Origin of the sequence: Streptococcus australis, from assembly GCF_003943615.1 — a bacterium.
GTDB lineage: Bacteria > Bacillota > Bacilli > Lactobacillales > Streptococcaceae > Streptococcus > Streptococcus australis_C.
Map to the genome: position 1 here is coordinate 1 of NZ_RJPZ01000005.1, position 171,148 is coordinate 171,148.

150 protein-coding genes, 9 pseudogenes, 1 riboswitch and 1 other annotated feature are annotated in these 171,148 nt (G+C 40.9%); of the genes and pseudogenes, 25 read left to right on the top strand and 134 right to left on the bottom strand.

From position 1 onward, the window contains the following. Positions 1–180 (bottom strand): annotated as a pseudogene (locus D8785_RS06325) (AAA family ATPase); the annotation flags it as partial. 197 nt (positions 181–377) lie between these two features. Here D8785_RS06325 and D8785_RS06330 point away from each other — a divergent pair. Continuing rightward, positions 378–1,331: pseudogene (locus D8785_RS06330) on the top strand (DDE-type integrase/transposase/recombinase). Positions 1,332–1,423: 92 nt separating this feature from the next. Here the strand turns inward: D8785_RS06330 and D8785_RS06335 are convergent. From D8785_RS06335 to D8785_RS06370, 8 genes are all read right to left on the bottom strand, one after another. Further along, positions 1,424–1,891 (bottom strand): 8-oxo-dGTP diphosphatase, encoded by a 468-nt coding sequence (locus tag D8785_RS06335; RefSeq protein WP_185759631.1) that lies wholly within the window; start codon positions 1,889–1,891, stop codon positions 1,424–1,426. A gap of 898 nt (positions 1,892–2,789) precedes the next feature. Further along, the gene (locus D8785_RS06340) at positions 2,790–3,143 is read right to left on the bottom strand and encodes a diacylglyceryl transferase (protein ID WP_125374849.1); all 354 of its coding nucleotides are present in this window, start codon (positions 3,141–3,143) and stop codon (positions 2,790–2,792) included. 101 nt (positions 3,144–3,244) lie between these two features. Then, complete coding sequence (locus D8785_RS06345; RefSeq protein ID WP_125374850.1) at positions 3,245–3,868, bottom strand: NAD(P)H-dependent oxidoreductase; 624 nt, start codon at positions 3,866–3,868, stop codon at positions 3,245–3,247. Between the two features lie 93 nt (positions 3,869–3,961). Further along, a complete protein-coding gene (locus D8785_RS06350) occupies positions 3,962–4,459 on the bottom strand; it encodes a GNAT family N-acetyltransferase (RefSeq protein ID WP_125374851.1) in 498 nt (165 codons plus the stop codon). Positions 4,460–4,473: 14 nt separating this feature from the next. Then, complete coding sequence (gene uvrB, locus D8785_RS06355) at positions 4,474–6,462, bottom strand: excinuclease ABC subunit UvrB (protein ID WP_125374852.1); 1,989 nt, start codon at positions 6,460–6,462, stop codon at positions 4,474–4,476. 290 nt (positions 6,463–6,752) lie between these two features. Then, on the bottom strand, positions 6,753–7,442 hold the full coding sequence (locus tag D8785_RS06360) for a hypothetical protein (protein ID WP_125374853.1): 690 nt from the start codon (positions 7,440–7,442) through the stop codon (positions 6,753–6,755). Further along, complete coding sequence (locus tag D8785_RS06365; protein ID WP_023026880.1) at positions 7,426–8,235, bottom strand: hypothetical protein; 810 nt, start codon at positions 8,233–8,235, stop codon at positions 7,426–7,428. The genes D8785_RS06360 and D8785_RS06365 overlap by 17 nt, the downstream gene beginning before the upstream one ends. Before the next feature lies 1 nt (position 8,236). Next, on the bottom strand, positions 8,237–8,947 hold the full coding sequence (locus D8785_RS06370) for an ABC transporter ATP-binding protein (RefSeq protein WP_125374854.1): 711 nt from the start codon (positions 8,945–8,947) through the stop codon (positions 8,237–8,239). 158 nt (positions 8,948–9,105) lie between these two features. Between D8785_RS06370 and D8785_RS06375 the strand changes: the two genes are divergently transcribed. Beyond that, positions 9,106–9,777 (top strand): response regulator transcription factor, encoded by a 672-nt coding sequence (locus D8785_RS06375; RefSeq protein ID WP_125374855.1) that lies wholly within the window; start codon positions 9,106–9,108, stop codon positions 9,775–9,777. Further along, positions 9,762–10,835: a sensor histidine kinase gene (locus D8785_RS06380; protein ID WP_125374856.1), complete on the top strand. Its 1,074-nt coding sequence runs from the start codon at positions 9,762–9,764 to the stop codon at positions 10,833–10,835. Before D8785_RS06375 ends, D8785_RS06380 begins: the two co-directional genes overlap by 16 nt. Before the next feature lie 109 nt (positions 10,836–10,944). Here D8785_RS06380 and D8785_RS06385 read toward each other — a convergent pair whose 3' ends face one another. Next, complete coding sequence (locus tag D8785_RS06385) at positions 10,945–11,892, bottom strand: CPBP family intramembrane glutamic endopeptidase (RefSeq protein ID WP_125374857.1); 948 nt, start codon at positions 11,890–11,892, stop codon at positions 10,945–10,947. A gap of 261 nt (positions 11,893–12,153) precedes the next feature. Between D8785_RS06385 and D8785_RS06390 the strand changes: the two genes are divergently transcribed. The 3 genes from D8785_RS06390 to D8785_RS06405 all read left to right on the top strand — a co-directional run bounded on the left by D8785_RS06390 (position 12,154) and on the right by D8785_RS06405 (position 16,559). Further along, on the top strand, positions 12,154–14,358 hold the full coding sequence (locus D8785_RS06390) for an ABC transporter substrate-binding protein/permease (RefSeq protein WP_125374858.1): 2,205 nt from the start codon (positions 12,154–12,156) through the stop codon (positions 14,356–14,358). Next, complete coding sequence (locus D8785_RS06395; RefSeq protein ID WP_006596259.1) at positions 14,358–15,098, top strand: amino acid ABC transporter ATP-binding protein; 741 nt, start codon at positions 14,358–14,360, stop codon at positions 15,096–15,098. The genes D8785_RS06390 and D8785_RS06395 overlap by 1 nt, the downstream gene beginning before the upstream one ends. Before the next feature lie 306 nt (positions 15,099–15,404). Beyond that, positions 15,405–16,559 carry an MFS transporter gene (locus D8785_RS06405; protein ID WP_125374859.1) on the top strand — a complete coding sequence of 385 codons (1,155 nt, stop codon included), beginning with the start codon at positions 15,405–15,407 and terminating at the stop codon, positions 16,557–16,559. Between the two features lie 191 nt (positions 16,560–16,750). On the opposite strand, the gene D8785_RS06420 is transcribed toward D8785_RS06405, so the two are convergent. From D8785_RS06420 to D8785_RS06440, 5 genes are all read right to left on the bottom strand, one after another. Further along, positions 16,751–18,487 carry an ABC transporter ATP-binding protein gene (locus D8785_RS06420; RefSeq protein ID WP_125374860.1) on the bottom strand — a complete coding sequence of 579 codons (1,737 nt, stop codon included), beginning with the start codon at positions 18,485–18,487 and terminating at the stop codon, positions 16,751–16,753. Beyond that, positions 18,484–20,220 carry an ABC transporter ATP-binding protein gene (locus tag D8785_RS06425; protein ID WP_125374861.1) on the bottom strand — a complete coding sequence of 579 codons (1,737 nt, stop codon included), beginning with the start codon at positions 20,218–20,220 and terminating at the stop codon, positions 18,484–18,486. The genes D8785_RS06420 and D8785_RS06425 overlap by 4 nt, the downstream gene beginning before the upstream one ends. A 415-nt stretch (positions 20,221–20,635) precedes the next feature. Continuing rightward, the gene (locus tag D8785_RS06430) at positions 20,636–21,835 is read right to left on the bottom strand and encodes an MFS transporter (RefSeq protein ID WP_125374862.1); all 1,200 of its coding nucleotides are present in this window, start codon (positions 21,833–21,835) and stop codon (positions 20,636–20,638) included. Positions 21,836–21,953: 118 nt separating this feature from the next. Continuing rightward, entirely contained in the window at positions 21,954–23,297 is a 1,344-nt protein-coding gene (gene asnS / locus D8785_RS06435; protein WP_037616614.1) for an asparagine--tRNA ligase, read from the bottom strand. A gap of 513 nt (positions 23,298–23,810) precedes the next feature. Further along, positions 23,811–24,989 carry a pyridoxal phosphate-dependent aminotransferase gene (locus D8785_RS06440; protein ID WP_125374863.1) on the bottom strand — a complete coding sequence of 393 codons (1,179 nt, stop codon included), beginning with the start codon at positions 24,987–24,989 and terminating at the stop codon, positions 23,811–23,813. Positions 24,990–25,288: 299 nt separating this feature from the next. Here D8785_RS06440 and D8785_RS06445 point away from each other — a divergent pair, with 299 nt between their 5' ends. After that, positions 25,289–25,735, top strand: a complete 447-nt coding sequence (locus tag D8785_RS06445) for a MarR family winged helix-turn-helix transcriptional regulator (protein ID WP_125374864.1) — start codon at positions 25,289–25,291, stop codon at positions 25,733–25,735. A gap of 557 nt (positions 25,736–26,292) precedes the next feature. Here the strand turns inward: D8785_RS06445 and yaaA are convergent. Further along, positions 26,293–27,021 (bottom strand): peroxide stress protein YaaA, encoded by a 729-nt coding sequence (yaaA, locus tag D8785_RS06450; protein WP_125374865.1) that lies wholly within the window; start codon positions 27,019–27,021, stop codon positions 26,293–26,295. A 98-nt stretch (positions 27,022–27,119) separates the two neighbouring features. Between yaaA and D8785_RS06455 the strand changes: the two genes are divergently transcribed. From D8785_RS06455 to D8785_RS06475, 4 genes are all read left to right on the top strand, one after another. Further along, positions 27,120–27,575, top strand: a complete 456-nt coding sequence (locus D8785_RS06455) for a DUF1836 domain-containing protein (protein WP_125374866.1) — start codon at positions 27,120–27,122, stop codon at positions 27,573–27,575. After that, positions 27,562–28,209, top strand: coding sequence for a PAQR family membrane homeostasis protein TrhA (trhA, locus tag D8785_RS06460; RefSeq protein WP_125374867.1), 648 nt, complete (start codon positions 27,562–27,564; stop codon positions 28,207–28,209). Before D8785_RS06455 ends, trhA begins: the two co-directional genes overlap by 14 nt. Positions 28,210–28,449: 240 nt before the next feature. Then, positions 28,450–29,718: an aminotransferase-like domain-containing protein gene (locus D8785_RS06470; RefSeq protein WP_125374868.1), complete on the top strand. Its 1,269-nt coding sequence runs from the start codon at positions 28,450–28,452 to the stop codon at positions 29,716–29,718. Between the two features lie 138 nt (positions 29,719–29,856). Next, the gene (locus tag D8785_RS06475; RefSeq protein ID WP_125374869.1) at positions 29,857–30,519 is read left to right on the top strand and encodes a hypothetical protein; all 663 of its coding nucleotides are present in this window, start codon (positions 29,857–29,859) and stop codon (positions 30,517–30,519) included. A gap of 243 nt (positions 30,520–30,762) precedes the next feature. Here D8785_RS06475 and D8785_RS06480 read toward each other — a convergent pair whose 3' ends face one another. From D8785_RS06480 to D8785_RS06695, 41 genes and pseudogenes are all read right to left on the bottom strand, one after another. Further along, positions 30,763–31,422, bottom strand: coding sequence for an MmcQ/YjbR family DNA-binding protein (locus D8785_RS06480; RefSeq protein WP_125374870.1), 660 nt, complete (start codon positions 31,420–31,422; stop codon positions 30,763–30,765). A gap of 75 nt (positions 31,423–31,497) precedes the next feature. Further along, positions 31,498–32,133, bottom strand: a complete 636-nt coding sequence (locus D8785_RS06485; RefSeq protein ID WP_125374871.1) for a copper homeostasis protein CutC — start codon at positions 32,131–32,133, stop codon at positions 31,498–31,500. A gap of 109 nt (positions 32,134–32,242) precedes the next feature. After that, entirely contained in the window at positions 32,243–32,845 is a 603-nt protein-coding gene (locus D8785_RS06490) for a hypothetical protein (RefSeq protein WP_125374872.1), read from the bottom strand. Between the two features lie 172 nt (positions 32,846–33,017). Next, positions 33,018–33,215 (bottom strand): annotated as a pseudogene (locus tag D8785_RS06495) (SDR family oxidoreductase); the annotation flags it as partial. A 324-nt stretch (positions 33,216–33,539) separates the two neighbouring features. Beyond that, complete coding sequence (locus D8785_RS06500; protein WP_048716194.1) at positions 33,540–34,241, bottom strand: MIP/aquaporin family protein; 702 nt, start codon at positions 34,239–34,241, stop codon at positions 33,540–33,542. Between the two features lie 69 nt (positions 34,242–34,310). Next, on the bottom strand, positions 34,311–36,137 hold the full coding sequence (gene glpO, locus D8785_RS06505) for a type 1 glycerol-3-phosphate oxidase (RefSeq protein ID WP_125374873.1): 1,827 nt from the start codon (positions 36,135–36,137) through the stop codon (positions 34,311–34,313). Positions 36,138–36,170: 33 nt separating this feature from the next. After that, entirely contained in the window at positions 36,171–37,679 is a 1,509-nt protein-coding gene (gene glpK / locus D8785_RS06510; protein ID WP_125374874.1) for a glycerol kinase GlpK, read from the bottom strand. 241 nt (positions 37,680–37,920) lie between these two features. Further along, on the bottom strand, positions 37,921–39,360 hold the full coding sequence (locus D8785_RS06515; protein ID WP_125374875.1) for a helix-turn-helix domain-containing protein: 1,440 nt from the start codon (positions 39,358–39,360) through the stop codon (positions 37,921–37,923). Between the two features lie 150 nt (positions 39,361–39,510). Beyond that, positions 39,511–40,258: pseudogene (locus D8785_RS06520) on the bottom strand (CPBP family intramembrane glutamic endopeptidase). 41 nt (positions 40,259–40,299) lie between these two features. Continuing rightward, positions 40,300–41,151: a CbrC family protein gene (locus tag D8785_RS06525; protein ID WP_125374876.1), complete on the bottom strand. Its 852-nt coding sequence runs from the start codon at positions 41,149–41,151 to the stop codon at positions 40,300–40,302. A 52-nt stretch (positions 41,152–41,203) separates the two neighbouring features. Continuing rightward, complete coding sequence (locus tag D8785_RS06530; protein ID WP_125374877.1) at positions 41,204–41,593, bottom strand: hypothetical protein; 390 nt, start codon at positions 41,591–41,593, stop codon at positions 41,204–41,206. Positions 41,594–41,891: 298 nt separating this feature from the next. Then, the gene (locus D8785_RS06540; RefSeq protein WP_125374878.1) at positions 41,892–42,779 is read right to left on the bottom strand and encodes a DUF4300 family protein; all 888 of its coding nucleotides are present in this window, start codon (positions 42,777–42,779) and stop codon (positions 41,892–41,894) included. A 190-nt stretch (positions 42,780–42,969) separates the two neighbouring features. Beyond that, a pseudogene (locus D8785_RS06545) lies at positions 42,970–43,221 on the bottom strand (hypothetical protein); the annotation flags it as partial. Between the two features lie 122 nt (positions 43,222–43,343). After that, positions 43,344–47,222 (bottom strand): Spy0128 family protein, encoded by a 3,879-nt coding sequence (locus D8785_RS09755; protein ID WP_185759632.1) that lies wholly within the window; start codon positions 47,220–47,222, stop codon positions 43,344–43,346. A gap of 394 nt (positions 47,223–47,616) precedes the next feature. Beyond that, positions 47,617–48,060 (bottom strand): annotated as a pseudogene (locus D8785_RS06565) (NUDIX domain-containing protein). Positions 48,061–48,117: 57 nt separating this feature from the next. Further along, positions 48,118–48,636, bottom strand: a complete 519-nt coding sequence (locus D8785_RS06570) for an RDD family protein (protein ID WP_125374879.1) — start codon at positions 48,634–48,636, stop codon at positions 48,118–48,120. A 104-nt stretch (positions 48,637–48,740) separates the two neighbouring features. After that, positions 48,741–50,492, bottom strand: a complete 1,752-nt coding sequence (locus tag D8785_RS06575; RefSeq protein WP_125374880.1) for a glycoside hydrolase family 13 protein — start codon at positions 50,490–50,492, stop codon at positions 48,741–48,743. A gap of 510 nt (positions 50,493–51,002) precedes the next feature. Continuing rightward, positions 51,003–53,576: an LPXTG cell wall anchor domain-containing protein gene (locus tag D8785_RS06580; RefSeq protein ID WP_125374881.1), complete on the bottom strand. Its 2,574-nt coding sequence runs from the start codon at positions 53,574–53,576 to the stop codon at positions 51,003–51,005. A 324-nt stretch (positions 53,577–53,900) separates the two neighbouring features. Further along, a complete protein-coding gene (locus tag D8785_RS06585; protein ID WP_125374968.1) occupies positions 53,901–54,419 on the bottom strand; it encodes a ClbS/DfsB family four-helix bundle protein in 519 nt (172 codons plus the stop codon). Between the two features lie 85 nt (positions 54,420–54,504). Further along, positions 54,505–55,359: an ADP-ribosylglycohydrolase family protein gene (locus tag D8785_RS06590; protein WP_125374882.1), complete on the bottom strand. Its 855-nt coding sequence runs from the start codon at positions 55,357–55,359 to the stop codon at positions 54,505–54,507. A gap of 14 nt (positions 55,360–55,373) precedes the next feature. Continuing rightward, positions 55,374–56,176: pseudogene (locus D8785_RS06595) on the bottom strand (alpha/beta fold hydrolase). A 194-nt stretch (positions 56,177–56,370) separates the two neighbouring features. Continuing rightward, positions 56,371–56,457: pseudogene (locus D8785_RS09875) on the bottom strand (CPBP family intramembrane glutamic endopeptidase); the annotation flags it as partial. Positions 56,458–56,502: 45 nt separating this feature from the next. After that, positions 56,503–56,994: a nucleotidyltransferase gene (locus D8785_RS06605; RefSeq protein WP_125374883.1), complete on the bottom strand. Its 492-nt coding sequence runs from the start codon at positions 56,992–56,994 to the stop codon at positions 56,503–56,505. 20 nt (positions 56,995–57,014) lie between these two features. Next, a complete protein-coding gene (locus tag D8785_RS09760) occupies positions 57,015–57,176 on the bottom strand; it encodes a hypothetical protein (RefSeq protein WP_185759633.1) in 162 nt (53 codons plus the stop codon). Between the two features lie 112 nt (positions 57,177–57,288). Beyond that, complete coding sequence (locus tag D8785_RS06610) at positions 57,289–57,699, bottom strand: DUF7668 domain-containing protein (RefSeq protein ID WP_125374884.1); 411 nt, start codon at positions 57,697–57,699, stop codon at positions 57,289–57,291. A gap of 22 nt (positions 57,700–57,721) precedes the next feature. Then, on the bottom strand, positions 57,722–58,465 hold the full coding sequence (locus tag D8785_RS06615; protein ID WP_125374885.1) for a CPBP family intramembrane glutamic endopeptidase: 744 nt from the start codon (positions 58,463–58,465) through the stop codon (positions 57,722–57,724). Positions 58,466–58,645: 180 nt separating this feature from the next. Next, a complete protein-coding gene (locus D8785_RS06620; protein WP_125374886.1) occupies positions 58,646–59,254 on the bottom strand; it encodes a Type 1 glutamine amidotransferase-like domain-containing protein in 609 nt (202 codons plus the stop codon). A 47-nt stretch (positions 59,255–59,301) separates the two neighbouring features. After that, positions 59,302–59,730: an aminoglycoside 6'-N-acetyltransferase gene (gene aac(6'), locus D8785_RS06625; RefSeq protein WP_125374887.1), complete on the bottom strand. Its 429-nt coding sequence runs from the start codon at positions 59,728–59,730 to the stop codon at positions 59,302–59,304. 295 nt (positions 59,731–60,025) lie between these two features. Continuing rightward, entirely contained in the window at positions 60,026–60,349 is a 324-nt protein-coding gene (locus D8785_RS06630) for a TfoX/Sxy family protein (RefSeq protein ID WP_125374888.1), read from the bottom strand. Positions 60,350–60,520: 171 nt separating this feature from the next. After that, positions 60,521–61,882: a 23S rRNA (uracil(1939)-C(5))-methyltransferase RlmD gene (gene rlmD / locus D8785_RS06635; protein ID WP_125374889.1), complete on the bottom strand. Its 1,362-nt coding sequence runs from the start codon at positions 61,880–61,882 to the stop codon at positions 60,521–60,523. A 64-nt stretch (positions 61,883–61,946) separates the two neighbouring features. After that, a complete protein-coding gene (locus D8785_RS06640) occupies positions 61,947–63,272 on the bottom strand; it encodes an LCP family protein (RefSeq protein WP_125374890.1) in 1,326 nt (441 codons plus the stop codon). Continuing rightward, positions 63,269–64,123, bottom strand: coding sequence for a prephenate dehydratase (gene pheA / locus D8785_RS06645; RefSeq protein WP_125374891.1), 855 nt, complete (start codon positions 64,121–64,123; stop codon positions 63,269–63,271). Before pheA ends, D8785_RS06640 begins: the two co-directional genes overlap by 4 nt. Next, positions 64,114–64,599: a shikimate kinase gene (locus D8785_RS06650; protein ID WP_125374892.1), complete on the bottom strand. Its 486-nt coding sequence runs from the start codon at positions 64,597–64,599 to the stop codon at positions 64,114–64,116. The genes pheA and D8785_RS06650 overlap by 10 nt, the downstream gene beginning before the upstream one ends. Continuing rightward, complete coding sequence (gene aroA / locus D8785_RS06655; RefSeq protein WP_125374893.1) at positions 64,592–65,875, bottom strand: 3-phosphoshikimate 1-carboxyvinyltransferase; 1,284 nt, start codon at positions 65,873–65,875, stop codon at positions 64,592–64,594. Before aroA ends, D8785_RS06650 begins: the two co-directional genes overlap by 8 nt. A gap of 273 nt (positions 65,876–66,148) precedes the next feature. Continuing rightward, positions 66,149–66,487: a YlbF/YmcA family competence regulator gene (locus tag D8785_RS06665; RefSeq protein ID WP_125374894.1), complete on the bottom strand. Its 339-nt coding sequence runs from the start codon at positions 66,485–66,487 to the stop codon at positions 66,149–66,151. A gap of 99 nt (positions 66,488–66,586) precedes the next feature. Beyond that, entirely contained in the window at positions 66,587–67,693 is a 1,107-nt protein-coding gene (locus tag D8785_RS06670; protein ID WP_125374895.1) for a prephenate dehydrogenase, read from the bottom strand. A gap of 12 nt (positions 67,694–67,705) precedes the next feature. Next, the gene (gene aroC / locus D8785_RS06675) at positions 67,706–68,872 is read right to left on the bottom strand and encodes a chorismate synthase (RefSeq protein ID WP_125374896.1); all 1,167 of its coding nucleotides are present in this window, start codon (positions 68,870–68,872) and stop codon (positions 67,706–67,708) included. Positions 68,873–68,892: 20 nt separating this feature from the next. Further along, positions 68,893–69,957 (bottom strand): 3-dehydroquinate synthase, encoded by a 1,065-nt coding sequence (gene aroB / locus D8785_RS06680; protein ID WP_125374897.1) that lies wholly within the window; start codon positions 69,955–69,957, stop codon positions 68,893–68,895. 101 nt (positions 69,958–70,058) lie between these two features. Continuing rightward, on the bottom strand, positions 70,059–70,934 hold the full coding sequence (gene aroE / locus D8785_RS06685) for a shikimate dehydrogenase (RefSeq protein ID WP_125374898.1): 876 nt from the start codon (positions 70,932–70,934) through the stop codon (positions 70,059–70,061). Then, complete coding sequence (gene aroD / locus D8785_RS06690; RefSeq protein ID WP_125374899.1) at positions 70,924–71,601, bottom strand: type I 3-dehydroquinate dehydratase; 678 nt, start codon at positions 71,599–71,601, stop codon at positions 70,924–70,926. Before aroD ends, aroE begins: the two co-directional genes overlap by 11 nt. Further along, positions 71,598–72,761, bottom strand: a complete 1,164-nt coding sequence (locus D8785_RS06695) for a class I SAM-dependent rRNA methyltransferase (protein ID WP_125374900.1) — start codon at positions 72,759–72,761, stop codon at positions 71,598–71,600. The genes aroD and D8785_RS06695 overlap by 4 nt, the downstream gene beginning before the upstream one ends. Positions 72,762–73,003: 242 nt before the next feature. Here D8785_RS06695 and D8785_RS06700 point away from each other — a divergent pair, with 242 nt between their 5' ends. Next, positions 73,004–75,193, top strand: a complete 2,190-nt coding sequence (locus tag D8785_RS06700) for an LTA synthase family protein (protein WP_125374901.1) — start codon at positions 73,004–73,006, stop codon at positions 75,191–75,193. A 462-nt stretch (positions 75,194–75,655) separates the two neighbouring features. Here D8785_RS06700 and pulA read toward each other — a convergent pair whose 3' ends face one another. The 4 genes from pulA to D8785_RS06730 all read right to left on the bottom strand — a co-directional run bounded on the left by pulA (position 75,656) and on the right by D8785_RS06730 (position 81,757). Beyond that, a complete protein-coding gene (gene pulA, locus D8785_RS06710; RefSeq protein ID WP_125374902.1) occupies positions 75,656–77,953 on the bottom strand; it encodes a type I pullulanase in 2,298 nt (765 codons plus the stop codon). A 68-nt stretch (positions 77,954–78,021) separates the two neighbouring features. After that, positions 78,022–78,990, bottom strand: a complete 969-nt coding sequence (locus D8785_RS06715) for a diacylglycerol kinase family lipid kinase (RefSeq protein WP_120701854.1) — start codon at positions 78,988–78,990, stop codon at positions 78,022–78,024. Positions 78,991–78,998: 8 nt separating this feature from the next. Then, on the bottom strand, positions 78,999–80,957 hold the full coding sequence (ligA, locus tag D8785_RS06720; RefSeq protein ID WP_125374903.1) for an NAD-dependent DNA ligase LigA: 1,959 nt from the start codon (positions 80,955–80,957) through the stop codon (positions 78,999–79,001). A 290-nt stretch (positions 80,958–81,247) separates the two neighbouring features. Then, on the bottom strand, positions 81,248–81,757 hold the full coding sequence (locus D8785_RS06730) for a QueT transporter family protein (RefSeq protein WP_125374904.1): 510 nt from the start codon (positions 81,755–81,757) through the stop codon (positions 81,248–81,250). Next, positions 81,755–81,891: riboswitch (PreQ1 riboswitch) on the bottom strand. Its footprint overlaps the gene before it by 3 nt. A gap of 28 nt (positions 81,892–81,919) precedes the next feature. On the opposite strand from D8785_RS06730, the gene D8785_RS06735 reads away from it, so the two are divergent. Continuing rightward, positions 81,920–82,357: a GtrA family protein gene (locus tag D8785_RS06735; RefSeq protein WP_125374905.1), complete on the top strand. Its 438-nt coding sequence runs from the start codon at positions 81,920–81,922 to the stop codon at positions 82,355–82,357. 54 nt (positions 82,358–82,411) lie between these two features. Here the strand turns inward: D8785_RS06735 and D8785_RS06740 are convergent, their stop codons facing one another. The 12 genes from D8785_RS06740 to D8785_RS06800 all read right to left on the bottom strand — a co-directional run bounded on the left by D8785_RS06740 (position 82,412) and on the right by D8785_RS06800 (position 94,282). Further along, on the bottom strand, positions 82,412–83,119 hold the full coding sequence (locus tag D8785_RS06740; protein ID WP_125374906.1) for a B3/B4 domain-containing protein: 708 nt from the start codon (positions 83,117–83,119) through the stop codon (positions 82,412–82,414). Next, on the bottom strand, positions 83,116–83,580 hold the full coding sequence (locus tag D8785_RS06745; RefSeq protein ID WP_125374907.1) for a MarR family winged helix-turn-helix transcriptional regulator: 465 nt from the start codon (positions 83,578–83,580) through the stop codon (positions 83,116–83,118). Before D8785_RS06745 ends, D8785_RS06740 begins: the two co-directional genes overlap by 4 nt. Before the next feature lie 119 nt (positions 83,581–83,699). Then, positions 83,700–84,668, bottom strand: a complete 969-nt coding sequence (locus D8785_RS06750; RefSeq protein ID WP_125374908.1) for a YihY/virulence factor BrkB family protein — start codon at positions 84,666–84,668, stop codon at positions 83,700–83,702. An 89-nt stretch (positions 84,669–84,757) separates the two neighbouring features. After that, complete coding sequence (locus tag D8785_RS06755) at positions 84,758–85,618, bottom strand: methionyl aminopeptidase (protein WP_117744377.1); 861 nt, start codon at positions 85,616–85,618, stop codon at positions 84,758–84,760. Between the two features lie 17 nt (positions 85,619–85,635). Next, complete coding sequence (gene spxR, locus D8785_RS06760; RefSeq protein WP_125374909.1) at positions 85,636–86,913, bottom strand: CBS-HotDog domain-containing transcription factor SpxR; 1,278 nt, start codon at positions 86,911–86,913, stop codon at positions 85,636–85,638. Next, positions 86,906–87,457 carry a GNAT family N-acetyltransferase gene (locus D8785_RS06765; protein WP_125374910.1) on the bottom strand — a complete coding sequence of 184 codons (552 nt, stop codon included), beginning with the start codon at positions 87,455–87,457 and terminating at the stop codon, positions 86,906–86,908. Before D8785_RS06765 ends, spxR begins: the two co-directional genes overlap by 8 nt. Positions 87,458–87,469: 12 nt before the next feature. Continuing rightward, positions 87,470–88,732 carry a UDP-N-acetylglucosamine 1-carboxyvinyltransferase gene (locus D8785_RS06770; protein WP_125374911.1) on the bottom strand — a complete coding sequence of 421 codons (1,263 nt, stop codon included), beginning with the start codon at positions 88,730–88,732 and terminating at the stop codon, positions 87,470–87,472. A gap of 432 nt (positions 88,733–89,164) precedes the next feature. Continuing rightward, positions 89,165–89,371, bottom strand: a complete 207-nt coding sequence (locus D8785_RS06780) for a heavy-metal-associated domain-containing protein (protein WP_125374912.1) — start codon at positions 89,369–89,371, stop codon at positions 89,165–89,167. A gap of 47 nt (positions 89,372–89,418) precedes the next feature. Then, positions 89,419–91,647 (bottom strand): heavy metal translocating P-type ATPase, encoded by a 2,229-nt coding sequence (locus tag D8785_RS06785; protein WP_125374913.1) that lies wholly within the window; start codon positions 91,645–91,647, stop codon positions 89,419–89,421. Beyond that, positions 91,644–92,078, bottom strand: a complete 435-nt coding sequence (locus D8785_RS06790; protein ID WP_125374914.1) for a CopY/TcrY family copper transport repressor — start codon at positions 92,076–92,078, stop codon at positions 91,644–91,646. Before D8785_RS06790 ends, D8785_RS06785 begins: the two co-directional genes overlap by 4 nt. 360 nt (positions 92,079–92,438) lie before the next feature. Beyond that, entirely contained in the window at positions 92,439–93,629 is a 1,191-nt protein-coding gene (gene metK, locus D8785_RS06795; protein ID WP_125374915.1) for a methionine adenosyltransferase, read from the bottom strand. A gap of 194 nt (positions 93,630–93,823) precedes the next feature. After that, entirely contained in the window at positions 93,824–94,282 is a 459-nt protein-coding gene (locus D8785_RS06800) for a hypothetical protein (protein ID WP_125374916.1), read from the bottom strand. A 237-nt stretch (positions 94,283–94,519) separates the two neighbouring features. Here D8785_RS06800 and D8785_RS06805 point away from each other — a divergent pair, with 237 nt between their 5' ends. Genes D8785_RS06805 through D8785_RS06820 form a run of 4 tightly spaced genes read left to right on the top strand, consistent with a single transcriptional unit; the run spans position 94,520 to position 97,460 of the window. After that, positions 94,520–95,200: an amino acid ABC transporter permease gene (locus D8785_RS06805; RefSeq protein WP_125374917.1), complete on the top strand. Its 681-nt coding sequence runs from the start codon at positions 94,520–94,522 to the stop codon at positions 95,198–95,200. Next, the gene (locus D8785_RS06810) at positions 95,160–95,837 is read left to right on the top strand and encodes an amino acid ABC transporter permease (protein WP_117744386.1); all 678 of its coding nucleotides are present in this window, start codon (positions 95,160–95,162) and stop codon (positions 95,835–95,837) included. The genes D8785_RS06805 and D8785_RS06810 overlap by 41 nt, the downstream gene beginning before the upstream one ends. 1 nt (position 95,838) lies before the next feature. Beyond that, the gene (locus D8785_RS06815) at positions 95,839–96,597 is read left to right on the top strand and encodes an amino acid ABC transporter ATP-binding protein (protein ID WP_125374918.1); all 759 of its coding nucleotides are present in this window, start codon (positions 95,839–95,841) and stop codon (positions 96,595–96,597) included. Positions 96,598–96,608: 11 nt separating this feature from the next. Beyond that, complete coding sequence (locus D8785_RS06820; RefSeq protein ID WP_125374919.1) at positions 96,609–97,460, top strand: cysteine ABC transporter substrate-binding protein; 852 nt, start codon at positions 96,609–96,611, stop codon at positions 97,458–97,460. A 439-nt stretch (positions 97,461–97,899) separates the two neighbouring features. Here D8785_RS06820 and D8785_RS06830 read toward each other — a convergent pair whose 3' ends face one another. The 6 genes from D8785_RS06830 to D8785_RS06855 form a co-directional block, all read right to left on the bottom strand. After that, positions 97,900–98,367 (bottom strand): deoxycytidylate deaminase, encoded by a 468-nt coding sequence (locus tag D8785_RS06830; RefSeq protein ID WP_023023644.1) that lies wholly within the window; start codon positions 98,365–98,367, stop codon positions 97,900–97,902. A gap of 130 nt (positions 98,368–98,497) precedes the next feature. Continuing rightward, complete coding sequence (gene rplT / locus D8785_RS06835) at positions 98,498–98,857, bottom strand: 50S ribosomal protein L20 (protein ID WP_000124834.1); 360 nt, start codon at positions 98,855–98,857, stop codon at positions 98,498–98,500. Between the two features lie 49 nt (positions 98,858–98,906). Beyond that, positions 98,907–99,107 carry a 50S ribosomal protein L35 gene (gene rpmI / locus D8785_RS06840; RefSeq protein WP_001125942.1) on the bottom strand — a complete coding sequence of 67 codons (201 nt, stop codon included), beginning with the start codon at positions 99,105–99,107 and terminating at the stop codon, positions 98,907–98,909. A gap of 33 nt (positions 99,108–99,140) precedes the next feature. Then, positions 99,141–99,671: a translation initiation factor IF-3 gene (gene infC / locus D8785_RS06845; RefSeq protein ID WP_006597373.1), complete on the bottom strand. Its 531-nt coding sequence runs from the start codon at positions 99,669–99,671 to the stop codon at positions 99,141–99,143. A gap of 15 nt (positions 99,672–99,686) precedes the next feature. Further along, positions 99,687–99,817 (bottom strand) — a sequence feature (ribosomal protein L20 leader region). Between the two features lie 20 nt (positions 99,818–99,837). Continuing rightward, entirely contained in the window at positions 99,838–100,521 is a 684-nt protein-coding gene (gene cmk, locus D8785_RS06850; protein ID WP_123160393.1) for a (d)CMP kinase, read from the bottom strand. A gap of 10 nt (positions 100,522–100,531) precedes the next feature. Beyond that, positions 100,532–100,975, bottom strand: a complete 444-nt coding sequence (locus tag D8785_RS06855) for an SAG1386/EF1546 family surface-associated protein (RefSeq protein WP_125374920.1) — start codon at positions 100,973–100,975, stop codon at positions 100,532–100,534. A 45-nt stretch (positions 100,976–101,020) separates the two neighbouring features. Between D8785_RS06855 and D8785_RS06860 the strand changes: the two genes are divergently transcribed. Further along, positions 101,021–101,218 carry a ferredoxin gene (locus D8785_RS06860; protein WP_162614525.1) on the top strand — a complete coding sequence of 66 codons (198 nt, stop codon included), beginning with the start codon at positions 101,021–101,023 and terminating at the stop codon, positions 101,216–101,218. Here D8785_RS06860 and D8785_RS06865 read toward each other — a convergent pair. The 25 genes from D8785_RS06865 to D8785_RS06985 all read right to left on the bottom strand — a co-directional run bounded on the left by D8785_RS06865 (position 101,215) and on the right by D8785_RS06985 (position 129,356). Further along, the gene (locus tag D8785_RS06865) at positions 101,215–101,703 is read right to left on the bottom strand and encodes an EbsA family protein (RefSeq protein ID WP_125374921.1); all 489 of its coding nucleotides are present in this window, start codon (positions 101,701–101,703) and stop codon (positions 101,215–101,217) included. The two genes, D8785_RS06860 and D8785_RS06865, sit on opposite strands and share 4 nt — an antisense overlap. A gap of 129 nt (positions 101,704–101,832) precedes the next feature. Then, positions 101,833–104,355, bottom strand: coding sequence for an LTA synthase family protein (locus D8785_RS06870; protein WP_125374922.1), 2,523 nt, complete (start codon positions 104,353–104,355; stop codon positions 101,833–101,835). Then, a complete protein-coding gene (locus tag D8785_RS06875; protein WP_125374923.1) occupies positions 104,355–106,103 on the bottom strand; it encodes a rhamnan synthesis F family protein in 1,749 nt (582 codons plus the stop codon). Before D8785_RS06875 ends, D8785_RS06870 begins: the two co-directional genes overlap by 1 nt. Position 106,104: 1 nt before the next feature. After that, positions 106,105–107,454 carry a glycosyltransferase family 2 protein gene (locus D8785_RS06880; RefSeq protein WP_125374924.1) on the bottom strand — a complete coding sequence of 450 codons (1,350 nt, stop codon included), beginning with the start codon at positions 107,452–107,454 and terminating at the stop codon, positions 106,105–106,107. Between the two features lie 12 nt (positions 107,455–107,466). Beyond that, on the bottom strand, positions 107,467–108,690 hold the full coding sequence (locus D8785_RS06885) for an ABC transporter ATP-binding protein (protein ID WP_125374925.1): 1,224 nt from the start codon (positions 108,688–108,690) through the stop codon (positions 107,467–107,469). Further along, complete coding sequence (locus tag D8785_RS06890) at positions 108,690–109,496, bottom strand: ABC transporter permease (RefSeq protein WP_120701832.1); 807 nt, start codon at positions 109,494–109,496, stop codon at positions 108,690–108,692. The genes D8785_RS06885 and D8785_RS06890 overlap by 1 nt, the downstream gene beginning before the upstream one ends. Continuing rightward, positions 109,496–110,437 (bottom strand): glycosyltransferase family 2 protein, encoded by a 942-nt coding sequence (locus D8785_RS06895; RefSeq protein ID WP_125374926.1) that lies wholly within the window; start codon positions 110,435–110,437, stop codon positions 109,496–109,498. Before D8785_RS06895 ends, D8785_RS06890 begins: the two co-directional genes overlap by 1 nt. Beyond that, complete coding sequence (cps2T, locus tag D8785_RS06900) at positions 110,434–111,582, bottom strand: beta 1-4 rhamnosyltransferase Cps2T (protein WP_125374927.1); 1,149 nt, start codon at positions 111,580–111,582, stop codon at positions 110,434–110,436. Before cps2T ends, D8785_RS06895 begins: the two co-directional genes overlap by 4 nt. Before the next feature lie 137 nt (positions 111,583–111,719). Beyond that, positions 111,720–112,772 (bottom strand): acyltransferase, encoded by a 1,053-nt coding sequence (locus tag D8785_RS06905; RefSeq protein WP_125374928.1) that lies wholly within the window; start codon positions 112,770–112,772, stop codon positions 111,720–111,722. 59 nt (positions 112,773–112,831) lie between these two features. Next, a complete protein-coding gene (gene rfbD, locus D8785_RS06910) occupies positions 112,832–113,683 on the bottom strand; it encodes a dTDP-4-dehydrorhamnose reductase (protein ID WP_125374929.1) in 852 nt (283 codons plus the stop codon). Positions 113,684–113,748: 65 nt separating this feature from the next. Beyond that, positions 113,749–114,675, bottom strand: a complete 927-nt coding sequence (locus D8785_RS06915; protein ID WP_125374930.1) for a glycosyltransferase family 2 protein — start codon at positions 114,673–114,675, stop codon at positions 113,749–113,751. Between the two features lie 90 nt (positions 114,676–114,765). Then, a complete protein-coding gene (locus D8785_RS06920) occupies positions 114,766–116,280 on the bottom strand; it encodes a DUF2142 domain-containing protein (RefSeq protein WP_125374931.1) in 1,515 nt (504 codons plus the stop codon). Then, positions 116,277–117,431, bottom strand: a complete 1,155-nt coding sequence (locus tag D8785_RS06925; RefSeq protein WP_125374932.1) for a glycosyltransferase — start codon at positions 117,429–117,431, stop codon at positions 116,277–116,279. Before D8785_RS06925 ends, D8785_RS06920 begins: the two co-directional genes overlap by 4 nt. Before the next feature lie 2 nt (positions 117,432–117,433). After that, positions 117,434–118,696, bottom strand: coding sequence for a lipopolysaccharide biosynthesis protein (locus tag D8785_RS06930; protein ID WP_312023836.1), 1,263 nt, complete (start codon positions 118,694–118,696; stop codon positions 117,434–117,436). Further along, positions 118,686–119,027 (bottom strand): DUF2304 domain-containing protein, encoded by a 342-nt coding sequence (locus tag D8785_RS06935; RefSeq protein ID WP_125374933.1) that lies wholly within the window; start codon positions 119,025–119,027, stop codon positions 118,686–118,688. Before D8785_RS06935 ends, D8785_RS06930 begins: the two co-directional genes overlap by 11 nt. Before the next feature lies 1 nt (position 119,028). Continuing rightward, a complete protein-coding gene (locus D8785_RS06940; protein WP_125374970.1) occupies positions 119,029–119,727 on the bottom strand; it encodes a glycosyltransferase family 2 protein in 699 nt (232 codons plus the stop codon). A gap of 160 nt (positions 119,728–119,887) precedes the next feature. Next, positions 119,888–120,904, bottom strand: coding sequence for a UDP-glucose 4-epimerase GalE (galE, locus tag D8785_RS06945; protein ID WP_125374934.1), 1,017 nt, complete (start codon positions 120,902–120,904; stop codon positions 119,888–119,890). Positions 120,905–121,082: 178 nt separating this feature from the next. Further along, the gene (locus tag D8785_RS06950; protein WP_125374935.1) at positions 121,083–122,153 is read right to left on the bottom strand and encodes an ABC transporter substrate-binding protein; all 1,071 of its coding nucleotides are present in this window, start codon (positions 122,151–122,153) and stop codon (positions 121,083–121,085) included. Continuing rightward, complete coding sequence (locus D8785_RS06955; protein ID WP_125374936.1) at positions 122,150–122,923, bottom strand: ABC transporter permease; 774 nt, start codon at positions 122,921–122,923, stop codon at positions 122,150–122,152. The genes D8785_RS06950 and D8785_RS06955 overlap by 4 nt, the downstream gene beginning before the upstream one ends. After that, the gene (locus D8785_RS06960) at positions 122,920–123,726 is read right to left on the bottom strand and encodes an ABC transporter permease (RefSeq protein ID WP_125374937.1); all 807 of its coding nucleotides are present in this window, start codon (positions 123,724–123,726) and stop codon (positions 122,920–122,922) included. Before D8785_RS06960 ends, D8785_RS06955 begins: the two co-directional genes overlap by 4 nt. Continuing rightward, positions 123,707–124,864, bottom strand: coding sequence for an ABC transporter ATP-binding protein (locus D8785_RS06965; protein ID WP_125374938.1), 1,158 nt, complete (start codon positions 124,862–124,864; stop codon positions 123,707–123,709). The genes D8785_RS06960 and D8785_RS06965 overlap by 20 nt, the downstream gene beginning before the upstream one ends. A gap of 205 nt (positions 124,865–125,069) precedes the next feature. Continuing rightward, complete coding sequence (gene murB / locus D8785_RS06970; protein WP_125374939.1) at positions 125,070–125,972, bottom strand: UDP-N-acetylmuramate dehydrogenase; 903 nt, start codon at positions 125,970–125,972, stop codon at positions 125,070–125,072. 134 nt (positions 125,973–126,106) lie between these two features. Continuing rightward, a complete protein-coding gene (locus D8785_RS06975; RefSeq protein WP_125374940.1) occupies positions 126,107–127,033 on the bottom strand; it encodes a hypothetical protein in 927 nt (308 codons plus the stop codon). Positions 127,034–127,201: 168 nt separating this feature from the next. Further along, positions 127,202–128,068, bottom strand: a complete 867-nt coding sequence (thrB, locus tag D8785_RS06980; RefSeq protein ID WP_125374941.1) for a homoserine kinase — start codon at positions 128,066–128,068, stop codon at positions 127,202–127,204. A gap of 1 nt (position 128,069) precedes the next feature. Continuing rightward, positions 128,070–129,356, bottom strand: coding sequence for a homoserine dehydrogenase (locus D8785_RS06985; protein ID WP_125374942.1), 1,287 nt, complete (start codon positions 129,354–129,356; stop codon positions 128,070–128,072). Between the two features lie 249 nt (positions 129,357–129,605). On the opposite strand from D8785_RS06985, the gene D8785_RS06990 reads away from it, so the two are divergent. Then, complete coding sequence (locus D8785_RS06990) at positions 129,606–130,487, top strand: polysaccharide deacetylase family protein (RefSeq protein ID WP_125374943.1); 882 nt, start codon at positions 129,606–129,608, stop codon at positions 130,485–130,487. A gap of 58 nt (positions 130,488–130,545) precedes the next feature. Here the strand turns inward: D8785_RS06990 and D8785_RS06995 are convergent, their stop codons facing one another. The 8 genes from D8785_RS06995 to D8785_RS07030 all read right to left on the bottom strand — a co-directional run bounded on the left by D8785_RS06995 (position 130,546) and on the right by D8785_RS07030 (position 138,285). Further along, a complete protein-coding gene (locus D8785_RS06995) occupies positions 130,546–131,502 on the bottom strand; it encodes an ABC transporter permease (RefSeq protein ID WP_125374944.1) in 957 nt (318 codons plus the stop codon). A gap of 2 nt (positions 131,503–131,504) precedes the next feature. Beyond that, entirely contained in the window at positions 131,505–132,560 is a 1,056-nt protein-coding gene (locus D8785_RS07000; RefSeq protein ID WP_023023702.1) for an ABC transporter permease, read from the bottom strand. After that, positions 132,553–134,085, bottom strand: a complete 1,533-nt coding sequence (locus D8785_RS07005) for an ABC transporter ATP-binding protein (protein ID WP_117744414.1) — start codon at positions 134,083–134,085, stop codon at positions 132,553–132,555. Before D8785_RS07005 ends, D8785_RS07000 begins: the two co-directional genes overlap by 8 nt. Before the next feature lie 137 nt (positions 134,086–134,222). Next, positions 134,223–135,278 (bottom strand): BMP family lipoprotein, encoded by a 1,056-nt coding sequence (locus D8785_RS07010; protein WP_125374945.1) that lies wholly within the window; start codon positions 135,276–135,278, stop codon positions 134,223–134,225. A 78-nt stretch (positions 135,279–135,356) separates the two neighbouring features. Further along, entirely contained in the window at positions 135,357–135,746 is a 390-nt protein-coding gene (locus D8785_RS07015; RefSeq protein ID WP_023027005.1) for a cytidine deaminase, read from the bottom strand. After that, entirely contained in the window at positions 135,733–136,395 is a 663-nt protein-coding gene (gene deoC, locus D8785_RS07020) for a deoxyribose-phosphate aldolase (protein ID WP_125374946.1), read from the bottom strand. The genes D8785_RS07015 and deoC overlap by 14 nt, the downstream gene beginning before the upstream one ends. A 22-nt stretch (positions 136,396–136,417) precedes the next feature. Further along, positions 136,418–137,695, bottom strand: a complete 1,278-nt coding sequence (locus D8785_RS07025) for a pyrimidine-nucleoside phosphorylase (RefSeq protein ID WP_125374947.1) — start codon at positions 137,693–137,695, stop codon at positions 136,418–136,420. Next, on the bottom strand, positions 137,692–138,285 hold the full coding sequence (locus D8785_RS07030; RefSeq protein ID WP_125374948.1) for a class I SAM-dependent methyltransferase: 594 nt from the start codon (positions 138,283–138,285) through the stop codon (positions 137,692–137,694). Before D8785_RS07030 ends, D8785_RS07025 begins: the two co-directional genes overlap by 4 nt. A 95-nt stretch (positions 138,286–138,380) precedes the next feature. Between D8785_RS07030 and coaA the strand changes: the two genes are divergently transcribed. The 3 genes from coaA (at position 138,381) to D8785_RS07045 (ending at position 140,252) form a co-directional block, all read left to right on the top strand. After that, the gene (gene coaA, locus D8785_RS07035; RefSeq protein WP_120701809.1) at positions 138,381–139,301 is read left to right on the top strand and encodes a type I pantothenate kinase; all 921 of its coding nucleotides are present in this window, start codon (positions 138,381–138,383) and stop codon (positions 139,299–139,301) included. Between the two features lie 106 nt (positions 139,302–139,407). Beyond that, complete coding sequence (gene rpsT / locus D8785_RS07040; RefSeq protein WP_023027010.1) at positions 139,408–139,656, top strand: 30S ribosomal protein S20; 249 nt, start codon at positions 139,408–139,410, stop codon at positions 139,654–139,656. A gap of 65 nt (positions 139,657–139,721) precedes the next feature. Continuing rightward, complete coding sequence (locus D8785_RS07045) at positions 139,722–140,252, top strand: DNA topology modulation protein (RefSeq protein WP_023027011.1); 531 nt, start codon at positions 139,722–139,724, stop codon at positions 140,250–140,252. Positions 140,253–140,276: 24 nt separating this feature from the next. On the opposite strand, the gene D8785_RS07050 is transcribed toward D8785_RS07045, so the two are convergent. Then, the gene (locus D8785_RS07050) at positions 140,277–140,855 is read right to left on the bottom strand and encodes a TetR/AcrR family transcriptional regulator (RefSeq protein ID WP_125374949.1); all 579 of its coding nucleotides are present in this window, start codon (positions 140,853–140,855) and stop codon (positions 140,277–140,279) included. Positions 140,856–140,982: 127 nt separating this feature from the next. Between D8785_RS07050 and D8785_RS07055 the strand changes: the two genes are divergently transcribed. Then, positions 140,983–141,825 (top strand): DegV family protein, encoded by an 843-nt coding sequence (locus D8785_RS07055; protein WP_125374950.1) that lies wholly within the window; start codon positions 140,983–140,985, stop codon positions 141,823–141,825. A gap of 197 nt (positions 141,826–142,022) precedes the next feature. Here the strand turns inward: D8785_RS07055 and D8785_RS07065 are convergent, their stop codons facing one another. The 3 genes from D8785_RS07065 to D8785_RS07075 form a co-directional block, all read right to left on the bottom strand. After that, positions 142,023–143,669 (bottom strand): hypothetical protein, encoded by a 1,647-nt coding sequence (locus D8785_RS07065; RefSeq protein WP_125374951.1) that lies wholly within the window; start codon positions 143,667–143,669, stop codon positions 142,023–142,025. Further along, complete coding sequence (locus D8785_RS07070) at positions 143,659–144,402, bottom strand: ABC transporter ATP-binding protein (RefSeq protein ID WP_125374952.1); 744 nt, start codon at positions 144,400–144,402, stop codon at positions 143,659–143,661. Before D8785_RS07070 ends, D8785_RS07065 begins: the two co-directional genes overlap by 11 nt. A 101-nt stretch (positions 144,403–144,503) precedes the next feature. Continuing rightward, the gene (locus D8785_RS07075) at positions 144,504–146,078 is read right to left on the bottom strand and encodes a M20/M25/M40 family metallo-hydrolase (protein ID WP_398575138.1); all 1,575 of its coding nucleotides are present in this window, start codon (positions 146,076–146,078) and stop codon (positions 144,504–144,506) included. Between the two features lie 442 nt (positions 146,079–146,520). On the opposite strand from D8785_RS07075, the gene D8785_RS07080 reads away from it, so the two are divergent. Next, complete coding sequence (locus tag D8785_RS07080; protein ID WP_125374954.1) at positions 146,521–147,972, top strand: alpha-amylase; 1,452 nt, start codon at positions 146,521–146,523, stop codon at positions 147,970–147,972. A gap of 363 nt (positions 147,973–148,335) precedes the next feature. On the opposite strand, the gene trxA is transcribed toward D8785_RS07080, so the two are convergent. The 12 genes from trxA to D8785_RS07145 all read right to left on the bottom strand — a co-directional run bounded on the left by trxA (position 148,336) and on the right by D8785_RS07145 (position 162,699). Then, complete coding sequence (gene trxA / locus D8785_RS07090; protein ID WP_006595996.1) at positions 148,336–148,650, bottom strand: thioredoxin; 315 nt, start codon at positions 148,648–148,650, stop codon at positions 148,336–148,338. A 93-nt stretch (positions 148,651–148,743) separates the two neighbouring features. Continuing rightward, complete coding sequence (locus tag D8785_RS07095; RefSeq protein WP_125374955.1) at positions 148,744–151,815, bottom strand: CocE/NonD family hydrolase; 3,072 nt, start codon at positions 151,813–151,815, stop codon at positions 148,744–148,746. A gap of 114 nt (positions 151,816–151,929) precedes the next feature. Then, entirely contained in the window at positions 151,930–153,930 is a 2,001-nt protein-coding gene (locus D8785_RS07100; RefSeq protein WP_125374956.1) for a peptide ABC transporter substrate-binding protein, read from the bottom strand. A gap of 109 nt (positions 153,931–154,039) precedes the next feature. Next, the gene (trpA, locus tag D8785_RS07105; RefSeq protein ID WP_125374957.1) at positions 154,040–154,825 is read right to left on the bottom strand and encodes a tryptophan synthase subunit alpha; all 786 of its coding nucleotides are present in this window, start codon (positions 154,823–154,825) and stop codon (positions 154,040–154,042) included. Between the two features lie 2 nt (positions 154,826–154,827). After that, positions 154,828–156,030 (bottom strand): tryptophan synthase subunit beta, encoded by a 1,203-nt coding sequence (trpB, locus tag D8785_RS07110; RefSeq protein ID WP_125374958.1) that lies wholly within the window; start codon positions 156,028–156,030, stop codon positions 154,828–154,830. Further along, a complete protein-coding gene (locus tag D8785_RS07115) occupies positions 156,027–156,608 on the bottom strand; it encodes a phosphoribosylanthranilate isomerase (RefSeq protein WP_125374959.1) in 582 nt (193 codons plus the stop codon). The genes trpB and D8785_RS07115 overlap by 4 nt, the downstream gene beginning before the upstream one ends. Beyond that, a complete protein-coding gene (gene trpC / locus D8785_RS07120) occupies positions 156,595–157,362 on the bottom strand; it encodes an indole-3-glycerol phosphate synthase TrpC (protein ID WP_125374960.1) in 768 nt (255 codons plus the stop codon). The genes D8785_RS07115 and trpC overlap by 14 nt, the downstream gene beginning before the upstream one ends. Next, positions 157,359–158,363: an anthranilate phosphoribosyltransferase gene (gene trpD, locus D8785_RS07125; RefSeq protein ID WP_123159068.1), complete on the bottom strand. Its 1,005-nt coding sequence runs from the start codon at positions 158,361–158,363 to the stop codon at positions 157,359–157,361. Before trpD ends, trpC begins: the two co-directional genes overlap by 4 nt. Before the next feature lie 97 nt (positions 158,364–158,460). Next, complete coding sequence (locus D8785_RS07130; protein ID WP_123159067.1) at positions 158,461–159,027, bottom strand: aminodeoxychorismate/anthranilate synthase component II; 567 nt, start codon at positions 159,025–159,027, stop codon at positions 158,461–158,463. Beyond that, entirely contained in the window at positions 159,024–160,379 is a 1,356-nt protein-coding gene (gene trpE, locus D8785_RS07135) for an anthranilate synthase component I (RefSeq protein ID WP_125374961.1), read from the bottom strand. Before trpE ends, D8785_RS07130 begins: the two co-directional genes overlap by 4 nt. A gap of 490 nt (positions 160,380–160,869) precedes the next feature. Further along, positions 160,870–161,907: a M42 family metallopeptidase gene (locus tag D8785_RS07140; RefSeq protein WP_125374962.1), complete on the bottom strand. Its 1,038-nt coding sequence runs from the start codon at positions 161,905–161,907 to the stop codon at positions 160,870–160,872. Between the two features lie 183 nt (positions 161,908–162,090). Further along, complete coding sequence (locus D8785_RS07145) at positions 162,091–162,699, bottom strand: hypothetical protein (protein ID WP_023023754.1); 609 nt, start codon at positions 162,697–162,699, stop codon at positions 162,091–162,093. 229 nt (positions 162,700–162,928) lie between these two features. Between D8785_RS07145 and D8785_RS07150 the strand changes: the two genes are divergently transcribed. Then, positions 162,929–163,624: a VIT1/CCC1 transporter family protein gene (locus D8785_RS07150; RefSeq protein WP_125374963.1), complete on the top strand. Its 696-nt coding sequence runs from the start codon at positions 162,929–162,931 to the stop codon at positions 163,622–163,624. Positions 163,625–164,101: 477 nt separating this feature from the next. On the opposite strand, the gene D8785_RS07160 is transcribed toward D8785_RS07150, so the two are convergent. The 6 genes and pseudogenes from D8785_RS07160 to D8785_RS07185 form a co-directional block, all read right to left on the bottom strand. Continuing rightward, entirely contained in the window at positions 164,102–164,641 is a 540-nt protein-coding gene (locus D8785_RS07160; protein WP_125374964.1) for an NADPH-dependent FMN reductase, read from the bottom strand. 148 nt (positions 164,642–164,789) lie between these two features. Further along, complete coding sequence (locus tag D8785_RS07165) at positions 164,790–165,641, bottom strand: VOC family protein (protein WP_125374965.1); 852 nt, start codon at positions 165,639–165,641, stop codon at positions 164,790–164,792. Positions 165,642–165,789: 148 nt separating this feature from the next. Further along, complete coding sequence (locus D8785_RS07170; protein ID WP_023023761.1) at positions 165,790–167,391, bottom strand: type I restriction-modification system subunit M; 1,602 nt, start codon at positions 167,389–167,391, stop codon at positions 165,790–165,792. Positions 167,392–167,427: 36 nt separating this feature from the next. Continuing rightward, positions 167,428–169,284 carry an AAA family ATPase gene (locus tag D8785_RS07175; RefSeq protein WP_023023762.1) on the bottom strand — a complete coding sequence of 619 codons (1,857 nt, stop codon included), beginning with the start codon at positions 169,282–169,284 and terminating at the stop codon, positions 167,428–167,430. A 9-nt stretch (positions 169,285–169,293) separates the two neighbouring features. Then, complete coding sequence (locus tag D8785_RS07180) at positions 169,294–170,502, bottom strand: restriction endonuclease subunit S (RefSeq protein WP_023023763.1); 1,209 nt, start codon at positions 170,500–170,502, stop codon at positions 169,294–169,296. Positions 170,503–170,515: 13 nt separating this feature from the next. Beyond that, positions 170,516–171,148, bottom strand: a pseudogene (locus tag D8785_RS07185) (exodeoxyribonuclease V subunit gamma); the annotation flags it as partial.

Below are 171,148 nucleotides of genomic sequence, written 5' to 3' on the forward strand. Positions count from 1 at the left end.
GTCCATAATAGCTAAACCTAGATTAGATTTTCCTGAGGCGTTATCTCCATATATTACTGCAGTTCTAAGAATATTATTTTTTACTACGCTGTTATTAAACGAATAATTTCCAGATTTTAAGTCAAATTCAATTTTTGTTTCAAAATTTTTAAAGCCTTTTACTGTAAATTTTTGTAACATTTCAGCACCTCCTTTTTACCGTAAAAAAATTACGGATAATTTGATTATACGATAAATTTTCATTAAGTGCAAGACATGAACCCAATATATTAAAATTGGAATTGTAGCGTTACAATAGATGTGAGACTTCTAGAAGTCAAAAAGAAGATTCCCTGATATGATAAGAGTACCACCACTCACCAAAAAGGAATCTTCTCATGACTAGTATATCACAAAATCTTCGCTATCTACCACATACTCTAGAGACACGGTACCACGCTGTTAAAACCTACCGAAATGGTGCCTCTGTCGCCTTCATCTGACAACGCTACAAGGTCTCAAAATCCTCTCTCATGCGCTGGAACAACCGATTCGACGGCACAAAGAATCTCTGAAAGACCGCTCTCATCGCCCTCTAACACCGCATCCAAAAGCTCATACCAAGCAAGAGATAACCTGGATTAAAAACTGCATCAAAAGAAATCCAACGGCAACTCTCATCGAAATCTTTTACAAGCTCAAAAAACAATAAGGGATACAATAGGCATCCTTGCTCACTCTTTAGAATCTTGAGAAAACTGGACTTCTTCCAATCCTCTAAAACAAAGCAGAAGCCTTATGTACCGAAACCATATGACACTCCGACTAAACTCGGTATCAAGTGGCAGATGGATGTCAAATACGTACCGACTCACTGCTACACAGGTAAACTACCTGACAAGTTCTACCAGTATACTGTCATTGATGAGGCCAGCCGAGAACGTTTTATCTTCCCTTTCAAAGAGCAATCGTCCCACTCAACGATTCAATTTCTCAAAATGGCTATCAAACACTTTGGCTATAAACCAAAAATCATTCAAACAGATAATTGCTTCGAGTTCACTCATTTCAAAGAGACTAAACAAGTTCACCCACTTGATCTACTTTGTCAAGAACTTGGCATTGAACGCAAGCTGATTCGTCCTCGAACACCAAGGCATAATGGCAAGGTTGAACGCAGTCATAGAAATGACAATCGACGTTTCTACCAACACCTTACTTTCTTCTCTTATGACGATCTCATCAAGCAGATGAAAACATATCTTTATCGCTCCAAACAACTCCCTATGCAAACTTTAGGATGGAAATCTCCTATCGATAACAGAAAATCTTTACTAGGAGCTAGCTCCTAGTAAAGCTCACCAAATAGTTACTTCAAAATAACATTTATGGTCTCACATCATTGACAAAGGTACAAAGAAAAGAGCTGGTGGAACCCAACTCCTTAATAGCGAAATTTATCCCAACCATCGTCTGTCCGTTTGCGATAGTAGTACTCGGATAGGTCTGGGTCTTCCATCACTTCCAGCAGAGGAAGCATGTCGTAGGATAAGTCCAACTTTTCTAATTGGTCCTTCTCAACCCAAGAAACTTCTCCTTCTTCAGACGATCTTAGCTGGCCGGTGAATTCTGTTGCTTTGTAGCAAAAGACAATATAGCGAGTTCCATCCTCCAACTGCCAGTTTTTCACAGCTGCTAGCTGGGGATTGGAGATCGTTAGGCCGGTTTCTTCTTTAATCTCTCGGATGACAGACTCAACCAGACTCTCACTTTCTTCAATGTGGCCTCCTGGAAAAGCATAGCCGGACCAGTGATTTTTTTCAGGTGACCGGTATTGGAGGACCACCTTATTCGATGTACAGTCTTCAATCAGACATAGATTTGTTAGAATGGTAGATGTTGCGCGTGACATAGAAACCTTTCTTCTCATTATATTTTTAATCTGTCTCTATCTTATCTTTTTTCATAATAAAGGGATTGAAACTCCTTTATACCTTTGCTTTGATTTTTCGGCATGCTACTGTCCCTTAAGGGAAAACAACAGCGAAAGTTTAAAAAATACTCTCTATTGGTTGCCATTAACTGTATTAACCGGAACTTGTACATGCAAATAAGATAGTTGAAAATAAGAAATGAGAATAAAATACCGTCTTCATTTCTACTTTTCCCAAATACTCTAGTACCAGATTCATAGCGAAAGGCATTACAACTCCATGATGAAAGGATTAACTAGCTTATGATACACAGATCTATAGACACTCCATAAGCCAATGCCATGTTCGTAAGAGCCGTGATCAATAATCACGTAGTTCCCTTCCATTCTTGCGTTGTGATAAATTGGTGGGATTATTGTATTAGGTGACATAGATATTGACATGTTTAACATGAACCCAAAAACAAAAGCAAAATAAAACTAAAAATCAATGAGAAAACATGACTCGATTCCGTTCCTCTCTTTTTATAAAAGTTGGTCCAAAAATGGCAAAATAATACGAAGACCAGAGAGTCAAACCATAAACTGCAGAGAATCGGAATAAAGGATAGACCAAAAACTACTAATAGTAATTCAATGACGAAAAAAACTAAAGAGAATAAATAAAACTTTTTAAAACCATTTAACTGCTTAAGCATAGAGAAGACTCCTTATAGAGAAATGCTATAACTAATCCTATTATAAAGCGAATCCATAACTAGGTCAATGTGCATTGAATGGATACCTTCATTTGAGATTTTTTACTTCCATTTCTGGTGGGTTGCAAATCTCAAGGGACAAAAAATCCACATTCAGGCTTGAAAGTGGAGTTCTTGCCTTAAATAATGATCAATAGAATATGAACACCCAATCGTATCCAATGATCAACGAGAGGCGCTTCTGGATCACTTTTTTTGCTATCTAAGTATAGGCTAAGAGATAACAAAAGCAAAGCAAGAGCAATAACCATTTTAAGCGATAGCATCATACCGCCAATAGCCAGATCCGCTAGAAAGCCGAAAAATGGCAAAGGGCTAAATAAAAATGCCAAAAATCTGAAATAGAACATAAACAAAGAGAGAATCAATAGGCCGTAAACAATCAAATAAGTAAAAATAGAAACCCTTTGACCTTCTCTTTTCATTTTTGAAATTGAAGAAATGACATAGATTATATAGATAAATAGCAACATATTGGATCATCCCTATTTTTTATATTATATTGATAGTTTAACTAAATCCTATTCAAAACACAACTAAAGACACTAACTTATAAGAAGAAACTGACTTTTCATCAGAGTTTCTTCACTTCTACTGCTACCTTTTGGAGATGCTGTTCACGGACGCTAGCTGTATTCACATCCCGGCCGACTTCTCCCAAAATACAGACACGCTTGGTTTTAATTCCACAATGGTTCAGGACTGCATTTTTCAAAACAGAAATGCCGTAACTATCAGGGATATTGAGAGGGCCTGAGAAAATCTTGTACCACCAGGTAGGGGCCATGGAAGTCGCATAAATACTGGCTGTTTTCCCTTTAAGCAACTTCTTGAATTGTTTGCCTCTGAGATAATTCCAGATAAAGCTACCCTGATCATTGGCTGAGTAGGCAATCCCCGGTGTAAAGACCCGATCAATCCAACCTTTCAGGAGGCTAGGCATACTACTCCACCAGATGGGATAGACAAAGATCAGGTGATCCGCCCACTGGATCAATTCTTGAGAACGAAGGATAAAGGGATCTTCCTCCATTCGTTTTCGATAACCATAACGTAAAACAGGATCAAAATCTTCTTCATTGAGACTAATAGTATTAATCTCATGATGACTTGTGTCCAAATTGCTTACAATTGTTTGAAAAATCGCTTGGCAGTAACTTTCCTTATCAGGGTGCCCATGGATGACTAAAATCTTCATTCGTATTCTCCCTCAAGTCTTTTTTTGTTCTATTTCTTTCACTCTCTATACTTGATTAATTGATAATGGCTCAAAGATTGATAGATACGTCCTTTAGGAATTTTTATTTGAAGAACATATCATCCGCAATTCCTTAACAGGTTTTCCAAGTTCAAGTATTTTTTCTTGGCCATCAAAAGTAAAACCCATTTTTTGATAGAAAGCAATGGCTCGCTTATTATCTTTCAATACCCATAAATAAATTTCAGAGAAATGATCAAGAGTCCTCAAAGCTTCCTTCATTAACTTCTGAGCAATACCTTTTCCATAATAGTCTTTTAAGACATATAAAGCAATAATTTCACCAGCTTGAACAGCCTCATCACGAAAGTTTCCATAACTGATAAAACCAACTACCTTCTTTCCATCCATCGCAATCAAGGTATTTTCTGGATAGTTTTGACTAAAGAAACGACATCTATCTAATGTCATTGTCTCCTGAAATTCTGCAGGCAAAAGGTCGTCATAAGCCTCTCTCCACGTTTGCCAATGAACGAGGGACTTGCCTTCTATCTCTTCCGGTGTTTCCATTGCTTTAATGATAATCTTCATTCGTTTTATCCCACCTAATCCAAAGCCTTGACTTCTAACATCATATCGCGGATTTGCGCTGCCAATTCGAAATCAAGCACTTCGACGGCTTCTTGCATTTGACCTTGCAGTTTCTTGACCAGTTCCTTGCGCTCTTGGCGGTTGAGGCTGGTGATATCCACTTCCTTGTCTTCTTCCTTGGCCACAGCCTTGGTAACAGAAATCAGGTCACGGATTTCCTTCTTGATGGTTTGTGGTACAATACCATGCTCTTCATTATAGGCCATCTGAATCTGACGACGACGAGCTGTTTCATCGATGGCTTTTTGCATAGACTGGGTCATGGTGTCCGCATACATGATGACGTGACCCTCACTATTACGAGCTGCACGACCAATGGTCTGGATCAGACCACGTTCATTACGGAGGAAACCTTCCTTGTCCGCGTCTAGAATGGCTACCAGACTGACTTCAGGTACGTCAATCCCTTCGCGAAGAAGGTTGATACCAACCAAGACATCAAAAACTCCCAAACGCAAATCACGGATAATTTCTGTCCGCTCCAAGGTCTTAATGTCCGAGTGCATGTATTTGACCTTGACACCCATTTCCTTGAAGTAGTCGGTCAAGTCTTCTGCCATCTTCTTGGTCAGGGTCGTGACAAAGGTCCGCTCTCCACGTTCCACACGCGCGTTGATCTCACCCAAGAGATCGTCCATTTGTCCCATGGTTGGGCGTACTTCCACCTCGGGATCCAGGAGGCCGGTCGGACGAATGATCTGCTCGATCACGGTATCGGTTTGTTCCATCTCGTAGTCACCTGGTGTCGCTGACACATAGACGATCTGATGGACATGGCTTTCAAACTCCTCACGACGCAGAGGCCGGTTATCCAAGGCAGACGGCAAACGGAAGCCATAATTGACCAGCATCTCCTTGCGCGATCGGTCTCCATTGTACATACCCTTGATCTGTCCCATGGTCATGTGGCTTTCGTCAATCATGATGAGGAAATCTTCTGGAAAGAAGTCCAGAAGGGTGTACGGCGGCTCTCCTTCACTCCGTCCATCCATGTGACGGGAGTAGTTCTCCACCCCATTGGTGTAGCCCATCTCTCGCAACATTTCAATATCGTACTCGGTCCGTTGCTTCAGGCGTTGGGCTTCCAAGAGCTTGCCTTCTTTTTCAAAGACCTTTAACTGCTCTTCTAATTCAGCCTGAATCTTGGCAATGGCCACTTCCATATGGTCGTCATTGGTCACAAAGTGAGTAGCTGGGAAAATCGCCAAGTGGTCCACTTCTCCGAGAACTTGACCTGTTAGAGCTTCAACCTCACGGATGCGGTCAATCTCATCCCCGAAAAATTCAACTCGAAAGGCATGCTCATCACGAGAGGCTGGGAAAATCTCCACCACATCCCCACGGACACGGAATTTCCCCCGTTGAAAGTCGATGTCATTGCGCTCAAACTGGATATCCACCAAGTCGTTCAGCAATTTATCACGAGAGATTTCCAGACCTGGACGCAGGCTCACTACGCTATCCGAGTATTCTTTGGGAGAACCCAACCCATAGATACATGAAACAGACGCAACTACAATGACGTCGTTGCGCTCTAAGAGTGCTGAGGTTGCTGAGTGACGAAGCTTGTCAATCTCATCATTGACCGAGCTATCTTTTTCGATGTAGGTATCGCTCGATGGCACATAAGCTTCAGGCTGGTAGTAATCGTAGTAAGAGACGAAATACTCGACAGCATTCTCTGGGAAAAATTCCTTGAACTCCCCATAGAGCTGACCAGCTAGCGTTTTATTGTGTGCGATGACTAGGGTCGGTTTATTGACCTGAGCAATGACCTGGCTCATGGTATAGGTCTTCCCCGTACCAGTTGCCCCCATCAAGATTTGGGCCTTCTCGCCTCCCTCGATGTTATCTACCAACTGCTCGATGGCCTGCGGTTGATCTCCAGACGGTTGGTATTTGGATACAAGTTTAAATTTGTTATCTGTAATTCGATTAATCATCTCTTTGTCCTCACATATATAGACCTTATTTTACCATAAATCACTAGAATTCTCTGAGATGAGGAATGAAGATGGAAGACAACATGTTACAAAATGATACGTTAAATCGGGATATGTCCGAATTACAACACCATTAATTGGACACACTTTAGCATGAAAACTAAACAAGACTCTCGCAATTACTTCGAAAGTCTTGTCTTTTATTCTAAAACCATGAAATACGTAATAAACATCAATGTTATTGATTTACAAAATTAGCAAGGTTTGCTCATCAGTATCATTTTTATTTATTACTTAACTTCTTGATTCCTTACCAAGAGGTAGAGAGTTGCTCCAAGTGAACACACAAATCCAATAACGTAAGTACAGAGTTGCAGATAGGAAGTTCTCCCTAATATTGTATCCGCAACAATATTATAAAATAGGTAACTAGTCAATGGTTCCATTACTCTTTCTATGAATGGTTGTACCAAAATAGGTAATAGCAACAAAATAGCTAAACTTCCCATTGGACTTTTGAAAAAATAACTTAAAAAGTAAGAAATCAAAAAGTATTGGATGGAGCCAATCAAAAAGAAACAGAAAATTTCTAAACTGACACCATTTTCGCTCCTAAAAAAATGAAACCATATAAGCAGTACAATGTAATTTAAGGTTGATTGTAGTAATACATCAAACAACTCTATGAATAGGATCCTAATTGAACTTAAGATCCTTTTTCCACTTACCAAGTAAACTAGTTTTGTTTCGTGTGATTGTAACTCAACAAATGCATTAACACATCCAATACCAACAGAAAGCATTGATGCAAAAACAAGAGCTTGCTTTAAAGATAATTCTACAATTGCACCATTAATTGCAACTGGTAACACACTCAATAGACACACAAAACCTATTAAAAGAGACTGTATGGCTATCTGGTACTTTACGGGTTTTAAACTATATTTTTTGACGATAAGACTTCTAAATAGACTTGCCATTCTTCCTCCCCATTCGAATCTTTTCTACAACAATTATTAATACCAAGAACAAGATCCCTTCAACCACTAAAAGAGTAAATCCATACAATTGACTCGTTTGAGTCCCTTCAATTCTGCCAAAAGCAAATGATTTTGCTCCAATCAAAGGCAATAGATTCTCTAATTTCGAGGAAATTCCTCTTAAAATACCTGACAAAGTGATGACTAATAATAAAACGATTGCAATTAATGAAGACATTGATTTTTTTGTTAGTCTTATTAAAAATATAGCTAATAAAGTGAGAACAATCGCAAATATCATAACTCTTATCGTGACATCTAAAAACATTGTAAATTCTAAATAGTTCTTTAAAGTTGAATCTAGAAAAATGAGTAAAAGAACAGCATTTACTATAGATAAGATTAAAGTGGAAAGTAACGATAGGACAATCGAACTAGCAATAAAACCAGTAAGACCAACTTTCCAGTTAGGAATCAATAACTGAGTAAAATTATCATCACCAAATTGGTAATGGGTTGAATAGACAAGGGAAACCAAGATTGGTAAAAAAATAACACTTGCTTGGTACGGTGAGGATAAGAGGGCATCCCTGACTGTATAGACTGGATTCGACGATAACATAGACGGATCAAGGTTAACTGCTTGGCCATTTCCTTCTACTAAGGCATTTATCACCTGGATATTTTGAATTGTAAAAAATATGCTGACTCCCAAAATAAGAAGAGAAGTGAATTTAAAAGTAGGTAAACTACTATATTTATAGAGATCACTAAAAAAGGAACGCTTTAACATATTATTCACCCTCTTTCCCTTCGAGCGCTTTAAAATATGCTTCCTCAAAAGATCCAAACTGTTTCAAAATATCTTTTGTAGGAGCATCAAGAACAATTTTTCCATTAGAAATACCAACCAAATGATCTACAGTTAATTCTAACTCACTCATATAATGACTTGTCATTAAGACAGTTTTACCTTCATTGACAAAAGATTTTAAAAAATTGCGTACCCAGCGTATACCCTCTGGATCTAGTCCATTGATTGGTTCATCTAAAATTAAGATATCAGGATTTGCTAATAAGGCTGTTGCTAAACCAAGACGTTGCTTCATTCCTAATGAATAGTCTTTTACTTTTTTATGTTTAGCTTCACTTAACCCCACCAACTCTAAGCATTCCTTGCACCTATTTCTATCAACGCCACATGCTAATCCAATCCACCGAAGATGCTGGAATCCTGTTCTTGTTGGGTAAGGTTGGCAACTGTCGAGGAATGATCCAACAATACCAAAAGGATTATCTCCCAATTGAGAGTATTTTTTGCCATCGATCAATGCCATCCCCATTTGACTATTTTCTAAACCAAGTAAAATTCTAATTAAAGTTGATTTTCCAGATCCATTCGGTCCAATCAATCCAGTAATCTCACCTTTCTTAGCTTTGAAAGACACGTTTTGAAGGACAATTTTGTTATTATATTCCTTATGTAGATTTTGAATTGTTATCATTCATTATATTTCCTTTCTGACTTTTAGTGAAATTTCACCTTCACTTGGAGCCAGTATAACAGGAGAAAATCAGGAAATTCTCAGAATAATTATTTTTTTCATTTTCAACAAATTGCATTCTATATTTGCTATAATATGCTCATATAATTGGAGGAACTATGAGATATAAAATTTTAGCCATTGACGATGATGAAAAAATCTTACGATTAATAGCAAATACATTAAAAGTGAACAACTTTGATGTCGAAACTCGTAAGAATATAGAGGAGATTAATATCTGTGACTTTACTGGATTCGATCTAATTTTACTTGACGTCATGATGCCTATTTCTGGTTTAGAAATTTGTCGTTCCATTCGTTCTCAAATTACTACTCCAATCCTATTTCTCACCGCTAAAGATTTTGAAGAAGATTTACTAAAAGGAATACAAGCCGGAGCCGATGATTACATCACAAAACCATTCAGCATTAAAGAATTGATTGCAAGAATTCAAATGCATCTTCGTAGAGAAGAAAGATCTCACGATTCCTCTAAAGAAGAAATGAATGCAGATATAACTTTTTATCGAGATCGTCAAGAAGTTTATTATCAATCAAAGAGAATATCGCTAACTAAGCGAGAGTTTGATTTACTTTATCTTTTAGCCAAAAATGAAAACAGAGTATTTAGCATAGAAGAACTTTACAATTATCTTTATCCTGTAAGCTCTGATGCTCAACTACGGTCAATCACCGAATACATCTATCAAATTAGACAAAAATTTAAAATTCATCAAATCGATCCAATCAAAACAGTATGGGGAGGAGGATACAAATGGCAAAAGAATTGACAATCAAGCAACTCATTAAGCGTACCTACCTTACAATCATTTGGCAATTTCTTCTATGTTTGATACTTTTTTACATAGTTCCAGCTCTTCTATCTTCTGTATCTGGAATTAATGAGAAAAATGCCAATCGCTTTGCTTTATTTTTTAGCGTCAGTTCTTGGATTTATCTTTGCATCATTTTAATTGTTATCATTGTAATCAATATTAGACAATTATTAACCAAGATTCAAAAAGAAATGAACATGGTTTATCATAGCAGTCTATATTTCAACAAAAATGACAATCCGCCTTTACAGATTAAAGAATTTATTGAAACAAATGATCTGATCGAAAAAATGCAATCTGATATAAAACATAGAATTCAAAATGAAAAAGATCAAAAAAAAGAACTCATGTTTCAAGTATCTAGCGCCGCACATGACCTTCGTAGCCCTCTAACTGTCATCAGAGGAAATGCTGAATTCTTACAATCCACCGAGCAAACACCTCAAGCAATGGAATGTCTAAAAGATCTTGAGCAAGCAAGTATTCAGTTAAACGATTATTTTAATCACTTTATCCAATACTCCAAAACCTTTTACGACCATGATATCCAACTTGAAAACATATCAATTAAACAAGTAACTCATCAATTAAAAGAACATATCACTCCTTTACTCCCCAGAAATACACATTTTGTTTTTTCAAATACAGTAACCCCATCGACACAAATTGCAATTCATTCCAATCTATTTTTCCGAGCCATCACAAATATTATTAATAATGCTGTACAACATCAAAAAGAAAATGATGCACAAATCCACCTAACAATTTCACAAGAAAATAGTCAATTATTTCTAACTATATGGAATAACCAATCAAGTTTTTCAAAAAATATATTAGAACATGCTGGAAATCTTTTCTATAAAGATGACCAAGCAAGAACACCCTCTCAAGAAAGTCACTATGGACTTGGTTTATCTTTCGTGAAACGCGTCATGAAACTTCATAATGGAACGATGCATTTAGAAAATATTAATAATGGTGCACAAGTCAAGCTAATTATTCCCATTATATAGAACAAGCCGAACTCAGCAATATGTGTTCGGCTTTTCTTTATTTATAATTGATAAAAAAACAGGCTCAAGAGCCTGTCTTTGTTTTTATCATCATGTCCTATCAGCCATTTCACATTTGTTCTTTAATAACTCTCTCCCTTCTTTCCCCTAAGCGATAAACGATCACTATAGACAATAGAAGAACAAAAGTGGTGATGATCGATCCTTCTGCACCAAATGCCCCTCCGGTCAGCCAGTCAGATCCTGATCCCATGGTAAAGCTAAGTATTGAGGCATCTGCCCCCGTCCCACTGACTTGAAAACCAAGAAGATTTCCTTGTACATAGTTCCAAGTCCCGTGTTGGGCGACCACCAGCCAGATGCTATCGGTGTAGATAAGGAGCAGACCAGCTAGTACCCCATCAAGAACAATATTCACTACGGATAAGAAGGTCACTCCTGAATTTCCCAGATGGAGAAAGCCAAAGAGACTACTAGAAATCGCGATCGCTAAGGGAAGATTCGCTCTTGCTGCAATCCGAGTGAGGAGCCAACCCCGTGTCGCTACTTCTTCCGTTCCTCCTTGAAGGAGCCAAAATGGAAATAACCCTAGAATAAAGAGGATGGGTTCTAAACTTAATTCATTTAGCTCAAAAGACCCGATTCCACTTACTTGGTAGACAAGGGCAATCACTCCCATTTGAAGAAGGGAAAGCAAAATCCCCCAGCCAAGATATTTGAGCCAGTTCTTTTTTACAAAACCTAGAGACGATAAAGGATTCTTCTCAATGAACTTCACCCAAAAAATAAAGAGTAACAGAATAAATACAAAACTGAAGAGCTGATAATAGAGGATATAATGGTAAAAGAACTCTTGAACACTTGCTCCTCCATTACCTGGTGAAAAGAGCTCTGTTAAAAACTCTATGACTAGAGAAAATGGTCCTACAAACTCACTCCCAAACCAAAGCCCACCTTCAACAAAGAGGAAGGTTAAAAAGACATAAAATAGCGTAGAAACAAATGCTGATATGGACGTGTTAGTTTTTATATCCTGAATAATCTTTCCTTTCTTCATCAGTAACCTCCATTATTTAATAGATCCATTGTAACAAAGAAAACCTGGGACTGCAACACCAATATATGTTAGAAAACCTAACATGAAGTGGTGAAGATTCTTGTTTTTAAGATTGATTTATGATATAATAGTTCTTGTAAAAAATAAATGATGAAATTCATACTCGTTTTCAGTATGAATTCTTTATTTTTTTGAGCCCTTTTGGGTATCCCTTCCATTGCTCTTCTCGAGACCAGTGGATTAGATATAAAGGAGAACGAAATGAAGAAAAAACTAGTAGCATGTTTGCTTTTCTTATTTCCACTATTCGCCTTTGCGAGTCCAGCACAGGCTGAAACTGTAAAAGTCGTTTTCGATACGGCATATGCGCCCTTCGAATTCAAAGACTCAGACCAAATTTATAAAGGAATTGACGTTGAAATCTTGGATAAGGTCGCTGAAATCAACGGCTGGACCTTAGAAAAGTCTTTCCCAGGCTTTGATGCGGCCGTCAACATGGTTCAATCTGGCCAAGCCGATGCTATTATGGCAGGGATGACCAAAACCAAGGAACGTGAACAAGTCTTTGCTATGTCCGATACCTACTATGATACAAAAGTCGTGATCGCAACTAAGAAAGCTAATAAAACCACTTCCTATGATCAACTTAAAGGCAAAACAGTCGGAGTCAAAAATGGAACAGCAGCCCAACGTTTCCTTCAAAAGAACAAGGACAAGTACGGATATACTATCAAGATCTTCGATACCAGTGATTTGATGAATAACAGTTTATCAACCGGTGCAGTGGATGCTATTATGGATGACCAACCTGTTATCGAATATGCTATTAAGCAAGGACAAGACCTTTCTATTAATATGGAAGGAGAAGCTGTCGGAAGCTTTGCCTTTGGGGTCAAAAAAGGTGGTTCTCACGAAAAACTCATCAAACAGTTCAATACTGCTCTTGCCCAAATGAAGAAAGATGGTACGCTAGATCAAATTATTGAAAAATGGACTGGTAGCAGCCAATCATCATCTACAGCAACAACTACCGCTAGCACTACTGCTGTTCCAGAGACAACTACAGAAGCAGGTCAAAAGGCCACTCCTAAGAAGAAAACTTACAAAATTTCAAGTGATTCCTCCTTTGCTCCCTTCGTCTTCCAAAACGATCAAAGCAAATACACTGGGATCGATATGGAATTGATTAAGGCAATCGCCAAAGACCAAGGCTTTACACTAGAAATTAGCAACCCTGGTTTTGATGCTGCCGTCAGTGATGTTCAGAATGGTAATGCCGATGGAATGATTGCTGGGATGACCGTTACAGATGCACGTAAGGCGACTTTCGACTTCTCAGATCCTTACTACACAACTAATTCGATCCTAGCTGTTCAAGACAGTAGTAAGATTTCTTCTTACGAAGACCTAAAAGGCAAAATAGTCGGTGTCAAAAATGGTACAGCTTCTCAAACCTTCCTCGAGGAAAACAAGAGCAAGTATGGCTATAAGATCAAAACCTTCTCAGATGGTGCTTCTATGTACGACAGCTTAAACTCTGGTTCTGTAGCTGCCATCATGGATGACGAACCGGTTATTAAATACGCCATCAAACAAGGACGTAAATTTAAAACGCCTATCGAAGGAACTCCAAGTGGGCAAATTGCCTTTGCTGTTCAAAAAGATTCCAACCCTGAATTGATTGAAATGTTTAACAACGGCTTGGCCAACTTAAAAGAAAGTGGCGAATACCAAAAGATCTTGGATAAGTACCTTTCAAGCGATAGCGAATCAACCACAGAATCTACTTCAGTAGATGAGACAACTATCTGGGGCTTGCTCCAAAACAACTACAAACAATTGTTAAGTGGATTAGGTGTCACTATTGCACTAGCCCTTCTATCCTTCGCGATCGCGATGGTGATTGGGATCATCTTTGGAATGTTTAGTGTTAGTCCCTATAAATGGCTTCGTTGGACTGCTGAGATCTTTGTCGATGTCATCCGCGGTATTCCACTAATGATCCTCGCTGCCTTTATCTTCTGGGGAATTCCTAATTTGATCGAGTCCATGACTGGCCACCAATCCCCAATCAATGACTTCCTTGCAGGTACCATCGCTCTCTCCCTCAATGCTGCTGCTTATATAGCTGAGATTGTTCGTGGAGGTATTCAAGCGGTTCCTGCTGGTCAGATGGAAGCCAGTCGAAGCCTCGGAATCACTTACGGCAAGACCATGCGCAAAATCATCTTACCTCAAGCCACTAAACTCATGCTTCCAAACTTTGTCAACCAATTTGTCATTGCACTAAAAGATACGACCATCGTGTCAGCTATCGGTTTGGTCGAGCTCTTCCAGACTGGTAAGATTATCATCGCTCGAAACTACCAAAGTTTCAAGATGTATGCTATCCTTGCAGTCTTCTACCTGGTCATCATTACCTTATTAACACGCTTTGCAAAACAATTAGAAAAGAGGGCTAACTAATGGCTAAATTAAAAATTGATGTCCATGACCTCCACAAATACTACGGTGAAAATGAGGTCCTAAAAGGCATCTCAACAAAATTCTACGAAGGAGATGTGGTTTGTATTATCGGACCATCTGGTTCTGGTAAGTCTACCTTCCTACGCAGTCTCAATCTTCTTGAAGAAGTAACCAAGGGACAAATTACCGTGAACGGCTATGACCTTACTGATCCTAAAACTAATATTGATATCGTTCGTGAAAATGTCGGGATGGTCTTCCAGCACTTCAACCTCTTCCCTCATATGAGTGTCATCGAAAACATCATGTTCGCTCCCGTAGAGCACAAACGGATGAGTCGTGAAGAAGCTAGAGAACTAGCAATGGAACTCTTAGAAAAGGTTGGACTTGCGGACAAAGCAGATGTTTCCCCTGATAGCCTCTCCGGTGGTCAAAAACAGCGGGTAGCCATTGCGCGTGGTTTGGCAATGAAGCCAGATGTCATGCTCTTTGACGAACCAACCTCTGCCCTTGACCCCGAGATGGTCGGGGATGTACTGAACGTTATGAAAGACTTGGCTAAGCAAGGGATGACCATGATTATCGTCACCCATGAGATGGGATTTGCCCGCCAAGTGGCCAATCGTGTCATCTTTACCGCCGATGGGGAATTCCTCGAAGACGGGAAACCAGACCAAATCTTTGATAACCCACAACACCCACGATTGAAAGAATTCTTGGATAAAGTCTTAAACGTTTAATAGAAATTAAGAGGCTGGGACAAAAGTCCTAGCCTCTTAATTGTCTTTGGTTTGTCGAACAAGACGCAGTGGTTGAGTGGCCTCTACTACGCTAATTTCATCAGCTTTTACAGCCCTACTCAACTGTGCNGAGGTGGGACGACGAAATCGAATTCTAACGAATTACCGATTTCTGTCCCACTCTCTTTTTCTTCTTCAAAATATAAAAAATATTAAGAAATTTCATTTAAATAACTTGCTAAATGAAGCAAAAAACTATACCATAGTAGAGTGTCTTTTGACCAAATATGTGACTGAAGGATGATTATGAAAAAATTATTAGAAAAGGTTAGTATCCTTTCTTTATCTCTTGTATTAACGACGTCTTTTTCGATTTCTAGCGCTCTTCCTTATATGTTCGAATACTATAAGGATCTCCCCAAAAGTCAAATCGAACTCTTGGTATCTCTTCCATCCGCAGGGATTATGGTCACCCTCTTCCTAAACACCATTATCGAACGCTACTTGGATGAGAGGAAGATGATTATTACAGGACTCTTGATTCTCTCATTATTTGGCATGGTTCCTTTCTTTAACCAAGCCTATCCTATTCTTTTCATTTCTCGTTTCATTTTTGGGATGGGGGTCGGTTTGATCAACGCAAAAGCTATCTCTATTATCAGCGAACGCTACCAGGGACGTGAACGGATCCAAACTCTCGGATTTCGTGGTTCTGCTGAAGTCGTAGGGACAGCCCTGGTCACTTTATTGGTTGGCTTCCTCCTCCAATTCGGCTGGACTTCTAGCTTTTTAGCCTACGGGGCTGGATTAATCGTTCTGTTTCTCTTCATGGCCTGTGTCCCTTACCACCAGCAAGAAGAAAGCCAGCATACACAAGCCAAACATGAAGAACCACTCCAAAAAGAAGAATGGAAATTAACCATTATCTTGGCTATTGTTGCTGCTATGATTGTCCTATGTAATGTTGGAGTAACTCTTCGCATCCCAAGTATTGTCGCTTACACTTTCAAGGATCAGCACAACTCAGCCAGCTTTATCCTAAGTGCTATGCAATTGATTGGAATTCTAGCTGGTCTCACCTTCTCTGGGCTTGTTCATTTGTTTAAGAGCAAATTGATAACTTATGCTGGCATTGCTTACGGATTCTCAATGATGGCTGTAGCCCTTTCTCCAAGCATTCCTCTCCTAGCTATTTCCGCCCTTTTCTCTGGCTATACTTATAGCACTGCTCTCACCATGGTCTTCCAAATCTTGTCAGCCAAGATTCCTGCCAAACGATTAAACCAGGTGACCTCTGTAGCAGTCTTGGGTTGTAGCTTTGGAGCGGCCATTACACCTTTCGCCCTCAATACCATCGGTCTCATCTCCGACAGCAACGCTTTTATCTTTACTGTATTAGGTATTGCTATGGCACTTCTCGCCTTCTCTCTTCTCTATCTATTAAAAGATCATCATGAATAAGCAAAAAGAGGCTGGGACAAAAGTCCTAGCCTCTCAATTGTCTTTGGATTGTCGAGCAAGACGCAGTGGTTGAGTGGGCTCTACTACGCTGATTTTATCAGCTTTTACAGCCCTACTCAACTGTGCGGAGGTGGGACGACGAAATCGAATTCTAACGAATTACCGATTTCTGTCCCACTCTCTTTTTTGTCTTACTGATTCGAAAGTTGAGCAGTTTGCATCTGGTAATAGACACCTTTTAGCGCCATCAACTCCCTATGATTTCCATGTTCGACGATATTTCCATCCACCATAACCAGGATGAGGTCTGCCTTTTCAATGGTGGACAGGCGATGGGCGATTACAAAGCTGGTCCGCCCTACCATTAACTTATTAAAGGCATCCTGAATGAGCAACTCTGTCCGCGTATCAATGGAAGACGTTGCCTCATCTAATATCAGAATCTTAGGCACTGCAAGAAAGACCCGAGCAATGGTCAGAAGCTGTCTTTGTCCTTGAGATAAGGAATCTCCCGCATCAGCTAGATAGGTATCATAGCCATCTGGAAGTTGTTGAATAAAGAAATCAGCATTGGCAGCCTTAGCTGCTTGAATCACGTCTTCCCGACTAGCATCTGGTCGACCAAATGCTATATTTTCATGAACCGTTCCCACTTTGAGCCAAGTCTCTTGTAGGACCATTCCAAACTGCTTGCGGTAGCTTGCTAGGCTATAGGTATCTACAGCTTCTTGATCTAAGAGCAAGCGACCCTGATCTACATCATAAAATCGCATGAGAAGATTAATCATGGTTGATTTCCCAGCACCTGTTGGCCCAACAATGGCTACCTTACTAGCCGGCGGGATGGAAATGGAGAGATCCTTTATGAGGGGCTGGTCAGATCGATACCCAAAGCTGACATGATCAAATTGGACAGCTCCTTCGACAGCCTCTTCTTGCAAGTCTCTTTTTCCACTTTCTTTCACTTCCTCTTGGACCAATACACTATAGAGACGTTCCGCACAAGCTAGGGCGCTTTGCAATTCAGCAAGGACAGAGGAGATGTCATTAAAGGGTTTGGTGTACTGATTGACATAGTTGAGGAAGGTCACCAACTGGCCAACAGTGAAGCCAGTACCCGATAGGATACGGAAGGCACCAAATCCCGTCACAAGGGCATAGATCAGGGCATTAACAAAGCGTGTCGCAGGATTAACGGTAGAGGAATAAAAAATCGCCTCTTGAGAATAACCAGCATAGTCGCCATTGATTTCAATAAACTTGTCTTTAAACTGGTTTTGGGCATTGAAGGCTTGAAGCAAGCTTTCTTGACTGAGAGATTCTTCAATCATCTGGGTCTGAGAACCACGCGCCTGGGTCTGCATCCGAAAGAGATGGTAGGACCGCTTGGCAATAAAACGAGCGATAAATAGAGATAAGGGGGTCAAAATCAAGACCATACCCATCATCATCAAATCCAATCGGGCCATACTAGCGATGGTCACTAGGATGGTTAAAAGACCAACAAAGAACTGATTAAAGACCATCAATAAACCATTATTAAGTTGTTCAACATCAGTGGTCAAACGACTGACCAAATCTCCAGTTCCTTGACGGTCCAGGTAAGATAGAGGAAGGACATGAACTTTCCGGATCACCTTCTCCCTCAAGGACTTACTATAGCGATAGATCAGCTGATTGTAAACCAAGGGATTCAACCATTGAATGAGACTTGCAAAGAGGATCACTAGACCCATTTGAAGGATAAGCGGCAACAAGAGATGACTAGCATCAGGGAGCACCACTATGTCCACTGCTCGACCAATCAGAATGGGGATATAGACGGTTAACAAGACTTGTAAAATGGTTCCTAGACTGGCCAAGATAAGCCAAATGGGCTGTCTGGCTATATCCGCAAGTAAGCGCCGTAAATAAGTCTTCTGTTTCATTCTGTCCCCTCCTCTTTCTTCTGTTGGGAGAAATGAATCTCTTGGTATAAAGGATTCGTTGACACCAGGTCTTCATGACTGCCTAAGCCGACCTGTTTACCTTTGTCTAAGACGAGAATTTGCTCAGCACTACGGAGACTATTGGTCCGCTGCGAGATGAGGATGAGACTTGTCTTCGACAACTCCTCTTTTAGAGCCTGTAAAAGTCGTGCTTCTGTCAAATAGTCCAAAGCTGAAGTGGAATCATCTAACACTAAAAATGGAGCTTGACGAAGGACAGCACGAGCAATGGTCAGACGTTGCCGTTGACCACCGGAAAAATTCCTTCCAAAAGCTTCTACGGGAGCCTCTAGTCCTCCTTCTTTCTCACAGACAAAATCAGCTGCTTGGGCAACTTCTAAGGCCCACCACAACTGCTCCTCACTTGGTTCTTTAGTTAATCCCAGTGTTAGGTTCGAACGAATGCTACCTTTAAAAAGCTCTGCATTTTGAGGAACCACTGCCACCCAGTTACGCCACTGACCAAGAGTCTTTGGGCTCTGTCCATCTTTAAAAATGGTTAGACTTCCTTGACTCGGGTCATAAAGATGTCCTAGCAATTGAACCAGGGTAGATTTCCCAGACCCTGTCCCCCCAATGATTCCCAAGGTTTGTCCCTTTTTTAATGATAAATGAATACCTTCTAAGGACGGTTTTGCCGCTAAAGGATAGGTAAAGATTAAATCTTGGATCTGGAGAGCCAGTTGAGGATTTGAAGCAGCTACCTCATCCAACTCTTGATCCAGATCTTCACTTTTCTCATCAAAGACTTGGACAATCCGCCCAGCAGCAATATAGCTTTGGTTGAGTGAGGTCACCAACATGGCTAACTTCAATAATTCTGTTAAGATTTGAAGCAAGTAATTGACCAAGGCGACCAACATTCCTTGGCTAAGCGTTCCCATTTGAATGGAGGCTTGTCCCTGCCAAAGAATACAAATCAAGGTTCCATTCACGACTAAGAAGGTTAGAGGACTAATCAAACTAGACCATTTGGATACTATTAATTGCCAGTTGGTATAGTCTTGGTTGACCTCATAAAACTCTGCTTCTTCATGAGCTACCTGTCCAAAAGCTCGGATAACCCTCATCCCTTGTAACTGCTGACGCGTGATTGTAACCATTCGGTCCGTTATCTTCTTGATGCGTGCATAAAGAGGATTAACCACACGCGACATAACGACAATGATCAGGGTCAATAGGGCAACCATTCCAATAAACCACAAGGTCAGTTGTGGACTAATGGTAAAAGCCATAAAAATAGAGCCAAAAACGACAATCGGCGCTCGGAGAAATAGACGTAAAAATAGATTAATCCCTGTTTGAATTTGATAGGTATCACTGGTTAGTCGCGTCACGAGGCTTGAGGTGGTTAGGCGATCCCTCTGCTCCTTAGACAAGCTGAGAATTTTCTCATACAAATCATTGGTCAATTCCTTAGTATAACCAACGGCTGCCTTTGATGAATAATATTGGGCCGTTATCGCTACAAGAACGCCAAAACCAGCAAAAACAAATAAGAGACCAACCACCCCAAGCATTCCAGCTTGGTCTTGACGAGGAATCAGCTGATCGACAAGATGAGCAATTAAAAGTGGAACCAGTAATTCAAAGATTGCTTCCAACAACTTGAAAAACGGTCCCAGTATGGTTTCTTTTTTATAATTCCTGAAGTATTTCAATAAGTCTTTCATACTACTCGTTTGTCTTTCTATAGGATTAACTTATTTTACCATAATTTTTAAAGATAAAAAAAATCTCCCTGCAAAGCAGAGAGAGTGTAAACGTAGACAAGTGCTCATTTATAAAAATCTATTAACTTCAATAAAGATAAATAACTTTATTGGTTAGGGTTATTCAGTCATCTACTGAAACTTTCCGCCGTGAGAAAAGTGCTAGAAACAATATTGTTTCTAGCACTCGGAATTATTGAGACCTCAGGCTCAATAATTAGTCATGGAACTTCATAGAAGTTCGCTGACGTCCGTTCTCGCCTAAGGAAAGTTTCTAAGATGACTTTGTCTTCAATCTTATTCTTCTAAACACATAGAAAATTCGTTTAGTTCTTGTCCCATTTAATCTTGTTTAGACAAATGAAGGTTAGGAATATTATTCCATCTTTGTCCCCTTATTTAAAATATTGCCCATTTTTCCTAGTCCCATCAGTAAGAGAGGGAAAGTGATAAGTGTTATAAGTCCTAGCCCAAGAAAAACAGCTACAAATCCACAAGTATCGATAAACCAACCAGTCAGTGGGAAGATAACGATCATGGATAGACTAAACATCATCGAATTGATACTAAGCATGGTTGCTCGAACACTAGATGGTAAATAGCCTTGTAAATCATTGTAGTAAATGGGTTGATAAACCGCGTATAGGGCATTGGTTAGAAGATAAACACTCAGATAGGCCAATGGAGTCTTCAAACCTACCAAAAACAAGGCCAGACCTGTCAGTGCAACTAAAATTGGAAAGACTTGATTGCTATTCCATTTTTTTCCGATTTGACTAGCCAGATAAACCGCTAGAAGATTTAAGAGACTACCAACAAGCATGATGAGCGATACTTGCCAACTGGCTAGGTCACTTATTTTCTGTTGGTAGTAAAAATAAAACATACACATGATGGTTCCTACCAGCTGAAAGGTGAACATCCAGTAAAACAAGACTGGTTTCTCCTGCCATTCTTGTTTCACTACCACCAATATCCGTTTTAAGGCTAAGTGATTTCTTTCACCACTCTTGCTCTCTGGCTCTTTCATTAGAAAAATCAAGAGAATGGATAGCGATGAAAGGCCAATAGCAATCAAGTAAGTCCAAGCCAATGCTCCGTGAATAAAGAAGCCTGCCACCACTGTCCCTAAAGTTCGGGTGACTTCAGCCACACCAGACAAGAAGCTAGAAATCTGAAGATAATGGTCCTTTTTACCCGCTTCTACAGCTGAATCATATAAGAAAGCCGTACTGGTCCCCGAATCAAAATTGTAGGACCAAGCATTGACCATCATCGCAATCGCATATATCCAAAAATTCCCTTGACCAAACAAAATCAAGATAGAAGACACAATACTAGCCAAGCGTGCCAAATAAAGATTGTTCTTGTAGCTAAACCGATCGGCCAACATACCAGATGGGATCTCACACAAGAGACTTGTCCCATGGAAGATACTTTCTAATAGACCGATTTGAAGTAAGGAAAGACCATTCTGAATGAAAAATAAAATCCAAAAACTAGTGATTCCAAAATAAGATGTGAATTCCAGTCCTGCTAGGAGTGGAATATTGCCTTTGTAAGTTCTTTTAAACATTGTTTTCTCTCTTTCAATATGTAGGATGATTGTTTCTAAAAGACTTACCTAGAGTTGCCTACATTTCCTCCACCTCTTTCATTTAAAGTAAAAACGCCAACTGGCGTTTTTATAGTTATTATGGTTTGATACGGTGCAACATACGTGGGAATGGAATAGCTTCACGGATGTGTTTAGTTCCAGCTGCGAAGGTGACCATCCGCTCAATACCAATACCAAATCCACCGTGTGGTACGGTACCGTATTTACGAAGGTCAAGGTAGAATTCGTATTCTGTACGATCCATACCAAGTGATTCCATCTTAGCGACAAGGGCATCGTAGTCTTCCTCACGCATTGAACCACCGATGATTTCTCCGTAACCTTCTGGTGCAAGCAAATCTGCACAAAGCACGCGATCTGGGTTCCCAGGAACTGGTTTCATGTAGAAGGCCTTGATGTCTGCTGGGTAGTTAATCACAAAGGTTGGTACACCAAAGTGGTTTGAAATCCAAGTTTCGTGTGGTGAACCGAAATCATCTCCATGCTCAAGATGTTCGTAGTCAGCATCTTCGTCATTCTCATGCTCTTGCAAGAGATCAATGGCTTCATCGTAAGTAATACGTTTGAACGGCTCAGCAATGTAGCGTTTCAAGAGCTCTGTATCACGCTCCAAGGTTTCCAAGGCTTGAGGAGCACGATCTAGAACACCTTGAAGCAACGCTTTAACATAAGCTTCTTGCAAGTCAAGTGACTCGTCGTGTGTCAAGTATGAATACTCCGCATCCATCATCCAGAACTCTGTCAAGTGACGGCGAGTCTTAGATTTCTCTGCACGGAATACTGGACCAAAGTCAAAGACGCGACCAAGGGCCATAGCTCCAGCTTCAAGGTAAAGCTGACCAGATTGGCTCAAGTATGCTGGTGTACCAAAGTAGTCTGTTTCGAAAAGTTCTGTAGAATCTTCAGCTGCATTTCCTGAAAGGATTGGGCTATCAAATTTCATGAAGCCGTTCTTGTCAAAGAACTCATAAGTTGCATAGATAATAGCGTTACGGATTTGCATAACAGCGACTTGTTTGCGTGAACGCAACCACAAGTGGCGGTTATCCATCAAGAAGTCTGTTCCGTGCTCTTTTGGAGTGATTGGGTAATCTTGAGATTCACCGATGACTTCAATGTCTGTAATATCGAGCTCATAACCAAATTTAGAACGCTCGTCTTCTTTGACAATCCCAGTCACAAAGACAGACGTTTCCTGGCTCAAGCGTTTGATGGTATCAAATTTTTCAAGCCCCACTTCTTCCCCAAATTTTTCGATAAAGTTTGGTTTGAAAGCTACACCTTGGAAGAAGGCAGTCCCGTCACGCAATTGCAAGAAGGCAATTTTCCCTTTTCCTGATTTATTCGCCACCCAAGCACCGATAGTCACTTCTTGACCGACATAGTCTTTTACTTCGATGATGGTAATCCGTTTTGTCATAATACATCTTCCTTTTCTCATTGTACTTGTCCGAAGACATGGTCACCTTTCATTTTACCACAAATAAGAGCCGATAGCTATCTCTCACAATCTAAAAATCCGGCTTTTTTAACGAAAACAGACTTTTTTTAAAAAAAGTAAATCAACTTTCTCAAATTCTTGAACCGATTTAAATATTTCATCCTATATTTTGATTATTCAAAGGAAAATCTTGCAAGTTTACCCCTTTATAGCAGACATTTTGGGAAGGAAACAATGGGGCTAAGACCCGTGTACCTGTGAAAAAAGGAAGCACATTTCTTTCTGTTGATTACTTATAAGTCAATAAAGAAGAGAGTGGGACAGAAATCGGTAATTCGTTAGAATTCGATTTCGTCGTCCCACCTCCGCACAGTTGAGTAGGGCTGTAAAAGCTGTGAAATCAGCGTAATAGAGCCCACTCAACCACTGCGTCTTGCTCGACAATCCAAAGACAATTGAGAGGCTAGGACTTTTGTCCCAGCCTCTTTTCTTTTAATTTTCCATAAATTGATGCAAGCGACGAACAGCTTCCTTTAGAGTCTCCAGGTCAGTAGCATAGCTAAGACGGACATTTTCTGGAGCTCCAAATCCAGCACCTGTAATAAGGGCAACCCCTACTTCTTCCAGAATAGCAGTTGCAAACTCTGTCACATCTGAATAGCCCTTCATCTCCATGGCTTTTGTGACATTAGGGAAGAGATAGAAGGCTCCCTGGGGCTTGATTACATCAAAGCCAGGAACTTCACAAAGGAGAGGATAAATAGTATTCAAGCGTTCCTCAAAGGCTTGACGCATCACTTCTACTGAGTCTTGCGGACCAGTTAGAGCTTCGATTGTTGCGTACTGTGAAACAGCTGTCAGGTTCGAAGTTGTCTGACCAGTCAATTTACTCATGGCTGCGATGATTTCTGGGTCACCAACCGCATAGCCAACCCGCCAACCAGTCATGGCATAGGCTTTAGAAACTCCATTAATCACAATCGTTTGTTTGCGGATAGCTTCGGATAAGCTTGAGATTGGAACGAACTCATTCCCGTTATAAACCAGGCGACCATAGATATCATCTGCAAGGATAAGAATATCATGCTCTACAGCCCAATTTCCAATTGCTAAGAGTTCTTCTTTGCTATAAATCATTCCAGTCGGATTAGATGGTGAGTTCAAAACCAAAACCTTAGTCTTTTCTGTTCTAGCCTCTTCTAATTGCTCCACTGTGACTTTAAAGTTATTGGCTTGAGTTCCTTTCACATAAACAGGAACACCTTCTGCCATCAGAACTTGGTCCCCGTAACTAACCCAGTAGGGGGTCGGAATGAGCACTTCATCGCCAGGATCGACCACAGCCATAAAGAAGGTATAAAGTGAGAACTTAGCACCTGTCGCGAAGGTAACTTGGTTTGGAGCTACTGAATATCCATAGTAGCGTTCGAAATAGGTATTGACTGCAGCCTTTAATGCAGGCAAACCGGAAGCAACCGTATAAAAGGAAGCATGCCCATCTCGAATGGCTTCGACTGCAGCATCTTGAATGTTCTCAGGAGTGTGAAAGTCAGGCTGGCCCAAGGTTAGGAAGAGGACATCTTTCCCTTCTGCCTTTAGTTTTTTCGCTTTGGCGTCACTTGCTAGAGTAACACTTTCCTCCATTTTTAAAACACGATCTGAAATTTTCATACCTTACCTACTTTCTACCTGGGACCCGTATCGGATCTATCCGACTTAGACTTAGATTCAACCAGAAACTGGCTACAATACCTATATTATACACCATACATCTGACTTGGAGCAAGATTTTACTAGGGCTTGCAAAGAAACTTTACTACTTCTTACTATTCGACGGGAAAATAATTTGAGATTAAAGTTAACAGACCGATTTCTTCTGTTCATAATTCCCTTACCTTGTCACCCACCTGTAATCTATTTGATATTAAGGCTTAATAGCGTCTAATACTATTTATTGCTAAAATGATAGTATGAAGAATTTAGAGAAACTATTTGAAGAAGCCCAAACAGAATTAAAAACCATGATTGTCTTTCACAAGGCGGAACGGACTTTTCGTGCAACAGAGTCCCATGTCTTTAAGGATCATCAGTTGACCCCTACTCAGTTTTCCGTTTTGGAAACCTTGTACAGTAAGGGGGATCTCCGTATCCAAAACCTGATTGACAGTATTTTAGCGACCTCTGGAAATATGACCGTCGTAATTCGAAATATGGTTCGTGATGGATGGATAAAGCGCGAAACCGATCCAGACGACCGTCGTGCCTGTATTGTTTCTTTGACAGAAAAGGGCCGTAAAAAAATTATCGAAGTTCTTCCTGATCATATCCGAAATGTTCAAAAAGTCATGAGTGTCTTTAGCGAAGAAGAGCACAAACAACTGCAAACTCTTCTGAAGAAGTTAAAGGGCTCCCACTAAATTCTATCCATTCCTTCAGCTGTGTTCATCGCCAACTTCCTTTAGTAGCGAGCTAGGAACACAGCTTTTTGATTCTCAAAAACAAAATGTACTAGTCACTGTTGACTAGTACATGAGATTAGAGGTAAGGTCCTCTTAAAAACTTTCCTTAGGTGAGTTCGGACACCAGCGAACTTCTTCAAAGTTCCATGACTAAAACAAGATACAAAGGGCGTCTGCGGGTAAAGTCAAAATAGGAAGTTTGACGCAGAATCTTTAGATTCTAGGAAGACTTATCTTTTTGACACAATCCGCAGCCCGTGTTCAATTTGTATTGAGCCTCTTCGCTCTTTAATTTCTTGGCTCAGGCTAAAACAGTTACCCAAACTGTTTTACTCTCAATAATTCCGGGTGCCTGAAACATAATTGTTTCAGGCACTTTTCTCACGGCGGAAAGTTTTAGCTATGACTAAACAACTTAAATAAGTTCGTTTATTTAAATCATATAGCTATATTATGTAAAAAATAGTTTGAACACATTTTTAGGTACTAGCCAACAATGACTAGTACCTTCTATTTTACTCATATTTCACAAAGACTAATTGTTTTTCAGTCGATAACTCAGACTGGTATGCAAAGCCATTAAAGGTTAGCTGCTTCATGTCTTCAACTGTCGTGACCTGCTTCTCTAGTAAAGCTGTCACAAAAGCCCCACGCGCTTTCTTAGATATGGTCGAATGAACCTTTAACTGACCGTTCTTTTCTTCAAGGAATTTAAAGGTCACCATCCGATCTTGAATCTCTTTAGAAAAGACTGTCTCAAACTCACTAGAAAGTAAAGAAATAATGAGGTCTTCATCCTGAAGGGCTTGATCATAGCTGGCCTTCCAAAAAGCCTTTAAGGATTTCCCCTGGACCTTGAGCTTCATTAGAAAGTCCAAACGATGGGGAGCAATCGTAGCAAGGGCTGGAATCACCCCATAAAGAGCTGAGGTGATCAAGAGGTGTTCTTTTACGTAAGCTTCTTCTGCTTCTGTCCAGTCTGTCCGGCGGATATTCCGATACATGAGGCCGTCGAAGAGCCTCAAAGCAGGGTAGGTCGAAGCCGATCCAGACAGGAGCGCCTGAATCCGTTGCTCCTCTTCGCTTGCTCGCTCTTCTGAAATCTTATAGAGAGAGGCTAACTCTTCTAGAGATAATGCAGCTAAGGCATGAATAACCTCTTGAGTTTCACTCGATACAGGATTCCCAGATCTTTGAGGAGTATCCAGATTCATTTCTTTTGCGGTTGGAATTAATAGTTTCATAGTGTTATTGTACCATATTTCATTTTCACTTGACATAAAATCGCCTTCATGCTATCATCTAGTTATCGAAACTAGATATTAAAGAGGTAATAACTATTTTGTTTAACTACAACTATCCGAAGTGGGAGGAGATTCCAGAGATTGACCTCTATCTGGACCAAGTCCTCCTCTATGTTAATAAAGTCTGTTCGCCTTTTATTACCGAAACAGACAAGGGCTTGACGGCCTCCATGGTTAATAACTATGTCAAACACGGCTACTTGCCAAAACCAGATAAGAAGAAATACAAAAAACAACAGGTCGCACGCCTCATTGCTATTACGACCTTAAAAACAGTCTTTTCCATCCAGGAGATTGCAGCAACTTTGAATCTCTTGCAGAAGCAAGCCGATTCCGCAGAGCTCTATAATAGTTTTGTAGACTTTCTACATGAGGAAAAGGAACCTTTGGCACCAATTATCGAATCTGCCTGTCGTACTGTTCTGCTCTATCAAGAAACCCTATCCTATATCCATGTTCGTTCAGAGGAGGAAAATGTAAGTGAATTATGCTAGTAAATTAAGTAAGCGCCTGTCTTTTGGTGAGGAAGTCGCAAATAGTGTCACCCATGCAGTCGGTGCCGTTTTGATGCTCTTTCTTCTACCAACTTCTGCCATCTATAGCTATGAAACACACGGAACCCTTGCAGCTATCGGGACTTCGATTTTTGTCATCAGTCTCTTTCTCATGTTTCTCTCATCGACCATCTACCATGCCATGGCCTATGACTCTCCTCAGAAGTACGTCCTTCGAATTATCGATCACTCCATGATCTATATTGCTATTGCAGGAAGCTATACGCCTGTCGTTCTTTCTCTCATGAATAACTGGTTTGGTTATGCCATTATTCTGATTCAATGGGGGACGACCATCTTTGGGATTCTCTACAAGATTTTTGCTAAGAAGGTGAATGAAAAATTCAGCCTAGCTCTCTATTTGATTATGGGTTGGTTGGTGATTTTTATCATCCCTCAGATCATCAGCCAGACAAGTCCAACTTTCTGGGGCTTAATGCTGATGGGTGGCCTATGCTACACGGTTGGAGCTGGATTTTACGCCAAAAAGAAACCTTATTTCCATATGATTTGGCATCTCTTCATCCTAGCTGCTTCTGCTCTGCAATATATTGCGATTGTGTATGTCATGTAAGACACGAGGCTGGGACAAAAGTCCTAGCCTCTCAATTTTCTTTGGATTGTCGAGCAAGACGCAGTGGTTGAGTGGGCTCTACTACGCTGATTTCATCGGCTTATACAGCCCTACTCAACTGTGCGGAGGTGGGACAACGAAATCGAATTCTAACGAATGACCGATTTCTGTCCCACTCTCTTTTACTTGCTTTTTTACCTCCAATTGACTACAATAAAGAAAAATTGTACGGGGACAGTTATGACGACCAAATACCAAAAGATTATTACAATGTTAAAAAACCAGATTGACCAAGGAATCCTAAAAACTGGAGACCGCCTGCCTTCTGTTCGCCAACTGGCCAGTCAGTATGTCTGTAGCAAGGACACTGTCCAGCGTGCCTTACTTGAGCTCAGCTATAAAAACTACATCTATGCCAAGCCCCAAAGTGGCTACTATGTCTTGGAGGAAGAGACAGTGAAGCATACCGACCTGCCTCTACGTCTCAAGGAGGACCGTTTCCAGGCCTTTGAAGACTTCCGGACTTGTATCAACGAAACCCTTGTCGGCCGTGATAATTACCTCTTCAACTACTATGAAAAACAGGAAGGCTTAGTCGACCTCCGTCAGTCTATTGCTTCTCTCCTTCGAGAAGATGCGATATACACTCAAGAGCAACAAATCATTATTACCTCAGGGACCCAGCAAGCTCTCTACCTCCTAAGCCAGGTAGCCTTTCCGAACCAAAAAGAAGAAATCTTAGTAGAGCAGCCAACCTACTATCGTATCAATAAGCTCATCAAAGATCAGGACTTGCCTTACCAAAGTATTAGTCGTTCACCCAAAGGAATTGACTTTGATCAATTGGAAACGATCTTTAAAACCGGCAAGATCAAATTTTTCTATACCATTCCACGCCACCATTACCCGCTGGGACATAGTTATAGCAAGCAAGAGAAGGAACAGATATTAGCCTTAGCAAAGCTTTATGATGTCTATATTGTCGAAGACGATTACTTGGGGGATTATGATCCACATTTTTCTCCTAGCTTTCATTACCTTGATGCATCCGACCGAGTCATCTACATCAAGTCTTTTTCGACCAGCCTCTTCTCTGCCCTTCGGATCACTTCTATGGTCCTGCCCCAAGGCCTCCTTGCCCCTGTCTTAAAATTGAAGGGAACGCTTGACTACGAAAGTAACTTGGTCATGCAGAAGGCCTTGAGTCTCTATATTGACAATGGCATGTTTGCCAAAAATAAAGGACTCCTTCACCAACAGCAAGCCATCCAAACAGAGCAGGCTACTTCTCTTCTCTATCAACATTCTCTCCCCATTCCCGCTTGGCCTGTCATTGGAGGAGTCTTGCTAGATTTGAGACAAGTTTCTTCGATTGCACGTCTAAAACACAGTGGACTTCCCCTTCGCTTCTTTGAACCAGCCTATATCCAAACTTGTCCCTATGCCTTTGCTCGTATTGATCAGGACAAATTGGAAGAAGTATTGGGAAAAATCCAGGCATATCTGTGAAGTATTCTCAGCCGGTCATCTTATGATTTATTTTTATATATAAAACTATGTTACAAAAATATTTCGTTTATTACAAAAAACTCGACATCTGTAACAATAAGAGTATAATCTAAGTCAGAAAGATATAGAGGTGATCTTATGAAACGATCTATTATTCGTTGGACTGCAGCCTCTCTTGCGGCTGCATCACTTGGACTTGCTTTGGGAGGATGTGGCACAAAAGCAAAAACTACTGCTTCATCCGAAAAAGCTTCTAGCGCAAAAGTTGAGAAAAAACCAAAAGCTAGTTTAAACAAGAAAACGACAGTTTCTTCTTCTCAGACAAAAGAAGGGAGCGATTCTTCAAGTCAGGTAAGCAATACACCCACTTCATCTGAAACAAGTAAGGCGGGAGATACCGCTTCAACTGATCAAACTATCGTTCCTGCAGATCTTGTCGGTACTTGGGTAGGATCTAGTCCTCAAGCAGATAGCATCAAAATGACTGTTGAAGCCAATGGTGATATTACAACTGTTGTTAGCTTTAAAAATGATAGTGAACCAACCCGCACAGCTACCTATACTGCAAGAGCTATTCAAGCATCTGGGAATGTTTATTACTGGGATTCAGAGGGACTAAATGGTGCAGATGCACTACTTCCCGGTATTACCGGTTTAGGAGTTGCAAATTTCCGTTTCAAACCAGGATTTATCCTAGAGGAAGGATATTATACTCCAATAGCCTTCACTACTGATATCAACACAGATTTCGACTATAATAATTACAAAGATTTCCATTTCTCATTGACCAAAGAACAATAGGATAGGAAATTCTTAACGATAAAAAGAGAGTGGGACAGAAATCGGTCATTCGTTAGAATTCGATTTCGTCGTCCCACCTCCGCTCGGTTGATTAGGGCTGTAAAAGCTCATGAAATCAGCGTAGTAGAACCCACTCAACCACTGCGTCTTGCTCGACAATCCAAAGACAATTGAGAGGCTAGGACTTTTGTCCCAGCCTCTTTTATTTTTCATTCACTTTTACTTATGAGTTGGGTTAACCCCTTACTTCTTGGTCAAGGTCCAACTCTTCCCTACAAGCTCAAAGAGTAGATCGTCCTCTACTCGTCCATCCAAGGGGATGCTGATCCAGTATTTCTTGTTCATATGATAGGCTGGATAGAAAGGTAGCTCTTCTAAGAGTTGGCTGACATGGTCCAGTTTAAGATTTAGAACCTCAATCTCCCCCTCTTGCCTGGCTTCTAGCTTGGACCAGTCAATCTTGATCAAGACACCAAACCATTTGAGATCTCTTTGATGACGAAAGACACCTGAGTCTGGTTTGCGGTCCCAGAGGTATTCGATAGGCCGGCCATATTGCTGGCTGATCCAATCCACCAAGCGCTTGGTCTGAGGGTATAGAAAGTCTTTGACAGCAAAACAGAAGCTTCTGATGTCTTCTAAGACCTGCTGACAAGCTTCTCTAACTTGACCCACATATTGACCTACCATCTGGTCCATATGCAATTGCACATAGTCGTCGCCTGTCTCTTGATCCACTAGCCAAAAATGAATTTCTTCCCCTTGAACAGTCACATAGAGCTTGAAATCTCCATCTAGGATTAGTTGTTGATAGTGAAACTTCTCTCCCTGCTTTGAAAACCCATAAGCAAGGGCTTTTTCTTCATCTATACTATATTTCTCAAAATAATCTGGTAAAAACACTGGTCTACTCCTTCTCTTCCAGTATACCAAAAACGAAGAAAAAAGAGCTGAGAATTTTCCTCAACTCATATGGATCTAAAAGACAACGCGGGTTCCATGGACCTGATCCACCCCTGAGACATCAAGAAAGAGCTGACGATTCTCCAAGGAGATACCACCACCTGCCAAGATTTCTAACTGGCCATCCGCTAACTGAGCATACTCTTCGTAGCGTTCCAAACGTTGGTCTAAATTGGTATCTGGGCTTCCAGCTCTCGTTAATAGTCGCGTCACGCCCTCTTTCTTCATCCACTCGATCGTCGACGCTTGATCTTCTAAAGGAATCTGGTCAAATGCCATATGCATGGTCAACTCGAATCCCTGGCTGGCTTCGATGAAAGCAAGCATAGCGGCTTTATCCAGCTGATTGTCTGAAGATAAGACTCCAACAGCCAAGCCATCAACACCCAAGTCACGAGCAACTCTCCAGTCTTCTAACATGATGTCTAGCTCTTGCTGAGAATAAACGAAGTCTCCTCCTCGCGGACGGATCATGACGATCACCTCGGCCTGATAGTCTTTAGCAATTCGAACAGCTTCTTTAATCACAGCATAGCTTGGAGTCGTACCTCCAACCGCTAAGTTATCACATAATTCTACACGACGTGCTCCTGCTTGAAAAGCCTTCTCTAACAGAGTTATGTTCTCTGCACAAAATTCATAAAGTGGCATCCTAAATCTCCCTGTATTTGAAATCGGTTTCTTGTTCTACCTTACTCTTTTTTCGAGGCTTTGTCAATTAGAAAAACCATCGGCCTCATCAGAAACCAATGGTTGATTCTTAATAGGAAATTGGAACGATAATCTGTAGAAGCATGTTCCCTTTTTCGACCTTGGCAGAATGGATATGGTAGCCACTTGTCGGCATGGTCAGTTGGATTTGATTCCCTGTCATAGTAGCTCCTGTTCCTTCTTGGTTAACTTTTTCGGAAATTTTCGAAGCAACCAAGGCACGTGGAATCGGGAGATGACCTAGTCGAGCCCGTTCTAAGTTCAAGGTCAATTTCTGATCCGTCACACTCGTTGTAAAGTCCATACTCACCATGGTTTCAACCAGTCCTAATTCAATTGGAACTTGAATGTTGATATAGTTTCCATTCATAGATACCGCTGTACTGAGGAGGGTTTCATCCGTCATTTCCCCTGCCATGGATTTAATTACTTGGCGCAATTGAGGAGAATTGAGCTGCAGTTCTGTTTGGAGCCCTGAAGCTGTCAGGTCTGCTGTAGAGAGGCCTTCTTGAGCCAGATCTACCAGCGAAGTGTTCACTGTCACATTTTTAAATTGTTCCTGAGTCGAAACTTTTGCTGGAATCAAGATAATTACTAAGACTATCATTAGGAGGAAGGTCAGTCCGATGAGTCGTTTCATCCATTTCCACATATGGTCACCTCATTTCAATTTTATAAAAAATAGAGATCTTTCTTTTGATATTGATTAATTCTTTTTCAAAATATGTTTTCTATTCTACCCTAATTTCTCAAAAAAAGCGACCAAGAGGAATAAGATACACATAAAAAAGAGGAGGAACTATGTCCCAACCTCTTGCTTCATCTTAATGGAATTGCATTCCACCATCCACGATGATGGTTTGGCCTGTGATGTAGTTTGAATCAGGACCAGCAAGGAAGCTAACCGCTGCAGCGACATCTTCTTGTTCAGATAGACGATTCAGAGTGATATCTTTAGCAAAAGTTTGCATACCCCATTCGTCGTCTTTACCTGCGTTCTTACCAACTTCATGAGCGACATTTAATGGAATAAGATAACTGATGAATAACCGGGAGTATTATTTTGACAAAAACACTTATTTTACCTATTGTTTTGAGGGTTGTTTCATGCTACACTAATCATAAGAGTATCAAACATTAAGGAGATCAAACAATGAAAGAATTCATGGATAAATTGAATAACTTACCAAAGCCAGTTCAATACATTATTGCAATCATTATTTTCTTCATCGCCTTTTACATTTCTTATAGCTTGTTCTAAGCTAGCGCTTTAAAAGCCCCCTCTAACCTTAATAAGGCTATTATGATTATTTAAGAGAACCTTCTAATGAAGGTTCTTTCTATTTTTAAAACATTTTAAAGACTGCTACTGCAAGTACTGCACCGATGATTGGACCAACTACTGGAATCCAAGCGTAACCCCAGTCACCATCTCCTTTATTAGGAATAGGCAGAAGGCTATGCATGATACGAGGTCCTAGGTCACGAGCTGGGTTGAGAGCGTAGCCTGTAGTTCCACCGAGAGACAAACCAATCCCTACAATCAAGGTACCAACGGCAAAAGTACCAAGTCCTGCTTGAAGGTCATAAAGACCAAGTGCAAAGATGGTTAATAGCAAAACAAAGGTTCCAAGGATTTCACTGATTAGATTGGAAGTAGTGTCTTTGATAGCTGGACCTGTACTGAAGGTTGCAAGGATATTTCCAGGATTTTCTTCTGCCAAGTAATGAGGTTTGAACTGTAGCCAGACAAGGACTTGCCCTACCATGGCTCCGGCAAATTGAGCAATGATATAAGGAATCACAGATGCCCAAGCTAGTCCACCATTAAGAGCAACACCAATTGTCACCGCGGGATTCAAATGAGCTGGACTTAACTTACCAGAGATAAAGGCTGCCACTGCAACCGCAATCCCCCAACCAAGAGTAATGACGATCCAACCTGAGTTGTGGCTTTTCGTTTTTGGAAGAACCACTCCTGCTACAACTCCATTTCCCAAAAGAATGAGGATCAAAGTCCCTAAAAATTCACCAAATAATTCTTTCATATGATTTATTTCTCCATTATAAAGAGGGGCCGGTTAGACATTCTTCTTTCCAACCCCTTTTTTGTTTTCTTAATTTTTTAATGATGCTAAGTCGTTGTTTTCCAAAGCAACTTGCAAGTCTTGACGGTAGCCTGCTTTTTCTTCTTCTGACCATTCATAGAAGCGACCCATTTCATCCAAAACAGGTTCGATAACCGCATCTAAGCTATCGCGCATGAAGAGCATGTGATTAGTCCGACGAAGGAGGAAATCAACTGGGCTGAGTGCTAATTCATTGCGCATTGCGTAGTGAAGTGACAAGGTATCTGCTAGGCTCAATCCAGGTGCTTGTTCCACGCTATGAGCAAGGGCGAAGACCTTAGGTGCATTAGAACCGTATAGGTTAGCTAGGTAGTGAGCTTCCTTGCTATCCAAGCCACGAGACACTCCAAGTTGAGCAAAGGCTTCGATTTCAGCATCCACATTCGTTGGGTTAATTTCTCCACCGGATACTGGGTAGGTCTTCGAATTGATGAGCTTAAACTGACGGTCGAACTCTTCCTTAAGAATGGTCAAGACACGCTCCATAGCTCCTTCGGCCATCTTGCGGTAGTCTGTAATCTTCCCACCAGCAAGAGTAAGGAGACCATTGTCATCGCGATCGAGGCTTGATCCACGAGAAACAGCAGATGGGTCCAAGTGTTTTTCAGATGTGCTGCCTTCCAAGTGGCTAATTGCAAATTCAACATCTTCACGCGATTTTTCTTTAGAAAGATAGCCTTCAACTGTTGCAATCAACGCATTAAAGCTCTCATCACTGATAGTGCCGTTGTTACCACCATTGTAATCAGAAGCACTGTTTCCTGAGATCAAGGGACGAAGACCAGCCCAGCTACTTTCGATATCATCGATGGTGATGTGAGCTTCTGGGAAGCGGTTATTCACGATTCCCAACAAGTATTCGACATCTTCTTGAGTTACTTTTGGATGCTCTAAGTCGCCAGTGTAGTCCGTGTCAGTCGTTCCGAAGTAAGTTTTGTTTTCACGTGGCAAGACGAAGACCATACGACCGTCTCCAAGACCAGTATCAAAGTAGACTGGTTGAGAAACTTTGATCTTGCTTGAATCTACGACCAAGTGAACACCCTTGGTTGGACGCATTTGTGAATGCTGCTCTCCATTATTTGAGAGATTACGCACTTTATCGCTCCAAGGTCCAGTTGTATTAATCACCAAACGTGCCTTGATTTCAAAGACTTGATCAGTCAAGAGATCACGCGCTACTACACCTGTAATCTTACCAGATTCATCAAAGAGGAATCCTTCTGCTTTTACGTGGTTGGCAATGAGGGCCCCATCTTGGTTGGCACGTTTGATATTTTCAATCACCAATCGAGCATCGTTGTTACGGAAGTCTAGGTAAACCCCGCCACCAACAAGACCTTCTTGTTTCAACTCAGGCTCCCGATCCAACACTTCTTCTTTGGTCAAGACCTTGTTGGCAGCTGGTGTATTGCTGACACCTGCCAAGAGGTCATAGAGGTCCATAGCTACCTTGAGACGGAAGAGGCTGAAAGTTGCCCCATCTTCATCATATACTGGTAAAAGCATTGGGTCTGGTTTTGGAATATGAGGAGCAATTTGTTGCACTACAGCACGTTCTGATACCGTATCTGATACCACTTCTACGTCAAATTGTTTGAGGTAGCGAAGTCCACCGTGGACCAATTTTGTTGAACGGCTAGAGGTTCCTTCCGCAAAGTCCTGCATTTCGATCAAACCAGTTTCAAGACCACTGGCTGCTGCCTGGAGGGCTACCCCAGCACCTGTGATCCCACCCCCGATAATCAAAAGATCCAGGGTGCGTTCTTGCATTTTCTTAATCGATAATTCACGTGTTTTCTTTGAAAATTCCATAATTCTTCACTTTCTATTCTTTCGGAGAATGGACTAGTCTTCAATTTCTGCAAAGAGTTGAGTGGCTTTAACGGCTTTCTTCCATCCTTTGTAGAGTTGTTCTTTACGCGATTCGTTCATAGAAGGCTCAAAGAGTTCACCAGTAGCATTGAGTTCTTTCAATTCATCTAGGTTTTTCCAATAGCCTACTGACAATCCTGCTAAGAAAGCTGCCCCCAAGGCTGTAGTTTCCAAGTTTTTCGCACGAGCAATATCAATACCGAGGATATCTGCTTGGAACTGCATCAAGAAGTTGTTCATGGCAGCACCACCGTCTACCTTAAGCACTTGGATGGCGGTCTTGGCATCGACCTGCATGGTATCAATGATATCCCGTACTTGGTAAGCGATAGATTGAAGAGTCGCCTTGATAAAATCTTCCTTAGTGGTTCCACGAGTCAAACCAAAGACAGAACCACGTGCATTTTGATTCCAGTATGGTGCTCCTAGACCTGTGAAGGCTGGTACCACATAGACTTCATCATTGTTGTGAGAATCACGAGCATATTTTTCAGATTCAGGTGAGTTTTCCACCATGCGAAGACCATCACGAAGCCATTGAATGGCACTACCCGCGATAAAGATGGAACCTTCCAAAGCGTAGTAAACTTTACCATTGATTCCGTAACCGATAGTAGTCAGCAAGTTATTTTCAGATAACTGCATCTCTTCACCTGTATTCATGATGATGAATGATCCAGTACCGTAAGTATTTTTGACCATACCAGCTTCAAAGGCTAACTGTCCAAAGAGAGCTGCTTGTTGGTCACCCGCCATACCTGAGATTGGCACTTGTCCACCGTAGAAATGGAAAGGAGCTGTCTTTCCATAGATTTCAGAGTTTGAGCGAACTTCAGGAAGCATAACCTTAGGAATATTGAGGATTTCCAAGATCTCATCGTCCCATTTTAGGTCTTTGATATTGTAGAGCATGGTACGAGCAGCGTTTGAATAGTCTGTTACGTGAGAAGCTCCGTCTGTCAACTTCCAAACCAACCAAGTATCGATGGTTCCGAAAAGCAATTCTCCTTTTTCAGCCCGTTCTTGTGCTCCTTCTACATGGTCCAAGATCCAGCGAATCTTAGTTGCTGAGAAGTAGGCATCGATCACCAAACCTGTTTTTTGGTGGAATTTTTCGACATGGCCTTGGCTCTTAAGCTGTTCAGCTAAAGGAGCTGTTTGGCGAGACTGCCAAACAATGGCATTGTAAATTGGAAGGCCAGTATTCTTATCCCAAACAACAGTTGTTTCCCGTTGGTTGGTAATTCCGATGGCTTCGATTTGTCCAGGTTTGATGCCACTTTCGATAAAGGCACCAGCGATAACAGACTGAACAGAGTTCCAGATTTCATTTGGATTGTGTTCAACCCATCCAGCTTGAGGGAAAATTTGCGTGAACTCTTTTTGGCTAGAGCTTACTTTTTCTCCTTTTTTATTGAAAATGATGGCTCTAGAACTTGTTGTACCTTGGTCAATGGCCATAATGTATTTTTCTTGTGACATGAACTGTCCTCCTGGGAAAAGAAATATTCTTTAGGAGACGTACTCCTTACAATCTCTAGTATACAAAATAAACCGCTTTCATGATCATCAATTTTTTTAAGAATTTTAAAAAATTTGAGTAGCAAGGCTTCAATCGCTTGAGCCAGAAGAGATTTCCACACCTCTGTTATATTAAATTTTCAGACAAATTTCAGTAATTTCCATCAAAAAAAGAAGACGCAAGTCTTCTTCTTATGCCATACTAGGTATTGCTTTCCCCATAGATCATCTGGCGAATGTGGGCCAGATCGATCAGATCTAGGTCATATTTCAAATAATAGACAGGAATCCGCTGGGTAAGACTAATCGGATTATTGGTCACGATCAAATCGTAAGTTGAAGATGGATCAAAGGCTTCAATGGTAATAAAACGATTGTACTCTAGGTAGCGCTTGAGGGTTTCAGTCATCCGTATATAGCCTAGATAGCCCACTGTTAAGTCTAGACCGATCTTAATTTGTCTCCCACTATTTTCTGCGATATACTCCATTAATTGGAGCCACTCCCACTTGATTTTTTTATCCAGAGCTGTCCCTTGGCAAAAGATGGGAAGTTTACTAAAGATAGTATCTGCTACTTCTCTATAATCATGACTACTAAAGACATAGGGATTGTGGGTTTCAAGTTGGTACTTATACTTGTCTTGAAGAAGGTAGCCTGTAAAAAGATAGACCTGTCCACAAATTTGGCTTAATTCATAGGTCACAGGCCCTTCGATATAATCCCCTAATAACTTCTGCGTTTTCATCTCTTGAATGAGTTGCGTTGTCAAATTACCAATCTCTCCCCCAAAGCCTAGGATGTACTCCATAGTATGAAGCGGGAGGATCCGATGGGTGATAAGGAAAGCAAAGAGGACTAACATCTCTCCATCTTCATGGCTTAGAGCGATGTGTTTCCCAGAAAAGAGATGGTTTACCCGACAAAACAAACGTTGGTAAAAAATGTTGTTCGTATAGCCCTTCATCTTCTGTTCAATTTCTTGAAACTGACATGCATTGACCTTGAGTCGTTGCTGGGTAATATGGGACCAGAGAACAAAATCCAAGCGTTGACCTTGAGACAACTGGGCACCACAGAGTTCTTCTAAGGTTGCAATTTCGCTTTGTCTTTCTTTCCTGTCCAGTTCTTGTTTCCAGTCTGCACTAGCCCAGACTTTTCGTAGCAAGCAAAAATAAAAATAACGAATTTTATGTTCAGGCCCCTTGAGGCGCCCATTCTGGATGGAAAATTGAAACTCAGCTAATAATTTGTTTAAGCCCGAAATATGACGCCCTAGTGTGGCTTCACTAATCAAGAGCTCCTGCGCTAATTGTTGAGCTTGAAATTGACCATGATAAAGCAAATAGATCAATAGTTGGTACTTGATGGCATTGTCCAAAAAAGCCCGACGAATGTCTCGCCCCTTGGTATCCGAACCTATAAGAAGTCGAAGATTTTCATCTTCTAGCTCAATAGAGAGGGCCAGCTGATTCTCTTGAGCCTTGTCATTGATCAGTGCAAGATATTTGTTCAAGGTTGCTTTGGAAAATTCCGTCTCAGCCATCACTTCTGACAGACTACTTGGAGAATGTTGCTGCAGATGAGACAAGATTAAAAACTGCCCACCCTCACTTTTTTCCATTAAATCAGCTAAATGCATTTTCAGAAAACCCTTCCATTTTTATTAGTTTTAGCATAACACAAAAATTACGAAAGTCGAAATTTAATGCTTATCAGTTCCATCTAAAAATTACCAATCTCTAAATTATAAAACCTCTCACCGAAATTGGATGAGAGATTGAAAGCTATTTTATGATTTTCGTATGGCCACTAGCCAAGAGGCTAATAGAATTTCAAAAATAACCAGAAGAATAATCTGAGTGAGTGAACTCTGAACCAGCATGAGAACAGCCAGACTATCGATCAGCATATGAGCGAGGATACAGGGAACAGCTCCTTTCGAGTACTCCTTGAGAGCTCCAAATAGGAAGGTATTCCCTAAAATCATCAGGTAAAGATGAGATAGTTAGACGAACCTGCTGTAATCCAAGGGAGTTGGTAGATAGGGATATGCCAGAGGAACCAGACAAGAGAAAGAACCATCATTTTAGTGATAAAGTTCTTACTAAAGTAAAGATGATCCTGTAAAAACCAACGCCAGCCAACTTCTTCCAGACCTCCATATAAAAAGGTCCAGGGGAAATATAGGAAGAAGGCCAAGAGGGAGTTCCCAGTAAAACTAACATTCATAAGTAGGATGGATACCCCGTAATAGATGGCTGGGACCAGCAAAGTTAGAGACCAAGTCTTGGTGCTCTCTTGCTGTAGAAAAGTTTGTTTAAAAAATTCTCCAAGGGATTTCGTTTCACCTAAAACGATAGAAAAGCAAATAGCCGTTATCATGGGAATCAAATTCATCAGGATGAAAAGCAAAGAGCCTCCCAAACTCCTTCCATCTGGGAAAAACCATAGGACAACTTGCCCTACTAGAAAAGTAGCAAGGATGCCGTCAGTGCATACCAGATAGCGACTGATTGTTTTGAAATAAATTTGCTCATTTTTTCTCCTTAACGGGATAATCAATCAGATAGATTGTACCCTAATCCGCATCGACCCACAAATGGTATTGTTCACAATGCAAGCATCGAAAGAGATAGCCACACATGTCACCATCCTTGACTAGGTAGTCAGCTACATCTTGAAACTCACCACGCGCCTCATATTCTTCCAAAACTTGCTCCGCAATCCCCATCTCTTCCAGTTCACGAGTGCCCACAGTTCCCAAATAAGCACAATAATCTTGGCAGCAGGAGAGCCAATTTTCGCCTTGCCAGCTACTATAGCCTGGAGTTTGACAGAAGAGGACCCGGTCTTTTTCCTTATCCATGACCCTTTGCCACTCTGCATCTTGGATAAACTCTGCTTCAAACTTTTGGGCAGCACGACCAGTAGAGATACAATTTGGACAGAGATTCCTTAGCTCTTCCACACAATAGGGTCTCAAAGCATAATAGATGGTGTGGTCTACCCCACACGAAGGACAGGTTTTGGACTCCCCTTCCTTAAAGGCGCCAGTCGCTAGTGGATCCGGGTGATAGCGAAAGGCCGGTAAGTCTCTGACCTTCTCCTTATGAGCCTCTTTTTCTTTTTCGGTCAAAGGTCGAGGGAGCGCAAAGCGATCTCCATGACTATGACTCATCTTTTCTAAGGTGAAAAGTTTCTTAACTTGCTTGCGATCTGACTTGTCGACAAGACCCAAAAAGAGAGTATAAGCACTGGCATACAATCCCAACTCTTGGTAGACATCGACCAAGACCTGCTTAGCTTCTAGAGTTTCCAGTAAGGCCAGCCGATCCGAAAATTCATAGAGAGCTAGTACGCTGGATGAATCCTTATCTTGCGCTTGGAACTGTTTTTTTAAGTGGATATATTCTTTCATAGAATCGTTCATAGAATTGCTCACTTTCGTTTTTTCAAAGAATTAAAAGCTAGTTTCATTTATTCTAGCGTTGAAAATGTACTTTAAACCCATACTTACCAGCATTTCGTTTAAGCCTATCAACCAGTGCTTCATTTCTTTTGCTTTTTCCAAAAAAGAAGGGAATGGTCTTTCCATTTCTGAGTTCGATATAGAAAGCATAGCGACTCCCACCCCCAGCGCGACCACGGAGCAACCAGTAGCTTATCTGCTTGATCTCTTTCAATGGGATCATTCGCCGACTGAAGCACAAAGCAACATGGATATAGAAGATGCCATTCGAAATGTGGTAAGGTGAAAAAAATGAACCTCCACTACGTCGACTAGAAATCCACCGACGAACGAATAAAGTAATGCTGAAGATCCCAATAAAAACAATACCTAATAATACTGGTCCAGATCCTAAAATAGACATTTCATTACTCCCTACACAAATTTTCAATAAAGCACACAATCACTGATCGGCCTTAATCAGTATGCTCCTTCAACTTTTCTAATAAGACGATAACTCCCACTAGGAGAAGAATTCCAATTATAAAAACAGCAAGCTCTAATTCTTTAAATCCTTCAATATAGGGTAGGATATACATACTTGATTCTACCAGTAAAAAACCAATAAGAAGAAGGGCAAGAGCGAAATAGACGAGTTTTTTATTAATCTGTAGGTCCTTTCCTTAGATGGAGTCTTCATCAAACTTAACTAGCTGGATATTTTATTTGGTTTCAACCCACTTTTCATTGTCCATGATAAAGGGCTTGGCTAGACCTTCACCTGTGTAATCCTGGTATTTGGTCTCCAAGTATTTGTAGACATCTTCCTTGGTCGCAAACTTGATGGCTTGGTAGGGTTCTTCAAAGGTTAGCTTTTCGACAAAGAGATAGCCGTCCTTGGCAGGAACCAAGACACCAACGTGGCCGACAAAAAGCGTGTTGCCATCTAAGTTATCATGAACGATGACAGAAAGCATGCGGGCATTTTCATTGAATTTGAAATGAGAAAAATATTCCTCCATCTTCTTGGCGTGAACCTTGACATCCGTTGTAGCCTCTGTTGGAACCCGTGAATACAGAATGTTAAAGGCTTCCTTGTCTGCATCATCGAAGACCTTCCCCTTGTCAATCGCATCATTGTCCACGAACAAGAGCTCACTATCAGCTTTCATCTTAGGAATCTCGATGCGGTTCTTCAGCAAGGTATAACTATTGATCCGACAGTTGGTCCCGACGAAATTGCCCTTCTGCTTGGTCCACAAGTCACTAATCTTCTCCACATCGTATTCCGTCTTTTTGAAGGTGCTAAAGTTGCCCGTCAAGCCAACAGAGCCGACGATGTTATCATAGTCCGTTACTAGCCCCAGAAACTTGTCGACACTTTCCTGATCCAAATAAGCAGACAAGAGAGTCCGTACTTCTTCGACACTTTCCCTGCTATTGAGGTTGCTGTAAGTTCCCTTGTAGTGCTCCTTGTCTGAGCTGGATTGCTGAACAGTGGTGCTTTCCTGCGTTTCCTTGGCTTGCTTTTCGTTGGTCCCACAAGCCGCTAAAGCAAAGATCGCCAAGACACACCTAGTAAGAAGCATGATTTTTTTAGATGGTTTCATAAACTGGTTCCTTTTCTATATACTAAGATGTTTTGTAACATGATTCATTTCTTTTTCCTATTGAATCTCCTTCTCCTATATTATAGTTTAAAACGGACTTAGCTCCAACTATTTTTCACTAAATGAGGAAACTTTATAGATAGCAAAAAAGAGCTGGCAGACTATCCAGCTCTTCAATGAATAATGAATCTTATTTAATCTTGTGTTTGTTCATCTTTGCTTCAAAGACTTCTGTCATGATGACCCGCAATTCTTCTCGTTCTTTTACAGGAAGGTCTCCTTGGCGCTTGGCCACGGCATAGAGTTCAGGATAGCGCATAGCCACACGTTCGATGGTCTTTGTTGTCGCATGTCCTCTGACAAAGAAAGGAATACGCTTGGTCCATTCTTGAGGTACAAGAGCAAGCAACTTCTTCGCTGCTTCCTTATCAGAAATCTCAGCCTTGACTCAAAGGAAAAATCAAGAGCACAACAGTATCATCCGCATAAAAAAGCCTCAAGAATTATATCCTTGAGACTTTCTTGTTAAATCAAATGTGCTAATACACTATAGTTAGTTATATATTAGTTATTTGAAATTTTACGTTTCAACAACACTGCTCCTGAAAGAACAATTGCTCCTGAAAGGATCAATCCGCTTGCTACGACTTCACCTGTACTTGGGAGAAGGACTTTACGTCCGCCACCGTTACCATCTCCATTTCCGCCAGGGTTTCCTGGTGCTGGAGTTGTTTTCTCTGGAGTTGTTGTGGTTCCACCATCACCATTACCTGAACCATGGTTACCTGGTTTTTCCGGAGTTGTTGTAGTTGTGGTTGTTGTTGTAGTTGTTGTAGTTGTATCTTCACTTACTGTAGTAGTTGTTGTGGTTGTAGGTTCCTCAGTTGTTGTAGTGGTTGTAGTTGTAGGTTCCTCGGTTGTTGTGGTAGTTGTTGTGGTTGTTTCACCACCACCTTCACCATGGTTATCTGGATTTTCCGGAGTTGGTGTGGTGGTTGTAGTTGTTGTAGGTTCCTCGGTTGTTGTAGTTGTAGTTGTTGTAGATTCCTCAGTTGTTGTAGTTGTAGTTGTTGTAGGTTCCTCAGTTGTTGTAGTTGTAGTTGTTGTAGATTCCTCAGTTGTTGTAGTTGTAGTTGTTGTAGGTTCCTCAGTTGTTGTAGTTGTAGTTGTTGTAGGTTCCTCAGTTGTTGTAGTTGTGGTTGTTGTAGGTTCCTCGGTTGTTGTAGTCGTTGTAGTTGTGGTTGTGGTTGTAGTTACATAAGTATTTGTGAACTTACGTGGAGAGTCTGCTTCTTGAACAGTTGCAACAAGCTTACCTTCACCATTATCTACTACTGAAACATGGACAGTGTAGCTTTCTTCAGAATAAGTAACACCTTCTTCAGAACCAGCTTTTTCTGTAATCACATATTCGTGCTCACCAGGTTCAGTGTATGAAAGTTTGAAGGCTACTTCATTTGTTGCTACTTCAACACCTTCAACTTCTTTACCGTTTGATGATGTTGCAATAACATTTCCGCCTTCGCTCAATTCGAATTCGAATTGTTCCTTAGTAAGTTCTTTACCTACTAATTCTTTAGTTGCTTTGATGACTGCTTCAGCTGGTGCTGCTTTATATTTGTTTGTAAACTTACGAGTTGAATCTTCTTCTTTAACAGTAGCAACTAATTTACCTTCTCCATTATCTACTACTGAGACATGGATTGTGTGGCTTGCTTTAGAGTATTCAACTCCTGCTACTGATCCAGCTTTTTCTGTCAATACATATTCGTGTTCACCTGGTTCAGTGTATGAAAGTTTGAAGGCAACTTCATTTGTTGCAACTTCAACACCTTCAACTTCTTTACCGTTTGATGATGTTGCGATGACGTTTCCGCCTTCGCTCAATTCAAATTCGAATTGTTCCTTAGTAAGTTCTTTACCTACTAATTCTTTAGTTGCTTTAATGACAGCTTCAGTTGGAGAAACTTTATAAGTATTTGTGAATTTACGAGTTGAATCTGCTTCTTTAACAGTCGCTACAAGTTTACCTTCACCATTATCTACTACTGAGACATGGATTGTGTGGCTTGCTTTAGAGTATTCAACTCCTGCTACTGATCCAGCTTTTTCTGTCAACACATATTCGTGCTCACCTGGTTCAGTGTATGAAAGTTTGAAGGCTACTTCATTTGTCGCTACGTCAACACCTTCAACTTCTTTACCGTTTGATGATGTTGCGATAACGTTTCCGCCTTCACTCAATTCGAATTCGAATTGTTCTTTAGTAAGTTCTTTACCTACTAATTCCTTAGTTGCTTTAATGACAGCTTCTGCTGGAGTAGCTTTATAGGTATTTGTAAACTCACGAGCTTCGTCAGCTTCTGTGACAGTCGCTACGAGTTTACCTTCACCGTTATCTACAACTTTGACATGAACTGTATAGCTTTCCTTAGAGTAAGTAATTCCTTCTGCTGTACCAGCTTTTTCTGTAATTGTATATTCGTGGTCTCCAGCTTCAGTATAGAGAACTGAGAAGACTACTTCATTTGTTGCTGCTTCAACACCATTGACTGTCTTACCATTTGAAGACGTTGCAATGACTTTACCACCTTCGCTCAATTCAAACTCAAATTGTTCGTTAGCAAGTTCTTTACCTACTAAATTTTTAGTTGCTTTGAATGTAGCACGAGCTGGTGATGGCTCATATGTGTTTGTTAAAGTTGGTGCTTGAGTTGTAACCTCAGCTTTAAGTGTTCCACCTTCAGCTTTAACAACAACTGTTACTTCGTATGAATTCTCATCAAATGTAATACCTGGAACTTTAGTTTCAGTATTTTCCTTGATGACATAGTTGTAGGTACCAGGACCTTTAGCTTTCAAACCTTCAAATGTGATGCTTCCATCTGCTTTGTTTGTTGTTGAAGCAATTGGAGTAGTCAAGTTATTTGCATTGTACAAATCAAACTTGAACTCACCATCTTTCAAAGCTACTGGACGATTTCCAGCAATTACTTTCTTAGCAGTGATTGAGAAATCTGCTGCGATTGGTTCATCTTGAAGGTTAATCTTAGAACCTTCAGCTCCAAGAGTTACCTTGTATTCTTTTTCATCAAGAGTATATCCAGCAGGAGCTGTTTTCTCTTTGATGATGAATGTCTTGCCGACATATTTTTGATCAAACTCATCAGAAATTGCCACACCTTTTTCATTTGTAGTCAATTCTGTAGAGATAGTTCCATCTTCTGACTTCACTGTATAAACAGCGCCTGCAACTGGAACCAATGTGAAAGCATTTGTCTTGTTGATCTTAATCTTGAAGGCTGTAGAAGCTTCGATTTGTCCTTTTACAAGAGATACACGTTCAGCTTTAAATTCTGATTGTGGACGATTACTACGATAAGTAAGTGGAGTTCCATCTGCTGTAGTCAACTGGATAACGTTTTGAACTTTTCTTCCATCACCTGGTGTTGTTGTATGGTATTCTACCCAATACGATTTAGATCCATCTGCAAAGATGATTTTGAACTGAGTATAGTTCTCATTCCAAGCTACAGTATAGTCAGTACCTTCTACCATTTTCTTAGCATCATCAGGAACTTGAGAAGTACCATCGTTCAACGTTGCAGAAGAATAAACTACCAATGACTCTGGGATATACTGGATAGGAGCAAACTCAGATGTATTTGGAAGGAAATCATTCAAAACTAAGTTCTTACCATAGTCTTGTCTTCCTGTATTGACACGAATTCTCCATGGAGAGTATACGTCACCTTTACCTACTGAACCGATAGCTGCTAACTTTGCTGAAGTCCATTCTTTACTTACAACATCGTTACCGACCTTAGCATAGTTTTCGAAACCTTCTTGTTTGCTGTCAACGGTCTTAGAAGTAAAGGTATGTGTGATGGTCTTACCAACACCTTTATTTTCAAAGGTAAGCGGTGTTGCTGTTTGGTCACTCTTAAATAGGAAAGTAATTGCATAATTACCTTTCACACCCTTGACGGTGTCTCCACCAGTTTTGGCTTGAAACTCATCTAGGTTTTTCAAAGTAACACGAGCCTTACCACCTTGGTTATCACCATTAGCAGTAACAACTACAGTACCGATATTAACTTTTGTTTCCTTATCATACAATTCAGTTGTTCCGTTATAGACGGTTACTGGAGTTGGAATATCCACATCAAAGTAATCGCCATTAGCCAATTTGCCATCATATTTTTTCAGGTCAAATTGAACGAAGAACTGATTTGAACGATTTGTAATAATCTGATAAGTACCATCACTATTCGGTTCCAATTTGGAATCCGACATATTGAGGACACTGATGTCAGTTACTACACCTGTCAATTCTTTCCCATCTGCAAAAGCAACATTATTTGATGCAAATAATGTGCCCAAGACGGTCAGAATCGAGACAAAAAATATTAAAAACGGCTTAATTTTAAACTTTTTCACCATTAAATATTTCCTTCTTCCTACACTTTTTTAATAATCATATTTAAAAAACCAACACCGTTTCTTAAATACGTTGAATTATTTAAAATAATTCAACGATATAGTACTACTTTTAACAATTAAAGTCAATATTTTAAACTAAATTATACCAAATATTTATGCTAATTTTATTTCCCTTAAAATTTTTGACTTAGCAAAAAAATCCCTCTTGTATAACTATACGTTTTAACTCGAATCAAGATAACTGTCCTAGAAATATTTACTGCTAAATTTGGTTTAATACGAACTTAAATTTAATTTTCTTTAGGATTAGTTTTATTGATAACAATTGTATGATTGAGTTTCTCTTAGATATTTATCATTCATCAATTCATTATTAAGTAATAACCCAATGTCTTCATTTTAAATCGTACTTCCAGACTTCTCCATCTTGGTAGTAGAAAAATTCAGACAGGTCTTCTTCAAGGAAAATACGAAGCATGTCTTCCATTTTTAATGAAAGATTTCTGTTTGGCAATTCTTTCAGGTCCTCCCACCAGACTTCCCCCTCTTCAGAGGATCTTAATTCTCCTTCAAAGATTTCTGTCTTATAAAAGAGAACTACATAACGAATGCCATCTTCTACCCAATATTTCATTCCACAGATCTGGGGAGAAACTATCCTTAAGCCAGTTTATTCCTTTACTTCACGGATCACTGCTTCAGTAAATGACTCCCCCACTTCGACATGACCTCCAGGAAAAGTAATGCCTGGCCAGTCCTCTTTTTTACGATGAATAACAAGAACTCTATCGCCATCTCTTACCATACAAAGATTCGTAAACTCAACTCTTTCATTCATATAAATTCTTCCTAACTCTGTGTTATTTCTTTGAGGACAGGCTAAACAATTTGTATCCTAGTCACCTTTTTGCTGGACCTGGGTATGGGCTAGTAGGTCTCCAAGATGCCTCTTATCTTTCCTAAACACCGTCATTGCCAGTAAGGAAACTGCGAGTAGAGTCGCCGAAATCGAGAGGATAATGGATAATCCATCAAACTCACTATAGAAACCATGAATCGTGCCCATATGACCGAGTTGCCAAGGTAAAAATTTTATGGTGTTTCTGATTAAGCTAGCTTGCACTGTTTTTTTCTGGTAGACCAGTTCAAGTCCCGCTTTTACCTTCCCCAAACTCCCATTTTTTGCATAATCCAAGTATGTGAACAGGAGTGTGATTGGCAAAATAGAGGTGAGAAAGACAAGCCACTGCGACTGAATTTCTGTAAACTCTGGGACGCAATTAAAAAAAATGATGTAAATAAGCATAGAAACTATAAACAGGAAAACTAAATAAGTTAGAATGAAAAGATAATCGAATAGAAATTCCATCATTCTTTTTTTAAACGAAATAGGATTGCTTGCTAACATCTTCATGACCGTCATCCCCCTTTCTCATCTCCTATTATAGTATAAGGGTACGAATAAAGAAACCATTTATAAAAAAGAAGACTCCAATCTCTCGATTACAGTCTTCTATTCTACTTACCTTCTCTATAAATAACAAATCCATTTGGTTGAATGATCAATCGATCATCGGAAATGCTTCCAAGACTGATCAGATCTGCCTGTCCGCTTTCTAAGACAACGTCTTTCTTCGAGTGGTTAAAGTAGGCTTTGAGAATGTGACCTTCATGCTGCCATGCTACTGCCACCACATCTGGCTCTACTTCTTCCAAGCTTATCTTGCCAAGCTGAATCATGCTCGCTACTTCTTTTCGTAGTCGGATCAAGTCCTTCATAAAGTTCAGCATATCATTATCCTTTGACACGCGCTCCCATGGCATGACACGGCGGCAATCTGGATCTGGGCCACCGATAAGGGCTAGCTCCGTTCCATAATAGATACATGGCGTTCCGCGTTGCAAATAGAGGAAAGCGAGAGCGGACTTGACGGACTGGAGATCACCTTTGGCCGTCGTCAGGATGCGCTCGGTATCATGCGAGTCCAAGAGGTTAAACATAACCTCAGAAATCTGCTGCCTGTAGTACATAGACTGGCTATTGATCTCTGAAATGAAGCGTTGGGTCTCCTTATGTCCTCGCAGGAAATAATCCTTGATACTTTCAGAGAGCGGGTAATTCATAACGGCATGGAACTCATCGCCATTGAGCCAAGGTTGGGACGAATGCCAGATTTCTCCGAGGATATAGAGGTCCGGTTTCTTGGCCAAGACTGCTTTACGGAAATCGCGCCAGAATTGATGGTCGATTTCATTCGCCACATCCAAACGCCAAGCATCGATATCAAACTCTTCAATCCAGTATGTCGCCACCTTCAAGAGATAGGCCTTCACCTCTGGATTAGCCGTATTGAGCTTGGGCATATAGCCCGCAAAGGCAAACGCATGGTAAGACAAGTCGCGACTATTCCACAAATTATCAGTCTCTACCGGGAATTCCTTGATGTGGAACCAGTCCTTGTATATCGAACTCTCCCCGTGTTTGAGCACATCCTGCCATTGAGGTGAATCATAGCCAATATGGTTAAAGACGGCATCCAGCATGATCTTCATCCCACGCGCGTGGGCCTCTTTCACTAGCTGGCGGAAGGTCTCCTTATCACCAAAATGTCGATCAATTTCAAAATAATCAATGGTATCGTACTTGTGATTGCTCGGAGATTCAAAAATTGGGCAAAGGTAGAGCCCTGTGATCCCTAGCTCTTGCAAGTAATCTAGATGGTCAATAATCCCTTGTAAATCTCCACCAAAGAAATCCAATATTTGAGGAGCAATGGAGGCATCCCAAGGGCGAACGCCTTCTGGAGAAAGGGCTGGATTCCCATTGGCAAAGCGTTCTGGGAAGATTTGGTACCAAACCGTCTGCGCCGCCCAATCTGGAACAGCACAACCATCAATCTCATGGATAAAAGGAAGCTTAAATCCGTTCATGACGAATTCAAAATTCTCCTTGTTGTAGGCTGTCACACCTCGATCTCCGTACAAGATCCTCTCCCCTTTTGTATCTTCTAATTCAAAGAGATACTGGATCCGGGCATAGCCAACAGATACCGACAACTGCCAATAATCAAACAAATCATCTGAGGTAACCTTGTCCATCTCCTCACTCGCCTCATAGAGATCCTCTGTGAAAATAAAGGGATCCCCATAATGCAAGACGATCCGTTTGATATCCTCTTTCTTTGTCCGGATACGAATGTGGAGTTTCCCAACCTTATAAAGATAGGCGTACTCTGATTCAGGCCGGTGATAAATAGCTGTTAATTCCATCTGTCTTATCTCCTACGTCACTCTCTTTTTAATCATTCATCAGTTTATGCAAACGATTACACAAAATCATTCACTAGTATACAACTTTGAAAAAATGTTTGCAAGTCAAATTCTGATAGAACAAATTAAAAGACAATCGCAAGTGACTTCAACAAAACCAGATACGATTGCCTCTATACATCGTCTCATTAGAAAAATGTAGTACCTCATAACGCATAACAAACTTTACAATTATACTTCTACCCAAAATCGGTAAAATTGTTTATGCCATATAATTGTAACACCTTATCAAAAATTACTAGGTAAGGTGTTGGTTTTGTGTACATTTTTATAATGAAGGTTAGCTCAAAAAAGGACAATTTCCTTCGTTTGACATATGGAACTCAAACTATTTTTTATCCAATGCCTTGATCTGATTACTAAATAATAGAAAAGGACTTAGTCCAGCACAATACAGGACTAAATCCTTTGGATAAATTATTTATCTAACTTTTTAGGGTAGTAACTAAACTAGTCTTCTTTTTTCTTTCTTGATAAAGCATAACCCGCAGTAGCTAAACCAATAAGGGCTGAGTAAGTCATAAATGATTGACTAGCTGAACCAGTATTTGGTAGTACTGATTCTGACTCTTTTTGCTTAGACTCTTGTTTTGGTTCTGGTTTTGGATTGGATTTTGGCTCTGGTTTAGGCTCTGGTTTTGGTTCTGGCTTAGGCTGTGGTTTTTCATCTTTCTTGATAACCACAACATTCTTATGCCATTCAACAACTGGTTTTTCTGTTTCTTTCTTAACTGGATCCTTAAGTAACTCAGGTGCTTCTGGTTTAACTGGTTCGCTTGGTAAGACAGGTACAGTTTTATATTCTGGTTCTGTTGGTGGAACTGGTTTTTCTTTAACAGTTGGCACTTCTGTCAATTCTGGTTTTTCAGGTTTAACTGGAGGTGTTGGTTCAGTTGGTTTAACTGGCTCTTCACCTGGATCTTGAGGAAAGGCAACATTTGAATTGATAGAGAACCAATAGAGAGTTGCTTCATCTGTTGCATTAGCACCTTTTGCTGTAAATTCAAGATGACCATCTTTCAAAATAACAGCACCACCACCGTAGTAAAGGTAAGGGCTCTTAGGATCATCCCAACCCTTAGTTTGACTTGAAGAGTCTGCATTAAATGTAGCACCTTGATCCATGTATTGATTTTGTTCTTTAGAGGATACTTCTTTGGTAGTAGAATCTTGATCAACACTTGAATTTGGAAGTTTGATAAACTCTTTGTCACCAATGTTTACTGACTCAACGTGAGGAGTATTTTGATGTTTCATTATTGGTGTGTATCTCAAAACACCTGATATTGCGTCTACAGTGTAAGTACCGATAACGTCTGATTTATCACCAAATGTGTAATCTTCAGTACCAACTGAGTGACCATTTCCGCCACCAGATGCATTCACTGTTGTAGCATCAACTACTGTTTCTTCAGTTACTTTAAAGGCATCATCAACCCATGTTGCTTTTTGAGCTACAATTTTCAAAGGATTGTCAGCATTGATATCAACTTCTGCACTACCGAAGTCAGCTTTTCCGCTTTTCACAACGACGTCCGCACCATCAAGTTTTGGCTCACTTCCATCTGAATACGGATCCCAAGTTCCACGAACTGTATTGCCTTCGCTATCTTTAGCTTCAACAACTAAAGTACGAGGTTTGTCGTTTTCAACATAAGATGCACCATTCCAATGGTTAAGTGAGTTCAGGGCAAGGATTGCATTGTATTGTGACAAATCAATCAATTGATCATTTTCATCATAAAATTCAATGTCAACACCGACAGTAATTGGATTTTCAGTATCAGTTGAGCTACCAATTGTCATTGTAACTGCTGGATCGTTATAAATTTGAACGATTCCTTTTCCATCTGATGATGGAAGGCTCTTCACTTCATATTTATAAACAACTTTTGCAATACGTTTTTCTTCGCTACCTTTTACAATTTTAGCTTGAGTAAGTCCTGTGTATGTCACATCAAATTTATCTCCGACTTTTACAAGACCCCACTCGATTTCATTGTTGGCATATGGGTTTGTAGTTGTCAAATCAGAATCTTGAAGATTCTTTGTTTCATACATTTTTGTAGCTTTCCCATCACCGTACATACGAGATTGACCTTCTTTGGTCAAGTAAGTTGTTAATCCAGTTGTTTGGTGTGTGATTTTAGTTGTTTCGCCATCAGCAAGTTCTTCAGAGAGGAATGTCAAATCTTGTTTGTATTTCTCAGGATTTCCACCACGCTCTGCGACCATCTTATTGAAGGCATCTTTAGCATCATTGTATTGTGTTTTTTTCTTGTTGTAAATTTCAAGTTCAATCAAGTAAGCAGCTTGTGCTTCATCATAAGCAGCTTTTTTAGTCTTGTATTCAGCTAATTTAGATTCATATTCTGCTTGAGCTAGTTTATTACCTTCAGTAGCTTCTTTATTTGCTTTTACAGATGCATCGTATACTGCTAAAGCAGTGTTATATTCTTCAAGCGCTTTTTCATAAGCAACACGTGCTTCTTCATTACTTTTTTCTACTGCTGTTTTTTCATCTGTTTTTTCTGTCAATTCGTTTTTATAAGCAGTAAGTTTTTCGTTGTAAGCTGTAAGCTCTTTATCGTAGTTTGCTTGTGCAGTAGCATTTTTAGCATCAACTTCAGCTTTTTCTTTTTCGTAAGCTTCTTGATTTGCTGCAACTTCAGCTTTGTAATCAGCTACAGTTTTATTAATATCAGTAACTTGTTTTTCGTAATCTTTAGCAGCAGCTTCCTCAGAATCTTGCTTTTTAGTCTCCGTTTCATTGACTTCAAGACCTTCATTTGTTGCTGCAGTTTTAGCTTCTTCCAACTTCTCTGGAACAGGAACTTCTTTTGTTTCTTCACCAGCTACCGCTTTAGTTGAAGTAACAGATGTAGCAACTGATGAATTTTCATCGGCAGATACAGTGGCAATACCCGAAACTGTAATCATTGTTGCGACCGCAACAGAACCAAAAGCAACTGAGGTTTTTCTCAAGGCATACTTAATCGTTTTATTATTCTTTAACGATGACATAACAAGCTCCTTTTAAAATTTTTTAATTATTCTTCTCAAGCAAAAAGAATTTTTGTTCTTCGAAGTCAGAATGATAGTATCAAAATAAAAATGTAATGTCAAGGATTTTCTGTATATTTTCATTATCCTTTCAATTTATTTTCATGTTTTACAAGATACTTTTTTTAACATTTTCTTATGAAGTATTTTATTGTTTCAATTAATTATTCAAAATAAAAACTGCAAATTACTCGTTGCAGTTACACACAGATTTACTTCTATTGCTTTTAGAAATTTATAAATTCATTTTACTCGTAAAAAGTGGTTAGCTCGATAAATTGAGATTTATAGTACTATCTTCTTCCATTTTCTGATTTTTGTTCTGAAAGTTTTAAAAGGAGCTACAGTATTCACATGAATAAACTTATAAACTTCCCACACTGCTGTTTTAGTCGCATCATCAGCCCATTTTCTCATATGTGGTTTAAATAATTCTTCATCACTTAATGAATCAATCATTACATATATAGAATTAATATTTTCATTTAATTTAGATTTCAACTCTTGCAATGATAAATAAGCATAAGTATCTATGAACCATTGATATAATTCACCAAGTTGATTCCATTTGAATTTATCCGATGGTGTCTTTACTTGAAGCCCAGTTCTTTCATCTTCTTCCCATTTAAGAACTAAAGTTGTCCATCCCACCTGATAGGCAAGATTTTCTGCCGGAGTTCTGTCAACTTCATCAATTCTTTTATCTTTTAAGCTTTCTGGAATATTATCAAATTCTACAATATACTTCTCAAATGTTTTATTTATTTCAGTTTTGAGTTCTTCTTTATTTTCGTATAGTCCCAAAAAATCACCCCCATCCTTCAAAGCTACAACGTTAACATCAATCAGCATGTCCCGTTAACGTATGGTCACATGCCTATATATACGATTATTTTATTACAACGAACTTTTCCCATCGTCTAACCACATCTTTTAAAGGCTCATCTAAATAGGTATAAACCTTTTCTGTGACCCACTCAGGAATTCCATAAGCTGCTTCGGCGATACTTCCTGTGATTGCAGCAAGAGTGTCACTGTCCCCACCAAGAGAAATCGCATTTCGAATAGCATCTTCAAAATCCCTACTCTCAAGAAATGCAATGATAGCCTGAGGTACTGTATCCTGACAGGTTTCATTGAAACGATAGCTAGGCCGAATTTCATCTAGAGATTGAGAAAGATTATACCCATACTCCTGCTCTATACGCTCCTTGATACGTCTCTTACATTCTACAGGGTTATCATTGATAGGTTGCTGGTAATCCCCATAGTATCCTCCAAAGTAATACCGACACATAAAGATCGCATCAGACGTCGCCATAGCTCCCTTAATCCCTTCGGGATGATTATGAGTCACCTCTGCAGAAAGACGGGCAAAAGCTCTGCTAGATGGCCAGCAACCTGTTCGTGCACAAAAGCCACAATCCATGATCCAAGCACAGGGAGAAACACGCATGGCAGAGCCATTTCCAAAGCTATTATAAGGGATGCGATCATTGCTATGAATCCATACATCAAACCTAGCACCATAACCAGCATCAGGATACATCCTACCATACTTCTTCATGGCATCAATAAAGTCATCCTTCTGACCACCATTCATAATGGCTTCAGCAACAGCGCAGGTCATAACCGTATCATCTGTGAAAAAGCAATCCTCACGAAATAATGGAAAGTCTTTCGTTTTAATGTTGTTCCATTCATAAACAGAACCTACAATATCTCCAACTATTGCTCCTAGCATAAGATTCCTCCTTATTAGATATCAGATTCAATACACATTTCCAATGAATCGCTCTTTAAAAATGGCTCAACCAAATCAATCCACTCTTGAGGAAGGTAAGCTGATAAATAGCCGTGATTATAACCTTTTGCTTCATACAAAATCGTATTTGGATGTAGTTGTTTAAATAATTTCGCCGATGCTTTAACACAGTTCAATTCTTTTTCACCATAAATATACAGAACCTGCGCCTTGCTAGCAGAAATCGTATCCTTCAGCTTGTAACGCCCATATAGGTTTTGTAAATAGTTACTAATGTTTTGATAGGCGTCCTTGGCAGATCCTCCAAATAATAAGCTTTTAATTCCTCTGGATAAGCGAGTTTAGGATAGATTTTGTCCATGATGCTTAACTGGAGTTTACAAGAAAATTTACTAAACATCATTTTGCCAAAAATAGAGACTAGAAAAATGCTGATTTTAGCTAACCCTGGTTGAGGAATACAGAGGCTTCCGTCTATGATGGCTTTCTCTGCTATATCGCTGTCTATTGACAAAAGCTCCATAGCAATTTGACCACCAAGTGAAACGCCACCAATCGCAAATAGCTTCCCACCACAGTTTGCTTTGATATAGTTTAGGATTTCCAAGGCAGAATCTTCAGTAGAAACATAATCGAGTTGATATTCCTCACCGTGACCATTCAAAGTAGGTAAAATAACACGATAATTTTCCGACAAGATTTGTGCTTGACGAAGATAGTTCCACCAAGAGCTACCGCCGCCATGTATCAGTAGGATAGGAGGTAAATTCTCATCCCCAAATTCATGGAATTTCATATTTCAACTCCTTCCTGTAGGACTTTCACTAGCTAATTTTCCTCGTTCAATGAGTTTGAACAAGCAGTAATACCGCCTCAATATGTGGTGGTATTTTTCTTTNTACTAATAGACGAAAGGTAATGACTATGATTTTGAAATGATACTGTGGAACGGAAAGTTGATCACTTCTTCCATAAGAAACATCATCCATTCTATATTTTAAAATCCTTTTCCTTACTAATTCTATTACTAGCCAATATAGTATAAATTAAATAACCAACAAAAATGATAATAAAAATAAAAAAGCAACCAGTCTTACAACTTACTACTTTTCATATGATAATTTACAAATGTCTTTCCAGCCACTCGATCTTTTTAAAATCCTTATTGTCATTGAGATCATTTCTATAGGAGTCTTGAGAAGAAGCTTTGTAAATACTTAGATACTGCTCCAGACTTGGAAGACGAAAAGTGATGCCTTCAATGTGGATAAGCTCTATATCCGATTCCGAAACTCCTGCAAAATCAGGTAGGGAATCGATACTTCCAAATTCAACACTCACTCTATCCTTTTGGAATTCATGCTCATGAATATCTATTAAGACGTAGCCTATGTCTTTCATCACTTTCATTATCTTGTCCCAGTCATAAATTCTGAGATAATCAGGTGCTTCCCAACCTCTAGGGTCACCAGGCACATGAATGTCAATGTCAGACGGCTCCCAATTTTCTTTCGTTCTAAACTCCAATCCCAAAGAACCCATCAGTGTCGGTGTAATTCCGACTCGATTTAAATGGAAACAAATGATTTTAAATTCTTCAAATAAGAGACTCATGTTTACTCTAAACCTTTCATCTAAATGTTTGTTATTTCTACTTTATTACCTTGAACAAAATCATCTTCGTTTTCTAGAGTATATCCAGTTATTTTGGATACAAATTCTTTTCCTTCTTTTAAGGACCCAAATGCAACTAGATCTTTATAAGAAGGATTTTGATACAATTCCAATAGATACATCTTTAATCCTCTTAATATTTGATAAACTGACCGAGATTTTAAGCAACTTACAATCTAATTATCGATCTTTCATATACACATGTATTAAATAACAAACGTAATTAAGTATAGATTAGCCAGGATCTACATCTATAGAAGTTACTTTGTAATCATCCTCATTGTATAAAAATTCTAATTGTAGGGCTAAATCTACCAATTCAGAATTGGAGGTCATCTGATATTCAACAGCAAAGCCAGTTTGATCATTAAATTCATAAACTTGTAGTTGAGAATACTCATAATTCGGATGGAAATTACATTCTACACCATATTCATCAATTTTATCAAAATCATTTAATTGTAAAGAATCGTCAATATATTCAAGTAACTCTCTTACATCATCAACTTCTGAACCATCAACACAATCCATAATATCTCTATAGTTATTTTGATGAATTGCTCTTAAAATCTTTTTAAGTACTTCAATTACTTTTTCTTCATTTTGGTAGTTTTCTTTGTACTTAAAATCATCAAATATTCCCATGATAATAGTTCCTTTTCAAAATTTAAAATGTTGTTTCCTTACTAATTCTATTACTCGCCAATATCGTATAAATCAAATAACCAATAAAAATGATAATAAAAATAACATTAATTTTTAACACAAAATAGAGATTTAACAAATTTGCGAACGCATGAAATAATATACAGTATCCCACAGATTTCGTTTGACGGTAAAGAAGCCCTAAAACAAAACTTAAAAATAATGTATATATAAAAAATAAAATGAAAGGAAATCCTTGATGACTTTCTCCAACTATAAACCATAAAGGCAGATGCCATATTCCCCAAATTGATCCTACAATCAAATTAGATTGCCAATATGTATATTTTTTATCAAGTAAGGGTTGTAATATTCCTCTCCATCCTAATTCTTCATGTCCACCACCAAAAAAAATTAGTTGTATAAAGAATAATGGCATCAGATAAATTGATACTCCATTTAATTCTAAGGAAGATACAGAAAATAGTATCAAAATTGCTAACAAATGAATAATGAAATAAATACTACTATTTCCTTTCTTACTAAATAGAAAATGTTGAAATTTTATATTATTCCTTTTCAAATAAAAGCCACTTGCAATAGCTGGACCAAGTGCACCTACTATATGTAACGTTCTCCCTATAAATGTTTCTAATCCCAAATTATGAGATTGAGTAAAGATGGCAAGAATCCCCCAAGCTATATAAGTAATTCCAAATGTACAATAAAGATAATTTTTAAAATTCTTCTTGTCAATTTCTGTCATTTTATCTTCCTAATCCTGATTATTCTATGAANAATATTTTTTTACTGCTTCTTAGTTGCTGTCGATTATAACTACCTATATTCTATCACAAAAACACAAAAAAAGCCTTACAATCAAGGCTTTTCATCATTCGTTTCGTCAATACTTTAGTTTCGTAGATTCAGATTCGCATGATTAAAACTAGTCAATTTTCTCTATGATATTTCCAAGTTTATCTAATACAAGACAGGAATGATCATTTAGTGGAATTATTGGAACATTAACGAGTTCTTCAGCTCTATCCTTATTTGCTTTATCATTCCATGAATCATAATGGACACTAATTAAAAACTGACTAAAGAGTCCTAATCCATTCTTTATCTTTATCTGATGATCTGAATTATCATTTGGTGAGACATAGACTTTTTCTCCTAATAATAGGGCTCCTGCAGAAAACCCTATAACTTTCGTCCCCTTATTAAGCATATGATCGATATAATTTTTGAACTCCTGATTGACATAAGTAGCTATATATTTTTCCGTATTTCCACCACCAATGATAATTAAATCAGCATCTAGATAGCTATCAAAATCAATCTGCTCAGTGTCCAAGAGCAAGTAATCAGTGTTTAGGCTAGGAAAATGGCTTTGAAAAACTTCCGTGTACTTTTTCATATAGGGTTGCCAATTATCACGAAAAACTGTAAAAATGATAATTCTTTCGATCTTCCTTGATGACACAATTTTATTAACAATCGTATGGTTCTTTATCGGCGGATTCCCACCCATCAAAAAAATTTGTTCTTTCAAGTTATCACACTTTCTAAAGATACATAAATGTTGGCCACGTTCTGAAATTATAATTTTTTCTTAAAATGAATAATTCTATTTGCCTCCTGAAATCCAATATTGAGATGAAATCTTATAGAATCGGTATTCGTTAAAGTACAGTTACTTGCAAATTCCTTACATCCTTTATTTTTCGCCCATTCCTCACATTTTGTACAGAGATTTTTAGCAATATCCTTTAAACGATATTCCTCGTCGACAATAATCCCTTCTAAGAATCCAACAGGACTATATTTACAACCTTCAACATAATCAAATCTGAGTGAACATAGTGCTAGACCTACAATTGTGTCACCTTCAACTTCAGTAAAGATTGCAGTATTTTTGCCATTCGTATATCTTTTTAATTCATCAATAGCTTCTTTATCGGTCAATTGGGGCCATAATTGTTTCATTAGTTTAGCCGTTTTTATAAAATCTTTTGTTATTCCATCCATATTGATGTTCCTCCGCAAATTACAAGCAAATGTTTCGAATCATGCTGTAACTTTGTTGCTCATTGATTGATACCAATACCATCCCCTTCTACTTTTCGCTGTCTAAGATTGGAAGAGCAGAGCCACGCACTCAGCGGTTCGGACTTACCGTATCATCTCGTTGGTGTCCCTCCTCATTCTACGAGTCCTATCCCATGGGCGGAACATCTACTTCTACTTCGCTGATGCCTCAGCTCTCACCAGCAGTGATACCGCCTCAACGTGGTGCGACTGTGGGACTCAAAATGGAATTCTGTCAATATTTCTTTTTCTTTGTTTTTGGTGCAGGTAACTCATCATACATTGAATTAAATAAGCCGGTTAAATATTCTTTGTTGTCAACATCATCTACCAATAGCATTTCCTTTGCTCCATCATATGGTAACTCATACTTTGCATTTGGCATGTATGCTATTGCGGATTTGACAGGCTTCACTAAAAATCTATCATCATAAATTCCACCAATGATTTTCCCACGATAATAAATTATATATTCACCCATCATCGCTCTATATGATATTTCTTCCAACTCGGATAATTGTTCTAAAATGAAATCTAAATATTCTTTACTTGAAGCCATACTCCACCTCCAAAATTTGCATTTGTCTACACCATTTTAATGCTAATATTATTTCAATATATCGAAGCTTCCGTTTGCAGTAGCACACAGCCAATAACACTTCACCTTGCTCGTTTTCTTGGGTGCGCATTGCATGGGCGGACTCAAAAGGTTTAGTGAACCTTTTGAGGATTAGCTGCGTTTCACTAACAAACTTACACACTCGACGTGATGCGTTTGAGGGAATAAATCCACCGGCTGGACTTTCTTCAATTCATAGCCCAGTTCTTGATAGAGTTTGATATCACGCGCCATGGTAGCGACGTTACAGGAGATATAGGCGATACGGTCAGCTCCTGTTTGGGCGCTTGCTTTGATAAAGCTATCGGTCAAGCCCTTGCGTGGTGGGTCAACTAGAATAGCGGTTGGTTGAATGCCTTCCTTGAGCCAATTCTTCATGGCATTTTCAGCTGTGTCACAGACGTAGTGGGCATTGGTAATGCCATTTAATCTAGCATTCTTCTGGCTATTCTCAACGGCTTCGGGGATGACTTCTACTCCATAAACTTCCTTGACATGCTTGGCAACTGATAAGCCAATGGTGCCGATTCCGGAGTAGGCGTCAATCACCACATCATCTTCACTTAAGTCCGCAAAGTCAATGGCTGTTTGATAGAGCTTCTCTGCCATTTCGGTATTGACCTGGTAAAAGGCTGGTCCCGAGATTTGGAAGCTATTGCCTAACATTTGGTCCGTAATGTAGTCTTGACCATAAAGAACCCGCCATTCTTTCCCGAAAATAGCATTGGTATTCTGGTCGTTGATATTTTGCATAACAGATTTAATAGCTGTGAATTGCTTGATCAGCTGCTCGATCAACTGGTCCACACGGAAAATCTTGGGACGAGTTGTCACCAAAATAACCATGATTTGACCTGAATGATGTCCTCGACGAACCACAAGATTCCGAATCAGGCCAGACTGTTCCTTTTCATCATAAGGCTTGAGGTCAAACCGACGAATCAAATCACGAAGCGCCAAGACTACTTGGTCAATGACTGGATCTTGGATGTAGAAATCTTCGATCGGCATCAAATCATGAGAATTCTTCCGAAAGAAGCCTGTCTCTACCTGACCATTGACGCGGCGACGGACAGGGACTTGGGCCTTGTTGCGATACTGGACAGGATGCTCCATCCCCAAGGTCAGGGGCACTTCCATATCAGTGATTCCAGCCATCTTGTAGAGGCTATCCTTGACCTGCTTGGCCTTGAATTTCAGTTGCTCCGGATAAGCTAAGTGCCCCAAGTCGGCGATTCCGCTTCGTAAGTAGGCAAGATCAAGCTCTTCATTACGATGAGGGGATTTTTCTAAGTACTCCTCTACTTTTCCGTAGCCGATCTTTTTGTTGACTTTAAGCACGCGCATGCGGATGACTTCTCCTGGCAGGGCATTCTCCACAAAAAAGACCAAGCCATCTACCTTAGCCACTCCTGCTCCTTCATGGGTCAAATCAACAATTTCTATGGTTACAATTTCATTTTTCTTAAACATAGTGTTCTATCTTTCTACAAATTAAAAGGGATGGAGTTTGGAACACTCCTATCCCTTAATTATATCATCTTAAGCCCATTTGGGACAATTTCTTTTTATAGGCATCAAAATCGACCAGCAGTCCTTGACCACCATACATATCGTAAGCATCGACCCAATCCCCATTTTCTGGAATGGTAATACGTTCAATCCCCTTGCCGGCACTTCCGACTAAGCCAATCCCGTTGGTTAACAAGAAGGAGAACGGTACATTTGTCGAGGTCATAGCGAAGACCTTTCCTAGTGCTTCAGAACCTGTGAAGAGCTTGGTTGGATCCTTGATTTGGTGCACAATGGCAGACATAACTTCTTGTTGGCGTCTCGTCCGTCCAAAGTCTCCCTCATCATCTTTACGGAAACGAGCATAGTTGAGGAGGGTCCGGCCATCCATCCGTTGTTTTCCAACCTTAATGGTCTGATTCGGAACGACCCCATCCTTCATATTCAAGTCATCCGGAACTTCAACCTCAGAAACGGTTTCACCATCAATGGTGGAGAACTGTGCATTCATCTCCACCCCATTCGGGAAGAGGGTATCGATGGCTGTCGCAAAGGTTTGGAAATCGACCATAGCATAGTATTGGATATCAATGTCAAAGTTATCCTTAAGCATCTGACGGACCAATTCCGCCCCTTGATTGTTATTCTGCTCTCCAATGGTAAAGGCCGTATTGAGCTTCTGGTCATAGTAATCTGGGTAGTCTGGATCCGTCTGCTGGCTGACGCCATCAATATGGACCAGAGTATCCCGCATGAAGCTGACCAATTTTACCTTGCCATCCTTGTTGTTAACATTGACAACCATGATGGAGTCTGTTCGAGTCTCAGACGAGCTTTCCCCTATTCGACCATCTGTTCCCAAGATAAGGATATTGACCCCATCACTGGTCTTCTGGCCATTAAAATACTCTTTAACAGCTGGTTGAGCATTGGTCCCACCAGGTTTGCTGTTCAAGCCTTTGATAAACATAAAGACCATTCCACCAAGAACCAATAATAAGAAAACAGCAATCCACTTTAAAATACGTTTGAAGCGGATTTTTCTTCCCTTCTTACGTTTGGGAAGACCTGCTACTTCCTCCCGATTCTTTTTATTGGATTTGGCTTTATCCTTTCGGCTACGTGATGGATAGACAGGTAATTCTTCAGACTCATTTTCTCCTCTAGTCGAAGAAGCCCCAGACTCTTCAGCACTTGCTGAAACGGGGTCATCTTGGAAACGTCCCTCTGATTTATTTTTTAGGTACTTGTATTCCGACTGCTCTTTCTCGTTCAGGTAATGGTAGTTGGAATAAAGGTAATCCAATCTCTTTTGTTCATGATAGGATAGGTTTTCTGATTCTCTACTCATACGTTCTCCGTTTCATTGTCTTTTAGCACATAGACCGAATAGTGGCCTAAGGTTTTGATGGATACTCCTAGGGACTCCAGTTCTTGATAGGCAGAAGCAAACAGTAATTCGTCAGCATCCACCACATCGATGATAAAAAAATATTCCCCTAGCGCCGTCTTTAAAGGACGACTCTCAATTTTTGTTAAATTTAATTCTCTTGAAGCAAATGTAGATAGGGCCTGACATAATGAACCTGCGATATTACTTGGCAACGTGATGGCCAGACTTTCCTTGCAGGCAACACTCTTTAAGGAACAACTGCTTTCAAAAGGTCGCTGACCAAGAATCCAAAAGCGGGTATAATTCTGATCCATCTCTTGAATATTACTGGCTACAACTTCCAGACCATATTCATCCTTGGCCTCCAAAGGCGCAATGGCTGCAATAGGTAGTTCTGGATGTTGAGAGACATATCGAGCCGCATAGGAAGTCGAAGTTGTCATCTCCAGTCTGGCTTGAGGGAAATGCTCTTGGACATAGGCTTTTCCCTGGGCTAATGCCTGTGGATGTGAATAGATCACTTCAATGGCTTGATCCTGCTTAACGGCCAAGAGTTGTTGCTTAATGGGATAAACCACTTCTGCGATAGCCTGGAAACTGGCCTGGTGAAAGAGATAGTCAATCGTCTCATGGACACTGCCTTCGATGGAATTCTCAACAGGGATGACCGCATAATCTACTTGATGGGATTCATAGGCTTTCAATACCTCAGTAATAGATCCATAAGGGCACAATGCAGCGTCTTGAAAACTTTCTAGAGCTACATGATGGGTAAAGGATCCCTTAGGACCTAGATAAGCTACAAGCATCGAATCATCTCCACAATTTCTTCAGGTGTCTTATCAGCAACATCAAGCACATGTGTGGCTACTTCTTCATATAGGGGCAGGCGTTGTTCAAACAAGGCCTGAAACTCTTCTTGAGACTTATCAAGAAAGAGAGGGCGCTTATTTACAGGATCAGTTGCCAGTCGTTGATAGAGGCGATCAAAATCAATCTGTAAGTAAATATTACAAGGATTCTTCTTGAGAAGCTGACGATTTTCAGGCCTGAGGACAATCCCCCCGCCAGTTGCAATGACTGAAGTTTCTTGTTCGAGCAAATCTTGCAACAAAAGCGACTCTTGCTGGCGAAAACCCTCCTCACCAAAGCGAGCAAAATAGTCCGAAATCGGCATTTCTAAACGTTGAACCAAGAGTGCATCCATATCTACAAAAGCTGGATCTAATAAGCGACCAATCGTCGTTTTCCCCGCTCCCATAAAGCCGACTAGTACTTTAGGCATGGGACACCTTTTCTAAATCTGCAAAAAAGGAAGGATAGCTGGTATTAATAGCCTCAGCACGCTCAAGCTCCACATCACCATCTCTGACAAGCAGGGCTGCGATAGCTCCCATCATGCCGATCCGGTGATCGCCAAAGGTTTGCAGGCTAGCAGCATGCAAGGGCGTTTTCCCTTCAATGATCATACCATCCTCTGTTGGAGTAATGGAAGCTCCCATGGCATTTAAACTATCTGCCACGACCTGGATGCGATCCGTTTCTTTAACTTTCAATTCTTCAGCATCTTTGATAATGGTTTTGCCAGAAGCTTGGGTCGCCAAAAGAGCAATGATTGGAAGCTCGTCAATCAAGCGAGGAATCAAATCACCTGAAATTTCCGTTCCATGGAGCTCAGAAGTCTCTACAACAAGGGTCGTAGCCTTAGCAACTGGATCAAGATCCAAGAGTTGAAGCTTGCCACCCATTTTTTCAATAACCTCTAGAATGCCTGTACGGGTCTCATTGATCCCAACATTCTCCAGACGAATCTTGCTATTTGGGACAATCAAACCAGCTACCAACCAAAAAGCTGCACTAGAAATATCACCTGGTACCGTCACCTCACAGGCTTGGAAGCTCTGGGACCCACGTAAGCGAATCTCTTTGCCCCTCACGCTAATCTGGCCACCAAACTGCTGGATCATATCTTCGGTATGATTCCGTGTCAGTTCCTTCTCTAGAATGACTGACTCTCCTTCTGCTTGCATAGCTGCAAAAAGAAGAGCTGACTTGACCTGAGCAGAAGCTACCGGTAATGAATAATGGATTGGTTGTAACTCTTTTGTTCCATGCAGATGAAGGGGCAACATGTCTCGATCTGTTTGGCCCTGGACCATGACTCCCATCTCTCGAAGGGGGATCGCCACTCGGTCCATTGGTCGTTTGGACAAGCTATCATCTCCAACCATGGTAACTGGGAAGGGACTTCCCGCTAAGACACCCGCTATTAATCGAGTAGAGGTGCCTGAGTTCCCCATATCCAGATCATTCTTAGGCTGTTGAAAGGCTTCAAAACCTTTCCCCTCGATGGTGATCACTTGACCATCATCTTGGATAGAGACGCCTAGGTCCCTAAATACTTGAATAGTGGATAAGACATCTTCACCACGTAGGATATCATAGACCTTTGTGGTTCCATGCGCAAGGCTTCCAAAGATAATCGAACGATGACTGATCGATTTATCCCCTGGAACACGAATGATTCCATTTAAACCCTTACAATTTGTTTGTAATTTCATGGTTTATCCCTTCAAGCTTTTCTAAAAATTTTACCATAAAAAACAGCCATTTTCAACGTTCACTTGGAAGGACCTCCAAGAGGGGAGAGAAAAAGAGAGTGGGACAGAAATCGGTCATTCGTTAGAATCCGATTTCGTTGTCCCACCTCCGCACAGTTGAGTAGGGCTGTAAAAGCTGATGAAATCAGCCTAGTAGAGCCCACTCAACCACTGCGTCTTGCGCGACAATCCAAAGACAATTGAGAGGCTAGGACTTTTGTCCCAGCCTCTCCCTTATTTAAATAAATCTTGAACTGGATCAAAAATAATCCGTTCAATATCTCCTAGATAAACAGATAGTTGCTGTTGTTTTGTGAAAAATTCATTCACAATTGGGTTTCCTTGTAATTTTCCTGCAAAGTCTTGCATCTTCTTTTGTTGGTCTTCAGTTGGCATTTGACCAGACTGGATAACCCCATGAATTTCTTGTTGGAAAGCAAGGTACTCTCCGAATAAAGCTTTTGCATCTGCATCTGCATCAATAGCTTCCTTACTAGCAAGGACGGCTTTGTATTCTGGTAAATCACGGATTCCTCGTGACAACTCATTGGCTAGATCATAAATATTTGACATGTGATTTCTCCTTAACGATTTGGTTTCATTCTATTATACAAAGATTATTTTACATATTGTATTAGAAACTACTATTTTAATAAAAATCCTACTTGGGACCTATTTGATGACCACACTATAATCTGTTTGTTCTGTAATCAGGGCTTCAGCCCGTGCTTGATCCGCAGCTGTCTTGAAGGAAATCTGGAGAATCCCGTAGACATCTTCCCGGTTTTCCTCATTGATATGAATATTGACCAAGGAAGTCCCACGAAGCAACTCCAAGATCCGAAGGATGACATCTTCTTCGTCTGGTACATCCACAAAAATGTCGAAGGTACTTTCCACCCCTCCTCGTTTGTGGATCTGCATGTGCTGGCGTTGCTCCCGACTACGATCAAAGAAGGACCAGATCGCATCTTCTTGCCCTTGGCGAATCATGTCGGCCACTTGGTCAAGGCGGTGCTGAAAATCGGCAATCCGATCGAGAACAGAATTTGTATTGGACAACAAGATAGAAGTCCACATGCTGGGCTCACTCTCCGCAATCCGCGTCATGTCTCGAAATCCTCCTGCAGCAAAGCGACCTGCTAAGCTGTGATCCTCTGTATAAGCCGCTGCTTGTCCCATAAGGGTTGCAGCCAATACGTGAGGAAAGTGACTGATTTGAGAAGTAACTCGATCGTGTTCAATAGGATCCACCTCGATGAAACGGGCCCCAAGCCCTGAGAGCAAATCCTTCATTTCCAAAATAGCACTGGGATCAGTTGCAAGGGTTGGAGTAAAAATGTAATAGGCATTTTCAAAGAGAGTGGAATCTGCAGAGGCAGCCCCTGTCTTGTGACTCCCTGCCATGGGATGCCCACCGACAAAACGGACTGGAAGATGCTTAAAAGCTTCTTGACCTGCTTTTACAATGGCCCCCTTGGTCGAACCCACATCCGTTACAATAACCCCTTCTTTTAGTGGCATTTTTGACAATTGCTGAAAGGTTTGCATCGTTTGCTTCACAGGTAAGGAAACAATGATGACATCTGCTTTAGAAGCAAACTCTTCAAGATTGGCCGTCACCTGATCAACAATCCTATTCTTCAAAGCAATATCCCGTGAGGCTTGACTGCGATTATAGCCTAATAGGGTAACTTCCGGATGGGCTTTTCGTATGCCCATAGCTAACGAAGCTCCGATCAGTCCTAGACCGACGATATAAACAACCTTTTCTTCCATATATATCTCCAGTTAGAAAGCTTTGGTATAGGCCCGATGTCGCTCGACAGCTTCCATCAATTCCTCCAGATTATCAGAAGAGAACTTATTCAAGACTTCTGTGGCTAAGACCGTTGCCACCACAGCCTCCATGACAACTCCCGCAGCTGGAAGTGCTGTTGGGTCACTCCGCTCCACCGTTGCCTTATATGGCTCATGCGTTTCAATATCGACACTCATGAGGGGCTTATAAAGGGTCGGGATTGGCTTCATAACCCCACGGACAATAATGGGCTCCCCATTGGTCATGCCTCCTTCAAATCCGCCTAAATGATTGGTTCGACGGGTATAACCATTTTGTTGGGACCAGAGGATTTCGTCCATGACCTGACTGCCTTTGCGACGACCAGCTTCAAAGCCCATTCCGAATTCTACTCCTTTAAAGGCGTTGATGGAGACAACCCCTTGAGCAATTTTGGCATCCAATTTCTTGTCCCATTGGACAAAAGATCCTAGACCAACAGGCACACCACCTACAATGGTTTCAACGATCCCTCCGATGGTCTCTCCTTCTTTCTTCACGCTATCGATATAGGCCTTGATTTCTTCCTCTCGCTCTCGATTGACAATAGAAACCTCGGATTGAGCGACCGCTTCTTTGATTTGCGAAACCGTAAGATTTTCTGGAACCTCTACTTCGATGCAACCGAAATTAACGATGTGGCTGGCTACTTGGATCCCAATCTCTTCTAATAACCGTTTGGCTACTGCACCAACTGCTACCCGCATCGTTGTTTCCCGTGCAGATGACCTCTCCAAGGAGTTGCGTAAGTCATCAAAACGGTACTTGATCCCACCCACCAAATCAGCGTGGCCTGGACGAGGCTTAGTAATTTTCCGAAGCCCCTTTTTCTTTTCCTCCACATCACTGACAGACATAATCTCCAGCCATTTTTGATGGTCTAAGTTGGTGACATGCAAGGTGATGGGCCCTCCCATGGTCAAGCCATGGCGAACTCCGGAGGTGATCTCGACCTGATCGCTTTCAATCTTCATCCGTGCTCCACGACCGTAGCCACCCTGACGACGTTTTAACTCAGCATTGATAAAATCAGCCGTCAAAGGCAGTCCTGCAGGCACTCCTTCAATAATGGCTGTTAGTCGTGGTCCGTGTGATTCTCCTGCTGTTAAATAACGCATGGTATCTCCTTTGTCGGTTTCTAGTTTAAGAAGTCTCTCATTTCTTCCAATAGGACTGGATGAATCTGACAAGTCCCAATTTCTGGTACCAAAACGAGTTTCAATTGATTGCCCCTAGCCTTCTTGTCCAAGGTCAAGGCCTGATAAAGCTTTTCCTTATCCCATCTATGGAATTCTACTGGTAAGCCAAATTTCTGACACATTTGGCGAATGGCCTGCGTTAATCCCGCTTGGACCAATCCCTTGGCTTCTGCCACCTTAGTGACTTGCACCATCCCTATCGCTACGGCTTCTCCGTGCATGACCTGGCCATAACCTGCAGTCGCTTCAATGGCGTGACCAAGGGTATGACCAAAATTCAAGTAAAGACGGATGCCCTGGTCTAGCTCATCTTCGACGACCATCTTGCGCTTGACTTGACAGGAATGAGCAATCAGGGATTCTGCATGCTCATAAATAGACTCGATGGAGCCATCCATTCCTTCCAATTCTTCCCATAATTCTGGATCCTCAATGAGTCCATACTTGATGACCTCTCCCATGCCCTCGATCAACTCACGCTGGCCAAGGGTCCGTAGTACCTCAGGGTCAATCAAGACTCCATCAGGTTGGGCAAAGGTTCCTACCATGTTTTTAGCATAGAGCGTATTCACTCCAGTCTTGCCTCCAATAGAGGAGTCAACCTGAGCCGTCAAACTAGTTGGTACTTGGACAAAATGAATCCCACGCATATAAGTGGAAGCCACAAAACCAGCTAGATCTCCGACAACGCCACCACCCAGAGCAAGAATTCCATCCGATCGTGTCATGCCATTTTTCGCTAAAAATTCATAGACTTTTTGAACGGTTGTCAGATTTTTACTAGATTCCCCTTCCAGAAACTCATAGCTAACGACTGTAAATCCTTCACTTTCAAGAGATTTCACTACCTGACTTGCATAAAGGGATCCTACATGGTTGTCTGTTATGACTGCTACTTTTTGAGGTTCCCATAAATGACTGAGCCAGGTTCCAACCTTTTGGATTGCTCCATTCTCAATGGCAATCTCATAACCATTCTTTGGTAGGTCAACATTCACCTTCATAAGGTTCTCCTTTCAAATCCATGTGAAAAATATTACAATTTCACTATTGTATAAAAATAGAAAACAGAGGTCACTTGATTAAGTTTTTCTGTTTTCTTGCATCATTTTTCTAATACATAATCAGGGTAATCCAATTTCACCGCTTGCCAGACTTCCTGCTCTGGAAATGGTTTATCCGTCATCAATTCAAATGCTAGACCAGCTTGATGAAAGAGCATTCCTAAGCCATTTACCGTTTGCACCTCTTGTTCTTCTGCTAATTGAAGAAAAGGTGTCTTTGCAGGAAAATAAGCTAAGTCAGCTACTAGACATCCTTTAGGAAAGATAAGGTCCTTAGGAACAGGAAGGGAAACCCCATCCATTCCAAGTCCAGTGGCATTGAGCAATAAATCCGCTTCCACCATCATTTCATTGACCTGGTCCCGACTGGATAAGTCATGGAGGACAATTGCAAACGAGAGAGCTTCGGATAGTGGAGAAAAGATAGCCTGATATTTCGCCAAACTTTCTGGGCGAACAAATAAATGTATCTCTCCAACTCCTTGCCGAATAGCTTCTAGGACAATGGCCCTTGCAGCCCCACCCGCCCCTAAAAGGACAAGTATCTTATTCTTTATTGAAAAAGTCTTGGGTAGACTCTTTAAAAAACCAAGTCCGTCGGTATTGTATCCCGTTAAGCGGCCATCCTTCTGAACAATTGTATTGACCGAACCAATGAGTTGGGCACTTTCATCTAGCTGATCTAAGTAGGGTAGGACCTTTTTCTTATAGGGCATGGAGATATTGGCACCCAACATATCCAGGACTCGTAATTGTTGAAGACTTTGTTCAACTTCTTCTTCTGCCACTTCCCAAGCAAGGTAGACCGCATTGGTAGCAGTTAGTTGGTAAGCATGATTGTGAATAAAGGGCGAGATACTATGACGAATGGGCTTAGCAATGACGGCCGCCATTCGCGTATAGCCATCAATCTTCATCTAAGATCTCCCGAATCTTATGCATGCTTGACAAACTGATTTGACCTGGTGCACTTTCTTCTCCAACACTAGCATAGGACCACACAGACCCCGTTAAATCGGCAGCAATGCGAGAAATTCGGCCAATTTTCCCCATAGAAATGGTAACGAACTCTTGTTCTGGATTTAGGGTTTTAAAGCCACGTGTATAGTTCATCAAGTCTAGAACATCCTGCTCGGTTTGAGCCATCACAGATACCTTGACCAATTTCGGTGTAAAGCTGGTTAACTCTGACATAATCTCCATCATGTTTTCAGGGGTTTCCTGGAAATTATGGTAGCTTAAGACAAGATTGGAATAATCCATCATCTGATTGAACTCGTCCTGGTGACCAAAGTACTCAAAATCGACATAATCCGGATGATAGATGTTGTTGATATCATGGATAATCGCTACGTATTCTTCACCAGAAAGTTCAATTTCTCCCCCCTGTTCCCGTGTTCGCAGGGTAAATATAATCTCACGACCGGCAAATTTTTCAAAGATGGCAGGCGCAACTTGCAAGATATCATTCTTATCCAAATAATCCGCACGCCATTCAATGACATCTGCTTCCTGATACCGACTGGCATCAATGGCCTGTGCTTCTTCAAAATTTCTTGGCATTACAGAAACAACTAATTTCATTGATCCACCTTAATTGTAAAAACTTTCAAGTAATTACTACTTTCTTCTTTTTCATTGTATCGAAAATCAGCTGGAAGTCCTACCTCACTGATATAGCGATGTTTATGGCCTTTGAAGCCCTTTTCAATTTCTTTTTTAAATTTGTCTCGACTGACATTCGCAGCGTTGGTACTAGCAATCAAAATACCTTTTGGATTTAAAATTTCTAGGGACTGCTCAATCAGTTTGTGATAATCCTTCGCAACTGAGAAGGTACGCTTCTTATTGCGAGCAAAACTTGGCGGATCTAAAACGATCACATCATAGGTCAAGCCATGTCGCTTGGCATACTTATAATAATCAAAAACGTCCATGACAATAAAGCGGTGCTGGTCCAATTCTAGACCATTTGCCACAAAATGAGCTTCAGATAGTTCCCGACTACGCTTGGCGAGATCAACAGAGGTCGTCTCAAGTGCTCCTCCCATAGCAGCTGCCACTGAAAAAGCTGCCGTATAGGAAAACATATTGAGCAAGGTCTTGCCTGTTGCTAAACCATCTACTAAACTAGCACGCACTTCATGTTGGTCCAAGAAAATTCCTGTCATCAAGCCATCATTCAGAAAGACTTGGTAACGAACTCCATTTTCCAAAATACAGAAGGTCTCTGGAGCTTCTTGACCAAATAGATGGGCCGACTCATAACCGGGATCCTTAAAACGGATTTTTTCATATCCTCCCAAGACTTCAGGAAAAACTTCTTGAAAAGCTGAAACAATCAAGTCTCTGATTTGATAGACAAAGGGATTGTAAATGGAAAAGACGGCATAATCGTCATAAAGATCAATGGTTAAGCCACCAAATCCGTCTCCTTCTTGATTAAAAATTCTAAAAGCAGTATCCAATTCCGACTGATAATAAGACTGTCGTTTTGACTTAGCCTCAGCAAATAGGTGACAAAAATAATCCTGATCTAAGGTAATTTTCTTAGTAGAAATGACCCAACCAAGCCCCTTGTTTTGCTCGGAAAGGTAGCCTGTCCCAACAAAGTGGCCCGAAGTTGTGACCAGCTCGACAACCTCATTGTCAAAGGGGAGTTGCCCAAAGTCAATCTTCTCTAAAATCTTATAACCTTTATGGATTTTCTTCTCAACTTGTCGGTTAATTGTCAGCTTTTTCATACTTTATATTGTATCAAAATTTTCTAAAATTCACAAAGTCTCTCACCTAAAAATGCGACTTATATTGAAGATTTGAAACTAAAATTTGACATTCCCCCACTCTTGTTGGCTAATTATTTCGTCATCTCAGACTTTAAAGTTTTATCCCTAATTAAACACTTGCTTTATTTTCAAATCGTTATAAATTATGGTATACTGATGTAAGAAAATTTTTAGGAAATAAGACAAGGAAGTATATTTTTGTGAAAAAAATTACCCAAAAGATACTCAATTTTATGAGTACCAGACTAGGATTTGTCTTGACCCTACTCTTGCTTTATTGGTTTAAAACTATGTGGGCATATACAGTAGACTTTAATCTAGATATTCAAGGCTTCTATCAGGTTTTTCTTGCAGTCATTAACCCGATACCGTTAAGCCTCTTATTCATCGGTCTTGCTTTTTATATTAAGAGAACCAAACTCTTTTATTTGCTATCTTTTAGCATCTATGTCATTTTATTTATCTGGTTGATATCCAACTCGATTTATTATCGTGAGTTTACAGATTTTGTAACTGTCAATACTATGCTAGCCTCTAGCAAGGTATCCGCTGGTCTTGGAGCTGCAGCCTTAGAATTGTTCCGACCTTGGGACATCATCTATATTCTAGACTTCCCAATTCTAGCTTTCCTCTTTTTAAAGAAATTGGTCAAACTAGATCCCCGTCCATTTAATAAACGGGCAAGTTTTGCAGTTACTTCTCTCTCTGCCATGCTCTTCTCAGCCAACCTTTTCTTGGCGGAGATTGACCGTCCAGAATTGTTAACGCGTGGCTTCTCAAATTATTATGTGGTCCGTGCTCTTGGCTTGCCAGCCTTCTTGGGTTACAGTGCCAACCAGACCTACATGGCCAATAAAGAACGCTCTAAAGCCTCTGAAGTAGACTTGAAGCCAGTTGAAGAGTATGTTGCTAGCCACTATGCTAAACCAAATCCTGAAACCTTTGGTCTAGCCAAGGGACGAAATGTCATTTATATCCACTTGGAAAGTTTCCAACAATTCTTGATCGACTATAAATTGAAGGTCGATGGAAAAGAATACGAAGTGACCCCTTTTATCAACTCACTCTACCATTCAAATGAAACCTTTGCATTTGCTAATATCTTCAACCAAGTAAAAGCTGGTAAAACATCGGATGCAGAGACCATGATTGAGACGGGTTTGTTCGGCTTGAACCAAGGTTCCTTTATGGTAAACTACGGTGGGACCAATACCCAGCAAGCAGCTCCTTTCATTCTTTCTAAGAATGGCTACCAATCCAGTGCTGTTTTCCACGGAAATGCTGGAAGCTTCTGGAACCGTAATACAGCTTACAAACAATGGGGCTACCATTACTTCTTTGATGCCTCCTACTTTACCAAGCAAGATGATACCAACTCCTTCCAATATGGACTCAATGACAAAATCATGTTGAAGGATTCCATCAAGTACTTGGAACACATGCAACAACCGTTTTACACCAAGTTCATTACGGTTTCCAACCACTATCCTTATACGACAAGTCTGATTGGTGACGAAGTCGGCTTCCCACTTGCAGAAACGCAAGATGAAACGATTAATGGCTATTTCGCTACAGCCAACTACTTAGATTCTTCTATCAAGGCCTTCTTCGATTATCTCAAAGCTTCAGGCTTATATGAGAACTCCATTATCGTCTTGTACGGAGATCACTATGGTATTTCAAATTCTCGAAATCCAGCCCTAGCCCCTTTGCTCGGTAAGAACTCGGAGACTTGGTCTAGCTATGACAATGCCATGTTGCAGCGCGTACCGTATATGGTTGTGATTCCAGGCATGAACAAAGGGAAAGTCATTGAGACCTACGGTGGAGAGATTGATATGCTTCCGACATTGGAACACTTGTTAGGAATTGATTCTAAGAACTTCCTTCAAGTTGGACAAGACTTATTGTCTCCAGATCATAGTCAAATCGTTGCTTTCCGTTCATCTAACTACTTTGTGACCCCTGAGTATACAAGTTACAGTGGCCGGACCTATTACACCAAGACTGGTGAAGAAATCACCAATCCAGACGAAACAACGAAAGAGCAACTCGATAAGATCCGTGAGGCAGCGAATCTTCAACTCAAGATTAGTGATAGTATTCAAACTGGTGATCTCTTACGGTTCTATACCGGTAATGATCTTGGAAAAGTCAACCCAGATGATTACTCTTACAATAACTCGATGAAAGCATTGAAGAAAATCGAAAAAGAAAAAGGAGATGCATCGACCAGTCTCTATAGCCAAAAAGGCAATCAGTCAACGGTTGATCTCTTCAAGGCACCTAGCTACAAGGAACTCCATCCTGAACAGTTCAGTTCTTCTTCATCATCGAGTGAAGATTCTAGCTCAAGTAGTTCAAGTTCATCTTCATCAGAGAAAAAATAAGATTAGGGTTTCCTAATCTTATTTTTAAATGTAGACAAACTATTTTTACTTAAGGTATCTGGATTGTTTTTCAAAAACAACTTCTATTAATTTGGATCATTAAAGCAAATCTAAAACTTTCCGCTGTGAGAAAAGTGCTTGAAACACGTGTTTCAAGCACTCGGGAGTTTTGAAACTTTAGGTTCAAAACTAAGTCTTGGAACTTCGGAGAAGGTCGCAGACGTCCGTACTCACCTAAGGAAAGTTTTTAAGATGGCTTTATCTTCAATTTGAAATGAGAGTGGGACAGAAATCGGTAATTCGTTAGAATTCGATTTCGTCGTCCCACCTCCGCACAGTTGAGTAGGGCTGTAAAAGCTGATGAAATCAGTGTAGTAGAGCCCACTCAACCACTGCGTCTTTCTCAACAATCCAAAGACAATTGAGAGGCTAGGACTTTTGTCCTAGCCTCATTTTTTTTATTTATTTCTTCCATTCGAAAACGGAAGCTGTTAAATTCTCAACATAGAATGGTCGTTTATTCCGACTATTTCCAACAAGAAGCTCAAGATGATCTGCGTTCTGGAGATAGAATGGAAGTCCACTGGTGTTAAAGATAACATAATAGTGTTTATCCCAATTTAATTCAAAGACAACGACACCACTACCCATATCCGCTGTATGCACAAAGACATGTTGGTAAATTTCCTCATAAGACTCAAGTGACAAGGCAGGTAAAGTCTTCTTCAAATGAATGATTTGGCGAATATATTCAATCGTATCCTTGTTGACAGACACCAGATTCCAATCGACTTGGTTAACGGCATCTGGGGCATTGTAAGAATTCATGGCCCGTTCCCTATCTTGAGCAGTTACTTCGCCATCCGGCCCAGTTGCAACCAACTTGGTTCGTAGAAACTCTTGGCCAACTTGCATAAAGGCCATCCCTTGGAAGAGGAGGTTCATAGCAGTAGCTACTTCTACCTGCTTCTTAATTTGTTCTTTGGAATCATTTGGATGGACATAAGAAAGTAAATCGTAAAGGTTGTAATTATCATGGGCCTCAACATAGTTGAGAACCTGACTTGGAGTTAGGAAGGATCCCAACTCTGCACTACCCAGAACGGACCGCGCAATGATGTCTTCTGTAGACTTCCGACTAACATAGCCACGTTTGACAGAGCCAAAGACCTCAGCCCCCTTAATGGCATCTCGAGAGGTATCATTAAAGAAACCGACTTGGGCCATTTGATAAGCATTGTCCTTCTTAGCCTTATCTTCTGGAGCTAAGCCTGTCCCCATATCCCAACCTTCTCCATAGAGGAGGATCCGTGGATCAATCGCATCCATGGCTTCACGGATTTCATTCATCGTATCCACATCGTGAATCCCCATCAAGTCAAAGCGGAAACCGTCAATCTTATATTCATTTACCCAATATGTCAAGGAATCAATCATGAACTTGCGATACATCTCATGCTCACTGGCTGTCTCATTCCCGACTCCTGTACCATTTTGGAAGGATCCATCTGGATTCATCCGGTAATAATAATCAGGAACAGTTTTTTGAAAGGCACCATCTTCTGTCGAATAGATATGATTATAAACGACATCCATAACCACCGAGATCCCTGCTTGATGGTAGGCGTGGATCATTTCTTTTAATTCGCGCATGGTGATCTTAGGATCGTGAGGTTTGGTCGAATACCAAGTCTCAGGTGCTGAATAATTCTGCACATCGTATCCCCAGTTGTAGAGGACATTGCCTTCTTCATCATAAGTCTTATAGCGGTCGGTGACTGGTTGCAGTTGCACCACATTAACCCCTAATTCCTTGATATAGTCAAAGGCTGTGGCATCACCCTGGGCGTTCTTAGTCCCAGTCTGGTGAGCCCCTCGGTAGGTTCCTCGATAGGCTTCGTCCACACCGGAAGTCGGAGAAATAGTCAAATCCCGGATATGCATTTCATAGACAACCGCCTGACAGGGATTATCCAATCGCCAGTCAGCCTTTTCATACGCTTCTGTTTGAAAGGCAGGGAAGATGCAATCATGATGAGAAAGAATGGCTGATTTTTTCCCATTTTCACTGGTAGCAATCGTATACGGATCACGCGCAATCTCCGTATGGTAATCAAAATAAACCTTGTATTGATAGGCTAGTCCACTGAGGTTCCCCATGACATCGGCATACCAGACACCACAGTTATTTCGAACATGGTCACTAGATTCACGCTGGCCACGAACCATTGGGACAATCTTCCAAACCTTGCTGTCATTAGCGACAGAATCATAGATAAGGAGGTCTACTTTATTGGCAGTAGGTGCCCAGAGTTTAAAGCGGTAATCATCATCCTGCTGGCGATAGCCCAACCATCCTTGATATCCCCATTTGGCATCAAATTCCTGGTAATGAGTCGCCATATCAAAAGCATGTGGCTTCCGACGGCTGTATTCATGACTCGTCATAGCAGCCTGCAAGGAATAATAAACGGTCTCATCTCCCTGAATCAACCAGACTTCTCTCACATGCCCTTCAGGCAAAAGCTCAATATGGTATTCGTCTGACTGACTGATCCAGTTTCCTTCTTTGATGATGACATGGCCAAACCGTTGAGGCGTCTCACAGTCATAAACTAAGAGTCCCTCAACTCCAAAATAATCGAGCTTGGAGAAGGACACTTCCTCTCCCCAAACTCCTTCATGCCACTTCCACATATCACGGGCAAAATAATCGCCTACGGGATGATGGTAGTGGATTTTAACTTGATACTGATGCATCTTATTGTATTTCCTATTTCCTAACTAAGAAGAAACGAACATTGCCCACTCTCAGCAACGATTTTCCATTATTCTTCTGATTTATATTCCGAATGGACCAAGGCATCGTCATTAATTTCATCGATGTTGGCAAAAAATTCTAAGTGATTGTGGAAGACTTCCAGTTCCACCGGTGTATCTCCCCCGTATTCACCATCTAAATTGATTTTGAACTCTTCTTTCTTATCCAAAACTTCAATCTTCAATTTAGAGGTTTTGAGGTATTCAATATTTGAATCCTTGACATGTTTTCCACCATTGACGGCTTGCATAATCAAAGACAACATATCAAATAATTTAGCAGTTTTCACTAAGATTAAAGTGAAATTTCCATCATCCAATTTAGCATCTGGTGCTACACTTTCAAAGCCACCGATCGAATTGGTCAAAGCCACGAACACAAGAGAAACTGGTCCAACATAGACCCCATTGTCATGTTCAATCCGTACCTTGCGGGTTTTATTTTTGGGGAATTTCTTCACCGCTTCGGCCACATAAGCAAAGTAGCCATAACGCGACTTCACTTCACTAGGCACACTAAAGGTCAATTCAGATAAGGTCCCTGCAGCAGCAATATTGATAAAATATTTACTTCCGTAAGCCCGTCCGATGTCCATTTGGATGGTTTGGTTCTTTTCAATGATTCTTGCAGCTGCTACAGGATCTCCCATTGGAATCTTCAGAGCACGCGCATAATCATTGGTTGTTCCCGTAGGGATAAAAGCCATTTTTGGACGGTGTTCGAGACTAGCAACCCCGTTCACTACCTCATTAATGGTCCCATCTCCCCCAGCAGCAATGATCAAATCAAATCCTGCTTTAGCAGCCCGTTCAGCTTCTAATTGGGCTGATAAGGGCTCTGGAGTGGTCTGATAGGCACTTGTTTCATAACCGACATCCTCTAACACATCCAAGACCTCTGCGATGTTCTTTTTTATGATTTCCTGACCAGAGGTCGGATTATATATCACTCGTGCTTTTTTAATCTTATTTTCCATACATGCCTCTATAAACTCTCAAGCCAGGCTTCATCCTGTATTTCAATCGATAATTCCTGCGCTTTGCTTAATTTACTTCCCGCATCGCTACCTGCAACCAAGAGGTCAGTTTTCTTGGACACGGAGCCTGTGACTTTAGCACCTAAAGCTTCTAATTTTGCCTTAGCTTCCGATCGTGTTAGACGTTCCAGTTTACCAGTTAAGACAACTGTTTTCCCGGATAATGGTGCGTCAACTGCAACCTTTTGTCCTAGATAATCTAAGTTTACCCCAGCATCCTTAAGCTCTTCTAAAAGAAGTTGAGAGCCTTCCTGAGCAAAATAACGCTGGAGACTTTCTGCAACGACCATTCCTAAACTATCTATCGCCGCAATCGTTTCAACTTCTGCTTCTGCTAAAACAGGAATGGAATGAAACTCTTGGAGCAAGAGCTGGCTGGCCTTACTTCCTACATGACGAATTCCCAGTCCAAACAATAGTTTTTCAGCAGAATTCCCCTTAGACGCCTGAATAGCATCAATTAACTTTTGGGCAGATTTTTCTTTAAAACCTTCTAATTGCAAAAGGTCTTCAACTGTCAGCCGGTAAATACCTGCCACATCCTGTACCAGTTCTTTGGCAAACAGTTTTTCAACCACTGCTGGCCCCAACCCTGTGATATTCATGGCATCCCGGCTGGCAAAATGGGCGAGCCCTTCCTTGATTTGAGCAGGACAACGGGGGTTGATACAACGCAAGGCCACTTCATCCTCAAAATGAAGGAGCTCACTCTGACAACTTGGACAGTGACTAGGAATCTCTAATGGCTCTTCTGATACGCGCTTATCCATGACAACCCGTAGGACAGCTGGAATAATATCCCCTGCTTTATAGACAATGACGGTATCGTCTTTGCGAATATCTTTCTCAGCAATGTAATCTACATTATGGAGGGTAGCCCGACTGACAGTCGTCCCTGCCAGCTGAACAGGAGTTAAGTTAGCAGTTGGTGTCACCACTCCAGTCCGACCAACCGTCCAATCTACGGACAAGAGTTTTGCTTCCTTCTCCTCAGCTGGGAATTTGTAAGCCACTGCCCATTTGGGAGCTTTGACAGTAAAGCCAAGTTCTTCTTGGACAGCCAGGTCATTCACTTTAATCACGACCCCATCGATATCATAAGGAAGTTGGTCGCGCATGGCTGCTACTTCTTGAATATAAGCCCAGACTTGCTCGATACTAGTCACAGTCTTGTGATGAGGATTGACGACAAAACCGAGGCGGTCTAATTTAGCTAAGACCTTTTCTTGACTGGTTTGATCAGTTGGACTAGCTTCTTGATAGAGGAAGGTCGCAAGTTTTCGCTCCGCAACAATCTTCGTATCCAACTGTCTAAGAGTACCGGCTGCCGCATTTCTAGGATTCGCAAACTCTGCTTCCCCATTTTCTTGGCGAGACAAGTTGACAGCATCAAAAGATGCACGGGGCATATAACATTCCCCGCGAACTGTTAATGTAAGAGGTTCTGGCAAGACTAGAGGAATATCGCGAACTCGCTTGAGGTTCTCTGTGATATTTTCTCCAATGTTCCCATCTCCACGTGTAGCACCCGTTTCAAGAACTCCATCAACATAAGAAAGTGAAATAGACAGGCCGTCAATTTTTAATTCGCATACATAAGTGACAGTAGGAAATTCCTTGCGAACCCGTTGATCAAAGGCCACTAATTCGTCATAAGAAAAGGCGTCCTGCAAGCTGTAAAGCGGGTAGGTATGCTGGTATTTTTCAAATCCTTTAAGAATCGTTCCTCCGACCCGATGGGTTGGGCTATTGGGCTGGACCAAGTCCGGATGTGCTTCCTCTAGGGCGACTAATTCCCGATAAAGTTGGTCGTACTCATAATCCGATACGGACGGAGCATCTTTTGTATAATATTCTTCTGCATAGTGATTCAGGAGTGTCACTAGCTCTTTTATTCTGGTTTCCATATCCCTATTTTACCATAAAAACGCTTTACTGTGGCCTTTCTGACTACTCCATTAGCGAAAAATATCTATTATTTGAATGAATCGGATTCGGCCATGGCATCAAAAAAGAGGCTGGGACTTTTGTCCCAGCCTCTCAACTGTCTTTGGATTGTCGAGCAAGACGCAGTGGTTGAGTGGGCTCTACTACGCTGATTTTATCAGCTTTTACAGCTCCTACTCAACTGTGCGGAGGTGGGACGACGAAATCGAATTCTAACGAATGACCGATTTCTGTCCCACTCTCCAGTGAATTATTGAGTCAAATCAATTCGCTGGGCAATCTTTTTAATCAAAATAGCTCCGACAATCAGGGAAGCAAATTCACCCAAACCAGTTGTCAACCAATTCAAGAAGAATGGTGTTTTGTTCAAGATATGCAATTCTAAGGCAATCGTAAACATAGAGAGGGCAAAGAAAATTGAGAATAAGAAATGATCCTTGCGAATCCATCCATTAAAGAGATCTGTCTTTTCGTAACGTTTAAAGAGATATACTCCAAGTGTGACGAAGACCAAAGTAGATCCACCACCAACGACCACATCGATAATTCCATAACTCAAGAAGTTAGAAATCATACAGCCAATTGTCACAGACCAAATGTATTTCCGATTGTAGAAAGCCATAAAGTTAAGCATTTCAGAGACACGGAATTGGATCTCATTGCTTCCGATAGCATTCAATGGGGGAGTAATGGTCAAGGCCACATAGAGAGCTGCAACTAGGGCAATCTGTGCCAAGTCACGAACAGTATAGTTTTTCATCGTTTTCTCCTTTAGCGGTTTTCCCGCGTCTAATATGCTTGGTGAAAGAAGCTAAGCACCAAGGGTTGATTTTTGCCAATGAACCCTTGGTGTTAGAGTTGCATTCGACAAATCAACTTTCTAAGTATAGCACAAATAAGGAAATTATGATAGACTAATTGTATGAAAAAACTACTCCATCGAATCTTTAATAATGAAATTTTAGCCTACCTGATCTTTGGTGTTGCTACTACGATCGTTTCTGTTGCTACCCGGCTGATTGTTTTCCAACTGACAGACCAGGAACAACTAGCTACCTTGATTGGAAATATTGCAGGGATTCTCTTTGCCTTTGCTACCAACGATACTATTGTCTTTAAACAAGAAAGAAAAGGCTGGTTTAAACGGTTAATTGTCTTCTCTTTCGCTAGAATGGGCACTCTCGTTCTGGATCTCCTGATGACTACCATCTTCGTGACCCAGTATCCGGAAATCATTGGTCAGTTTGTCAACATGAATCGTACGGCTATCAATACCATCGAAACATTTGCTGCCCAATTTATGATTGTCATTTTGAACTATGTCTTCAGTAAACTTTTTGTCTTCCGAAATAAAAAGTAACTTCCGTAAAAAACAAAAAAACCGTCAGAACCTTTATGGGCTCTGACGGTTTTTTTAAACTTCTAAACTAGATGTTTGAGCGTTTAAATAAGAAATCTTTCCTTCTACACCAAAATAGTCCTTGACTAAGCCTTTTAATTCGTCCATCGCTTCTTTGGCACGGTTCGCTTGCTCTTCAGTCACTGCTTCCATAACAAGAATAGCCTGGCGAGTTTCTTCTGTCAGCATAGTCCTTTTAGCTTCCCGCCAATTTAAACAGCGACAAACAGCTCCTTCTTGGTCATAATAGATGATTTCATCCGGCAAAGCTGGAGCATCCTCCTCAGCTCCTAATGGGAAGAATGGCTCTCCACCCTTGGCTTTTCCTAAAGATAAGCCTCCAGCTAACTTTTCCATATCCTCACCACCACAAGGGATAGCATAGGCAAGAGATACACTATTATACAAATCAACTAAAGGATTAATGGGATAAAACTCCCGTCCTTGAGAAACACGTTTCAATAAGGCTTCAATGGAAGAACGGGCTCCTTTTTTAGTCTTGAATTTGGTAAAAGCCTGACGCCATTCCTGAACCACTGGGCTGGCAGTGAATTGTTCATCATCGATGAAGACTTTTGATCGAGCGACTCCCTTGTCGAGTAGATCCTTAAAATAGGGATCCTTGCTCTCGTCGACATGATTGTCGATTCCTTCTATAGTCATCACAACTACTTGTGCTTGGGGAAACAAATCCCAAAATTCTTGGTCTATTGTAACTTTCATTTCTTTTCCTCACTATAATTTCTTTTTTGGCCTTTTTTTACTAGCTCCCAATCCGCTGCGACGTTTTCACTCATCTTTGCAAGCCATTTTTCTAATTGAAGAATTTCTGCTTGTGAAAAACCTTTTAAAGCAGTCTTCTCAGAATATTCATGCTCAGCAAGTATGAAAGGATAAAGCGCTTGTCCCTTTTCCGTTAGGATCCATTTTTTTATCTTTTGATTTGAATGATCGTTTAGTTCTTGGATAAATCCTTTATCCGCTAATTTTTTGACAGAGCGGGCCACTGTTGAGCGGTCCATTTTTAATAGATCAGATAATTCCTCTTGAATGATCCCTGGGTGCTCTCCAATCCGTACCAAATACAAATATTGGCCTCTCGCCAGCTCCAAATCTCGGAACTCAATATTAGCAATCGAATCTAAGGCTCGAGCAATGATGCCAATCTCTCTTAGAACCTTCATTTGCTCCTCCTTTCCTTAAAATTGAGTTTATCACATTTTTATTGCATTTGCATCAAAAAATTCAAAAATAACAAAAAGCCGGATGAAAACCGGCTTCTTCATATGTTGTTTCTTTAAAATTATTCTTGATTTTTTCTCAAATTTTTAAGATGAAAACGACGCTTGAGTGAAGCTTCTTTTTGGTGAAAAGCTACTTGAGCTGACTTGTACTTGGCCACCACATCCCCGTCTTTTGTTTCGAATCGTGCTTCAATCGCATATTGAATACTAGCATTTAAGATACAGCCAATAATCAACACCTTGGCTACTAAAATAAACCAGAACATAATGACTGCTAAAAGGACCGACCCGAAGAAACGAGCATCTAAGAAACTCGTGATATAGTGATCGACATATTTCCAGAAGATATTCAAGGTCAAATAAAGGACTGCTGTCACAAAGATGGCTCCTGGAAAGACATAGCGAAACTTAGGAATTTTGATATTGGGTAGGGTGTAATAGAGCAAGAGCAAGGTCAAAAAGAGAAGGAAGTAAACCGAAGGGCCGGAAATATTTAGAAGGCGAAGGTAGATACTTTCATCAAACTTGAAAATCTGGTAGACGGTACGAATAATCATACGGCCAAACATAGTCAAAACGAGAGATAGACCAAACAGACCTTGTAGTGCAAAACTAATCAAGATACTGAAAATTCTCGCCCAGATAATCCCCCTCTCCTTCTCCACTCCATAACTTTTATTGAAGGCTCTTTGCAGGTAAGCGATACACTGTGAAGAGACCCATAAAGCAGAAATGATAGAAAAACTCAGCAAACCAGTAGACGGCTTGGTAAGCACCGATGAAATCACTTGCAAAACAATGCGGTACATGGAAGCAGGTAAGACTTCACGCAAGGTCAGCAAAATCTGAGTCGGACGAATCTGAAAGTAAGGAAGGATATTGGCTGCAATCAACAATAAAGGGAGAATCGAAATCAATAAATAATAGGCTACTGCTATACTAGTAATATCCGATTCAGAGGCCATATAAAAGCGCAGGAATCCCTTAATAAAGGGTCGTTGGCCTAGCCATTTTAGAAACTTTTTCATATCTTGCCTTTCCCTAAACAAAGTCATAAAAAGAGAAAAGAGCGAAACCGTTTTATCTATTCAGCTCCATTCTTTCCTCTCTACTTTTTTTAATAGGTTCCTTCTTCACCTTGACTGGTCAAAATAACAGGACCATCTTTCGTAATCACAAACTGATGTTCGTACTGACAAGAAAGACCACCGTCAAGAGTTTTGTGGGCCCAACCTGTCTTCATATCGGTATCGATTTCCCAAGTTCCAGTATTAATCATTGGTTCAATGGTCAAAACCATCCCCTCACGTAAGCGCAACCCGCGTCCTGCACGTCCATAGTGGGGAACCATTGGTTCCTCATGCATTGTCGGACCGACTCCATGACCGACCAAGTCACGGACCACTCCGTATCCTTTGCTTTCAGCATATTCTTGAATAGCTGCTCCGATATCACCTAGGCGGTTTCCGACAACTGCTTGTTCAATCCCCTTGTAGAGACATTCCTTGGTGACATCCATGAGATCTTTTACTTCTTGGGATACATTCCCAACTGCATAAGCCCAACAAGAATCCGCCAAACCACCAGAATAGTTTTCAGTATACTTTTTCACCTGAGCTACATTATCAAAGTCTAGTTTTGAAACATCAACAACAGACTTATCTAATGGCTCTGACAAGACCATATCCACCTTTAAGAGGTCACCTTCTTTTAACAGATAGTGGCGAGGAAAGGCATGAGCTACTTCATCATTGATCCCACAACAAGTTGCATAGGGATAGTCCATCAGACTTCCTTCCACACCGATCTGGAGGGGCAAGACATTGGCTTCTTTACAGCGACGTCGAACATACTCTTCTACTTCCCAAAGATCAAGACCTGGTTTGATCAAATCCCGAAGGCCAATATGGATACTGGCAAGAAAGTCTCCTGCACGGTCCATGGCTTCGATTTCACGCTGTGATTTCAATGTAATCATCTATTCCTACTTCCATTCTAATTAATTTTCAAAGTAACGGTGGCTTTCGTGACCAGCTGCAGATTCAAATACAAATCAAAATCTATAATAGCCGATCGTCTTGTTTGGCGAACAATACGCGTTTCAATCCGCAAGGTATCGTCCACTTGAACAGCTTGAAGATAATAGACCAACAGCTGTTCGATAATTAAATTTTTTCCAGAATTCATCATGAGCTGGCGAGTGACCGTTGTTAAAACTTCAGTGAGAACGCCATTCGAGAGAACGCCACTTTTTTCTAACATACTTGGTTCAACCGTCAGTTCAAAATGATTGGCTTGCAGAACCACTTTTTGACTGATTTGTTCACTAAAGGTTGGTAATCCAGACAATTGTTCCTTACTCATCCGGTCCATGACTGCACGACGGGTAATGACACCTAACAGGGTCTGATTGCTCCGAATAACAGGGATCATCTCAAAGTCTTCTGCAATCATGCGTTGACTGACATTGGCGATACTAGAAGAAAGGTTTGTCGTAAAGACCGTACGTGACATGACCTTGTCCAGAGTTGTCTGTGGTGTCTTATCGCCGGCATCCCGCATAGTCACCACTCCAACAACCATTTGGTGTTGATTAACGACAGGAAAGCGACTAAAACGGCTCTTTCTTACCAAATCTAGATAGTCACGTACGGTATCTGTTTCCCGTAAAAAACCATATTCATGCATAGGTGAATAGACTTGTTCAACCGTTAATATGTCTGTTTTGATTTGCATGTTGGCGAGAGCGCGATTGATCATGGTCGCCACAGTATAAGTATCGTGCTTGGTACGTAAGATAGGAGTTTGACCACTGTTACCTAGTTCTAAAATAGACGGATCGACATCGAAACCACCAGTTACAAGAACAGCATTGTCGTGTTTGAGAGCCAGACGTTGGATATTGGTCCGGTCTCCAACAATGAGGAGCCCACCTTCAGAGACATAGTCTAAAATATGCTCTTCTGTCATGGCACCGATATAAAACTTATTGAACTCTCGTTCCAGTCCTTCTTTACCTGCCAAGACTTCCGAACCGGTTATTTCTACAATCTCTCGAAAAGTCAGATGTTCCAGGACAGCCTTTTTGGACTTAACACGAACAGTCCCACTACGAGGTCTCGTTTCAACAATTCCACGATTTTCGGCTTCTTTAATGGCCCGATAGGCGGTCCCATCACTCACCTGTAAATAGTTCGAGATACTTCTCACACTGACACGCTTGCCAATTGGTAGTTTCTCCAAATAATCTAAGATCGCTTGGTGTTTACTCATTGAGATCTCCTCTATCTATGTAGAACTCGTAATAATCCCGCATCTTTCGGGTATAGCGGTCGCTTCCCTTGAATTGTCGTTTTAACGTATAACCGGCATGTAAAGCTACCTGTTGGCTGGCTAAATTTTCAACATGGGTAATAATTCGGACTTGTTTGAGATGAAATTCCTGGAAGGCCAAGAAGGTAATTTCTTTTACAACCTCTGTCATGAGGCCTTTGCCCCAATAATCCTTGTGTAAGAAATAACCAAGTTCTGCTTCTTTCTTAATTTCATCCAATTTTTCAAATTTAATCGATCCAATCACATGACCGATTTCCTTATCACAAATCGCCCATATTCCCAGAGGATTCTTTAAAAAATAATTAGCTAAGACATACTGGCATTCCTCTAGGGAAGTTTGTGCCGGGAAAATGAAAGGCAAATTATCTGGATTGGAGGATATCTTGTAAAAGTCAGCTGCATCACTATATAGAAAGGGCCTCAAGAAGAGGCGCTCTGTTTCGAAACATGAATATGCTGCTAGTTGCGTCCAAATGTTCATAAAAATCGTTCGTTATGCTTCATCAATTAACTTGATGTCAGCGCCCAATTGTTGCAATTTTTCAATGATATGCGAATAGCCACGAAGGATAAACTCAATATTGGTAATCTCTGTTCTCCCCTGTGCCATCAAACCTGCAATCACCAAGGCAGCTCCTGCACGCAGGTCTGTCGCTTTAACTGGAGCACCCGTTAATTGATTGGGTCCTTGGTAGACAATGCGATCACCAACTGTTTCAATCCTAGCCCCCATCCGCATCAGTTCAGCCACATGGTTGACCCGCTTTTGATAAATAGTATCTACAATGCTTCCCTTTCCATTAGCTGTCAAGAGCAAGGGGGTCAAGGGTTGCTGTAAATCAGTTGCAAATCCAGGGTAAGGAGAGGTTTTAATGTGAACAGCTTTTAGATTTTCTTGCTTTTCAACAAAAACACTATCCTCAGAAATGGTCATTCGAACTCCCATTTCTTCTAGCTTGGCAATAAAGCTTTCCAGGTGTTCATAGAGAACATTCGTAATTTGAATTCCTTCTCCCACAGCTGCAGCAAGAGCGATATAAGTCCCTGCCTCGATGCGATCTGGGATTACTTGGTGGCGCGTCCCGCGGAGATAGTCTACTCCTTCAATCGTAATGATATCTGTACCAGCTCCCCGGATGTGAGCCCCCATATTATTGAGAAGGGTCACGACATCAATGATCTCAGGTTCACGAGCGGCATTCTCAATAACAGTACGACCTTCCGCTTTGACAGCAGCAAGGATGGTATTAATCGTTGCGCCAACACTAACCGTATCCATATAGATGACTGCCCCACGAAGACGCTTCCCATTAGTAGAAAGGTTCATACTAGAACCATCCATGGTCATTTTAGCCCCCATCGCTTCAAAGGCTTTCAAATGTAGATCAATTGGACGCGGACCTAAGTCACATCCCCCTGGTAGACCTACCGTTGCTTGGCCATAACGTCCCAAAAGACTTCCATAGAAATAGTAAGAAGCACGAAGACTATTGATCTTTCCAAATGGCATTGGCATATCTTGCACACCACGTGGATCAATGACAAGGGTCTCCCCATCTCGCTCCACTTTTGCTCCCATCAGAGTCATAATGTCAATCAAGCTAGCCACATCTGAAATATCTGGAACACCATCAAGTGTCACAATTTCGTCTGCTAAAATAGTAGCTGGAATAAGGGCCACCACGCTATTTTTTGCACCACTAATGGTCACCTCACCTTTTAATGGGCGACCACCATTAATTATAATTTTTTTCATGTTAATTTATATAAGCTCTTTCAATCATTCAGTAAAAAATTACCGCATCTATTATATCATAAAAACGCTTCATTTTCCACTCATTCTTATCTTTTGATCAGTCGATCCAATCCTTGAAAACTTAAGCTATATCTTTTACTATTTTTTTATATTTTCAGTATCTTTCCTAGTTTATTTATGTCTTTCGCTGATTTATCTATGCTGCTTACTCATTCACTGTAAGTATAGTCTCTTCTTTTCAATCAAAAGAGAGTGGGGCAGAAATCGGTAATTCGTTAGAATTCTATTTCGTCGTCCCACCTCCGCACAGTTGACTTGGGCTGTAAAAAATGATGAAATCAGCGTAGTAGAGCCCACTCAACCACTGCGTCTTGCTCGACAATCCAAAGAAAATTGAGAGGCTAGGACTTTTGTCCCAGCCTCTTTCTGTGTTTATTTCACTTCGTTCCCTAGTTCATATTTACTGTCTTTTAGAGCTCGGCTCAAGGACCATTTCCAAGGTTTCCCTTCAATGGTTACTTGATGCCTCTCTAAATCAACTCTTACTTCTTCTACACCTTTTACTGCGGATAATTTTTCAGTGACAGCATTGGCACAACCTTGGCATTTCATTCCAGTAATTTCATATGTTTTTGACATATTTTTGTCCTTTCTTTCGCACAAGGAGATCATTTTTCTCCTAGATTTTATAATTTTTTTCGCTTTAATCTTAAAGCATTGACGACGACGGATACCGAGCTAAAACTCATGGCTAGACCCGCTAACATAGGATTTAAAAGGGGACCTCCAAAGAGATGGAGAAGACCCATCGCTACCGGAATCGCTAAAACATTGTAGATAAAGGCCCAGAACAAATTTTCTTTGATAGTCTGAATCGTGTAGCGACTAATTTCCAAGGCCCGGACAACATCCATCAATTGAGGTTTCATGACTACGATATCTGCACTTTCCATGGCAATATCTGTCCCAGATCCCATGGCAATCCCGATATCTGCAGTTGCAAGAGCTGGTGCATCGTTGATTCCATCTCCCACCATGATAACAGACTGGCCTTCTGCTTGCAAATCTTGGATCACCTGAGATTTTTCTTGTGGAAGGACCTGACTGATGACCTGCCGGATTCCAGCCTTCTTGGCAATGACTTGAGCAGTTCGTTCATTATCCCCAGTTAGCATGATCACCTTCTTGCCCATTTTTTCAAGATTAGCAACCATTTCTAAACTATCTTCCTTGATGCGGTCTGCTACGCCAAATAGAGCCATTAATCGCCCATCTTCAGCTAAGAAAATCGGGGTTTGTCCATCCTGGGTCATGACTTCCAAGTCTGCCTTGGCGAGACGAACATCGATTCCTTCCTCTTCCATTAGCGTTTGATTCCCAGCTAGATAAACCTTCCCTGCATATCTAGCAGAGAGACCCCTCCCTGTTAAACTAGAGAAGTTTTCCATCTCTAATAAGTCTAGATGCGCTTCTTTTGCAGCATCCAGAATAGCCTGTCCCAGCGGGTGCTCGGATCTAGCTTCCAGAGATGCTAGGATTTGTAAGGCATCCTTCGTTTGACTATAGAGATAGGATGAGGACAACTGAGGTTTTCCTTGAGTGATGGTCCCTGTTTTATCGAAAACCAATACTTGAGCTTGATGGGCCAGCTCAAGGACATCCCCTCTCTTGTAGAGGATCCCATGCTCTGCGCCTAATCCTGTTCCCACCATGATGGCTGTTGGAGTCGCCAAGCCTAGCGCACACGGACAGGCAATCACCAAGACACTAATCGTAACCGTCATAGCAAAAGTGAAGGTTTCGCCCATGATGAAGTACCAAAAGAGGCCTGATAAGAGGGCAATCCCAATGACTACAGGGACAAAGAATCCTGCCACTTGATCAGCAATCTTGGCAATCGGTGCTTTGGTTTGTTGGGCATCTTCTACCAGCTGAATGATTTGTGCTAGTAGAGTATCCCGACCAACCTTTTCAGCTTCATAGACCAAGCTTCCTTGACCATTGATGGAGCCAGCGTAAACTGAACTGCCTTCAGTTTTTTGGATTGGGATCGATTCACCCGTTAGCATGCTTTCATCAATAGCTGATTGTCCGGAAACCACTTGACCATCAACGGCTATTTTTTCACCTGGTTTGACCAGAATGTGATCTCCAATGGCCAAGTCTTCTACAGGCAATTTCACTTCTTTTCCATCCCGTAAGACCGTCGCCTCCTTGGCAGCCAGATGCATGAGTTTTTTAATGGCTTGAGAAGTACGTCCTTTTGACAGAGTTTCAAAATATTTACCTAGCGTAATTAGGGTCAAAATCACGGCTACAGACTCATAGTAAAGCTGGTGAACATGATGATGGTGACCAAGCAAGATATGATAAGTTCCATAGAGACTATAAAGAAAAGCTGCACTGGTAGCCAAAGCTACCAAGGCATCCATATTGGGATGACCTTTTAGAAGAGTTCGGAAACCATTTTGATAAAAGGCTCGTCCGAAGACCATCACGGGGATGGTCAAGGCCAAAAGAACAAGGGTGTAAGTTACGGGTGCACGATCAGGTGAGACAAAAGCAGGTACAGGCAGGCCAATCATGGGACCCATTGCTAGATAAAAGAGTGGCAGGGTGAAGATGGAAGACCAAAGGAGCCGGTTTCGGATTAATTGTAGCTTGTCTCCTTCCCGTTCCTCTTGACTCTTAGCTGTATCTGGATTGTAAAGTACTGCCTCATAGCCAGCATCCGCTACCGCCTTTGAAATAGCCTCTGGACTCAAAGGCTCCCCTTGGTATTCTACCGTCATTTTTTCAGTGGTTAAATTTACCGTCGCTTTTTCAACACCGTCCAGATGATTGACAGCTTTCTCCACATTGATCACACAGGATGCACAAGTCATCCCATTGACGACAAAGGTTTCTTCTTTCATTGATCTTCCTCCACATGACTGACACAGTGACATTGCCCAGGTTGGCAATCACATTGAACCCGCTCCACGCTCTCTTTGGATGTGAGAATCTCTTGCAAGTCTTTGATCTGTTTTTTCATCATTGGTGTTTGCTGGATCAGTTGCCCCAATAATTGACTATGCTTGGTCAAGCAGATCTTACTTAAAACTTCATAGACAGCTGTTAAATTGGCCTCTTCTTCATTGAGGACAGCCTGATACAGATAGGTTCGACCTTCTCTTCGGCTCGTCAGATAGCCTTTATCAGCTAAGCGCCCCAAGAGGGTTTTTACCGTTGATGCGGACCAGTCCTGCTTGGTGGAAAGAATCTTAGTTATTTCTGTAGAAGTCGTTTCTCCCTTGGTCCAAAGGACTCTCATGACTTCCCATTCAGCACTTGAAATCTTAGCCATTCATTTTCCTTTCTATCTCCTATCATGGATGGATGGTTTACATTTGTAGTTTTATTATACACTTCCTATTTTTCTTGTCAATACTTTTGTTTACATTTGTAGATTTATTTTACAAAAAAGAGGCTGGGACAAAAGTCCTAGCCTCTCAATTATCTTTGGATTGTCGAGCAAGACGCAGTGGTTGAGTGGGCTCTTTGTTCGCTTTTTAAGCTCCAAATATGACCTAATGAGGGAAACAAAGTTTCCTTTATCTGCAACCTTCAACAGTCTCCCAGACTGTTGAAGCTGTGCGGAGGTGGGAAGACGAAATCGAATTCTAACGAATGACCGATTTCTGTCCCACTCTCTCTTTCTATCTACTTACTTAACTGCTTCTTTCAAGGCTTCAACCTTGTCCAAGCGTTCCCATGGAAGATCAATATCCGTCCGTCCCATATGTCCATAAGCCGCTGTTTGACGGTAGATCGGACGTTTGAGGTCAAGCATTTGGATAATTCCTGCAGGACGAAGGTCAAAGATTTGACGCGCAGCTTGCTCCAGCTTGCTTTCTGCTACTGTTCCTGTACCAAAGGTATCGATCCGCACAGATACAGGATGAGCCACCCCAATAGCATAAGCCAATTGTACTTCTGCTTTCTTAGCAAGACCTGCAGCCACAATGTTTTTAGCAATGTAGCGAGCTGCATAAGAAGCGGAACGGTCCACCTTAGTTGCATCCTTACCAGAGAAGGCGCCACCACCGTGACGTGAATAACCACCATAGGTATCTACGATGATCTTACGACCCGTCAAACCTGAGTCTCCTTGAGGTCCTCCGATTACGAAACGACCTGTTGGATTGATGAAGAATTTCGTTTCGTCGTCAAGATAAGAAGCTGGAATCACTTCCTTGATGACCTTGTTAATCACATCCTCATGGATTTGTTCATTGCTCACTTCTGGATCGTGTTGGGTTGAAATAACGACTGTATCCACGCGCACTGGCTGGTCATTTTCATCATACTCAACCGTAACTTGTGATTTAGCATCTGGACGAAGATAGCTGATTTCACCAGACTTACGTAGCTCTGCCAAACGACGAACCAACTTGTGGCTAAGTGAGATTGGAAGTGGCATGAGTTCTTCTGTCTCATCTACCGCAAAACCAAACATGAGACCTTGGTCTCCTGCCCCGATTAAATCAAGTGGATCTTGATCAGCATTTCCACGAACTTCCAAGGCTTCATTAACCCCTTGGGCAATATCAGGAGATTGTTCTACCAATGATGGGTGTACTCCTACAGTTTCCGCTGAGAATCCATATTCTGTATTGGTGTAACCAATTTCAGCAATGGTATCACGAACCACACGGTTAATGTCCACATAAGCATTTGTCGAAATTTCACCGAAAACATGCACTGAACCAGTATAAACAGCTGTTTCTGCAGCAACGTGTGCTTCTGGATCTTGCTCTAAAATAGCATCCAAAATAGCATCTGAAATTTGGTCTGCAATCTTATCCGGATGCCCCTCAGATACAGATTCAGACGTGAATAATTTACGTTCTGACATAAAAATGTCCCCCCTTAAAAAATATTCGTTATAGAGTTACAAAGAACTGGTAGATGCTTTCTACCACCTTATCGGGACCATATAACTTAACTATTATAACACGATTTTGCACGAGAATTCCTTTTTTATTAAAAGAAAAAGATATAGTTTGAAACTATACCTTCTTCAGTTAAACCGCTATTTAGCTCTAATCCTTATAGTAGCAAAGTCCCTATTAATACAAGGATAGTGGAAATGATAGATGGAATTCGAAATAGAAACCAATCCGGATCACCAGCAAATAACATCGAGACGAAATAGAGAGCTACAGAGACAAATAGAATCTCCTTATTGATGGTTGTCCTTCCAATACCAAGTAGGACTGTCGCAATAATATAACAAATCAAGTGAGGTCCCAAGAAGATTAGGAAGGCAATTGCCCATCCTCCTGCTAACAGAGCACTCCCTATAAACAATCCAAGATAGCCGATGGCAAAACATATTGCAAAAGTTAGAAGGCCCGTATGAGGAACAGAATTTTCTGGGGCTTGCTCCATCATTGGTGGCTGAACAGGATTTGCTAGGCCTTGATTCGGCATGGGTGGCTGAGCTGTCCCTTCAGGAAGATCATTATGTCCTTGGTTTGGTTGATATTGTGGATCTTGATCTGACATCTTTATCCCTCCTCTTTTATCATCTTATAAATTGGTTTTACAGTGTATTCTACTCTTATTATACCCGATTTATTGAAATTGCATATGCTAAAATTGGTGATAAATTTTATCTATCAGCTTGATAAATTATCCATATTATTCAAATGATTTGTTTCGTGTTACAATGACTGTATTATTTTCTAATCAGTAAGGTAGCATTTCTTTTTTCCTTGCTCATTAGAGAGGAGGAAATCATTTTTGGATTGGTCAATTGTTGAACAATATTTTCCACTCTACCAGCAGGCCTTTTTCTTGACCTTTCACATTGCCTTCTGGGGAATTTTAGGTTCATTTCTTTTAGGACTGATTGTGAGTATCATCCGACATTATCGTCTACCGATTTTAAGTCAACTAGCTGGTTGTTACATCGAACTTTCTCGAAATACACCGCTCTTGATTCAGCTCTTCTTCCTCTACTTTGGCTTACCAAGAATAGGAGTCGTCCTTTCTTCAGAAGTCTGTGCAACCATTGGTCTTATCTTTTTAGGTGGTTCCTATATGGCTGAGTCCTTCCGAAGCGGTCTAGAAGCAGTTAGCCAAACCCAGCATGAAATCGGTCTATCTATCGGGCTAACACCCAGACAGGTATTTCGCTATGTAATCCTACCGCAAGCAACGGCAGTGGCTCTGCCTTCCTTTAGCGCCAATGTCATTTTCCTGATTAAGGAGACCTCCGTATTCTCTGTAGTCGCTTTAGCTGACCTCATGTATGTAGCAAAGGATTTAATCGGGCTCTATTACGAGACAGATATCGCCTTGGCCATGTTGGTCATTGCCTATCTGCTACTCTTACTACCGATTTCACTTCTCTTTAGTTGGATAGAAAGGAGATTACGCCATGCAGGATTCGGGAATTCAGGTACTCTTTCAGGGAAATAATCTCCTTCGAATACTCCAAGGCTTGGGTGTGACAATTGGAATCTCCATCGTCTCTGTCCTCCTATCTATGATCCTTGGGACCCTACTCGGCATCGTTATGACTTCTCAATCAAAAGTCATTCGTTTACTCACTCGCTTTTATCTCGAATTTATTCGAATCATGCCCCAGTTGGTCTTGCTCTTTATCGTTTACTTCGGTTTGGCCCGCAACTTCAATATAAACATTTCTGGTGAAAGCTCAGCCATTATCGTCTTTACCCTTTGGGGAACGGCTGAGATGGGAGATTTGGTCCGTGGGGCCATCACCTCTCTTCCAAAACACCAGTTTGAAAGTGGACAGGCCTTAGGATTAAGTAAGGTCCAACTATACCGCTACATCATCATCCCACAGGTTCTCAGACGATTGCTTCCACAAGCTATTAACTTGATTACCCGTATGATTAAAACAACCTCATTAGTGGTCCTCATCGGGGTTGTAGAAGTAACCAAGGTTGGCCAACAAATCATCGATAGCAACCGCCTGACCATCCCTACCGCTTCTTTTTGGATATATGGAACCATTTTAGTCTTGTACTTTATCGTTTGCTTCCCTATTTCCAAATTAGCAGGACATTTAGAAAACCACTGGAGGAATTAATATGTCTGAAACCATTTTAGAAATCAAGGACTTAAAAAAATCCTTTGGAGACACTCCTATCCTTCAAGGACTTTCCCTCAAGGTTCAAAAAGGGGAGGTCGTAGTAATCTTGGGGCCTTCTGGTTGTGGTAAGAGCACTCTTCTTCGTTGTATCAATGGCTTAGAAAGCATTCAAGCTGGCGATATCCTCTTAGATGGTCAATCCATCACAAGGAACCAAAAAGACTTCCACATAGTCCGCCAAAAGATTGGGATGGTTTTCCAAAGTTATGAACTCTTCCCCCATTTGGACGTCCTCCAAAACTTGATCCTAGGCCCTACAAAAGCTCAAGGACGACCTAAAGAGGAGGTCATCCAAGAAGCAGAAGAGTTACTGGAACGAGTCGGACTCTCAGATAAAAAACATAGCTACGCAAGACAGTTGTCTGGAGGACAGAAACAACGGGTAGCCATTGTTCGTTCCCTTCTCATGCATCCAGAAATTATCCTCTTCGATGAAGTGACCGCTTCTCTTGACCCTGAGATGGTGCGGGAAGTTCTGGAGCTCATCAATGACCTGGCACAAGAAGGGCGCACTATGATTCTGGTAACCCACGAGTTACAGTTCGCACAAGCCATTGCCGATCGGATCATTTTCTTGGATCAGGGCAAAATTACTGAAGAAGGAAGTGCTCACTCCTTCTTTACCAACCCACAAACCCAACGAGCACAAGAATTTTTAAATGTATTTGACTTTAGCCAATTTGGCTCATATCTATAAAGGAGATTTTTATGAAATTCATTAAACCAATTTTAGTTCTATTCACCTTCGCCCTTGCTCTACTCTTTATCACAGCTTGTGGATCTAGCAAAACTACTTCTTCCGGCTCAAAAGCACGTACCATTGAAGAAATCAAGAAAAGTGGTGAGCTTCGTATCGCAGTCTTTGGGGACAAAAAACCATTTGGATATGTTGATAATGACGGTTCATACCAAGGATATGATATCGAACTAGGAAATCAATTAGCCAAAGACCTAGGAGTCAAACCTAAATATGTTTCAGTGGATGCGGCTAACCGTGCCGAATACTTGATTTCCAACAAAGTGGATATCACCTTGGCCAACTTCACCGTAACAGATGAGCGCAAGAAACAAGTAGACTTCGCCCTTCCTTACATGAAGGTTTCACTCGGTGTAGTGTCTCCTAAAGATAAAGTCATCACAGATGTGAAACAATTGGAAGGAAAAACCTTAATCGTAACCAAGGGGACCACTGCTGAAACTTACTTCGAAAAGAACCATCCAGAAGTAAAACTTCAAAAGTATGACCAATACAGCGATGCCTATCAAGCTCTCCTAGATGGACGTGGGGATGCCTTCTCAACAGACAACACTGAAGTCCTTGCTTGGGCACTTGAAAACAAGGGATACGAAGTTGGAATTACCTCACTTGGTGATCCAGATACGATTGCACCTGCTGTTCAAAAAGGAAACAAAGAACTCCTCGATTTCATTAATGATGACATTAAAAAGCTTGGTAAAGAAAACTTCTTCCACAAAGCTTACGATAAAACTCTTCATCCAACATACGGAGATGCTGCAAAAGCAGATGATCTCGTTGTTGAAGGTGGCGAAGTGAAATAACAAATAAAGAGGCTGGGACAAAAGTCCTAGCCTCTCAATTTTCTTTGGATTGTCGAGCAAGACGCAGTGGTTGAGTGGGCTCTACTACGCTGATTTCATCAGCTTTTACAGCCCTACTCAACTGTGCGGAGGTGGGACGACGAAATCGAATTCTAACGAATGACCGATTTCTGTCCCACTCTCTTTTTTTTAGTCAAAAACTATCTTCCACTGGTGGCGACTGGTCGTTTCCTCCAAAAGCATGCACTCAGTAAGACATCGATGGTTAAACAGAGAGGGGATCTGTAGAGGCCATAGCAAAACTTTCGTGCCATCATATTCACCTTCCTCTCATTCACATCCTAAAAACGAGTAGGAAAAATTCCTTTAACAAAATGATTACATGAATTAGCAGAGACTATAGTATATTCATCTAACTTTCTTACAAAGACAAAGGAATCTAAATAAAATCTGCCTCTGCAATAGCTTCTTTCACCACTTCCAATGGAAGGTGGACCAATTCTACTTCTTTTTCTCGGTAAAGATACTCTGCATATTCATCGATGCGGTATTGATGGATATAAACAACCCGCTTGCAGCCAACTTGAAGCAACTGCTTGGTACAATTGAGGCAAGGGAAATGGGTCACATAGGCTGTGAAACCTTTGGGAATTCCTCGTTCCGCTCCCTGTAAAATGGCATTGACTTCTGCATGGAGGGTCCGGACACAGTGCCCTTCCACCATGAGGCAGTCATGATCCAAGCAATGTTCTGTACCAGAGACAGAGCCATTGTAGCCCGTCGCAACCACCTTATGATCCTTGACTAATACAGCCCCTACCTTGGCCCGCTTACAGGTTGCGCGATTTGATATTAACAAAGCCTGCGCTGCAAAATACTCATCCCAGGCTAACCGTTTATGTCCCACAGTCTTGTCCTCCTTCATGAACCTTCTAATTTTTTTCATTATAGCACGAAATCAGCTGAAATAAAAGAAGTCATTGTCACAACCGATTCCTTCATCTAAAAAAAGAGACCCAAATGGATCTCTTTATCAATTATTTACCAAGTTTTGCTTTCGCTGCGTCTGCAAGAGCTGTGAAAGCTGCTGCATCGTTAACAGCCAAGTCAGCAAGCATTTTACGGTTTACTTCGATCTCAGCCAATTTCAAACCATGCATCAATTGTGAGTATGAAAGACCATTCATACGAGCTGCCGCATTGATACGTGTGATCCACAATTTGCGGAAGTCACGTTTCTTTTGACGACGGTCACGGTATGCATAGTAGTAAGAGTTCATTACTTGTTCTTTTGCAGTACGGAACAAGATGTGTTTAGCTCCATAGTAACCTTTAGCTAATTTAAGAATACGTTTACGACGTTTGCGTGATACAACGCCACCTTTAACACGTGCCATTTATATTTCCTCCAATATTTCCTAGAATTCTTTACTTACAAATACGCGATTATTTCAAGCGAGTAAGCATTGCTTTGATACGTTTGAAATCTCCTGAATGCACCATAGATGCTTTACGAAGATGACGACGTTGTTTCTTAGTTTTTCCGTGGAAACGGTGAGAAGTGTAAGCACGGAAACGTTTAAGTCCACCAGAACCTGTACGTTTGAAACGTTTAGCTGATGCGCGGTGTGTTTTTTGTTTTGGCATGATATTTTCTCCTTTTTTTAACTTTCTGACAGATTATTTCTTGTCAGTTGCTGGTGCCAACTGCATGAACATTTGACGACCATCCATTTTAGCACGTTGTTCGATGATAGCAATATCTTGAGTTGCTTCAGCGAAATCGGCTAAAACTTTTGCCCCAATCTCTTTATGGGTGATCATACGACCCTTAAAGCGAATGGAAACCTTCACTTTGTTCCCTTTTTCAAGGAACTTGCGAGCATTGCGAAGTTTTGTATCGAAATCACCCTTGTCAATAACTGGGCTCAAACGAACTTCTTTCACGGTCACAACGCTTTGTTTTTTGCGTTGTTCTTTTTGTTTCTTCTGGTACTCAAATTTGAACTTACCGTAGTCCATAATTTTCGCAACAGGAGGTTTAGCTTGAGGTTGAATGAGAACCAAGTCCACATTAGCGTCGTCCGCAAGTGCTTGCGCTTCACCAAGTGGTTTGATACCCAATTGTTCGCCCTCAAGACCGATTAAGCGAACTTCACGTACACGAATTTCATCATTGATGAATAAGTCTTGCTTTGCTATGGTTTTCACCTCTTTTTTTATTTTAGAGAAAAACAAGAGCGGACTTGCTAACGCAAACCCGCACTACATGATTATAGTTCATTTCTGAAACTTGATCCGTAGGGGCCAGACAACGTTAGTCGCAAGGCGAGAAGTTCTCACTTCTGCTTTTCTCATCTTGTATATGATATCAAGTTTATGATGGATTGTCAAGGATTTTTTTTGCTTTTTCTTCAATAAATGCAACCACTTGATCAATCTCGACACCAGTTGTGTCAAAATGAATGGCATCTGCTGCTGGTTTCAATGGAGAAACCTCTCGGTGACTATCTTTATAGTCCCGCTCAGCAATTTCTTTTTTCAATACTTCTAAATCTGTTTCAATGCCCTTGCTCAAATTTTCCTTATAGCGACGTTCCGCACGTTCTTCTACAGAAGCCACTAGGAAAATCTTCAACTCGGCACTTGGCAAGACAACCGTTCCAATATCGCGACCATCCATGACAATCCCACCTTGGGCTGCAATCTGTTGTTGCTGGGCCACCAGGCGCTCACGGACAGGAGCCAGGGCAGATACCCAAGAGACATTATTGGTCACTTCATTGTCACGAATTGGATGGGTCACATCGACATCAGCTACGAAGACTAATTGCTGACCGTCCTCAGAGCGACCAAAACTGACTGGATATTGGTTCAGTAGATCAACCAACTGGTCAACATCTGCTTCAGTCAAATCATGACGAAGAGCCAGATAGGTGGCTGCTCGGTACATAGCGCCCGTATCGAGATAAGTGTAGCCTAAATTTTTAGCAATAATCTTAGCGACAGTTGATTTCCCACTGGATGCAGGACCATCAATTGCGATTTGAATTTGTTTCATAGTCTATCCTTTATCGAATTTTGACCACATCACCTGGATTTGCATACCAAGAACCAGTTGACATGTGAGATGGATTCAGTTGCTCCAATTCGGCAATCGAAATACCGGCACGCGCCGCAATAGCTGCTTCTCCTTCACCAGCTAGAACTGTAATGGTTCCTTCTCCTGACTCATTATCACTTGAAGATTCTGATTTTTGTGCTTCAGGAGCAACGCTACTTGATGAAACCACTGTTGTTTCACCATTATAAAAACCACTCATTTGTTTCTTCTTATCGCTTCCACCTGTAGAAAGGTAAATTAAGAAGCAGACCATCGCTACAATAATAATGAAGAAAATAATCGCCAAGATGGTCAACAAGCGATCAGCTTTTATTCCATTCAATTTGTTAGTTCGTTTCAACGTTTCTTCTCCATCATCATAAATCTCTTCTTCCCATGGTTCTTTTGCCATGACTTCCTCCTTGTATTTTCCTCTAAAAATCATTACAATATTAGTATGAAAGTTACTCTAATACCTGATCGTTGTATCGCCTGCGGGCTCTGTCAAACTTACTCTGACCTATTTGACTACCATGACAATGGTATTGTCAAATTTTCATCTGAAGAAGATCTCTTAGAAAAAGAAATTGTCCAAGATGCTACTGTCCTAGAAGCCATCAAAAATTGTCCGACCCGAGCTCTTATCAAAGATTAAGAGCTTTTTTCATTATTAGCATAGTAGAGTTGATAATAGTCCACATGGATGAAGTTATCAGTCAACTCAATCTCACCCTTGAAATAATCGTTCAAGGCCAAAGCATTAATAAAGTATTTTTTGGGCCACTTACGCATACAGAAAGTCCGACTTCTTGATCCATCGTTGAAAATCAACTTGATGGAATTCTTTGTGACTTCCACTTTTTCAATCGATGAAATCGGAACTTTTATAGGAGTTAACGGATTCGCCGTGATAATACGTAAAATCCCATCATCATAAATCGTAAAATAACGATGCACTCCTACAGCCAGCAAGGCCATAAAGAGAAAGAATGAAAAGAGTACCACTGTCGGAATATTAGAACTCTCATACATCAGAGCTAGTCCAATAAAGACAGGTATAACCGATAAGGACCAATAGGTAATCAGCATGGATAAGTCAGGCTGCCAATGGTATCGGATTTTCCCAAAAATCTTAATCATATGCGGAACCCCCTCCTACTAGTTTAGCATAAAATCAACAAAAATAGAACAGGAAAGCCTGTTCTATTTTTAATAATTTTAGTGATCAAATAACTGAATGAAATATTGATGAAAGATGATCTATTTCATTTAATTTTTCGCCGATGGTACTTTGAAGAAATCTTGGGATAGATAGCCTTTGCCACTAATTAAATCATACTCCACCATCTTCAAATCTTCAGCAATCTCTTGCGCTTCTCCTTCCAAAGCTTTTTTGTCCACACTTGCTTTCTTCAAAACTTCGGTCAAAAGTGCATAGTAAGGAGAGACCTTAGAATTGGTCTGTTCAAAGACCATGGCAGAGAAGTCACTTGAGTTGACCAAAGGATAATCCAACTTCGGTGCATCAAAATTACTCCAAATAAAGTAATCCGTTTGGTACTGCCCTTCTGGATTATTCTTAAAAGCAGACTCCGGATATAAACCAGGCAAATGATCTCCATAAAAGACCACTGTTATCTTTTTATCAATTTTGGATAACTTTTCTAGGAAATCTTGGGTGGCGCTGTCGGTTTGGAATAGTAGACGACTGTAGAAGGTTAGTTTAGAGTTCTCCTCATCGCTAAATCCAACTCCTTTTGCATCCAAAGTTTCTGGATTAGCCTCTAACCAAGGTGAATGATTCTGCATAGTGATTACTGAAAAGAATTGTCCTTTTTGAGGAGTTATGTTTTCTAGCACCATATCGTAGGTAGATTCGTCACTTGGACTAATTCCTTCTTTTCTATATTTGATTCCCTTTGTATTCGTCGTGATAAAATCCTTAAAATCTAGTCGAGAATAAACGATATCCCTAGAATAATTTGACTTCCCAGCGAGGTGAATCGCGATTTTATTATTCGTTTCATAAGAATTACTAATTGACGGTACATCATGAATTTTTGGAAATACTTCTGTATACAAAACGGATACTGTTTGAGAAATATTATAGAAAGGTAGACCAGTCAATGTTTGAAATTCCATATTGGCAGTTCCACCACCATATCCATCTGATTGCATTTGGCCACTCGTGTGGTTACGTATAACGTTCTCAATATTAGGAATTGGATTTTGAGTTAATTCAACTCCTTCAATTTTTCTCGGATCTGAAAAACTTTCGCTTAAAACATAAATAATAGTCTGATCATTTAAATAGTTTTGTCTCTCCTTATTTATACCATTCGCTAATTCATTGTACTTCACTACAATCTTATCCATACGTTCTTTTGAATAACCTTCTGGCTTCTGAATAACTTCCGTCGTCAATTGGTTCATCCAAACATATGTAAGTCCTTTATAGCGAGCGTTGGAGGTGTTTCCTAACCAATCGATATCTTGATAATTATTGAGGGTACTTATTATCGGGACATTCGATTTAATTTTCCCATTTTCTTTATCAGAAAAAACAGATGTTACATTTATAAATAAAAGAAACATTGACAATACAAGTAGAACTTGTGTTTTCCAAGAAGAAATAATTTTACCTTTGAAAAAGTACCTCATTCCAAGAAGAGAAAGAACCACAATTGCTACTAATCCAACAATTATATATATTATTTGAGAAGTATCAACAAAACTGAGTAAGGTAAATGGCTTGGATAACCAATTCAAATCACTTGGTAGAACTGGCTCATTTCTCATCCCAAATTTAATAAAATTTGCAATGACAAAAGATACAGATACCAGTAAAATCAAACAGGAGGCTATCCAATACTGGTTGATAACTATATAGACAAATAAGATGATTGCTGTCAGCACTAAAATTTGGAACAAGATCGCATCTGGGATTGTAAAATGTATCCCTAAAAATGGTTCTGTTCTTCCTAAACTAAATTGGAAAAAATAATTTAGAACGATTGAAATGGTTACACTTGAGAAAAAGGCTAATGATAAACTGGGTTTATTTTTCACGAAATCTCTTTGGCCTTTCGTATAGAAAAAACCAAATACGGAAAGAATCGGAAAAGTAAGCATTAAAAACTCATTTGTCAGCCAAAACTGTTGAGCAGAATATTTACCAATTTCTAGTGCTTTATACAAGAAGCTATCTGTTCGGTAAACTAATAATGAAAAATTTTTATCTGTAACAATAAAACTTATTNAAATCTGCGACAGTATAACGTATTGATAGTTATCTTTTATTTCTTCTAGATTCTTTTTTCTAGTAAAAGATCCATCAGAATGATACCTATATAGAACAAGAATTGTTGTAAATAAAAATAGAGTACCAATAACTACAAAGGAATTCGTTCTAAAAAATGGATTTTTTTGAAAGTTCCAAACCTTATATTTGGGATTGTTTAGAAACAGAGAAATTTCCGTAATATAAGAAAGTATATTATAAATTAAGTAACTAATCAGTAATTTCAGAGGAAACCATTTTTTAAAGTTAAAATGTGACATTAATACAACTAACAATAAAAAACTAATTCCAAATAATATTCCTAAATAGTTGACATACTTAAGTACAGTCCCTGTCGCTTTATTATGTAAGGCTAAATTATTTTGTGCTAAATAAAAATTTAAAAAGAAAAATAAGACAAAGGTGATTGCATAATAAAATTGAGTTCTTGAAATTTTGGATTTCAAATTTTTTAAAAACGTATAAAAATTAAACCTCTTTTTCCGTTTCATTATTTCACTTTCTTAACGATTCTTTTCACTATATATTTCACAGCTCTTGCTGGCCCAATCACAATATACTTCAAGGCACCTTTAATGCCACCGATTTGATTAAAGTCCACGAAGGTATGAGGTTGGAGATCCTCACGATTGTTCAACTGCTTATTATCGATAAATGGTGTGAGAACGTGTGGATTTTGGGAAATCCTAAAGTCATATTTTTGATCCCAAGCAATATAGACTAATAAGCGTTCAATCGCATGAAGGATCGAATTTTGAGGAAGAGGTTCAGCTGGAACATCTGCTGCTGTCAAATTCAAATCAAAGAGTGGTTTCAAAGCATCGTATTTAAACCAAACAAAGGTCCCATAACTCATGACAAAGGTATTAAGATTCTTGAAATCAATACTCTTGGTCGCTCCCATCCGTTGCCAGAGCTTGTTCATCTCTGGTGAAATGAGGGCCTCGTTCCAGGCAACCACAATTCGATTGTAACGGAAGAAGGTTGGAATATCTGCGATGGTGATTCCGACTTTTGGATTGGCCTCCATATTGGCAAGAATTTGATCTGCAGGGTTAACCAACATCTCGATCAATTCTTTCCTCCAAGATTCACCCGCCCAGAAATCTGCTTCTTTGGATTTCTTGGTGTGGAAATGACCGACATAATCATAGCGCGAGAGTTGCTCTTTTAAGAGCAGCATTGGTAACACATCTCGTCCAATATTTCCAGTCACCACAACCATTGCAACTTGAGCCCGATTGGAAAGAATTTGCTCAATAGCCTGCTTCTTCTCTTCTACATCTGTCGTAATCCATAGGTCATAAGCAAAATGAAAAGCTTGGAAAGCATCTAGAAATTCTTCCAAGAGGTCTACATAAAAGACATGGAGATGAACCGCAACTTTTTTATCGAAATCTCCAGCTAATTCTTGGTTTTTCAAGTACTTACGAGACAAGAGATAAGGATAGTCCGGACGATCAATCATAGACATATGGTTAAGAATCAGGTCTAATGGATAGTCCGATACACGCTCCAATTCTTCAAAAATATAGGGCACGATTCCTTCATTGTTTGCAATGGTCTTGACCTTGATAAAAGGAACCTTATGTTTGAGAATGGCTGTAGGATTGTAGTAAGAAAAGTCTGGATAGAGCATCCCAGTTGTATCTTCATGGATGGTATGAAAGACAGTTTTATAGCGAAAACCAGCATCTAAGAAATTCGTTGTCACCTTAGTCTCATAGTTATCAATGACATCTTGAACATTGGTAAAATCTTGGACGCCCTGCCAAAATTCATGGAAAGAACTTGATTCAATAACCTGTTTTTTAAAGCTAAGATAATAACTCTGAATATGCTCGTTAAAATCCTTGTCTTTCCGGTAATTGGTCATTCCCCAGAAATCCACTTCAGCATCATTCTCAAATTTTTGATAGATTGGCTCTAAATCCCAAAGGGGGCCAAAGCAAGTATCATTCATAAGGGTAACAGAATCAAAATGAGCCAGTTGATCAAAGCCTACTGTCTTCATTCCGTCCCGCCAAGCCGCAAAGTCAAAGCCAGTATTTTGACGTTCTAGAATATCATCCACCAACTGCTGCGAGGACAAATGATCCTTCACATCTTCAGGTAGCTGACTATTAGAGATAAAGACCACCCGCGAATACAAGGGGCGAATTTTTTCTAATTGGTAGAGTACATGTCCACTGATAAAGTTAAATTTATTGAAGTGGACATATAAAAGTAAACGTTGCATATTATTTCCTTATTCTTAAGAATTTCAAAATTTTTGTTGGAATGGTCCAACGGCGAGAATGGATGACTGTATTATATGCTTCTTTCGTAGCTTCTAACTCTGCCTCAAGATTTTTCAATTGATTGTGACAGTCTAACATTTCAGCAGCAAAAACCTTCCCAATATAATCCGGTGCAGAGGGATCATCTACTGAGAGCATCTTGTAACTCAAGTAGTAGATTCCCTCTTCCTCAACATCATAGATTAGTTGTGGATCAGGCTCGCTAAAGAGATAATAACCATCTACGATAGCTCCGTTAGTGTATACTGGAGAGAGAACATCCCCTCTTGCATTTTTTAATTGAACATCAGAGTAATAACTTGGACGTTCTGAAAGATCCACTCGAATGACCGACGTTCCTTTCGGAATATCTATGATGAGACTATCTTCTTTTTGAAGCAGTTTGGTCGTGGTACGATCTTCCGAATAGGTGTTTTTTTCATCTCCGAAATAAATCGTAACAGATTCCATCCCAATATGTGAAAGGGAGTCCATTGGTTTTGATAAGCGAATCTCGTAAGTATTAGTGAGGTCTAAGAGAATTTTTGTCATCTCTTTCAAATCTACATTTGGATATTTATCTAGATAGTCAAGTTGTGTTTGTAACAACTTATGGAAACGACGTTCCAATTTTCTAAAATCACTAGGACGAGAATCCGATCCTTGATTTATAGTATAGGCGACCGTTGCTTCATTCAAATAAGCCAAAGAAGTCCGTTGAAAGAGCTCTAGTTGTAGATTGAAGGTATCGTCTGATGTCGTAATATCCAACTCTTGATTGACTTCTACCATCAGATCTCGATCTACTAACCAGGTCGATGCCATGGTAAAACCTCTAGTGGCAAGCATTTTTTCGTAGGTATCTGCTAATGGAATCGTCTGGTTAGCAAAGCCAGCCTTAGAAACAAAATTGCCATACTCATCATAAATATCAAAATCTGTGTTGGACCATTTGCAGTCAGGCCTACTAGCCAATAAATCCACTTGCTTCTGGAGTTTTAAAGGATCTATCCAAAAATCATCTCCGTCACAGCGGGCAATGTACTGCCCACGCGCTTCCTTGCAGATAGTGACCCAGGTTTTAGCAATCCCAAGATTTTCATCCTGATAAAAAGCACGAATCACATCAGGATGGCTAGTTTGGTAATCTGCTATGATTTTACGAGACCCATCAGTTGAGGCATCATCCACTAAAATAATTTCAAAAGGAAACTCTGTTTTTTGTGCTAAGAAGCTAGCGATCGTCTTCTTTAGCCAGGGTTCTTTATTAAAAACTGTACAAATAATCGAAACAAAAGGCGTCGTTTCCATATCTCCCTCAGTCTAGTCAGTCATTGACCATGTTCCATTGCGTTGGATTAAGCCACTTGCTGCATCCATTGCTGATTTATCATCCAAGTCGATATCATCTCGATTGATAAAGATTAGTGGGGTTTGCGTAGCATCTGAAAAGGCCAGCATCTGCCCTTCAGCATCTCTTACTGTCACTTCTAACTTCATTTTCAAGTCATTCACCGTTGGAAGGGAACAAGTGTAATGAACTGTTTTATGTCCAGCCCCACTCATCAGTTGATCCATAGAATTATCATTATAGATCCAAATATTCCGATCGATATCTGTTAACGACAGTGCGATATAGGTCTGAATATCTTCACGAACATCAAAATCGATTTGGAACTGAATCGAATCTTGGGGACGTAACTTGTTCGAACTTAACAATTGAAGCTGAAAGTTTTCAACCAAGACTTGTTCTTCCTGGTTGGGTTTACCAGCTCCACCAGCTTCTCCTCCCTGTTGCAAAGGGGCTGTATTATCAAAACTATACTGGTTGGCTACATTTTCTGGACTACCAATTGTCTTCACCAAACCATTTTCAATCAAAACAGCCTTGTTACAATATTTCTTGACAGCTCCCATATCATGGGTAACCAAGATAGTTGTTTTTCCTGATTTCTTCCGTTCTTGGAAGTAATCATTACACTTGCGCTGAAAGGCCTCGTCTCCTACTGCGAGAACCTCATCCAAAATCAAAATATCACCTTGGGCCTTTATTGCGACTGAAAAGGCCAGACGAACCTGCATCCCGGATGAATAGTTCTTAAGCTTTTGGTTCATGAAGTCATGCAACTCGGCAAAGTCTACGATGTCATCATACATGGCATCAATTTCAGCTGTAGAGAAGCCTAGCATAGCTCCATTCATATAGACATTTTCACGACCAGTCAACTCTGGATTGAAGCCGACGCCAAGTTCGATAAAGGATACTAGTTTCCCATCGATTGTGACAGATCCTTTTTCAGGTACATAGATTTCAGAAATAATTTTTAAGAGAGTAGACTTTCCAGAACCATTTCTTCCTAGGATCCCGAAAAAATCTCCTTTTTCTACTTCAAAAGAAATATCCTTAAGAACATGTTGTTCTTTATAGCCTTTGATTCCTTTGAAACGATTGACCAGGGCAGTCCGAAGGCTGTTTGTTGCCTCTGTTGGCAACTTAAAGTACTTGCTGACATGGTCTACTTTTACTGCAATTTGTTTATCAGTCATTAGAGAATCTCCGCAAATTTCTTAGCATGTTTGTTAAAGTAAGCAAAGCCAGCGATAAAAATAAGAATTGGCAAGACATAAGGAATCAATACCAAGAACTTATTCTCCACCAAAAGCCATACAGGGGTGTTAGCCTTATCAATCAAGAAATAACGCATGTCTTGAATGATCTGAGCCAGAGGATTCATCATGACCAACTTAGCCGCCCATGGATTGCGATCTGCGATAAAGGTAATCGGGTAGATAATTGGCGTCGCATACAAGCCAGCTTGCAAGAGCACTTCCCAGACTTGACCTAGGTCACGGAAACGAACAAAAAATGTTGCTAAGATCAAAGCGCATCCTGTCGCCATCAAGAATAACTCAAGAAAGAGCGGAATCACCATCAAGGCTGTCCAAGAGAATGTCACCCCATTAAAGAATGAAAAAATCAAGACGACAACAAGGTTAATGACAAAGTTGATCGCTGCTCCTGAAATCGCAGACAAGACAATGATATGTTTGGAGAAGTTCAACTTCCGCAAAAGATCACCTCGACTAACGATCGATACCATCCCCATGGAGGTCGCTTCTGAGAAGAATCCCCAGACTACATTGGCCAACAAGAGGGCAACTGGGAAATGGGGTACATCTCCACCCAAACGTAAGAATCGGATGAAGACAATATACATGATACTAAAGGTCATCAGGGGCTTTAAAATCGACCAAAGATAACCAATCGCTGACCCTTGGTAGCGTAATTTAAAGTCCGTTTTAATTAACTCTCGTAATAAAATTCGATTTTTCTGACTAAAAACGTCAAACATTATTTTTTACCTCGATATGCAAACTTTGTCAGAATCAAGCTGGTAAACACAAAGGTGTGGAAGGCTCGGTTCTTACGGTAACCATACTGACGAATCCGTCTCAGACGTTCTTTTAGTGGCACATCCATAATGGTCACAAAGTTTTCAATGATTTCTTTATTTTGGGAACTGATCGACAGATCCAATAGATTTTTCGCTTGTTCTTGACTAGATTCGATGAGATTCCAATACTTAGCAAAAAGGACATGAGGACGAACCCAATTCTTGACCCGTTTTCTAAGGGTACGAGCTCCAAGAACGTTGCTACTGTGCTGACGGTACAACTCTGTCGGCTGATCGATATAGACGAGCTTCCCAAAGGCAGCTACCAACAAGGCCAAGTACCAATCATGCATAAGGAGCGCATGTTTTTCTTGGCCTGTCCATAAGTCAGCCAGTGCATGGTTAATCATGGCAACTCCACCAGTTACTGTATTTTCTGTCAATTCTTGAATCAGCTCTGTATTGGCATGATCAGACTGGGTGCGAATCATACTTTCATGTTGCACATTCAAGTTTTCATCAACCACTTTTAAATCTGTGTAGATTAACAAAGGGTCCTCTTGTGGATGTTTCTCTGCTTCTGCTACTTGTAGAGCAATCTTTTCCGGAAGCCAGACATCATCCTGATCACTAAAGCAATAAAGATCAGCCTTTTCATATTTTAAGAGTGTGTGAAAACTCTTGATGACACCCAGATTTTCGATGGCGCCTTGATTGATAAAGCGAATGCGCTCATCCTGAGCGACCAGCTCTTGAATAATCTCCACCGTACCATCTGTTGACCCATCATCCCGGATCAAGAGCTGCCAGTCTTGATAAGTCTGATCTTGGATACTTTTGACCTGCTCTTTTAGATACTGCTCACCATTATAGGTGGACAACAAGATATTTACTTTCATGATAAGAATAATTCCTCGTACTCACCTACAATTTTTTCCCAGGTAAAGTTTTGCTTCATATTAGCTTTGGCAAGCCGACCCCATTCAGATACATCTTCTAGGGAATCGACTTGATCAATTAAATGGGCTAAATTTCCTGTCTCTTTGGTCCAATATTGGGCTGTATCCTTTGCGACCGTTTGGTTAAAGGAAACTCCAAGAACCAAATTGAGATCCGTCTGGGCGAGTGCTTCTAAGAGGCCCGGATTGGTCCCGCCCACTTCATGACCGTGAATATAGGCGAAGGCTTCTTTACGGATATACTTCAATAGGTCTTGATCATAAACCGTTCCTACAAACTTGACGCGTGGATCCTGATCAAAGCCCGTTCGAGCTCGAAGCTCTTCAAAATAAGGATTGCCTTCATGGTTACAAATGATGATCAAATCCCGCTTTGTAGAAGAGGCCATAAATTCACGAATGGCGGTCTCATAATTGTTTTCCGGAACAAAGCGACCCAAAATTAAGTAATAGCTTTTCTCTTGTGTCTGCCACTTCTGATAGAGTTCTCTGACTTTCTTATCCTGACTGGTCAAGCTGGTCGGAGACAAGTCTGTCCCATAGGCAATATAAGTCGTCTTGGACCAAGGGTAGGCTTCCTTGATATAGGATTCAATCCCTGGATTGTCAGAAATCACAAAATCCGCATGGCGCGTCATGACCTTTTCAGAATACTTGAGATAGGCTTGGATTGGTTTAGCCCACTTGGCCCGCTTCCACTCCAGTCCATCTGGATTGATATAGAATTGGCCACCTATCTTATGGATCTTGCGAGCAAAAGGCGCCACGAAGGCCCCAATTGTATTGCCCAAAACATAAAAAATCGGCTGTTCAATTCCTTGCTTCTTAATAACCTTCAAAGCATAGTTGATGGCCATCATGTCATAGGCAATGACGCGGGCTGGCCCAAGTTTTGGTGCTTTAATCGTGTAACAATCGACACCCTTATAGTCAAAATGATGATAGGCTTGATCATTAGAAAGGCAAGCAACATGGTACTGAATAGCTGGTGATACTTGATGGGAGACCAATTGGTCCACAAAGGTCTCAAAACCGCCATATTGAGCCGGAAGCCCACGACTTCCGATAATAAAAACGTGTTGCATATTATTCCCTTTCTAACAATTTACAGTCTATCCAATTATACCATTTTCTAGGCTTTTTGCCTAATCCAAACAGAAAAGCGACCCTTAGGGCCGCTATCATAATCTTCATTTAGTATGAATAACTAAATAGGATGTATTTATTCAAAATGCCATTTACTTAGCATTTTCAAAATTATTGTTTTGATTAATTTTAGTAGTATATTTAAAATGAAAGTTATCAAGATAGATTGGAACAACAAAAATATCACAATCAGAGGAAATTTCGGTAAGATGTTTGTAAAATCTCCCCATTTCTCGATCATTTTTGGATACCAATAATAATCGCCAATCACAGATAGTAGGTAAATTGGAAGAGTGTTCTTTGAAATAAATAGAACAACTCTTTGCAACCACTCATTTTTTATTGCTACTTTTAAGTGTATAACTGAATAAAAGATTAAACTAGACAATAAGAATACCGGAAGAACTCTATATTCGATTCCGAAGCTAGTTTCAGATATTGCTGCTAATCCAAAAACACTTAAAATATCAAGAATAAAAATAACAAAAACAAGTTCCTTGAAACTCGACTTCTTTTTTGATGAAGCGAGAAAAGCTCCAAGAAGATAGTAGGTGATGGGCCAGAGTCCTTTCCAATAATCTGGAATGATGTGCGGTAAAATCATAAAATTTTGTTCATTGTTGTTCAACAATGAAAGAGTAGGTGGAACAATAGTTAATAAAATTAAAATACCTAAAACCACAACTTGATTCTTACGACTAGTTAATGAATTAAAACCTGCATTCAAGAAAGGAATTAACAGGTATAAGCCAATATATAGATTAACATACCACGCATAGTGACTAAAAGAAAAAATATTTTTTAATAACTGCCCAAGGTATTCTTCATTGAAATCTCTTATATCAAAGAAAGTATAAACTGCTGCTGCAAGCGCATAAATTCCAATTACTGGAAGTAGTTTTATAAAATAGGTTTCACTATAAGTCTTATCTTTCATTAAATAACCTGTAGTCATAATAAATAAGGGAACACAGGTCATCAAAATCATCCAAATAAAAGATGATAAAAAAATACTTTTAAAAGCAAAGGACCGACCATAATAATTAGTATGGAGAAAAAAATGTACACCTACGACAAATACTATTGCAATACATTTAAGTATATCTATATTTAATTTTCTTGCTTTCATAACTCTCCCTATCAAATTAACAAATGCAAAGATGGCACCTCACCATCTTTGCATTTTAATTATTTCACTTCTTGTTTATAAAACTCTTTCAATGCATCCTTCCAGGTTGGAATAACAAAGCCTGTGGCTTTCGCTTTTGCCAAACTCATTGTTGAGTTAAGAGGACGTTTTGCCTTAGCCGGGAATTGGCTAGAATCCACTGGCTTCACTTCAACATCCATATCTTTGAGGATTTCAACCGCAAAGTCATACCAAGTTGTATCTTCTTCCGCATCGTTAGACAAGTGATAGTAACCATATTCCTTACGATTTTCAGCCAAATAAGTCATAAACTCTGCAAGAGTACGTGTCCAAGTTGGACGACCATGCTGGTCATTAACGACTGTAAGTGTCTTGTGAGTCTTGGCTAAGTTTTGCATCGTGAAAACAAAGTTCTTACCGTAGTTACCAAAGACCCAAGCTGTTCGGATGATATAGAAGTTAGATACATACTTCTCAACCAATTCTTCTCCCATACGTTTGGTACGGCCATACTCTGTTTGGGGATCTGGTTGATCATCCACTTCCCATTCTTGTCCCACTGGCTTATTTCCATCAAACACGTAGTCCGTTGAGATATAGACCAAGGTCGCTCCATGCTTTTCAGACGCCTTTGCTACATTTTCTGTACCTGTAACATTGATAGCGTAATCCAATTCTTTTCCTTCATCTTCTGCCGCATCTACTGCTGTATAAGCAGCACAATGGTAGACCAAGGTCGGCCTCACTTCCGCAAATACTTCATCTACTTTCTCTGCATTTGTGATGTCCATTTCCGCCACATCGACAGCCACATAATCTTCATTTCGTTCATCTAACAAATGGCGCAGTTCAGTTCCAAGTTGCCCATTTGCACCTGTAATTAAAATCATTGTAAATTCCTTTCATATGCTTTTTCCTTATCATTATAGCAAAAAAAGCAGAAGTTTTCTGCTTTTTACTTGCTTTTCTCCTTGATGACATAGATTGGACGTTTTTTGGTTTCCATAAAGATTTTACCGATATATTTACCTAAAATTCCAATGGTTAGCAATTGAAATCCTCCAAGAAAGAGAATCACTGTCATGAGGGATGGCCATCCAGAAGTTGGATCTCCAAATACTAAGGTCCGGATCACAATCAGAACCATCATGACGAAGGCTAAGATCCAAGATAAAAGCCCACCAATAAATGCAATATTTAGTGGGGCATCTGAGAAGTTAACAATCCCTTCAATAGAGTATTTGAAGAGGGACCAAAAATTCCAAGACGTCTCTCCTGCCACTCGCTCTACATTTTTATATTCAAGGTACTCTGTCTCAAATCCTACCCAGGCGAAAATTCCCTTAGAAAATCGATTGTACTCAGACAACTCCATTATGGCATCGACCATTGGGCGACGCATCAAACGGAAATCACGCGCTCCGTCAACCATTTCCACTTGACTGATATGATTGATCAATTTATAAAACATCCGTGCAAAGAAGGATCGAATTGGCGGTTCCCCATCACGGGTCACACGACGCGTTCCGACACAATCCAGATTTGGCTGCTGATCTAACTTCTGCTTCATTTCAATCAATAGCTCTGGAGGATCTTGTAGATCCACATCCATGACCGTTACGTAATCTCCTGTAGCATGTTGGAGGCCAGCATAGAGAGCCGCTTCCTTCCCAAAGTTTCGTGAAAATGAAAGGAAATGGGCACAAGGATTCAAGAGATTGAGTTCCCGTAAAACATCTAAGGTTTTATCAGAAGACCCATCATTTATAAAAATATATTCAAATTCTTCTCCCATAGATGTCCGAACCCGTTCCATCTCTTCAAAAAATAATGGAATCGATTCTTCTTCGTTAAAACATGGGACTACAACTGATATGGTCATTTCTTACTCCTTGACTTATTCACTTTCTATTGTAACAAAAAACTAGGGTTTCCCCTAGTATATCATTAAATCAATCATTAAAACAGCAAATTAGTAGTATTGACTGATAGTTGTAATAATTGAAATAAGAATAAACAAAGAAGCAATGTAGGTATAGGTAAATTCTACTTTATTCTTATCGTATTCAATAGGTTCTGGTCTATTCTGATTCCAAAACAGTCTTCTTGAAAAATCAGTAATACAACCAAGGAGGACAAATACGCCTGAAAAATATCTGCCCTGGATCCCTTTAATGGAAATATCGGAAACCTCACCCCACATTAAATAAGCTGTCATTAGAATTCCAAAAATAATTCCCATTGAAACAAGTACTATCCCAAATTTTGCAAAAGGTTTTATCGGTTTTCCATTTGGAAGCACAAATAATGCAATTGAAATAAATACTAAATAAAACCACATAAAAGCCTTTGCATCATATGTTAACCAACCAAAGGTAAATGATGATTGCAGTTTAAATGGAATAAAGTTCACAACTTCTTTAATCATCATTCGCATGAAATCTGAAAAATGATTCAAGGTAAATATAATCTTATTCACTGGATTGATTGCAGGATTGGGATGTGCAATCGTTGCATTAACAGCGCTTGTAACCTTCAACCAGATCACACTAGCTAAAGCAACGGTAAGAATTGAACCACCAATTAAAAGATATTTTTCTTTATTGAGTTTTTCTTTTGGTAAAAAGACCAACAAACAAATTAGTAAGACGTAGGGCAATTTTGAAAAAGCAATCAAAATACATAAGAGACTATAGGTGATAATGTCCCTATAACTAACTTTATCTTTTTCAAAATAAGATAAGAATAAACCGATAACTAAGAATATGAGCCCATTTGCAAAAGCATCTTGGTTAAATGATGCAGCAATATAAATGTTGATAGGAATAATCGCTAGTAGGGAGAAAATTAACTGCTTATCACCAGCTTTTTTTATGGCAAATCTAACAAGCAATGCAAAAACTAATAAATTTAAAAATCTCCCCAAAAAAATAGAACCGAACACACTTAGATGTAATAGACGTGATATAAGAATACCCATTGTTTGAGGCAAATAACTTACAAATGAATATCCATTCGTATTACCCAAATTAGAATATACTACCTGTTTGTCAGATAACTGTTTCTCTTCCAAATCAGTTTGTAATAAGGGCTTCTTAAATTCTTCTTCAACCTCAGATATATCCGATGATACTTTCATCTCTTCTACTGATGAAGGTAAATATAAATGGCCATCACTAATGTAAAGTGCTCTAGAATAATGAAAATTTTCATCCGGTGTATCCATATTCGGAGTGTAGACACAAAATATTAGTCCAGTAAATAAGATTACTGAAAATATTTTATTGTATAACTTCATATTTACTAGTGATAGAAGGGTGAAAATCCCTCCAATAATAAGAAATGTTCTGATTGGAGCGTTATTAAATGGACCATCATAATAAAAATACGTTCCAAATATCAGAAACCAGATGAGCAAAATATAAAATTTCTTTTTCCAAATATTGTGAAAGAAATCTGAACCATTTTTTAAAAATAGATTTGTCATGTAATACCTTTCTTTTCATCTAACTGCTGAAACAGATCATACCATTTTTGAATGATAATATCTTCTGCATAGGTTCCTAGGACATATTCACGACCTCTTTTTCCAATTTCCTCTAGAAAATCCAAATTGGTTAGAAAATACCGCATTTTATTTACCAACTCATCAATACTTGGTTCAAAAAGCATTTCAGGCGTAGCAGTTTGAAGTTCAGCAACTCCTTGTGAACAATTATAAGTTAATACAGGAGTTCCAGTTATCATAGACTCTACTACTGACATTGGAAAAGCCTCTGATTTAGAAGTTAACAAGGTAAACAATGACTCTTGATAAACCTCTTTAACCTGATTCGTTTTTCCTTTTAAGAAAACACGTCTGGTCATTCCTAATTGATCAATGAGTATTTGAAGGGATTCTCTCAAATTACCAGATCCGTAGATATTAAAAATCATTTCTGGAAACTCATCTGCTACTTGTGCAAAAGCTTGAATTTGATGATCAATTTGCTTAACAGTATCTAGTCTACCTACAAAAGAAATAATTGTAGATTTCTCTTGATGTGACTCCTCAGATACTTCTATATAGTTAGGCAAAGGATTTGGAATCGCAACAAATTTTTTTAATGGAATATTGTAATGATTGCTAATCACTTCTGAATAAGAATCTGATAAAAACATTATACAATCCAATTTCGGATATTTATTTTTTATAATATACGGATAAACTTTGTAGATTCCCTTACATTCCAATACAAAATCAGCAGAAGAATGCATCTGACCAATGAAAAAAGCAGTATTTGAAAATTTCTTCAAGCTATTTTCCATCAACAGATAAACAATTGGGTTTGCTAAAATAACTATTGGTTTATTAGATTTCGATAATAAATCTGATAAAATCGTATCTAATTTTTTTGAGAGAAACTTCTCTTTTAAAAATAACCATGGCTTTTCAAAAAAAATATCTTCCTGGTACAATAAAATTTCTTGATATTTCTTCTGTACTTTCTCATACTTCTCTTGTGATTGAACAGCACATCCGACAACGGTTACCTTATTCCCATCCTCTGCAAACCGTGTAGCTAGCTGATCTACTACACGCTGAACACCACCGATTCCACCTAAATGGTGGGTGACGAAAATTATATCTCTTTTCATTTCTATTTCTTTCTGTATTTTATGATACTAAAGATTGTAATACTTCCAATTGCATAAACCATCATCGCTATACAAAAACTAATAGAAGCCCCCATAATCTGATACTTATTAACCAGCTCAGTTGTTATCATTTTAGTAACGATAAACATCAGGATATACACAAATAATAAATAATGGTGTTTTCTCATGATAATTAAAATATTTTCAAATATAATCGAGAATGAATATAAAACACCAGATAGAACTAGAATAGTTAATTGTAACCTGTAATCTAACAAGTTCAAACCAAATATTACACCTAGAACATTTACTCCTATTAAATAAGTTAAAAAAGTAATAACTAGCCCAATTGAGAGTGTAACAAGTACTATCTTTAAGAACATTTTGTAAAATCTCTGAAACTGCTTCTTCTGCCAAAGTTCGGCCATTTGTGTAATGAGAGGTCTTACTACCAAAATGCAAAGACTCATAAAAAATACTGGCATAAACAAGATATTGTAATCCCTTTGAGCACCAGTCTCTACTATACCTTTAGCATATGCACCAGAAATTGCCAACTTTGCCTCATTAAAAACAAGCGTCAATAAAAAACCATAAATAAATAATGAGAAACAAATTTTAATAATTTTTAAGGATTCATCAAAAATATCCCTTGAAAATATGTGACTAAAACTCACTCTATCAAACAATTTAAAATGAGAATAATCATAAACAAATACAAAAAATAGATTGAAGAAAGCTAGGACCGTCAGAGTCAAAACCATAGAATGAGATAATAAGAGTCCAAATAAAAGAATGAACACGCTCAAAGCATATCGCAAGACCATCGATTTCCCAGCTATATCCAAACGACCATGTTGTTGAAAATAACCTTGGAATAAATCAGAAAATGCATCCGCAACACGGTACACAATAATCCAAGTAATAATCATCACAGAGTCATTGGTAAAATCATAGTTTATTATCCTCAAGTAAGGCAATAAAGTAATCAACATCAAGACAACAGTCAGCAACCTTGTAAAAAAGTAAGCTGAAAAAGGATGACTTGAGTTGACGTCAGTAGCTTGGTAGTTTCGAACTTGAAATTGTCCGATAATAATCCATAAATTACCAATTGAGGTAGCAAGACTAAATTGATCTGCCACCTCACTTGTTTGCATTCTAGATACGATTAACAAATATAATACAGAAACTGCTGCGGCTGCAAAATTTCCAAGCAGGTTCCATATGTAAATACTTTTTTGAGAAGGAGTATTATTCATCATTCTCCTCATTTTTGTTTAAAGCGATAACTTGCACAAGATTTTTAAACTTGGTATCTAATTTTGACAACCGTACAGTTAACTGGAACTGATTCATTAATAACAAGAAAATAATAAAAAGAAAAATAAAATTAACAGCAGATGCAATTCCTAAGGATGCCGCAATATACTCTGCTAACTTTGGAAAAACACTAAAAACCAATAAAATCAGCGAAAAGAAAATCCAAAACAAAGCATCATTAATCTGTACACGAGATTTTCTGATGTTCTGAAGGATAAACCCACATGTTCCTAATGAAACAACAACTAATACAATTTGAAACCAGATTGACATTCTATTTTCCTCTCTCTCTAAAATTCTGAATGAAAAGAATAGATACGAACATGTGAATCATGTACTTAATAGAGCGTGAAAAGGTCAGATAACTTTCACCAGCTTGTCTATCTTCCATTCGAACTTGAACTTCTGAAATTGGAACACCATTTCTTAATAGATAAGAAACAGTATCTGGTTCAGGACCATAGTTAATATTTCTTGCAAAAACTTGTATTAAATCTTTAGAAAACATTCTCATTCCAGATGTTGGATCATTAATCGTTTTACCAGTTGTTAATTTAATAGCAAAACTAATGAGTGTATTCCCCAGCATACGAAATGAATTTGGTCTTTTCTCTGTTACAAATCGAGAACCAATCACCATTTTATTTCCTTTATCAATTTCTTCTTCTAAAGCAGCAATATATTCTGGGAGATGTTGACCATCTGCATCAAATTGAACAGCTTTTTCATAGCCATGTTGATAAGCATATAATAACCCCGTTTGAAATGCTCCAGCCAGGCCAAGGTTTACTGGTAAATCAATAATATTATAGCCATTTTTATGACAAATTTCTGAAGTTCGGTCTCGAGAACCGTCATTGATAATCACATAATCATACTGGGAATAATTTTGAATAATATTATCTACTACCGTTTGAATAGAACCTTCCTCGTTATAAGCTGGTATAATAATCAATAAATCTGAGGATTTCAATCTCCTTTGTCCTCCATTAAAATTCTTTTTAACCATTATACAATAACCATAATGTTTTATCCACTAATCTCGAAACTTTATACCGTCACTAATAATTAATTTATTCATAAAAAAGCTTGATATTAGTCACAAATATCAAGATTTTCGTTAAGTTTAGTTTTTATTCAAATCCATTCGGATGTTTACTCTGCCATCTCCAAGCATCTTGGCACATCCGATGAATATCAAATTGGGCACTCCATCCTAGTTCTTCACGTGCTTTGGATGGATCTGCATAACAGGTTGCGATGTCACCAGGTCGTCGATCAATAATCTTGAATGGAATTGGTTTTCCCACAACCTTCTCCATATTTTGAATAATTTCTAATACAGAGTAACCTCTACCGGTGCCAAGATTATAGATATTCAAGCCTGAATCTGGGTTCATTTTTTTCAGTGCAGCAACGTGGCCTTTCGCCAAGTCAACTACGTGGATATAATCACGTACTCCAGTTCCATCTGGAGTTGGATAATCGTTCCCAAACACGTTAACAGACTCTAATTTTCCTACTGCTACTTGTGTTACATATGGTAATAGATTATTTGGAATACCATTTGGATTTTCACCAATGTTCCCACTTTCATGGGCACCAATTGGATTGAAATAGCGTAACAATACAATATTCCATGAATAATCAGCTTTGTAAATATCTTGAAGGATTTCCTCAATCATGAGTTTTGTTCTACCATATGGATTTGTAACAGATAAAGGAAAGTCTTCCAAGATAGGAACAGTATGTGGATCTCCATAGACAGTTGCCGATGAGCTGAAGATGATATTTTTACACTGTACCTCTTCCATCACCTGAAGCAGAGTCAAGGTTCCACTAATATTATTTTCATAATAGGTAAGTGGAATTTGAACTGACTCTCCAACTGCTTTCAATGCAGCAAAGTGAATCACGCCAGTCGGTTTTTCTTTTAGAAAAATTTCTAGAAGCTTTGATCTATCACGAATATCCTCATTATAAAAAGTGATAGATTTCCCTAGGATTTTTTCTACTTCTTGTATACTTTTCTCACTACTATTTACTAAATTATCAACAATGACAACTTCATGACCTGCATTTACTAACTCAATGGTGGTATGAGAACCGATAAATCCAGCCCCACCAGTTACTAATATTTTATGATGCATGTAATCTATCTCCCGTCTGAATCAACTTTTTTCCATTATCCCACAATTATAAAAGAATTTCAAAATTTTTCCTATAATGATCTTTTTCTTTTCTAGTTTAGAAAAAAAACAAGCTTATAAACCATAACTTGGTATATAAGCTTGTTACTAGATTATACAACAGAATAGCAATTCCATCCTACTTCCGATACATCTTCACTTGTAGGTAGAGGTCGTTATAGACGCCCAACCACTTCTTGCCAAGTTGTTCGTAGACTTCTAAGTTCTTTAGCGTGTCATCACTTGGGTAGAAGGCTTGGTCTTCTTGGACCTCTTTTGGTAGCATTTTCTTAGCTTCTTTATTCGGTGTGGAATAACCGACATAGAGAGCATTCTTATAAGCATTTTCTGGGCGAAGCATAAAGTTGATAAAGGCATAGGCTGCTTCTTTATTCTTCACCGTCTTTGGAATGACAATATTATCAAACCAAAGGTTGCTGGCTTCTGATGGGACGACGTAGCGGAGGTCCTCATTGGCTTCCAGCATTTGACTGGCTTCACCGGAGAAAGTCACCCCAATGGCTGCATTATTTTGGATCATGTAGCCTTTCATTTCATCGGCTACAAGGGCCTTAATATTGGGCATCAAGGTATAAAGCTTATCAACAGACTCTTGTAATTGCTGAGGATCCTTGGAGTTGAGACTATAGCCTAAGCTGTTGAGTCCAATCCCCATGACCTCACGCGCCCCATCGTACATCATGATGTCATTCTTGTACTCTGGTCTCCATAGATCCGCCCAGTGCTCAGGCGCCTTATCAACCATCTTGCTATTGTAGATGATACCAAGGGTCCCCCAGAAATAAGGAACTGAGTACTGATTGTCCGGATCAAAGTCCAAGTTTAAGAAGCGTGGGTCGATATTGTCTAAGCCTTTCAATTTTGACTTATCCAACTTTTCAAGCAAGTTTTCGTCCATCATCTTGGCGATCATATATTCACTTGGGATGGCGATATCGTAAGCTGTTCCCCCTTGCTTGATTTTGGTGTACATAGCTTCATTGGAATCAAAGGTATTGTATTGGACTTGAATGCCTGTTTCCTTGGTAAATTCCTTAAGCAATTCTGGATCGATATAATCTCCCCAGTTGTAGATGACCAGCTTATCACTGTCTTTTGGATTAGTCTTGGCTTCAAGACGGGCACTTAGCCCCGCTAACACGAGAATCACCACGATAATCCCTAGCAAGAATGAATAGAGTTTTTTCATACTGTCTCCTCCTTCTCTCTAGTGATGAAGTAATAGCCGACCACCAATAAGATACTGAAGAGGAAGACCAGGGCAGAAAGGGCATTGATATTCAACGAAATCCCTTGGCGAGCCCGTGAGTAGATCTCAACAGACAAGGTCGTAAAGCCATTACCTGTGACAAAGAAGGTCACCGCAAAGTCATCCAAGGAATAGGTAAAGGCCATGAAGTAACCGGCGATGATCGCAGGTGTCAAATAAGGAAGCATGATTTCCTTCAACATCTGCACTTGAGTAGCACCTAGGTCATAGGCCGCATTGATCATATCACGGTTCATTTCTTTCAAGCGTGGCAAGACCATCAAGACCACAATTGGAATAGAGAAGGCTACGTGACTCATTAAGACAGAGGCAAAACCAAGCTGGAACTTGATCGTCGTAAAGAGGATCAGGAAGCTAGCCCCAATCATAACGTCAGGTGCCACCATGAGGATGTTATTGACGGACAAAAACGGTCCTTCAAACTTCTTCTTAGATTGGTAAATATAGATCGCCCCAAAGGTCCCAATAATGGTCGCAATCAAGGCTGACAAGAAAGCCAAGAGGAAGGTCTGTGAGAGGATCAACATAAGACGCGTATCCTCAAAGAGACTTTGGAAATGCTCCATGGTAAAACCTGTAAAAGCATTCATATCCCCGCCGGCATTAAAGGCATAGGCAATCAAGTAAAAGATTGGCAGATAAAGGAGTAGGAAAATCAATCCTAAATAGATACGTGAAATCTTTTTCATCGTTCACTCCTTTCTCTCGTTACCCACATGACTAAGAGCATAGCAAGGATCAAAACCACTCCAATGGTTGAACCCATTCCCCAGTTTTGCGTTGTGAGGAAATGCTGCTCGATAGCAGTACCTAGAGTAATGACCCGGTTTCCTCCGATCAAACGCGTCAACATGAAGAGACTCAAGCTTGGAATAAAGACCGATTGGACACCCGAGCGAACCCCGTTCATAGACAGTGGGAAGACAACCCGACGGAAGGTCTCCCACTTATTAGCTCCTAGGTCATAACTAGCATTGATGAGGTTTGGATCCAAATCATCCAAGACATTGAAGATAGGAAGGATCATAAAAGGCAACTCAATGTAGCTAGCGACAAAGATGAAAGAAAAGTCCGTAAAGAGGATCTGTTGAGGACCGATTCCGATAAAGCTCAAGAATTGGTTAATAGATCCGCCTTGGCCAAAGATCCCGATAAAGGCATAAGCTTTGAGCAAGAGGTTGACCCAGGTCGGAAGGACGATCAGCATGAGCCAGAGTTGACGATGCTTGAGTTGGGTCAAAAAATAAGCTGTCGGGTAAGAAATCAAGAGCGTCACAAAGGTAACGATCCCAGCATAGAGAATGGAGTTAAAACTCATCTTGAGGTAGGTCCAATTCTGCGCTGTAAAAAAGGTCTGGTAGTTCTCTAAGGAACCTTGCCCTTGAACATTGACAAAGGACTGCCAAATGATCAAGGCTACAGGAGCCAAGACAAAGAGGAGGATCCAGAGAAAGTAGGGAACCACAAAGAGGTTAGAGGTTGTTTTCTTCATCTCTTTCCTCCTCGATGGCATTAATCAATCCGGCTTCTTGTTCTTCCACTTCTACGTACTCTTCGATCCGTGCATCGAACTCTTCTTCCGTTTCATTGAGACGCATGACGTGGATATCTTCTGGCTCAAAGTCCAGACCGATTTCTTCACCTACGATCGCCTTACGCGTTGAGTGAATCATCCACTCATTGCCCAATTCATCATAGGCGATGATCTCATAGTGTACCCCACGGAACAGTTGGGTATCCACTTTTACCTGGAGCTTGCCTTCTTCGGGCAGTGTGATTCGCAAATCTTCAGGGCGAATAACGACTTCGACCGGTTCGTTTGGTCTCATCCCTCCATCGACTGACTCAAAGCGTTTGCCATTAAACTCTACTAAATAGTCTTCGATCATGATCCCTGGAAGGATGTTGGACTCACCGATAAAGGTCGCAACAAAATGGTTGATGGGCTCATCGTAGATATCAACAGGTGTCCCTGACTGAACGATTTCTCCTTCGTTCATGACGAAGATCCAGTCACTCATAGCTAGTGCTTCTTCCTGGTCATGGGTAACAAAAACAAAGGTAATACCCAAGCGTTGTTGCAATTCACGAAGCTCATACTGCATGTCTGTCCGCAACTTCAAGTCAAGGGCAGACAAAGGTTCATCCAAGAGGACTACTCGCGGTTCATTGATAATCGCCCGTGCAATAGCCACCCGCTGGCGTTGACCACCAGAAAGTTTCTGGATAGAGCGTTTCTCAAAGCCTCCCAATTGTACCATCTTAAGGACTTCTGTCACTCGTTTTTGAATTTCCGCCTTGTCTAGCTTCTTCAAACGTAGGGGGAAAGCAACATTCTCAAACACATTCATGTGTGGGAAAAGGGCATAAGACTGGAAGACAGTATGGACATCCCGTTTGTTGGTCGGTACATCATTGATCCGAACACCATCCAAGAGGACATCTCCTGTCGAAGCATCTAACAAACCGGCAATGATATTCAGAATCGTTGATTTACCAGATCCTGAAGCACCGAGCAGGGTATAAAATTTCCCTTCTTCCAACTCAAAGTTGATATCTTTGAGAACTACTGTATCGCTGTCTTCAAATACTTTTGAGACATTTCTAAACTCAATAATTGGTTTTTTCAATTCACATAAATTCCTTCTTTTTCATGCGTTTCCTTCTGAGACCAACCACTAGTCTCATAGGCTGACGAGCAAACCCGTCAAGCCACCAACACCTCTCGGGGACTTATAAGACTGCCCCACCTATTTTCGGTATCGATAGGCACTCACCCCCCTTCTAAAGTAGGAAGGGTCTACCCAAGAGTAGTCCCTATTCCATCTCGAACCGTTAATCTTTTCCAATAATACGGACTTCCCGCTCTAAAGTCACACCAGCTGATTTTTCAACTGTCGCGATGACATGAGCAATCAAGTCTTCATAATCTTTTGCGGTACCATGGTCGACATTAATCATAAAGCCAGCATGCTTTTCTGAGACCTCAACACCACCGATCCGGTGTCCTTTTAGTCCAGCTTCACTGATCAACTGTCCTGCAAAGTGACCGACTGGTCGTTTGAAGACAGAGCCACAAGACGGGTATTCGAGGGGTTGTTTCAACTCTCTTAGATGAGTCAGACGAGCCATTTCTTGATCGATCTGCTCATAGTTGCCAGGCGCTAAGGCAAACTTAGCCGAAATGACCACATCTCCTGTCTCTTGGATCTTGGAATGACGATAACCAAAGGCTAATTCTTCTGCTGTTAAGGTTTTCAGCTCGCCTTCTGGCGTCAAGACCTTACAAGATTGGAGAATATGGGCAATCTCGCCACCATAGGCGCCAGCATTCATATAGACAGCCCCCCCAATACTACCAGGAATCCCACAAGCAAATTCAAAGCCTGTCAAACTATGGTAGCGGGCTACGTGAGTCACATCGATCAGCTTAGCACCTGCCTCTGCTTCAATGACGTAGCCATTGACCCGGACATCATGGAAATGATCAAACATGATGACAAAGCCTTCAATCCCACTGTCACGGACGATAATATTGGAAGAATTTCCCAAGACCATCCAAGGAATCTCATGAGCATTGGCAAAGGTGACAATTCGTTTTAATTCATATTGATTGCGAGGAAAGGCCAAGTAGTCTGCAACCCCTCCAACCTTGGTATAGGTATATTGCTTGAGTGGCTCATTGAACAAAATCTCAATGCCAGCCAACTCCTCTTTGATTTGCTTTAAGATTTCCATCTCACAACTCTCTTCTATACGTTATCTTATCCATTATAACAAAAACCAGCCCACTTTTCGACTAAGAAGTAAAAAAACAGAAACAGCCAAAAGACCATTTCTGTTTTAATTCTTTTAAACAATGATTTATTAAATTAGCCAATCTTACGTGCAATCCCACGTGTTTGCTGAGTGGACAAGGCTGAGCTAATCGCAACCCCACCCCCAATAATGGTAAAGACTGCCAACATAAAGAAGTTAAAGAAGTATTTATCAGGTGCTTCACCATTTAGAACAAGGGAGTTGATCAAATCAAATCCATCACTAAAGTCGAGTCCAAGCTGTTTAACTGCTTCTAAGGCATAGTCAAATTGGTGAACGAGAACAACAGTCACCAACAAGAGGATACTAGAAATAACTGCACCAAGTTTGCTAAATTTCTTCCCTAAGATCTCATAGCCTTTGACAACACAGATCCCAAGGATGAAACCAGCATAAAAAGCTACGTAGCCGAGACGGGCAATAAAAAGAGTCACAGCTCCTCCGATAATGGCACCAATAAAGGCACCGACTGATCCAAGAAGGACATTTTCTTTCTGACTATTATATGAATCGGTTTCAATTTTTAGTTGGGAACTCACAATTTGATAGTTTTCTTCATTCATCAAGAAGAGGGAATCTCCAATCTGGTAGAGACCAACCGGACCTTTTTCACCAGAGTAGCCACATACAGTGTAGAAACCATTGGTTTGTAAAAATTGCAGGATTTCTGTTAAGGCTTGGTGAATATTCTCAATCGTTTTTGCCTTGCTCATCCCAGCTTTTACAGTGAAAGTTGTGACATATTGGTTGAGGCTAACGCTCTTCAGAACAGAAGATTCTTTCACCATTTGCTGCAGTTGAGCCGCTGCATCTTCCGCATCATCACGAGAAACAGAAAGAGCAATGGTGAAGACATTTTTTGTGTCTGTCTCTCTCATTAAAAAGAAATACCCAGAGTTTTCACCATAAATAGATGAGGTTTGAGGATCAAACTGGAATCCAAGTTCCGTAGCAAGTTGATGACGTTCAAAGTCTTTCATTAGAATTACAATCTCCTTTACATTTCTATCTATCTTTTGAATAATTGTTTATTATCCTAAAATAATTTGATAGACAAATGATTTATAAAACTATTTTATCATAGATAAATAAAATTAGATAGACTAATTTAGCCTATCTAATCATTTTTTTCTTTGAATCAAGATTCACTAAGCTTCTACCTTCACACCAGTTGTGTCAATCTTTAATGAGAAAACCTGACCATTTAAAGCCTTAGACTCCAAGTCTTTGGCAAAGGCTTCTGCATGTTCAACTGGGAGCAAGGTCATAATGGTTGGACCTGCACCAGAAAGGTAAGTCGCATAAGCTTTATGTTGATGCGCAACCTCTTTCACTTGAGGGAACTCTGCAACTAGTTGTTGACGGTAGCGTTCATGGAAGCGATCGCCTTCGATGGCTTTTCCTGCGACTCTTAAGTCCCCCTTAGCAAGAGCAGCAATGGCCACGTTTGCAATCGAACTGGCTGCCACGGCTTCCTTATAAGACCATTCACTAGGAAGGACATTTCGGCTATCGCTGGTCTTGAGTTCGTAATTCGGAACAAAGGCCACTAGTGCACACTCAGGAAATGGAAGAACCAAATGATGGGTCTCCTGATCCACATAGCTTGCCACGACCAGATTTCCAAAAATAGCTGGCGCTACATTATCCGGATGACCTTCGATTTTTGTCGCGATCTCTAGTTTATCTTCATCGCTAAGGCATAAGTTGCCCAGTTGATTAGCCAACTCAATCCCCGCTACAATAACAGAGCTAGAGGAACCAAGACCACGCGCCAAAGGCACTTCACTAGTCATCTTGAGACGATGAGGAGGCAAATCGGATGCGACTTGGAGAGCAGTTTGAAGCAAGAGATTCTCTTCATCGCTTGGAATCTCCTCTCCTAAATCATGTTCAATCCACCAGTTTTCTTGCGCTTCTAGCACATCAATGGTCAAATACTTAGAAACAGCGATCCCAACAGAATCAAATCCTGGCCCTACATTGGCACTAGTCGCTGGTACTGTAATTCTCATCTTATTCTCCCAATACTTTAAAGGTATTCATAAGTTTGAAATTCGGCTCTGAATCCAGTTTTTCAACCAAGTTCTTGAATTGCGTCTGGTTGACTTGGTGGGTAATGATAACCACACTTGCAAATTGACCATCTGAGTCTTCTTGAAGGATTTGCTTGAAGGAAGCTCCTTCTGCATTAAAGATCTCCGCAAGACGTAAGATTTGACCAGTCGCATCTGGTGCCTTGATTGAGAAGTAATAATTGTTCTTCACATCTTCAGGCTTAGCCAATTGAAGCGGGCGGCTGTATTCGTTGAAGGCTTTACCGATTGTTCCTTCATTCAAACGACGAACAATGCGAACGATGTCAGCTACAACACTAGTCGCAGTTGGTTTTTGACCTGCCCCTGGTCCATAGTACATAGACTCACCAATCCCGATCGATTCCACATAGACCGCATTCATGACGTCGTTCACGCTAGCAAGTGGATGTTCTTTAGGAAGGAAGGTTGGTGTCACTTCTGCTGCAATCCCTGACTCTGTTTCAACAATCGAGCCGACCAACTTGATCACATAACCAAGGCTTTGGGCTACTGAGACATCTTGAGGAGTGATTTGGCTGATCCCTTTGTGCCCTACTTGGTCAAATTGGATGTTCATCCCAAAGGCAAATTGGCTCAAAATCACCATCTTATAAGCTGCATCGATTCCTTCAACGTCATTGGTCGGGTCACTTTCAGCGTAACCAAGTCGTTGTGCTTCTGCTAAAGCATCTTCATAAGTCCAGCCTTCTTCGACCATTTTGGTCATCATAAAGTTAGAAGTACCATTGACCACACCGAGAACTTTGGTCACCTTGTCAGATGCCAAGGAATTCACCAAGGTCCGAAGGATTGGAATTCCACCCGCTACGGCAGCTTCATAATAAAGGGCTACTTGGTGTTCTTTTGCAATCTCCAGCAACTCGCTTCCATGAACCGCAAGGAGGTCTTTGTTGGCAGAGACCACGTGCTTTCCTGCTTCAAGAGCGCGGGTGATAAAGGTCTTGGCTGGCTCAATCCGGCCCATCAACTCAACCACGATAGCAATATCTTTGTCTTCAATGATCTCATCGACATTGGTTACAAAATTGTAGTCATGGCCAGCTGCTTGCAAGCTTTCTTTCTCCGCATCATCGCGAACCAAGACCTTAGCAATCTCAATGTCATCCTGAGCGGCCTGACTGATCTTTTCATGATTTTCTTTTAATAAAAATGGTACGCCACTAGCAACTGTACCAAATCCTAGTAAGGCAATTTTAACAGACATATTGGTCTCCTTAAAAATCTAATATATTCCATTATATCAAAAACTAGGGCCTTCTGACTAGTTCTATGGTTCTCTTCCTCTAGAAGAACACTTCTCACCCAGATTAAAATCTTCTCATCAAACCAACTAGCATTCCATGCCTTCAAAAACAGCCTAGATCTCCTGAAATTTTAAGCCATTTGTAACTTTGTCTTTAAGAGATTTCATGACCCTATGATATAATGATATTGATAAAGAAAGGGGATCTCTATGAATCACCGAAAAAGACGTGTCCCAAAGAAAATACGATTACTACTGATGTTAAATGCTTTTCTTCTGTCTTGCATATTCTTTTTAGGGTTCCTCCTGTTAAAACAGGGGACTATTGCTGACAAGCAAGAAACAAATACAAGTCAGACGATGAGCCAGCAAGGGTCTACTACCAAATGGGTAAAACAAGAGCAACCTGTAAAAATCCCGATTCTCATGTACCACGCTGTTCACACGATGGCCCCTTCGGAAGAGGCCAATGCCAACCTCATTGTAGCACCAGAAACCTTCGAGAGTCATCTCAAAGCCTTAAAAGAGGCCGGTTACTACACCCTGACGCCCGAAGAAGCTTATCGCGCCCTTACAAAAAATGAACTGCCTGAAGGTGGCAAAGTCGTTTGGTTGACGTTCGATGATGGAATTTCAGACTTTTATACCATAGTCTATCCACTCCTAAAAAAATACCAAATGACCGCAACCAATAATATCATTACTTCATTTTCTGAAAAGGAAAAACCAAGCGTTCTAACCTTTGATCAAATCAAAGAAATGAAAGCACAAGGCCTTACTTTTGAGAGCCATACGGTATCCCACCCAGATTTGGCCCAATCAGATACTGCCACTCAAAAAGCTGAACTAGCCAATTCCAAACAAGTATTAGACAAGAAACTCAATCAAACCACGACCACCATTGTCTACCCCGCTGGTCGCTACTCTGACGTCACCATGGAACTAGCAAAAACCAATGGCTACAAAATGGGCTTGACAACCAACAATGGACTAGCTAGTTTAGATGATGGCCTCTACTCACTAAAACGTCTGCGGATCTTGCCTACTACGACAGCAGAAAACCTACTTGCAGAAATGCAAACCAATCCATAAGCATACAAAAAGCACGAGTCCGAGCGACTCGTGCTTTCTTTTTCCATAAAGGAGGCTTTTACTTAGACTTGATGTAGTTCACACCATCTGCTTTTGGTGCAACCGACTTACCAAAGAAGGCTGCTAGGACGATGATGGTCAATACATACGGCGCAATACGGAGGTAGACTCCTGGAATATGGGCAAGGAAAGGAATCTGCGTAGACACAACCGCCAAGGCTTGTGAAAGACCAAAGAATAGACTGGATAACATGGCACCGATTGGGTTCCATTTACCAAAGATCATAGCCGCTAGGGCGATAAATCCAGGTCCCACAATTGTAGTTGCTGAGAAATTGACAGATGCAGATTGTGCATACAAGGCACCCCCAACTCCTCCTAAAAATCCAGAGATGAGCACACCATAGTAACGCATGAGGTAAACATTAATCCCAAGGGTATCCGCAGCTTGTGGATGTTCACCAACTGAGCGAAGGCGAAGACCAAACTTCGTTTTAAACATGATAAACCAGGCTACAAATGAAAATCCAATCGCGACATATCCCATTAAGCTTGTATTCTTGAAGAAGATATCTCCAATAACAGGGATATCAGACAAGAAAGGAAAATCAAATTTACCAAATGACAAATCGATATTGTTGGTTTGACCTTTTCCGTAGATTGCTTTTACCAAAAAGACAGCTAAGGCAGGAGCCAACAGGTTCAATACCGTACCACTCACCACGTGGTCAGCACGGAAGTTAATAGTAGCTACAGCATGGATAGCGGAGAAAATGAGTCCAACCAAACCACCTGCAAGAAGAGATAGCCAGATGGTCATGCCACCAAGAGAGCTTGCAAAAGTCAAGTTAAACACGACACCAGTGAAGGCTCCCATAACCATGATACCTTCCAAACCGACATTAACGACACCAGCATGTTCGGAGTAGGCTCCTCCGATACTAGTGAAAATGAGGGGAGCAGCATAGACCAGCATATTCGATACAAGAATCGTTAGTATAGCAACAGTATTCATCCTTACTCTACTCCTTTCATTTGTTTTTTAGGCTTGATGTATTTTTCGATAATGTAATGAGCACTTACAAAGAAAATAATCGAAGCTGTCACAATATTGACAAGTTCTGGTGGAATGGTCGCTGTGGTCATACCTGGAGCACCTGTTTGCAAGGTTCCAAGCAAGAAGGCCGCAAAGACAATCCCAATAGGAGAATTGCTAGCAAGGAGGGCCACCGCCATCCCATTAAATCCAATAGCCAAGGAACCAGGTTGAACATAAATGTTCTGGAAGGTACCAATCCCTTCTACTGCTCCACCGATCCCACAGAGAGCACCTGAAATCACCATGGAAAGAATGATGATTCGTTTAGCAGACATCCCTGCATAATCGGAAGCATTCGGGTTAAGACCAACGGAACGGATTTCAAAACCAAGTGTTGTTTTCTTAATAATGAACCAAACTACTGCAACAGCAATCAAGGCGATAAAGATACCGATATTCATCCGTGACTTGGTTAATTCAGTCAGAAAGCCTAGACGATAACTTGCATTTGCCCCTACTGTGATACTGGATTCAGAATCGACCATGAACTTTTTAGGGAAGTTCCGGATGATTTCATTTCCAGCAAACAGGACGATGTAGTTCATCATAATGGTAACAATGACTTCACTCGTTCCTAAAAATGCTCGCAAGATACCTGGAATCAAACCAACAAAACCTCCTGCAATTGCAGCCACAAGGACTGTTAAAGGAATCATTAAGATACGAGGGATATCTGGGAAAGATAAAGCGAACCATACTGCCGCAATCCACCCAGCCAAGGCCTGTCCTGGTAAGCCAACATTGAAAAAACCAGCCCGGCTAGCTACTGCAAATCCGAGAGCGATCAACACCAGTGGTCCCATGGCACGGAAAATTTCACCCACATTTTTAATAGAACCAAAAGCTGTCTTGAAGAGTTCTTCATAACCCCAAAGGGCATCATAACCAAAGATCCACATGATGATGGCCCCGAGGATGATTCCTAGGATTACAGAAATAAAAGGAATAGCAATTTGTCTTGTGTTTTTATTCATTTGAAGCCTCCTTGATTTCTCCACCAGCCATTAGAATACCAAGCTCTTGTTTGTTGGTCTCAGATGGCTTCACAATACCTTGGATTTTTCCATCATGAATAACAGCAATCCGGTCTGATAGGTTTAGAATTTCATCTAATTCGAAGCTGACAACGAGGACGGCTTTTCCTTTATCACGTTCACTAATCAAACGTTTATGGATGTACTCAATCGCACCAACGTCCAATCCACGTGTCGGTTGGCTAACGATTAACAAATCTGGATTCCGATCAACTTCACGAGCAATAATAGCCTTTTGTTGATTTCCTCCTGATAGGGCACTTGCTGGAACAATCTCGTTGGCTGCACGAACATCAAATTCTTCCATCAACTTGCGGGCATATGAATTAATTTGATTGTAATTCAAAACACCGTTTTTGCTAAGTGGTTCTTTGTAGTAAGTTTGAAGTGCGATGTTTTCAGAAAGCATCATTTCGAGAACAAGACCATCACGATGACGATCCTCAGGAACGTGGCTGACATTCATTTCAGTAATCTTACGTGGGGAAAGGCCAACAACTTCTTGTCCTTTAATTTTAATACTGCCTGATTTGACTTTGCGTAGTCCAGTAATAGCCTGAATCAATTCACTCTGACCATTACCATCAATCCCTGCAATCCCTACAATTTCGCCTGCACGAACATCAAGAGATAGTTCTTTGACAGCAGGAACTCCACGGTTTTCATTTACGACTAAGTCAGAAATTTGAAGAACCACTTCTTTCGGTTGCGCTTCTTCCTTTTCTGTTACGAAAGAAACCGAGCGCCCAACCATCATCTCTGCCAAATCTTTATTGGTAGCACCTTCGATGCTAACGGTTTGAATGGATTTCCCACGACGAATAACTGTGACACGGTCCGCAACCGCACGAATTTCGTCCAGTTTGTGGGTGATGAGGATGATAGATTTCCCTTCTTTAACAAGGGCTTTCATGATATCCATCAACTCCAAAATTTCAGCAGGAGTTAGCACCGCTGTGGGCTCGTCGAAAATCAGAATATCAGCTCCGCGATAGAGTGTCTTCAAGATTTCTACACGTTGTTGAGCACCAACAGAAATATCTTCAACTTTTGCTGTAGGATCCACAGCCAAGCCGTAGCGTTCTGACAACTCAAGGATATCTGCATTAGCCTTTTTCAAATCTAATACACCTTTATTCGTTACTTCGCTACCAAGAATGATATTTTCTGCAACAGTGAAAGCTTCTACCAACATGAAGTGCTGGTGGACCATCCCGATCCCTAGAGAAGCAGCTTTTGAAGGAGAATCTAGTTTTTCAGACTTTCCATTGACCACAATTTCTCCGCTCGTTGGTTCCAAAAGACCAGCTAACATATTCATCAGGGTTGATTTCCCAGCTCCATTTTCACCAAGAAGTGCATGAATTTCACCTTTACGCAATTCGAGGTTGATTTTGTCGTTTGCGACAAATTCACCAAAAATTTTGGTAATTTCACGCATCTCAATGACGTTTTCGTGTGCCATTCGAATATTCCTTTCTAGAAAACTATATTTTATTTCAGTAGGACCTGCTAAACAAGTTAGTAGGTTCTATTGAGACAAAATGTCCCAACACCTCAAAAAAAGCGACCCAAGAAGGATGGATCGCTTCCGGAAGGTTCTTATTTCTCAGGTGCTTTTACGCTACCATCAATAATTTGTTTTTTAGCATCTTCTACAGCTTTTTTGGCATCTTTAGAAAGATTAGTAGTTGTCAAATCAACACCACCATCTTTCAAACCAAATGTAATCACTTTTCCACCTGGGAATTTGCCATCAGCAGTTTGAGTTGCGATTTCTTGAACAGTTTTACCAACTTGTTTCAAAGTAGAAGCCAATACGAAGTTAGATTCTTTACCATCTTTTGAAGTGTATTTACCTTCGTCAACTTGGTCACGGTCTACACCAATAACCCAAACTTTTTCGTCATCATTTTTCTTTTCATTCAAGTCTTTTGCTTCCTTGAAGACACCAGCTCCTGTACCACCAGCAGCTTGGTAAATGACGTCAGCTCCTGCAGCATATTGGGTCGCTGCAATAGTTCTACCTTTTTCAGGGTTGTTGAAGTCTTCAGCATATTGTACATCTACTGAAATGTCTTTGTTTACAGACTTCACGCCTGCTTCAAATCCTTTTTCAAAACGAGTGATAACTTCACCACGTGCTCCACCGATGAAACCAACTTTGTTTGTCTTCGTAGTTTTGGCAGCAGCAACCCCTGCAAGATAAGCAGCTTCATTATCCGCAAAAACAGCAGATGCTACGTTCTTCTTATCACCAACAACAGAGTCAATGATAACGTAGTTGATGTCAGCATTTTCATCTGCCGCAGCTGTTACAGCTGGAGCAAGTTTGTAACCAACACCGTAGACTAATTTGTAGCCGTTTGTAGCAGCTTGGCTGAAGTTATTTGCAAAATCTGCTTCACTTGTAGATTGGAAATAAGTAAATCCGTTATCTTTAGAAAGACCGTTTTCTTTCCCCCAAGCTTGTAGACCTTCCCATGCAGATTGGTTAAATGATTTATCATCAACACCACCTGTGTCAGTAACGATAGCAGCTTTTAAATCAGTTTTTGCATCTGAAGAATCTTTGCGTGACGCACGATTTCCACATGCAGCAAGTCCGATTGCAGCGACAGTTACTAGACCTAGGCCTAACCATTGTTTCTTGTTCATTTCTGAACCTCCTAAATAAGATATGCAACTAAGTTGCGGATTAATAAAAGGGTCAATAGACCGCCTTTACAGAAGTTACTAAGTAAGGTCTGTAAAGGAATATGGAAGCAATTCCTTGACCGTCATCACGACCGTCGATTTATCTTTGGCTACTAGAGTAACCGGTAAGTCTGGCTCGAAAAATTCAGCCATCACCTGGCGACAAGCACCACAGGGTGAAACTGGTTTTTCAGTCTGACCATAAATAATTAATTCCTTAAATGAACGCTCTCCTTCTGAAACAGCCTTAAAGATAGCTGTTCGCTCACCACAATTGGTCAAGCCGAAGCTAGCATTTTCAACATTGACGCCTGTATAAAGCTTTCCATCATCTGTCACAAGGACAGCACCGATTGGAAAATGTGAATAAGGTACATAAGCATTCTCACTTGTTTTTACAGCCAGGTCAATCAACTCAGTAGTCGCCATGGGCTACTTCTCCCTTCATAATGGCTACTCCAGAGGAAGTACCAATTCGGTTAGCACCCGCTTGGATCATGGCTTGAGCATCCTCATAGCTACGAGTCCCACCAGATGCTTTCACTCCCATATCAGGACCAACAACCTGACGCATGAGAGCCACATCCTCAACAGTTGCCCCACCAGTAGAAAATCCAGTTGAAGTTTTGACAAAGTCTGCTCCTGCCAATTTAGCAATCTGGCAAGCTACAATTTTTTCAGTTTCAGTCAATAAGCAGGTTTCGATGATCACTTTTACCAAGTGATCACCACTTGCATCCACAACAGCCTGAATATCCTCTTCTACTAAAGTAAGATTTTTTGATTTCAAGGCACCGATATTGATGACCATATCGATCTCATCGGCTCCATTTTGAATGGCATTTTGAGTTTCAAATGCTTTAACAGCAGGTGTGTTCGCGCCAAGAGGAAAACCAATCACTGTACACACTTTTACATCTGAATCCCGAAGTCCTTCAGCAGCGAAGTTGACCCAGGTCGGTTGCACACAAACACTCGCAAAATCATATTCTTTAGCTTCTTCGATCAAAGCCTCGATTTGTTCTTGTTGTGCATCAGGTTTTAATAGTGTGTGGTCTATGTATTTGTTTAATTTCATTAGTGAATCTCCCCTAAACGAATTACGAAACGATTTCAATAATCTCTGAAACGCTTACAACCTTGTCTAGTATTTTAACATTTTTTTGGAATTCTGCAATGTTTTTTTGACAAATTTCTAGGTTTGTATAAATAGTTGCAACAAGATCCCCTTTTTGAACAGGATCCCCGACTTTCTTAGCAAAAACAATCCCTGACTCATAGTCTAAAACATCTGATTTAACCGCTCTTCCAGCCCCCAGACGCATTGCGAAGAGTCCGTGTTCCATAGCAGGCAATGCTGCAATATAGCCATCCGCTTCTGCATAGACAGGTACTTGTTCTTTTACCTGAGCTGGACGGTAGAGATCTTCCAAATCTCCACCTTGAGTAAGGACCATTTCCTCAAACTTCTTCAGAGCTTTGCCAGCTGTCAAATGTTGTTTGATTTCTTCCAAGCTAGCCGTCACCCCACCAAGCTCCAACATAATTTGAGCCAATTCGCAAATGAAGTGGGTCACGTCTTCTCTACCTTTGCCTTGAAGAATATCTAAGGCTTCAAGAATTTCCAAACGGTTCCCAATGCTGGTTCCCAAAGGCTGGCTCATATCCGTCAAGACAGCAATAGTCTTGCGACCGACAGCATTTCCAAGATCCACCATGGTGCGGGCCAGTTCACGCGCTTCTTCGATGGTCTTCATAAAGGCCCCTTCTCCAACAGTCACATCCAGAAGAATGGCATCTGCTCCAGCAGCAATCTTCTTACTCATGACGGAACTCGCAATTAAGGGAATCGTGTCAACTGTTGCTGTCACATCCCGAAGCGCATAGAGAAGCTTATCCGCTAAGACCAATTGGTCAGACTGTCCGATAACAGAAAGTCCAATATCTTGTACTTGCTTGATAAACTCTTCTTGAGTCCGCTCGATTTGGAATCCTTTAATGGACTCTAGCTTATCAATGGTCCCCCCTGTATGTCCAAGGCCACGACCACTCATCTTAGCTACTGGGACACCAAAGCTCGCCACTAGAGGGGCCAGTACAATCGTTACTTTATCCCCTACACCACCTGTCGAGTGTTTGTCCACCTTGATGCCTTTAATAGCAGAGAGGTCGAATTGCTCCCCTGTTTCCACCATCTTCATGGTCAAATCGGAGATTTCTCGCGTCGTCATCCCTTTGAAGTAAACCGCCATGGCAAAGGCAGCCATTTGATAGTCCGGTACTGTTCTAGTCACATAGCCTTCAATCAGCCAGTGAATTTCTTCTTTAGTCAATTCAATGCCATCACGTTTTTTCTGAATGATATCTACAGCTCTCATGTGACTTTCTCACTCCTTAAAATATAATAACCCTTGTCTTTTTTAAGAATTTCACAGTTTCCAAAGACTTCTTCCATCTTTGCCTTCGCACTTGGAGCACCCTGTTTTTTCTGAATGACAATGGTTAAATCGCCACCAGGTTTCAAATGATCAAAGCTTCCAGAAAGTACTTCATGAACGACCTTTTTCCCGGCTCGAATCGGAGGGTTACTGATAATATGGTCAAAACATCCCTCAACCTGATCATAGACATTGGATTGGAAGATAGTAGCTTGAACTTGATTGAAAGCCGCATTTTTCTGAGCCAGATCAAGGGCACGTGTATTGACGTCTACCATAGTTGCATGAACCCCTTGCGCCTTGGCCAAAGAGAGACCAAGTGGACCATAGCCGCAACCAATGTCCAAAACCGTCTCTCCTGGCTGAAAAGACAGACAAGACAAGAGGACTTGGCTTCCAAAGTCGATCATTTTCTTACTAAAAACACCGGCATCCGTCAAAAATTTCATCCGCTCTCCTAGAAGGACCACATGTAACTCATGGATATCATGTTGAGCATCTGGATGTTCATCATAGTACATTTTACTCATATTAGCATTATAGCATAATTTAACCTATTTTTAAATCGTTTACAGAAAACAACAAAACTGTTATACTAAAGGTCACTATGGAGGAAAGGCTTGCAATGGATAAAGAATTTCTACACTTCGAAAAAATCAATCGACAAACTTGGCAAAATCTCCACCGAAAATCAACTCCTCCTCTATCTGAAGAGGAATTGAATTCCATCAAGAGTTTTAATGACCTCATTAGTTTACAAGATGTAACAGACATTTATTTACCCCTGACACACTTAATTCAAATTTACAAAAAAGCAAAAGAAGACTTAGCCTTCTCTAAAGGCATCTTCCTCCAACAGGAAAGCAAAAAACAGCCTTTTATGATTGGCATTTCAGGGTCTGTGGCTGTCGGCAAATCAACGACTAGCCGCCTCCTTCAAATCCTTCTTTCTCGAACCTTTTCCAGTTCTACAGTGGAGCTAGTGACGACAGATGGCTTCTTATATCCCAATGCTACCTTGATTGAACAAGACATTCTCAATCGCAAGGGCTTCCCTGAAAGTTATGATATGGAACTTCTCTTGGATTTCCTGAATCAGCTAAAAAATGGTCAGAGTTACCAGATTCCCGTTTATTCTCACGAGATTTATGATATCGTCCCTGACCAGAAGCAAACCATCCAAGCTGCAGACTTCATTATTGTTGAAGGGATCAACGTTTTTCAGAATCCTCAAAATGATCGCCTCTATATGACGGACTTCTTTGACTTCTCCATCTATGTGGATGCTGAGGTTGCCAACATTGAGTCCTGGTATATTGACCGCTTTAAAAAATTGTTGGACCGTGCGAAGGATGATCCAAGCAACTACTACCATCGCTTTACCAAGCAACCAGAAGCTGAAGTCCTAGCCTTCGCTCATCAGGTTTGGGAGTCGATCAACCTCTTAAATCTAAAAGACTATATCGAGCCCACTCGGAACCGTGCTGAACTGATTCTGCACAAATCTGCCAACCATGAAATCGACGAAATCTATCTCAAGCGATAAGAGTTTTAGTACAAAACGAACTCTAAGAGATAGCGTTTCGAAGAAAAATTAGTTTGGGCTTGTCAAAAGAAAAGTTTTCAGATATAATAAGAGAGTTAGAATATCATTGGAGGTGAAAAAATTGGCAAACATTAAATCAGCTATCAAACGCGCTGAATTGAACGTTAAACACAACGAAAAAAACTCAGCTCAAAAATCAGCTATGCGTACTGCAATCAAAGCTTTTGAAGCAAACCCATCTGAAGAACTTTACCGCGCTGCTAGCTCAGCTATCGATAAAGCAGAAACTAAAGGTTTGATCCACAAAAACAAAGCTAGCCGTGATAAAGCACGTCTTGCAGCGAAACTTGGTTAATCAAGAATTGCATACAAAATGAGCTCTCCGGAGCTTTTTTTGTTGCTTCCATATGAGGAGATACGATGAAAATTACGATTATCGGCTATTCTGGATCAGGAAAATCTACTCTTGCAAAGACCCTTGCTGATCACTATCAACTTTCACTGCTTCACCTAGACCGTCTGCAATTCCTTCCGAATTGGCAGGACAATGACCCTGACAAGATGGAGCAAGAAGTCCTTACTTTTTTAGATACCAAAGAAAACTGGGTCATTGATGGCAACTATGCTTGGTGCCAATACGAGCGCAGATTGGAAGAGTCCGACTGGATTATTTTCCTAAATTTCTCCCGTTGGAACTGCCTTTATCGAGCTTGGAAGCGGGCCCGTCACTTCCGAGGTCAAGTTAGAGACAGCATGGCAACTGGTTGCATTGAAAAATTAGACTGGGAATTCATCCGCTGGGTTCTTTGGGATGGTCGCCAAGCCAGACAGGTCACACGCTATCAGACTGTCGGCCAAACCTATTCAGACAAATTCATCGCTCTCAAAAACCAAAAAGAACTAGACCGTTTCCTAAATAAAGTCAAAAATGACCTACTAGAGTCGAAATAATCACTCGATCTAGTAGATCATTTTTTATTTTCTTTTCTTTTGAGGAAACAAGGGAAGACCCAAGGAGGCCATCTTCTCCGCCGGTACCTTCATGCCATCCTTAATCCATTTAGCTAAGACAGAGACAATGGCTGAGCTGAGGAAGGAATTTAAATAACTAGCTGGTTCTTGTGAGGATTTCTGAGTTTTACTTCTCTTTTCCAGAAATTCATAAACAGCCTTGGTGAGTAGTTTTTCAAAATTATAATCGACGGCCAAGCTGATAATGCGGGCTTCCTTTTTGGCCTCTTTAAAGAGATAAACCCAAATCTGGTACAAATCGGTCTTAAAATTATAGCCTTCCAAAGACTTGGTAATCTTCGAAACAGTTGATTGGAAGATGGATTCGAGCAATTCTTCTTTTGACTCATAATTTCGGTAAAAAGCTGCACGAGAAACGCCTGCTCTCTCCACCAATTCTGAAATGGTAATCTTTTTCAAGTCCTTTTTATCCAACAACTGAAGCAAGGAAATCTCCAAGGATTCCCGTGTGATGGCATTGCTTTCTTGGTTAGACCGTTTCAAATTTTCTAAGGATTTTTCGGATATCTTTCTTTCTGCCATAACACTTACTTTCTATCTGTATCATCTGAATGTATCTGCTTTCAGAGAATGCAACTTCATGATATAATTGTAAGAAAAGACTAACCACTTGTCAATGAACAATTATTTACATTTTGAGGTAATAAAAATGACATGGAAAATTATTGCAGATTCTGGCTGTGATTATCGTACTTATGAAAGTGCTGCACCAGATACTAGCTTTGTTTCAGTTCCCCTTACCATTCAAGTTGGTGAGAGCATCTATACAGACGACGCGAATCTGGATACAGATAAAATGATGGAAGATATGTATGCAACGACTACTGCTTCCAAATCAGCTTGTCCTAGTCCTGATGACTATATGAGAGCCTTTGAGGGAGCTGACAATATTATCGTTGTTACCATCACTGGTACTTTGTCTGGTAGCCACAATAGTGCTCAAGTCGCTAAAAAACTTTATCAAGAAGATCATCCGACTACCAACATTCACGTGATTGATAGCTTATCAGCTGGTGGTGAAGTGGATTTAATCATTCGCAAACTCCATCAATTAATTGCCCAAGACCTTGACTTTGATCAAGTGGTCGAAGTCATCACCAAATACCAAGAGAAAACCAAACTGATCTTTGTCCTTGCTAAGGTCGATAATTTGGTCAAAAATGGTCGACTCAATAAAATTATCGGAACCGTTGTCGGTCTCTTAAATATCCGTATGGTCGGTCAAGCCAGCGATACCGGGACCCTTGAGCTTCTCCATAAAGCCCGTGGCCAAAAGAAAGCTATTTCCACTACTTTTGAAGAAATGCTCAAAGCTGGCTACAAGGGGGGGCATATCACCATCGCTCACCGTCGCAATGATAAATTCGTAGAACAACTCTCTGCTTTGGTCCATGAAAAATACGCCAATGCGGATATCGAAGTCCTTCCGACCTCTGGTCTATGTAGCTTCTATGCTGAAGAAGGCGGCCTCTTAATCGGCTATGAAATCTAAATCAACATAAATTCAAAAGAGGCTGGGACAAAAGTCCTAGCCTCTCAATTGTCCTTGGATTGTCGAGCAAGACGCAGTGGTTGAGTGGGCTCTACTACGCTGATTTCATCAACTTTTACAGCCCTACTCAACTGTGCGGAGGTGGGACGACGAAATCGAATTCTAACGAATGACCGATTTCTATCCCACTCTCTTTTTTATTCACCAATTTCTTGGTTAAATTTGTAGAAAGTATTCTTATAAATAAGATAAGTCGCAAGAGTTCCAATACCCGCGATGAGAAGATAAATCACACTTGCAATCAAGGTGGTGAAAGCCTCAGCGGATAGATAGAAAGTAAAGCCTATTAGGACGAGCATGACGATAATAAAGACGAAAATCAACAACCCTCTTAAGGCAGCATTTCCTCTATTCCGGTTCATCAGATCCGTTACAGTCGACCAATTGGTCGTTAAGAGCTTGTAGTCTCGTCGAAAAGCGATCACACTCAAACTCAAACTGGTCAAAAACCAAATCAAAAGCATAGCTAGAAGAGAGAGGGGATGAACCCCAAAGTAACTGGACACCCCTACTAAAAGCACAATCGGCAAAGCAGACTGAACAGAAAAGAGAATCCAAAACTTCTTCAAACAATAGTGTTTAAAATCAATCGGAAGGGCACGAAGATAAGCGAAATTTTCCCGCTCCAAGGAAATCCCGATACTGGTCAAGCTTTCTACAGAGTTGAATACTCCGATCATGAAAGCGATAAGAGACAAAGGAAGTAAATATTGGGGCGTGAGGTAGTTTTCAATTTGAAGGGAAGCTCGCGATGCCCCTAAAAACAAGCCAAAGGTGAAAAGATAAGGAAAGATCGCCATCATAAAGATGACCTGCGTCAGCAAGGTACCATCACTCAGAAGCCGTTTATGATAGGAAACGGTAAAGCGATGGAAGGCCTTCTGATCTCCTACCTTCATCTGGCTCACCCGCTCCTTGACCGCATGGCTGGAAGAAACCTCAAGGGCAGCATCATAGAAATGAGGCAAGACCTGACTTTTGACCAGTAAAATGAGGACTGCTAAAACCAGGACCCAAGCCAACATCCCAAGCAGAGCACCTGAATCCAAAGGATTCAAGATAAAGGTATGAAAGACCTCTATCGGAGGGAAAATACTTGGTTGAGTAACCAGATCACCAGCTACCGAATGCTCTGATTGGAGCATATTGATATAGAGATAAGCTCCAATGGAAATAAGACTACTCAAGCCAATGATGACGTTTGACACCAAACTCGTGTGCTTCTTAAAGATAGCCGATTTGGTAATCAAGTGGGATAAGAACAAGGTGCCCAAGAAGAGGATGGAGAGGAGAATCATGGCACAAAGAAGGCCAAGAAAGAGCCCCACTAGGATATTTCCCCCTGCTTGGATAGGCAGGATGATGAAATAACTGATCATTGGAAGCAAGGCCATCAAGAGCACTAAAATGACTGAAATACTCTTTCCTGCAATGACTTCTGCATCCGAAAAAGCATAAGGACGGTAAAATTGCAAATCCTTGCTCTCGTAAAAAACATTGTAAAAACTCATCAAGCCTTGGGAGATCGTCAAGAGCCCAAAGAGTGTAATCATATTGACAAAGGGACCAGGGCTAGAGACGAAATTATTGGCACTCGAGAGAATCCCAAAAAGGAAAAGATAAAGAAGACCAATAAAAATATAGGTCCGAATGGACTGGGCAGAAACATTCACCTTTCTAGTCGGATTCTTTTCCTGCTTCTTACGAAATTTCGCTAATTGTGCAGGTTGAGTAGCATAGATGATGTTGACATCCACTAGGCGACGAACCATCTTAAGACGCATCTGGACTCACCTCTTCTCTTCGACCAGCAAGTCCAAGATAGATGGACTCTAGACTTTGTTCTGGGTGTTGTCCCTTCAGTTCCTCGATGGTTCCATAAAAGATGAGGTTTCCCTTCTTCAGGATGGCAATCTTATCACAGAGTTGCTCTGCCACTTCGAGGACATGGGTTGAAAAGATAACGGTATTCCCCTTATCTGCATGTTCCCGCATCATCTGCTTCAGGTCATAGGAGGCTTGTGGATCCAAACCAGTCATTGGCTCATCTAGAACCCAGATGGCTGGATCAGATAGGAGAGCTCCGATAACAAAGACCTTCTGGCGCATCCCATGAGAGAAAGACTCGATGACCTCATAGCGATGACTAGTAAAGTCAAAAAGATTGAGCAACTGCTCCAAGCGCTGATCACATTCCTCTTGGCTCATATCATAGGAAGTAGCAACCAACTCCCAAAATTCATTGGCTGTCAAACGTAGAAAAAGATCTGGCGAATCGGCTACATAACCAATTTTCTTTTTGATTTCTAATCGATTGCTGTAGAGATCCTTCCCATCGACTAGAATGCTACCTGTCGTCGGTGTAATGACACTGACCAGGCTCTTAATGGTCGTTGATTTTCCAGCACCATTATGGCCAATCAAGCCGACAATTTGCCCATCTTCAATGGTCAGATTCAAGTGGTTCAAGGCCAGATGCCCATCGTAATCTTTTGTGACTCCTTGAAATTCAATCATAGCTTCTCCTATTCCACTTCCCTGATGAAGGAAAACGGTGTACTTATTTTACCCTATATTTTATGCCTCTTTTCCTCTTTTGTCAATGGAAAACTCAAGTATTAGAGCAATTCATCCAAGTGGTAGAGAAGGCCAAAGAGATAACTAGGAATGGTATCTAGGAGATCCTCCCTAAAGACCCGCTCCCCTCTTTGGTGAAGTTCCTTGCCCCAAGGCCCTAAATTGACCGCAGGCACTTGGATCTGTGCAATGTTTTCGAGATCCAACTCGTAAACTTGAGAAGGACTAGCTAAACTATCCAATACGACTTGATAGCTTGCTAAATCTCTCTCCAAGGCACAATAACTGGTGTCGCAAATGCCCATGAAGTACTCTTCCACCTTCAGTGACAAGCCCCTGCTTTCCAAATAGTGGCGATAATCATCTACTAGACTACCAATTTTTAGACTGATATTCGGTAAAGACCGACAATTCATAGAAGGGTAATAAGGTGGAGCAAAGCCTATAACCACCAGAGGTTTTTTCTCACTCAAAAACTCTAAGAAACTTTGAATCTGCTGGATGGCAATGATTTGATAGCTGACTCCTGATAAGAAAGCTTGATAGGCTCTTTGCTCACACTGGTCTTGGAAGCTTGAAAATCCTTCCTTCTTTTGGCAACGATCCAGCAATTCTTGATAGCTGATCACCCTTGGCTGAGAGATCACATGGTCTTGCCCTGCTTGGTCCTGAAGGGACAGGTATTTGACATAAAATTCATCGACTGCTTCCTGGCTCAACTCTTTGATGCGTTGCAACAATTCTTGAGGGGTCTTTTTCAGATGCAGAACGCTGAAATAGCCGGCAGCATGAAGGACAGTCGACACATCATATTGATCCTTCAAATCCCTCAGATATGACCAAGAAGGAAGGGGAGACCGCTCACCCAGAGCATGATCAGATAAGTCTGGGTGAAGGTCCAATTTTGATGCGACTGCTATTAGGAGAGAGAGGGCGTTGATTCCTTTGAGGGGCTCTTTCATATGAGACAAAACTCCTTGGGCGACAACGACTGGCATCAGCTTGCCAACCGTTCCGATATGAAGAACTTTCTCCTTGTCACTCCCTGCTTCAAAGGGCTCTGAATCCACTGCTAACACATAGTCCAAGTCAAACTCATCTTTTAACTGACAGAGTAGACCCAAGGCTCCTCTCATCCCACGTGAATAAGACTCCTCATCTCCCACAGATAGATAAAGCAAATTAACCTGACCTCCAGCTAGATCTGAGGCATAGGCTTCTAGGACTCCTAGCTGGAGCGCTAAGGCCGCCTTCATGTCACAAGAACCTCGTCCGAATTGCCATTGGCGAGAATTTAGATCCTCCTGCATTTCTGATCGAAAATCGAGGTCCTTTAAGGCTTGAACCAGTGCCTCAGAATCCAAAGCTATAGGTGCTAGGGGACCGTAATCTTCTAGATCTACCGTATCGTGGTGGTGAAAAAGAATCACTGTCTTTTTCTTTCCCTTATCGACCAAAGCCCAGTTGACACTCCGATGGAGATGATCATTGGGAAGAGGGTAGCGACCAAAGTGATGGAGGTGAGTCTGAAAATATGGAATAGCACCAATTCGCTGGTCTAAATAATCCTCAATGGCGCGCTCACTTTCGGTATTGGTAAAGCTGGGAATTGCCATAGCTTCTTGAAATATAGTGGCAATTTGTTCTTGGAACTTTTCTATGGATCTCAATGGAGACCTCCTTTTAATGATAATAGCTATCTCTCCTAGAAAGAGTCTATATTACCTCTATTCTAGGACCTTCAACCTGCTTTCAAACAGGATCACAACTAAACTTACAGCAGGGAAAAATCTCTGGACTTTCCTTCCTGTAAATCAATTGATGGAGACACTTTTTCGACCTGCAGGGTCTTCTAAGACAGATTAAGTGAACTTGAAGCAAAATGAAAAATAGTTCCTCATTATGTTTCCAAATTCCCTTCTTTTTCTCATGTGAGATCTATCTTTGTGCCTATTTATCCTCCATGACATAAAGACAGCGCTTTCGAGAGCATAAACCTTTGCTCTATCCTTTCATTTTTGGTAAAATAAGGCATTAATTCACGAAAGATGAGAACAAATGGAAAATCAAACCTTAATGCAATATTTTGAATGGTACTTACCTTCCGATGGTCAACACTGGTCCCGCTTAGCTGCAGATGCTCCTCACCTAGCAGACTTGGGTATTTGTAAAATTTGGATGCCTCCTGCTTTTAAAGCCACTTCTGCCAATGATGTCGGCTACGGCGTCTATGACCTTTTTGACCTTGGAGAATTCGACCAAAAAGGAACTGTTCGGACCAAATATGGTTTCAAAGAGGACTATCTGCAAGCCATCCAAGCCTTAAAAGAAGCTGGAATCCAGCCCATGGCCGATGTCGTTCTCAACCATAAAGCAGCTGCCGATGGTTTAGAAACATTTGAAGTAGTCGAAGTGGACCCTAACGATCGGACCATCGTCTTGACAGAGCCTTTTACGATCAAAGGTTGGACAAAATTTACCTTTGATGGTCGTAATGGAGCCTACAATGACTTCCACTGGCATTGGTACCACTTTACCGGTACCGACTACGATGCTTCCCGGAAAAAAAGTGGGATTTACCAGATCCAAGGGGACAACAAAGGTTGGGCACATGATGATCTCGTTGACAATGAAAATGGAAACTACGATTACCTCATGTATGCCGATATCGACTTTAAACACCCAGAAGTCATCGAAAACCTCAACCAATGGGCTTCATGGTTTATCGAAACCACTGTAGTGCAAGGTTTCCGTCTAGATGCGGTCAAACACATCGACTCCTTCTTCATGAAGAACTTCATCCAACAAATCACCGACAAGTATGGAGAAGATTTCTATGTATTTGGTGAGTTTTGGAATGGGGACGAGCAAAGCAACAATGACTACCTAGCCAGCATTGACTACCAATTTGACTTAGTGGATGTAGCTCTCCACCATAACCTCTTTAGAGCGAGCCAAGAAGGGGAAAACTTTGATTTAACAACTATTTTCAATGGTACTCTCGCAAGCAATCATCCAGAAAGTGCGGTAACCTTTGTCGATAATCACGATACCCAAAGAGGACAAGCCTTAGAGTCCACAGTCGGTGAATGGTTCAAGCCTGCTGCTTACGCCCTCATTCTCCTTCGCGAGGCTGGTCTCCCATGTGTCTTTTATGGAGACTATTACGGGATTTCAGGTGAGTTTGCCCAGCAAGATTTCCAAGCGGAGCTTGATCAACTCCTTCGTATCCGCAAAGACTTAGCCTACGGTGAACAAAGAGACTACTTTGACGATCCTAACTGTATTGGTTGGACCCGCTCTGGAACTGAAGAGTCTGCTCCTATCGCCTGCGTCATTTCAAATGCTGCCGCATCCGCTAAACGGATGGAAATTGGCCAAGCCTATGCAGGACGGACCTACTACGACGCTTTAGGAAATGAACAAGATACCATTCAAATTGAAGAAGACGGTTGGGCTGATTTTCCAGTTTCAGACCGCTCTGTCAGCGTATGGGTTCTGGCAGACTAACTAGAAAATGAAATCGACTGAAGAGGCTGGGACAAAAGTTCTAGCCTTTCAATTTTTTTGGATTGTCGAGCAAGACGCAGTGGTTGAGTGGGCTCTACTATGCTGATTTCATCAGCTATTACAGCCCTACTCAACTGTGCAGAGCTGGGACGACGAAATCGAATTCTAACGAGTGACCGATTTCTGTCCCACTCTCTTTCTTCTATTTTATAGCAAACTACAGGTTCATTCTAACACCTTAGGAAAGCGCTGTCAATTCTTTATCTGATTCTGTTAACAACTTCATGAAAGAAAAAACTCGCTCACTTCCTCGGTTGGAAATGAACGAGTTTAATCATCTAAGAAGCAAGGGCTTCTTTTCTGTTAGCTTAATTCTGCAACAATCGCTTTGAGTTGTTCTTTGGTATGAACACCAGCGACTTGTTTCACCACTTGGCCATCTTTCTTGAATAAGAGAGTTGGGATGGACATGATGCCGAAGTTGCGAGCAGTGTTTGGATTTTCATCCACATCCATCTTAAAGATTTTCAAGTCATCTTCATGGATTTCTTCTGCCAACTGTTCTAGGATTGGTGCCTGCATTCGGCAAGGACCACACCAAGTTGCCCAGAAGTCGACCAAGACCAAACCTTGGCTAGTTTCTTGTTCAAATGTTGCATCTGTTAGTACGTGTACCATAGTTCCTCCTTTGATCAGTGATTTCCACTAATCTCTTATTGATAGTTCTATTCTACACCAAAATTCAAGTTTTTAGAAATATTTGCTACGTTCTCAGCCTTGGACATCTTCTTTCTTTTTCTTCCAGAAAAGAAGGCTAGACAAGAGGAGGGTACCTAACCCATAGAATCCTATCCATTCCTCTTCCGTGCCTGTTTGAGGAAGCTGACCTGCTTTTTCTTGTGCTGGAGTTGCTTCTTTAACCGTCTCAGAGACAAATGTTTGTCCATAAGCAACAGATAGAGATTCTGGTTTTGCAGTTTCTTTCTCAGCCGTTTTGACGAGAGGACGAAGATTTGGACTAGCAGGAATCTCTGATTTATCATATCTTTCAGGCTCTGGAAGGACTGGCAGATGGTATTCTTCGATGTAATGAACTGCTGGTTCTACTAATTTTGCCCCTTGGATCTCAGGAAGATTGGCATAATCTGTATCACTGGCATGAGGAAGATAAGAAGCCACTTGTGAACGAGTACCTTCTACGATTGGAATTGTCGCACGGATCGAATCCGTCTTGAAGGTCACTTCGTAAGGATTCTCAACAGTTAGGTCTGATGGATCATAAGTATTGAAGACTAGGGCTAGCTTGTGGCCCTTTTTAACCGTATAAAGGTTTGGTTGGAGATGGACCGTATAGTCGTGGAATTCTCCAACTTTTGGCTCGATGCTATTTCTTGAGCTAGCTGAATCATAGCCAGACTCAGGATTGGCTAGGTTGATCCAACCTTTAGCAATGACCTTGTATTTTGTCTTTATGGTCTCAAACTCTGCTACAGAGAGATTAGAGAGGGTACTACCCATCCAGAAGCCATCTGCTTTTTTATCCGCCTTAACCCCACCGTTGCCGACCACATCAAATTCTTCATCCGATACGTCGACTAAAAGAGCATTGATTTGGAAGTTCTTTCCTTTCCCCTTAGCAAGGGCTGCCTTGAAGTGTACAGGGATATGTCCTTTGATAGTAGTGTCTTCTGTCACTTCTGATACAAAGGTCATGTTGGCTTTTGAAGAGCCTTGGCTCACAGTTTCATCGCGCTTGGCAACTTCTACACCAGCTCCTGCATAATCGCTCGAAATCGTTTCTTCCAAGCGTTTCGACTGAGCATTGAGGAAGAGACGCTGCGAGGTCTTCCAATTATCATACGTAGTCCACTTGCTTGGATCATAGTTGTTTTGCGCCAAGACAGCTGGTAGATTTTCGACCTGATTCTCCACTCCATAGAGGTAATGGGTCAACCAGGTATTGAGCAGGTCATAGAAATCTTGGCCATTAGCCTGAATACCATAACCACGGGACATAGCTGCTGGATAGACGTGGTCTCCTTGATGGAGATAGAGTTTGACATTTTGTCCTGCCTTCTTAAGGGCATCGTACATGAGTTCAAAATGCTTGGTCTTGACATTGTCATCATTTAAGCCATGAACCAGGAGGGCACTGGTCTTGAATTTTTCAGGATTGAGGGTATAATCCCGTTCCTTCCAGACATCGCTATAATTGCGTTCATGCGCATTTTGATCCTTGTTGAGCTGGTTGATGTAGTTGGCATAATTTTGCCAAATGCCGGCCCAGTCAGCTTCATCCAGGATCCGAGTCCCTACGTAGAGGGACAACCAAGAAAGATCACTGTATGGTGGGTTGCCATAGGCTGTTCCTTGACTGTTAAAATAGTCATACCAAGAAGCGATCCCAGCAGCTGGTACGATGGTCTTCAAACCTTCGACTCCTGTACTTGCGACACCAAAGGTTGTGGTTCCAGCCCAGGATAGCCCGGTCATGGCGACATTTCCTGTAGCCCAGTCTGCCTTGATTTCGACATTGCTAGTCTTATCTGTGTAGGCCTTGCGCTTGCCATTGACCCACTCGATAATATTCTTGAAGGCATTGATTTCGAGATCAGACCCTGTCGTATTGAATCCTTCTGATCCCTTAGTTCCTAGACCAGCACTAGAGATAAAGGCATAGCCTCTGACCAAGAAATAGTCATACCAGTTCAAGTTTTCGTAGTCATAGATGTACTCGTAGGGACTGTAGTAATACCAATCCGAAGCCTTGGCTTTCTTGGCTGCTTCGACTGTCGAAGAGCTTCCGACTGCCTGGCGTTTAGCTGGTTGCTCCCGCAATTTCTTCATATCGTAAGAGCCATCTGTCGGCAAGCCCAAGCTTTCAAGGGTCACATTGTTCTCATCCAAGGTTCCTGCTACATATGGACGCGCTTCGAGAATGGTCGCCGCCTTAAAGTCTCCCCTGGCCACAGCCTTAGGTAACTGGACAATGGCCTTGACTAAGTCAGGCTTGCCATCCCCATCTGTATCATAATCGGTCTCTACATAGACCGGGAAGCGAACAATTTCGCTATCCTCATAGTGATAGTCTTCATCTGCTTTTTCCCCTGTAGTATAAGGGAAGATGGGTTGAGCCCGCCCATTCAAAAAGAGAGGAGCTTTCTTTTCAGAGCGATAGGCATCATAGAGCTTTTTAGCAATACTGTACATATTGGTTAGCTCTTCTTGACTGACCTTACGATTCAAGTCTTCTTGAGTGCTAATCATTCCTAAACTCTTCGCAAAGCGTTCCCGATCCACAGCTGATTGACCAGCCTGCTTGGGATCCTTCGCAGCCCACTGAAGCAATTCATCAACAGCATCTTGAACGGTTAATTCCTTGTTCTTGAGATCACTATTTACCAAGCTGCCTGTATAAGAAGTTAAGGCTTGTCCTGTTGCTGGAGAAGCTGCTCTTGTTGAAGCTGCAGGGCTAGCTTGTTCGCTTGTTCCTTGAGGCGCCTGTGGGATATTTGTTTTCTCAACAGTCGTAAGATCCTTGTCTTGACCAACTTGCTTGTCGACCTTCTCCGTCTCTGTCGGATCTATTGGACTCGCTATTGTTGGTTCAGAAGTCACGTCTTCCTTCTTTTGATCCACACTTGGGACTGATGCAGTCTGATCCGCTTGAGATTGGGAAGCTGCTCCTTCAGAAGCTACAGGCTCCGGAACCACCTGAGTCACCACTTCTTTCGTTGGAGAAAGCTCTGGTAGGTTCTCATCTGCTGCCACCACTTGATTTAAGATAAAGGGAGCTAGCAGGAGGCTTGAAGCCACCATGGACACCACTGTTTTCTTTTTCATAAAAGAGACCTCACTATTTTGTAATCAATACAACTATTATACTATGTAAGCGCTTTTATAGCAAATTCTGAACAAGAAAAAAATCGAGGCAAATTTGCCTCGATCAAAAGATATTTATTTCACGTGATCTTTTAATTCTTCTTGAGCTTTTTGGTTAGACTCTACTTGGTCTTTCTTCCATTTTTCAAGAGCTTTGTTGTAGTCTTCGGTTGTTACAGCCTTGTCTTGAAGTTCCATACCTTTGTAGACAACGTTGTCTTTCCCTTTACCACCAGTCCAGCCAAATGGTGCTGAGAATGGTACAACACGAGTCAAGAATGGACGACCTGTCTTAGAAGTTGTTGGGATGACCAAAGCACTATCTGTCAACCAAGCTTGAGCTGCAGCATATTTCTCATAACGTTTATTGAGGTCTTGTGTTTCAGCTCCTGCTTCTGTTACCATCTTCTCAAAGTCGTACAAACCAACTTTCTTAGCTGCCTCATTGTTTTCACTTGGGTCAAATCCAAGGAAGGTACGAGTATTTTCACCAGAAGATGCTTTCAAGATATCAAGGTAAGTTGATGGGTCTTGATAGTCAGGGCTCCATCCAACGTTATCTGAGATATCCCAGTCTTCGTCTTCTGCTTTAGCAGCAAAGAGGGTTACGTTCAAGAGATCTTCTTTGGATACCATATGGATATCGACAACGACGTTTTCTTTTCCAAGTGAGCTTTCAACTGATTGTTTGAAAGATTGAGCACGTTGAACCTTAGATGGAGTCGTTTGGTCTACTGGCATATCCAAGTGGATTGGGAATTTCACACCATCTGCTTCAAGTGCAGATTTCGCTTTCGCAAACTCTTCTTTGGCTTGTTTTGCGTTGTAAAGACCATTTTGACCATCGTCAAGATTTGCATCTTTCCACTCGTCTCCATAAGTCACCAACTCAGATTTAACCATCTCACCGAAGGTCTTGCCATCTGCTTGAACGAATGTAGGTGGGATGTACAAGTTACGGATCAGTTTGCTTGCTCCATCTTTACCATTTGCTTGGGCAGCATAGGCTTCACGGTCAAAGGCAAAGCTGATCGCTTGACGGAAGTCTTTGTTCAAAAGAGCTTTCTTAGTAGATGATTTTTCTTCATCAGTTGTTTTTGAAGTGTACTTGTATGACTGACGATCGATATTGACACCGATAACGAAGGTGCTGGCATCTTGTGGAGTGTAGATGATTTCATCTTTAAACTTCTTAGCTTGGTCTGTGAATCCAGGTCCTGTTGGGAACAATTTAGCAAGGCTAAGAGCATTGTCCTCAAATGAGTTCGCCAATTTACTTTGGTCTTGACCATCATAGTATTCGAGCTTAACATCTGTGATGTGAACATTGTCCTTATCCCAGTAGTTTTCATTCTTGCTCATCTCGATAGATGATTTAGAAGTGAAGCTCTTCAAGATGTATGGACCATTGTAAAGAAGAGAGCTAGTATCACTTGCTTGGGCAAATTTATCTCCTTTAGATTCTACGAACTTCTCGTTGATTGGGAAAGTGATCCCAAGAGTCAACTTAGAATTCCAGAAAGGCTCTGCCTGGTTCAAAGTGATTTGAAGTGTATGGTCATCAACCGCTTTAATACCTACATTTTTGAAGTCTGAAGTCTTACCTTCAACATAATCATTCAAGCCCTTGATGGAGTTTTGAATGATGTAGAGCATTTCAGACTTGTGGTCAGCAGCATATTTGATCCCTGCAACGAAGTCATGAGCTGTCACGTCCGCATACTCTTCCCCTTCTGAATCATACCATTTGGCATCTTCACGAAGTTTGTAAGTATAAGTCAAGCCATCTTTTGAAACTGTCCAGTCTTTAGCAAGTGAAGGAATCAAATTCCCATACTTGTCGTTTTCAAACAATCCATCAATCAAGTTTCCTGTGATTTCGTGGGTTGCAGCTTTACCAGATGTGATGTAGTTCAAGTTTTCAGGTTCTGTCTCATAGACATAAGAGAACTTTTGACCTGCTTCACTTGATTTTGAACTAGAGCTAGATGATTTAGAACCACCAGAACATGCTGCAAGAATACCTGCTGAAAGAAGAGCTACTCCTGCAAGAGCAATGACATTTCTTTTTTTCATTGTTTACTCCTAATAAATTTTTAAGGTTGTCCTAAGATTATACCACAAAGATTTTCAGAAGAGAAGTAATTTTCTGAAAATTTATTAAATTTTGTAATTTTTCTTATCCTTAGCATTTATTAAAGTGGGAACCATAGTCTACAAAGTCCTTGACATCGCTGGTTTTGCCCTCATGAAGGTCTCGAACAATTTTCGATCCGACGATGACACCATCAGATACCTGATTAAAACGTTGAATATCTTCCTTAGTGGAGACTCCAAAACCTGTCAGTACTGGAATAGTGGCCAAGTCTCTCAAGGTCGCCAAGTGCTGATCCAAGTCATCCCGGTAGTTCCCCATTTTTCCAGTCACCCCATTGATGGCTACCGCATAGATAAAGCCTTCTGCTTCTTGGATCAAAGTCTTCTGGCGTTTGATACCTGTGGTCAAGCTGACCAAGGGAACGAGGGCAATGTCACTCTCTTTCAAGTAAGGGGCAATCATATCCGCATGCTCATTTGGCAGGTCCGGAATGATCAAACCTTTGACTGAGGTAGAAGCTAACTCTTTTATAAAGGCTTCTATCCCATATTGGTAGACCGGGTTGATATAGGTCATGATGACGAGAGGAATCTTGGTCTCTTGCTCTTGGAGTTTTTTCACAATAGCTGTTAAGGTCACGCCCTTCGCTAAACTGCGTTGCCCAGCCATTTCGATGACTGGCCCATCCGCTACAGGATCAGACCAAGGAATACCCACTTCAATAGCCGATGCTCCACTTTCTTCCAAGAGCTGGATGGTATCAAATAGGCCATCCAATCCCTGCTCGTGATCCCCCGCCATAATGTAAGGCACGAAGATCCCACGCTTACCATCTTTGATGGCTTGTAAATGCTCTGTTAGTGTTTTTGTCATTTCTACTTCCCTTCTGCTTCAAACCGTTCTTTGACCTGCATGACATCCTTGTCTCCACGACCAGATAGGCAGACGATGATCGTTTGGTCTGGAGTCATTTCTGCTGCGACTTTTTGCGCTAGAGCGATAGCATGACTGGACTCCAAGGCTGGAATAATCCCTTCCAAACGAGAAAGCAACTGAAATCCTTCTAGGGCTTCTTCATCCGTGATCGCATCATAGGTTGCCCGGCCAATTTCATTGAAATAGCAATGCTCTGGACCCACACCAGGATAATCCAAACCAGCAGAGATGGAGAAAGCTTCCATGATTTGTCCATGGGCATCTTGAAGCACTTCCATCAAGGCTCCGTGAAGAATTCCTGGACGACCTTTGGCAAAGGTAGCTGCATGTTTGTCCGTATTCAAACCAAGGCCAGACGCCTCTGCTCCGTACATAGCTACAGACTCATCTTCTACGAAGGGATAGAACATGCCAATGGCATTGGAACCCCCACCGATACAAGCTAGGACCGCGTCAGGAAGTTTTCCACCTGAGACCTCTGCAAACTGACGTTTCGCTTCCTTACCAATAACAGATTGAAAATCTCGAACAATCTCTGGGAAGGGAGCTGGTCCGAGGGCAGATCCCATGATGTAGTGGGTATCATCAATACCAGCTACCCATGCACGAAGGGCCGCATTGACCGCATCTTTCAGCACGCGCGACCCGTCTGTTACACTATGAACTTTTGCTCCCAAGAGCTCCATCCGAAAGACGTTGAGGGCTTGGCGTTTAACATCTTCTTCTCCCATGTAGATGGTACACTCCATCTCGAAGAGAGCCGCAGCCGTCGCAGTCGCTACCCCGTGTTGACCAGCCCCTGTCTCTGCGATGATCTTCTTCTTGCCCATCCGTTTAGCCAGCAAGACCTGCCCAAGGGCATTGTTAATCTTGTGAGCCCCTGTGTGGTTGAGGTCTTCCCGTTTCAGGTAGATTTGTGCTCCACCGATGTGCTTAGAAAGACTTTTGGCATGGTAAAGTGGAGTCTCCCGTCCCACATAATTCTTGAGCAAGTCATCCAATTCCGCTTGAAAGCTTGGATCTGCTTTGGCTTCCCTATAAGCCTTATCGAGTTCAATCACGGCTGTCATCAGGGTTTCTGGAACAAACTGTCCTCCAAATTTTCCATAAAATCCTTTTTCATCCGGTAGTTGATAGTTCATGCTTTCGCTCCTTCTATAAATGCTTTTATCTTTTCTATATCTTTGCGACCGTCCGTTTCGACTCCTGAAGAGACATCTAGCGCATATGGCTGAAAGGTCTCTCTAGCTTGGTGGACATTGTCCACTGTTAAGCCACCTGCTATAAAGAAGTCCTGCTGGATCTTCTGATCTTTCAGCAAGTCCCAATCAAAGGTTTGACCACTCCCAGCTACTGGAGCATCAAAGAGCAGATAATCTGCCTGGCTGCTTACTTGGGCTTCCTGATCACTGAGCTGGATCGCTCGAATGACGGGAACTGAAATCAATGGAATCAGAACTTCATCAAAAGTTCCATGAATCTGAACCATGTCTAAGGGAACCTGACCAATCGCTTGTTCCAAGTCTTCTAGACTCGGTGAGACAAAGACTCCAACAATTTTGGTCTTGCCAGTCACCCGTTTTGCCAATTCCTGGGCTTGCTCTAGACTGACTTGCCGCTTGCTCTCAGCGAATACAAAGCCGATATAGTCTGCGCCTGCTAGGACAGCTGTCTCCACTGCTTCCACTGTAGACAGGCCACATATTTTAACCTTTGTCAATTTGTAACTCCTTGACCTTTTCTGCTACATCCCCTACTGTCATGAGAGCAGTTCCTACCAAGATCCCATTAAAGTAGGGAGCGACAAGGCCTGCATCTGCCCCATTAAAAATAGCGGACTCAGATATATAAACGGGCTGGTCTTTGAAATGCGTAGACAATTCAAGACTGGTATTCAGATCCGTTTCAAAGGTGACGAGATTCCGGTTGTTAACCCCGATGATGTCAGCTCCGATCCGATGGGCTATTTCGAGTTCAGGTAAGTTATGGGTTTCTACAAGAACCTCCAGACCAAGTCCCGTCGCAAAGTCATAGAGTTCTTTGAGCCGGGCTTCTGGCAGGGCTGCGACAATCAAAAGAATGACCGTAGCTCCCGCATTGCGAGAGCGGACGATCTGTTTCTCATCAATGATAAAATCTTTGGCCAAAGTTGGAATCGTCACCTGGGAAGAAATCTCACGAAGATAGTCTAGATCCCCCTTAAAGAAGACTTGGTCCGTCAAGACCGAGATCATGGCTGCCCCATTTTCTTCATAGGTCTTAGCTTGGGCGACAATATCCACATCCAGATTGATATCCCCCATACTAGGACTGGCTTTCTTCACCTCGGCGATGATTTGTAAGTGCTCTTGATGGCTCTTGAGAAAATCATAGAGACGGTAGGTCTGACGGAGAGGTTGGAGGTCTTCCATGACCATTTGAGCCACTTCTTTTTCTTTTTGTTCTAAGATTGTAGGTAGAAAGGCTTTACTCATACTTGAACCTCTTGTAAGTGTTGCAATTTAGCAAGGGCAGAACCATCCGCTATCAATTGGCGCGCCAACTCTACACCTTCTTTGATCGTTGCGACTTTCCCATTAGTAAAGAAGCCCAGACCAGCGTTGAGAACCGTCGTTTCCAGATAAGGGCTGGCTTCATTCTTCAAGACACTGAGGAGAATCGCAGCATTTTCCTTGGCATCACCACCTGTAATTTCGGATAGCTCCACCTTTTCCATCCCCATATCTTCATAGGTAAAGGTATGCTGGCTGATGTTCCCATCTTCTAGCAGGGTGTAGGTATTGGTCCCATAGAGAGCCGCTTCGTCCATATTGTCAGGACCTGTGATGACCACTGCACGTTTGCGTCCCAACTGTTGGATAGCACGGGCGACAATTTCTTGCAATTCGGCACGATAGAGACCCATGAGTTGCGTTTCTAGGTCCAGCGGATTCGCCAGAGGGCCGACCAGGTTCATGATCGTTGGAATCCCCATAGCTTGACGAGCTGGGCCAATGAAGCGCATAGCTGGATGCATGGTCTGAGCAAAGATAAAGGCCAAACCAACCTCGTCCAAAGCTTTAGAGAGGGTTTCTGGCGAAGCAGCTACGTTGATGCCAAGCGCTTCTAGGACATCCGCAGATCCTGACTTAGAAGAAACAGAGCGATTGCCGGCCTTGGCCATGCGGATCCCTCCAGCAGCCAGAACAAAGCAAACCGTCGTCGAAATGTTAAAGCTATAGGATTGATCGCCACCAGTCCCACAGTTACACATGGCATCTGAAAAGGTCTCGGGTAAAACCGTCGCATGGGCCTTTAAGGCGCGTACAATCCCCGTAATTTCGTCCGCTGTTTCTCCCTTGGTTTTGAGTCCCATCAAAAAGGCAGCGATTTGACTTTCTGATAGTTGGTTCTGCAAGATTTGATCAAAGACTTCTTGGACTTGCTCTTGGGTCAAGTCTTGGCGATTAGAGATTTGTAAGAATAGTTCTTTCATAAGGAGTTCCTCTTGTCTTTTCTACAGGTTTATTCGGTATTCTATCTGCTTAGTACTACAGGTTTATTCGGTATTCTATCTGCTTAGTACTACCGGTCTAGTCTAGGACTAGCTTCACAAAATTTTCAATCATTTTTAGGCCATCTGGACTACCGATACTCTCAGGATGGTATTGAAGCCCGTAGATAGGCAGACTCTTGTGTTGAATGGCCATGATTTCTTGGTCGTCCGTAGTAATGGCCGTGACCTCAAATTCTTCTGGCATTTGATCAACGACGATCGAATGGTAACGCATGATGGGGACTTCATTGTCAATATCCTCAAAAATTGGTGAAGGTGTTTCAAAGATGATCTGACTTTGTTTCCCATGCATGACATTCTTAGCCAAGCGCAACTTGCCGCCAAATGTTTCTGCCAGAGCCTGATGACCAAGACAAATCCCTAACATGGGCTTTTTACCAGCGAAGTCCTTGATCATGGCTTCCATTTTCCCAGCATCTGCCGGCCAGCCTGGACCTGGTGAAAAGACAAGGGCATCTGCCAACTCCGCCTGCTCATACAAGCGTTCATCATCATTTCGCAAGACCTCAACCTCTGTAAATGTTCCCAGATATTGGGCCAAATTATAGGTGAAGGAATCATAATTATCCACTAATAAAATCATTGAACATCTCCTATTCTTGTCATTGATTTTGCCTTGTTAATCGTTTCGTAAAATTCATTCTCCGGAACACTGTCGTAGACAATCCCTGCTCCAGCTTGGACATAGGCCTTTTGATTTTTGAGGATCATGGTCCGGATGGCAATGGCAAAGTCCATATCCCCTGTAGCGGAGAGGTAGCCGATCGCACCCGCATAGACCCCACGTTTTTCCTCTTCCAACTCATAGATCCGACGCATGGCCCGGATCTTAGGAGCCCCAGAGACTGTTCCAGCTGGTAGTGTAGCTTTCAAAGCATCTAGAGCTGTTAAGTGAGGCAGGAGTTGTCCCTTGACCACACTGGTCAGATGCATAACATAACGGAAATACTCCACTTCCATATACCTGGTCACCTCGACCGTTCCGTTTTGGGCGATTTTCCCGATATCATTTCGTCCCAGATCCACCAGCATGCGGTGCTCAGCTGTTTCCTTGACATCGTGAAGGAGTTCATGAGCCAAGGCTTGGTCCTCTTCCTCCGTCGTCCCACGAGGACGGGTTCCAGCTATCGGATTGGTGGTCACCTCTCCTTTTTTCACCGATACCAGGCTTTCCGGACTAGCCCCAATGATCTGGTAGTCGCCAAAGTCGTAGAAATAGAGATAGTTGGATGGGTTGGTCACGCGTAAATTTCGGTAATAATCCAAGGGATCTCCTTCGAAGTCTGCTGAGAAGCGTTGACTGAGGACACACTGGAACATATCACCTTCTCGGATCAGCTTCTTGGCCTTGGCCACCATCTCCATAAAGACTTCTTTTTCGATGTAGTTACTGAAGTGCAGGGCCTGCAAGGCCTGAGGGGTGAACTCATTTGGCGCTTGAGTTTGCAGATCAGTCACCACTTTTCCCAGTGATTGGCGGACCGCATCATTGCTCCGACCAGAGTAGATATTGTCCTCCACCACATAGACTTTTTCCTTCTTGTGGTCAAAGATCAAATAGGATTCGTAGATGAAAAAATGCATGTCTGGTGTCCCGATGGTATCCTGAGGAATCCTTCCAATCTCCTCATAGACTCCGATCATATCATAGCCCGCAAAACCGATAGCCCCTCCGGCAAAAGGAAGATCAGATGTCAACCCCTTGACCGTTACCTGATGGAGGTAGTCAAAAGGATCTTGCTCCAGCACCTTGCCATTCTCATATAAGATTCCATCCTGATAGGTCACCTCAAAGACTGGATTGTAGGCCACGATAGAAAAGCGGGCATTCTCCTTCTCACGCGGGATAGACTCAAGGATCACCTTATGGTCTCCTTGGACACGCATGTAGGCTAGGATGGGGGTTAAGGTATCAGCTGGTAAAATTTTTTTCATAGGAATTCCTTTCTTTTCCTAAGGACGAAGCCATGCAAGTCCTGATCCAATCATATCCAATACTCTTCAAAGTTAACAACTAGACCAACTTCAAAAGAATACAAAAAACCTCACAGAGTAAAACTCTGTGAGGGCATTAAATCGGATTTAACACGGTACCACCTCAGTTAATGGTCAAAAAGGGTAGAAAGCGACCATTATCTCTATCTCCTCTAACAAGGAGTTGCACGATAAGGGGTGCCTACCGAGAAGAATATGTGTTATCTTCTCCTACTCTAAACAATCAGCCCAATGTTCACTAACTCCGACTACCTGCTCACAATAGCCGCAGGCTCCCTGAAAATCTTAGACTAGTTACTTTCTGATTTACTACATATTTTACTACATTTTTTAGGCTTGTCAAGAATTTTTTGACAGTTTATCCTAAAAAATCTGCCTAGGCAGCTTGGCCAGGCAGATTCAATCCGAGTTTTAAATTTGAAAATAACCCTTATTTCACCAAGTCACTCTTGAGATAGGCATCGACCATGCGTTCTGTCGCTACCACAGAATCCACATGGGTCCGCTCATAAGAGTGGCTAGACTCGATCCCTGCTCCGAGAAGACCATGCTTGACTTCTGCTCCTGCGCTCATGGCTGCGGAGGCATCAGAACCATAGAAAGGATAGATGTCCAGTTTGTAAGGGATGTTTTGCTCCTTGGCCAAGGCTACCAAGTGCTGGCGGAAACCATAGTGGTAAGGACCCGAAGCATCTTTGACACAGATAGAAACCGTGTATTCGTCTGTCTGCTGGTCATCTCCCATCGCCCCCATGTCCACCGCCAAGTATTCGACAGCTTGAGCCGGGATGCTAGAGTTAGCGCCATGCCCAACTTCTTCAAAGACAGAAAAGGCAAAGTGAGTCGTCACTGGAAGAGTCACGCCTTCTTCCTTATAGAGGCGCAAGAGGTTGAGCAAGATAGCAGCGCTGACCTTGTCATCCAAGTGACGAGACTTGATAAAGCCTGTATCCGTGACAATGGTCCGAGCATCAAAACTGATAAAGTCTCCCACTTCAATCCCCAAGTCACGCGTTTCTTTTTCATTGGTTACTTTTTCATCCAAGCGCACTTCCATATTGTCCTGAGTCCGCTCCACAGTTCCCGCATCCTTATAAACATGGCAAGAGGTTTGGTGGACAAGGATAGTACCCGAGTGGGTCTTACCAGTATTGGCTACATGGACAGTACAGTTTTCCCCTTCGATCATGTTCCAAGGGAAGCCACCGATGCGATCCAGTTTGAGACGGCCATCTGGCTTGACTGCCCGCACGATCGCTCCAAGCGTATCCACATGGGCTGTGATATAGCGGTGTTGTTCGTCATTTTCACCCTTGAGGACAACTGTCACACCTCCCTTAGCTGTACGGATAGGACTGTAGCCTATCTCTGTCAAGGTTTTCACTAAATAGGCTGCCACTTCTTCTGTAAAGCCCGTCGGTGATGCAATGGCTGTGAGTTCTTTTAGATATTCGACTGTTTGATTCATGAACTTCTCCTTCAATAATCTGCTAGTACGATTATAGCACGACTGACTCTAAAAGACTAGCAAAGCAAGACAGCAAAAAAGAGTCCGCAGATGGAAATTGCAATCTGCTGACTCTTTTCTTACTTTTGATCTTGATCCAATCTATAGCTACAGAAACTAAGTTCCGACAGAGAAGATAGAGGATTAGCTAGTCAAACCTCCAACAAACTTATAAGCAGTTACCAAAGCATTTGTCATCGTATCACGGGTTGCTTTGAAGGCCTCAATAAAGGCTGCACGGTGCTCTTCTGGGAAAAGCGTTGTATCATCTCCAAATTGAGTCAGTGTTTCATTCACAGAAGCCAACTCTTCATCCATCTTTTTGATACCAGGTTCCAAGGTCTTGAAGTAAGATTCTTGTTCAGATTTTGGCAACTTTTCTCCCAATTCATTGGCATGCTTCTTATAATTTTCAGCTAGTTTTGCATAAAGTCCCTTGATATCACCGATTGTTTTCGCATTTTCAATTTCTTGATCTGTTACCAAAACAACTTCTGGAGCTGTTGCTTGAGCGCCAGAGCCTGATGAAGACTGGCTGGAAGAGCTACTTGTATCATCCGTCAACTCAAATTTCTTTGAAGAAAATGATTTCTTCTTAGATGAGGAAGTTTTCTTAGAGGAAGAAGATTTCTTTTCCACCTTGCTAGAAGATTTCTCTGAAGAAGCCTCTGGTTTTGCAGTTTGATTTCCCGAACATGCGACCAAGGTCAAGACTGAAAGCAAAGTGATTCCACTTGCGACTAATTTTTTCATGGTTCTCTCCTATAAATAATTTTGCTTTTGTAAATTATATCTAAAATTATTTCGAATGTCAAAACACTATAATATCTATATTTCCCTCTCTTACCTTAGGATGAATTCAGGTCTAAATGGTCATTAGATTTTTCTTAAATTGTCGGACTTTTATCATTTGGGACAAAAGACTTGCAAACTGATAAATATTTAATTATAATCATTCTAAATAAGAAATTAGGAGACAAGTATGACTGAAACAAAACATGGGGTTGATGCCTCTTTTAACGACCGCTTAAATATCTTACGGGCTGGAGTGCTAGGTGCCAATGATGGCATTATCTCAATCGCTGGAGTTGTCATTGGGGTTGCCAGTGCGACCAGTAACCTCTGGATCATCTTTCTATCTGGCCTTTCTGCAATTCTAGCTGGTGCCTTCTCTATGGCAGGTGGTGAATACGTGTCTGTATCGACCCAAAAGGATACAGAAGAAGCTGCTGTGAGTCGAGAACAAGCCCTTTTGGACCACGATCCAAAAGCTGCACGCGACTCCCTCTATGCAGCCTATATTCAAAATGGGGAATGCGAAACAGCTGCTCAAATCATGACCGAGCGGGCCTTTCTCAAACACCCTCTCAAGGCCTTGGTGGAAGAAAAGTATGGCCTGGAGTTTGAAGAGTTTACCAATCCATGGCATGCGGCTATGTCTAGCTTCGTTGCCTTCGTCCTAGGATCTCTTCCTCCCATGCTGTCCATCCTTCTCTTTCCCAAAGAAATCCGAATCCCCACAACGGTGATCATCGTAGCCCTTTCCCTTCTCTTTACTGGCTACACCAGCGCCAAGCTAGGAAAAGCCCCAACCAAGCAAGCCATGATCCGTAACTTGGTCATTGGACTACTTACCATGGGTGTAACCTATCTTTTCGGACAATTGTTTAATATCTAAAAAAGCTGAGACTTCTGTCTCAGCTATTGAAGATAAAATCTTCAAAAAAACTTTCCTTAGGTGAGTACGGAGGTTAGGTGAAATTATCCAGTGGATGATTTCAGCAATCCAGGAAGTTCCATGACTTAGTTTTGGACCTAAGGTTCCAAAACTCCCGAGTGCCTGAAACAATTACGTTTCAGGCACTTTTCTCACAGCGGAAAGTTTTTGTTCTTCTTAAATGACTAAAAATAAAAGTCATTATTTTAATGAATCATCTAGATAGTCTATGCAAAAAGTAGTTTGCCCACATTCTAAGAGGCTGGGACAAAAGTCCTAGCCTCTCAATTGTCTTTGGATTGTCGAGCAAGACGCAGTGGTTGAGTGGGCTCTACTACGCTGATTTCAGCAGCTTTTACAGCCCTATTCAACTGTGCGGAGGTGGGACGACGAAATCGAATTCTAACGAATGTCCGATTTCTGTCCCACTCTCTTTTCTTATGCTTCCAATAAAGCTTGGGCTTGTTTTTCTAAGCCTGCGATTGCTTCGTCTGTCAAGACCAATTCGCCTGTTGCCCAGGCTTCTGGGTTAACGGTTGTTCCTGTGAAGTCTCCCACTACTTGGGTACGAACGAATGGTAAGAGGGATTGGTAGGCTGCAAACATTGGCTCGTGTCCAGCATTAGCAACTGAAGAGACTGTTACGATCTTGTCTTGAAGGGCAGATGGGCCACGAGTTTCTGAAAGATCAAGGGAACGGCTGAGCCAGTCGATCAAGTTTTTCACCACACCTGGAATGGCAAAGTTATAGACTGGTGAGAAGATCCAGATGGCGTCTGCAGCAAGGACTGTATCACGCGCCGCTTGCACTGCTGGCAAGGTTGGCATTTCCAAATCCTGGTTCATCATCGGGATATCCTTGTAGTCCAAGTAAGTCACTGTTGCTTTTCCTTCAAGAAGGCTTTCTGCTTTCTTAGCCATTTGGAGGTTGAAAGATCCTTGACGAAGAGATCCGACGATAAATAAAATGTTTTTCATAGATGTTTCTTCTTTCTGTTGTAAGATTATTTATTACAAGTACTATTCTACACGACCCAGATGTAGAGTCAAGAATTACATCTTGAATATTACTAATTCTTACTATTTTTTTATTTTTTCTCTCAAAAAGACAAATTTATCAAGGTTTCTAACCCTTTCTAACCCGGGTTACAATCCCATCTGGGTCTGTAAACTCGAGTTCGCTTGAGGTCAACCAGTTGACAGCTGCCTCCTGCTCTTTTGCTCGCTCTGCGATGGCAACCAAGTCTTCTTTCTTTTCTACTTGGATGACGTAATAGGCGAGTCCAGGAAGGTGAGCTTCTCGTTTGGCCAAGTGCTTGCCAGCCCACTCATTGACTGCAAAGTGATGGTGGTAGTCTCCAGAGGCAATCCAGCTGGCAGATGGAAGAGTGAACTTATCAGCTAATTCCAGCACCTTTTGGTAAAAGATGGACGCTGCCCTGCTATCCCTTACGGAGAGGTGGATATGTCCCATGCGGGTATCGGACGCTATCTGGAAGGGCTCCACCTTGCGCTCCATTTCATAGATCTCTTGAGCAGAGAGTTCTTCTGTCACCCCGATGATGCGCCCATCCTCACGGATATCCCACTCCGACACTGGCTTACCCCGGTAGAGCTCGATGCCATTGCCCTCTGGATCCTCGAGATAGAGGGCTTCACTGTAGCCATGGTCCGCAGCTCCGACAAAGGGAACCTTCAGCTCAGCCATATGCTTGAAGACATCCGCCAAGTCTTCTCGACTAGGTAGGAGAATGGCCATGTGATAGAGACCATAGCTATCCTTAAGAGCCTCAGTCCGATCCGTATGGATGAGACGCACCAAGGGTTTATCTCCAGCCCCAAGAAGGACTTCATCCTTCGACTGAGACAACATCTCCAACCCCAGAATTTGGGTGTAAAAAGCAGTCTGGCGCGCCAGATCCTTCACATTTAGCGCTGTTTCTGCCAAGTAAATCTTGCTATTGTAGGCGTAGGTCATCGGTATCTCCTTTTTGATTTCGTCTTGTTGTAACTTTTTGTATTACATCATTATACACCCTTTTTCCAAAGAAGCAAGAAAAACAACTCGACAGAAAACCCTCCTTAGAAAACTAAGGAGGGAATGGTATGTTAAATGTGATGAAGAACTAGCCCTTAAACTCCTCGACAAATTTCTTGAGTTCAGCATCGGCTTCTGGTGTCGTTCCATGAAGTTGGCTGAGCATGTCTAAGAGAGATGCTGTCTGACTCTCAATAGTGGCGTTGGTTTGGTTGATCTTAGCCACGATATCTGTCAGTGGTTCTACTTCTTCTTCCTCAAAGGTATCCACATAGCGTGGAATATTGAGGTTGTAGTCATTCTCGACGATTTCCTCAAAGCTAGCCAGATGGGCAAACTTATCCATGTCTTCTCTGTTCTTATAAGCGTTGAGAATCTTCTCGATATGGGCATCCGTCATGATGTTCTGGTTCTTGCCCTTGTCAAATTCCTTAGAAGCATCGATAAAGTAAACGTCCCGATTGGTCCGATTCTTTTTGAGAATGATGACCGTCGTTGGGATGCTAGTATTGAAGAAGATATTGGCAGGTAGACCTATCACGGTATCAATGGCCCCTTCTTCCAGCAAAGCCTTACGAATGGTTCCTTCAGCATTGCCACGGAAAAGAACCCCGTGAGGAAGGACGATGGCCATCACACCATTGTCTTGTTTCAAGTGATAGTAACCGTGCAAGAGAAAGGCGAAGTCTGCCTTAGACTGAGGCGCAAGCTTACCAAATGGGGAGAAGCGTGGATCCTGGAGGAAGCCAGAGCTTGCAGACCACTTAGCTGAGTATGGTGGGTTCATGAGGACCCCATCAAAGTTGGTCGGCTCCTGGGTCGGCCAGTCTTCATCCAGCGTATCCGCATTGTGTAGGAACTGGTTTTCCACCGGAACCCCGTGTAGGATCATGTTCATCCGAGCCAGGTTATAGGTTGAGGTATTGAGCTCTTGACCAAAGTACTGGACCGTTTGAGGCTGGTGAGAAAACTTCTTGGCATTGAGCAAGAGCGATCCCGATCCCATGGTGGCATCGTAGATGGTAAAGCCTTCCTGATCCTCACGACCTAAAAAGGCAATCTGAGTCATGAGCTTGGCAACAGGCTGAGGTGTATAAAACTCACCAGCTTTCTTACCTGAGTCGGTCGCAAACTGACCGATCAGATACTCATAGGCATCCCCCAACATATCACCAGCATGACCAGCTACATCTAGCACAGCCAACTCCTTCATGACTGCAGCCACCGTTTGGTTTTGCTTTTGCGGAGTTGCCCCTAGCTTTTTAGAGTAGAGATCAATATCTTCAAAGAGATTTTCATAGAGGTCGTCACTCTGCTCGATATCACGAAAACCTTGAGCCAGATCTTCCAGCTGGAAAGTCCCTTCATTGACACGTGCTACCAGAGCCGTAAAGGTCAAGTCTGGCTTGATGATATAGTTGAGCTCGTCGTTCATGACAGAGACCAGATCCTCATGGGTATCCGCATCCTCGTAGTAATTGCGATAGACCTCAAGGGCATCCTCAAGGCTATCTGTCCCCTCTTCCATAGTCTCAGCCACGAAAAAGAGCATCTTGTCCGACAAATACTTATAAAAGACCATGCCCAAAAGATAGGACTTGTAGTCGTTGGCATCCATCTTAGAGCGGAGAACATCCGCTGAGTTCCACAGGGCTTGGTAGAGCGACTGGGACGTTTGTGTTGTTTCCATAGTGTTTCTTTCTTTTTTATAAATTCAAAAATCTATCTATTGCTTCAATAGTTTCATTTCTAATTCTTCAAAATATTTTTGTCGTAATTTTTTCTGTAAATCACTATCCAATGTAATTCGACTTAATGCTTTTTCTTTGAACTTAGGAGTTATTTCCGTGTTTCCTCTGTAATCAATTATTTCTTTTTTTAGGTTACAAATCTTTAATATCCTTGAAAAATCAGATGAAGCCAAACTTGCTTCAACGATAGAAGTTATATTATCAACCGTTGAAGATACATCAAATTCATCTACTAAACTTTTAAAAAATTCTTCAACATCCTCTTTAGTAGGTTTATTATTTTGAATACAGTTACCTTCCAAAAATTCATCGACTCTTTTTTTCAAGGCAATACTTATTATTTTATCTTTCTTTTCTTTACAAGATTCAATGATACTTTGTTGAAGGTTTTCAAATTTTTGTTGTTTTTCTTTTTCATCATCAAAATGTAAGCATGACTTCACGACTGCTTCATCAACAAGCATCATCTCTACTTCATTGAATGGAAGAACAAATATATTCTGTTCTTTTTGCTCTTGAATACTACTTTCATTCATCCAGTCATTGTCTATAATTCCGTATGCTGTATTACCATGTAAAAGTTGTAAATTATTATAAGCTTTTGTATGTTGAATTACCTGTTTATGACCTTGAACTGGTTTGACAAAACAAAATTCACTGAATAGTTTAGAATAAATCTGATAGTCTATACTCGTTTTAGTTCCCTCACAAAATAGTATTGGTTTCCTTGTACCAGAAACTTCTGCTAATATGGATAAAGGAAATTCTTGAGATTCTTCCAATTGTTCATAATCGAAGTCATAAGGTGCTTCAAATTTATTACACCATATATAGGTTGCATTAGTTCTTGATTGAACAAAGTCCATGTTATGTGAAGCAAAAATGAATTGACAGTCAGGACGTTCTGATATTAGCAAATCCCACAATTCATTATAGACTGCAGCGTTTAAGAAAGTCTCAGGTTCATCAACAACAATATAGCTATTTTCTGGAGCAAGAAGAACGTTACCAATATAAAATAATACACAGCGTTCCCCATCGCTAAGGCCATTTATACTATATTTATCTCCATTTCTTACAACTTCTAAAACTCTATCATCAGATTCAGGATAAAATGTTATTTCTGGGAAAATTTGATTCCATATTTGCTCCACTCTGTCCAATAAAGCAATGGACACCTCTCCTACTCCCCTAGCATTATCAGTCATTACTTTTGCAAAATCTTTTACCCACAGTGTTATCAGTTTAGTAAAAGTGCCCGAAAAATCATCTTCAATCTGGTGAGTCTGTATTTCAATCGTGTCATATTTAATATTCACCTCTTTCAAATCTTGAATATATTTTTCTTTAGTAATTCTATTACGATTGTGGGTATTAGACACAAAATACAATAGTTTTTGAGCAGGTAAGACATACATCTCATCTATACTATTCTTTCTTAATTCATTAATAAGACTAGTTTTCCCTGCTCCATTAGCCCCTATAATAACAGTCGTAGAATCTATTTTAGCAATGAAAGAGAAAAGTTTAAGTACTTTGAAATTATATATAATTTCAGGAAATATAGAATCATACAGATAAATTTCTCCACCAAAACAATTGTAGATGCTTTCTAACAAATTATCACGTAATGTTTTGAACCTTACCGTTACATTATTAGACAAAACTTTTTCATCTATCTCTTCATTTATAAAAGAAATAAGTTTGCACAGATAATTATCTACTCTACTATATAAATCATTTTCATGATCAGCTATCTGACTTAAATTATCTTGAAATCTTTTCTTTTCAGATTCTAACTTTTCAATCAAATCTGTTTTAGAACTATACATAACTCCTCCTTAAATAAACATATCCTGCAAGAGTTTCTTTTTCAAAGTTTCTAGCTGAAAAATTTTTTCTTGGTGAGCAGCGATAAGGTTATCGAGATTCGAGAAGTAAGAGCCAATGGCTTGTTGCTCTTCAAGATTTGGAAATACAAATTTCAAGCTAGAAAAGTCTTTAAAACTGATACTTTTCCCATCTCTAATTCCATAAGTGACTGTCTCTAATCGTTTTATAAAGTCCCTTGAAGTTAAAATTGAGTTCCAAAAATCGGATAAGTTATTTGATTTATCAATAAAATCAATAATTGTGTATGCAGGAGAGGTTATTCCTTCTAATTTAGATAAAGCAAAACCACCTTGAAAAGAACGTAAATGAATCACAAACTGACCTGGTTTGACTACCTTGTAGTTATTGAGAGTAGCTTCATCATATTTAATATCAATACCAATTTCATCTCGCAAAACCATACCATCAATTTGAGAAGCCGATAGCACAGGTAATGAAGCCCTATTTTTCTCAGATACAGACTTAAAAATCTCATCTGCTCGTTTTATCTCCCACTCACCTTCAAATCCATCCAAACGAATCTCAGGGACTGTCTGTCCAGCTTTTGGAAACATTTTGGAAAGCATGGTCGCCTTGAGGGATTGGTAGTTGGCGAGATTGTCCTTGTAGCTTGCAAGAAGATCGTCGAGGGTACGGAAGAGAGAGCCGATTGCGGATTGTTCGTCTAGAGATGGAAAAGATATTTTAAATTTTTCTACGTCATTTTTTGTAATGTTGGGATCTTTTCTACTACTAGCAGCGACATTTCTCCAGCTTTCCTTTTTAAAATTTAAAAAATTTAGTAGAAAATTTGGATTAATCTCATTGACCGGCATCAAAGCTGCTAGGGCTTGATTAATCGTAGCAGGATAAGCTAGTAACCCTGTTCTTCCAATTTGATTAAATCCACCGTACATTGCTATCAATACAGACTTTTCAGGTAAAACTTTTAATTTTGTTGCTCCATATACTGAGATCTTTTCTTCATTAGAACATATTATAGAATTATTTAAATCTGTTGTTTTTATCCATGGAATTTCTCCATTTTGATAATTCCTACTATCAGATCGTGACGGAGTGTTCCCGGAATAAATTTCGTATAATTCTCCTAATTTAGATTTAGTCCAAATATTTTCAAATTCATTGAATCTTATTTTAGGTTTATTTACTTTTATCATAAATTATTCTCATTTATCTTGAATTTTCTTTAATTAATTTAATTCTATTCTCAATCATCTGGATGGATAACATTGTAACTTTAAATGCTAGAATCAATCTTTCACCACTTAAAAAATCTCTACCATGTATACACTCATTTCGAATATTGAGTGAATTACTATTATACATAAAATGATAGACAAATAACAAATCAGGAATATTCTCAAAGCTATCTGTAAGATTAAAAACTTCAGTAATTATCTCTCTGAGAATTGAACTTGGATCTCTGTAATTCATAAACTCCTTCTTTTGCATCTTAAAAGGATTATAACCAGACAGTCTCGCAAGTTCTCTAATTTTTTCTTCCAGTAACGGAAATAATTGAGTAATATGTGCAATTTTAATCTCTTTATCAAATTCAATAAAATTAAATCTGCTACAACTATTTAAATAAAGATATAGTTCCTCTGTTCTATTAAAAATAGTAGTTAAAAAAGTCACGTTTCGGATATAATTTTCATGTAAAGCAAGCATATATTTATTTGGTTTTAAAATATTACGAAACTTATAACTCTTATTATCAATAATTGATTTTACGTGTTTCTCTAGTAATTGGTCAACATCATGTCTATCCAATACTATAGCGGGACTATCTTTAGGAAATAT

What these genes read in the sequence shown, in the direction of transcription:
- D8785_RS06885 (WP_125374925.1), bottom strand. Translation starts at nt 108,690, where the DNA reads ATGACTGATAAACAAATTGCAGTAAAAGTAGACCATGTCAGCAAGTAC.
- D8785_RS06905 (WP_125374928.1), bottom strand. Translation starts at nt 112,772, where the DNA reads ATGAAAGCAAGAAAATTAAATATAGATATACTTAAATGTATTGCAATA.
- aroC (WP_125374896.1), bottom strand. Translation starts at nt 68,872, where the DNA reads ATGCGTTATTTAACAGCAGGAGAATCACACGGACCACGACTAACAGCC.
- D8785_RS07130 (WP_123159067.1), bottom strand. Translation starts at nt 159,027, where the DNA reads ATGATTTTATTAGTGGATAATTATGATTCCTTCACCTATAATTTGGCC.
- D8785_RS06615 (WP_125374885.1), bottom strand. Translation starts at nt 58,465, where the DNA reads ATGACAGAAATTGACAAGAAGAATTTTAAAAATTATCTTTATTGTACA.
- D8785_RS06695 (WP_125374900.1), bottom strand. Translation starts at nt 72,761, where the DNA reads ATGAAAAAGCTGACAATTAACCGACAAGTTGAGAAGAAAATCCATAAA.
- rlmD (WP_125374889.1), bottom strand. Translation starts at nt 61,882, where the DNA reads ATGTTTAAGAAAAATGAAATTGTAACCATAGAAATTGTTGATTTGACC.
- D8785_RS07160 (WP_125374964.1), bottom strand. Translation starts at nt 164,641, where the DNA reads ATGAAAAACATTTTATTTATCGTCGGATCTCTTCGTCAAGGATCTTTC.
- D8785_RS06470 (WP_125374868.1), top strand. Translation starts at nt 28,450, where the DNA reads ATGACGACCAAATACCAAAAGATTATTACAATGTTAAAAAACCAGATT.
- murB (WP_125374939.1), bottom strand. Translation starts at nt 125,972, where the DNA reads ATGGAAATCTTAAAGCAAATCAAAGAGGAGTTGGCTGGCATTGAGATT.
- aroB (WP_125374897.1), bottom strand. Translation starts at nt 69,957, where the DNA reads ATGAAGGTGAATGTTGACCTACCAAAGAATGGTTATGAGATTGCCATT.
- ligA (WP_125374903.1), bottom strand. Translation starts at nt 80,957, where the DNA reads ATGGAAACCAGAATAAAAGAGCTAGTGACACTCCTGAATCACTATGCA.
- D8785_RS06640 (WP_125374890.1), bottom strand. Translation starts at nt 63,272, where the DNA reads ATGAGTAGAGAATCAGAAAACCTATCCTATCATGAACAAAAGAGATTG.
- D8785_RS06750 (WP_125374908.1), bottom strand. Translation starts at nt 84,668, where the DNA reads ATGAAAAAGTTTCTAAAATGGCTAGGCCAACGACCCTTTATTAAGGGA.
- aroE (WP_125374898.1), bottom strand. Translation starts at nt 70,934, where the DNA reads ATGAAGATTGATGGCTATACGCGAATGGCGGCCGTCATTGCTAAGCCC.
- D8785_RS06740 (WP_125374906.1), bottom strand. Translation starts at nt 83,119, where the DNA reads ATGAAAGTTACAATAGACCAAGAATTTTGGGATTTGTTTCCCCAAGCA.
- D8785_RS06440 (WP_125374863.1), bottom strand. Translation starts at nt 24,989, where the DNA reads ATGAAAATTTCAGATCGTGTTTTAAAAATGGAGGAAAGTGTTACTCTA.
- D8785_RS07025 (WP_125374947.1), bottom strand. Translation starts at nt 137,695, where the DNA reads ATGAGAGCTGTAGATATCATTCAGAAAAAACGTGATGGCATTGAATTG.
- trpD (WP_123159068.1), bottom strand. Translation starts at nt 158,363, where the DNA reads ATGAAAGAACTATTCTTACAAATCTCTAATCGCCAAGACTTGACCCAA.
- D8785_RS06780 (WP_125374912.1), bottom strand. Translation starts at nt 89,371, where the DNA reads ATGTCAAAAACATATGAAATTACTGGAATGAAATGCCAAGGTTGTGCC.
- D8785_RS07075 (WP_398575138.1), bottom strand. Translation starts at nt 146,078, where the DNA reads ATGGCAATTCCCAGCTTTACCAATACCGAAAGTGAGCGCGCCATTGAG.
- D8785_RS06420 (WP_125374860.1), bottom strand. Translation starts at nt 18,487, where the DNA reads ATGAAACAGAAGACTTATTTACGGCGCTTACTTGCGGATATAGCCAGA.
- D8785_RS06860 (WP_162614525.1), top strand. Translation starts at nt 101,021, where the DNA reads ATGAAAGTTACTCTAATACCTGATCGTTGTATCGCCTGCGGGCTCTGT.
- D8785_RS06350 (WP_125374851.1), bottom strand. Translation starts at nt 4,459, where the DNA reads ATGAAGATTATCATTAAAGCAATGGAAACACCGGAAGAGATAGAAGGC.
- D8785_RS06530 (WP_125374877.1), bottom strand. Translation starts at nt 41,593, where the DNA reads ATGTCTATTTTAGGATCTGGACCAGTATTATTAGGTATTGTTTTTATT.
- trpA (WP_125374957.1), bottom strand. Translation starts at nt 154,825, where the DNA reads ATGACAAAAACACTAACAGAGCATTTACAAGCCATCAAAGATGGTAAG.
- D8785_RS06430 (WP_125374862.1), bottom strand. Translation starts at nt 21,835, where the DNA reads ATGTTTAAAAGAACTTACAAAGGCAATATTCCACTCCTAGCAGGACTG.
- D8785_RS06770 (WP_125374911.1), bottom strand. Translation starts at nt 88,732, where the DNA reads ATGAAAAAAATTATAATTAATGGTGGTCGCCCATTAAAAGGTGAGGTG.
- D8785_RS07015 (WP_023027005.1), bottom strand. Translation starts at nt 135,746, where the DNA reads ATGGCGACTACTGAGTTGATTGACCTGGCTGTAAAAACAAGTGAGAAT.
- trpE (WP_125374961.1), bottom strand. Translation starts at nt 160,379, where the DNA reads ATGAAAAAAATTTTACCAGCTGATACCTTAACCCCCATCCTAGCCTAC.
- D8785_RS06515 (WP_125374875.1), bottom strand. Translation starts at nt 39,360, where the DNA reads ATGCATTTAGCTGATTTAATGGAAAAAAGTGAGGGTGGGCAGTTTTTA.
- D8785_RS06865 (WP_125374921.1), bottom strand. Translation starts at nt 101,703, where the DNA reads ATGATTAAGATTTTTGGGAAAATCCGATACCATTGGCAGCCTGACTTA.
- trpB (WP_125374958.1), bottom strand. Translation starts at nt 156,030, where the DNA reads ATGAACTATCAACTACCGGATGAAAAAGGATTTTATGGAAAATTTGGA.
- D8785_RS07070 (WP_125374952.1), bottom strand. Translation starts at nt 144,402, where the DNA reads ATGATTGAATTTCAAGGAGTCACAAAAGATTACGATGGGCATCTGGCC.
- metK (WP_125374915.1), bottom strand. Translation starts at nt 93,629, where the DNA reads ATGTCAGAACGTAAATTATTCACGTCTGAATCTGTATCTGAGGGGCAT.
- D8785_RS06445 (WP_125374864.1), top strand. Translation starts at nt 25,289, where the DNA reads ATGAAGAATTTAGAGAAACTATTTGAAGAAGCCCAAACAGAATTAAAA.
- galE (WP_125374934.1), bottom strand. Translation starts at nt 120,904, where the DNA reads ATGCATCATAAAATATTAGTAACTGGTGGGGCTGGATTTATCGGTTCT.
- D8785_RS06360 (WP_125374853.1), bottom strand. Translation starts at nt 7,442, where the DNA reads ATGGCAAGTCTATTTAGAAGTCTTATCGTCAAAAAATATAGTTTAAAA.
- D8785_RS07165 (WP_125374965.1), bottom strand. Translation starts at nt 165,641, where the DNA reads ATGACCTACGCCTACAATAGCAAGATTTACTTGGCAGAAACAGCGCTA.
- D8785_RS06580 (WP_125374881.1), bottom strand. Translation starts at nt 53,576, where the DNA reads ATGTCATCGTTAAAGAATAATAAAACGATTAAGTATGCCTTGAGAAAA.
- D8785_RS07175 (WP_023023762.1), bottom strand. Translation starts at nt 169,284, where the DNA reads ATGTATAGTTCTAAAACAGATTTGATTGAAAAGTTAGAATCTGAAAAG.
- D8785_RS06765 (WP_125374910.1), bottom strand. Translation starts at nt 87,457, where the DNA reads ATGAACATTTGGACGCAACTAGCAGCATATTCATGTTTCGAAACAGAG.
- pulA (WP_125374902.1), bottom strand. Translation starts at nt 77,953, where the DNA reads ATGCATCAGTATCAAGTTAAAATCCACTACCATCATCCCGTAGGCGAT.
- D8785_RS06730 (WP_125374904.1), bottom strand. Translation starts at nt 81,757, where the DNA reads ATGAAAAACTATACTGTTCGTGACTTGGCACAGATTGCCCTAGTTGCA.
- D8785_RS06875 (WP_125374923.1), bottom strand. Translation starts at nt 106,103, where the DNA reads ATGCAACGTTTACTTTTATATGTCCACTTCAATAAATTTAACTTTATC.
- D8785_RS06500 (WP_048716194.1), bottom strand. Translation starts at nt 34,241, where the DNA reads ATGAAAGAATTATTTGGTGAATTTTTAGGGACTTTGATCCTCATTCTT.
- D8785_RS06340 (WP_125374849.1), bottom strand. Translation starts at nt 3,143, where the DNA reads ATGTTGCTATTTATCTATATAATCTATGTCATTTCTTCAATTTCAAAA.
- D8785_RS06925 (WP_125374932.1), bottom strand. Translation starts at nt 117,431, where the DNA reads ATGAAAAGAGATATAATTTTCGTCACCCACCATTTAGGTGGAATCGGT.
- D8785_RS06365 (WP_023026880.1), bottom strand. Translation starts at nt 8,235, where the DNA reads ATGTTAAAGCGTTCCTTTTTTAGTGATCTCTATAAATATAGTAGTTTA.
- glpO (WP_125374873.1), bottom strand. Translation starts at nt 36,137, where the DNA reads ATGGAATTTTCAAAGAAAACACGTGAATTATCGATTAAGAAAATGCAA.
- deoC (WP_125374946.1), bottom strand. Translation starts at nt 136,395, where the DNA reads ATGAAATTAAACAAATACATAGACCACACACTATTAAAACCTGATGCA.
- D8785_RS07140 (WP_125374962.1), bottom strand. Translation starts at nt 161,907, where the DNA reads ATGAATCAAACAGTCGAATATCTAAAAGAACTCACAGCCATTGCATCA.
- D8785_RS06855 (WP_125374920.1), bottom strand. Translation starts at nt 100,975, where the DNA reads ATGGCAAAAGAACCATGGGAAGAAGAGATTTATGATGATGGAGAAGAA.
- D8785_RS06345 (WP_125374850.1), bottom strand. Translation starts at nt 3,868, where the DNA reads ATGAAGATTTTAGTCATCCATGGGCACCCTGATAAGGAAAGTTACTGC.
- D8785_RS06785 (WP_125374913.1), bottom strand. Translation starts at nt 91,647, where the DNA reads ATGAAAGAAGAAACCTTTGTCGTCAATGGGATGACTTGTGCATCCTGT.
- D8785_RS06975 (WP_125374940.1), bottom strand. Translation starts at nt 127,033, where the DNA reads ATGAAAGACTTTGAACGTCATCAACTTGCTACGGAACTTGGATTCCAG.
- rplT (WP_000124834.1), bottom strand. Translation starts at nt 98,857, where the DNA reads ATGGCACGTGTTAAAGGTGGCGTTGTATCACGCAAACGTCGTAAACGT.
- yaaA (WP_125374865.1), bottom strand. Translation starts at nt 27,021, where the DNA reads ATGAAACTATTAATTCCAACCGCAAAAGAAATGAATCTGGATACTCCT.
- D8785_RS06745 (WP_125374907.1), bottom strand. Translation starts at nt 83,580, where the DNA reads ATGAAGGTTCTAAGAGAGATTGGCATCATTGCTCGAGCCTTAGATTCG.
- aroD (WP_125374899.1), bottom strand. Translation starts at nt 71,601, where the DNA reads ATGAAATTAGTTGTTTCTGTAATGCCAAGAAATTTTGAAGAAGCACAG.
- D8785_RS06920 (WP_125374931.1), bottom strand. Translation starts at nt 116,280, where the DNA reads ATGACAAATCTATTTTTAAAAAATGGTTCAGATTTCTTTCACAATATT.
- spxR (WP_125374909.1), bottom strand. Translation starts at nt 86,913, where the DNA reads ATGAGTAAACACCAAGCGATCTTAGATTATTTGGAGAAACTACCAATT.
- cmk (WP_123160393.1), bottom strand. Translation starts at nt 100,521, where the DNA reads ATGAAACAAATTCAAATCGCAATTGATGGTCCTGCATCCAGTGGGAAA.
- D8785_RS06735 (WP_125374905.1), top strand. Translation starts at nt 81,920, where the DNA reads ATGAAAAAACTACTCCATCGAATCTTTAATAATGAAATTTTAGCCTAC.
- D8785_RS06955 (WP_125374936.1), bottom strand. Translation starts at nt 122,923, where the DNA reads ATGAAAAAGATTTCACGTATCTATTTAGGATTGATTTTCCTACTCCTT.
- D8785_RS06935 (WP_125374933.1), bottom strand. Translation starts at nt 119,027, where the DNA reads ATGTCAATCTGGTTTCAAATTGTATTAGTTGTTGTTTCATTAGGAACA.
- rfbD (WP_125374929.1), bottom strand. Translation starts at nt 113,683, where the DNA reads ATGATTTTAATTACAGGTGCAAATGGGCAACTTGGAACTGAACTGCGC.
- D8785_RS07180 (WP_023023763.1), bottom strand. Translation starts at nt 170,502, where the DNA reads ATGATAAAAGTAAATAAACCTAAAATAAGATTCAATGAATTTGAAAAT.
- D8785_RS07150 (WP_125374963.1), top strand. Translation starts at nt 162,929, where the DNA reads ATGACTGAAACAAAACATGGGGTTGATGCCTCTTTTAACGACCGCTTA.
- glpK (WP_125374874.1), bottom strand. Translation starts at nt 37,679, where the DNA reads ATGTCACAAGAAAAATACATTATGGCCATTGACCAAGGTACAACAAGT.
- D8785_RS06370 (WP_125374854.1), bottom strand. Translation starts at nt 8,947, where the DNA reads ATGATAACAATTCAAAATCTACATAAGGAATATAATAACAAAATTGTC.
- D8785_RS09755 (WP_185759632.1), bottom strand. Translation starts at nt 47,222, where the DNA reads ATGGTGAAAAAGTTTAAAATTAAGCCGTTTTTAATATTTTTTGTCTCG.
- coaA (WP_120701809.1), top strand. Translation starts at nt 138,381, where the DNA reads ATGGATAAAGAATTTCTACACTTCGAAAAAATCAATCGACAAACTTGG.
- D8785_RS06630 (WP_125374888.1), bottom strand. Translation starts at nt 60,349, where the DNA reads ATGGCTTCAAGTAAAGAATATTTAGATTTCATTTTAGAACAATTATCC.
- cps2T (WP_125374927.1), bottom strand. Translation starts at nt 111,582, where the DNA reads ATGCAACACGTTTTTATTATCGGAAGTCGTGGGCTTCCGGCTCAATAT.
- D8785_RS06890 (WP_120701832.1), bottom strand. Translation starts at nt 109,496, where the DNA reads ATGTTTGACGTTTTTAGTCAGAAAAATCGAATTTTATTACGAGAGTTA.
- thrB (WP_125374941.1), bottom strand. Translation starts at nt 128,068, where the DNA reads ATGAGAATTACAGTACCAGCGACTAGTGCCAATGTAGGGCCAGGATTT.
- D8785_RS06385 (WP_125374857.1), bottom strand. Translation starts at nt 11,892, where the DNA reads ATGAAGAAAGGAAAGATTATTCAGGATATAAAAACTAACACGTCCATA.
- D8785_RS09760 (WP_185759633.1), bottom strand. Translation starts at nt 57,176, where the DNA reads ATGTATCTATTGGAATTGTATCAAAATCCTTCTTATAAAGATCTAGTT.
- D8785_RS06485 (WP_125374871.1), bottom strand. Translation starts at nt 32,133, where the DNA reads ATGCCACTTTATGAATTTTGTGCAGAGAACATAACTCTGTTAGAGAAG.
- D8785_RS06650 (WP_125374892.1), bottom strand. Translation starts at nt 64,599, where the DNA reads ATGCCTAAAGTACTAGTCGGCTTTATGGGAGCGGGGAAAACGACGATT.
- D8785_RS07045 (WP_023027011.1), top strand. Translation starts at nt 139,722, where the DNA reads ATGAAAATTACGATTATCGGCTATTCTGGATCAGGAAAATCTACTCTT.
- pheA (WP_125374891.1), bottom strand. Translation starts at nt 64,123, where the DNA reads ATGCTTGTAGCTTATCTAGGTCCTAAGGGATCCTTTACCCATCATGTA.
- D8785_RS06610 (WP_125374884.1), bottom strand. Translation starts at nt 57,699, where the DNA reads ATGGGAATATTTGATGATTTTAAGTACAAAGAAAACTACCAAAATGAA.
- D8785_RS07030 (WP_125374948.1), bottom strand. Translation starts at nt 138,285, where the DNA reads ATGAGTAAAATGTACTATGATGAACATCCAGATGCTCAACATGATATC.
- D8785_RS06755 (WP_117744377.1), bottom strand. Translation starts at nt 85,618, where the DNA reads ATGATTACATTGAAATCACAGCGTGAAATCGAAGCCATGGACCGTGCA.
- D8785_RS07080 (WP_125374954.1), top strand. Translation starts at nt 146,521, where the DNA reads ATGGAAAATCAAACCTTAATGCAATATTTTGAATGGTACTTACCTTCC.
- rpmI (WP_001125942.1), bottom strand. Translation starts at nt 99,107, where the DNA reads ATGCCAAAACAAAAAACACACCGCGCATCAGCTAAACGTTTCAAACGT.
- D8785_RS07095 (WP_125374955.1), bottom strand. Translation starts at nt 151,815, where the DNA reads ATGAAAAAGAAAACAGTGGTGTCCATGGTGGCTTCAAGCCTCCTGCTA.
- D8785_RS06915 (WP_125374930.1), bottom strand. Translation starts at nt 114,675, where the DNA reads ATGACCATATCAGTTGTAGTCCCATGTTTTAACGAAGAAGAATCGATT.
- D8785_RS07010 (WP_125374945.1), bottom strand. Translation starts at nt 135,278, where the DNA reads ATGAACAAGAAACAATGGTTAGGCCTAGGTCTAGTAACTGTCGCTGCA.
- D8785_RS06880 (WP_125374924.1), bottom strand. Translation starts at nt 107,454, where the DNA reads ATGGAAACGACGCCTTTTGTTTCGATTATTTGTACAGTTTTTAATAAA.
- D8785_RS07170 (WP_023023761.1), bottom strand. Translation starts at nt 167,391, where the DNA reads ATGGAAACAACACAAACGTCCCAGTCGCTCTACCAAGCCCTGTGGAAC.
- asnS (WP_037616614.1), bottom strand. Translation starts at nt 23,297, where the DNA reads ATGACAAAACGGATTACCATCATCGAAGTAAAAGACTATGTCGGTCAA.
- D8785_RS06990 (WP_125374943.1), top strand. Translation starts at nt 129,606, where the DNA reads ATGAATCACCGAAAAAGACGTGTCCCAAAGAAAATACGATTACTACTG.
- D8785_RS06380 (WP_125374856.1), top strand. Translation starts at nt 9,762, where the DNA reads ATGGCAAAAGAATTGACAATCAAGCAACTCATTAAGCGTACCTACCTT.
- D8785_RS06815 (WP_125374918.1), top strand. Translation starts at nt 95,839, where the DNA reads ATGTCTGAAACCATTTTAGAAATCAAGGACTTAAAAAAATCCTTTGGA.
- D8785_RS06715 (WP_120701854.1), bottom strand. Translation starts at nt 78,990, where the DNA reads ATGGAAAATAAGATTAAAAAAGCACGAGTGATATATAATCCGACCTCT.
- D8785_RS06810 (WP_117744386.1), top strand. Translation starts at nt 95,160, where the DNA reads ATGCAGGATTCGGGAATTCAGGTACTCTTTCAGGGAAATAATCTCCTT.
- uvrB (WP_125374852.1), bottom strand. Translation starts at nt 6,462, where the DNA reads ATGATTAATCGAATTACAGATAACAAATTTAAACTTGTATCCAAATAC.
- D8785_RS07050 (WP_125374949.1), bottom strand. Translation starts at nt 140,855, where the DNA reads ATGGCAGAAAGAAAGATATCCGAAAAATCCTTAGAAAATTTGAAACGG.
- D8785_RS06390 (WP_125374858.1), top strand. Translation starts at nt 12,154, where the DNA reads ATGAAGAAAAAACTAGTAGCATGTTTGCTTTTCTTATTTCCACTATTC.
- D8785_RS06895 (WP_125374926.1), bottom strand. Translation starts at nt 110,437, where the DNA reads ATGAAAGTAAATATCTTGTTGTCCACCTATAATGGTGAGCAGTATCTA.
- D8785_RS06960 (WP_125374937.1), bottom strand. Translation starts at nt 123,726, where the DNA reads ATGAAGAAAACAACCTCTAACCTCTTTGTGGTTCCCTACTTTCTCTGG.
- D8785_RS06490 (WP_125374872.1), bottom strand. Translation starts at nt 32,845, where the DNA reads ATGTGGAAATGGATGAAACGACTCATCGGACTGACCTTCCTCCTAATG.
- trxA (WP_006595996.1), bottom strand. Translation starts at nt 148,650, where the DNA reads ATGGTACACGTACTAACAGATGCAACATTTGAACAAGAAACTAGCCAA.
- D8785_RS07005 (WP_117744414.1), bottom strand. Translation starts at nt 134,085, where the DNA reads ATGGCACACGAAAACGTCATTGAGATGCGTGAAATTACCAAAATTTTT.
- aroA (WP_125374893.1), bottom strand. Translation starts at nt 65,875, where the DNA reads ATGAAATTACAAACAAATTGTAAGGGTTTAAATGGAATCATTCGTGTT.
- D8785_RS07100 (WP_125374956.1), bottom strand. Translation starts at nt 153,930, where the DNA reads ATGAAAAAAAGAAATGTCATTGCTCTTGCAGGAGTAGCTCTTCTTTCA.
- D8785_RS06665 (WP_125374894.1), bottom strand. Translation starts at nt 66,487, where the DNA reads ATGTCAAATATTTATGATCTAGCCAATGAGTTGTCACGAGGAATCCGT.
- D8785_RS06930 (WP_312023836.1), bottom strand. Translation starts at nt 118,696, where the DNA reads ATGATGAATAATACTCCTTCTCAAAAAAGTATTTACATATGGAACCTG.
- D8785_RS06425 (WP_125374861.1), bottom strand. Translation starts at nt 20,220, where the DNA reads ATGAAAGACTTATTGAAATACTTCAGGAATTATAAAAAAGAAACCATA.
- D8785_RS06820 (WP_125374919.1), top strand. Translation starts at nt 96,609, where the DNA reads ATGAAATTCATTAAACCAATTTTAGTTCTATTCACCTTCGCCCTTGCT.
- D8785_RS06405 (WP_125374859.1), top strand. Translation starts at nt 15,405, where the DNA reads ATGAAAAAATTATTAGAAAAGGTTAGTATCCTTTCTTTATCTCTTGTA.
- D8785_RS06590 (WP_125374882.1), bottom strand. Translation starts at nt 55,359, where the DNA reads ATGCTAGGAGCAATAGTTGGAGATATTGTAGGTTCTGTTTATGAATGG.
- D8785_RS06540 (WP_125374878.1), bottom strand. Translation starts at nt 42,779, where the DNA reads ATGAAACCATCTAAAAAAATCATGCTTCTTACTAGGTGTGTCTTGGCG.
- D8785_RS06790 (WP_125374914.1), bottom strand. Translation starts at nt 92,078, where the DNA reads ATGGCTAAGATTTCAAGTGCTGAATGGGAAGTCATGAGAGTCCTTTGG.
- D8785_RS07000 (WP_023023702.1), bottom strand. Translation starts at nt 132,560, where the DNA reads ATGAATAAAAACACAAGACAAATTGCTATTCCTTTTATTTCTGTAATC.
- D8785_RS06575 (WP_125374880.1), bottom strand. Translation starts at nt 50,492, where the DNA reads ATGGAATTAACAGCTATTTATCACCGGCCTGAATCAGAGTACGCCTAT.
- D8785_RS06525 (WP_125374876.1), bottom strand. Translation starts at nt 41,151, where the DNA reads ATGAACGATTCTATGAAAGAATATATCCACTTAAAAAAACAGTTCCAA.
- D8785_RS06800 (WP_125374916.1), bottom strand. Translation starts at nt 94,282, where the DNA reads ATGTCAGATCAAGATCCACAATATCAACCAAACCAAGGACATAATGAT.
- D8785_RS06605 (WP_125374883.1), bottom strand. Translation starts at nt 56,994, where the DNA reads ATGAGTCTCTTATTTGAAGAATTTAAAATCATTTGTTTCCATTTAAAT.
- D8785_RS07055 (WP_125374950.1), top strand. Translation starts at nt 140,983, where the DNA reads ATGACATGGAAAATTATTGCAGATTCTGGCTGTGATTATCGTACTTAT.
- D8785_RS06570 (WP_125374879.1), bottom strand. Translation starts at nt 48,636, where the DNA reads ATGAAGATGTTAGCAAGCAATCCTATTTCGTTTAAAAAAAGAATGATG.
- D8785_RS06670 (WP_125374895.1), bottom strand. Translation starts at nt 67,693, where the DNA reads ATGGAAGAAAAGGTTGTTTATATCGTCGGTCTAGGACTGATCGGAGCT.
- D8785_RS06375 (WP_125374855.1), top strand. Translation starts at nt 9,106, where the DNA reads ATGAGATATAAAATTTTAGCCATTGACGATGATGAAAAAATCTTACGA.
- trpC (WP_125374960.1), bottom strand. Translation starts at nt 157,362, where the DNA reads ATGAGTAAAGCCTTTCTACCTACAATCTTAGAACAAAAAGAAAAAGAA.
- D8785_RS07065 (WP_125374951.1), bottom strand. Translation starts at nt 143,669, where the DNA reads ATGCGTCTTAAGATGGTTCGTCGCCTAGTGGATGTCAACATCATCTAT.
- D8785_RS06395 (WP_006596259.1), top strand. Translation starts at nt 14,358, where the DNA reads ATGGCTAAATTAAAAATTGATGTCCATGACCTCCACAAATACTACGGT.
- D8785_RS06335 (WP_185759631.1), bottom strand. Translation starts at nt 1,891, where the DNA reads ATGTCACGCGCAACATCTACCATTCTAACAAATCTATGTCTGATTGAA.
- D8785_RS06475 (WP_125374869.1), top strand. Translation starts at nt 29,857, where the DNA reads ATGAAACGATCTATTATTCGTTGGACTGCAGCCTCTCTTGCGGCTGCA.
- D8785_RS06985 (WP_125374942.1), bottom strand. Translation starts at nt 129,356, where the DNA reads ATGTCTGTTAAAATTGCCTTACTAGGATTTGGTACAGTTGCTAGTGGC.
- D8785_RS06995 (WP_125374944.1), bottom strand. Translation starts at nt 131,502, where the DNA reads ATGAATACTGTTGCTATACTAACGATTCTTGTATCGAATATGCTGGTC.
- D8785_RS07145 (WP_023023754.1), bottom strand. Translation starts at nt 162,699, where the DNA reads ATGAAAAAATTAGTCGCAAGTGGAATCACTTTGCTTTCAGTCTTGACC.
- D8785_RS06950 (WP_125374935.1), bottom strand. Translation starts at nt 122,153, where the DNA reads ATGAAAAAACTCTATTCATTCTTGCTAGGGATTATCGTGGTGATTCTC.